Origin of the sequence: Pseudomonas sp. NFPP04 (assembly GCF_900113815.1) — a bacterium.
Taxonomy (GTDB): Bacteria; Pseudomonadota; Gammaproteobacteria; order Pseudomonadales; family Pseudomonadaceae; genus Aquipseudomonas; species Aquipseudomonas extremorientalis.
Genome location: NZ_FOQS01000004.1, coordinates 285,024 through 515,709, shown reverse-complemented (window position 1 = coordinate 515,709; position 230,686 = coordinate 285,024). Strand labels below are relative to the sequence as shown.

At 61.4% G+C, this 230,686-nt stretch carries 185 protein-coding genes and 5 pseudogenes (2 of these 190 only partly in view); 92 read left to right on the top strand and 98 right to left on the bottom strand.

Going from position 1 to position 230,686, the window contains the following annotated elements:
- Positions 1-670 carry the 3' portion of a LysR family transcriptional regulator gene (locus tag BM017_RS12015; protein WP_092244370.1) on the top strand. It extends 206 nt beyond the left edge of the window, so the window shows 670 of its 876 coding nt (coding positions 207-876); the start codon falls outside the window, past its left edge; the stop codon is at positions 668-670.
- Here BM017_RS12015 and BM017_RS12010 read toward each other — a convergent pair.
- Together BM017_RS12010 and BM017_RS12005 are read right to left on the bottom strand one after the other, a co-directional pair.
- The gene (locus tag BM017_RS12010; protein ID WP_092244367.1) at positions 648-1,763 is read right to left on the bottom strand and encodes an MDR/zinc-dependent alcohol dehydrogenase-like family protein; all 1,116 of its coding nucleotides are present in this window, start codon (positions 1,761-1,763) and stop codon (positions 648-650) included. The two genes, BM017_RS12015 and BM017_RS12010, sit on opposite strands and share 23 nt — an antisense overlap.
- Before the next feature lie 64 nt (positions 1,764-1,827).
- Positions 1,828-2,835, bottom strand: a complete 1,008-nt coding sequence (locus tag BM017_RS12005; RefSeq protein ID WP_092244364.1) for a substrate-binding domain-containing protein — start codon at positions 2,833-2,835, stop codon at positions 1,828-1,830.
- 470 nt (positions 2,836-3,305) lie between these two features.
- On the opposite strand from BM017_RS12005, the gene BM017_RS12000 reads away from it, so the two are divergent.
- The gene (locus tag BM017_RS12000; RefSeq protein ID WP_092244361.1) at positions 3,306-4,868 is read left to right on the top strand and encodes a TerC family protein; all 1,563 of its coding nucleotides are present in this window, start codon (positions 3,306-3,308) and stop codon (positions 4,866-4,868) included.
- On the opposite strand, the gene BM017_RS11995 is transcribed toward BM017_RS12000, so the two are convergent.
- A complete protein-coding gene (locus tag BM017_RS11995; RefSeq protein WP_092244358.1) occupies positions 4,852-5,193 on the bottom strand; it encodes a thioredoxin domain-containing protein in 342 nt (113 codons plus the stop codon). The genes BM017_RS12000 and BM017_RS11995 overlap by 17 nt on opposite strands.
- A gap of 65 nt (positions 5,194-5,258) precedes the next feature.
- On the bottom strand, positions 5,259-5,507 hold the full coding sequence (locus BM017_RS11990; RefSeq protein ID WP_092244355.1) for a hypothetical protein: 249 nt from the start codon (positions 5,505-5,507) through the stop codon (positions 5,259-5,261).
- Positions 5,508-5,840: 333 nt separating this feature from the next.
- On the opposite strand from BM017_RS11990, the gene BM017_RS11985 reads away from it, so the two are divergent.
- The 8 genes from BM017_RS11985 to BM017_RS11950 all read left to right on the top strand — a co-directional run bounded on the left by BM017_RS11985 (position 5,841) and on the right by BM017_RS11950 (position 12,377).
- Positions 5,841-6,689, top strand: coding sequence for a transporter substrate-binding domain-containing protein (locus BM017_RS11985; protein WP_092244352.1), 849 nt, complete (start codon positions 5,841-5,843; stop codon positions 6,687-6,689).
- A gap of 51 nt (positions 6,690-6,740) precedes the next feature.
- Entirely contained in the window at positions 6,741-7,403 is a 663-nt protein-coding gene (locus tag BM017_RS11980; RefSeq protein ID WP_025857547.1) for an amino acid ABC transporter permease, read from the top strand.
- A gap of 11 nt (positions 7,404-7,414) precedes the next feature.
- A complete protein-coding gene (locus BM017_RS11975; protein WP_016976586.1) occupies positions 7,415-8,077 on the top strand; it encodes an amino acid ABC transporter permease in 663 nt (220 codons plus the stop codon).
- Positions 8,074-8,856 carry an amino acid ABC transporter ATP-binding protein gene (locus tag BM017_RS11970; RefSeq protein ID WP_071488005.1) on the top strand — a complete coding sequence of 261 codons (783 nt, stop codon included), beginning with the start codon at positions 8,074-8,076 and terminating at the stop codon, positions 8,854-8,856. Before BM017_RS11975 ends, BM017_RS11970 begins: the two co-directional genes overlap by 4 nt.
- Before the next feature lie 16 nt (positions 8,857-8,872).
- Positions 8,873-9,262: a RidA family protein gene (locus tag BM017_RS11965; protein ID WP_010210958.1), complete on the top strand. Its 390-nt coding sequence runs from the start codon at positions 8,873-8,875 to the stop codon at positions 9,260-9,262.
- A 106-nt stretch (positions 9,263-9,368) separates the two neighbouring features.
- Entirely contained in the window at positions 9,369-10,133 is a 765-nt protein-coding gene (locus tag BM017_RS11960) for an IclR family transcriptional regulator (protein ID WP_058424172.1), read from the top strand.
- A gap of 9 nt (positions 10,134-10,142) precedes the next feature.
- Positions 10,143-11,351 (top strand): amino acid deaminase, encoded by a 1,209-nt coding sequence (locus BM017_RS11955; protein ID WP_092244349.1) that lies wholly within the window; start codon positions 10,143-10,145, stop codon positions 11,349-11,351.
- A 117-nt stretch (positions 11,352-11,468) separates the two neighbouring features.
- Entirely contained in the window at positions 11,469-12,377 is a 909-nt protein-coding gene (locus tag BM017_RS11950; protein WP_092244346.1) for a sugar kinase, read from the top strand.
- Between the two features lie 177 nt (positions 12,378-12,554).
- Here BM017_RS11950 and BM017_RS11945 read toward each other — a convergent pair whose 3' ends face one another.
- The 14 genes from BM017_RS11945 to BM017_RS11880 all read right to left on the bottom strand — a co-directional run bounded on the left by BM017_RS11945 (position 12,555) and on the right by BM017_RS11880 (position 34,057).
- A complete protein-coding gene (locus tag BM017_RS11945; protein WP_092244343.1) occupies positions 12,555-13,763 on the bottom strand; it encodes a glycosyltransferase in 1,209 nt (402 codons plus the stop codon).
- On the bottom strand, positions 13,757-18,427 hold the full coding sequence (locus BM017_RS11940; RefSeq protein ID WP_092244340.1) for a dermonecrotic toxin domain-containing protein: 4,671 nt from the start codon (positions 18,425-18,427) through the stop codon (positions 13,757-13,759). The genes BM017_RS11945 and BM017_RS11940 overlap by 7 nt, the downstream gene beginning before the upstream one ends.
- 110 nt (positions 18,428-18,537) lie before the next feature.
- Positions 18,538-18,813, bottom strand: coding sequence for a peptidylprolyl isomerase (locus BM017_RS11935; protein WP_003174397.1), 276 nt, complete (start codon positions 18,811-18,813; stop codon positions 18,538-18,540).
- Between the two features lie 43 nt (positions 18,814-18,856).
- Positions 18,857-21,352, bottom strand: coding sequence for a PAS domain-containing protein (locus BM017_RS11930; RefSeq protein WP_092244337.1), 2,496 nt, complete (start codon positions 21,350-21,352; stop codon positions 18,857-18,859).
- Positions 21,353-21,487: 135 nt separating this feature from the next.
- Positions 21,488-23,446 (bottom strand): acetoacetate--CoA ligase, encoded by a 1,959-nt coding sequence (locus BM017_RS11925; protein ID WP_092244334.1) that lies wholly within the window; start codon positions 23,444-23,446, stop codon positions 21,488-21,490.
- A 160-nt stretch (positions 23,447-23,606) separates the two neighbouring features.
- Positions 23,607-24,380, bottom strand: coding sequence for a 3-hydroxybutyrate dehydrogenase (locus BM017_RS11920; RefSeq protein ID WP_092244331.1), 774 nt, complete (start codon positions 24,378-24,380; stop codon positions 23,607-23,609).
- Positions 24,381-24,387: 7 nt separating this feature from the next.
- Complete coding sequence (locus BM017_RS11915) at positions 24,388-25,779, bottom strand: GntP family permease (protein ID WP_092244328.1); 1,392 nt, start codon at positions 25,777-25,779, stop codon at positions 24,388-24,390.
- 295 nt (positions 25,780-26,074) lie between these two features.
- Positions 26,075-27,469 carry a sigma-54 interaction domain-containing protein gene (locus BM017_RS11910; RefSeq protein ID WP_092244325.1) on the bottom strand — a complete coding sequence of 465 codons (1,395 nt, stop codon included), beginning with the start codon at positions 27,467-27,469 and terminating at the stop codon, positions 26,075-26,077.
- Positions 27,466-29,040, bottom strand: coding sequence for an ABC transporter ATP-binding protein (locus BM017_RS11905; RefSeq protein WP_092244322.1), 1,575 nt, complete (start codon positions 29,038-29,040; stop codon positions 27,466-27,468). The genes BM017_RS11910 and BM017_RS11905 overlap by 4 nt, the downstream gene beginning before the upstream one ends.
- A 10-nt stretch (positions 29,041-29,050) precedes the next feature.
- Positions 29,051-30,073 carry an ABC transporter permease gene (locus BM017_RS11900; protein WP_071487996.1) on the bottom strand — a complete coding sequence of 341 codons (1,023 nt, stop codon included), beginning with the start codon at positions 30,071-30,073 and terminating at the stop codon, positions 29,051-29,053.
- A complete protein-coding gene (locus BM017_RS11895) occupies positions 30,073-31,134 on the bottom strand; it encodes a microcin C ABC transporter permease YejB (protein ID WP_092244319.1) in 1,062 nt (353 codons plus the stop codon). The genes BM017_RS11900 and BM017_RS11895 overlap by 1 nt, the downstream gene beginning before the upstream one ends.
- Positions 31,134-32,993, bottom strand: coding sequence for an extracellular solute-binding protein (locus BM017_RS11890; protein ID WP_092244316.1), 1,860 nt, complete (start codon positions 32,991-32,993; stop codon positions 31,134-31,136). The genes BM017_RS11895 and BM017_RS11890 overlap by 1 nt, the downstream gene beginning before the upstream one ends.
- A 130-nt stretch (positions 32,994-33,123) precedes the next feature.
- A complete protein-coding gene (locus BM017_RS11885) occupies positions 33,124-33,405 on the bottom strand; it encodes a peptidylprolyl isomerase (protein ID WP_003174386.1) in 282 nt (93 codons plus the stop codon).
- A gap of 157 nt (positions 33,406-33,562) precedes the next feature.
- Complete coding sequence (locus BM017_RS11880) at positions 33,563-34,057, bottom strand: DUF1543 domain-containing protein (protein WP_071487993.1); 495 nt, start codon at positions 34,055-34,057, stop codon at positions 33,563-33,565.
- Between the two features lie 106 nt (positions 34,058-34,163).
- On the opposite strand from BM017_RS11880, the gene BM017_RS11875 reads away from it, so the two are divergent.
- Positions 34,164-34,985 carry an aldo/keto reductase gene (locus BM017_RS11875; RefSeq protein WP_092244313.1) on the top strand — a complete coding sequence of 274 codons (822 nt, stop codon included), beginning with the start codon at positions 34,164-34,166 and terminating at the stop codon, positions 34,983-34,985.
- Positions 34,986-35,037: 52 nt separating this feature from the next.
- Here BM017_RS11875 and BM017_RS11870 read toward each other — a convergent pair whose 3' ends face one another.
- Positions 35,038-35,553: an Hcp family type VI secretion system effector gene (locus BM017_RS11870; RefSeq protein ID WP_025858362.1), complete on the bottom strand. Its 516-nt coding sequence runs from the start codon at positions 35,551-35,553 to the stop codon at positions 35,038-35,040.
- A gap of 477 nt (positions 35,554-36,030) precedes the next feature.
- Between BM017_RS11870 and tssA the strand changes: the two genes are divergently transcribed.
- Genes tssA through BM017_RS11790 form a run of 16 tightly spaced genes read left to right on the top strand, consistent with a single transcriptional unit; the run spans position 36,031 to position 55,754 of the window.
- Positions 36,031-37,584 carry a type VI secretion system protein TssA gene (tssA, locus tag BM017_RS11865; RefSeq protein WP_092244309.1) on the top strand — a complete coding sequence of 518 codons (1,554 nt, stop codon included), beginning with the start codon at positions 36,031-36,033 and terminating at the stop codon, positions 37,582-37,584.
- A gap of 32 nt (positions 37,585-37,616) precedes the next feature.
- Positions 37,617-38,114, top strand: coding sequence for a type VI secretion system contractile sheath small subunit (gene tssB, locus BM017_RS11860; RefSeq protein WP_092244306.1), 498 nt, complete (start codon positions 37,617-37,619; stop codon positions 38,112-38,114).
- A gap of 28 nt (positions 38,115-38,142) precedes the next feature.
- The gene (tssC, locus tag BM017_RS11855) at positions 38,143-39,618 is read left to right on the top strand and encodes a type VI secretion system contractile sheath large subunit (RefSeq protein WP_092244303.1); all 1,476 of its coding nucleotides are present in this window, start codon (positions 38,143-38,145) and stop codon (positions 39,616-39,618) included.
- Complete coding sequence (gene tssE, locus BM017_RS11850; RefSeq protein WP_371914416.1) at positions 39,615-40,034, top strand: type VI secretion system baseplate subunit TssE; 420 nt, start codon at positions 39,615-39,617, stop codon at positions 40,032-40,034. Before tssC ends, tssE begins: the two co-directional genes overlap by 4 nt.
- Entirely contained in the window at positions 40,024-41,811 is a 1,788-nt protein-coding gene (gene tssF, locus BM017_RS11845) for a type VI secretion system baseplate subunit TssF (protein WP_092244300.1), read from the top strand. The genes tssE and tssF overlap by 11 nt, the downstream gene beginning before the upstream one ends.
- On the top strand, positions 41,775-42,782 hold the full coding sequence (gene tssG, locus BM017_RS11840; RefSeq protein WP_092244297.1) for a type VI secretion system baseplate subunit TssG: 1,008 nt from the start codon (positions 41,775-41,777) through the stop codon (positions 42,780-42,782). Before tssF ends, tssG begins: the two co-directional genes overlap by 37 nt.
- A gap of 12 nt (positions 42,783-42,794) precedes the next feature.
- Complete coding sequence (locus BM017_RS11835) at positions 42,795-45,227, top strand: AAA family ATPase (protein ID WP_092244294.1); 2,433 nt, start codon at positions 42,795-42,797, stop codon at positions 45,225-45,227.
- The gene (locus tag BM017_RS11830) at positions 45,224-46,759 is read left to right on the top strand and encodes a sigma-54 interaction domain-containing protein (RefSeq protein ID WP_092244291.1); all 1,536 of its coding nucleotides are present in this window, start codon (positions 45,224-45,226) and stop codon (positions 46,757-46,759) included. The genes BM017_RS11835 and BM017_RS11830 overlap by 4 nt, the downstream gene beginning before the upstream one ends.
- A 42-nt stretch (positions 46,760-46,801) precedes the next feature.
- Complete coding sequence (locus tag BM017_RS29340; RefSeq protein WP_081049244.1) at positions 46,802-46,933, top strand: type VI secretion protein; 132 nt, start codon at positions 46,802-46,804, stop codon at positions 46,931-46,933.
- Positions 46,934-46,950: 17 nt separating this feature from the next.
- Complete coding sequence (tagH, locus tag BM017_RS11820; RefSeq protein WP_092244288.1) at positions 46,951-48,123, top strand: type VI secretion system-associated FHA domain protein TagH; 1,173 nt, start codon at positions 46,951-46,953, stop codon at positions 48,121-48,123.
- Complete coding sequence (gene tssJ, locus BM017_RS11815) at positions 48,120-48,614, top strand: type VI secretion system lipoprotein TssJ (protein WP_092244286.1); 495 nt, start codon at positions 48,120-48,122, stop codon at positions 48,612-48,614. The genes tagH and tssJ overlap by 4 nt, the downstream gene beginning before the upstream one ends.
- Position 48,615: 1 nt before the next feature.
- Positions 48,616-49,944 carry a type VI secretion system baseplate subunit TssK gene (gene tssK / locus BM017_RS11810; protein WP_092244283.1) on the top strand — a complete coding sequence of 443 codons (1,329 nt, stop codon included), beginning with the start codon at positions 48,616-48,618 and terminating at the stop codon, positions 49,942-49,944.
- A gap of 4 nt (positions 49,945-49,948) precedes the next feature.
- On the top strand, positions 49,949-50,812 hold the full coding sequence (gene icmH / locus BM017_RS11805; protein ID WP_092244280.1) for a type IVB secretion system protein IcmH/DotU: 864 nt from the start codon (positions 49,949-49,951) through the stop codon (positions 50,810-50,812).
- Between the two features lie 15 nt (positions 50,813-50,827).
- Complete coding sequence (gene tssM / locus BM017_RS11800) at positions 50,828-54,202, top strand: type VI secretion system membrane subunit TssM (protein WP_092244277.1); 3,375 nt, start codon at positions 50,828-50,830, stop codon at positions 54,200-54,202.
- A complete protein-coding gene (locus BM017_RS11795; protein WP_092244274.1) occupies positions 54,199-54,912 on the top strand; it encodes a PP2C family protein-serine/threonine phosphatase in 714 nt (237 codons plus the stop codon). The genes tssM and BM017_RS11795 overlap by 4 nt, the downstream gene beginning before the upstream one ends.
- Positions 54,909-55,754, top strand: a complete 846-nt coding sequence (locus tag BM017_RS11790; RefSeq protein ID WP_092244271.1) for a serine/threonine-protein kinase — start codon at positions 54,909-54,911, stop codon at positions 55,752-55,754. Before BM017_RS11795 ends, BM017_RS11790 begins: the two co-directional genes overlap by 4 nt.
- Before the next feature lie 4 nt (positions 55,755-55,758).
- Here the strand turns inward: BM017_RS11790 and BM017_RS11785 are convergent, their stop codons facing one another.
- Complete coding sequence (locus tag BM017_RS11785; protein ID WP_071487977.1) at positions 55,759-56,088, bottom strand: DUF6388 family protein; 330 nt, start codon at positions 56,086-56,088, stop codon at positions 55,759-55,761.
- Positions 56,089-56,333: 245 nt separating this feature from the next.
- On the opposite strand from BM017_RS11785, the gene BM017_RS11780 reads away from it, so the two are divergent.
- Positions 56,334-58,409: an EAL domain-containing protein gene (locus tag BM017_RS11780; protein ID WP_092244268.1), complete on the top strand. Its 2,076-nt coding sequence runs from the start codon at positions 56,334-56,336 to the stop codon at positions 58,407-58,409.
- Here BM017_RS11780 and BM017_RS11775 read toward each other — a convergent pair.
- The 3 genes from BM017_RS11775 to BM017_RS11765 are packed head-to-tail and all read right to left on the bottom strand — an operon-like array spanning position 58,406 to position 61,680.
- Positions 58,406-59,239 (bottom strand): metal-dependent hydrolase, encoded by an 834-nt coding sequence (locus BM017_RS11775; protein ID WP_092244265.1) that lies wholly within the window; start codon positions 59,237-59,239, stop codon positions 58,406-58,408. The two genes, BM017_RS11780 and BM017_RS11775, sit on opposite strands and share 4 nt — an antisense overlap.
- A 15-nt stretch (positions 59,240-59,254) precedes the next feature.
- Complete coding sequence (locus BM017_RS11770) at positions 59,255-60,145, bottom strand: SDR family NAD(P)-dependent oxidoreductase (protein WP_071487974.1); 891 nt, start codon at positions 60,143-60,145, stop codon at positions 59,255-59,257.
- Positions 60,142-61,680, bottom strand: coding sequence for a flavin-containing monooxygenase (locus BM017_RS11765; RefSeq protein ID WP_092244262.1), 1,539 nt, complete (start codon positions 61,678-61,680; stop codon positions 60,142-60,144). Before BM017_RS11765 ends, BM017_RS11770 begins: the two co-directional genes overlap by 4 nt.
- Before the next feature lie 266 nt (positions 61,681-61,946).
- Between BM017_RS11765 and BM017_RS11760 the strand changes: the two genes are divergently transcribed.
- From BM017_RS11760 to BM017_RS11710, 11 genes are all read left to right on the top strand, one after another.
- Entirely contained in the window at positions 61,947-62,945 is a 999-nt protein-coding gene (locus BM017_RS11760; RefSeq protein WP_170856066.1) for an alpha/beta fold hydrolase, read from the top strand.
- A gap of 294 nt (positions 62,946-63,239) precedes the next feature.
- Positions 63,240-64,520: an alkane 1-monooxygenase gene (locus BM017_RS11755; RefSeq protein WP_092244256.1), complete on the top strand. Its 1,281-nt coding sequence runs from the start codon at positions 63,240-63,242 to the stop codon at positions 64,518-64,520.
- Between the two features lie 133 nt (positions 64,521-64,653).
- Positions 64,654-65,148: an alkane oxidation protein activator PraA gene (gene praA, locus BM017_RS11750; RefSeq protein ID WP_071487971.1), complete on the top strand. Its 495-nt coding sequence runs from the start codon at positions 64,654-64,656 to the stop codon at positions 65,146-65,148.
- Positions 65,149-65,280: 132 nt separating this feature from the next.
- A complete protein-coding gene (gene praB, locus BM017_RS11745; RefSeq protein ID WP_071487970.1) occupies positions 65,281-65,775 on the top strand; it encodes an alkane oxidation protein activator PraB in 495 nt (164 codons plus the stop codon).
- A gap of 397 nt (positions 65,776-66,172) precedes the next feature.
- Positions 66,173-66,688 carry an alkane oxidation protein activator PraB gene (gene praB / locus BM017_RS29520; RefSeq protein WP_092244253.1) on the top strand — a complete coding sequence of 172 codons (516 nt, stop codon included), beginning with the start codon at positions 66,173-66,175 and terminating at the stop codon, positions 66,686-66,688.
- Positions 66,689-66,774: 86 nt separating this feature from the next.
- A complete protein-coding gene (locus tag BM017_RS11735) occupies positions 66,775-68,232 on the top strand; it encodes an outer membrane protein transport protein (RefSeq protein WP_092244250.1) in 1,458 nt (485 codons plus the stop codon).
- A 263-nt stretch (positions 68,233-68,495) separates the two neighbouring features.
- Entirely contained in the window at positions 68,496-71,021 is a 2,526-nt protein-coding gene (locus tag BM017_RS11730; RefSeq protein WP_092244247.1) for an acyl-CoA dehydrogenase, read from the top strand.
- An 88-nt stretch (positions 71,022-71,109) separates the two neighbouring features.
- Positions 71,110-72,453 carry a 3-oxoacyl-ACP reductase gene (locus tag BM017_RS11725; protein WP_092244244.1) on the top strand — a complete coding sequence of 448 codons (1,344 nt, stop codon included), beginning with the start codon at positions 71,110-71,112 and terminating at the stop codon, positions 72,451-72,453.
- A gap of 3 nt (positions 72,454-72,456) precedes the next feature.
- Complete coding sequence (locus BM017_RS11720) at positions 72,457-73,347, top strand: MaoC/PaaZ C-terminal domain-containing protein (protein ID WP_092244241.1); 891 nt, start codon at positions 72,457-72,459, stop codon at positions 73,345-73,347.
- Positions 73,344-74,642: an acetyl-CoA C-acetyltransferase gene (locus BM017_RS11715; protein WP_092244238.1), complete on the top strand. Its 1,299-nt coding sequence runs from the start codon at positions 73,344-73,346 to the stop codon at positions 74,640-74,642. Before BM017_RS11720 ends, BM017_RS11715 begins: the two co-directional genes overlap by 4 nt.
- A 31-nt stretch (positions 74,643-74,673) precedes the next feature.
- Entirely contained in the window at positions 74,674-76,377 is a 1,704-nt protein-coding gene (locus BM017_RS11710; RefSeq protein WP_071487964.1) for an AMP-binding protein, read from the top strand.
- Positions 76,378-76,446: 69 nt separating this feature from the next.
- Here the strand turns inward: BM017_RS11710 and BM017_RS11705 are convergent, their stop codons facing one another.
- Entirely contained in the window at positions 76,447-77,562 is a 1,116-nt protein-coding gene (locus BM017_RS11705; RefSeq protein ID WP_092244235.1) for a Gfo/Idh/MocA family protein, read from the bottom strand.
- A gap of 307 nt (positions 77,563-77,869) precedes the next feature.
- On the opposite strand from BM017_RS11705, the gene BM017_RS11700 reads away from it, so the two are divergent.
- Together BM017_RS11700 and BM017_RS11695 are read left to right on the top strand one after the other, a co-directional pair.
- Complete coding sequence (locus BM017_RS11700; protein WP_092244232.1) at positions 77,870-78,910, top strand: WD40/YVTN/BNR-like repeat-containing protein; 1,041 nt, start codon at positions 77,870-77,872, stop codon at positions 78,908-78,910.
- Between the two features lie 30 nt (positions 78,911-78,940).
- Positions 78,941-81,316, top strand: a complete 2,376-nt coding sequence (locus BM017_RS11695; RefSeq protein ID WP_092244229.1) for an efflux RND transporter permease subunit — start codon at positions 78,941-78,943, stop codon at positions 81,314-81,316.
- 46 nt (positions 81,317-81,362) lie between these two features.
- Here the strand turns inward: BM017_RS11695 and BM017_RS11690 are convergent, their stop codons facing one another.
- Positions 81,363-86,330 (bottom strand): dermonecrotic toxin domain-containing protein, encoded by a 4,968-nt coding sequence (locus BM017_RS11690; RefSeq protein WP_256575625.1) that lies wholly within the window; start codon positions 86,328-86,330, stop codon positions 81,363-81,365.
- Positions 86,331-86,638: 308 nt separating this feature from the next.
- A complete protein-coding gene (locus BM017_RS11685; protein WP_092244223.1) occupies positions 86,639-91,552 on the bottom strand; it encodes a dermonecrotic toxin domain-containing protein in 4,914 nt (1,637 codons plus the stop codon).
- 141 nt (positions 91,553-91,693) lie between these two features.
- Between BM017_RS11685 and BM017_RS11680 the strand changes: the two genes are divergently transcribed.
- The 3 genes from BM017_RS11680 to BM017_RS11670 all read left to right on the top strand — a co-directional run bounded on the left by BM017_RS11680 (position 91,694) and on the right by BM017_RS11670 (position 93,479).
- Positions 91,694-91,981, top strand: a complete 288-nt coding sequence (locus BM017_RS11680; RefSeq protein ID WP_092244220.1) for a DUF5629 family protein — start codon at positions 91,694-91,696, stop codon at positions 91,979-91,981.
- Complete coding sequence (locus BM017_RS11675; protein WP_092244217.1) at positions 91,968-93,143, top strand: lactonase family protein; 1,176 nt, start codon at positions 91,968-91,970, stop codon at positions 93,141-93,143. The genes BM017_RS11680 and BM017_RS11675 overlap by 14 nt, the downstream gene beginning before the upstream one ends.
- A gap of 156 nt (positions 93,144-93,299) precedes the next feature.
- Positions 93,300-93,479, top strand: a complete 180-nt coding sequence (locus BM017_RS11670; protein ID WP_058424118.1) for a hypothetical protein — start codon at positions 93,300-93,302, stop codon at positions 93,477-93,479.
- A 128-nt stretch (positions 93,480-93,607) separates the two neighbouring features.
- Here BM017_RS11670 and BM017_RS11665 read toward each other — a convergent pair whose 3' ends face one another.
- Genes BM017_RS11665 through BM017_RS11655 form a run of 3 tightly spaced genes read right to left on the bottom strand, consistent with a single transcriptional unit; the run spans position 93,608 to position 99,074 of the window.
- Positions 93,608-94,201: a glutathione S-transferase gene (locus BM017_RS11665; RefSeq protein WP_092244214.1), complete on the bottom strand. Its 594-nt coding sequence runs from the start codon at positions 94,199-94,201 to the stop codon at positions 93,608-93,610.
- The gene (locus BM017_RS11660) at positions 94,198-97,836 is read right to left on the bottom strand and encodes an AAA family ATPase (protein WP_092244211.1); all 3,639 of its coding nucleotides are present in this window, start codon (positions 97,834-97,836) and stop codon (positions 94,198-94,200) included. Before BM017_RS11660 ends, BM017_RS11665 begins: the two co-directional genes overlap by 4 nt.
- Positions 97,833-99,074 (bottom strand): exonuclease SbcCD subunit D C-terminal domain-containing protein, encoded by a 1,242-nt coding sequence (locus tag BM017_RS11655; RefSeq protein ID WP_092244208.1) that lies wholly within the window; start codon positions 99,072-99,074, stop codon positions 97,833-97,835. The genes BM017_RS11660 and BM017_RS11655 overlap by 4 nt, the downstream gene beginning before the upstream one ends.
- 427 nt (positions 99,075-99,501) lie before the next feature.
- On the opposite strand from BM017_RS11655, the gene BM017_RS28820 reads away from it, so the two are divergent.
- A complete protein-coding gene (locus BM017_RS28820) occupies positions 99,502-99,882 on the top strand; it encodes a hypothetical protein (protein ID WP_130898140.1) in 381 nt (126 codons plus the stop codon).
- A gap of 55 nt (positions 99,883-99,937) precedes the next feature.
- Here the strand turns inward: BM017_RS28820 and BM017_RS11650 are convergent, their stop codons facing one another.
- The 8 genes from BM017_RS11650 to BM017_RS11615 form a co-directional block, all read right to left on the bottom strand.
- Entirely contained in the window at positions 99,938-100,465 is a 528-nt protein-coding gene (locus BM017_RS11650) for a hypothetical protein (RefSeq protein ID WP_092244205.1), read from the bottom strand.
- Between the two features lie 74 nt (positions 100,466-100,539).
- Positions 100,540-102,180, bottom strand: a complete 1,641-nt coding sequence (locus BM017_RS11645) for a BatD family protein (RefSeq protein ID WP_092244202.1) — start codon at positions 102,178-102,180, stop codon at positions 100,540-100,542.
- Positions 102,177-103,916, bottom strand: a complete 1,740-nt coding sequence (locus tag BM017_RS11640; RefSeq protein WP_092244199.1) for a tetratricopeptide repeat protein — start codon at positions 103,914-103,916, stop codon at positions 102,177-102,179. Before BM017_RS11640 ends, BM017_RS11645 begins: the two co-directional genes overlap by 4 nt.
- Entirely contained in the window at positions 103,913-105,001 is a 1,089-nt protein-coding gene (locus BM017_RS11635) for a vWA domain-containing protein (RefSeq protein WP_092244196.1), read from the bottom strand. The genes BM017_RS11640 and BM017_RS11635 overlap by 4 nt, the downstream gene beginning before the upstream one ends.
- Positions 104,994-105,488, bottom strand: a complete 495-nt coding sequence (locus BM017_RS11630) for a DUF4381 domain-containing protein (RefSeq protein ID WP_071487950.1) — start codon at positions 105,486-105,488, stop codon at positions 104,994-104,996. Before BM017_RS11630 ends, BM017_RS11635 begins: the two co-directional genes overlap by 8 nt.
- On the bottom strand, positions 105,485-106,417 hold the full coding sequence (locus BM017_RS11625) for a DUF58 domain-containing protein (protein ID WP_092244193.1): 933 nt from the start codon (positions 106,415-106,417) through the stop codon (positions 105,485-105,487). Before BM017_RS11625 ends, BM017_RS11630 begins: the two co-directional genes overlap by 4 nt.
- A gap of 5 nt (positions 106,418-106,422) precedes the next feature.
- Complete coding sequence (locus BM017_RS11620; protein WP_003174327.1) at positions 106,423-107,382, bottom strand: AAA family ATPase; 960 nt, start codon at positions 107,380-107,382, stop codon at positions 106,423-106,425.
- A 258-nt stretch (positions 107,383-107,640) separates the two neighbouring features.
- Positions 107,641-107,994: a hypothetical protein gene (locus BM017_RS11615; protein ID WP_071487948.1), complete on the bottom strand. Its 354-nt coding sequence runs from the start codon at positions 107,992-107,994 to the stop codon at positions 107,641-107,643.
- A 492-nt stretch (positions 107,995-108,486) separates the two neighbouring features.
- Between BM017_RS11615 and BM017_RS11610 the strand changes: the two genes are divergently transcribed.
- Positions 108,487-113,346 carry an NAD-glutamate dehydrogenase gene (locus BM017_RS11610; protein ID WP_092244190.1) on the top strand — a complete coding sequence of 1,620 codons (4,860 nt, stop codon included), beginning with the start codon at positions 108,487-108,489 and terminating at the stop codon, positions 113,344-113,346.
- Between the two features lie 91 nt (positions 113,347-113,437).
- Here BM017_RS11610 and BM017_RS11605 read toward each other — a convergent pair whose 3' ends face one another.
- The 4 genes from BM017_RS11605 to BM017_RS11590 form a co-directional block, all read right to left on the bottom strand.
- Positions 113,438-114,463, bottom strand: a complete 1,026-nt coding sequence (locus BM017_RS11605) for an SEL1-like repeat protein (RefSeq protein WP_102642511.1) — start codon at positions 114,461-114,463, stop codon at positions 113,438-113,440.
- 97 nt (positions 114,464-114,560) lie between these two features.
- Entirely contained in the window at positions 114,561-115,241 is a 681-nt protein-coding gene (locus BM017_RS11600) for a GntR family transcriptional regulator (RefSeq protein ID WP_071487945.1), read from the bottom strand.
- Between the two features lie 17 nt (positions 115,242-115,258).
- Positions 115,259-115,960 (bottom strand): FadR/GntR family transcriptional regulator, encoded by a 702-nt coding sequence (locus tag BM017_RS11595; RefSeq protein ID WP_092244184.1) that lies wholly within the window; start codon positions 115,958-115,960, stop codon positions 115,259-115,261.
- A gap of 62 nt (positions 115,961-116,022) precedes the next feature.
- Positions 116,023-117,348 carry a C4-dicarboxylate transporter DctA gene (locus tag BM017_RS11590; RefSeq protein WP_170856073.1) on the bottom strand — a complete coding sequence of 442 codons (1,326 nt, stop codon included), beginning with the start codon at positions 117,346-117,348 and terminating at the stop codon, positions 116,023-116,025.
- Positions 117,349-117,565: 217 nt separating this feature from the next.
- On the opposite strand from BM017_RS11590, the gene BM017_RS11585 reads away from it, so the two are divergent.
- The gene (locus tag BM017_RS11585; protein WP_092244178.1) at positions 117,566-118,195 is read left to right on the top strand and encodes a DNA-3-methyladenine glycosylase I; all 630 of its coding nucleotides are present in this window, start codon (positions 117,566-117,568) and stop codon (positions 118,193-118,195) included.
- 136 nt (positions 118,196-118,331) lie between these two features.
- Here BM017_RS11585 and BM017_RS11580 read toward each other — a convergent pair whose 3' ends face one another.
- Together BM017_RS11580 and BM017_RS11575 are read right to left on the bottom strand one after the other, a co-directional pair.
- Entirely contained in the window at positions 118,332-118,733 is a 402-nt protein-coding gene (locus tag BM017_RS11580) for a cupin domain-containing protein (protein WP_092244175.1), read from the bottom strand.
- 84 nt (positions 118,734-118,817) lie between these two features.
- Positions 118,818-120,251 carry a MocR-like pyridoxine biosynthesis transcription factor PdxR gene (locus BM017_RS11575; protein ID WP_092244172.1) on the bottom strand — a complete coding sequence of 478 codons (1,434 nt, stop codon included), beginning with the start codon at positions 120,249-120,251 and terminating at the stop codon, positions 118,818-118,820.
- A gap of 144 nt (positions 120,252-120,395) precedes the next feature.
- On the opposite strand from BM017_RS11575, the gene BM017_RS11570 reads away from it, so the two are divergent.
- The 3 genes from BM017_RS11570 (at position 120,396) to BM017_RS11560 (ending at position 126,215) form a co-directional block, all read left to right on the top strand.
- Positions 120,396-120,836: a carboxymuconolactone decarboxylase family protein gene (locus BM017_RS11570; RefSeq protein ID WP_092244169.1), complete on the top strand. Its 441-nt coding sequence runs from the start codon at positions 120,396-120,398 to the stop codon at positions 120,834-120,836.
- 111 nt (positions 120,837-120,947) lie between these two features.
- Positions 120,948-124,286, top strand: a complete 3,339-nt coding sequence (locus BM017_RS11565; RefSeq protein WP_092244166.1) for a calcium-binding protein — start codon at positions 120,948-120,950, stop codon at positions 124,284-124,286.
- Between the two features lie 717 nt (positions 124,287-125,003).
- Positions 125,004-126,215: a hypothetical protein gene (locus tag BM017_RS11560; RefSeq protein WP_139216853.1), complete on the top strand. Its 1,212-nt coding sequence runs from the start codon at positions 125,004-125,006 to the stop codon at positions 126,213-126,215.
- A 51-nt stretch (positions 126,216-126,266) separates the two neighbouring features.
- Here the strand turns inward: BM017_RS11560 and BM017_RS11555 are convergent, their stop codons facing one another.
- The 4 genes from BM017_RS11555 to BM017_RS11540 form a co-directional block, all read right to left on the bottom strand.
- Positions 126,267-127,034 carry an SDR family oxidoreductase gene (locus BM017_RS11555; RefSeq protein ID WP_092244160.1) on the bottom strand — a complete coding sequence of 256 codons (768 nt, stop codon included), beginning with the start codon at positions 127,032-127,034 and terminating at the stop codon, positions 126,267-126,269.
- Between the two features lie 9 nt (positions 127,035-127,043).
- Positions 127,044-128,111 carry a phosphotransferase family protein gene (locus BM017_RS11550; RefSeq protein WP_092244157.1) on the bottom strand — a complete coding sequence of 356 codons (1,068 nt, stop codon included), beginning with the start codon at positions 128,109-128,111 and terminating at the stop codon, positions 127,044-127,046.
- Positions 128,112-128,240: 129 nt separating this feature from the next.
- Positions 128,241-129,194, bottom strand: a complete 954-nt coding sequence (locus tag BM017_RS11545) for a 2-hydroxyacid dehydrogenase (protein ID WP_092244153.1) — start codon at positions 129,192-129,194, stop codon at positions 128,241-128,243.
- Between the two features lie 144 nt (positions 129,195-129,338).
- On the bottom strand, positions 129,339-129,932 hold the full coding sequence (locus BM017_RS11540) for a TetR/AcrR family transcriptional regulator (RefSeq protein ID WP_092244150.1): 594 nt from the start codon (positions 129,930-129,932) through the stop codon (positions 129,339-129,341).
- Positions 129,933-130,216: 284 nt separating this feature from the next.
- On the opposite strand from BM017_RS11540, the gene BM017_RS11535 reads away from it, so the two are divergent.
- Positions 130,217-131,494: a serine/threonine transporter gene (locus tag BM017_RS11535; protein WP_092244147.1), complete on the top strand. Its 1,278-nt coding sequence runs from the start codon at positions 130,217-130,219 to the stop codon at positions 131,492-131,494.
- 177 nt (positions 131,495-131,671) lie between these two features.
- On the opposite strand, the gene acnB is transcribed toward BM017_RS11535, so the two are convergent.
- A complete protein-coding gene (gene acnB / locus BM017_RS11530; RefSeq protein ID WP_092244144.1) occupies positions 131,672-134,281 on the bottom strand; it encodes a bifunctional aconitate hydratase 2/2-methylisocitrate dehydratase in 2,610 nt (869 codons plus the stop codon).
- A gap of 396 nt (positions 134,282-134,677) precedes the next feature.
- Here acnB and BM017_RS11525 point away from each other — a divergent pair, with 396 nt between their 5' ends.
- Positions 134,678-135,148 carry a DUF1289 domain-containing protein gene (locus BM017_RS11525; protein WP_092244140.1) on the top strand — a complete coding sequence of 157 codons (471 nt, stop codon included), beginning with the start codon at positions 134,678-134,680 and terminating at the stop codon, positions 135,146-135,148.
- Positions 135,149-135,279: 131 nt separating this feature from the next.
- Here BM017_RS11525 and BM017_RS11520 read toward each other — a convergent pair whose 3' ends face one another.
- Positions 135,280-136,143 carry a universal stress protein gene (locus BM017_RS11520; RefSeq protein WP_092244137.1) on the bottom strand — a complete coding sequence of 288 codons (864 nt, stop codon included), beginning with the start codon at positions 136,141-136,143 and terminating at the stop codon, positions 135,280-135,282.
- Between the two features lie 154 nt (positions 136,144-136,297).
- Here BM017_RS11520 and BM017_RS11515 point away from each other — a divergent pair, with 154 nt between their 5' ends.
- A complete protein-coding gene (locus BM017_RS11515) occupies positions 136,298-136,900 on the top strand; it encodes a MiaE family protein (RefSeq protein WP_092244134.1) in 603 nt (200 codons plus the stop codon).
- Here the strand turns inward: BM017_RS11515 and BM017_RS11510 are convergent.
- A complete protein-coding gene (locus BM017_RS11510; protein WP_071487931.1) occupies positions 136,856-138,055 on the bottom strand; it encodes an MFS transporter in 1,200 nt (399 codons plus the stop codon). The genes BM017_RS11515 and BM017_RS11510 overlap by 45 nt on opposite strands.
- Positions 138,056-138,212: 157 nt before the next feature.
- Here BM017_RS11510 and BM017_RS11505 point away from each other — a divergent pair, with 157 nt between their 5' ends.
- Together BM017_RS11505 and BM017_RS11500 are read left to right on the top strand one after the other, a co-directional pair.
- Complete coding sequence (locus BM017_RS11505; RefSeq protein WP_092244131.1) at positions 138,213-138,920, top strand: winged helix-turn-helix domain-containing protein; 708 nt, start codon at positions 138,213-138,215, stop codon at positions 138,918-138,920.
- Entirely contained in the window at positions 138,921-140,198 is a 1,278-nt protein-coding gene (locus BM017_RS11500; RefSeq protein WP_092244127.1) for an ATP-binding protein, read from the top strand.
- 106 nt (positions 140,199-140,304) lie between these two features.
- Here the strand turns inward: BM017_RS11500 and BM017_RS11495 are convergent, their stop codons facing one another.
- The 4 genes from BM017_RS11495 to BM017_RS11480 all read right to left on the bottom strand — a co-directional run bounded on the left by BM017_RS11495 (position 140,305) and on the right by BM017_RS11480 (position 144,435).
- On the bottom strand, positions 140,305-141,096 hold the full coding sequence (locus BM017_RS11495) for a MipA/OmpV family protein (RefSeq protein ID WP_092244425.1): 792 nt from the start codon (positions 141,094-141,096) through the stop codon (positions 140,305-140,307).
- Positions 141,097-141,113: 17 nt separating this feature from the next.
- The gene (locus BM017_RS11490; RefSeq protein WP_092244124.1) at positions 141,114-142,928 is read right to left on the bottom strand and encodes a serine hydrolase domain-containing protein; all 1,815 of its coding nucleotides are present in this window, start codon (positions 142,926-142,928) and stop codon (positions 141,114-141,116) included.
- A 94-nt stretch (positions 142,929-143,022) separates the two neighbouring features.
- Positions 143,023-143,511 (bottom strand): GFA family protein, encoded by a 489-nt coding sequence (locus tag BM017_RS11485; RefSeq protein ID WP_092244121.1) that lies wholly within the window; start codon positions 143,509-143,511, stop codon positions 143,023-143,025.
- Between the two features lie 33 nt (positions 143,512-143,544).
- A complete protein-coding gene (locus BM017_RS11480; protein ID WP_092244118.1) occupies positions 143,545-144,435 on the bottom strand; it encodes a LysR family transcriptional regulator in 891 nt (296 codons plus the stop codon).
- Between the two features lie 131 nt (positions 144,436-144,566).
- Between BM017_RS11480 and BM017_RS11475 the strand changes: the two genes are divergently transcribed.
- The 8 genes from BM017_RS11475 to dctM all read left to right on the top strand — a co-directional run bounded on the left by BM017_RS11475 (position 144,567) and on the right by dctM (position 153,101).
- On the top strand, positions 144,567-145,385 hold the full coding sequence (locus BM017_RS11475) for an HTD2 family dehydratase (RefSeq protein WP_092244115.1): 819 nt from the start codon (positions 144,567-144,569) through the stop codon (positions 145,383-145,385).
- A gap of 28 nt (positions 145,386-145,413) precedes the next feature.
- On the top strand, positions 145,414-146,577 hold the full coding sequence (locus tag BM017_RS11470; protein WP_092244111.1) for an acyl-CoA dehydrogenase family protein: 1,164 nt from the start codon (positions 145,414-145,416) through the stop codon (positions 146,575-146,577).
- A 10-nt stretch (positions 146,578-146,587) separates the two neighbouring features.
- Positions 146,588-147,937 carry an MmgE/PrpD family protein gene (locus BM017_RS11465; RefSeq protein WP_092244107.1) on the top strand — a complete coding sequence of 450 codons (1,350 nt, stop codon included), beginning with the start codon at positions 146,588-146,590 and terminating at the stop codon, positions 147,935-147,937.
- Positions 147,938-147,946: 9 nt separating this feature from the next.
- Positions 147,947-149,140 carry a CaiB/BaiF CoA transferase family protein gene (locus tag BM017_RS11460; RefSeq protein ID WP_071487921.1) on the top strand — a complete coding sequence of 398 codons (1,194 nt, stop codon included), beginning with the start codon at positions 147,947-147,949 and terminating at the stop codon, positions 149,138-149,140.
- A gap of 15 nt (positions 149,141-149,155) precedes the next feature.
- Positions 149,156-150,001 (top strand): HpcH/HpaI aldolase/citrate lyase family protein, encoded by an 846-nt coding sequence (locus BM017_RS11455; RefSeq protein ID WP_092244104.1) that lies wholly within the window; start codon positions 149,156-149,158, stop codon positions 149,999-150,001.
- Between the two features lie 72 nt (positions 150,002-150,073).
- Positions 150,074-151,057: a TRAP transporter substrate-binding protein gene (locus BM017_RS11450; RefSeq protein ID WP_092244101.1), complete on the top strand. Its 984-nt coding sequence runs from the start codon at positions 150,074-150,076 to the stop codon at positions 151,055-151,057.
- 131 nt (positions 151,058-151,188) lie between these two features.
- Positions 151,189-151,821 (top strand): TRAP transporter small permease, encoded by a 633-nt coding sequence (locus BM017_RS11445; RefSeq protein WP_092244098.1) that lies wholly within the window; start codon positions 151,189-151,191, stop codon positions 151,819-151,821.
- Positions 151,821-153,101, top strand: coding sequence for a C4-dicarboxylate TRAP transporter large permease protein DctM (gene dctM / locus BM017_RS11440; RefSeq protein WP_092244095.1), 1,281 nt, complete (start codon positions 151,821-151,823; stop codon positions 153,099-153,101). The genes BM017_RS11445 and dctM overlap by 1 nt, the downstream gene beginning before the upstream one ends.
- Positions 153,102-153,147: 46 nt before the next feature.
- On the opposite strand, the gene ampC is transcribed toward dctM, so the two are convergent.
- Complete coding sequence (gene ampC / locus BM017_RS11435; RefSeq protein WP_092244092.1) at positions 153,148-154,290, bottom strand: class C beta-lactamase; 1,143 nt, start codon at positions 154,288-154,290, stop codon at positions 153,148-153,150.
- Between the two features lie 131 nt (positions 154,291-154,421).
- On the opposite strand from ampC, the gene BM017_RS11430 reads away from it, so the two are divergent.
- Both BM017_RS11430 and BM017_RS11425 read left to right on the top strand, forming a co-directional pair.
- Positions 154,422-155,300: a LysR family transcriptional regulator gene (locus BM017_RS11430; protein ID WP_092244089.1), complete on the top strand. Its 879-nt coding sequence runs from the start codon at positions 154,422-154,424 to the stop codon at positions 155,298-155,300.
- Positions 155,301-155,376: 76 nt separating this feature from the next.
- Complete coding sequence (locus BM017_RS11425) at positions 155,377-156,561, top strand: DUF2252 family protein (RefSeq protein WP_092244086.1); 1,185 nt, start codon at positions 155,377-155,379, stop codon at positions 156,559-156,561.
- Positions 156,562-156,584: 23 nt separating this feature from the next.
- Here BM017_RS11425 and yghX read toward each other — a convergent pair whose 3' ends face one another.
- Positions 156,585-157,472, bottom strand: a complete 888-nt coding sequence (gene yghX, locus BM017_RS11420; protein ID WP_092244083.1) for a YghX family hydrolase — start codon at positions 157,470-157,472, stop codon at positions 156,585-156,587.
- A 44-nt stretch (positions 157,473-157,516) separates the two neighbouring features.
- The gene (locus BM017_RS11415; RefSeq protein ID WP_092244080.1) at positions 157,517-158,011 is read right to left on the bottom strand and encodes a PaaI family thioesterase; all 495 of its coding nucleotides are present in this window, start codon (positions 158,009-158,011) and stop codon (positions 157,517-157,519) included.
- A 121-nt stretch (positions 158,012-158,132) separates the two neighbouring features.
- On the opposite strand from BM017_RS11415, the gene BM017_RS11410 reads away from it, so the two are divergent.
- Positions 158,133-158,699, top strand: a complete 567-nt coding sequence (locus BM017_RS11410; RefSeq protein ID WP_071487911.1) for a YceI family protein — start codon at positions 158,133-158,135, stop codon at positions 158,697-158,699.
- Here the strand turns inward: BM017_RS11410 and BM017_RS11405 are convergent.
- On the bottom strand, positions 158,696-159,586 hold the full coding sequence (locus BM017_RS11405) for a DMT family transporter (protein WP_092244077.1): 891 nt from the start codon (positions 159,584-159,586) through the stop codon (positions 158,696-158,698). The two genes, BM017_RS11410 and BM017_RS11405, sit on opposite strands and share 4 nt — an antisense overlap.
- Before the next feature lie 90 nt (positions 159,587-159,676).
- Between BM017_RS11405 and BM017_RS11400 the strand changes: the two genes are divergently transcribed.
- Positions 159,677-161,002 carry an aminotransferase-like domain-containing protein gene (locus tag BM017_RS11400; protein ID WP_092244074.1) on the top strand — a complete coding sequence of 442 codons (1,326 nt, stop codon included), beginning with the start codon at positions 159,677-159,679 and terminating at the stop codon, positions 161,000-161,002.
- A gap of 28 nt (positions 161,003-161,030) precedes the next feature.
- On the opposite strand, the gene BM017_RS11395 is transcribed toward BM017_RS11400, so the two are convergent.
- Positions 161,031-161,462 (bottom strand): nuclear transport factor 2 family protein, encoded by a 432-nt coding sequence (locus BM017_RS11395; protein ID WP_058424070.1) that lies wholly within the window; start codon positions 161,460-161,462, stop codon positions 161,031-161,033.
- A gap of 247 nt (positions 161,463-161,709) precedes the next feature.
- Between BM017_RS11395 and BM017_RS11390 the strand changes: the two genes are divergently transcribed.
- Together BM017_RS11390 and BM017_RS11385 are read left to right on the top strand one after the other, a co-directional pair.
- Positions 161,710-161,928 carry a DUF6434 domain-containing protein gene (locus BM017_RS11390; protein WP_092244071.1) on the top strand — a complete coding sequence of 73 codons (219 nt, stop codon included), beginning with the start codon at positions 161,710-161,712 and terminating at the stop codon, positions 161,926-161,928.
- Complete coding sequence (locus tag BM017_RS11385) at positions 161,925-162,395, top strand: RidA family protein (protein ID WP_092244069.1); 471 nt, start codon at positions 161,925-161,927, stop codon at positions 162,393-162,395. Before BM017_RS11390 ends, BM017_RS11385 begins: the two co-directional genes overlap by 4 nt.
- Before the next feature lie 59 nt (positions 162,396-162,454).
- Here the strand turns inward: BM017_RS11385 and BM017_RS11380 are convergent, their stop codons facing one another.
- Together BM017_RS11380 and BM017_RS11375 are read right to left on the bottom strand one after the other, a co-directional pair.
- Positions 162,455-164,155, bottom strand: coding sequence for an amidase (locus tag BM017_RS11380; RefSeq protein WP_170856072.1), 1,701 nt, complete (start codon positions 164,153-164,155; stop codon positions 162,455-162,457).
- Between the two features lie 54 nt (positions 164,156-164,209).
- Positions 164,210-164,998 carry a helix-turn-helix domain-containing protein gene (locus tag BM017_RS11375; protein ID WP_092244063.1) on the bottom strand — a complete coding sequence of 263 codons (789 nt, stop codon included), beginning with the start codon at positions 164,996-164,998 and terminating at the stop codon, positions 164,210-164,212.
- Between the two features lie 83 nt (positions 164,999-165,081).
- Between BM017_RS11375 and BM017_RS11370 the strand changes: the two genes are divergently transcribed.
- Entirely contained in the window at positions 165,082-165,402 is a 321-nt protein-coding gene (locus BM017_RS11370; RefSeq protein WP_092244060.1) for a DUF2834 domain-containing protein, read from the top strand.
- 66 nt (positions 165,403-165,468) lie between these two features.
- On the opposite strand, the gene BM017_RS11365 is transcribed toward BM017_RS11370, so the two are convergent.
- The 3 genes from BM017_RS11365 to BM017_RS11355 are packed head-to-tail and all read right to left on the bottom strand — an operon-like array spanning position 165,469 to position 168,403.
- Positions 165,469-166,392 (bottom strand): sugar ABC transporter substrate-binding protein, encoded by a 924-nt coding sequence (locus BM017_RS11365; protein WP_092244057.1) that lies wholly within the window; start codon positions 166,390-166,392, stop codon positions 165,469-165,471.
- 41 nt (positions 166,393-166,433) lie between these two features.
- Positions 166,434-167,567, bottom strand: coding sequence for a phytanoyl-CoA dioxygenase family protein (locus tag BM017_RS11360; protein WP_092244054.1), 1,134 nt, complete (start codon positions 167,565-167,567; stop codon positions 166,434-166,436).
- The gene (locus tag BM017_RS11355; RefSeq protein WP_092244051.1) at positions 167,567-168,403 is read right to left on the bottom strand and encodes an SDR family oxidoreductase; all 837 of its coding nucleotides are present in this window, start codon (positions 168,401-168,403) and stop codon (positions 167,567-167,569) included. The genes BM017_RS11360 and BM017_RS11355 overlap by 1 nt, the downstream gene beginning before the upstream one ends.
- 125 nt (positions 168,404-168,528) lie before the next feature.
- Here BM017_RS11355 and BM017_RS11350 point away from each other — a divergent pair, with 125 nt between their 5' ends.
- Both BM017_RS11350 and iolG read left to right on the top strand, forming a co-directional pair.
- Complete coding sequence (locus BM017_RS11350; protein ID WP_092244048.1) at positions 168,529-169,554, top strand: LacI family DNA-binding transcriptional regulator; 1,026 nt, start codon at positions 168,529-168,531, stop codon at positions 169,552-169,554.
- Positions 169,555-169,587: 33 nt separating this feature from the next.
- Positions 169,588-170,592: an inositol 2-dehydrogenase gene (iolG, locus tag BM017_RS11345; protein WP_092244045.1), complete on the top strand. Its 1,005-nt coding sequence runs from the start codon at positions 169,588-169,590 to the stop codon at positions 170,590-170,592.
- On the opposite strand, the gene BM017_RS11340 is transcribed toward iolG, so the two are convergent.
- Both BM017_RS11340 and BM017_RS11335 read right to left on the bottom strand, forming a co-directional pair.
- On the bottom strand, positions 170,589-171,755 hold the full coding sequence (locus BM017_RS11340; RefSeq protein ID WP_092244042.1) for a GGDEF domain-containing protein: 1,167 nt from the start codon (positions 171,753-171,755) through the stop codon (positions 170,589-170,591). The genes iolG and BM017_RS11340 overlap by 4 nt on opposite strands.
- 109 nt (positions 171,756-171,864) lie before the next feature.
- Positions 171,865-173,076: an MFS transporter gene (locus tag BM017_RS11335; protein WP_092244039.1), complete on the bottom strand. Its 1,212-nt coding sequence runs from the start codon at positions 173,074-173,076 to the stop codon at positions 171,865-171,867.
- 98 nt (positions 173,077-173,174) lie between these two features.
- On the opposite strand from BM017_RS11335, the gene BM017_RS11330 reads away from it, so the two are divergent.
- A complete protein-coding gene (locus BM017_RS11330) occupies positions 173,175-173,996 on the top strand; it encodes an AraC family transcriptional regulator (RefSeq protein ID WP_092244036.1) in 822 nt (273 codons plus the stop codon).
- Here the strand turns inward: BM017_RS11330 and BM017_RS11325 are convergent.
- The 3 genes from BM017_RS11325 to proP form a co-directional block, all read right to left on the bottom strand.
- Positions 173,953-176,547 carry a bifunctional diguanylate cyclase/phosphodiesterase gene (locus BM017_RS11325; RefSeq protein ID WP_092244033.1) on the bottom strand — a complete coding sequence of 865 codons (2,595 nt, stop codon included), beginning with the start codon at positions 176,545-176,547 and terminating at the stop codon, positions 173,953-173,955. The genes BM017_RS11330 and BM017_RS11325 overlap by 44 nt on opposite strands.
- A 73-nt stretch (positions 176,548-176,620) precedes the next feature.
- Positions 176,621-177,127, bottom strand: a complete 507-nt coding sequence (locus BM017_RS11320; protein ID WP_058424054.1) for a GAF domain-containing protein — start codon at positions 177,125-177,127, stop codon at positions 176,621-176,623.
- Between the two features lie 55 nt (positions 177,128-177,182).
- Entirely contained in the window at positions 177,183-178,685 is a 1,503-nt protein-coding gene (gene proP, locus BM017_RS11315) for a glycine betaine/L-proline transporter ProP (protein ID WP_058424053.1), read from the bottom strand.
- A 153-nt stretch (positions 178,686-178,838) separates the two neighbouring features.
- Between proP and BM017_RS11310 the strand changes: the two genes are divergently transcribed.
- Positions 178,839-179,369 carry a GNAT family N-acetyltransferase gene (locus BM017_RS11310; protein WP_092244030.1) on the top strand — a complete coding sequence of 177 codons (531 nt, stop codon included), beginning with the start codon at positions 178,839-178,841 and terminating at the stop codon, positions 179,367-179,369.
- Between the two features lie 143 nt (positions 179,370-179,512).
- Positions 179,513-180,916: an MFS transporter gene (locus tag BM017_RS11305; RefSeq protein WP_092244027.1), complete on the top strand. Its 1,404-nt coding sequence runs from the start codon at positions 179,513-179,515 to the stop codon at positions 180,914-180,916.
- Positions 180,917-180,953: 37 nt separating this feature from the next.
- Here BM017_RS11305 and BM017_RS11300 read toward each other — a convergent pair whose 3' ends face one another.
- From BM017_RS11300 to BM017_RS11290, 3 genes are all read right to left on the bottom strand, one after another.
- The gene (locus tag BM017_RS11300; RefSeq protein ID WP_092244025.1) at positions 180,954-181,874 is read right to left on the bottom strand and encodes a bifunctional helix-turn-helix transcriptional regulator/GNAT family N-acetyltransferase; all 921 of its coding nucleotides are present in this window, start codon (positions 181,872-181,874) and stop codon (positions 180,954-180,956) included.
- 70 nt (positions 181,875-181,944) lie between these two features.
- Entirely contained in the window at positions 181,945-183,237 is a 1,293-nt protein-coding gene (locus tag BM017_RS11295; protein WP_092244022.1) for a PQQ-dependent sugar dehydrogenase, read from the bottom strand.
- On the bottom strand, positions 183,234-183,647 hold the full coding sequence (locus tag BM017_RS11290) for a DUF2231 domain-containing protein (protein WP_071487887.1): 414 nt from the start codon (positions 183,645-183,647) through the stop codon (positions 183,234-183,236). Before BM017_RS11290 ends, BM017_RS11295 begins: the two co-directional genes overlap by 4 nt.
- Before the next feature lie 174 nt (positions 183,648-183,821).
- On the opposite strand from BM017_RS11290, the gene BM017_RS11285 reads away from it, so the two are divergent.
- The 3 genes from BM017_RS11285 to BM017_RS11275 are packed head-to-tail and all read left to right on the top strand — an operon-like array spanning position 183,822 to position 186,151.
- Positions 183,822-184,850, top strand: coding sequence for an apurinic/apyrimidinic endonuclease family protein (locus BM017_RS11285; protein WP_092244019.1), 1,029 nt, complete (start codon positions 183,822-183,824; stop codon positions 184,848-184,850).
- A gap of 48 nt (positions 184,851-184,898) precedes the next feature.
- Positions 184,899-185,378 (top strand): P-loop nucleotide/nucleoside kinase family protein, encoded by a 480-nt coding sequence (locus BM017_RS11280; RefSeq protein WP_071487885.1) that lies wholly within the window; start codon positions 184,899-184,901, stop codon positions 185,376-185,378.
- Positions 185,375-186,151, top strand: a complete 777-nt coding sequence (locus BM017_RS11275) for a nucleotidyltransferase domain-containing protein (RefSeq protein ID WP_092244016.1) — start codon at positions 185,375-185,377, stop codon at positions 186,149-186,151. Before BM017_RS11280 ends, BM017_RS11275 begins: the two co-directional genes overlap by 4 nt.
- Before the next feature lie 34 nt (positions 186,152-186,185).
- Here the strand turns inward: BM017_RS11275 and BM017_RS29625 are convergent, their stop codons facing one another.
- From BM017_RS29625 to BM017_RS11265, 3 genes and pseudogenes are all read right to left on the bottom strand, one after another.
- Complete coding sequence (locus BM017_RS29625; protein WP_371322060.1) at positions 186,186-186,953, bottom strand: methyl-accepting chemotaxis protein; 768 nt, start codon at positions 186,951-186,953, stop codon at positions 186,186-186,188.
- Positions 186,954-187,040: 87 nt separating this feature from the next.
- Positions 187,041-188,042, bottom strand: a pseudogene (locus BM017_RS29620) (cache domain-containing protein); the annotation flags it as partial.
- A gap of 232 nt (positions 188,043-188,274) precedes the next feature.
- A complete protein-coding gene (locus tag BM017_RS11265) occupies positions 188,275-192,249 on the bottom strand; it encodes a bifunctional nitrate reductase/sulfite reductase flavoprotein subunit alpha (protein ID WP_092244013.1) in 3,975 nt (1,324 codons plus the stop codon).
- Between the two features lie 580 nt (positions 192,250-192,829).
- On the opposite strand from BM017_RS11265, the gene nirB reads away from it, so the two are divergent.
- Both nirB and nirD read left to right on the top strand, forming a co-directional pair.
- Positions 192,830-195,370, top strand: a complete 2,541-nt coding sequence (nirB, locus tag BM017_RS11260; protein ID WP_092244011.1) for a nitrite reductase large subunit NirB — start codon at positions 192,830-192,832, stop codon at positions 195,368-195,370.
- Entirely contained in the window at positions 195,370-195,732 is a 363-nt protein-coding gene (gene nirD / locus BM017_RS11255) for a nitrite reductase small subunit NirD (RefSeq protein WP_071487881.1), read from the top strand. Before nirB ends, nirD begins: the two co-directional genes overlap by 1 nt.
- A gap of 249 nt (positions 195,733-195,981) precedes the next feature.
- Here nirD and BM017_RS11250 read toward each other — a convergent pair whose 3' ends face one another.
- On the bottom strand, positions 195,982-196,479 hold the full coding sequence (locus BM017_RS11250; protein ID WP_231999501.1) for a MarR family winged helix-turn-helix transcriptional regulator: 498 nt from the start codon (positions 196,477-196,479) through the stop codon (positions 195,982-195,984).
- A 49-nt stretch (positions 196,480-196,528) separates the two neighbouring features.
- Between BM017_RS11250 and BM017_RS11245 the strand changes: the two genes are divergently transcribed.
- Entirely contained in the window at positions 196,529-198,031 is a 1,503-nt protein-coding gene (locus BM017_RS11245; RefSeq protein WP_092244008.1) for an FAD-dependent oxidoreductase, read from the top strand.
- A gap of 143 nt (positions 198,032-198,174) precedes the next feature.
- Here the strand turns inward: BM017_RS11245 and BM017_RS11240 are convergent, their stop codons facing one another.
- On the bottom strand, positions 198,175-198,735 hold the full coding sequence (locus BM017_RS11240) for a cysteine hydrolase family protein (RefSeq protein WP_092244005.1): 561 nt from the start codon (positions 198,733-198,735) through the stop codon (positions 198,175-198,177).
- A 162-nt stretch (positions 198,736-198,897) separates the two neighbouring features.
- On the opposite strand from BM017_RS11240, the gene BM017_RS11235 reads away from it, so the two are divergent.
- Positions 198,898-199,410, top strand: coding sequence for a GNAT family N-acetyltransferase (locus BM017_RS11235; protein WP_092244002.1), 513 nt, complete (start codon positions 198,898-198,900; stop codon positions 199,408-199,410).
- Positions 199,411-199,571: 161 nt separating this feature from the next.
- Here BM017_RS11235 and BM017_RS11230 read toward each other — a convergent pair whose 3' ends face one another.
- Positions 199,572-200,204, bottom strand: coding sequence for a TetR/AcrR family transcriptional regulator (locus BM017_RS11230; protein ID WP_092243999.1), 633 nt, complete (start codon positions 200,202-200,204; stop codon positions 199,572-199,574).
- 111 nt (positions 200,205-200,315) lie between these two features.
- On the opposite strand from BM017_RS11230, the gene BM017_RS11225 reads away from it, so the two are divergent.
- On the top strand, positions 200,316-200,978 hold the full coding sequence (locus BM017_RS11225; RefSeq protein WP_092243996.1) for an O-methyltransferase: 663 nt from the start codon (positions 200,316-200,318) through the stop codon (positions 200,976-200,978).
- Here BM017_RS11225 and BM017_RS11220 read toward each other — a convergent pair.
- Entirely contained in the window at positions 200,965-201,585 is a 621-nt protein-coding gene (locus BM017_RS11220; RefSeq protein WP_092243993.1) for a LysE family translocator, read from the bottom strand. The two genes, BM017_RS11225 and BM017_RS11220, sit on opposite strands and share 14 nt — an antisense overlap.
- Before the next feature lie 285 nt (positions 201,586-201,870).
- A complete protein-coding gene (locus BM017_RS11215) occupies positions 201,871-203,376 on the bottom strand; it encodes a methyl-accepting chemotaxis protein (protein WP_371914597.1) in 1,506 nt (501 codons plus the stop codon).
- 223 nt (positions 203,377-203,599) lie between these two features.
- Here BM017_RS11215 and BM017_RS11210 point away from each other — a divergent pair, with 223 nt between their 5' ends.
- Positions 203,600-205,798, top strand: a complete 2,199-nt coding sequence (locus tag BM017_RS11210; protein ID WP_092243988.1) for an OsmC domain/YcaO domain-containing protein — start codon at positions 203,600-203,602, stop codon at positions 205,796-205,798.
- A 240-nt stretch (positions 205,799-206,038) separates the two neighbouring features.
- Here the strand turns inward: BM017_RS11210 and BM017_RS11200 are convergent, their stop codons facing one another.
- The 4 genes from BM017_RS11200 to BM017_RS11185 form a co-directional block, all read right to left on the bottom strand.
- Complete coding sequence (locus BM017_RS11200; protein ID WP_092243985.1) at positions 206,039-207,205, bottom strand: cystathionine gamma-synthase; 1,167 nt, start codon at positions 207,203-207,205, stop codon at positions 206,039-206,041.
- Positions 207,202-208,578 (bottom strand): pyridoxal-phosphate dependent enzyme, encoded by a 1,377-nt coding sequence (locus BM017_RS11195; RefSeq protein ID WP_092243982.1) that lies wholly within the window; start codon positions 208,576-208,578, stop codon positions 207,202-207,204. Before BM017_RS11195 ends, BM017_RS11200 begins: the two co-directional genes overlap by 4 nt.
- A gap of 116 nt (positions 208,579-208,694) precedes the next feature.
- On the bottom strand, positions 208,695-209,558 hold the full coding sequence (gene dapA / locus BM017_RS11190; protein WP_092243979.1) for a 4-hydroxy-tetrahydrodipicolinate synthase: 864 nt from the start codon (positions 209,556-209,558) through the stop codon (positions 208,695-208,697).
- A gap of 293 nt (positions 209,559-209,851) precedes the next feature.
- Positions 209,852-211,243 (bottom strand): hypothetical protein, encoded by a 1,392-nt coding sequence (locus BM017_RS11185; RefSeq protein ID WP_092243976.1) that lies wholly within the window; start codon positions 211,241-211,243, stop codon positions 209,852-209,854.
- A 208-nt stretch (positions 211,244-211,451) separates the two neighbouring features.
- On the opposite strand from BM017_RS11185, the gene BM017_RS11180 reads away from it, so the two are divergent.
- Positions 211,452-212,348 (top strand): SGNH/GDSL hydrolase family protein, encoded by an 897-nt coding sequence (locus BM017_RS11180; protein ID WP_092243973.1) that lies wholly within the window; start codon positions 211,452-211,454, stop codon positions 212,346-212,348.
- Here the strand turns inward: BM017_RS11180 and BM017_RS11175 are convergent.
- From BM017_RS11175 to BM017_RS11160, 4 genes are all read right to left on the bottom strand, one after another.
- Positions 212,345-212,827: a VOC family protein gene (locus tag BM017_RS11175; RefSeq protein WP_092243970.1), complete on the bottom strand. Its 483-nt coding sequence runs from the start codon at positions 212,825-212,827 to the stop codon at positions 212,345-212,347. The genes BM017_RS11180 and BM017_RS11175 overlap by 4 nt on opposite strands.
- Before the next feature lie 34 nt (positions 212,828-212,861).
- Entirely contained in the window at positions 212,862-213,254 is a 393-nt protein-coding gene (locus BM017_RS11170; protein ID WP_071488131.1) for an ester cyclase, read from the bottom strand.
- 3 nt (positions 213,255-213,257) lie between these two features.
- Entirely contained in the window at positions 213,258-213,878 is a 621-nt protein-coding gene (locus BM017_RS11165; protein WP_092243966.1) for a LysE family translocator, read from the bottom strand.
- Between the two features lie 109 nt (positions 213,879-213,987).
- Complete coding sequence (locus tag BM017_RS11160) at positions 213,988-214,287, bottom strand: hypothetical protein (RefSeq protein WP_071488133.1); 300 nt, start codon at positions 214,285-214,287, stop codon at positions 213,988-213,990.
- A gap of 345 nt (positions 214,288-214,632) precedes the next feature.
- On the opposite strand from BM017_RS11160, the pseudogene BM017_RS29335 reads away from it, so the two are divergent.
- Both BM017_RS29335 and BM017_RS11145 read left to right on the top strand, forming a co-directional pair.
- A pseudogene (locus tag BM017_RS29335) lies at positions 214,633-215,594 on the top strand (DUF4113 domain-containing protein); the annotation flags it as partial.
- A 105-nt stretch (positions 215,595-215,699) separates the two neighbouring features.
- Positions 215,700-215,981 carry a hypothetical protein gene (locus BM017_RS11145; protein WP_139216852.1) on the top strand — a complete coding sequence of 94 codons (282 nt, stop codon included), beginning with the start codon at positions 215,700-215,702 and terminating at the stop codon, positions 215,979-215,981.
- Positions 215,982-216,123: 142 nt separating this feature from the next.
- Here BM017_RS11145 and BM017_RS29615 read toward each other — a convergent pair whose 3' ends face one another.
- From BM017_RS29615 to BM017_RS11120, 5 genes and pseudogenes are all read right to left on the bottom strand, one after another.
- Positions 216,124-216,987, bottom strand: coding sequence for a methyl-accepting chemotaxis protein (locus BM017_RS29615; RefSeq protein ID WP_371914596.1), 864 nt, complete (start codon positions 216,985-216,987; stop codon positions 216,124-216,126).
- Positions 216,979-217,761, bottom strand: a pseudogene (locus BM017_RS29610) (MCP four helix bundle domain-containing protein); the annotation flags it as partial. The gene BM017_RS29615 and the pseudogene BM017_RS29610, both read right to left, overlap by 9 nt.
- Before the next feature lie 324 nt (positions 217,762-218,085).
- Positions 218,086-218,271 (bottom strand): annotated as a pseudogene (locus BM017_RS11135) (LysE family translocator); the annotation flags it as partial.
- Positions 218,272-218,379: 108 nt separating this feature from the next.
- Positions 218,380-218,934: an ATP-binding protein gene (locus BM017_RS11130; RefSeq protein WP_092243960.1), complete on the bottom strand. Its 555-nt coding sequence runs from the start codon at positions 218,932-218,934 to the stop codon at positions 218,380-218,382.
- A 243-nt stretch (positions 218,935-219,177) separates the two neighbouring features.
- Positions 219,178-219,534 carry a VOC family protein gene (locus BM017_RS11120; RefSeq protein ID WP_092243954.1) on the bottom strand — a complete coding sequence of 119 codons (357 nt, stop codon included), beginning with the start codon at positions 219,532-219,534 and terminating at the stop codon, positions 219,178-219,180.
- Positions 219,535-219,650: 116 nt separating this feature from the next.
- Here BM017_RS11120 and BM017_RS11115 point away from each other — a divergent pair, with 116 nt between their 5' ends.
- The gene (locus BM017_RS11115; RefSeq protein ID WP_092243952.1) at positions 219,651-220,424 is read left to right on the top strand and encodes an NAD(P)-binding domain-containing protein; all 774 of its coding nucleotides are present in this window, start codon (positions 219,651-219,653) and stop codon (positions 220,422-220,424) included.
- Here BM017_RS11115 and BM017_RS11110 read toward each other — a convergent pair.
- Positions 220,419-221,312, bottom strand: coding sequence for a LysR family transcriptional regulator (locus BM017_RS11110; protein ID WP_092244419.1), 894 nt, complete (start codon positions 221,310-221,312; stop codon positions 220,419-220,421). The two genes, BM017_RS11115 and BM017_RS11110, sit on opposite strands and share 6 nt — an antisense overlap.
- A 94-nt stretch (positions 221,313-221,406) precedes the next feature.
- Between BM017_RS11110 and BM017_RS11105 the strand changes: the two genes are divergently transcribed.
- Positions 221,407-222,573 (top strand): MFS transporter, encoded by a 1,167-nt coding sequence (locus tag BM017_RS11105; RefSeq protein WP_092243949.1) that lies wholly within the window; start codon positions 221,407-221,409, stop codon positions 222,571-222,573.
- Positions 222,574-222,696: 123 nt separating this feature from the next.
- Here the strand turns inward: BM017_RS11105 and BM017_RS11100 are convergent, their stop codons facing one another.
- Together BM017_RS11100 and BM017_RS11095 are read right to left on the bottom strand one after the other, a co-directional pair.
- Entirely contained in the window at positions 222,697-224,034 is a 1,338-nt protein-coding gene (locus tag BM017_RS11100; RefSeq protein ID WP_092243946.1) for an MFS transporter, read from the bottom strand.
- A gap of 132 nt (positions 224,035-224,166) precedes the next feature.
- Positions 224,167-224,979, bottom strand: a complete 813-nt coding sequence (locus BM017_RS11095) for an AraC family transcriptional regulator (RefSeq protein ID WP_092243943.1) — start codon at positions 224,977-224,979, stop codon at positions 224,167-224,169.
- A 126-nt stretch (positions 224,980-225,105) separates the two neighbouring features.
- On the opposite strand from BM017_RS11095, the gene BM017_RS11090 reads away from it, so the two are divergent.
- The 3 genes and pseudogenes from BM017_RS11090 to BM017_RS11080 form a co-directional block, all read left to right on the top strand.
- A complete protein-coding gene (locus tag BM017_RS11090; RefSeq protein WP_092243940.1) occupies positions 225,106-225,294 on the top strand; it encodes a DUF1656 domain-containing protein in 189 nt (62 codons plus the stop codon).
- Between the two features lie 10 nt (positions 225,295-225,304).
- A complete protein-coding gene (locus BM017_RS11085) occupies positions 225,305-226,213 on the top strand; it encodes an efflux RND transporter periplasmic adaptor subunit (protein WP_092243937.1) in 909 nt (302 codons plus the stop codon).
- Positions 226,213-228,090 (top strand): annotated as a pseudogene (locus BM017_RS11080) (FUSC family protein); the annotation flags it as partial. The gene BM017_RS11085 and the pseudogene BM017_RS11080, both read left to right, overlap by 1 nt.
- Positions 228,091-228,121: 31 nt before the next feature.
- On the opposite strand, the gene BM017_RS29515 reads toward BM017_RS11080, so the two are convergent.
- The gene (locus BM017_RS29515; protein ID WP_092243934.1) at positions 228,122-229,618 is read right to left on the bottom strand and encodes a methyl-accepting chemotaxis protein; all 1,497 of its coding nucleotides are present in this window, start codon (positions 229,616-229,618) and stop codon (positions 228,122-228,124) included.
- A gap of 167 nt (positions 229,619-229,785) precedes the next feature.
- On the bottom strand, positions 229,786-230,686 hold the 3' end of the coding sequence (locus BM017_RS11070; RefSeq protein WP_092243930.1) for a TonB-dependent siderophore receptor. 1,262 nt of this gene lie beyond the right edge of the window; 901 of the gene's 2,163 nt are visible here — the last part of the coding sequence; its start codon lies off the right edge, out of view; it ends in the stop codon at positions 229,786-229,788.

Genomic DNA, 230,686 nt, shown 5'->3' with positions numbered 1-230,686 from the left:
GGCGACGGTGCGTCAGTTCGAGTTTGCCCAGCGCAATGCCCAGCGTGCCGGGCGTGGCGAGATCGGCCATCTGGAGTTGGGCTACGTGGCTTCCGCCGTGTATTCCGGCGTGTTGCAGCGGCAGATGCAGGGGTTCTGCCAGGCGTTTCCCGATGTCAGCGTGAACGTGCGTGAATGTGCCATGGCCATACTGCCGGGTGCCGTTGCGGACGGGCGCTGCGATATCGGCTATGTCCGTTCGCCGATGACCTTGCCGGACGGTGTGGAAGCAGTGCGCCTGGACAGTGAAGGTTTTGTGCTGGCGTTGCCGCAGGACTCATGGCTGTTGGGTTTGAAAGTCATCTACTGCGAGCATCTGCAAAACGAGACCTTCATCCTGCCGGAGCAGATCAGCGGCACGCTGCACGTCGCGGCCCAAGGTGGTTTTGCGCCGCGCCTGGGGCCGCAGCCGGGTGGGTTGGTGGCGGTCGTCGCGCTGGTGTCATTGGGGCAGGGCGTGGCGGTGGTGCCGGCGTCGGTGGTGGGGCATGTGAGCTTGCCGGGAGTGGTGTATCGCCCGATTCAGGGCAGCGAGGCGGCGTCCTGGTTGTCGTTGATCCACCGGCGCTTCGAGAAAGCGCCGGCAGTGGTGCGGTACATACAGTTGGTCAAGGCTCAAGCACTACCTTGAGGGACTTGTCGCCGCGCTCCATCACTGCGAACGCTTCCTTGAAGTCCGCCAGGGAGAACTTGTGGGTGACCACGTCGCGCATGTCGATCTTGCGGTTGCCGATAAAGTCGATGGCGCGCGGGTACATGTAAGGCCCCAGGTGCGAGCCGAGCACATCCAGTTCCTTGCGGTCGCCGATGATCGACCAGTCCACCGTGGCCTCGTCATTGAACACGCTGAACTCGACGAACCGCCCCAGCTTGCGCAGCATCGCCAGGCCCTGGTTCACGGCCTTGTGATGACCGGTGGCTTCGATGTAGATGTCGCAGCCATAGCCATCGGTGATGTCGCGGATCTTCGCCAGTACGTCGACGTCGGCCGGGTTCCACACTTCGTCGGCGCCCATGCGCAGGGCGAGGGCGGCGCGTTCCGGTTTCATGTCCAGCACGATGAGTTTCTTCGGATTGCGCATGCGCACCGCACCAATGATGCCCAGGCCCAGGGTGCCGGCGCCGGCGACCACCACGACATCGTCGAAATCCACATTGGCGCGCTCGGCAGCGTGCAGCGAGCAGGCCAGGGGTTCGATCAGGATCGCTTCATCCGGGGCGATGGAGTCCGGGACCTTATGGATGATGCCTTCCTTGGTGAAGATCATGTACTGGGCCATGGCGCCCTGCACGTTGTTCTGGAAGCCATACAGGTCGTGTTTCTGGCACATCCAGTACTGGCCGTGGTTGCAGAAGCGGCAGCCCCAGCACGGCACGATCTGCTCGGAAATGACCCGGTCGCCGATCTTCACGCCGCGCTTGTCCGCGCCGGGGCCCAGGGCGACCACGCGGCACACGAATTCATGGCCGGGGATCATCGGCGGTTTCACATAGCGTGGTTGCTCGGCGTCGCCCCAGAACGACGGCGCGCCGCGATAGGTCTTGATGTCGCCCATGCAGATCCCGCACAACTCGACCTTGGTGAGGATTTCCTCGGGGCCGGGGGTGGGCACGTCGACGGTTTCCAGCCGGTAGTCTTCCGGGCCATGGCAGACCACGGCCTGCATGGTTTTCGGGATGACGGGGTGCAGGTGTTCTTGCGGGCGTTCGGTGACGGTGGACATGGCAGGCCTCACAACAAAGATAAACGGATCGCTCCCATGCGGGGAGCGATCAACCGGCTACGGCTTACTTGGCGCCGCTGACTTGCTTGTACAGCGCATCGGCGTTGGCGTTGGTTACTGGCACCCAGGGCAGGATGTAGTTCTTCGCGGTGCCGTCAGCCCATTGCACATCCTTGGCATAGCGTTCCCAGATCACCGACCGGGGCTTGTAGTCGCTGCCGGCCAGGGCGCGCAGGGCCACGTCCAGCGCACCCTGGGACTGGGCCTGGGCATCCTGCAGGAAGGTGGTGACTTCGTCTTTTTTCGCGGCCTGGATGGCATCCGGCATGCCGTCGATGGAGGTAACCGGTACATCCTTGGACGTCAGGCCGTGGGATTTCAGGGCCTGTACCGCGCCTAGGGCCATGTCGTCGTTCTGCGCGATGACGCCGTTGATGCCTTTGGGGTGGGCGTTCAGCCAGTCCTCCGTCAGCGCCATGGCCTGGGCGCGGTCCCAGTTGGCGGTTTTTTTCTCGATGATCTTGATGTCCGGGTGCTTGCCCAGCACTTCCAGCTCGCCTTTTTCCCGGTCGATCTGTGCCGACTGGCCAATGGGGCCCTGGATGATCACTACATTGCCCTTGCCGTTGAGTTTGTCGACCATGGCCTGGGCCTGCAGGCGGCCGCCCTCTACATCGTCGTTACCCACGTAGGGGACGGCGGCATCGGCAACTTTCGTATTGGAGGCGATGACCACCACGTCGTTACTCATGGCCTGCTTCACGGTGCCGACGCCAGCCTTGGTGTCGATGGGCACGAAGAGGATGGCGTCGTAGTGCTGGGTCACCATGTTTTCGATCTGGTTGTTCTGAGTCAGCGCGTCGTAGTTGCCGTCGAATACGGTCAATTGCACGGTGCCGTCTTTCACGGCGGGGTGCTCCTTGAGTTCGCGTACCCAGTTCTGCATGAATTGGCCCTTGAGGCCGTAGACCGCGGCGCCGACCTTGTAGGTCTTGCCGTCGGCGGCCAGGGCGATGCTGCTGGCGAGGAGGGAGAGGGCCGCAGCGGCGGCGAAGGTCGTAGCAAGTTTCATGATGAGCACCCCATTTATTGTTGTAGTCAGTCGTTCATTCATTGCCTTGTGCTGATCATATGTTTATCAAATGAAAATCTGATCAGTCAAATGCTTTCGTATAAAACGCAGAAATAGGCTGATTTATTGGTTTTTAGGGCTTTGTACCAACGATCAGTAGGTATTTATGCTGATAATAATTTCATTTAATGATCAAATGATCGTGCTGGTTTCGAAGGTTTTACAGATCTTGTAATAGTTTTGGGTTGTGGGGATTTTCCCTTTCGACTGTACGATTCAAGTCCTTTTGTCATTGCAGGATTTGCATGAACACCCTCTCGGAGCCTCCCAGTCGTCTTTCCCCAAGACATCCTCTGTCGTTGTTCCCGCTGAAGCACCCCGTATTCCGACTGCTAACCTTTTACCGGTCTACTGACCGCACTCTGCCGTGCCCGGCATTCTGAAAATCGATGACTGAAGAGACTCAATAAATGGAATGGTTAGCGGATCCAACGGCCTGGCTCGGCCTGTTGACCTTGATTGTGCTGGAACTGGTACTGGGCATCGACAACCTGGTGTTTATCGCGATCCTGGCGGACAAGCTGCCGCCGGAGCAGCGTGACCGTGCGCGCTTGATCGGCCTGTCCCTGGCGTTGCTGATGCGCCTGGGCCTGTTGGCGAGTATTTCCTGGTTGGTGACCCTCACCCAGCCGTTGTTCGAGGTGTTCGACAAGAGCTTCTCCGGCCGCGACCTGATCATGCTGTTTGGTGGTGTGTTCCTGCTGTTCAAGGCCACCATGGAATTGCATGAACGCCTCGAGGGGCATGTGGCCCAGCGCACAGGCAATGTGGCCTACGCGATGTTCTGGCCGATCGTGGCACAGATCGTGGTGCTCGACGCGGTGTTCTCCCTGGATGCGGTGATTACCGCCGTGGGCATGGTGGACGAACTGGCGGTGATGATGATCGCGGTGATCGTGTCCATCGGCCTGATGATCGTGGCGAGCAAGCCGCTGACACGCTTCGTCAACGCGCACCCGACGGTGATCATGCTGTGCCTGGGCTTCCTGATGATGATCGGTTTCGCCCTGACCGCCGAAGGCCTGGGGTTCCATATTCCCAAGGGTTACCTGTACGCCGCCATCGGCTTCTCGATCCTGATCGAAGTGTTCAACCAGATCGCCCGTTCACGCCGCAAGAAGTCGGCGCAAGGCGTGTTGCCGGTGCGCGAGCGTACCGCCCATGCTGTGATGCGCCTGCTCGGCGGTCGCAGCCTGGCGGTGGAAGAGGTGGGTGAAGAGGTGGCCGACCTGCTCGGCGAGCCGGATGCCACCCAGGGCCCGCTGTTTGATCGACGTGAGCGCGTGATGATCAGCGGCGTGCTGCAACTGGCCGAGCGACCGATCCGCACGCTGATGACGCCGAGAGCCAAGGTCGACTGCATTGATCTGGCGGACGACCCCGACAGTATCCGCCTGAAACTGATGCACTCGTCCTATTCGCGACTGCCGTTGATCCGCAATGGCGCCGTCGATGAGCCGCTGGGCTTCGTGCACAAGAAGGAGTTGCTCAAGGAGTACCTGGCCGGCAACGAGCCGAACCTGGAGCACCTGGCGCGTCGGGCGATCAACTTGCTCGACAGCTTTTCGGTCCTCAATGCGCTGGAGCAGATGCGCCAGGAATCCACGCACATTGCGTTCGTCATCAACGAATTCGGTGACTTTATGGGCGTGTTGAGCATGACCGACATTCTCGAGTCCATTGCCGGTGAGTTGCCGGATGCCAGTGAAATCGAGGGGCCGGATATCGTCGAGGAAGGCGATGGCTTTCGCGCCAATGGTGCCTTGAACCTCAACCTGGTCCGCCAGCGTACCGGTTTCAAGGCGACGGCGACCGAGGACTACCAGACCCTGGCCGGTCTGGTCATGAGCCTGCTCGACCGCCTGCCAGTGGTGGGCGATAGCCTGGAACATGAGGGCTGGCGCATGACGGTGGCGGCGGTGGAAGAGCGGCGGGTGACGCAGGTTTGCCTGGTGCCTATGCACCAGGCGTAACGGCGGGTAGTTGGCTGTATTGCTCGAAGGCGCTTCGCAGCGCTTGCTCGCCAAGGCCGGGAAGGGCTTCGAGCAGTACCTGATTGCGGTAGATCAACAGCATCGGGATACGGTCGACCCTTGGGTGTGGAGGCGTGTCCATACAATCAAGAATCAAGATTTTGACCTGCTCCTTGTAGTGCTCGCTGATGCGCATGAAACGCGGCATCGCATCAGTGCAAGCCGTGCATTCATGTGACATGAAAACCACAAATACGGGTTGTGGGGTGTTCAGTTCGCGCTCAAACGCAGCTTTGTCTGCAATCACGGCATTCACATAGCTCATCGATATTTCCCTCCAGGCCTGGCTCACGCTAAGCCGGGGGGGCGTCAGTCGTCTACTGTCAACCTTCACAGGTCCCGGTCACGCTCCAAGCGTTCGCGGGCTTTGCGCGCCTGGCTTGCGCATTTCTTGTATTCCAGATTGTCCCTTGAGGCCTTCGCCTGACGGTAGCCGTGGTGGTTCTGGCTTGTGTAATTGGTGCTCAGGGCTTCGTTGAGCTTGCGCAGTTCGGCCTTGCATTCGCGTCGGTCGTTGCTGGCCGAAGCGCTGCCGGCCACCAGAAAGAACAGCAAAACCAGGGTGAGGCGGAAGTTCATCGGGGTGGAGTCCTTGTCGGAATGAATGTGCCAAGGCTAGCCCAGCGCGGGGATTTTTCCACGCGACAGCTGCACCGCAACGGTGCGTGGTAATACTGCTGTAGCGCACGCAAGTGTGGCCTGTCACCGCCGTGTGGGGCCTTGGGTAGCAAAGAGATTTCAAGTGCTGGCTTAACGCCTGGTTACGGATCTTCATTTATCTATCTGATCTAAAACAGATTTATTCATGCCGTGTTTTTCTGTTAGCGCGTGTGGCACACTTTCTGCTGTCTATTCCGTTGTTACATACTAAGTTCCGGTATAGCGGAATACACAACTCCTGGAGTGCTTGTCATGCATCACCGACCTTCCGTATTCAAAGCGTGTGTTTTTCTCTTCGCCGCATCGGCCTCCCTCGCAAGCCAAGCGCAAGCGGCGGACAGCAAGCTCGATGATGTGCTCAAACGTGGGCATCTGATCGTGGGTACAGGCAGTACCAATGCGCCGTGGCACTTCCAGGGAGCGGATGGCAAGTTGCAGGGTTTTGATATCGACATCGGCCGCATCGTGGCCAAGGGCTTGTTCAATGACCCGAGCAAGGTCGAGTTCGTGGTGCAATCCTCTGATGCGCGGATTCCCAACCTGCTGACCGACAAGGTCGACATGAGTTGCCAGTTCATCACCGTCACCGCCAGCCGCGCCCAGCAGGTGGCCTTCACCCTGCCGTACTACCGCGAAGGCGTGGGCCTGCTGCTGCCCAACAACAGCAAGTACAAAGAGATCGAAGACCTGCAGGCCGCCGGCGACAGCGTCACCGTGGCCGTGCTGCAAAACGTGTATGCCGAAGAGCTGGTGCACCAGGCCCTGCCCAAAGCCAAGGTCGACCAGTACGACAGCGTCGACCTGATGTACCAGGCGGTGAACTCCGGTCGCGCCGATGCCGCGGCCACCGACCAGTCCTCGGTCAAGTACCTGATGGTGCAAAACCCAGGTCGTTACCGCAGCCCGGCCTACGCCTGGAGCCCGCAAACCTATGCGTGCGCCGTCAAGCGTGGCGATCAGGACTGGCTGAATTTCGTCAACACCGCGCTGCATGAAGCCATGACCGGCGTGGAGTTCCCCACCTACAAGGCCTCGTTCAAGCAATGGTTCGGCGTGGATCTGCCGGAACCTGCGATCGGCTTCCCGGTTGAGTTCAAGTAAATCGAAAACCTGGGGCGTCGCTGACGGCGCCCCAATCAGGTACTGCTGACCATGAACTATCAGTTGAACTTTGCCGCCGTGTGGCGCGACTTCCCCAGCTTGCTGGCGGGGCTCGGCCTGGGCCTCGAGCTGGCGCTGCTGTCGATCGCGATCGGCTGCGTGATCGGCCTGATGATGGCATTTGCCATGCTGTCGAAACACAAGGCACTGCGCGTGCTGGCCTCGGTGTATGTGACGGTGATCCGCAATACGCCGATCCTCGTGCTGATCCTGCTGATCTACTTCGCCTTGCCCAGCCTGGGCATCCGCCTGGACAAGATCCCGTCGTTCATCATCACCTTGTCGTTGTACGCCGGGGCTTATCTGACCGAAGTATTTCGCGCCGGGCTGCTGAATATTCCCAAGGGCTTGCGTGAAGCCGGGCTGGCCATCGGTCTGGGCGAGTGGCGTATCCGTGCCTACATCACCGTGCCGGTGATGCTGCGCAATGTGTTGCCCGCGCTGTCGAACAACTTCATTTCGCTGTTCAAGGACACCTCGCTCGCCGCCGCCATCGCGGTGCCGGAGCTGACCTATTACGCCCGCAAGATCAACGTCGAGAGCTACCGGGTGATTGAAACCTGGCTGGTCACGACCGCGCTCTACGTGGCCGCCTGTTACCTCATTGCCATGCTGCTCCGTTACCTGGAACAGCGCCTGGCGATCCGTCGTTAAGAGAGGTTTCCATGTACGAATCCCCCAGCTGGCTGCATGAGTTGTGGATCGCCCGGGATACCCTCTGGGCGGGTTTTCAGGCCAGTGTTTATGTGTCCGCATTGGCGATTATCTTTGGCACCCTGATCGGCATAGTCGCCGGGTTGATCCTGACCTACGGCAAATTCTGGATGCGTGCGCCGTTCCGGCTGTACGTCGACCTGATCCGGGGCACGCCGGTGTTTGTGCTGGTATTGGCGTGCTTCTACATGCTGCCGGCGCTCGGTTGGCAGATCACCGCGTTCCAGGCCGGTGCGGTCGGGTTGACGCTGTTCTGCGGTTCCCACGTCTCGGAAATCGTGCGCGGTGCGCTGCAAGCCATTCCCCGTGGGCAACTGGAAGCGGGCAAGGCGATTGGCCTGACGTTCTATCAGTCCCTGGGTTATGTGTTGCTGCCCCAGGCGCTGCGCCAGATCCTGCCGACCTGGGTCAACTCCTCCACGGAAATCGTCAAGGCCTCGACCCTGCTCTCGGTGATCGGCGTGGCCGAGTTGCTGTTGAGCACTCAGCAAGTGATCGCACGCACCTTCATGACCCTGGAGTTTTACCTGTTCGCAGGCTTTATGTTCTTTGTCATCAACTACGCCATCGAGTTATTCGGGCGCTACATTGAAAAGCGGGTGGCCTTGCCATGAACCAACCTCAAACCAACCCACCACTGCTGAACATTAGCGGCCTGCGCAAGCAGTACGGCCAGGTGGAAGTGCTCAAGGGCGTCGACCTGTCGATGCAGCGCGGTAACGTGGTGACCCTGATCGGCTCCAGCGGCTCGGGCAAGACCACTCTGTTGCGCTGCGTCAACCTGCTGGAAGAGTTCCAGGGCGGGCAGATCACCCTGGATGGCGAGTCCATCGGCTACAGCGAAGTTGCCGGCAAGCGGGTGCGTCACCCCGAGCGCGTGATTGCCCAGCATCGTGCCATGACCGGCATGGCATTCCAGCAGTTCAACCTGTTCCCGCATTTGACGGCGTTGCAAAACGTCACCCTGGGCTTATTGAAAGTTAAGAAAATGCCTAAGGACGAGGCGGTGGCGCTCGCGGAAAAATGGTTGGATCGTGTAGGACTTCTGGAGCGTCGTAACCACTTTCCCGGCCAGTTGTCGGGCGGCCAGCAACAACGTGTGGCGATTGCCCGCGCGATTGCCATGAACCCCAGCCTGATGCTGTTCGACGAAGTCACCTCGGCCCTCGACCCGGAGTTGGTGGGCGAAGTCCTCAGCGTGATCAAGGGCCTGGCGGAAGAGGGCATGACCATGTTGCTGGTCACCCACGAAATGCGCTTTGCCTATGAAGTCTCGGACAAGATCGTGTTTATGAACCAGGGCCGCATTGAAGAGCAGGGCACCTCGAAGGACATCTTCGAGCGCCCGCAATCGCCGCGCCTGGCGGAATTTCTCAAGAACATTCGTTTTTAATCAGGAGCCTGTTGTTATGAGCATTACTCGTTATGGCGCCGGCAGTACTGCCGGCGGCGGCCAACCCCGTCCTTTCGCCCGCGCCGTGGAAGCGGACGGTTGGTTGTACGTCTCGGGCCAGGTGCCTGCGGTGGATGGCGAAATCATCACTGGCGGCATCATTGAGCAAACCCGGCAGACCATGCGCAACGTGGTGGCGATCCTCGAAGAGGCTGGCTACGAATTGAAAGATGTGGTGCGCGTGGGGGTATGGCTGGAGGATCCGCGGGACTTCTGGAGTTTCAACAAAGTCTTCGGCGAATACTTCACCCCGGAACACGCCCCGGCGCGGGCCTGTGTGCAGGCGAACATGATGGTCGACTGCAAGGTGGAGATCGATTGCGTGGCCTACAAGAAAAAGGGCTAAATGCCCCATTCTTGAAACCACGGAAAATCCAATGTGGGAGAGGGCAAGCCCCCTCCCACAAGGATCTGCGCAGATCACAGCATTTTTACAGGAATCGAAAGCTGCCATGACCGAAGACACCATCAAACGCCGCGCCAAAGGCCTGGACCGGGCATTCGATATCCTCGATTTTCTCAAGGAAATCGGCCAGCCCCTGCGCCCGAATGATATTGCCAGCGGCATCGGCAGCCCCAAATCCACCGTCTACGAATTGGTCGCGTCACTGCTGGAGCGACGCATCCTGGAAACGGTGGGCAAGGACGGTCACGTCTACCTCGGCCGCCAGCTGTATTTCCTGGGCCAGGCACACCTGCGGCATTTCGACCTGACCCGCGAGGCCGACCACGCCTTGCAGGAGATCGTCAGCCAGACCCACGAAACCGCGCAGATGTGCCTGCTGAACGGGCGCAAGTACACGGTGGCGCTGATGCGCGAGGGCGAGCGGCATTTTCGTATTTCTTCGGACATCGGCGAAAACGCGCCGATCCCCTGGACCGCTTCCGGGCGCCTGTTGCTGGGGCACTTGAGCGACCAGCAGATCGTCGACCTGATCGATCACGATGACTTTATCCTGCCGGATGGCCAGCGCTTGCCGCTGGATACCTTCCTGGCACAAATCCGTCAGGCCACCCTCGATGGTTTTTTTTCCTTCGACAGTGTGGCCGACACCTTTACCCATTGCTTTGCCGCCCCGGTGCGGGACGCGCAAGGCATCAGCATTGCGACCCTCTGCATCGTCGCCCCGCGCGCCGATGCGATCAAAAATTACAACGACTATCGCCGGGTGTTGATCGAAAGTGCCAACAACCTGGCCCGTCGCATCAACGAATAGGAGCATTTCATGTCTGCCATCAATGCCGTTGAAAAAGGCGCCGCCGCCGTCGGTGCCCATCTGGTCCGCGACGTCAGCCTGCCGGCCCTGGTGCTGCACCGCGAGGCGCTGGAACACAACATCCGCTGGATGCAGGACTTTGTCAGCAAGAGCGGCGCGCAGCTCGCGCCCCACGGCAAGACCAGCATGATGCCGGCGCTGTTCCAGCGTCAGATCGAGGCAGGCGCCTGGGGCATTACCCTGGCCAACGCCGTGCAGACCCGCGCCGCGTATGCCGGTGGCGTGCGCCGCGTGCTGATGGCCAACCAACTGGTGGGCGCGCCGAACATGGCATTGATCGCTGACCTGCTGGCCGACAAGGACTTCGACTTCCACTGCATGGTCGATCACCCGGACAACGTCGCCGACCTGGGGCTGTTCTTCGCCGCCCGTGGCCTGCGCCTGAACGTGATGATCGAGTACGGCGTGGTCGGCGGCCGTTGCGGTTGCCGCAGCGAGCAGGAAGTGCGCGAACTGGCCAAGGCGATCAAGGCCCAGCCGGCCCTGGCCCTTACCGGTATCGAAGGCTATGAGGGCGTGATCCACGGTGAGCACGCCATCAGTGGTATCCGCGATTTCGCCGCGAGCCTGGTGCGCCTGGCGGTGGATTTGCAGAACAACGGCTCTTTCGACCTGCCCAAGCCCATCATCACCGCGTCGGGCTCGGCCTGGTACGACCTGATCGCCGAGTCGTTCGAAGAACAGAACGCCGCCGGCCGCTTCCTCAGTGTGCTGCGCCCCGGCAGCTACGTGGCCCATGACCATGGCATCTACAAAGAAGCGCAATGCTGCGTGCTCGACCGCCGCAGCGACCTCGATGAAGGCCTGCACCCGGCCCTGGAAGTCTGGGCGCATGTGCAGTCGTTGCCCGAGCCGGGCTTTGCGGTGATCGCCCTGGGCAAGCGCGACGTGGCCTATGATGCCGGCCTGCCGGTGCCGCTCAAGCGTTACAAGGCCGGTATCCTGCCAGCGGAAGGCGATGATGTGAGCGCGTGCAAGGTGACGGCGGTGATGGACCAGCATGCGTTCATGACGGTGGCGCCGGGGGTTGAACTGCGTATTGGTGACATCATTTCCTTTGGCACTTCGCACCCGTGCCTGACCTTTGACAAGTGGCAGGTCGGTTGCCTGGTGGATGAGCAGTTGCAGGTGATTGAGTCTCTGCCTACCTGCTTTTAGACCGCGTCGATCCCATCGGGGGCAAGCCCCCTCCCACAGTTTGATGTGTGAACCCATTCCAATGTGGGAGGGGGCTTGCCCCCGATGAGGCCATCAGTCACTCCCGAGACAATCGCTATGAGCACCCAACCCCGCATCGCCCTGATCGGCGAATGCATGATCGAACTGCAACACCGTGCCGACGGTAGCCTGCACCAGAGCTTCGGCGGCGACACCCTGAACGCGGCGGTGTACCTGCGCCGCGAGTTGGGCGATACCGGCGGTGTCGACTACGTCACTGCCCTGGGCGATGACAGCTTCAGCGATGCCATGTGCCGGCAATGGACTGACGAAGGGTTGGGGGTGGGCATGGTCCAGCGCCTGCCCGGACGTCTGCCGGGTTTGTACTGCATCCAGACCGATGCCAACGGCGAGCGCAAATTCTTGTATTGGCGCAACGAAGCCGCCGTGCGCGACTGCTTCACCACGCCGGCAGCCGAGCCGATCCTGGCCGCGCTGCCGGGCTATGACGTGGTGTATTTCAGCGGTATCACCCTGGCCGTGCTGGGTGAAATCGGCCGCGAACGCTTGCTGCAAACCCTGATCGAAACCCGTCGGCGCGGGGGCAAGGTGGTGTTCGACAACAACTACCGGCCGCGACTGTGGACGAGTGTCGAGGCGGCGCGTGCTGCGTATGGGCGTGTCCTGGCCGAAGTGGATATTGCCTTGCTCACCGAGGATGACGAGCGTGCCCTGTTTGGCTATCCCGACAGCGAGCAGGTGTTGACGGCGTATCCGGATATTAAAGAGGTGGTGCTCAAGCGTGGCGCGGATGCGTGCCTGATACGCTGCAACGGCGAGCGCTTTTGCGTGCCGGCGATCAAGGTGGAAAAGGTGGTGGACACGACAGCGGCGGGGGATTCGTTCAGTGCGGCGTACCTGGCCGGGCGGCTCAAGGGAAGCTCGCCGGAGCAGGCTGCATTGGCCGGGCATCGGTTGGCCAGTCGGGTTATCCAGGTGCCGGGGGCGCTGATTCCCCGGGGGTGAATGGTCGCCTGCGGCGGATCGGGGGCAAGCCCCCTCCCACAGTTTGATTTGTGAACCTATTCAAATGTGGGAGGGGGCTTGCCCCCGGTAGCGGTCTGCAGCCAACCCATCAATCCCGGTAAAACACCTGCACCAGGTGCTACCCGAACTTGCTCTTGATCGGCCCGTGAACTCGTTTCACGTTGTGATCCAGGAGTGCTCTACGCCTATTACCACACGGGCTCTTTCGAAAAAGGGGAAGTAATGGTCCGTCACCTTGGATAATTTATGAGAGTAAGCGGTGTCAACTACACCAGGGTTAATCTTGGTGCCATGGCTGCGGGAGCGCTGGGCCAGTACACCGTAATAATCCGGTCGTTCACGTGCTAGTACATCGTTGAATACTTGCGGACCGGTCAATTGAAAAAGCTCGGCTGAGTAGGTTTTTAAGGCTTCGTAGGTTGAATCGTATTTGCCAGTAAAGTGCGGTCTGGGTTTGATAAAGAAATCCTTATGCTTGTCGCACCGGCTGAGCATCTCTTCCGTTACCTTGACCAATACCGGGTTATTGGCGTGAGTGGCGAAAATACTGGAGTTGTAACCATAAAAGTCTGCAAAGGGCGCATTGATGAAAGTGCCTAGTAATACATCATTGCTCGCCGCCATGAACACTTGCTCGCTTATCTTCGTTGTGAAGCAGTCATCCATGTCCATGTAGATGCCTCCGTAATGATTGGCGAGCGGGTAGCGTAATATGTCAGACGCTGCCGAGTAGTTGGTTGTGGTGCCTGTGGAGATATTCAGGTAGTGCTTATAGATGGCGTGTTTTTTGAAATCTTCAAAAAACACGGTGCCGTTCAACGGAGCAATCGTCAACGTGGGTACGGCGTTTTTCAGTATCTGTGTAAGGGGAATCAATAAGTCATCACTCACATCGGTATGGACGATGACCTTATAACCCGCTGTGTGCGCGGCGTTACGGGTAAGCGCGTCAATGAGGTTCTGACTGGGAAGTAAAGTACCTATCCATATTTTATGAATTTCTCGCGGAATCGGTTGTGTATCCGTGGGCAACACGGGATAGCCAGGAAGCTCCACGTTTCTGAATTCAGTGGGCTGGGGCAACTTGTGCCTGATGGCTTGCCAGTCTTCCAACGTTCCGCGGTCCCAGTAACCCTCATGGGTGAGCCATACAGCTTGGGTGAGGAGTTCGCCGTCAATGGTATCAGGGTGTGTCATCCAGACGCCATGCTGCACGTCGTACCAGATACTCATCGGCGCGCCCTCCGCATCAAGAACAGATAGATGATGCTCAAACTTAACCACCGGAACTCTTGAGGTATGAAGGGGCGCCAAGGGTTGTAGGGCGCTGACAGGAGGGGTGCAGTGATGTTCAGGGTTCAACATTGTATCTCCCACCTGTTTCGAGTGTGATCGAACTTGACGCGAGGGCCGATGTGAGTGTCGTTGTAAAGTTGATAGTCGTCAGTGCCGTGCAGTTTTCTCACAGCGAAGATGTTACCCTGAAGATAAATATAGGTTTTCCCTTCTTTTACGTACATTGAGTTGACGGCTGTTATCTCTGATACGTCGACAGCACGAGCGTGTAATTTGAATTGTTGTTGGATATTGAGTTTGTTGTCGCCGGTGCGGGTGTCAGGTTTGAAGAACTGCGCGCGGCCTTGCGCAGTGGGTACAGCGGAGAGGGGGCGGTATTCAAGTGCTGGAAGATGCCTGTGTGCAAGCGTTTTGAACAGTGTTGGCCCCTGCGACATTTCGGCGCGTGTAAATCTAAGTAAAAACTTGATGGCCAGCATGCCTTTGTGACTGTATTGAAATAACAGTGCAATGGCGCCGAAGGGATTAGCCGCACCTAGAGACCGCAGGAGTACATTGGGTAAAGAACTTTGTAACGGTTGGATCGCCTTGGCTGCTGTTAAGGCTACCTTTGAAAAATTCGTTGACTTAGAAAGAATGATGACCCGACCAAGGCGCGTGGAAATACTAAGGGCCTTGATGCCAAGTCCGACAAACGGCAGTAACAGGCTGAACATTTCAAGGGCCGTGGTAATGATAGTACCCAGTGTTACTTTTCCGGCCTTGATGTCCTGATAAAGCGCATATCCAGGCAGTACAAAGCGCGCCATGAGTTGCGCGCGTGCAAACAGTCGCTCTTTATGGGTCTCGTACGGCGTAGGACTCTTCAAATAGGGGTAGGCAAGGTCCATGATGTTGCCGAATACAGCGTTCACCATTTTTTTGCACAAGTATTGGATCTTTTGTGCTCTGGACATTCCCTGTGTCTGCCGTCGGACGGTGTAGAAGCTGACCATTAAGTACGGCGTACTTTCTTTCTGATCTGGGGCACCTCTGAGGTAAGCCCCTTCATTCAAGGGAGAGATATACAGATACGGCAACTCATGCCACAGAGCATCCTGTGTGGGGGGAGAAGACGTCACGTGGATGCGGGTAGCGCGTTTAGCAGAGAGAGGTAGCGCTCGGACAGTTCCTGAAGGGCAAAATATTTCATAGGCGTACTGGATGTCCTCGTTCTCTTTATAAAGGGCGATGAGCCCAAAGCGGCTTTCCTCCCAGTTACCCTGACTGTTTTCAAACGATACCTTTATGTATTTGTAAGCGTTAAGTATCCGCTCCCGGTCCAATTGCGGTGTGCCGTGCAGCGCGAGTGCCAGGCGGTCAACCATGGCGCTTAGAAAGTTGTCCTTGTAGATGGAAAATTGTTGGTCAAACCGCGCTTGTAACTCGCAAGCGCCGTGTGGGTAGGGTTTTACCCCAATCTCTTGTTCTGTAAACCCCACACCGGACACACAGGACATGTACTTTTCCAGAAGGGTCATACGCATTCGGCGTCCAATATGCCGGTCTGCCGCGACGGAGGGGTGAACATGGAAGTACTTCTTGAGCTCGGCTTCTGTGAACGCGATGATCTGTTCCGCATCCACACCAGGATTGGCTTTTTTGAATGCGCTGCTTGCCATGTTTTTACGTTGAGGTGGTACTTGCGCCAGATGAGTAAAGGTTTGTGCCTCGAGGGCCTCTTGTTCGCTGACATAGGCGACAGCCTTGAGGCTATCGGCATGGGTGACCCAGGCAATTTCGGTTTCGGGAATGACTCCCTGGCACATGGCAAAGTGCAGACTGGGCAGCTGCTTTAAAAGAGCAACAGCGGTTTTCTTATCATCGCTCAACCCCGCGTAATGAGCATTCGAGTAGGCGGTGACTATTTCCACGTAGCTCAGGCCTTGGCTAGAGCATGGCTGTTCAGCTTCCAGGCATGCAACCGCATGACGCCAGTGAAGACTGTCCAGGGTTTGCCCGTACAGCAGGGTGGCTGGCACTTGGGTCACTAATAATTCCGGTGCATAACGAGCGCAGAGCAGTGTGAAGACGAACCGCTGGGTTTGGCGGTCTACGTTTTTCGGGAGGCGTTGTTTGAGATGCGCTCGAAGCGTCTCGCGAACCTGGCTTACCGGAGACTCCCCTAGCTCGACGCTGTGCAAGTTCAAACCACAAATGTAGCCGGGCTTTTGTTCGGTGGGTGGGGAGAGATAATCGGTTATAACCGAGATGGCGAGCGCCCTAAATGATGTCTGCGCGTCATTGCGGCCTGGTGCAATGATTTTTCCAAGGGCTTTGCCCAGTCTGTGCAAGCCTGGAAGATCCAGCAGCAACTCATGATATAGCGAATAGTTACGTGGCTGTGCTGGTGAGATCATGTGCTCAGGGTCGTAGTCCGCCAATAACGACAGATTGAGGTAAGACGCTAATGCCGTTAGATCAATCTGGTCAGGTGTTGCTTTGATTTCACTGCACAAAATGGAAACGAGCGCGGGAGATTGGTCCTGTGCGAGGGTCAGCTCTCGTGCGGAGTAGTAGGGGTGAACGCCCTCGCTGGGTAATTGCTTCATGCCCAGTAACCTGAGGCCCACGCTTTCGAGTCGTAAGCCTAGGCGATCGCTGGGGGCGTTGCTCGCATAGAGCTGCATGAAGTAATAGAAGTTGTGCCGAAGACTGCCGGGGTGCTGCCAACTGAAAATCTGGCGTTCATCGCGGTAGGCGCAGATGCGTTGCAGGGCAAGAAAGCGAAGAGAGAGGGGAACAGGTGTCTCGGCAGAGAAATAACTGACGACATGGCTCATGACACCTTTGAGAGTGTTACCCACTTTGTCGGTGTTCAAGGTGCCTATCATCAGCGCTCTGCATTTAGTGTCATTGAACGCAAGCTTATTGAGTGCCGAGAGGTCCAGTATGGGTGAGTCCAGATCTTTGCTGTAGATATCCTGCGCGCGCGCAGTGGAAGTCAGTACTAACGCATCAGAAAGCGTTTTGCCGGGCAACTGTTCAAGCATGCTTGTCTGGCGGTGGTTTATCCAGCGCGCGTGCTGTTTGGTCAAGTGTTGGGCCAGTGATGGATTTAGTGCGTTGCAAAATGCTTCGAGCCCGGCAGGCAACGTATCATTTTTTATCGCGGTGAAGTCGTGCAGGAAATTTTCCGCCTGCTGGACGAGTAAACCCTCCACAAGTTCGTCAACGACGTAAGCTGCTGTGAGCATTTTTTTCAAACCCAGTCGAGCGGGTTGTGTTGAGCAAAAATCAACGATGTTCAGAGCGCTTTTTTTGCTCAAATGGTCCAGTAATAGCGGTCGACTGTTGCTATCAGCCATCTGGGAAAGCAGGCGCTTCTCGAATGCTTCCCAGCTTTCGTACTCCACCGCGCCTGTGTTCAGGGCGAACGCCACAAGGCGGTTTTGCTTTGAGGCTGATGCCTGCTGTTCGATCAGGAATGTGCCGCTGATGGGAAATGCCTTACCGCTGAAAAGATCTACGAACGCACAGGTGTAGGTGCTGATTGCAGGGGGCAGTGCTTGAGCGGAAGATTGGCTGAGTATCTGATTGATCTGCGTATGGCTGTCGTGCGTCAGGGTACTGTCCGCCAGCCCGATACGGGCTGTGGTTTCGATAGCGTGCTTGAGATGGTTGCGCCAGATCGTCTTGGCCCCCTTTTCAGAGGTCACGGGCGCCCAATAGTTTATGACATCCTGCTGGTACAACTTGGGGAGCCTGTCGAGGCGATCCAGAAAGTCATCCAATGTGCCGATATCAACGGAGATGAAAGGATGTAGATTGAATTGACTGTGGTTGATCGGCGAGTGCTTCAATAAATCTTGGGCAGTTACCAGGGCGGGACGATCTTCTCTGGTGATGCTCGTGTCCTCATAAACCGATATCTGCAATGAGGTCCACCGGGTGTCCGTTTGCTGATGAGGCCTGACACCTGTGCGAAGGTAGTCTGCTACCAACGACGCGATGGGTTTTGTATAGATGATCAGTCGATCGGTGGCAGGTGGCTTACGGTCTTTGGATGGGACATCGACATAGCCATGGACGATCGCAGCGTAAAAAGTCGAGTGTGTCGTGGCACTGAAGGATTTGCTGATGAACGTGGTGATTTCCCGCTGCAAGTTGTGCGATAAGCGCGGTTGGCGTTTCAGAATGTCGAGCGGATCGTGACGATGGAGTGTGAGCGCATTGAGCTCCAGTTTCTGAAAGGCGCGCAGTTGATAGATATCGATAATATTCGCGATCAACGCAAGGGAATCCTGGTCCAGAGGGTAAGCTGAATTCCTTGAAGTCTCGCTGTTAGTTAATGCGCTGATGAATTCATCCTTGAAACACTGCCGTGCTGTGCGGTCAAGAATCGCGGTGGGATAGAGCAGCGCTGGAAGCTCTCCGCGCCAGAGGGCTTCTGAGAGTTTGTAGAGACATTCCAGGGTCAGCGAAAACGTTAACTTCTCGATGGGAATTGTCACTGCGGTGGAAATCAGGGTTTGAAAAGGCGGAAATCTGCACAGGCCAGGCAGCGCGTGTTCGTCGCCGAAATCAAGGGTTTTGAAGAAGACGTGGGCACGCAGGGCGATAACATGGGAACGTGTGAGCAGGCGCTGAAAAAACTGGCGTGCCTGATCGCTGGGCAGGTCCGCCACATTTGGAATATGTAACGCGTAGAGCAAACTTGGAATGCTGAGTTGTTGTATTTTGGCGGTGTCCACATCCGGCCTCCCTGGTCCTGGTATAGCGATCAAGGTAGGCTGTGTGGAAAGTCACCCGGCAGTATTTATATCTCGTCCAGGTCGACGACGAGCGATACAAATAGAGCCGGTTAATCCCGGTAAAACACCTGCACCAGGTGATACCCGAACTTGCTCTTGATCGGCCCGTGAACCACCTTCACCGGTTTCTTGAAGATCACCGCATCAATCGCCCCCACCATTTGCCCGGGCCGCACTTCGCCCAGGTCGCCGCCACGTTTGCCCGAGGGGCAAGTGGAGTACTTCTTGGCCAGTACATCAAACGCCTCGCCCTTGGCGATGCGCTGTTTGAGCTGTTCGGCTTCTTCGCTGGTTTTCACCAGGATATGACGGGCTTGGGCTTTCATTGATCTCTACCAGGTGTGCGACGGCGCGCGATTATGCCTGAACTCATTCGTCGGCGTTGATCATGCTGCGGATTTTTGTCGCCAGCAGGTCGATGGAAAACGGCTTGGCCACCATGTCCATGCCGTCTTCGAGGAAGCCCTGGCGCTCGGCGGCTTTTTCCGCGTAACCGGTCATGAACAGTACCTTCAGCCCCGGCCGGTGCTGGCGGGCGATTTCCGCAAGCTGCCGGCCATTCATGCCCGGCAGGCCGACGTCAGTCACCAGCAGATCCACACGCAGATCCGACTCCAGCAGCGGCAGTGCAGCCCGGGCGTCGCCCGCCTGGTGCGCCGTATAGCCCAGTTCGTCGAGCACATTGACCACCAGCATGCGCACTGCCGGGTCATCTTCGACCACGACCACGGCTTCACCGGCCAGGGCTACCGGGGCTTCACCGAGGCTGGCAGGCAGGTCGCTTTCCAGGGAGGTGCCATGCAGGCGCGGCAGATACAGGCGCACGCAGGTGCCCTGGCCCGGCGCGCTCTGGATCGTCACATGCCCGCCGGACTGCTGGGCAAAGCCGTAGATCATCGACAGCCCCAGGCCTGTGCCCTGGCCGATGGGTTTGGTGGTGAAGAACGGGTCGAACGCCTTGGCCAGAATCTTCGGCGCCATGCCGGTGCCGTTATCGCACACGCCAAGCATCACGTAGTCGCCGGCCTTGACCGGCTCCAGGGTAGTGATGTCGGTGCCGTCCAGGTAACTGTTGGCGGTTTCGATCAGCAGTTCACCGCCGTCGGGCATCGCGTCGCGGGCGTTGATCACCAGATTGAGCAGGGCGTTTTCCAGTTGGCTGGCGTCGGTGTTCACCGGCCAGATGTCATGGCCGAGCTGCACCTTGAGGCTGATGTGCGCGCCCTTGGTGCGGCGGAACAACTCTTCAAGGGACGCCACCAACTGGTTCGGGTCCAGCGGGCGACGGTCCAGGGACTGGCGCCGCGAGAACGCCAGCAAGCGGTGGGTGAGGGCGGCCGCACGGTGGGCGGAGGATACGGCGGCATCGGTAAAACGGCCGATCTCGTCACTGCGCCCGGCAGCGATGTAGCGCTGCATCAGGTCCAGGCTGCCGATGATGCCGGTGAGCATATTGTTGAAGTCGTGGGCGATACCGCCGGTGAGCTGGCCCACCGCTTCCATCTTCTGGGCGTGGCGCAGCGCATCTTCGGCGCGTTCGCGTTCGAACATTTCGTTTTGCAGGCGCTGGTTGGCCTCGGCCAGCGCCTGGGTGCGCTGGGCCACGCGTTCCTCGAGGTTTTCATTGAGGTGGCGCAGGGCTTCTTCGGTGAGCTTGCGTTCGGTTTCATCGATCACAAAGATGTAGAAACCCTTCACCGAACCGTCATTGCTGAAGCGTGGCAGGTACTTCATCAGGGCGTGGCGTGGTCGACCGTCCTGGTGTGGTGTGATGGTCATGAAGCTGCAGGCCTTGCCCTTGAGTGCGGCCTCGATCTTGTCTGCACGCCCGGCATACACCTCGTCGCCGAGCACTTCGCGGATGGTCTTGCCGTACAGCTCCTGGGGCGTCATGCCGTACCATTCCAGGTAAGCGCTGTTGTTCAGGCGGAACCGCTGCTCGTGGTCGACATAACCGATCAACACCGGCATGGCGTTGATGATCAACTGCAGCTCGCTCTGGCTTTGGCGCAAGGCCTGCTCGGTGTGTTTGCGCTCGGTCAGGTCCAGCGCAGCACCCAGGAAGCGCGCGGGGCGGCCTTGATGATCCTTGTAGCAGCGCCCGCGGGCGAATACCCAGCGCACTTGGCCATCGGCTTGCAGCAGGCGGTATTCCTCGGCGTACTCGGTGCCGAAGGTGATGCAGTGCTTGATGCTGCGCGCCACCATGCCACGGTCTTCCGGGTGCACGCCTTGCAGGTAGTCGCTGATCGGCAAACGGCTTGCATCGTCGGGATCGACACCATGCAGGTAGGCGAAGTGCGTGTCAGCGATAAAACGGTCTTCGCCGATATCCCAGTCCCAGGTGCCGACCGCGTCGGTGGCCGCCAATGCCAGTTGCAGGCGCTGTTCGGTGTTGTGCTGGGCCTTGCGCCGTTCATTGGTTTCGATGGCGGTGACCAGGATGCCGGCAACGCTGCCGCTTTCATCGCGGACCGGGCTGTAGGTGAGGTCCAGCCAGATTTCAGTATCGCGATTGTGGCGTTGCAGTACGAAGCGCTGCTCGCTGAAGGTGCGCACCTGGCCGCTGAGCACGGCGTCGTAGATTGGCCCGGTAAAGCCTTCCAGCTCCGGCCAGGTCTGGTGCGCCGGCTGGCCCATGGCCCCAGGGTGTTTATTGCCCGCGAGTTGGGCGAACCCGTCGTTGTAGAGCTGCGTGAGCTGGTTGCCCCACAGCAGGAGCATCGGCATCGGCGAGTGCACCACGATATCGACCGCCGTGCGCAGGCTTTGCGGCCAATCACCGGCCTCACCGAGAGGGCTTTGCGCCCAGTCCAGCCGCGCAATCAATGCGGCGGCTTCGCTGCCGGTGGATGTTCCAATCATGAAAAAGCCCTGAGCGTAACGCTTTGAAAAATGACAACACCCATTATCCCGTCAGTCGGCAATGAGTGACTACCCCCGAAAAATAGCATGCATTGGGGGTTTGTCTTCAAATGAGTGCGTCAGCGCTGAAACCTTTCATCCTTGCGCCAGTTCCGGGCGATCGCGGAACTGATCAAGCGCCTGCGGGTTGGCCAGGGCGTCGGTGTTCTTCACCGGCTCGCCGTGCACCACATTACGCACTGCCAATTCGACGATCTTGCCGCTGATGGTGCGGGGGATATCGGTGACAGCGAGGATCTTGGCCGGCACATGGCGCGGTGTGGTGTTGGCACGGATCACCTGGCGGATCTGCTGTTCCAGGGCCTCGTCCAGTTCGATACCGTCATTGAGGCGCACGAACAGCACCACGCGCACGTCGTCCTGCCAGCGTTGGCCGATGGCCAGGCTTTCCAGCACCTGGGGGATTTTTTCCACCTGGCGATAGATCTCTGCGGTACCGATCCGCACGCCGCCCGGGTTAAGTACCGCGTCGGAACGCCCGTGGATCAGCAGGCTGCCGTTGGGGCGCTGTTCGGCGTAGTCCCCTTGGGCCCAGACGCCGGGAAACTGGCTGAAATACGAAGCGAGCAGTTTCTTGCGCTCCGGATCCTTCCATAGCCCGATGGGCATGGCCGGGAAATGCCGGGTGCACACCAGCTCGCCTTTTTCACCGACCAGCGGCCGGCCCTGGTCGTCCCACACTTCGATGGCCATCGCCAGGCTCTTGCACTGCATTTCACCGCGCCGCACCGGCAGCACCGGGTTGCCGATCACAAAGCAGGAGACGATATCGGTGCCGCCGGACATGGACGACAGGCACAGCTCGGCCTTGATTTCGCGGTACACGTAGTCATAGCTCTGCGGCGACAGCGGCGAGCCGGTCGAGATCAGCGCTTTGAGGCTGCCCAGGTCATGGCTGAGGCGCGGTTGCAGGCCGGCTTTTTCCAGGGTGGCGAGAAACTTGGGGCTGGTGCCGAACACGCTGATGTGTTCCGCATCGATCAGGTCGATCAAGCGCTCGGGGCCGGGGTGAAACGGTGAGCCGTCATACAGCACCGCCGTGGCGCCGATGGCCAGCACCGAGACCAGCCAGTTCCACATCATCCAGCCGCAGGTGGTGTAGTAGAACAGGCAGTCCTCGCGGGACAGGTCGGCATGCAGGCCGTGTTCCTTGAGGTGGGTGAGCAATACGCCGCCGGTGCCATGGATGATGCACTTGGGCACGCCGGTGGTGCCGCTGGAGTAGAGGATGTACAGCGGATGGTCGAACGGCACCGCGACGAAGTCAGGCTCGCCGCCGGGTTGGTAGAAGTCCGGCCACAGCCAGACGCTGGCGTGGGTCTGATAGTCCTCGATCCTGGCCTGGGGGCGCGCATACGGCACGATGATCAACTGCTCCAGGGACGGCAGGCGCGCGAGGATTTCATTGAGCTTGGCGGTCTGGTCGATATCCTTGCCGGCATAGCGGTAGCCGGCGCAGGTGATCAGTACCTTGGGCTCGATCTGGCCAAAACGGTCGATCACGCCCTGGGTGCCGAAGTCCGGCGACGAGCAGGACCAGATCGCCCCCAGGCTGGTGGTGGCGAGCATGCCCACCAGGGTTTGCCAGGTGTTAGGCATACACGCCGCGACGCGGTCACCCTGGGTCACGCCGGCAGCGCGCAGGCTGCGTTGCAGGCCGGCGACGTGGGCGGCCAGTTCGGCGTAGGTCAGTTGTTCGCGTTGGCCGTCTTCTGCGACAGCCACGACGGCGGTGTGAGCGTCACGTCGGCGCAGCAGGTGTTCGGCAAAATTCAGCGTCGCACCGGGAAACCAACGGGCGCTGGGCATCTCGGCGTCTTCGATCAGCACCGCGGTGGGCGGGCTGCGAAATTGCACGTCGAAATAGTCCACGATCGCCCGCCAGAAATCCGCGCGCTGGTCGATGCTCCACTGGTGCAGCGCCGGGTAGTCGCCAAGCTGCAGGCTGTAGCGCTGGTTGATGTAGCGCCGGAACTGGTCCATGCGCGTGTTGGCGATGCGTTCCGGGGAGGGTTGCCAGAGGATGTCGGGCATCAGCAGGTCTCTTGTTCTTATCTAGGTCTTCCACACAATACAGTTCAAATGTGGGAGGGGGCTTGCCCCCGATGAGGGAGTGCCAGTTGATACATGGGGTGACTGACCCTCCGCTATCGGGGGCAAGCCCCCTCCCACATTTGAACGCCAGTGTCCGCTGTTACTGGGCCAGCCAGCCGCCGTCGATATTCCACGCCGCACCGCGCACCTGGGCACCGGCTTCGCTGCACAAAAACAGCACCAGTTCACCCAGTTGCGGCGGTGTCACAAACTCCAGCGACGGTTGCTTCTCCGCCAACAGGTCGTGCTGCGCCTGCTGCGGGTCGATACCACTGGCGGCGCGATCATCGATCTGCTTCTGCACCAGTGGCGTCAGCACCCAGCCGGGGCAGATGGCGTTGCAGGTGACATTGCTGGTGGCGGTCTCCAGGCCAACCACCTTGGTCAACCCGATCACGCCATGCTTGGCCGCCACATACGCGGCCTTGCCCACCGACCCGACCTGGCCATGCACAGAGGCAATGTTGACAATACGCCCCCAGCCCTTGGCCTTCATCCCTGGCAGGCTCAGGCGGGTGCTGTGGAACACCGAGGACAGGTTGATCGCGATGATCGAGTCCCAGCGTTCGGCCGGGAAGTCTTCCACCGCCGCCACATGCTGGATGCCGGCGTTGTTGACCAGGATGTCGACGCCGCCGAATTCACGCTCGGCGTAGGCGATCATGTCGGCGATCTGCGCCGGGTCGCTGACGTCGGCCGGATGATGGCCGACCTTGCCGCCGAACACCCGCACCTGGGCGATCACCGCGCTGGCGTCACCGAAGCCATTGAGGATCAGGTTGGCGCCGGCCTTGGCCAGGCTCAAGGCGATGCCCAGGCCGATGCCGCTGGTGGAGCCGGTGACCAGGGCGGTCTTGCCGTTCAATGTCGTCATGGAAACCTCACACAATGCCGGTGGCGTAGAAAGTACCGATCACCACGAACACCGCGAGGGTCTTGATGAGCGTGATGCCGAAAATGTCCTTGTAGGCTTCGCGGTGGGTCAGGCCGGTGACCGCCAGCAGCGTGATCACCGCGCCGTTGTGGGGCAGGGTGTCCATGCCGCCGCTGGCCATGGCCGCGACGCGGTGCAGCACTTCAAGGGGGATATTGGCCGCATGGGCCGCCGAAATAAAGCTCTCGGACATCGCCGCCAGGGCGATGCTCATGCCGCCCGACGCGGAACCGGTGATACCGGCCAGCAGGGTCACGGTGATCGCTTCATTGACCAGCGGGTTGGGAATGCCCTTGAGCCAGTCGGCCAGCACCAGGAAGCCCGGCAGCGAGGCGATCACCGCGCCAAAGCCATATTCAGAGGCGGTGTTCATCGCCGCCAGCAGCGCACCGCTGACCGCGCTTTTGCTGCCTTCGGCCAGCTTGCTCTTGATCGCCGAGAAGCCGAACACCAGCACCACGATGATCCCTACCAGCAACGCCGCCTGTACCGCCCAGATCGCGGTGAGCTTGGCGATTTCGGTGGTCACCGGCGCACTCATGCCGGGCAGGCTGAGGCTGTGGGTCTTGCCGTACCACTGCGGGATCCAGTGGGTGAACAACAGGTTCATCACGCCGACCAGGATCAGTGGCGACAGCGCGATCCAGGGATTGGGCAGGGTCAGGTTCTCGGCGGTTTCCGGCTCGTTGCGCAGCTCCGTGCCATAGCCTTCACCGGCACGCTGCGCCTTGTTGCGCTGGCGTGCCAGGTAGAGCATGCCGGCGCAGAACACGAAGATCGTACCGATCAAACCCAGCCACGGCGCGGCCCAGGCGGTGGTGTTGAAGAAGGTGCTGGGGATGATGTTCTGGATCTGCGGGGTGCCGGGCAGAGCGTCCATGGTGAACGAAAACGCACCGAGGGCGATGGTGGCCGGGATCAGGCGCTTGGGAATATTGCTTTGGCGGAACATCTCCGCTGCAAACGGATACACCGCAAACACCACCACGAACAGCGATACGCCGCCGTAGGTGAGCAGGGCGCAGACCAGCACGATCACCAGCATCGCCTGGCGCGTGCCGAGCAAACGAATGGCTGCCGCCACAATCGAGCGCGAGAAGCCCGACAGCTCGATCAGCTTGCCGAACACTGCACCGAGCAGGAACACCGGGAAATACAGCTTGATAAAGCCGACCATCTTCTCCATGAACACGCCGGTAAAGGCAGGGGCGACGGCGGACGGGTCGGTGAGCAGGACAGCGCCGAGGGCGGCGATGGGGGCAAACAGGATAACGCTATAGCCACGGTAGGCCGCCAGCATCAGCAGCGCCAGGGCTGCCAGGGCAATGATCACACTCACGGTGTGTCTCCATCGGATTGTTATTGTTGTGGGGTGTTGCTTTAGGAAAGGGCTATAGCGAGATGTGTGCCATGTTCTTAACTTGTTGAAATTAAACAGTAATTTTCTGTATTTGGTGTGCTTCTCTGAATATTGTCTCTAACTTGAGACAAGTGACAAACAAATGTGGGAGGGGGCTTGCCCCCGATGGCAGTGTGTCAGCCGCCTGATAGGCAACTGAAGCACCGCAATCGGGGGCAAGCCCCCTCCCACATTGGGTTGTCTCTGTATTGAGATCTCTGTCTCTTTTTGGAGATCAGTTGATACCCAACGCCACCATCTTCTTGTACAGCGTCGACCGCCCAAGCCCCAACCGATTGGCTGCTTCCACCACATTTCCCTCGCACGCGCTCAATGCCGCCGCGATGATCTGCCGATCAAACCGCTCCCGCGCCGCACTGAAGCTTTCGCCCTCGACCGTCGCGACGGCACTGCCACGCTCCACGGGGGTAAAGGTGCCAATCGCCGCCCGAATCTCCCCGGCATTCAACACCAGGTCATCACTGAGCAACGCCGCCCGCTCCAGCACATTGCGCAACTCACGGATGTTCCCCGGCCACGCATGCTGCGCCAGCAGTGCCAGGGCCTCGCGGTCCAGTTCATGCTGGCTGCGCAGTTCCTCCAGAATCGCCTCGCTCAACGCCGGAATATCCTCCAGCCGCTCACGCAACGGCGGCACCTGGATCGGCAGCACATTCAGCCGGTAATACAAATCCGCGCGGAACTCGCCGCGCTTGATCGCCGCCTCCAGGTCCATGGAGGTGGCGGCGATCACCCGCACATCGCTGTGCAGCATCTCGTTGGAACCCACCGGCTCGAATTCCTTTTCCTGCAACACGCGCAGCAGTTTGCTTTGCAAGGGCAGGGGCATGTCACCGATTTCGTCGAGGAACAGCGTGCCGCCCTGGGCGATCTGGAACTTGCCGGGGCGGCCCTTGCGGTCAGCGCCGGTAAACGCTCCCGGTGCGGTGCCGAAGAACTCGGCTTCCAGCAGGTCAGCGGGAATCGCCGCGCTGTTGATGCTGACAAAGGCCTTGTGCGCACGGCTGGACGCGCCATGAATCGCCTGGGCCAGCAGCTCCTTGCCGGTACCGGTTTCACCCAGCAGCAGCACGGGCGATTCGGCGCTGGCACTGCGCCGCGCCCGGCGTTTCACTTCGAGGCTGGCGGCGCTGGTGCCGATAAAATGCGCGAAGTTGTATTTGCTCTGCCGCGAGCGCAGCAAGGAGCGCGTCGACGCCAGTTCTTGCTGCATGCTCAGGTAGCGCTCAATCAGTGGCGACAGGTTGCGCAGTTCATCAAACAAGGCAAAGCCGATCGCACCGATCACCGCACCGGCGTCGTTGTGGATCGGCAAGCGCATCACCACCAACGGGCCCTTGGGCGTGTCCTGGATGTCCAGCAATATGGGCTGGTCATTGCGTACCACCTGGCGCAGCAGGCTATTGGAGATCACCTGCTCGCACGGCTGGCCGATGGCCTCGTCGGCGCTCTTGAGGCCAAAGCGCTTGGCGTAGCGCTCGTTCATCCACACGATATTGGCGTCGCGGTCGACAATCACCGTGCCTTCGCTGGACTGCTCGATGATCTCGAACAGCGACTGGATAGCCAGGCCGCGAACCTGTTGGTAATCCGTGAGGCTGGTACTCATGACGACAGCCCGCACGCCGCCGCCAGCAGCTCTTGGGTGTAAGGATGCTGCGGTGCATCAAACACCTGGTGGCTCGCGCCGGCTTCCACCACCTTGCCATCCTTGATCACGATCATGTCATGGGCCATGGCACGCACCACGGCCAGGTCGTGGCTGATAAACAGGTAGGTCAGGCCGTATTTCTCCTGCAACTCACGCAGTAGCGCCACCACTTGTTTCTGCACGGTGCGGTCGAGGGCCGAGGTCGGTTCGTCGAGCAACATCAGCGCCGGCTTGAGCACCAGGGCGCGGGCGATGGCGATGCGTTGGCGCTGACCACCGGAGAACTCATGGGGGTAGCGATGGCGGCTGGCGGGATCGAGGCCCACGTCCTTGAGCACCTGCACCACCTGTGCATCGCGGTCGGCCAGGCTGCACGGTGCGTGAACCTCCAGGCCTTCGCTGATGATCTGCTCCACGGTCATGCGCGGGCTGAGGCTGCCGTAGGGGTCCTGGAACACCACCTGCATCTGCTTGCGCCATGGGCGCATCTGCTTATGGTTCAGCGGGTCGAGGGCTTCACCCTGGAAGCGGATGCTGCCCGTGGAATCAAGAAGCCGCAAAATCGCCTGGCCCAGGGTGGACTTGCCCGAGCCGGACTCGCCGACAATCCCCAGGGTCTTGCCGCGCTGCACGCTCAGGCTGATGCCATCCACTGCCCGCAAGTAAGTCTTGCGCCGGAACAAACCACCGCCGAGGGGGAATTGCACGGTCAGGTCATCCACCTGCAATACCGTCTCGCGTTCGTCACTGCACAGGGCATTACCGGCCGGTTCAGCATCCAGCAGCAGGCGGCTGTAGGGGTGCTGCGGCGCGCTGAACAGTGTCTGGCAGTCGGCCTGCTCGACGATCTCGCCGGCACGCATCACGCACACGCGCTGGGCAATGCTGCGCACCAGGTTGAGGTCGTGGCTGATCAGCAGCAGGGACATGCCCAAGCGTTGTTGCAGGGACTTGAGCAGCAGCAGGATCTTGCGCTGCACGGTCACGTCCAGCGCCGTGGTGGGTTCGTCGGCGATCAGCAGTTCCGGTTCGCAGGCCAGGGCCATGGCGATCATCACCCGTTGGCGCTGACCACCGGAGAGCTGGTGCGGATAAGCCTTGAGGCGTTCCTGGGGCTTCTGGATGCCCACCAGTTCGAGCAGTTCCAGGATGCGCGCCTGCGCCGCCTTGCCGCCCAGGCCCTTGTGCAGCAGCAGGGTTTCGCCGATCTGCTTTTCGATGCTGTGCAAGGGGTTGAGCGAGGTCATCGGCTCCTGGAAGATCATGGCAATGCGGTTGCCACGTAGCTTCTGCAAGGTGGCGGCTGAAGCGCCGACCAGTTCCTGGCCACGGTACTTGATGGAACCGGTGGTTTGAGTACCGGCCTCGGGCAGCAGTTGCAGGATCGAGTGGGCCGTCACCGACTTGCCCGAGCCCGACTCGCCCACCAGTGCCAAACACTCGCCGGGGCGTACGTCCAGGCACAGGTTGCGCACCACGGTCTGGCCACTGAACGCGACGCTGAGGTCGCGGATTTCGATCAGGTTCATAGGCAGTCACTCATGAGCGTGGGTCGAAGGCATCACGCAATGCCTCGCCGATAAAGACCAGCAGCGACAGGATCAGCGCCAGGGTGAAAAACGCTGTCAGGCCCAGCCAGGGCGCTTGCAGGTTCTGCTTGCCCTGGGCAATCAGTTCGCCCAGTGACGCGCTACCCGCGGGCATGCCGAAACCGAGGAAGTCCAGCGCGCTCAAGGTGGAGATCGCGCCGGTCAGGATAAACGGCAGGTAACTCAAGGTCGCCGTCATGGCGTTGGGCAGGATATGCCGACGGATGATTTTGCCATCGCCCAGGCCCAGCGCCCGTGCGGCCTTGACGTATTCCAGGTTGCGCCCGCGCAGGAACTCGGCGCGCACGACATCCACCAGGGCCAGCCAGGAAAACAGCGCCATGATCCCCAGCAGCCACCAGAAGTTCGGCTCCACAAAGCCCGACAGGATGATCAGCAGGTACAGCACCGGCAATCCGGACCACACCTCCAGCACGCGCTGGCCGATCAGGTCCACCCAACCGCCGTAATAGCCCTGCAATGCGCCGGCGGCAATGCCGATGGCTGCGCTGATCGCGGTGAGCGCCAGCGCAAACAGGATCGAGACCCGGGCGCCAAAGATCACCCGCGCCAGCACATCCCGCGACTGGTCATCGGTGCCCAGCCAGTTCACCGTCGAAGGCGGGCTGGGGGCAGGGCGGGTCAGCTCGTAGTTGGGCGTGTCGTCGCTGAACGGAATCGGCGGGAACAGCATCCAGCCGCCGTCCTGCTCGATCAGCTTTTGCACGTAGTCACTGCGATAGTCAGCCTGGAACGGCAACTGGCCGCCGAACTGTTGCTCGGTGTAGCGCTTGAACACCGGAAAATACAGCTCGTTCTTGAAACTCAGCACCAAGGGTTTGTCATTGGCGATCAACTCGCCGCCCAGGGTCAGGATAAACAGGCCGATAAACAGCCACAGCGACCACCAGCCGCGGCGGTTTTTCTTGAAACGCTCGAAACGCCGACGGGCCACGGGAGACAGGTTAAGCATCAAGCGTTCCTCGCGGCGAAGTCGATACGCGGGTCCACCAGGGTGTAGCAGAGGTCACCGATGAGTTTTATCAAGAGGCCGAACAAGGTGAAGATGAACAGCGAACCGAATACCACAGGGTAGTCCCGGGACACAGCCGCCTCGTAGCTCATGCGGCCCAGGCCGTCGAGGGAGAAGATCACCTCGATCAGCAGCGAACCGGCAAAGAACACGGCAATAAAGGCCTGGGGAATTCCGGAGATCACCAGCAACATCGCATTGCGGAACACATGCCCGTAGAGCACGCGTCGTTCGCTCAAACCCTTGGCGCGGGCGGTCACCACGTACTGGCGCGTGATTTCATTGAGGAACGAGTTCTTGGTGAGGATGGTCAGCGTGGCAAACCCGCCGATCACCAGCGAGGTGACCGGCAATACCAGATGCCAGAAGTAATCGGCGACCTTGCCCACGGTGCTCAGCTCTTCGAAGTTTTCCGACACCAGACCGCGCACCGGGAACCAGTTCAACGATGTGCCACCGGCAAACACTACGATCAGGAACATCGCGAACAGGAATGCCGGCATCGCATAGCCGACGACAATCGCGGTGCTGCTCCACACGTCGAAGCTACTGCCGTGGCGCACCGCCTTGCGAATCCCCAGGGGAATCGACACCAGGTAGGTGATCAACGTGGCCCACAGGCCGAGGGATATGGTCACGGGCATTTTTTCCAGGATCAGCTCGATCACCGTCTTGCCGCGAAAGAAGCTGTTGCCGAAGTCCAACTGGGCATAGCTCTTGAGCATCAGCCACAGGCGTTCCGGCGCGGGTTTGTCGAAGCCATACTGTTTCTCGATGTCAGCGATCAGCTTCGGGTCCAGGCCACGGCTGGCGCGGGAGCCGCTGCTGATGCCTTCGCCGGAGGAACCGCCGACGCCGCCGCCGCCGATCCCTTGCAGATGGGCGATGGCTTGTTCCACCGGGCCGCCGGGAGCGGCCTGCACGATCACGAAATTCACCAGCAGGATGATCACCAGCGTCGGGATGATCAGCAGCAGGCGCCGCACGATATAGGCCAACATCAGTGCGCACCTCCGCGTTTTTTCAGCTCGGCATTCATTTGCTCATTCGTCAGCGGCGTGGGGCTGATTTCCCACCAGGTTTCCAGGGCTTCGTCGTTCTTTGCCTCGATGGCCGGGCGGCCGAAACGGTTCCACCATGCAGCGGATGTGCCGGGCGGGTAGTAATTGGGGATCCACAGGTAATTCCATTGCAGCACCCGGTCCAGCGCGTGGGCGTAGGTGAGCATCTGCGCCTGGGTGTCGGCCTTGACCAGGCCCTTGATCAGGCTGTCGACGGCGGGGTCCTTGAGTACGGCGTAGTTGTTGGCGCCTGGATCGTAGGCGGCGGCCGAGCCGAAATAGTTGTACAGCTCCATGCCCGGTGACGTGGTGACGGGGAAACCAATGACGATCATGTCGTAATCCCTGGCCATGATCCGATTCACATATTGCGAGGAGTCGATACGGCGGATATTGAGGGTAATACCGATCTGCGCGAGGTTACGTTTGTACGGTAACAACAGACGTTCGAGGCCGTTCTGAGTGTTAAGGAACGTGAATTCCAGCGGCTCGCCTTCGGCGTTTACCAATTTGTCACCCTCTGGCTTCCAGCCTGCTGCTTCCAACAGGCCCAGGGCTTGCAACTGTTTGTCGCGGATCATGCCGCTACCATCGGTGACCGGTGCCTTGAACACCTGGCTGAACACCTCGTCGGGGACCTGGCCACGCAAGGGTTCAAGAATCGCCAGCTCTTCTTTTGTTGGCGGCTGGCTGGCGGCCAGCGGGCTGTTGGAGAAGTAACTCTGCTGGCGGATGTACATATTGCGCATCATCTGCCGGTTGGCCCATTCAAAATCCCACAGCATCGCCAGGGCCTGGCGCACGCGGCGGTCCTTGAATATCGGTTTTTGCACGTTGAACACATAACCCTGGGCCGGTTGCGGCATTTCCTTGGCCAGGTGCGCACGTTGCAGGCGCCCGTCATCCAGGGCCGGGCCGTTGTAGCCGATGGAATACCCGGTGGCGGAAAACTCACGGTTGAAATCGTAGGCACCGCCGCGCAATACCTGGCGGGCCACTTCGGTGTCGCCGAAATACTCCAGGCTCAGGTGATCGAAGTTGTACAGGCCACGGCTGACAGGCAAGTCCTTGCCCCACCAGTTCGGATCACGGGTGAAGGTGATGGTACTGCCGGAATCGATCTTGCTGACTTTGTACGGACCGCTGCCCAGTGGGGCTTCATAGCCACCGCCGTTGGCAAAGTCGCGGGTCTTCCACCAGTGCTCGGGGAAGACGGGCAGGGTAGCGATGTCCAGGGGCAGGGTACGGTTTTCATTGCTGGAGAAGTCGAAACGCACCTGGCGCTCGCCTTCGACTTCGACGTGCTTGACGTCGGCGAACAGGGTGCGAAAGCGCAGGCTGCCCTGGGTCATCAGCAGGTCGAAGCTGTAGCGCACGTCTTCGGCGGTGATCGGCTTGCCATCGGCAAAGCGCGCCTTGGGGTTGAGGAAAAAGCGTAGCGACAGGCCGTCGTCGGCGCGCTCCATTTTTTCGGCGACCAGGCCGTAGACCGTGTAGGGCTCGTCCAGGGAACGCTGGGCCAGGGGCGCGTAGAGCCAGCCGTCAACCTGGGACACGCCGATGCCTTTGTCGATATATGGCAATACATGGTCGAAGCGTCCGATCTCGATGGCCGAGCGGCGCAGGCTGCCACCCTTGGGGGCGTCAGGGTTGGCGTAGTCGAAATGGGTAAAGCCGGCGGGGTACTTGGCCGGTTCGCCATACACCGTCAGGTACGGTTGAGGTGCCGCGATCACGGCAGTGCTGGTCAGCAGCAGTGCCAGGGACGAGCTCAAGAAGTAAGAAAAAGCCAATCGCATTGTCAGCCTTGAACGCCGTATGAAGAAGGAAAGGGATTTGTACGCTAACGGCATGAGCGTCGCCAGTCATCACATGCACAACGGCCCACCAAAAGGCGGGCCGTTGTTTATTGCATCAGCACAGACGGGATCAGTCCTGGCGGCTGGTGACTTCGAGCAGATGATAGCCGAACTGGGTCTTCACCGGACCTTGCACGGTGTTGACCGGGGCGCTGAACACGACGGTGTCGAATTCCTTGACCATCTGGCCTGGACCGAACGAACCCAGGTCACCACCTTGGCGGCTGGATGGGCAGCTGGAGTTGGCTTTGGCGACTTCTGCGAAATCGGCGCCGCCTTCGATTTGGGCCTTGAGTTCGTTGCACTTGTCTTCAGTGGAAACGAGGATGTGACGGGCGGTGGCTTTGGCCATGGGAAGTAACTCCTTGAATAAAAAAGGTGAGCCTACCGGATTCAGGCGGTTATTTCCTGGCAAAGTTCCACTCGATTAACCGAGTGGCTCAGGTACAGGCCATGGCGCCGCTACGGGGAGCCATTCGATGAGTTGCGCATGCACTGTCAGGTAGGGTTCAGGTCAGGACGATGTAGTCGTTCTGCTGGATGACCGGTCGGTGCGGTCCCTGCACCAGGTGGATATAACGACCGTCCACCAGGTCGATGGGCAGGCAGTCGTCGATGTCCAGTACCCCATCGGTGTGGGCCTGGGACCAGTGACGCAGCATCTGTTGCTTGCCCTTGTTCGTGGCCTCCTGCTTATTGCGGGCGGCCACCAGGAGGTAGTGGTGGGCCTCGCCAAAGCTGTTGGCTTCGTAACCGCCCAGGTTGATGAAGTACAGGTGATGTGCGCCGGCGGCAGGGGCCAGGGGGCTGAGTTCGACTTTCCAGCCGTCGACGCCATCCACCGCCATCCACGAGTCGATATGCATGCCCTTGGGGCTGCCGAACCAGTCGGCACGCAGTTGCGGGTAGGCTGCTTCCAGCGTGTCCGCCACGGCGAACACCACATCGTGAACTTCAATTTTCGCCCGCGGGTGCTTACCCCCGAGCATGACGACAAACAGCATTGCAGAGACTTCCTGGCGACTTGGCAGAGGCTAACCATACTTCGATTGAACCCTTTTGTCCGACCAATGCCACACTGTTGATCCGCGAACTCATCAGGAGGTTGTCATGCGTACCATTGATCTGGCGGGCGTTCCCGTCCCTGTCATCGGCCAGGGCACCTGGCGCATGGGCGAAAATCCCGACCAGCACCGCGCCGAAGTGGCGGCGTTGCAACTGGGCATCGACGAGGGCATGACCCTCATCGATACCGCCGAAATGTACGGGGAGGGCGGTGCTGAAACGGTCGTCGGCGAGGCCATTCGTGGCCGCCGCGACCAGGTGTTCCTGGTGAGCAAAGTCTACCCGCACAACGCCAGCCACAAGGGCGTGCCCCGTGCCTGTGAGGCCAGCCTCCAGCGCCTGGGCACCGACTACATTGATCTGTATCTGCTGCACTGGCGCGGCCAGTACCCGCTGCAAGAAACGGTCGAAGCCTTCGAACGCCTGCGCGAAGCGGGCAAGATCGGACGCTGGGGTGTTTCCAACTTCGACGTGGCCGACCTGCAGGAACTTGCCTCCCCGGCCTGCGCCACCAACCAAGTGTTGTACAACATTGAAGAACGCGGCATCGAATTCGACCTGCTGCCCTGGTGGCAACAGCACCACTTGCCCTTGATGGCGTACTGCCCGATCGCCCAGGGCGGCGAACTGTTATCCAGCCCCACCCTCAAGCAGATCGCCCGCCGCCACGAGGTCACACCCGCCCAGGTTTCCCTGGCCTGGGTGTTGCGCCAGGACGGTGTGATCGCCATCCCCAAGGCCGTTACACCCGAGCACGTGCGACTCAACGCAGCTGCAGCCAAGCTGGTGTTGGATGAGCACGACCTGGACGCGATCGATCGGGTATTCGGCGCGCCGAAACGCAAGCATCCTTTGGCGATGGTGTAGTTGCCGTACAGGCATGGCGCCTTCCCTGGCGCCGTGCCTGTGTCAAGCCGGTTTAACCTGCAACCGGGCTGCGCCAGTCATCCGACCCCGAAGTACCGGACACTTCGTGGGTCCACACGATCTTGCGATAGGTGAAATACACATCTTCCAAGTGAGTGAAGTGGGCGTTGTCGGGGTCCTGGCAGTTGGGCATGCGTGACTGGATATCCACGATGGTCGCCCCCTCCAGTTCGATGGTGAAGTAATGCTCCTGGGTGCCGGCCGACGAAGTGCGCAGCCACTCCAGCCGGCACTTGACCTCTTCGCCGCTGGTCAATGCACTGAAGAGCAAGGGCGAGGACTTATCGAACACTTTGCTGATCATCAGGGGTTTATGGACGCGCTGACCTGTTGGCTGGCCTGACTGTGGGTCGCGGGGAATGATCACCTGATGAGAAAAAGCCTGGACCAGGATCTGGTCTTCATGGCCTTCCTGGTAAATGTTACCTACCGAGTCCTGGGTAAACGTGCCTGCCGTGATCAAACCTTGTTTTACACCGGTAATGGAGAGATACGCGGGTGTTGGCATGACGGGGTTCCTTGTCTGATTGATGAGGTAGTTCCAGCCGATAAGTATTTTCGGCTGGGCAAATACCTATAACAAGAAGCGTGCCTGAAAGTGCAGGCGCCAATGAAATCAGGGTGATGGTGTTGTATAAGGTCGAATATCCAGCGCGATAGGCTGCTACTGGGCTTAATTGCGCGTATTCGATTGCGCATGGGTGTGCATTTAGTTGCTCATATTGAACTGTTGATAAATGCTGAAGTTTGACGATTAGCTGAGTGGCTATGCAGTGTTAGGTGCGCAAAATCCTGCGCGCACCCTGTGGTAACTGGCTCTGTAGGAAAAGGACTAAGTGCAGTTCCATCGCTTGCTGAATGTTTTGGGCATGACTAAGGTTCGAAGACGTCGCAAGTTTTTTGCGAAATCAAGATGGCTGGTAGACACGCGATACTTGTGTGGCTAGTTGTTGTTGTTTGAATGTTTAGTTGGTTGTGGTGGCAAATGCCTTATTCGGATGGTCGGTATGATTATTACCTTGAACTTGCGCGAGCACCCTGTACGCAAACAAGTTTTGCGGGCAGCGATATGCGCTTTTCGAGTGAATATGAAGTGCTGGAGTCCGAGCTGGCCAAGGCACAATCGATTCATGCCGGCAGCCAGCCCGACTGGCACAAGGTGCTGGAAACCAGCGAGAACCTGCTGCGCCATCAGTCCAAGGATCTGCGGGTGGCTGTGTGGTTGACCTGGGCATTGCACCAGCGTGAATCCTACCCGGGGCTGCTGGCGGGGCTCGGGTTGTTGCGCTACCTCTGTGAGCATCAGTGGTCGGTGCTCTACCCGGAAAAACCGCGCACCCGCGGTGCTGCATTCGGATGGCTGGTGTTGCGCCTCGAGCCGCTGTTCACGCAGGGCCTGGCGCTCCAGAACCAGCAGCCTTTGTTCCGCGCCTTGCTGGAGCACCTGGTGCATCTGGATGAGCTTTGGGCCGAGCACCTCGGGGATGATGCGCCGCTGCTGTTGCCGGTTCGCAGGCAATTGGCGCAGCGATTGGAGCGGGCAGTGCAGGACGATACCCCGGTGGCGGGATTGAGCGGAGTTATCGAGCAAGTCAAGCAGGCCGCCAGCCAATTGCGCAAGTCCGAAGCGGCGGTGGAGAGCGAAAAGGACGCCCACAAGGTGCTTCGTACCTTGCAGGAGCAGGCCCGCCCGCTCTGTGCCTGGTGGCTGCGCCAGAACGCCACCGACCTGCGCGCGTTGCGTTTGAGTCGGACACTGGCATGGCTGGCACTTGCCAGCTACCCGAATGCCGATAACGAGCAGGTGACCGCGTTGCGCGGGCCCGCTCCCGACAAGCTCAAACGTTATCAGGAGCGCTTTGCACAAGGCCATCACGCAGACCTGGTGCTTGAGCTTGAGGCCAGTCTTGCCGGGGCGATGTTCTGGTTCGATGGTCTGCGCATGCTCTGGGAATGCCTGGAGGTCCTGCAGGCCGACCTGGCCATGACCGAGCTGGAAGTGACCTTCGCGCTGTTGCTGCAACGCTTGCCGGACCTGCCGGAGTTTCGCTTTCACGACGGCGCACCCTTTGCCGACGCAGCCACTCGCGACTGGATCTCCCAGCAGGTTGTCCGTCACCTGCACCGGTCCGAATTACCCGCAGCAGTGATCGATACGAACGCCGAGCCCTGGGCGACCGCGTTGCAGGCGTTGACACCGCGGCTGCGTCAGGACGGACTCAAGTCTGCCATTCGAGAACTCAAGCAAGGCATGCAGGCCGCGCGCAGTGATCGCGCACGTTTTCATTGGCGGCTCGCCCAAGCGCGTCTGTGCATACAGGCGGGCAAGCATGAGCTGGCGAAGATCCAGCTCGAACAGCTTGACCATGAACTGCAACGCATGGGCCTGGAGCGCTGGGAGCCGGAGCTGGCCCTGGAAGTGACGCAGCTCCTGCACCGCTGTTGCGACCTGCTGCCACAAAACCATGCCGTGCGCGAACGCAAGGAAGACACCCATCGCAGGCTGTGCCTCTTCGATCTGGAAGCGGTACTTGAATAGGCTTTCGAGCCACTTGAAAAAGGAGAGACACCATGGCCAAAGAAGGTTCGGTAGCCCCCAAGGAACGTATCAACATCACGTTCAAACCCGCCATCGGCGGGGCGCAGGAAGAAGTCGAGCTGCCATTGAAACTGTTGGTACTGGGCGATTTCACCCAGCGTGAGGATGTGCGCAAGCTTGAAGATCGCAAGCCCATCGCAATCGACAAGAACACCCTGGATGACGTGTTGGCCAAGCAGGCATTGAGCTTGACGTTGAGCGTGCCCAACCGTTTGCAGGAGGAGGCGGGCGTCGACGAGTTGGCCATTCAGGTACGCATCAACGGCATGAAGGATTTCAACCCTGCGAACCTGGTGGAGCAGGTACCCGAGTTGCACAAGCTGATGGCCCTACGTGAGGCACTTGTGGCGTTGAAGGGGCCATTGGGCAACACCCCGAGCTTTCGCAAGGCTATCGAGCAAGCCCTGGCCGATGACGAGTCCCGCGCACGGGTACTGGCGGAACTAGGGCTGGACAGCCCCGACGCCTGACATTTTCCAGTAAAAGGACACTGACCCCATGACGACACAACCGCATTCGCTGCCGGCACAACTTGCTGATCAGTACAGCATCCTCGATAACATCGTTGCCCAGACATTGTTGAGCGCCGACGACGACGCCTATGACATTGCCAAGCGCGGTGTATCGGCGTTCATCGAAGAGTTGATCAAGCCCCAGAACCGTGGCGAGCCCGTCAAGAAACGCCTCGTCGACCGGATGATCGCCGAGATCGACACCAAGCTCAGCCTGCAGATGGACGAGATACTGCACCATCCCGACTTCCAGGCGCTGGAAGCGTCCTGGAAGGGGTTGCAACTGCTGGTCGATCGCACCAACTTTCGCGAGAACATCAAGATCGAACTGCTGAACGTCTCCCGGCAAGACCTGCTGGAAGATTTTGAAGACTCGCCGGAAGTGACCCAGTCCGGTTTGTACAAGCACATCTACAGTGCGGAATACGGGCAGTTTGGTGGTCAGCCGGTGGGCGCGATTATCGCCAACTACTTCCTATCCCCCAGCGCCCCTGATGTAAAACTGATGCAGTACGCCGCCAGTGTAGCCTGCATGGCCCATGCGCCATTTATCGCAGCCGCCGGGCCGGCGTTCTTCGGCTTGGAAAGTTTCACCGGTTTACCCGACCTCAAGGACCTGAAGGATCACTTCGAAGGCCCGCAATTTGCCAAGTGGCAAAGCTTTCGCCAAAGCGAAGATGCGCGCTACATCGGCTTGACCGTGCCGCGATTCCTGCTGCGCACGCCCTATGATCCGCTTGAGTGTCCAGTCAAGACCTTTGCCTACCAGGAAAACGTGGTCAACAGCCACGAGCACTACCTGTGGGGCAACACGTCCTACGCCTTCGCCACGCGCCTGACTGACAGTTTCGCGCGGTTCCGCTGGTGCCCGAACATCATTGGCCCGCAAAGCGGTGGAGCGGTGGAAGACTTGCCGTTGCATCACTTCCAGAGCATGGGGGAAATCGAAACCAAGATCCCCACCGAAGTACTGGTGTCCGACCGTCGTGAATACGAACTGGCGCAAGAAGGCTTCATCGCCTTGACGATGCGCAAGGGCAGTGACAACGCGGCGTTTTTTTCCGCCAGCTCGGTGCAAAAGCCGAAACACTTCGGGCTCAGCCCCGAGGGCAAGGAAGCCGAGCTGAATTACCGCCTGGGCACCCAGTTGCCATACATGATGGTGGTCAATCGCCTGGCCCATTACCTCAAGGTCCTTCAGCGTGAGCAATTGGGTTCATGGAAGGAGCGCACCGACCTGGAGCTGGAACTCAACAAATGGATTCGCCAGTACGTCGCCGACCAGGAAAACCCCAGCGCTGAAGTCCGTGGGCGACGTCCCTTGCGGGCGGCACGCATCGTCGTCAGTGATGTCGAGGGTGAGCCCGGCTGGTACCGCGTCAACCTGAGTGTGCGACCGCATTTCAAGTACATGGGCGCTGATTTCACGCTATCCCTCGTCGGCAAGCTCGACAAAGAATGAGCAGGTACCAAGAAGTGCGCGGTTATCGAAGCCTGTTCGAGCGCCTCGAGCGTCCGGCGGCAACCTCCGCCAGTAGCGTGACATCTGTCGCGAACCACCTGGGGAAAATGCTCAGTATCCGTGCCGGCAGCGTTCAGACATTGCCGGACTACGGTATGCCCGACCTCAATGATATGAATCAGAGCCTGCATGAATCACTGAGTCAGTCACGTCTGTTGATCGAGCGCTTTATCCGAGCGTACGAGCCGCGCTTGAAGCAGGTAAAAGTGATGATGTTGCCACGGGATCATGACCCGCTGGCGCTTGCGTTCGCTATCGAAGCCACCCTGCTGGTCAAGGGTGTCGCTCAACCGGTGGTGTTTACCGCGCGGCTCTCTGATTCCGGCCGGGTAGAGGTCATGCCTGATGACCTTTAACCGTTACTACCAGAGCGAACTCAGTGCACTGCGACAGCTCGGTCGACGCTTCTCCGAGCGCAATCCGGCGCTTGCTCCCTTTCTTGCGGAGGCGGGTCAGGACCCGGACGTAGAGCGGTTACTGGAAGGCTTTGCGTTTCTCACCGGGCGCTTGCGCCAGAAACTGGATGACGAGATTCCAGAGCTGACGCATTCGCTGATGCAGTTGCTCTGGCCCAACTACATGCGTCCATTGCCGGCGTTCAGCATCCTGCAGTTCGATCCGCTGAAACACTCAGGCCCTGGCGTGTGGGTCGCGCGCGATACACCGGTTGAAAGTGTCGCAGTCAATGACGAACGATGCCGCTTTCGTACCTGCTACGCCACTCAGGTTCTACCGTTGCAACTGAGTGCGCTGGACTACAGCGCCCAGGCAGAGCGGGGCAGTTTGAGCCTGCGCCTGGAGATGAGTGCAGAAGGCAACTTCAGTGAGTGGAACTTCGATCAGCTACGTCTGCATCTGGCGGGAGATCGCTACATCAGCCAGGCGTTGTACCTGAGTCTGTTGCGTCATCTGGAGGGTATCGAGTTGCTGCCTTTCGGTCGGGATGGCTTGCCGGTCAGTGGGGAGGATGGGCAGGCGATATCGCTGCTTCTGGACGCCGATCAGGTTCAGCCGGTGGGGTTCAGCGAGGAGCAGGCACTGATTCCGTATCCGCCGAATACTTTTGGCGGCTATCGCCATCTGCAGGAGTACTTTGCCTTTCCCGACAAGTACCTGTTTGTCGATGTGGGAGGGTTGGGGGTACTGCACCGATTACCTGGCGAACTGCTCAAGCAGGTGTGCGGCGTAGTGTTGCGCTTCCGATTGGGCAGGCCATGGCGAGAACCCGGGCAGCCCACCCTGGATAACGTGAAGCTGTACTGCACCCCCATCGTCAACCTGTTCAAGCATGACGCGGTACCTATCCGCCTGGACGGAAAACAGGACGAATACCTGCTGATCCCTGGTGAGTACTCACGTGGTAACGCCAGTGTATTTTCCGTAGACAGCGTCACGGGTTGGCACCCCGGAGGGCTGGGGTATCAGGCCTACGTGCCCTTTGAATCCTTCGAGCATGAGGGGGATACCGCGCGTTCCCAGGGACCGGCGAGTTACAGCATTCGCCAGCGGCCATCGGCGCAGCACACCGGGCTGGATACCTGGCTCGGGTTGGGCAGCGGTCTGGAGCTGGATCAGCAGACACTGTCGATCGAGCTGACGTGCACCAATCACAACTTGCCTCGACAGTTGCAGATCGGCGACATCAACCAGCCTTGCGAGCAGACGCCGCAAGGGCTGTCGTTTCGGAATATCTGCGCACCGACAGCCAGTTTTATTCCGCCTCTGGACCGGGACTTTCTCTGGCGGCTGATCAGCAACATGTCGCTCAACTACCTGTCGCTGACCGACATCCATGCCTTGAAAGTGATCCTCGAAACCTACGATTTGCCGCGCTACCACGATCGCCAGGCGCAGAAGGTCAGCGAGCGGCGATTGGGCGCGATGCGCTCGGTCAGCCACACAGCAGTCGACCAATTGTTCCACGGCTTGCCGATTCGAGGGTTACGCATTGACTTGACCATCGATCCCCAGGGCTTCCTGGGGGAGGGCGAGGTGTTTGTGTTCGCCTCGGTGCTCAACGAATTCTTCGCGCTGTACGCCAGCCTCAACGCTTACCACGAACTTAGAGTCATCAGCACACAAGGAGACGTGTACCTATGGTCACCACGGATGGGCCAGCAGCCCCCGCTTTGACACAACTGACCCGGGTCATCCGTGAGTACTCGCTGTTTCAGGCGGTCCTGCGGGTCATCAAGCGTCTGCGCGATGCCCATCCGTTGCTGGATGACGACACGCTGTACGACTTGCTTGAGTTCCAGGCCAACCCGGGCCTGGGTTTTCCCGGTCACGATATCGACCGGGTGGCGTTTTTTATCGAGCACGGCCAGTTGCGTGCGCGTTTGCGTCTTAACGTACTGGGCCTGTGTGGTGCGGGTTCGCCATTGCCAGCGTTTTACGCTGAGCAGGCGTGCGTCGATGAATTGGGTGGCAACGCAACCCGGGATTTCCTCGACGTGTTCCATCACCGTCTGCAACGGCTGATGCTGCCGATCTGGCGCAAATATCGCTATCGGGCGTGTTTCCAGGCAGGCGCCCGTGATGCCTTCTCCGAGCAGATGTTTGCGTTGATCGGGTTAAGAGGGCCGCAGGTCCGCAGCGCCACGCAACTGAACGGCAAGCGACTGTTGCCCTACCTGGGGTTGCTCAGCCTGCGGGTGCATTCTTCGGCCTTGATCGAGACGGTGCTGCGTTACTACTTCAAGCACCGCCGTTTGTTCGTCGAGCAATGGGTCCTGCGCAGCGTGGTCATCGCCGAATCACAGCGAAATCGGCTTGGCGCCGCCAACAGCACCCTTGGCCATGACCACGTGCTGGGCAGCCAGGTGGCTGATCGCAATGGCAAGTTCAGGGTGCATCTGCAGGGGGTGGGGTGGGACCGATTCCATGGTTTTTTGCCGACCGGCGCGGACTACCCGCTGCTGTGTTCGTTGGTGCGCCTGACGGCGCGGGACCCTTTGGACTATGACGTGCGTCTGGTCATGGCCAAGGAAGAGATCCGGCCGCTGCACATCGGCGAACACAACGTCTGCCGCCTCGGCTGGACCAGTTGGCTGGCGCATGAGTGCGCCGACGGTGTGGTCATTGTGCCAGGCAACGCTTATTAGGGATGAATCAGGATGATGAATGTGGACCTGCAACAACTTATCCAGGCATTGACCCCCCAGGCCCGCAGTGACCTGGAGCGTTCCGCCGAGCGCTGCGTCATGCGCGGCGGCAGGGAAGTGCTGGTGGAAGACCTGCTGTTGACCCTGCTGGAGCATCGCGATGGCCTGCTGGTGCGGGCGCTGAAGGATGCCGGTATTGAAACCGCAGAACTGCAAGCCACGCTGCAACCCAAGGGGGAGGCCAGTGCGTCACGCAATCCGGTGTTTGCCCAGGCACTGGTGCAATGGCTGCAACAGGCTTCGATGGTTGCTCATTTGGAATTGCGGCACATTGAAATCGATCACGGCGCCCTGTTGCTGGCGCTCTTGCGCCATCCGCTGCAGCACGCGGGCAGCGCCTATCAGGTTTTTCTGAGCCGGCTGGATGCACAGCGTGTGCAGGCGTTCGTGTCGAGTCAGGCGCCTCGTACAGACCCTGCGCCGCAGGGCGAATCACTGCTGGAGCGCTTCACTCACGACCTGACACGCCAGGCCCATGAAGGGCGTATTGACCCGGTGTTATGTCGTGACGTTGAGATCGGCCAGTTGATCGACATACTCATGCGTCGACGCAAGAACAACCCAATCCTGGTCGGTGAAGCCGGAGTGGGCAAGACAGCCGTTGTCGAAGGCCTCGCGTTGCGTGTGGCCACTGCACAGGTGCCCGAGTCTCTCAGGGAGGTGCGGCTACTGACCTTGGACATGGGCCTGCTCCAGGCCGGTGCCAGTATCAAAGGCGAGTTCGAGCGACGCCTGAAGGGTGTGATCGATGAGGTCAACGCCGCGGTGAAACCGGTGATCCTGTTTATCGATGAAGCACACACGCTGGTGGGGGCGGGTGGGCAGGCGGGTGCGTCCGATGCCGCCAATCTGCTCAAGCCGGCGCTGGCTCGCGGCGAGTTGCGCACCATCGCTGCAACGACCTGGACGGAATACAAGAAATACTTTGAAAAAGACCCGGCATTGGCGCGGCGTTTCCAGCCTGTTCGGGTCGGAGAACCCAGCGTCGAGCAAGCGATCTCGATCCTGCGCGGATTAGTCCCGGTGTATGAGCGCAGTCATGGTGTTTACGTGCGCGACGATGCGGTGGTCGCGGCGGCGCAGATGAGCGCCCGTTACTTGGCCGGGCGTCAGTTGCCCGACAAGGCGGTAGATGTGCTGGATACCGCTTGCGCTCGTTTGAGCACTCGCCGGGAGACCGCGCCTGAGGCGTTGCAACACCTTTATGCAGAACAGGCGGCGGGGGCGCGGCAGCGTCAGGCATTGAGCCGAGACCGGGACGAAGGCTTTCCCGTGGACGAACAGACCTTGTACGCGTTGAACCTGCGGATGGAGGCGCTGGACGGCGAGCGCCTGGACCTTGAGCAACGCTGGCTTGCACAGCAGCAAACCACGCAGCAGGTGTGCCCCCGCCTGGTGGCTCAGGTCATCAGTGCATGGACGGGGATCCCGGTTGAACAACTGGCACTTGAGCACAGTGAACAGGTACTGGGGTTTGCCGATGCGCTGCGCCTGCGCATTCTCGGCCAGGAGCAAGCGGTGCAGGCCCTGGACCGCAACCTGCGTGCCGTTGCTGCGGGGCTCAACAAGGCTGATGCGCCGGTCGGCGTATTCCTGCTGGTCGGCCCCAGTGGCGTGGGCAAGACTGAGACGGCGCTGGCCATTGGCGACCTGCTGTATGGCGGTGAGCGCTTCGTCACCACCCTCAACATGTCGGAGTTCCAGGAAAAACATTCCCTGTCTCGGTTGATTGGCGCACCGCCCGGTTATGTCGGTTTTGGCGAGGGCGGCGTGTTGACGGAAGCTGTGCGCCAACGCCCGTATTCGGTAGTGCTGCTCGATGAGGTCGAGAAGGCCGACCCAGAAGTGTTGAACCTGTTCTACCAGATTTTCGACAAGGGCCTGGCCAATGATGGAGAAGGGCGGGAAATCGACTTTCGCAACACGCTGATCCTGATGACGTCCAACCTGGGCAGTGAGTGCATCGGGCAATTGTGCGCAGGTGGCGGGCGACCTGACGTGCGAACGCTGCATGAGGCGATCCTGCCGCAATTGCGGAACCACTTCAAAGCCGCGTTATTGGCCAGGATGCGTGTCGTGCCGTATTACCCGGTCACGGGTGACGTCCTGCATGACCTGGCAAGGCTCAAGCTCGAACGCCTGGGGCAACGCTTGAGTCTACGCAGTCTGGCATTCAGTTACACGTCGGAGCTGGTTGAACACATGGCCGAGCGGTGCGCCCACGATGACAGTGGCGCGCGTTACGTCGATCAATGGATCGAGCTGCATTTGTTGCCGCAGGTGGTCGATCGGCGGTTGCAAGCCATGGCCCGAGGTGAGCCTGTGTCACAGGTCCATGCCCGGCTGGCGGCTAACGGCGTTCCAACCTGTGAGTTCAGCCAATGAGAGAGGATCGGCTGCTCACCCTGCTGCCCCGTTCGGCGGTCTGTGCCGATGCGCTGCTTGACGGGTTCATCCGCCTGGGCAGCGCGGACGACGCAGCCACTCTCCCCGGTTTGTGTGTCGCCGCAGCGGCGCGACTGAGCGAGTGTGACCTCAGCCAATGGTACTGGCGCAACGAATCCACTGGCCGGCTTGAGTTGATCGCCCAGCATTTGCACGGCATGCCTTGCCCTGGCGATCCGGCCTGTACCAAGGATTTCCAGCATGAACAGGTGCTGCACTACGTGCTCAACCAGCAAACTGCCCTTAGCCTGGAAGAACACTCAGGCAGCATTTACGAGTACGGTTTCCTGCCGGTCATGGGGGCCCCCTGGCAAGCGTTGTCATGTGTGCCGTTGTTTGACCGAGGCAAGGGCATCAAGGGGGTACTGCTGTGTGCCAGCCAGCATCGGAAAAACCTGCAGGGCTACACCGCCGCCTTGAGCCAGTTGGGCAGCCTTGCCTTGATGCAGCGCGCTTTACTGCAGTGTCAGTGTGCCACTGGATGTGTTGCCCAGCCTCAGGCTTACATGCCGGCGCCACGTTCAGCGTACGGGTTGATCGGCAGCAGCATGGCTATGGACGAGACGTATCGTTTGATCGGCAAGGTCCTGCATACCCCCTACACCGTGTTACTGCGTGGCGAGACCGGTACGGGCAAGGAGGTCGTGGCGCGGGCGATCCATTCTGCGGGGCCGCGCAGGAGCAAAGCATTTGTGGTGCAAAACTGTGCGGCGTTTCCCGAAGGGCTGCTGGAGAGTGAGCTGTTCGGTTACCGCAAAGGTGCTTTCACGGGGGCCGAGCGTAACCACGCCGGGCTGTTTGACAGCGCGGACGGCGGCACGCTGCTCCTCGACGAAATCGGTGATATGCCGCTGTCGCTGCAGGCTAAATTGCTGCGGGTCTTGCAGGAGGGCGAAGTGCGTCCGTTGGGCGCCAGTAAGGCCCACAAGGTGGATGTACGCATCATCGCCGCCACCCACCGTGACCTCGCCACCATGGTCGCCCAAGGCAGTTTTCGCGAGGACCTTTACTACCGGCTTGCGCAGTTTCCCATCGAACTGCCGCCCCTGCGTGAGCGCGACGGCGATGTGTTGCTGTTGGCGCGGGAGTTCGCGCATCAAGCCTCTGCCGACCTCGGGCGTGTGCCGGTGCAATGGTCGAGTGCAGCCCTTGATCAACTCTCGGGTCACGCCTTCCCCGGCAATGTCCGCGAACTCAAGTGCCTGGTGGAACGTGCGGTGCTGCTCTGTGACGACGGTGTGATCCTGCCGGCACACCTGTCCTTGCCGGTGCCGGCTGCCACCGGGGCAGTCGATGCGACGCTGCGCCAGCGCCTGGAGCGGGTAGAGCGGGTATTCCTGATCGATTGCCTGCACAAGAACCGTGGCAATCGCACCCGTACCGCACGTGAGTTGGGCGTTGCGCGGCGCACGCTGCTTTACCGCCTGGCACGCTTGAAAATCCCCGTGGGGGATGTCCGCGAGGAGTGTTGAGCAGGGAACGTGCGGGCCGCTTATTTTCATGGGAGATACCTGATGCCTTTTCATCCGTGGCAAGCCCTGGTGCTTGCGCTGTGTTTGTTGAGTGGCTGTAACGCCAATTATGTCTTTGATGACGCCGACTACCGTCCGTTGGGTGACCCCCACGCGACTCGTCGTGGGCACTGAACAGGGGGGCTGCTGTCATGCAATTGATGTTTGAACTCTGTAGCACCGCAAACGGGGAGCCGCCTGAGCGCAAGACATTTGACGGTGTCGGTGGCGTGATCGGACGTGGGTCGGGTTGTGACTGGGTGCTCCCGGATGCCAACCGTCTGATTTCCAGTCACCACGCTCTGGTCAGTTTTAGAGAGGGCCGCTATTTCCTGACGGATATCAGCAGCAACGGTATCGGTGTGTCGGGCAGTATGGAGCGCTTGTGCAAAGGACAGGCACGGCTCATCAGTGACGGCGATGTGTACCAACTGGGGTTGCTGGATATCCGTGCCCGCCTGGTGTTGCAGGCAGGGCAGGGTTTTGCTCGGCAAGACACGATTCCAGACGACGCGTTCCTGGGGCTGGATCCTGTCGACGCATTGGATCGCGAGGTACGGCTCGGCAATTCCTCAGCAGAGCTGGACGCGTTGGACACAACGCCACAGGCACCTTTCGAAACCTTGCGTCAGGGCACGGTGGAGCACGATCACCTGGTCGTGCCGCAATGGGCTGAGCCGGCCAGAGACGTCGTGTCACCTGGCCCTGTCACACCACCACCTGCAACCTCGGAAGCATTCTGGGCGCAGTTCGCTCACGCATTGGGCATGCAGGTGGACTCGCTTGATACGCCGGGGCGCGAAGCCCTGGCGATCAAGGTGGCGGGCCTGTTCAGACAAACCCTCGCAGGGTTGCAGCAAAGCGTGCGAACCCGCGATGAACTCAACAGCGAGGTCCACGGCTTACTGGCGGTTCCGCTGCTCAATACCCGCAATCCGTTGAAAGACTGTGCCGACAGCCATGCCGCCCTGGCTTTTTTGCTCGGCGCCGATGAATCCTGTCAGTTCTCTGCCGAGCAAGCGGTCGACCAGGCGTACCGAGACTTGCAGGTTCATCAACTGGCTCTGGTCGTGGCCTGTCGGGCTGCCATACGCGGTGCATTGGCAGCCTTTGCGCCTGGGCACTTGCTGCTGCGCTTCGAACGTGACGGCAAGTCACCCAGGTTCTTCAGCGATGGCGCCCATTGGCGGGCCTACCAACGTCATTATCGGCGACTGACTGAGGACGAGCCCCTGGATGAGCAGGTGCTGCGTCATGAATTTTGCAAAGCCTACGAGGAGCAGGTACGCCTGGTCTCCACCCTTCACGCGGGGTACGCAGGATGATTGGCCGGTCTCGGGTCGCGGTTTCATTCACGCTGCTACTGCTGGGGTTGCTGGCGGGATGCAGCACCCTTTCACCTTTTTCCACCCTGACCAAGCTGGACCTGACTTTGACGGCCAGCGACGAGGTCAACCCCGACCTTCACGGTCGCCCCTCGCCCGTGGTGGTGCAATTGCTGGAGCTGCGGCATCCGGTGGCTTTTGAAAACGCCGATTTCTTCAGCCTCTACGGCCGGGCCGAACAGGCACTGCCCAAGGATTGGGTCAGCGGCGAGGAACTGGAACTGCGTCCCGGCGAACGGCTGGCGCTCAAGCTGAGTGTCGAGCCGCGCAGTCGCTATGTCGGCGTGCTGGCGGCCTATCGTGACTTGCCCCATGTGCAATGGCGATGGGTGCTGCCTGTGGCTCCCGGACAGTTGACCCGTGCCGACATCGTGCTGGACCAGACGGGTATCCGGATGGCGGCACCTCAACCTGACAGGACGGAGGACTGAGATGCAGATCCATAACGTTATCTGGCAAGAGGGCATGCTGCTGAGGCCCCAACACTTGCAGCACAGCGACCGCTACTACCATCGGCAACTCAACCACACCCGGCTGCTGAGCAGTGATGCCTGGGGTTTCCTGAGCCTGGAAGTCGATGTGCAGTACCTGAAGCTGGGCAAGATTGTGGTGAACCAGGCCACCGGAGTGCTACCGGACGGCAGCCTGTTCGAGCTGAGCGGCACCCTGGAACCCCTGATGTTGCAGGTGCCTGCCAATGCAGGCAGACAGGCTGTGTACCTGGCGCTGCCGCTGGCGACTGACAATCAGGTCGAGGTGCGTTCGAAGGAGCAACGCGATGTCCTGGCGCGTTATGTTGCCTGTGATACAGAAATCGGTGACTCCACTGCCGGGGTCGACTCCCGTTGCCAGATCAAATGCGCGCGCCCGGACTTGCGCCTGATGCTGGGCGAGCCGCCCGGTGACGCGTTCTACGTGAAACTCCAGGTTGCCCGTGTGCTGGATTCGACCCAGGACGGCGGCGTGAGGCTGGATGCGGATTTTGTACCAACGTTTATCTACCTTCAGGGCTCGGGGTATGTGGCGTCTTGCATCAACGAAGTCACCAGCCTGCTGGCGACCCGTGGCGATGCGATTGCAGCGCGCATCCAGGGAAACGGCGCTAGCGCCAGCGCACAGGTCGGCGACTTTTTGATGCTGCAGTTGATCAATCGTGCGGAATTGAGATTGCGTCACTACCTGAGCCAGACCCAGGTGCGGCCGGAGGTGGTGTATCGGGAGTTGCTGTCGATTTTCGGTGAGCTGTGCACCTTTTCCAACGACAGCAAACGGGCGCAAGTTCCGGCGCATTACCGGCATGGCGATCAGGGCGCGAGCTTTCGTGGATTGATGGAAGGCCTTCGTGCGGCGCTGTCGCTGGTGTTGGAACAGCAGGCGGTCGAGTTGACGCTGCAACCACGGCAGTACGGGGTGCTGGTATGCCCGGTGAGCGACCTCAAGTTACTCGGTACAGCCACCTTCATCCTGGCGGCCACTGCCCAGTGCGATACGGAGGAACTGCGTCATCGACTGCCGGCCCATCTCAAGATCGGACCGGTGGAGCGCATCCGCGAACTGGTCAACCTGCACCTGGCCGGGATCAAGGTCAAGCCGTTGCCGGTAGCGCCGCGGCAGATTCCGTTCCATGCCGGCAAGACCTATTTCATGCTCGAACTCAGCCCCCGTGACATTGCGCAGTTGGAGCAATCAGGTGGTTTCGCCTTCCACGCCAGCGGCGAGTTTGCCGAGCTGGAACTCAACTTCTGGGCTATCAGGAACTGACGTCATGACTATGGACAGTGAATACCTGCAAGACGAAAAAACCGTGTTGCTTGACCGTGAGGGTCTCGGACCGGCGCACGCAGCCGTTACGGACTTCCCGTCGCCGCCACGCTTCGAGCAACTGGAAGACCGCATGATCTATTGCGCCCAGATGCAAGGCATACGGCACTTCAAGAGTGGCCCCAACGTGCTGTTGACCGCGGCCTGGGAACTCTTGCTGCAAGTGGTCCAACTCAAGGCCAGCCCCGGCCGGGAAAGCCTGCCGGCACTCAATGAGGAGTTTTCCTCGGGCATCACCGCGTTCGAGGCCTATGCCTTGTATCTGGGGGCCGATAATAGTCAGGTGATGTCGGCGCGTTACGTGCTGTGCAGCGTCATTGATGAAGCCGTGGTCACTACGCCGTGGGGCGGCCGTAGCGACTGGTCGAAGACCAGCCTGCTCAGCCGTTTCCACAACGAAACTTTTGGCGGTGAAAAATTTTTCCAGTTGCTTGAGCGTTTGTCCCGTGACCCCGTCAAGCATGTGGCCCTGCTGGAATTGATGTACCTGTGCCTGTCCCTGGGGTTCGAAGGCCAATACCGTGTCATGGAGCGGGGAAGGGCGCAGCTCGAAACTGTGCACGACGCGGTGTATCGCCAGATCAGGCACGTGCGCGGTGATCAGCCGCCGTTAACCCTTGTATCCGGCGCCGGCGGGACCTCTCAGGCACGGATACGCATTGTCTCGGCTACCTGGGCCGCAGCCTGCGTGCTGGCGTGTCTGCTGGTGGTGTATTCGGGGTTCGCCTGGATGCTGGGCCAGGAGCGCAGGGCGACGTTGCACGCTTTCCAATCTTCGCTGGCAGAGCCGTCTCGGACGCCCTTGTAACGCTGGGAGCAATGAATGAACGCATTCTTCAGACGCGTGGGCAAGGTGCTGCGCGAGAGTTGGGTATGGAGCCTGTTGCTGGTGCTGGCCGGTGCGCTGCTGGTGTGGTTTGTCGGGCCGTTGCTGGCGGTAGACGACTACCGTTTCTGGCAGGGTTCGACGGCCCGTTTGTTGACCATCAGCGCAATGCTGCTGTCATGGGGGTTGGCGATGGTGGTTGTGGGGGCACGTCGCTCCGCGCGTTTGGATCAGCCTGGGCAGCTGGAACATCTTCAGCAGCAGGGGTTGATCAATGACGAAGTGGTGCAGGTGCGCAGGCGCTTCAAGGAAGCGCTGCAGACGTTGAAAACCTCACACCGCTACGGCGAGCGCAGTGAGCGTTCGCGCCAGGAACTGCCCTGGTTCCTGTTGATTGGCGAGCAGGGCAGCGGCAAGACCGACTTGCTGGCCGCTGCCGGGTTGCCGACGGCGCTCGACCGGACGCACGCGATGCCGCCAGGCGCCACCTCTTACTGTGACTGGTGTTTTGCCGACGACGCGGTGGTGGTCGAGATGGCAGGTCGATACCTGAGCCAGCCCGACCACAGTGTCGATGCAGCGGGATGGTCGACAATGCTGGACATGCTCAAGTCATGGCGCAGGGCACGGCCGCTCGATGGCGTGGTGGTGACGCTGTCAGTCGATACGCTGTTGCGCAGCAACGAACACGACCTGGAGCTTCACGCGCGCCATGTGCGTAACCGCTTGCAGGACATCCAGCAGTCACTGCAGGTAGATGTGCCGGTTTATCTGGTGCTGACGCAGCTTGATCGGCTGGCCGGGTTTGCCGAGTTCTTTGATGCGCGGCAGGGCGATGCCGCGGAAGGCTGCCTGGGTGAGCGCCTGGTGTCAGGCATGGCAGGCACTGATACCGCCGAGGTGCGCGAAACATTCGACGCCTTGTTGCAACGTGTGGGTGCCGAGCTGATCCCGCGCTTGCATCAGGAACGCAACCTTGAGCGCCGAGGCCGCATGCTAGGCTTTCCTCAGCATCTCGCTCGCCTGGGCGAGTTCGTCTGCCTGTTTATCGAGAGTACGTTTGCCGCCCATCGCTACCAGCGAATCAACGGCTTGCGCGGGTTCTACCTGACCTGTGCGAAGACAGGTGATGCGCGTGCCCATTTTGCCCAGGGCCTGTTCAATCGGGTGATTTTTGCCGAGGCCGGTCTTGCCGGGCTGCGTACCCCGGAGCGACAGCGCATACGTCGACGCCACGGGTTGATGGCGCTGGCCGCCTCATTGGTTGTGGGTACGGCAGGGGCGCTGTGGGCGCACAGTTATGCACTCAACTATCAGCGGCTGGTGCAACTGCGGGAGCTGATCAACCCCAAGCCTGTAGGCCAACCCGAAGCGGACGCCAGCCTGGCGTTGCTCGCGCTGTTGGACAGTCGCCTGGCGGCCACGGGAGTGTTTCCACCGGCGGCGCAGGTACCTTGGGTTGAGCGGGGCGGCTTGTATCAGGGCGAGTTGAGTCGGCCATCATTGAACAGCGCCTACGAACAAGCCCTGCATCAGCAATTGCTCCCCTACGTGACCCTGCGGCTCGAACAACAGGTACGTGACAGCCTGGGTGATCGCGAGCAGTTGCTGGACAGCCTTCGCGCCTACTTGATGCTCAACCTGCCCGAGCGACGTGATAAGGCCTGGTTGGCCGAGCAAGTGGCGGGGCTGCGGACTGTTGGGTACATCGAGGATGCATCGACACACAAACGCCTGCACGAACACGTTGCACGGCTCGTTGAACAGGGTTTTTTGGCCCCGCTGAATGATGAGTTGGTCGCCCAGGCCCGTCTGGTGCTGCGCGGCGAGCCAATGGTAGAGGTGGTCTACCGGACACTGCGCGAGCAAGCTCGGCACCTGGAACCCTTGCGCCTCGCGGAAAGCCCGGCGTTTTCGAGGGTTGAGCCCCCCATTCCGGGTTTCTATACCCGTAAATACCTGCAGTTTTTCGAGAGCCAGGGGCCACAGTTGGTCAATGCCATCGCCCAGGATAATTGGGTGCTTGGGGAGGCCGCAGACCTCAGCGTCGTGGACTTGCGCAAGCTAATACTGGAGCTGGAACAGCGTTACTTCAGCGAGTACGCCGACATCTGGAGTGATGCGCTGGGTCGAGTCAGGCTGCTGGAAAGCGACGACCTGAGGCACGATGCGCAGCAGCTCGCGAACTTGACTTCCGCCCAGTCGGCGCTGGTGTTGCTGTTGCGGCAAGTGCGGGAACACACGCGACTGCTGCCGACCCATGAGCGGTTTGGAGCGGTGAGCCAGCAGGTCGCTGAGCTGGGCACGCCGGTGTCCGGCTTGCTCACCCGAGCCTTGCCGCGCCAAACACCGCCGGATACTGCCCGGCGCGCATTGCTGCGTCGTTTCGAGCCCTTGCACCAATTGCTGGATGAAGAGCTGAACCCGACGGCCGAGTTGACCCAGGCCTTGCGCCTGTTGGATGAGTTGCACTTGCAAGTCTCGACACTGAACCGTGACAGTTCGCCCGAGCACGCGGCATTCAAGATGGCCCGGCAACGCATGGATGGACAGCAGCCGCTGTTGGGTAACCTGCGTGACGCTGCTGCTCGCTTGCCGCAGCCGCTCAAGGGCTGGTTGGACGGGATTGCCGAGCAAACCTGGCGCCATCTGCTTGATGACGCCTATGGGTATGTGAACCAGCGTTATCAGAGTGAGGTGTATGGCTTTTATGTGAAAGCCATCCGGCACCGCTACCCCTTCAATGCCGACGCCGGCAGCGATGTTGCCCTGGGTGATTTCCAGTCGTTCTTCAAACCACGGGGGGTGATGGAGCACTTCTATGACAGCTACCTGCGGCCGTTCGTCAGTGTCGAGGGGAGCCGCTATCGTTTGCGTGGCCTTGAGGGCCGCAGCTTGCCTGTTTCACGTTCGTTGCTCGACCAGCTGACACGCGCGCAGGTCATTCGCCAGGGGTTCTTCAGCGCAGACCAGGGGAATTGGGCCGTTCTGTTCACGCTGGCGCCCTACAGCCTGGACCAGGCCGTCAACCGTGCGACGCTGCGGGTGGGCGATCAGCAATTGGAATACCGTCACGGTCCCATCGTGCCGATGGCGTTCCATTGGCCGAGTGATGCGGACAATGGGCGCAGCAGCCTGGTACTGGAGCGCGGTACCGAGCGACCGCTGGGCATTGAAAAAGACCGGGGAGCCTGGTCGTTGTTCCGGCTTTTCGAACTGATGCAAAACGAGCCGGCCAGCGGCAGGGATGCACAGATACTCAAGGCCGACCTGGCCGGCCTGCGTGCCAACTACCTGCTCACCAGCCAACGCAGCCCCAGCCCGTTTCAGATGGCCACATGGCGCGGCTTCCGCCTGCCGGAGCAGTTGTGAACCGCGCGCACCCTTGGCGAAGTGCTGGCCGCACGGCGCAAGGCAAGCGTCGTGCGCGTAACGAGGATGGGTTCCTCGATTGCCCGCAACGCGGTTGCTGGGCGGTCGCCGATGGAATGGGAGGGCACCATGCTGGGAATGTGGCCAGTCAACGGGTGGTCAGCAGCCTCGCGGCGCTGCCAGGCCAAGGCAGCTTCGACCAGCGGGTCGAGGCCGTACAACGCTGCCTGCGGGGGCTCGACAGCCAGTTGCAGGCGGCCGATGGCCTGGCACGCGTCATGGGCAGTACGGTGGTTGTCCTGTTGCTTGAGCGTGACCGCGCGGCGTGCATCTGGGCAGGGGACAGCCGATGCTACCTCTGGCGAGGGCAGCGTTTGTATCAGCTGTCCAGGGACCACTCCCTGCAACAGCAACTGATGGACAAGCAGCATGTGAGCCTGGAACTGGCCCGCGCTCATCCAGACGCCCGTGCCTTGACTCGTGCCATTGGCGCCGGAAAACCGCTGAGTCTGGAGATACTGGAACTGCGTCCCCATCCAGGCGATGTGTTCTTGCTGTGCAGTGATGGCTTGTACCAGGGGCTCAGCCACCGGCAACTGGGGCGTGCGATGAATGCCGGCACGCCCGGGCAGGTAGTGGAGCGGTTGTTCAGCGACGTGTTGCGTGGACCTGCGCTGGATGACCTCACTGCGGTGGTGGTGCAGCCATGAACGCCGCAGCCGGTCCGCCGAACCTGCTTGCGGGACGCTACCAGCTGGAGCGAATTCTCGGTTCAGGGGGCATGGGGGTGGTCTATCGTGCCCGGGATCTGCTGCATGAGGCGTTTGGCGAACCGGACGCGCGCGTGGCGCTGAAGCTGTTGGGTGAGACGCTCTGTGCGTCCACCGACGCCCACGTGTTGCTGTACAGCGAGTTCGCCCTGACCCGGAGCCTGCGACATGAACATGTGGTCCGGGCCTTTTCGTTCGAGGTCGACACGGCGCACCAGCTGGCATTCTTCACCATGGAAGTGATGCCCGGCCTGACCCTGGACCGCCTGCTCCCGGAATGTCCGCAAGGGATGGCGTGGCAGGCGCTGCAACCCATCGCCCTGCAACTGCTGGATGCGCTGGCCTACACCCACCGACAAGGAGTGCTGCATGGCGATGTGAAACCGGCGAACATCATGCTGGGGGAGCAGGGGATACGGCTGTTCGATTTTGGCCTGGGGCATGCTGAAGCGCAGGCAAGGGCCGGATTGCCCGGCCTGAGCCGCAGTCGCCTGAATGCCTGGACCCCTGCGTATGCAGCGCCGGAGCTGATGGCCGGAGGGCTTCCCTCACCCCGTGCCGATCTGTACGGGGTTGCCAGTGTGCTCTATGAGTTGGCCGAAGGACGGCGCCCCGGCGAACGTCAGCAGCATCAGCCGCTGCCGAGGCCGAGGCAGTTGCCCAGGCATTGCTGGCCTGCAGTGTCTTCGGCTCTGGCGATGGATCCTGAACAACGCACGGTGTCGGTCGCCGAGTTGCGCGAAGTGCTGGGCTGCGGGCGCCGTCTCTGGTTCCTGGGGTAGTGCGTTAGCCGGGCAGGTCGTGCAGTTGGCAGTACTCGACCCAGCTCAGGCCCGCCATCTGTGCCACCTCCTTGTGTACCTCACGACGCTGGGCTTCAAAGGCCTCACAGGAATCGGCGGTCAGTTTGAGGGTCAGCTCCCAGGCAAACAGGCCCTGGCGTTCAGCTTGCGCTTCAAAGGCTTCATGCAAGCGTTCCGCGCGGTACTGGGCCAGGGTTTCGCCCCTGGCCTGGGCAGCCAGCGGATTCAGGGTATCCAGTTCGGCGGCGACATCGGGGTGTTCATCGAGGAATCTGTCCAGCGCGCGCTGGTGGTTATCACCGGGTTGTGACAAAGGCTTACTCCAAACACAGGTCAGGGGGAGGGCGGATAGGCGTCATTGAAGCAGATTGAGCGATTGGCCTGGATCATAAAACTCAACTGTTTGGAAAAAACAGGGCCTGGCCTGTTATCCGATTCGGAAATTCACCCAGATGAATGGCAAAAGGCTTTCGCTCATTGGGCCAGGACGTGTAGCGTTAGCCGGTGCTTCCAGCCCTGCCTTGCAGGGACAGTGGGCGATGGGCAGAGGGATGGGTCATGGCGCAAACGCTGTTCAAGCTTTTCTTCACCCAACGCCTGGCTGCGTTGGCCAGCACTGAATCGCTGCGGGCGATCCGCGAAGGGCTGTTGTGGATCCTGCCTTGTCTGCTGGTCTCGGCGGGCTTTCTGATTCTGTCGGAATGTGCTCGCGTCCTTGGCTTCCACGCGCAGGTGGTGGCGTTCCTCGCCGGCCTGCACAACCAGATCAGTTCCGTGATCCCGCTGCTGGTGGCCGCGTCCATCGGTTACATGCTGGCGATCCAGCATCGCCTGCCCCAATTGCCCGTGGCATTCCTGTGCCTGGCCCATGTGGTGGTGGCGACATTCATCCTGCGGGACTACCCCAGGGCCTCGGCCACCTTTGTGCTGTTTATCGCCATTGCCTCGCCGCTGTTGAACGTTCCCGCAATTGCCTGGCTGCACCGCTACCGCTGGACCCGTCTGGTCAACGAAGACCTGGTGGGGCACAACCTGCGGGGCACGATCAATATGGTGCTGCCAGGCGCTATCACCGCCCTGGCATTGGTGGTGGTGCTGTCCTTGTTGCTGCAGATTCCGTATGTGGCGCAGTTGCAAGGCCCCCAGGTGCTGGACGCGCTGGAGTCGCCCTACGGCAGCGGCCTGTTCGTGACCCTGATGAATTCGCTGCTGTGGTTTTTCGGCATCCACGGCGTGTACGCCATGCAACCGCTGTTCGATGTACTGGACCAGGTCGTGGTGCTGAACAGCACGGCCCTGGCGGCGGGCGAGCCGGTCAAATATGTGTTGAACAGTGGCCTGTTGGGCAGCTTTGCGTTTATCGGTGGCTCGGGCGGTGCATTGTGCCTGTTGCTGGCCATCCTGCTGTTCTCCAGGAGCCAGTCCATGCGCTTGTTGGCGGTGGCGAGCCTGCCGCTGTCACTGTTCAACGTCAGCGAGGTGCTGCTGTTCGGCTTGCCGATCATCCTCAACCCGCGTTTGTTCATACCGTTTCTGATCGTCCCGGCGTTGAATGCCATGCTGGCGTTGACGGTGGTGCAGATGGGCTGGGTGTCGCCGGCGGTGGTCAGCGTGCCGTTCACCGCGCCGGTGCTGCTCAATGCCTATCTGAGTACCCACGGCGACCTGGCGGCGGTGGCGCTGCAAGTGGCGCTGCTGGGCCTGGGCACCCTGGTGTACGCGCCGTATGTGCGGGCGATCCATCGCCAGGCCAGTGAAGGGGGCACGGTGTACCTCAAGTCCCTGGACATGACCTTCCGTGGCCTTGAAGAAAAGGGCCGGCTGCGCGAGCTGGACCCGGTACTTGCCTCCCACAAGACCCTGGCGCGCCAGGCCGTGGAACTGAGCCGCATCCAGCAGATCAGCGACTATGAGTTCTACCTCGAATTCCAGCCGCAGGTCTCGACCCGCACAGGCCTGTGCACCGGGTGTGAAGCGCTGATGCGGGCCCGCGACGCCCAGGGCACGGTGCATTCGCCGTGGGAATTCCTGCAATGGCTGGCCCAGGCGCGGTTGATGCCGGATGTGGATGTGTGGGTAGCATCCCAGGCGGTTCGCCAGTACCAGAAGTGGCAGAAACTCGGTTTTGCCCTGCCGATGACCATCAATATTTCCAGCGCGACGCTGACCGACGCCGCCTTCGGCGAACGCCTGGTGGAGATTCTGGCCCAGGCCCATGGGCACGTATCGGTCGAGATCACTGAGGATGCCCTGGTCAGTGATATCCAGGTCACGCGCCAGACTATCCAGAAGCTGCAGGCCATCGGTGCCAAGGTGTATATCGACGACTTCGGCACCGGCTTTTCGGCCCTGAGTTACCTGCACCAGTTCCCGGTGGACTTCATCAAGATCGACCGCAGCTTCGTGGTGGCCCAGCATGACCCCAAGGGCGCCCAGGTGATGACCGGCATGCTGCGCTTCTGTGAGGCGCTGAACCTGGGCGTGGTGGTGGAAGGGGTGGAGACTGCCGAGCAGTTGGCCTTCCTGAATACCGGCACCGAATTGATTATCCAGGGCTGGTATTTCAGCAAGGCGCTGCCGGGCGATCAGTTGGAAGGGTTCGTACGCGAACGCGCCGCCTTGGCGCAGGCTTAATACCCGCGCTGGGTCTGCTCGATCTCCTCGACCAGGCCATCGATCCCGGCCAGGCGCGCCCGATTGTCGTGGTCCCAGGGGTGAAAGCCGGGTTTGAAGTAGTGCAGCCACGGCACCAGCATTCGTGGGAAAACACCCTTCGGCCCATACAGAAACTTCAACATGCGCCAGAAACCCTTGAGGTGCCCACCCGACTTGCGGTCGGCAATCAGCAGGCGCAGGTGAAAGTCGAACACCACCAGCCAGAAGAACACCGTGGTGGTCAGCATGGTGCCGGTGCGCAGCAGATAGCGCTTGGGGCCGGGCTTGATCACGCGGTTCCATACATCGAACGCCACGGCCTTGTGTTCGGTTTCTTCCAGGGCGTGCCAATACCACATCTGCTGATAGCCCTTGAGCGAATTGCCGAAGCGCGACGGGTCGCTCAACAGGATTTCGGCCAGCATCGCCGTGTAGTGTTCAAGGGCAATGGTCACCGCCAGGTTGAAGGACGCAGGCAGGTGTTTTTTCTGCCAGTCGAGGATGAACTTCAAGCGCCGGTCCAGCGTATGTGCCGGCAACCCGGCGGCTTGCAGCAAGTCGTTGTAGGCCACGTGTTCGCGGCTGTGCATGGCCTCCTGGCCGATGAACCCCTGGATCTCTTTTTTAAGCGCAGGGTCGTCGATGTCCTGGCGATAGTGGCGCACGCTGTCCATGAAAAACAGCTCGCCCTGGGGAAACAGCAGCGACAGGGCATTGAAGAAATGGGTGATGAACGGGCCCTGTTCATGCCAGTCCTTGATGCGCTCGGCGGGCAGGGCGAAATGGATGTCACGGCGGATCGGCAACATAGTGCGTGCTCCTGTTCAGAGGTGGGGCTCGTCGTTGGTTTCAAATACCGGCGTGCGCGGCTTGGGCGCCATGCGCTTGCTGGCGAACACCACCAGGGCTTGATAGGCCGAGGGCAGGCAACGGGCGAGCAGGTCGAGGAAATACGCGTCGCGGCCGATCAGCACGCGGCGCTTGTTTTTGCGCACGCCGTGCAGGATCACTTTGGCGGCCTGGTCGGCGTCGGTGATGAACAGCTTTTCGAAATCGGCGCGGGCCTGCTGTTCGCTGTGGATCAGGAAGCCCGTCATGTTCGCGTCGATACGGCTGCTGCGGCAGATATCGGTGCGGATGCCACCGGGGTGCACGCAGGTGGCCGACACGCCGCAGCGTTGCAGGTCCAGTTCCTGGCGCAGGGATTCGGTGAAACCGCGCACCGCGAACTTGGTGGCGTTATAGCCGCTCATGCCGGGCTGGGCGAACAGACCGAATACGCTGGACGTATTGATCACATGGCCTTCGCCCGAGGCTTTCAGGTATGGCAGAAATGCTTTGGTGCCGTGCACCACGCCCCAGAAGTTGATACCGACGATCCATTCCAGGTCGGCATAGTCCACGCCTTCAACCGTGCTCGACAGAGCCACCCCGGCATTGTTGAACACCAGGTTGACCTGGCCGTGATCGGCCACGCAGCGTGCGGCCCACTCCTCCATGGCCTGGCGATCGGACACATCCAGTACCTGGGTGGTGACCGACACGGGGGCCAGGGTCGAGGTCTTGATCAGCGCCAGGGTCTGCTCCAGCCCCTGGCTGTTTTTATCTGCCAGCGCCAGGTGGCAACCTTCACGCGCCAGGGCCAATGCCAGGGCGCGGCCCATGCCGGATGCGGCGCCGGTAATTGCCGCTACGCGGCCATTGAATGACTTCATGACAGGCTGCCCTCCGGGGTGGAGTGGGGGGCCGGCACGGGGCGGCTGGGCAGGTTGACCGGCAACTGGTCGACCACGTAATCCTTGAGCGCAAACTGGCGGGTGACCTGCTTGAAGCGCCAGGTCGAGCCGGGCCACAAGGTGGTGTTCCTGCCGGTGCGAGGGTCGAGGTACCAGCTCTGGCAACCGCCGGTGTTCCAGATGGTGCGCTTGAGCTTGGCTTGCAACTGTTGGTTGTAGGCGCTTTCCACGGCCGCCTTGACGTCCACCGTGGCGATGCGGTGCCGCTGCATGTGCTGGAGGGCACCCATGATGTAAGTCACCTGGGCTTCGATCATCAGGATCATAGAGTTATGCCCCAAGCCAGTGTTGGGCCCGACGATCAGGAACAGGTTGGGATAGCCAGGCACCGTGGTGCCCTTGTAGGCATGGGCGCCGTCTTGCCAGGTGTCCATCAGGTCCACACCGCCGCGCCCGATGATGCAGTCGCGGGGCAGGGGATCGCTGGCCTGGAAACCGGTGCCGAAGATCAGGCAATCGGCCGGGTGCTTGATGCCGTCGGCGGTGATCACGCCGTCGGCTTCGATGCGCAGCACGCGATCGGTGACCACCTCGACATTGCTGCGCGACAAGGCGGGGTAGTAGTCGTTGGAGATCAGCACGCGTTTGCAGCCGATGGTGTAGTCCGGGGTCAGAGTCTTGCGCAGGGATGGGCGGGCTACTTGTTTGTGCAGATGACGCAGGGCGATTTTCTGCACCATTTTCATCAGTCTTGGGTGCAGGGCAAAGCCCACCACGCGGCCTTCCAGCGCCCAGTAGAAAGCACCGCGCACCAAGCGCTGAGTGAAGGGCAGGTGCTTGAACAGCCAGCGCTCGAAAGGCGTAATCGCCCGGTCGGGCTTGGGCATGATCCACGGTGGCGTGCGCTGGAACAGGTCCAGGTGGGCCACTTGCGGCGCGATCTGCGGTACGAACTGAATGGCACTGGCGCCGGTGCCGATCACCGCGACGCGTTTGCCTTTCAAGGAGTATTCATGGTCCCACTGCTGGGAGTGGAAGCGCTTGCCCTTGAAATGATCGAGCCCCGGAATATCCGGTAACGCCGGACGCGACAGGCCGCCCATGCCCGACACCAGCACCCGCGCACTGACCTGGCGGCCACCGCTGAAGCTCAATTGCCAGCGTTGCAGGTGCTCGTCGAACACCGCCCGCTCCAGGCCCATGCCGAAGCGCAGATAGGGCGCCAATCCAAAGCGCGTGGCGCATTGCTCCAGGTACGCACGGATCTCCGCCTGCGGCGCGAACTGCCGCGTCCAGGCCGGGTTGGGCGCGAAGGAAAACGAATACACATGGGACTGCACATCACAGGCGCAGCCCGGGTAATGATTGTCCCGCCAGGTGCCGCCGAGGGTGTCGGCCTGTTCGGCGATAAAGAAGTCGGTGAACCCGGCTTCCTTGAGCTTGATCGCCATGCACAGGCCGGCAAAGCCGGAACCGATGATGGCGATGTCGATTGAATCACTCTGGGCATTCATAAGCAGTCCCTCGTGGGCATCGGATGTGCTCCTTTCTTGTTTTGTCTTTTGGATAGAACACCATTGCAAAGAAAAATTGAATTACTTATTTTAAAAAAGATTTTAAATAATCTACCTGAAAATATCGCCTACGCTAGTCCCAGGTTCCTCATGTGCCATTTGTCCGACGGACAGGCACGCCGTTCGGGTCCAGGGTGTGGACGATGGCCGAGGCCTTGATCAATTCCGGTCAGGTCGCCGGCAGCAGGGATGCAGAGGACCGAGCTATGGCTGTTGAATGGGTTATCGCTGCGGCTGTGTTGGTAGGCGCGAGCGCCGTGTTGTGGGGATTCAGTACGTGGATGACGCGGCGTATCGAAGCCGCCGTTCCGATCAACGGACGCTTTCTGGAGGTGAACGGCGAGCGCTTTCATTATTACGAGGAAGGCAAGGGGCCGCCGCTGGTGATGATTCACGGCCTGATGGGCAGCAGTCGCAACCTGACCTATGCCTTGTCCGGTCAGTTGCGCGAGCACTTTCGCGTGATCAGCCTCGACCGACCGGGGTCGGGCTATTCCACGCGCCATAAAGGCACTGCCGCAGACTTGCCGGCCCAGGCGCGTCAGGTGGCGGCTTTTATCAATACGTTGGGCCTGGATAAACCGCTGGTGCTGGGGCATTCCCTCGGTGGGGCGATTTCCCTGGCGCTGGCCCTCGACCATCCCCATGCGGTGTCGGGGCTGATACTGGTGGCGCCCTTGACGCACCCGCAACCGACCTTGCCACTGGTGTTCTGGTCACTGGCCGTGCGGCCTGCCTGGCTCAGGCGCTGGGTGTCGCGCACCCTGACGGTTCCCATGGGCCTGTTGACAAGACGCTCGGTGGTCAAGGGCGTGTTCGCACCGGACAGTGCCCCGCAGGACTTCGCCACCCGTGGCGGCGGCCTGTTGGGCATGCGTCCTGACAACTTCTATGCGGCCTCCAGCGAGATCGCCCTGGTCAACGACCACCTGCCGGACATGGTCAAGCGCTACCCGCAGCTGACGCTGCCCATCAGCCTGATCTACGGCGCACGGGACAAGGTGCTGGACTTTCGCAAACACGGCCAGGCCCTGGCCGACAAGGTGCCCGGCCTGAAGCTGCAAGTGGTGGAGGGGCGCGGGCATATGCTGCCGATCACCGCCACCGAACGGGTGGCGGAAGCGGTGCAGCAGTTGGCCAAGCGTGCGCGGCCAGCACAAACCGCCGCGATCCTGCACCCGCCGTTTGCCTTGGCGAACAAATAATCGTGGCCCTCGTTGCGGGTTGGACCGTCCGAAATGCTTGCCCTAGAGACCTGACCAAACAGCTGAAAAAGAGACTGCCCGGTCACGTAAAAAAGGCTTCGAAAAAGTAGTTGACGACCTAACGATTCCGCGCTATTTCTTTAAAAAAATATTTCAATGTTTATTTTGAAATGATTTTTGAAATGCCTAAGAGCGAATAAAAATGAAAAAAACGTCTTTTATCGCATGGTTGATTTCCTGGAGCACTCAGCGCTCCCTGAACCTGTTTCCTGCCCCCATGACACGGAGGCTGCCATGAATCAGACCCTGGCAGCCCCAAGCATCTGGACCGACGGCAAGCGTCACCTGTGGTGGCTGGGCATCCTGCCCCTGGCCACTCCGTTGCTCTCCGGCGCACTGGCCATCAGCACCGGTACCCAGCAACTCTGGTGGGTCGGTGTACTGGTCATCTTCGGCCTGATCCCATTGATCGATGGCTTGCTCGGTGAAGACGTGAGCAACCCGCCCGAATCCGCTGTCGGCCACCTCGAATCACAAAGCTACTATCGCTGGATCGTCTACACCGGCGTGGTGTTTGTCATCTCCTCGGTGGTGATCACCGGCTGGCTCGCCGCGGGCGGAATCGACTGGATCATCCAGGGTGGCCTGTTGCAGGCTGCCGCGAACCTGGAGCCGTCCAGCTGGCTGTCCCACGCCGCCAGTTACATCACCGCACGTACTCAACTGCATGGCGAACCGAGCTGGTTCACCTACCTGGGCATGGCCATGTCGACCGGCGCCGCCACTGGCATCGCGATCAACACGGCCCATGAATTGGGGCACAAGCCCAACCCGCTGGAAGTGTTCCTGGCCAAGGTCACCCTGGCACCGACCTTCTACGGGCACTTCTACACCGAGCATAACCGTGGCCATCACGTGCGTGTGGCGACGCCGGAAGATCCGGCCAGCTCGCGGTTGGGCGAGAGCTTCTGGGCCTTCCTGCCACGCTCGGTGTGGTTCAGCGCCCGCTCGGCGTGGAACCTGGAGCGCGAACGCCTGCGCAAGCTTGGTCTGCCGGCCTGGCACTGGCAGAACGGCGTACTCAGCGCCTGGATGTACAGCGTGGTCTTATGGGGCGCGATGATCGCCTGGTTGGGCGCGGCGGTGATTCCGTTCCTGATCATCCAGGGTATCTACGGCTTCTCGCTGCTGGAAGTAGTGAATTATGTGGAGCACTACGGCCTCAAGCGCCAGAAGTTGCCCAATGGTCGTTATGAACGTTGCTCGCCACGGCATTCATGGAACAGTAACCGTATTGTCACCAATATCTTTCTGTTCCAACTTCAACGGCACTCTGATCACCATGCCAACCCGACCCGTAGTTATCAATCGTTGCGCCACTTTGATGAGTCACCTCAACTCCCTTATGGCTACGCGAGCATGATTGTCTGGGCCTATGTACCGTACTTGTGGCGGCGGCGCATGGATCATCGCGTACTCAATCATTACGCCGGGGATATCACCCTGACCAACCTTCAGCCCTCACAGCGGTTGAAGTACCTGGAGAAGTACAGTAACAGCGCCAAGCCGTTCTAAGTTCAAGTAACCGGTTGTTGGCGTACTCGGGGCCTGCGTGCCGCGCAGGCTGCTTTTGCCCAAGGTTTACAAAACGAGTTGCAATACAGTGGTTTGACCCGAACAAAAATAATTAAAGGGAAGGACGTACACCATGCAATCACCTGCCAAGTTCACCACTCACATCGTATTGGCCGCGCTGGGCCTGATTGCCTATCACCAGGCCCAGGCTGCGCGCATCGAGCCGGCGGGCAGCGCCTTTACCGCCCAAGGCCCCATCAGCTTCTCCAAGGGTGCGCTGATCAGCGCCGACTGCACCATCAAGGTGGCCGGCAAGGTCGCGGCCGATGGTTCTTCGGTGAATGTCGACAAAGTGGAATTCGACGGCGGCCTCAAGTGCAGCCGCGTGGAAGCCATCAACTTGCCGTGGGTGTTAGTCGCCAAAGACACCAAGAGTGGTTCCATGTCGAAGATCAGCGTGGACGTGCATGCATTCGGTCTGGGCGGAAAGTGCGGACCTTCGACGGCTGATGGCACTTGGGATAACGCCACCGGCAAGTTGGAAGCCGCCAATGTACCCATTGGCGAAGACTGCAAGATCAAGACGGTGTCGATCAAGATGCCGCCGAACTTCAAAGTTGTTGAATAACCGTCGGATGTTACAGCGGTAATTGAATTGAAATTTGGCTGGAAAGGGAAGTTCTGCAGATTCACCGTGACCTCTCGTTCATGGCCATTACCCCCGGCGAAATGACTTCGCCATAACATGTGAGGAAAAACAATGAAAAGCTTGAAAACCCTCGTATCGTTGTCTGCTTTGGCTGTTTGCATGGGTGCTGCTTCGATGGCGAACGCGTACAGCATCAGTCCTGTAAACACGAGCTTCACCGCGCCAGGCACCATCTCGGTGAAGTCGCCTTCGTCCTTCCAGGCCACCGTTAACTGTGGTGCCACGTTTACCGGGAATGTCGATGCGACAGGCGTGGCCAAGATCACTGGCGTCGCGGTCACCGGTGGCGGCCTGTGCGCGCTGCCGAAGATCACCGGTTTGCCTTGGACCCTGACTGCCACGGGCCCTGCCGCCGGTTCGGTGACAAACGTCGGCTATACCATCGCCAGCTCGATTCTGTACCCAGCCTCCAATTGCGGCCCTTCGACTATAACCGTGGGCTACAGCGGTGGTGTGCTGACCGCTGCCAACCAGACCCTGAGTGGCAGTTGCACCGTGGTGAGCCTGAGCGTCACCCCATCGCCGACGTTGACCATTGTTCCTTGATGGTTGTTTGAGAACAAAGGGCTGATCACCCCTTAAGAAGACAAGCGTCTCTGTTGAGGCGCTTGTTGAGGGGCGCCAGGTGTTCCCTTGAACGTGGAGTGTCCATTTATACCGAGTGAACGCTGTCATTAGTTCAGAGAGGAATACGTCAAGTGCAAAAGACGACTGTGATCGCACGTGTTTGTTTGCTTGATTTAGTTCTGTGGCAGTGCCGATGGCCGCCTATTAACGTGAGTATTGGCAATGGCCCCGATGGTCTTGATGTTTCAGCAACCCATCAAATGCCGGCTGGCGGCGGTACGGTGGTATAGATGAGTGTCGAAGTGTCCAACGCTATTTTTATTCCTTGAATAACAGTTCACGCTCATATCAACCGTCACACAGGGAAGAAAAGGTAATGAAGAGTTTGATAGCACTCGTAAAGGCAGGCTCGATAGTGTTGTGTCTTGGCCTGGGAGCGGTTGCCAATGCGGCGTCTTTCAGTCCACCCGGCGCGATTTTAACGACCAGTTCGGGCGGGACTATAACCATTAAATCCGCGTCGACATTTGGAGCTGCGGTCAACTGCAGCTTCGCATTTACAGGCGTGGTGGAGCCAGAGGGTGCAGGGCTGAAAATCAACACCGTGTCACTTTCCGGAGGGGCGATCTGTGCCCTGTATCAGCCCACTGATTTACCCTGGCGGTTGACGCCTACCAGCATCGCCACTGGTCAAATCACCGGCATGGCCTTGACCTACGCGACGACCTCTCCCGCGTGGCCTGCGACTCATTGTGCTCCATCCACCGTCTCTGTCTCGCTGGCTAATACACCTGGCGGCTTGAGTGTGGGCGCGAGCAACCAGCCACTTACAGGTGGCTGCACCATTGTCAGCCTAGGCGCCGTGGCCCCAGGTATTACCGTGCTTCCCTGAGCGGGATGCACAGCAAATCAGGAAAACCAAGTAGCAACACGAGTCGGCTGGGGCCGACTCAGTGAGATAACAATAAGGAGTGCCGTATGAATAATAAAAAACAACAGGTACAGGTTCTGCTGGGCTTGGCATTAATGGGAGGGGTGATGGCTGCCGCGCCTGTACACGCCGGCGGTTTCTCTACGCCTACTTATGGGGCACCTGGTTGGGGTCGGGCCTTTGCTGGCGGTTCGTTGTTCAAGAACGATCCGAGTTCTGCGTACAACAACCCGGCAGCCATGGCTTTCGTAGAACATAACGTTGCGCAGTTTACGGTCGATTACGCGCGCATCAAGATCAAATACAAGGGGAGCGCCAATGATTACAAAGGCGACCCTATTGCCAATATCCCAATTGGGGACAACGGTTTTCCCGATATATCGGCGGCTGCGGTGAACAACAACGATGGGGGACAAGGCGGGTTTACGGCGTGGTTGCCGACAGGGTTCATGGTAATGCCACTTGGCGACCGCTTCGCTTTCGGTTTGAGCCAGGTGGTGCCCCAAGGCATGCGTTCGACATGGAATGAGGACTCCAAATTCCGTGATTTTGCCGTAGATACAAAGATCGAAACCGTTGGGTTGACAGGCTCTCTTTCATTCAAGGTCAATGATCAGTTTTCCATTGGTGGCGGTTTGATTGTTCAGCACAGCAAAGGTTTTGTGAGCCAGAACATCGATTTGTTTTCCGCGGCTTCCCTTTCCAACAGCCCTGAGCTGAGTGGTGTCCAATTTCCCTCAGGCGTGGGGGGCGCGCTGATGCGGGTCAAGGTCGACAATATTTCGACAGGCTGGTTTACCGGTGTGACCTGGAAACCGACTGATCAAGACACCTTGGGCCTTAACTATCATGCCAAGATCAAGAACAAGATGACGGGCAAGTACAATATTCGGGCGGACGCGTATAACAATGCCTTGATGACCCAACCCAGCCCGATAGGTGGCAACGGAACATTGGTTGAAGTGGCTTACCCAGGCCTAAAACTGTTCCCCGATGGTGCCCATGCCAGCACCCAGCTCGATATTCCGGCCACGGCTGGCTTTGACTGGGTGCACCAATTCAACGACCGCTTCACCTTGGGCGCGAGTGTGGTGTGGACGCAATGGTCATCGTTCAAGGATCTCACGCTGAAGTCTGGCGATATCAATATCGTCTCTATTCCTTACAACTACAAAGATACGTGGATGTATTCGGTCGGTGGCGACTTCCGCGCTACCGATGAGTTGACCCTGCGTGCCGGTGTCGCTATTGACCAGACGCCAACGCGTAATTCGACCCGTGATCCACGGATTCCGGACGGCGACCGCACCTTCCTCTCACTCGGAGCCGGGTACGATGTGAAAGCGATCAAGGGCTTGAGTTTTGACGTGGCCTACTCCCACCAGTTCGTACAGGAGGTCAAGCTGAAGACCAAGAACGTCGATCGCCTGGGGGGCGCCAGCCTCGACGGTAAAGCAGAATCGTCGGGCGATGTGGTCAGTCTCTCGGCAACCTACGCGTTCTGACGTTAAGAGGATGATGGAGAAGGGCATCAAGCGCATCTTGCTGCCCTTATCTGTGAGCGTCCTCCTATTCAGGAGTGATGAGCTCTTCACTATCACTTGAGCAGGCTGACGGGTTCAGCCGCTATTTTTTCGCCAATTAATTAAATAAAAATTTCAAAATAAAATTTGAATTTGCTTTTCCGAGTTTGTAGTGTGGCTTTACGCCGCCGCTCATTTCGAGCTGCATAGTGTTTGCCACGCCCTGATCGAGTAGAGGTATCCCCATGGTTATCTGGTTATTGGTGGGTGTCGCAGCTGCGATTGCCCTGGCGTATCGACAAGCCGCTGCCATTCACTGGCTGGGCGCTGGCCTGATCTGGCTGGCAGTCGGTTATCTGTTCAACGTGGTCGCCGGTTTCGGCATGACCGTCGCGGCGCTCCTGGTGCTTCTGCCTGCAGTGCTGATGACCATCAAACCCCTGCGCCGCACCTTGCTCACCAGCAAGGCTCTGGCGCTGTTTCGTACAATCATGCCCGCCATGTCCGACACCGAGCGCGCGGCCATCGAGTCTGGCACCGTGTGGTGGGACGCCGAGCTGTTCAGCGGCAAGCCTGACTGGCAGCGCCTGTTGCAAGCCGCGCCCGCCAGCTTGAGCGCCGAAGAGCAGGCCTTCCTCGACAACGAAGTGGAAACCCTGTGCGACATCGCCAACGATTGGGAAACCACCCAGGTCTGGCAGGACATGTCCCCCGAGGGCTGGCAATACACCAAGGACGCCGGGTTCCTCGGCATGATCATTCCCAAGCAGTACGGCGGCAAAGGCTTTTCCCACTATGCGCACTCGCAGGTGGTGATGAAGCTGTCGACGCGCTGCTCGGCGGCGGCGATTTCGGTGATGGTGCCCAATTCCCTCGGCCCGGCCGAACTGCTGCTGCACTACGGCACCGACGCCCAGCGCAATTACTACCTGCCGCGTCTGGCACGGGGGGAAGACATCCCGTGCTTTGCCCTGACCAGCCCGTATGCCGGCTCCGATGCCGGGGCGATTCCCGATCTGGGCATCGTCTGCAAAGGGATGCATGAAGGCGAGGAAGTGCTGGGCTTCCGGGTGACCTGGGACAAGCGCTATATCACCCTTGGTCCGATCGCCACGGTACTCGGCCTGGCGTTTCGCGCAGAAGACCCGGACGGGCTGCTGGGGGCGCCGGGTTCGCTGGGCATCACCTGCGCGTTGATTCCTACGTCTCACCCAGGCGTCAACAGCGGTCGCCGCCATTGGCCACTCAACGCCGTGTTCCAGAACGGTCCTACCACCGGCAAGGATGTGTTCATTCCGCTGGAATGGGTGATCGGCGGGCGCGAACAAGTCGGCAACGGCTGGCGCATGCTGATGGAATGCCTGGCCGCCGGGCGCGCGATTTCCCTGCCATCGGCCAACGTCGGCCTGGGCAAGGTCGCGGTGCGCGGCACGACCGCGTATGCGGCGATGCGTAAACAGTTCGGCCTGCCCATCGGCAAGTTCGAGGGGGTACAGGCGCCCTTGGCGCGCATGGCCGGGCACCTGTATGCCTGTGATGCGGTGCGTAAGGTGTCGGTAGCATCCCTGGATGCCGGTGAAAAACCTTCGGTGATCTCGGCCATTGCCAAGTACCACGTTACCGAACGGGCGCGGATCATCGTCAATGACGGCATGGACATCGTCGCCGGCAAAGGCATCTGCATGGGCCCGAATAACTTCCTGGCCCGCGCCTATCAGCAAAGCCCCATCGCCATTACGGTGGAAGGCGCGAACATCATGACGCGCTGCCTGATCATCTTTGGCCAGGGCCTGATCCGTTGCCATCCCTATGTGTTCCGCGAGATGGAAGCGGCGCGCAACCCTGATCGGCGCAAGGCGCTGGAAGCATTCGACAGTGCCATGTTCGGCCATGTGAGTTTTGTGCTGGCCAACACCGTGCGTGCGGTGGTGCATTCCCTTACAGGCGGCCGGCTGATTTCTGCTCCCGCCAAGACCGACCCCGCGCTGGCGTCCTACTACCGCCAGGCCAATCGCCTGTCGGTGGTGCTGGCATTGGTCTCGGACATTTCCATGGGCGTGCTGGGCGGAGCCCTCAAGCGCAAGGAAAGTATCACCGGGCGCCTGGGGGATATTCTGTCGCAGCTGTACATCCTGTCCTGCGTGCTCAAGCGCTTCGAGGATGACGGCCGGCCCCAGGCGGATTTGCCGCTGGTGCACTGGGCGGCCCAGGACGCCTTGCTGCGCGCCCATGAAGCACTGGCCGAAGTGCTCGACAATTACCCGTCGAAAGCCGCCGCCTCCGTGCTGAAGGCCTTGACGTTTCCCTTCGGCATCCCGCTGCGCAAACCGTCGGACCGCCTGCTGGCCCAGGTGGCCGATGTGGTGCAGACGCCGGGGGAAACCCGCGATCGCCTGCTGGCCAATTCCTACATTCCGCGTCCGGAAATCGACAAGCTGGCCTATGGCGAATTGGGCTTTCGCCTGTTGCCGCAAGTGGAGCTGATCGAGGCCCGGCTCAAATCCGCCGTCAAGCAGGGCCTGATCGAGCCGATGCCGATCTCCGCCACGGCGTTCACGACCTGGCGCGTCAAGGCGCGGGCACTGGACCTGATCAGCGACGATGAAGACACCTTGCTCGGGCGTTATGTGGAATACGCCGACCACGGCATTCAGGTGGACGACTTCCCGCAGGACTTCGGCTTGCTGGAGGCGTTGCAACAGCGCAAGCAAGCGCTGGAGCCGACGACGAAACGTCGCGCCAGCCAAAGTGAAAACGCCTCGGTCAATTAGGAAAAAAACCAATCAATGTGGGAGGGGCAATCCCCTCCCACACAGACCGGGTTTACACGGCATGTATGTGTGGTGAGTGAATCTATCTATGAGTGACAGCTACCTCTCGTTCGTCAATTCCCCCTGGGGCCGTCGCCTGGCCCAGGCCATGGGTTTACCGCAACCGTTGCCGCTGCAACGCCATCGCAGCGGCCAGCACGGGCTGGTCAACCCGGTGATCGTCGCTGGGGCAGGGCGCCTGACCACTGAAGTGCAGCGTGTGTTCGCGGGCACCGACACGGTCACGGCCACCCCGGCCACGCCCAAGGCACCGTCCACGGTCAAGGTGCAGGGCGCAGTGTTTGACGCCAGCGCCGTGGCCAGTCTGCAGCAGCTGGACGAGCTGTATGAATTCTTCCACGCCAACGCCAAACGCATCGGCCACCATGGCCGTGTGGTGGTGCTCGGCACTGCGCCGGAACATTGCCAGGACTTGCCCCAGGCCATCGCCCAACGCGCCCTCGAGGGACTGGTGCGTTCGCTGGCCAAGGAGCTGCGCCGGGCGATCACCGTGCAGTTGATCTACGTGGCGCCTGGTGTCGCAGGCGCGCTGGACAGCAGCCTGCGTTTCTTCCTGTCGCGCCGCTCGGCCTATGTGTCCGGGCAAGTGGTGCGCTTGGAACAACCGGTAGATGGCCAGGTCACGGTCAACTGGGACAAACCCTTCGCCGGCCGCCGCGCCCTGGTCACCGGCGCTTCCCGTGGCATCGGCCTGGCGATTGCCCAGGTGTTAGCCCGGGAGGGCGCGCATGTGGTGTGCGTGGACGTGCCCCAGGCGCAAGACGCATTGCAGCAAGCCGCCACCAGCGTTGGCGGTTCCGCGTTGCCGCTGGACATCACTGCCCCGGACGCTGCCGGCTTGTTGCAGGCCCACACCAGCCAATACGGCGGGTTTGATGTGGTGGTGCACAACGCCGGGATCACCCGTGATAAAACCATCGCCAAAATGCCCGAGGCGGCGTGGCGCAGCGTATTGGCCGTCAACCTCGACGCACCGTTGCAACTGAGCCAGGCGTTGCTGGACAACCAGGGGCTCAATCCCGGCGGGCGCATCGTGTGCGTGTCGTCGATCTCCGGCATCGCCGGCAACCTCGGTCAGAGCAATTACGCCACCTCCAAGGCCGGTGTGATTGGCCTGGTGCAAGGCCTGGCACCCCATGCAGCGGCGCAGCAGGTCACGGTGAATGCGGTGGCGCCCGGGTTCATCGAGACCCAGATGACCGCAAAAATCCCGCTGATGATCCGTGAAGCGGGGCGGCGCATGAACTCGATGTCCCAGGGCGGTCAGCCGATTGATGTGGCCGAGACCATCGCCTGGCTGGCACACCCGGCTTCCGGCGGGGTCAATGGCCAGGTTGTACGCGTGTGCGGGCAAAGCCTGCTGGGGGCCTGAGCCATGGACTATGTGACGCAGATTATCGACCCGCCGCCATCGCGCACCCGCTTGCTGCTGGATGGCGTGCGCGCCTTGCGCAAACCCAAACTCGGCGGCGCACCGGTGCTGCCCAGGGAGCGCCTGGTGCGCGCGGCGGCCGAGTTGTCCGGCGCCGGCATTGAGGCCTATGGCCGCGCCTGCGGTTTTCGCCGCGAGCAGGGTGTGCCGTTGTCCTATCCCCATGTGCTGGCGTTCCCGCTGCACCTGATGCTGCTCACGCGCCCAAGCTTCCCGTACCCGGCCAGTGGCATGGTGCACCTGGCCAATCGCATTCGCCAGCACCAGCGCCTGCACCCGGGCCAGGCGTTGCGCCTGGAGGTGTACGCCGAGCGCTGGGTCGCCCATCCCAAAGGCCAGGCGCTGAGCATCGCCACCCGTGCCTACGGCGCCGACACCCTGGTCTGGGAGAGCGACAGCCTGTACCTGCGCCGGGACGTCAAGGACCCGGTCGGCCAGCCGTGGGACGACGTGTTGCCGTTGCAGGAGGAGGGTCTGTTGCGCACCCAACGCTGGGTGTTGCCCGCCGACCTGGGCCGGCGTTTTGCCAAAGTGTCGGGGGATTTCAACCCGATTCACACCTCGCTGATCGGCGCGAAACTCTTCGGTTTCCGCCGCGCCATCGCCCATGGCATGTGGACCCTGGGCCGGGCGCTCGCCGCCCAGCAACCGCCCGGCGGGCTGGACCAGGCCGAGGCCCATTGCGACTTCAAGCTGCCGGTCTTCCTGCCCGGCCAGGTAGCGCTGTGGAATCGCCCCGTGACCGGCCCGCGCCGTGAATTCGAAGTGCGCAACTTCGCTGGCGACAAGCCCCATATGCGTGGCCTATTCATTTGGAATGAGAGCGTTCGATGAGTGACTACAGCTTCAACCCGCCGCCGGCTCGCCGCGTGGCGATTATCGGCGGCAACCGCATCCCGTTTGCCCGCTCCAACACGGTGTACGCCCACGACAGCAACCAGGACCTGATGGTGGCCGCCTTGCAGGGCCTGGTCGACCGTTACAACCTGCACGGCCAGCGCCTCGGTGAGTTTGCGGCCGGGGCGGTGATCAAGCACTCGCGGGATTTCAACCTGGCACGTGAGTCGTTGCTCTCTACCACCTTGTCCCCGGACACGCCGGCCTACGACGTGCAGCAAGCCTGCGGCACCGGCCTGGAAGCGGCCTTGCTGGTGGCGAACAAAATCGCCCTGGGCCAGATCGAGGTGGGCGTTGCTGGCGGTTCCGATACCACCTCCGACGCACCGATCGGCATCAACGAATCCCTGCGCCACACCTTGCTCGCTGCCAACCGCGCCAAGGGCATGGGCGCCAAGTTCAAGACGTTGCTCAAGGTTCGGCCGTCGATGTTCTTCAAACCATTGCTGCCGCGCAATGGCGAGCCACGCACTGGCTTGTCCATGGGCGAGCACTGCGAAGCAATGGCCAAGCGCTGGCAGATCAAGCGACTGGCCCAGGATGAGTTGACCCTCACCAGCCATCAGCGCCTGGAAGCGGCCTACAAGCGCGGCTTCTTCGACGATCTGATCAGCCCCCATCGCGGGCTGGCAAAGGACAACAACCTGCGCGCCGACGCCAGCCTGGAGAAACTCGCCGGCCTGGCCCCGGCCTACGACCGCCAGGACGGCACGCTCACGGCGGGCAATTCCACGCCGCTGACCGATGGCGCTTCGGTGGTGTTATTGGCCAGCGAGGCGTGGGCCGCCGAACACGGCTGGCCGGTGCTGGCCTACCTGCGTACCGGCGAAACCGCCGCGGTGAACTTCGTCGACGGCACCGAAGGCCTGTTGATGGCCCCGGCCTACGCAGTGCCGCGCATGCTCCAGCGTGAAGGTTTGAGCTTCAACGACTTTGATTTCTTCGAGATCCACGAAGCCTTTGCCGCTCAGGTGCTGTGCACGCTCAAGGCCTGGGAAGACGCCGATTATTGCCGCGAGCGCCTAGGCCTGGAGGCACCGCTGGGGGCTATTGACCGCGCAAAAATGAACGTCAACGGTGGCTCACTCGGTTGCGGCCACCCGTTTGCGGCCACCGGTGGCCGCCAACTGGCGGCGCTGGCCAAGCTCATTCACGAGAACGGGGGTGGGCGCGGCCTGATTTCCATCTGCGCGGCGGGCGGGCTGGGCATTACCGCCATCGTCGAAAAGTAGCTCTATCAAAAACAACAACAAGGAGACTGCCATGAACGCTGTAAGCCTGGAACACACCGAACGGGTCTGGTTGAACGCTTACCTGCCTGGCGTCCCGGCGGATATCGATGCCGGTATCGAGGACTATCCGTCGTTGCGCGAGGTGTTCCTGGAGCACCTGGATAAGTTTCGCGAGCGGGTCGCGTACGTCAGCATCGGCACCGAAATGACCTATGCCGACTGGCAGGTGCAAGGCTACGCTTTTGCGGCCTGGCTGCAGGGGCAGGGGGTCAAACAGGGCGACCGCGTGGCGCTGATGATGCCCAACTGCTTGCAGTACCCGATCTGCCTGTTGGGCACGATCCTGGCCGGTGCGGTAGTGGTCAATGTCAACCCGCTGTACACCGCCCATGAGCTCAAGCATCTGCTCAAGGACAGCGGCGCAGAAACCGTGGTGATTTTCGAGAACTTCGCCCACACCCTGGAAAAAGTCATCACCGGCAGCAGCGTCAAGCGCGTGGTGATCGCGGCCATCGGTGACCTGCTCGGCACCTTCAAGGGCGCAGCGATGAATTTCATCCTGCGCCGTGTGCAAAAACAGGTGCCGGCGTTCAACCTGCGCGGTTCGGTGCGCTTCAACCAAGTGCTGAAACAGGGGCGGGCACTCAACCATTTTCCAGTGGGGATGCATCTGGACGACCTGGCGTTTCTGCAATACACCGGCGGCACCACCGGCGACGCCAAGGGCGTGATGCTCAGCCACCGCAATATCATCGCCAACCTGCTGCAGGCCAAGGCGTGGGTGGGGGACCAACTGGACCAGGACAAGCAGGAAACCAACGTCACCTTGCTGCCGCTGTACCACATCTTTTCCCTGACGGTGAATTGCCTGATGTTCATGTGCCTGGGCGGGCGCAACATCCTGATCGCCAACCCACGGGACGTGAAACGGGTGCAGATGATCCTGCGCAAGGAGCGTTTCAACGGCATTGCCGGGGTCAACACATTGTTCAACGGCTTGCTGGAGAACAAGGAGTTCTGTGCGCGGGACTTTTCCGACCTGCGCATGGTGATCGCCGGCGGCATGGCCACCCACACGGCGGTGGCCAAGCGCTGGAAAGAAGTCACCGGGCTGCCGATCATCGAAGGCTACGGCCTGACCGAGTGTTCGCCGGTGGTGAGCATCAGCCCGATCAACATTGCGCGCATGCGTGAGATGGAGTTCACCGGCAGCATCGGCGTGCCCTTGCCGTCGACCTGGGTGCGCTTCATGCGCGAAGACGGCGAACTGGCCGACATCGGCGAGCAGGGCGAACTGCAAGTGCGCGGGCCGCAGGTGATGCAGGGCTACTGGAAACGCCCTGAGGCGACCGCCGAGGTGCTGGACGCCGACGGCTGGCTGTCGACCGGCGATATCGGCGTAATGGACGAGCGCGGCTATATCCGCCTGGTGGACCGCAAGAAGGACATGATCCTGGTCTCGGGCTTCAACGTGTACCCCAATGAAATCGAGGATGTGGTGGCGCTGCATCCAGGCGTGGGCGAAGTGGCGGCGATTGGGGTGGAAGATGGCGTGACGGGGGAGAGGGTGAAAATCATCGTGGTGCGCAAGGACCCGAACCTCACGCAGGAGCAGATTCTGGCGCATTGCCGGGAGTACCTGACAGGGTACAAGGTGCCCAAGTTCGTGGAGTTCCGTAGCACTGAACTGCCCAAGACCACCGTCGGCAAAGTACTGCGCCGGGCCTTGCGCTGACCTCGAATTGTCTATGATCCGAATGTGGGAGGGGGCAAGCACCCTCCCACAATCGACCTGTGCTGTGTTTCAGACGGCGTTCACGGTTACCCAGCGCTCTTCTTTGGCCGCCACGCGAATCGCCGTTGCCAGTCGCTCAACCTCCCACGCTGCTTCAAAGTCCGTGCCATCCGCACCTTGGCCTGCCAGCGCCAGAATCAACTCCTGCACCTCCAGCGTCTTCAGTTCGTTGTACCCCAGTTGATGCCCCGCCGCCGGGCTGAACGCCGCATAACCCGGCAGGGCAGGGCCGGCGAGCAAACGCTGGAACCCCTCCTGACCCACGCGGCACACCTGCAATTCATTCAAGCGTTCCTGATCGAACGCCAGGGTGCCTTGCGTCCCGCTGATCTCGAAACTCAGGTGGTTCTTGTAGCCGTGCTTGAGCCAACTGCTGCTGACGGTGCCACGTGCGCCATTGGCGAAACGCAGCAGGGCATGCACCTGGTCATCCACGGCGATGGATCTCAGCTCGGCGCTGCCTTTGACGGCAGGGCGCTGGCCATGGACGGTCTGGGTGTCGGCGCACACGCTCAGCACATCCCCCACCAGATAACGGGCCATCGACAACAAATGACTGCCCAGGTCCGCCAGGGCGCCACCGGCATGTTCGACTTCGCACCGCCATGACCACGGGGAGGCCGGGTCGGCCATGAAGTCCTCGCTGAACTCGCCCTGGAAGCTGATGATTTCGCCGAGCTCGCCGCTGGCTATCATCTGCCGCGCCAGTGTGATCATCGGGTTGTGCTGGTAGTTGTAGCCGACCCGCGTCACCACCCCGGCGGCACTGGCGGCGCGGCGCATGGCGTCGGCCTGTTCCAGGCTCACGGCCAGGGGTTTTTCGCAGTACACCGCCTTGCCCGCGGCTATCGCGGCCATGGCCATGGGATAGTGCAAATGGTTGGGCGTGGTGATAGCCACCACATCGACGCTCGGATCATTGATCAGCGCCTGCCAATCGCCATGGGCCTGGGTAAACCCCCAGGCGGTGGCACAGCGCCGGGCGCGTTCGCTGTCGGCATCGGCCAGGGCGGCCAGCTTGAGGTGTACCGGCAGTTCGAATACCGCACGGGCGTTATTGAATGCCAATGCATGGGCGCGGCCCATGAAGCCTGTGCCGATCAAGCCGATTCCGAGTTCACGCATCGCCGTGGTCCTTTGGATTATTGTTTTCAGGAAGGCTATTAATGGAATAAAAATTCCTTAAATTCAATAGATGGAATAAAAATTCATTTGTGCGCTGGCAATCACCCCGGCGAATGCAGCTACATTCACCATGGGGCCAAATGCCTTCAGTTAACAAAAGATAACGTAGCGCCGATTGTCAGACGATTCGAAAGCCCGATAGGATGGCCCCTGCTTCCTCCAGGCGCTCTAGATTGCAGGTTCCAAGGCCCCGGAAGGCGAGCGATAACAATAATAAATGGGAGAAGGGTCTATGAGTGAGCCTGTCATGGGTTGGGTTGTCTGCCGCCCACGCGCCGCACGCAGGGTTGCGATGCTGGCCGCAGCGCTCTCGCTGTTTGGACTGGGGGTAGCGTCAGCCGCGTTGTCGACCTCCGTCCAGGCCGCCGGCGATACCACTTTTGCGATTGAATCCCCCAAGGCCGCCAAGGGCCTGATGATCGACGTGGTCCACGCAGGCAAGCGCCTGGTGGCGGTCGGTGATCGCGGGCACATCCTCTATTCGGACGACCAGGGCAGCACCTGGACCCAAGCCAAAGTCCCCACCCGGCAATTGCTCACGGCGGTGTTTTTTGTCGATGACAAGCAAGGCTGGGCGGTCGGCCACGATGCACAGATCCTCGCCAGCACCGACGGCGGCGCGACCTGGAGCCAGCAGTATCAGGACCTCAAGCGCGAAGCGCCTCTACTCGATGTGTGGTTCAACGACGCGAACCACGGCCTGGCCGTGGGCGCCTACGGTGCGCTGATTGAAACCACCGACGGTGGCAAGACCTGGAATGACGTCAGCGACCGCCTCGACAACGAAGACCAGTATCACCTCAACGCCATTGCCCACATCAAGGATGCCGGCCTGTTCATCGTCGGCGAGCAGGGCAGCATGTTCCGCTCCAGTGACGACGGCCAGACCTGGGAAAAACTCGAAGGCCCCTACGAGGGTTCGTTGTTTGGCGTGATCGGCACCGCCCAAGCGCAAACGCTGTTGGCCTACGGCTTGCGCGGCAACCTGTACCGCTCCACGGATTTCGGCAGTACCTGGGAACAGGTCGAATTGAACGCGGCGCGGGGAGCGCTGGAGTTTGGTTTGTCGGGCGCGGCGTTGCTGGATGACGGTGCCATCGTCGTGGTGGGCAACGGCGGCAGTGTGGTGGTCAGCCATGACGATGGGCTGACCTTCAGCGTGTTCAACCGTCCGGACCGGATTTCGCTGTCGTCCGTCACGGCGGCCGGCAACGGCAACTTGATTCTGGCCGGGCAGGGTGGGGTGCGGGTTGCCACGCCGACTGGCGCCGAACTGCTCCTGAAATAAAGAGCCAAAATAAGAAGAAGGCGGGGAACCATGAGCAGTCATCACAACGATAAAGCGACCTTTCTTGAGCGCCTGATCTTCAACAACCGCCCGGCAGTGATCGTGATCTGCCTGCTGGTGAGTATTTTCCTGTTCTGGCAGGCAACGTTGATACGCCCGTCCACCAGCTTTGAAAAGATGATCCCCCTCAAGCACCCCTTCATCGAAAAGATGATGGAACACCGCAACGACCTGGCCAACCTGGGCAATACGGTGCGCATCTCGGTGGAGGCCAGGGACGGTGATATTTTTACCAGGGAGTACATGGAGACTCTGCGGCAGATCAACGACGAGGTGTTCTACATCTCCGGCGTCGATCGTTCGGGGCTCAAGTCGCTGTGGAGCCCCAGCGTACGCTGGACCGAAGTGACCGAAGAGGGGTTTGCCGGCGGTGAAGTGATCCCGCAGAGCTACAACGGCTCGCCGGAAAGTCTCGATCAACTGCGCAACAACGTGCTCAAGTCTGGCCAGGTCGGGCGACTGGTGGCCAACGATTTCAAGTCGAGCATTGTCGACATCCCGCTGTTGGAGTCCTACCCGGACCCGCAGGACCAGGGCAAGTTGCTGGCCCTGGACTACCGCAAGTTCTCCCACGAACTGGAAGACAAGATCCGCGACAAGTTCGAAGCCCAGAACCCCAACGTCAAGATCCACATCGTCGGCTTCGCCAAGAAGGTCGGTGACCTGATCGACGGCCTGGTCATGGTGGTGATGTTCTTCGGCATCGCGTTCGTTATCACCCTGATCCTGCTGCTGTGGTTCACCAACTGCCTGCGCAGCACAGTCGCCGTGTTGAGCACCACGCTGGTGGCGGTGATCTGGCAGCTGGGGTTGATGCACTTCTTCGGTTTCGGCCTTGATCCCTATTCGATGCTGGTGCCGTTCCTGATCTTCGCCATCGGGATCTCTCACGGCGTGCAGAAGATCAACGGCATCGCGCTGCAGTCCAGCGAGGCGGACAACGCGCTGACCGCCGCCCGGCGCACCTTTCGGCAACTGTTCCTGCCGGGGATGATCGCAATCCTGGCCGACGCCGTGGGCTTCATCACGCTGTTGATCATCGACATCGGTGTAATCCGTGAACTGGCGATCGGCGCGTCCATCGGCGTGGCGGTGATCGTGTTTACCAACCTGATCCTGTTGCCGGTAGCGATCTCCTATGTCGGTATCAGCAAGCGCGCCATCGCCAAGAGCAAGAAAGACGCGAATCGCGAACATTCGTTCTGGCGCCTGCTGTCGAATTTTGCCAACCCGAAAGTCGCGCCGATCTCCATCGCCCTGGCGCTTGTCGCCTTTGGCGGCGGCCTCTGGTACAGCCAGAACCTGAAGATCGGCGACCTTGACCAGGGGGCGCCGGAGTTGCGCCCGGACTCGCGCTACAACAAGGACAACAACTTCATCATCAGCAATTACTCCACCAGTTCCGACGTGCTGGTGGTGATGGTCAAGACGAAGGCCGAAGGTTGCTCGCGCTATGAAGCCATGGCGCCCATCGACCAACTGATGTGGAAGATGCAGAACACCGAGGGCGTGCAGTCGGCGATTTCGCTGGTGACCGTGTCCAAGCAGATGATCAAGGGCATGAACGAGGGCAACCTGAAATGGGAAACCCTGTCGCGCAACCCGGATGTGCTGAACAACTCCATCGCCCGTGCCGATGGCCTGTACAACAACAACTGTTCCCTGGCGCCGGTGCTGGTGTTCCTCAACGACCACAAGGCCGAGACCCTCGACCGTGCGGTGCATGCCGTGCAGGACTTTGCCAGGGAAAACAACAAGGACGGCCTGGAATTCATCCTCGCCGCCGGTAACGCCGGGATCGAAGCGGCCACCAACGAAGTGATCAAGGAGTCGGAACTGACCATCCTGATCCTGGTGTACCTGTGCGTGGCGACCATGTGCATGATCACCTTCCGCTCCTGGGCCGCGACGCTGTGCATCGTGCTGCCGCTGGTGCTGACCTCGGTGCTGGGCAACGCGCTGATGGCATTCATGGGCATCGGCGTCAAGGTCGCGACCTTGCCGGTGGTGGCCCTCGGCGTGGGGATTGGCGTGGACTACGGCATCTACATCTACAGCCGCCTGGAGAGCTTCCTGCGTGCCGGTTTGCCGTTGCAAGAAGCCTATTACCAGACCCTCAAGTCCACCGGTAAAGCCGTGCTATTCACCGGCCTGTGTCTGGCGATCGGCGTGTGCACCTGGATTTTCTCGGCCATCAAGTTCCAGGCCGACATGGGTCTGATGCTGACCTTCATGTTGCTGTGGAACATGTTCGGTGCGCTGTGGCTGTTGCCGGCCCTGGCGCGTTTCCTGATCAAACCGGAGAAACTGGCGGGGCAGAAGGGCAACTCGCTGTTTGCGCACTGAGTCGCCGCCTCCGAAAAAGCCGCACAGGGTGCGGCTTTTTTGCGGGTTACAGTTTCAGGAACAGTTTCTCATCCAGTGGCTTGCCAATCTGCGCACGGACAAGATCCACCGCCCCGGCAGAACCCGGCTCGTTGACCAGGTCTTTCTGGGTCAGGTAGCGCTGGGCGGGTATCTTCAGGTGCGCCGCCGTGTACGTGTCACGCGGTGCGCCGGGTTGTGGGTAGTGAAAGTGCGCAAACCACAACGGCTCCACAGTGCCTTTTTTCCTGACCACGTACTCGGTGAAGACGTCGCCGCTTGCGGTGGGTGTATCGCGCTGCACCAGGTTGATATCGACGAAGCCGTTGCGCCAGAGGAAGTCGACATTCTCCGGCTTGGGTTTCACTGCGAAATAACCATCCGCCGCATATTGCCGTGCTTTGCGCTGTAGCTCATCCGCCTCGTTTCTCCAACGGGCCACGAGCTCAGCGGTTTCCGGACGCGTTCCCTGGTGGTGCTCGGCTTGCTGGGCCAGTTCTCGCAACTTATCGGCGCGCTGTTGCAGCATATCGTGCCAATCCAATGGATCAACGGTGTCCCGGGTTTCGGGTTTCTCGAGTTTCTTTTTCTGATGCTTGATCGACGCCTCTTTCTGCGCGGCTTCCACCATCACTGTGGCGGCTTCCTCTTTGTAGGTCGCCAGTGATTTCGGCGGACGAGGAAGCTGGGGGGCGGACGGTTGTCCCTCAACTATCTGAACCCATTTGCCTTCGGTGACATGTTCGCTGTAGCTGGCGAGGGTCTCCCCCGTCTGGGGATCTTTCACGTCAATGATGTTGAACGGCGCAGTCTTGGGTTCACGCAAGGTGCCTGTTAGTGTCTTTTTGTCACGGGTTTTGAACACCCGCTGTTTCTTTGTTTTGGGCGGGCGTTTCTTGCTCGCGGGTCGGGGGGGCGTCAGTTGCAGTTCTTCCCGGACGACATCGGCCAGATCACGTTCGGCAGCGGCGATGAATTCGTTCAGGCGTTGGTGGAATACATTTTGGTACTCGGGACGGCACAGCTCAGGGCTTGTTTCAGATAGGGCAGTGCTGTCGTGCAGGCTCTGTTTGTAGGTGTCGATGATGGTTTGCAATAACGCTTTGCGTTCATCGAGCGTGTAGCCGCTATATTCGTGCAGATCCCTAAACGCCCGACTCACTGCGTCCAGTGACGTTGTGTGAAAACGATTTGCATAAAACTGAGCGTCTGACCCCTCTGCGATTCTGGCAAACCGGTTGACGCTGAGTATCTTGAGCGTCTTCAAAAGTGTTAACTTTTCTTCGAGCGCTACGATGATCGGAGGCCGCGTTGTTATGCGGTCAAGGTAATGATCGACTTCTGTGGCGGCGAAGGAGGAGTCATTGCGCCACTCTTCTTCCAACGTCGCGAAGGCTTGCTTGGCCTGCCACAGTTTTTCACGGTTCTGGTAAATCGCTTTCGTCCCTTCGATGACTCTTGGGTACGCAGCTGCGGAACCCGATCGAAGCTCTTGAACCAGCTCGTTCATGGGCTCGCCATGAGCGGTGTGCGCCTGGCTCTCTCGGAGCAGTCGTTTGTAGACGATAATCGAGTTATTCAGCGCTTTTGACATGCTCATATAAAGCAACGAACGTCGCATCTTGTTTTCCAGGAGATCATCGATGTCAGCAAATTTTTTGGGCCGGAGGACTTCGATGGCATTTCTGCCATGCTGCAGAAATTCAGCAAGGTAGGGTTCGAGCTGGGTGAGATGTTGGTCGATCTTGCTTTTCAGTGCTTCCGTGGTACGCAGTTGTTCTGCATATTGAGCGTCAAAACGTCCGCTCGAAGGGTCCGTTCGGGTGAGTTTCCATAGCGTTATGAGTTTCTTTCTGGCACCTTCGTAGCCAACCAGGTCTTTGTCGCCAACCAGGTCTTTGTTGAGCTCATTGAGTGTTTTGAGATAGCTATCCGAGGCCATCTTCACTTTGTCAGTTTGCTGATCGAACTCGGCCTCTTTCAGCGCCTCTGCCCTGAGGTTTTCATCCATCTTACGTGCGATGCCGCCTTTGGGCATGCCCCCCCTGAGCTTGGGGCTGAGGTCGAAATCCCAGCGGCCGGCGTCATCGCGCTTCAGGGGCGGCCCTGTGCGCGCCTTGTCCTGCTGATCAATCACGAACACCCCGTCCAGGTCCCGTGCCACGCGGAACCACAGGTTGCCAATGTGCGCATGCAGTTTGTCATCAATACGGTACAGGCCTTTCAAGCTCCCTTCAGTGATCGCCGTGCCCGGTTCGGCAGGGGCGGGTACGCTGAATGTCTGCACGTGTGCCCATTGGGCAGGGCTCAGGTCTCGCGGGCTGGAATAGGCGAAGTCAAACGCCCGTTGGCTGTCGATGAATCCGGGGGCGGACGCGGGGTCACCCTCTTCGACCAATATTTGCGAGGGAGGACTGACGGCATCGGTGCGACGTAGCGCAATTTCGACTTCCGTGCGTTGTGCAAAAGGCACGTCACCCACGGGGCGGACCGGCTTGGTTGTGACGGCGGTGTGGCTCAGCAATGTGCCGACATTGACCAGCAGATCGACCATGTTGGCGGCCGGATCACGGGTATTCGGTTCACTGCCTTCTTTGATGTCGTGCTCGAGGCTGGCCAACTGCATCAGCCAGCCAACCATCGCGCCCGGGCCGCGTAAAACGGGCAGCAGTGTGTTGAACAGCAGCCATCCCAGCTCCTTGCAGGACGCCCAGCGACTCTGGGCGTCGGAGGTGGATTGGTTATCGGCCAGCGTCACCAGGCTGCGAGCGTTGGCGTTGAACAAATATTGCATCAGGTCGCCGTTCTGTACATCGTGGTGCAACTGCTGTGCCGCCGGGTAACCACCGACCGCCAAGGTGGTGGGAGCGGGCTGGCTGGGGGCGTCGAATTCGTTGAACACGCCGTAACGGGCGATGTTGGGTGTCTTGAACCCGCCGTTACCGTAGATCGCACGGGTTTTTTCGTCCGGCAGCCAGGCCAGGATGCGCTGTTGCAGCGTGCCGGGTTCCTGGATCGCGGCCAGCAGCGCATCGCGGCTGGGAAACTCTTGCAGGCTCGGGGACAGTTGCGGGCCGTACAGGATGTGCGGGCCTTTCGCGGGGTCCACGGGCTCGATCAGGAACATGTTGGCGACCACATCCGGCGTGGCCCCCGGCTTGCGCAGGAACGCCAGGGGACGCACGGTGATTTCCTGGCCGTCGACCCGGCGCGCGCCGGCGCCGGGTTGAGCAATGGCTTCGACAAACTGGTAGCCTTTCGCGCTGATCCCCGCTTGCCCCTTCAACTTGAGTTCCAGCGCCTGCATGGCCAGTTGGATCGGCACTTGCTCGCAGAACAGTGCGGCACGTTCCCGGGCCTGGGCAGTGTCACTGAGCAACTGCTGGTTGAGCAGGGCCGGATAGTGCTGGCCGATGTCGACTTTGCTGATCAGGTCCTTGAGTGTCTGCGCCATCTGGGGATCGTTCACCGGCTGTCCGCGCAAGCGAATATCCATGGCTCCCTTGGGCAGCCCCGCGAGATTCTCCAGCGCCATGTCCACCAGGCTCATCCTGACCGGTTCGATATAGCCGCTGCCCATGTTGCCCACGGGGACTTTGAAGGTGATTTCCAGGTCCTTGGCGGTGTAGCCCTTGGGTGCCAGTTCTGCATCGAGTTGTTGTTCGGCGTAGGTGCGCAGGTCCGGGATGTCGGTAAGGAAGGTTCGGCCCTGATGGCGTCGCACGCTGCTGGCCAGGTCCAGGATATGGCGTTGGTAGGCAAAGCGCTCGGCTTCGCCGGCCTTTGCCAGCCAATCGGGCAGGTTGCGCTTGAACTGCTCCAGCCGGTTGGGCGGCAACTGCGAAGTCGTGCTGAACCACGCGGCGGTATCGGTGGCTTGGGAAAACAGTTGTTCAAGATCGGTCCCATTGCCCTGGGCGGGGAGCTTGATTGCATTGAGGTTCTGCAATTGACGGTCCAGGAGAATGGCGGCCTGGATATCGAAGATGTTGCCGTCCGGCTCCACGCGCTTCCAGTTCAGGCGGTCGAAGCTGAACTGCGCGCCGAGCTGACGCTCCCAGGCCACGGCAAACTGCTCCAGGGACTCATAGGGCGTGACGACGCCCGCGCTCGTCACTTGCAGAACGACGGTATGGCCGTCGACCTCGTGGGTGATCAACAGGTCCGGGCTCAGCACGTCAGCGCGGGTCTGGCCGTGTTTCAGGATAGAGTCGAGGGTGAATACCTTGGCGGCGTTCGCGCCGTGGACCTGGGTTCGTTCACGGGTATCCGGGTAGCGCGTGACCTGATCCAGGGTTGCGCGCTGCCGCTCATCCAGGCCGGGCTGCTTGAGGCCGGCGATACGCAGGGTGTCGCAGAGGGTGTCGCTGAGCCACCGCCAGCGGCTGACGGAAGCGCCTGCTCCCGTGGCCTGCACGAAGGCGTCCTGGCCCCAATACTGGCTCAGTGCTTGGGCGTAGGCATCCTTCAGGCAGGATTTCAGGCTGCCGATGGCCAGCTCGACGGTCTGCGTATCCAGGGGCGTTGCACGATTGCCTGTGCTGTCGACGATTTTCAGCGTGCTGCCGCTGGTGGAGTCGACCCACTTGCACGGCTCGCCGTAGCGGTCGCTAAAGTCCAGTTCGGCGCCGGATGCCAGATGTTCAAGCACCAGGTCCACCAGTGGCCTGAGCCGGTACTGCAGCGGATCGGACTGTGTCGCCACTGCCACGGAGGTCTTGTCACTGTCGAACTCCAGTGTGGGGTATCGATGCCTCACGGCTTCATTCAGCAGGGAGGCCACCACCGAACGTACCGTTGGCCGTGTTGCGAATTGGTCAGCCACTACCCGGGCGGGCGAGTCATGCGTTACTGGCGTGCCTGGGGTGAGCTGAGCAAGGAACCTTGATCCCGGGCCTGGCAGTGGAGGACGGGCACGTCGGGGGTTCGCCGCTGCGGTTGGCCGCTCCAGTGGGGGAGAGTGTGTGACGGGCACCTGGCTGACGATGGCCGGCAACGTAGGGCTGAACAGGGCGGAACTGAGTCGATAGGCGCTGTGTACTGATGGCATGAAGGCACTTCCTTGGCTTCAGGTTGATAAGCGCCTGGAAAAGTACAAGCTCGATGCAGCGAAGGTTTCGAAAAAGCGTTTTGAACTGTGTCGAGTCGCCGCCGACACGTTTGCCAAGCCTTGTCGTACCGCGCTTGAGCGCGCCTGTTTCAGTGTGTGAACAGACGGCGCCAACGGGTACGTGACCGCCACGTCGACCGTCGTACCCGCTGGCGACCACGCTAATACCCCATCCTCTGGTCAGCCGGCCTTGTTCACGCCTGAACACCCTTGGGCTTGGGCGCTATCTTGAGGAACAGGTTGTCCAGCGGTGGAGTGATGAGCACGTAGACGATTTTCGTCACGGGTTCGCTGCCCGGGTCTTTCACGCGGCTCAGGTAATCCTGCACATGGGCCTTGAGCAAATCCTTCTGGGTGAGTTTGCGTTGCTCCGGCAATTTCAGATGGGCCCGCGTATAGCCATCGGGCGGCGCGTCGGCGGTGGCGTAGTGGAAATGGGCGTACCACAACACCACCGGCGGTTTTTGCGCCTTGTCGTACACCGCGTATTCGGTGAAGAAGTCTCCACTGAGGGTCGGGCGTTGCGGGTCGGCCTGGCTCGTGAGGTTGATATCGATCTGCTGGTGGTCCCAGAGGTAGGCGACGCTTTCCATTGTCGGCCACTGGCGTTTGTAGGCATCGCTGCAGATGCGCTGTGCCCAGCGATTGATGTCCTTGGCTTGCGCCAGGCATTCGTCAATCAGGTTCTGGGCCGTGGGTGCATCGAGATGGTCGCGTTTGATTTCATTGGCGAGTTGGGTAAGTTTTTCGGCTTGCGCGTTGAGCAGCGTGTCCCATTCGCCGGGATTGGCATCCTGGCGAGTGAGGGGGTTGTCCAGTTTCGCCTGGTCCGCCGCGACCAATTGCTCCAGGTCCTGGCGTTGTCCGATCAATCCCTGGGCTTCACTCTTGAGGGTCGCGAGTGAGCGAAGCTGCGGGGCCGGCGTCGAGGTGGTTGCCTCGTCGATGGGGGCCCAACCGTCCGTATGCTGGTTATACGAAGCCAGGGTCTTGCCCAGCAACGTGTCGGTGATGGTGATGTGTTCCTCGCCGTTATGCGCGTCGGCGGGCTTGAACTCTCCGATCAGGTATTCCTTTTTGCGGGTCTTGAACACGCGCTTTGCCGGGGGCTTGGCACGCAGTGTCTTGGACAGTGGCAGTTCGACCTTGAGGTCTTCCTGTTCTCTGACCACCGCCTCCAGTTCGTTTTGCGCCAACGCCCTGGCGAATTCGAGGCCCTTGAGCACACGTTCGGCTTCGGGCCCCAAGGCATCGGGCTTCAGCGTCTTGAGGGCCCGCAGGGCGAACTCGGCCTGCTGGTATTTATCGAGAACTGTCTCGTAGACATTGCGTTGCTCGGCCAACGGGTATTCGGTACTGCTGCGTACCTCGATGTGGGATTTCAGGCCTATGTCCAGCCCGCACACCTGATAACGCGCCTTGTAATACCACTGCAACGCAGACAGTGATGAAGGCATCTTGAAGCGTAGTTGGCTCAGGCTGGCAAGCAGTTCCAGCGCGCTGAGCTTGAGGTTGTCGGAGAAAAACAATTCAACGATTGGAATGCCTGCCAGCAGTTCCTGCCGTACCGCGCGCGCTGCAGCGGACGCTTGTCCCAGATGCTGGAGGGTGGCTTCCATGGTGGCGGAATGCGCGGCCATGTGTTCGAGGTAGTCGATGTAACCGGTGACCATCCGCAGGTTTTCGTCGACGAGGGTCAAGTCTCCCGCGACGATTCGCGGTTGCATCCGTTCGTGCCATGCCGCCAATGGCTCGCCCGCCTCGGTAGCGGTATGAAAATCCAACGCTTCCAATTGCATCTTGTGGAGGAACAACTGTTGGTTCCAGAGCTCTTTCAGGATGGTTGACGCATTGATCAGGGGCAGGTCGGCAATGGCGGCGGCCTCCAGCTGGCGGGTCAAGGTGGCCAACTCAAAGCGCACGGGCAGGGATTCGGACAGTTGAGTTTCGAGGTGCTGCAGCAATACACCAAACTGGTTGCGAAGGCGTTTGTACTCGGAGATTTCAGTCTGTTGGCGTATTTCCAGGTCTGGACGCTGGGTTTGCGAAGCCTTGAGCAGCAGATCCTGAATGATTCGCAGGGTCTTGAGTTGTTTCTCCAGGCCCTTGAGGGCGGATGCCAGTTGCGCTCCTGCCTGATCAATGGGGACCATGAGGTACTGCGCCTCCTGAGCGAGCTGGAGCAAGCGATCCTTCAACCTTTCGTTCTCAAGTTGTTTTTCATGGCGCAGCTCCTGCAACCGCTTGCGTCCGCCCCCCTGCAACTTGAGACCACGGTCCAGCGTCCAATGGCCGTTGCCGTCGGTTTTCAGCTTGATGCCCGGGTGATCCGGTTTGAGCGGGTGAATGATAAAGACTTCACCGAAACCCGGCACGATGTTGACCCTGAACAACAAGCCTCCCACCGAGGCATGCCATTGGTCGTTGATCTTGTACAAACCCCGATAGGGCCCGAGATTGACCGGTTCGGGAGCCGGCGTGGGCCAGGGCACATTGACGGCCCGCAGTCGCTCGAAAAGCGCCGCCGAGGCGCCATCGCCGGCCAGGGAGCGATCAAAGTCCAACAGCGTGCGACCACCCCCCGGTGGCTCGGAAGGCAGGCCGACAGCGCCTCGTTCAACCACCGCCGGCCTGATCAGACGCTGGCCTGGCAGTGGGTGCTTGAAGGGCAAAGGGATCGTGGCCTGTTCATCGCGCTGGGATTCTTCGTGCGACGCGCCGGTCGATCCGTGATGCAACATCGCCATGCCGATATTGAGCAGCAGATCAATCCACGCCAGCTCCCTGGCTGTGGGATCGGCACTCTCCAGTGCCGGCAGGTCCTTCACTACGCCATGCATGGCCTGCATCAGCCAACCGACTGCCGCCATGGGGCCGCGTACAACCAGCAGCAGGGTGTTGAATCCCAGTTGCAGGCCTTCAAGGATAAGCGCCCAGCGGCTTTCACTGTTGGAGGTCGACTCCCTTTCGGCCTGGTCCACCAGTTGCTGTGTTTCACTGCCGAACAGATATTCCATGAGGCTGCCGTTGCGCAGCGCCAGGCCTATTTCATCGTTGCTTTCGTCGTCGGCACCGGCCAGCTCGGCGGGCTTTGGCACGCTGGGCAGGTTGTCGAACTCCGAGCCCATGCCGATGCGCACGTAGTGAGGCTCGTTGAAACCGCCGTTGCTGTAGACCGCCCTGGCCTGGTCCGGCAACCAGGTCAGTACGCTCTCCTGCAGGTCGCCGGGTTGCACGATGGCCGCCAGCAACTGCTGGCGATTGGGGTATTCCAGCAGCGCCTCGGCATAGGCCGGTCGATACAGCAGGTGCGGTCCCGACTGCGTGTCGCGGGGTTCGATGACGAACATATTGCGCACCACATCCGCGGTGGCGCCTGGCTTGCGTACAAAGGCCAGCGGCCGGATGACAATATCCTCGCCATTGACCCGGCGCTCCAGCGGGTTGGGGTTGACCAGCGCTTTCACACACTCGAAACCACGCTGGGTGAGGCCGGCTTCGCCCTTGATCAAACGCTCCAGTGCCTGGGTTTTCAGATGCAGGGGGCGCAGTTGCTCGAACAGGCGTTGACGTTTGCGTGCCGCTTCGGTCTGCCCCATCAGCTCCCGGCGCAGGTAAGCGGGGTAGTTTTTGCCGATGTCGACGCGCTGGACCAGTTGAAGGAGGTAGTCGGGTGTCAGCCAGGCTTCGATCGCGCGGCCTTTGACATGGCGTATTGTCATGCGGCCTTTGGGGCGGCCGGACAGGTTCTTCAGGGCCAGGTCGACCAGGTTCATGACGACCGGTTCGACGTAACCGCCTTCGAGGATACCGACCGGCACATGAAAGGTCAGTTCCAGATCGCCAGCATCGTAGCCGGTCGCCAGCGCTTCATGGGTGCAGGCGCGCAGTCCGCCCTGGGCAACCGCACGGTCCATGCACAGTTGCTGGTTCACATGCGCGGTGGCATAGCCGCGCAGTGTTTCCAGGCTATCGAAGTCGGCGTCGCCAAGGGTCTGGCGCTTGAGGCTGGCGTTTTCCAGCAGGGTGTGTCGGTAGGCCAGGCGGTTGGCGGCGCTGGTGGCTTGCAGATGATCCGGCAGGGCGGCCTGGATGGCCGCCACCGTTGCCGGCGACGTGGCGTTTGATGGCGCCAGCCACTGCGCAGGGTCGGTGGTGACGGCAAACAGGCGTTCCACTGCTTGCCGCGTGGATTGGGCGGGAAGCTGGAGAGTCGCGAGATCGTCCAACTGCTGGTTCAGGATGAGCGCCGCTTGCACTTCGAAAATATTGCCGTCGGGTTCGTACTGCTGCCAGGTGATGCGCTCGGCCATGAAGCGCTGTTGCAACTGCTCGCCCCACGCCTGGCCGAAGGTTTCCAGGTCGGGGTAGGTCTGGATCTCACCGTTCAGGCGAAAAAGCAGTGCTTGCTTACCGCGCACCACCAAGATCTCGGTGCCTTGTACGGTCAGCCGCTTGCCGGCGCGTTGCAAGTGGGTTTCCAAGGTGTAGGCGTGGACCTCGTTGGCGGGGGCGGGGCTGAGCGTGCGCGATGCCCGGTCGGGATAACGGTTCAACGCGCTGAGTATTTCAATGTGCTGGGCAGCGAGGCCGGTCTGGCGTGTGGCGACCTCGAGCAACACACCTTGCAGCACATCGGCCAGCCACTTCCAGCGGACGCTCCCTGCGTCGCTGTCCTGTCCCCAGTACGCAGCCAAGGCTTCTTGAAAACCGATGAACAGCACCCGTGGCAGCTCCCGGATGAGGGCTTCGATAACCCGCAGGTCGAAGTCGCGGCGCTCTCCGTTCTCATGAGAACCGAGCCGGGTGCCAGTGGCATCGCTCAGGTAGCAATCCAGGTTCTGGCGTGCCGTCAGCTCGGGGAAACTGCCGTCGGCGATATGGTCCAGGGCAACGTCCAGCAACGGCAGCAGGGCGCGGCCGCCGCCTTCGCGGGGGACGGCCAGCCGAAGGTCGGCGACGGGCAGTGTCAGGGGCGGGTACTTCTCCACCAGGTGGGTGCCCAGCATTTGCGCGGTGACGGTGCGCAAAGTGGGGCGCCCGAGAAATTGCGCTGCAATCGCTTGTCGCGTGGGGTTTGCCGCTGGGGCGGGGGGCTGTACAGGCATGTGGGTTCCTTGATGTCGGATAAGAGTGCGTCCTTGCAAGGTAATGCCCAGCGTTGTCGCCATGCGGTAGCCCGCTATGGTTTTAGGCCCTGGCGGCAAACTGGCCTATGATTAGCGCTTTGAACCTGATGAAAGACTGTGATGACTGAGAATTTGCCTGCCGTCCTTGAAACCAGCGACATGCTTGAAATCGATGGGCTGCATGCCTTTGATTTTGAACTCGACAACGAAAAACTGCTGATCACCGCCATGGACGGCCGTGCAGAAAAACGCTGGCGTTTCAGCCTGGAACAGGTCAACGCCGCGACGTTCGATGACACCTTGCAAAGCTGGACCCTTACCGGTGATTCGGGCGAGCACCGCCTGATCTGCATGAGCGCCTTCACCGGCAACAATAACGACGAGGATGAAGCGGATGATGATGCGTAAATTCTGGCCGCTGCTGATGGCCGGCAGCGTGGGAGCGATGTCGGTGCAAGCCGCGCCCGCCGATACCTATGAACTGTTGGTGGGCAGCTACACCGCCGGCAGCAGTGAAGGGATCTATCGCCTGCAGTTTGACAGCCGCACAGGCCAGTTCAGCGGTAAACCGGTGCTCGCGGCCAAAGCGGCCAACCCGTCCTGGCTGACAATCTCCAAGGACCAGAAGCACCTGTTCGTGGTCAACGAGAACGGCCCCGGCCAGAAGGACCCGGTCGGGCGCGTCAGCAGCTACAGCATCGATCCGCAGACTCGCCAATTGACCCTGATCAACCAGGTGCAGAGCCTGGGCAACGAGCCGACCCATTCCAGTTTGGCCGCTGATGGGCGCTACCTGTTCGTCGCCAACTATTCGGTCGTGGAGGACCCGGGTGGCAGCTTGGCGGTGCTGCCGGTCGATGCCACGGGCAAGCTGTCGCCTCCGGTGCAACTGAGCGGGCACCCGGCCAGCCGCGTGAACCCTGAGCGCCAGGCGTCCAACCATGTGCACTCGGTGGTGTCGTCGCCGGATGGCAAGTACGTGTTTGTACAGGACCTGGGGGCGGACAAGCTGTTTGCCTACCGCTACGACCCCAAGGCCAACCATGAGCTGCCATTGACCCCGGCCAATCCGGCCTCGGTGCAACTGCCGCCAGGCAGCGGCCCGCGTCACCTGTTGTTCAGCGCCGATGGCAAGCACGCCTGGCTGACCACCGAGATGAGTGCGCAGGTGGCAGTGTTCGACTACAAGGATGGCCAGTTGACCCAGACGCAGCTGGTGGACTTCGCCGCCGGCCAACCGGTGTCCGACAAGGCCGGTGCCGCGTTGCACGCCTCCAGTGACGGCCAATTCCTCTACGTGAGCAACCGTGGCACGGCCAACCAGTTGCTGGTGTTCAGCATCGATCCGGCCACCGCGCACCTCACGCAATTGCAACGTCGCTCGGTGGACGGTGACCACCCACGCGAATTCAGCCTGGACCCCAGCGGTCGGTTCCTGCTGATCGCCAATCAGAAAAGCAACGAAATCGTCGTGGTCGAACGCGACCCCAAAACCGGCCTGCTGGGTAAAACCGTGCAGAAATTGCCGATCGATGCCCCCAGCGACCTCAAGTTCCTGGTGCGTCAATAAGCCACAGGCCCCGCCGTGCGGGGCCTGACCCTTTCTATTAATTCTGTTAATAGCGGCTACTGTTTCAAAGCATTTCTAAGGTTCAGCCCTCGGGCGTAAGTTTGGTTCCAAGGCCTTCCCCGGCCACTCAACCAAACGAACACAAGGGTTACCGACATGAATCTGAACCTCTTCTCCATCATCGCCGCTTCCGCTGTTTCCGCCACCGTTGCCCTGCCTGCCGCAGCCAGCGTGGAAGTCACCGGCAAAAAATCCAGCACCAGCGCCTATACCCAGAAATACTTGCAACAGAGTGCCAACTTCTACGCCGCACTGGATCACAAGACCCAGCACTAAGCGGTAGGTCACTGAGATCAAATGTGGGAGAGGGCTTGCCCCCGATAGCAGTGGGTCAGCTACAGATTAGCTGACTGATCCACCGTCATCGGGGGGCAAGCCCTCTCCCACATTTGATTGTGCCGGCCTCAGGGTTTTGTCATCACGGCGATAAATAGCGGTGAAGTAAGGACGCGCTGAAGCCAGGCTTGTAACCGTTGATACGGCGTCCCGGCGAACCACTCCCGATCCACATGGGCAAACTGGCGTACAAACGGCGCCAGGGCCATGTCCGCCAGGCTCGGATGCTCTGCCAGCAAGTAGGCGCGTTCCCCCAGCAGGCCTTCCAGCTTATGCAAGAACGCCTCGCCCTCGGCCCGATAATGTTCCATCGGGTGTTCCGGGTAGCGGTCGGCGTACTTGTATCGATCCAAGTGATACTTGAAACCCTGGTCGTTCTCGGCAATCAGTGCCAATACCGCCGGGTCACCCTGCAGCAGCCAATCATCCGGGTCGTGCTGGGCCAGGGCCCATTGCATGATCTCCAGGCTCTCTTCAATCACGCGTCCGTCAACGCTCAGTACCGGCACCGTACCCTTGGGCGACAATGCCAGCATCTCGGCCGGCTTGGCCTTGAGGCTGACCTCGATGATCTGTACGGGCACGCCTGAATAACGCAAGGCCAGGCGTGCCCGCATCGCATACGGGCAACGCCGGAACGAATACAGCAGCACCTCGCTCACTTCACCTCCAGCGTGCTCAAACCATTACCCTGGCGCTTGACCTGGATTTGTACCGGGATGCGTTCGTGCATTTCCTGCACGTGGGAAATCACCGCCACCTTGCGCCCCTGGGCCTGCAAACCGTCCAGCGCGTCCATCGCCAGTTGCAGCGATTCCGGGTCCAGGCTGCCGAAGCCTTCATCGATAAACAGCGACTCGATCTTCAAGGTGCTGGATGCCATCGACGCCAGGCCCAAGGCCAACGCCAGTGACACCAGGAAGGTTTCGCCGCCGGACAACGAGTGCACCGAGCGCAGTTCGTCGCCCATTTCCGTGTCCATCACCAGTAGCCCCAACATGCTGCCGCCGCGCTTGAGGCGATAGCGGCGCACCAGTTGGCGCAATTGCACGTTGGCGTGGTGCACCAGCAGGTCGAGGTTGTAGGCCTGGGCGATCTTGCGGAAGGTGTCACCGGTGGCTGAGCCGATCAGTGCGTTCAGGCGCGCCCAGCGTTGCCATTCGTCATACGCCTTGGCGATCTGTTCGGCAAACGCCTGGTTGGCGTCCTGGCGGCGCTGGTCTTCGGACTGGCGCGCGCGCAGTTCGGCGCAGTGTTTCTCGGCCTCGGCCAACTGTTGGTTGAGCGTGGCCAGGGCGGTGTCCAGTTCATCGGCTTCGAAGTTGCCATTGTGCTGGGCTTGGTGTTCGGCGAGGCGTTGCTCACGTTCTTGCAGCAGGACCCTGGCCTGTTCGACGGCTTTCTCGCTGTGTTGCAACTGCTGGCGCAAGTGGCTGACCTGGGCGTCGTCGTAGGCCAGCAAACGGTCGAGGCCGGCGTCGTCGAGTTCCGGGTGCAGCGCGCGCCAGTCGTGCAGGCGCATGTCGAGGCTGTGCTGTTCGGCCTGCAATGCCTGCTCGCGTTCCTGCTGGGCCTTGAGGTCGGCGGCCAGTTGGATCAGAGCGTTGTGGATGTCCTGCAGTTGTTGGTTGGCGTCGGTTTCGCTCTGGCGTGACTGTGTCACGGCGTGTTCCAACTGTTGCTGCCACTGCTCGGCGCTGGTGTGTTCACCGAGCAACGCGTTGAGTTTTTCCTGAGCCGCTTGCTGTTGGGTCGCCAGTTCGGTGACTTGCTGGAGCAGGGCGTCGAGTTGCTGTTGGCGATGCTGCTGGTGGGTCTGTTCCTTCTCGATCGCCTGTTGACGCTCTTGTTGCTCGGCCAATTCGTCGCGCTGATGGCCCAGCTGTTCCAGGCGCTGGCTGACCTGCTGGTCCAGCTGCATAAAGGTGGCAGCCGGCTCGGCGCGCAGACCTTCCAAGGTGTCTGCGGGCAGCAGGCTGGCGAAGGCACTCAGTTCCTGCTCAAGGCGTTCGCGGTCGCTGGCCAACTCGCGCTGCTGGTCCACCAGCAATTGACGGGCCTGTTGGCTTGCTTCCTGGGCGGCTTGCAGTTGTTGCTGCAGGCGCCCGGCGTTTTGTTGCAGGTTGAGCAGGGCGCCTTGGCGCTGTTCATCCTGGGTGATGCTTTGGGTCAACTGGCCCAGTTGCTGCTCAAGCCAGGCGCTGCGCTTGGCCGGTTCCTGATTGAACAGCGACGCGGACAGCGGGTGTGCATCCAGGCTCGGTTTCAGCGCTTGCTGTTGCGTCGCCAGGTGTTCCTGCTGTTGCAGGTATTCCTTTTGCTGGGCGATCAAACCGCCCACTTCGCCACGCAACTCCGTGAGTTTTTCCTTGAGGGTGTCCACCGCTTTCTGCGCGCTGGCTTCTTCGTTTTCGTCATGACGACCTAGGCTTTGCAGCAGGGCTTCGGGCTGGTGGTACGGGTGTTCGTGGCTGCCGCACACCGGGCAGGGCTGATCGTCCTGCAGCTGCTCGCGCAACTCCTCGACGCTGGCACTGCGGGCCAGGCGCTGGCGTTCCAGCAGTTGTCTGGTCACGTTCAGCGTTTGTTCGGCCACCGTCAGCTCGGCCTTGGTCTGCAAGCCGGTCTGGTTCAACTGCTCGCGTTGCTGTTGGGCCACGGTGAGCTTTTGCGTCAGGCCAGCGGCTTGCTGATCCAGCTGTTGCTGGTGGTCCCACAGGCGCGTCAGGTCTTCGAAGGCACGCTGCTGTTTGCGATTGTCTTGCAGCAGGCTGGCCAGCAATTGGATTTGCTCGGCCACGGCGTGAGGTTCGGCACCGGCCTCCTGGTACAGCAAGTCCAGGGCTTCGCGTTGCTGGGTTAACTGTTCGGCGGCGCGGGTTGCACGTTGCTCCAATTGCGGCAGTTCGGCCTGGCCTTTATTCAGGCGGTTACCGATCAGCATCAGTTGTTGCAGGCGGTCGCGGTAGGCGGTCCACGCATCACTCAAGGGCGCGAGGGCGGCGCTGCGCTCAAGCTCGTTGGCCAGGCGTTGCAGGCGCTCTGCGACTTCGCTCTGTTTTTCCAGCAGGCCGGTGAGCCGGGCCTGGCCTTCGGTGCAGGCGCTTGCGTGTTGCTGTTTGTCCTCGGTGCGCTTGGCCAGCTCTTTGGTCAAGTGGGTGAGGGTGCTGTGTTCGTCGAACGCCTGGCGCAGCAAAGGCGCGGCATCGGCCTGGTTTTTCAGGGCTTGCGCCAAGGCGGTTTGCGCGCTGGCCAGTTGCTGCCGGGCCTGGTCCTGGCGGGCCTGCAATTCGGCTTGTTGCCGCGTATGGGACTGAATCTGCGCCGCCAACGGCGCCAGCTGTGTGCCGAGTTCCGCCTGGCGCACGAACAGATGACGCTGCGGCGCCAACTGTTCCAGGTGGCCCAGGTCCTGGCGTTGCGCGTCCTGGTTATTCCAATCGGCCTGCGCCTGCTGCAGCTGTTCGGTGGCGGCGAGTTGGCGTTCCTGCCATTCGCGCAGTTCCTTGAGCCAGGTGTGCTGAAGCTCCAACTGCTTGAGTTGGGCTTGATGGACCTTGAGTTGCTGCTGCGCGGCATCGAATTGTTGATCGAGCTCGGCACGGGCTTCAGGGGCCAGGGGCACCACGCCGGTGGCCTGGTCCTGCAACTGTTTGTGCGCATCCCGGGCCTCTTTGGCCTTGTCGAAGGCACGCCGGCCCAGTTGGGTGTACAGGGCCGTGTCGGTGAGCTTTTCCAGCAGTTCGCTGCGCTCGTTGTCGTTGGCCTTGAGGAACGCACTGAACTCGCTCTGCGCCAGCAACACGGCGCGGGTGAACTGTTCGAAGTTCAGGCCCAGGGCCAATTCCAGCTGGGTCTTGTATTCGGTTTTCTGGCTGGCCAGCAGTTGGTCGCTGTCCAGGTCGATCAGGCTCTGGCGGCTGTTCTGCAACTTGCCGCTGGCCTTGTCGCGCGCGCGATTGGCTTCCCAGCGCGCGCGGTAGCGGCGGCCACTGACGCCGACAAAATCCACCTCGGCATAACCGCCACCGGTGCCGCGGCGCAGCAGGGTACGTGGGTCACCGATGGAGATGTCGCTGTCGGCATCCGGCATCTTCGCCTGGCCGGTATCACCCAGGCGTGGCACGGCGCCAAACAACGCCAGGCACAAGGCATCGAGCAAGGTGCTTTTACCGGCGCCGGTCGGTCCGGTAATCGCGAACAACCCGGCGCTGGCCAGGGGCTCGGCGGTGAAGTCGATCTCGAACGGGCCGGCCAGGGACGCGAGGTTTTTCAGGCGGATGGCAAGGATCTTCATGGCTGTTCCTCCTCTTGCTGCACTTCCTGGAGCAACACGGCGAAGTCCTTCAAGGTCTGTTCATCCACCTCGCTGCCGTAGCTGTCCTGCCAGGCGCGGCTGAACAATTCCTGAGGCGTGAGCTGGTCGAGTTCGATCAGGCGGTCGTCGCCTTCGTCCTCACGCGGGCCCTTGCCAGCGTACTCGGCAGCGATGCGCACCAGGCGCACAGCCTTGCCTTGCAGCGCGGCTTCGATTTGCTGACGCAGGTCGGGCTGCGGTTCGTCGAGCAGTACGCGCACTTCGAGCCAGGGGTGGCGTTGGGTTTCAGCCAGCAGGTCGATGTCCGGCAACTCGGCCAGGGCCTTGAGGATATCCGCCAGGGGCGCGGCTTCCAGACGTTGCAGGTCGACCGAACGCGGGATCAGGATGGGTTCGACGCTCACCAGGCATTGGCCCTGGAACACCACATCGAGGATCTGGTGCTTGTAGTCGATTTCGGAAAACGACAGTGGGATCGGCGAGCCACTGTAGCGAATACGTTCTTCGCCATTGACCTTTTGCGGCTTGTGCAAATGGCCGAGGGCAACATAGCCGACACTTTTATCGAACAGGCTGGCCGGCAGCGCCTCGGCATTGCCGATGATCAGGCTGCGCTCGGAGTCTTCCGACACCGAACCACCGGCCATGTGCGCATGGCTGATGGCAATCAGCGCCTGGCCTTTTTTGCGCTTGGCATTGGCCGCGGCGATCAGCCATTCATGCACCTGGCCGATACCCCGCAGGTAGTCGTCACCCAGGTGCGCGCCGGTGACTTCCGCCGGGCGCAAAAAGGGCAGCGCCAGGCACCACGCGGCAACCTTGCCTTTGGCGTCGGGCAGCGGGATCAGCAGCCGTTCGGCGTCGAGCTGGCCATCGTCCAGCCACAGCACGCGGCCGAGGGCATGGGTGTGCAGGCGGCGCATCAACGGTGCCGGCAGCTCGATACGTGAGCCGGAGTCGTGGTTGCCGGCGATCATCACGATGGTCAGCTTGGGGTTTTGTTCGTGGGCGCTGATGATGAAGTCATACAGCCGCTCCTGGGCCTTGAGCGGCGGGTTGACCGTGTCGAAGATATCGCCGGCGATGAGCAGAGCGTCCGGCTGATGGGTCTTGAGTTGGCCCAGCAGCCATTCGAGGAAACAGGCGTGTTCGAAGTCGCGTTCCTGGCCGTGGAGGTTTTGACCCAGGTGCCAGTCGGAGGTGTGAAACAGACGCAAGGCGAACTCCGTGGAATAGATGAAAAGGAGGGGAGTTTACCTGTAATGCGACCATGCTGCCCCAGGCGATACAGATTCAATGTGGGAGGCGGCTTGTTCCCGATGGCGGTGGGTCAGTCAGTGCATTTCTATCTGACACACCGCCTTCGCGAGCAAGCCCGCTCCGTGCCAAGGGTTAGAATATTTCTCTGAAAAAAACGCAAAGTAAAATGTTATTAAATGCCGATCCCATAAGTGGGCGGCAGGATTAGGAAACGCCTTACTTATTCCTGCACTAAAAAATGACAGGACTTTCCTTCCAGGATTTAGGAAGCAGCTGGCTTACTTTGATAAAAAAATCATGCAGTCTGGCAAGCGTGGAGTGGTCAAGTAACGCGCTCCTCGTGTGATGCGCTTTTGTGTTTTCTTAATAATGATGGAGACTATTATGAAAAGCCTTATTGCATTGCCGCTTGCTGTATTGATGTTTGTTTCCTTTCAGGCTTCAGCGTTGTGTTTGAATATTGCTGATAGTTATACCGGGATCATGCAGCCCAATGATGAGATCACGGTATATGGTCCATTTAAAATAACCGGTGCCAATGGCTGTTCTGCCGCGAATATCGATGCAACGGTTTCAGCGGGAGGAGCGGGAAGTGCTCCGGCGATTTTTATTGAGCGTGAAGTAGGCTCTTCCTGGAGCAGAGTGTCATTCAGTATCGGCACTAACGCGTCTTACGTGGGGCCATTCGGTACCTATCGTGTACGGCTGAAGAACGAAACCAGTGCGTCTAAATCCTATTCAGGTACGGTAAGATACGGGCGCTAGACGGGCAGGCGGCGCGTCAGGTTGAACCTGGCGCGCCTTGACTCATACGTCAACGTCAAGCGTACTCATTTATTGATAAATCATTACTAGTGGACTTGATAAAGTACGCCAATGCACCAACAGCTTGATTTGCGCTGACCATCCCTTGCAAGTGGTCCATGGCACCGTCTTGCATTGCAACCATTGGTTCACTTTTGAAAAAAGCCCGCGTATCTTCCAGTTTCTCGTTGAATAGCGCGATGGCATTAAATTTTACGTGGGTGTTAATTTGGCGACCATTGGCATCCGATGCACCATCTCCAGAAATGAACATCCCAAAAGCGCGTTGGCTGATCATTCCGTCATCGTAGAGCCTTCTGCCGACTTTCTTAAGCTCATCCGTACTGATTGACGTCATATCATAATCTTTCAAAAACTCCTTAAGCTGACTGATCTTCTCCTGATCGCCAAGCTTCAATGTATCCGCCGCCTCGGAGGCTTCGGTAATGGTGAATGCATTCGTGACTTGCTGCGGATTTTTGATGGTATAAGCATCTGTCTGCTTACTTAATGGCGGATAGGAAACATTCAACGTAATGGCCATTTTAAAAACTCCATTAATCGAAAGCTACATGGTTTTATCGGCCATGCCTGTCCTATCTTGAGTAGTGACCTTGGCTACTTGGGATACAGCGGCGGCAGGCTGGTGGTATCCGCCGCCGGGTCCGGTTCGCGCTCAGCTATCGGAATCGCCTTCACCGCACGCCACAGGTCTTCACCCAACCAGAAATGCCCGCTCTCGCTATACAGTGCACCATTCAAACCGTCCAACGCGTCCGACAGCGGCACAAACCGCGCCGCCATATCCGCCAGGGTTTCCGGCTGTTGCCGCGCCCAGGCGTCAAGGGCCTGGCGGGTGGCTTGGGGGTCGTTGGCCTGGGTGGCGCGTTTAAGGTCGTCGAGCAGCGTGCGCGGGCTCGGGCCGGTCTGTGCGGCGCGCTGCACGGCCGGTTGCCGACGTGCACGCCACCACAGGCCAAAACCCAGCAGGGTGGTGCAGGCCAGGATCAGCGTACTCAGTTGCCACAGCCACAGGCGTTCATCGTCCGGCGCGGTGATCACCGTCGGCGTAGCGGGGGTATCCACGGCCAGGCTCGGGTTGATGGCGACCTGCAAGGTGCGCGCCGGCAGGCTGGTGCGTTCGAGGTGGTCTTCGTGGGTGTTCCACCACACCACGTCCACGGCGGGCAGTTCCAGATTGCCGGCGCGAGTGGGCACCAGGGCCTCGCGGTCTTCGCGGCTGCCGATCAGGCCATGGTCGCTGGTCTGGTTGCCGAGCACCGGCTGGTCCGGGTAACGGCGCAGGCCGTTGATTTCGGTGCTGGGCAGCGCTGGCAGTTGTGCGCTGGAAAGGCCCTCGGCCTTGACCGTAAGGCTGCGGGTCAGGGAGTCGCCGACCTGCACATGCTCGGGCTCCGGGTTCCAGTGTTCGCTCAAGGTCAGGCTGCGTGCCGGCAACCACGGCGCATCGGCGGGATACAGCGCCGGTTTGGGTTTGACCACCAGCGGCAGCTCTGCGGAACTCACGTGGATCAACTTGCCCGGCTTGGTGCCTTGCAGGGTGTTTTCCTGGGGCGGGCGCGATTCCACCAGGGTCGCGCTGAAGGTCTGCGTCGGGATCGCCAACGTGCCGCTGTGCTGCGGGTAGATCGCGTAGCGGGTCTCGATCACGCCGTGGCGGATGCTGTTGATGACCTTTTCATAGGTGCGCGACTCGCCCAACTGCTCCACACGCGCATCGGCAATCTGCAACGGCGTGAGGCTGCTGTCGTCATACAGCGACACCGAGTGGTAGACGCGCACGGTCAACAGCGCCTGGGCCTGGACATAGACGCTGGTCTGGTCGAGGTTGGCCTCGATAAATACCGGCGCCAGCTCGGCAGCGGTGTTCTGGCTGGCGGTCTCCACCACTTGCAGGCTGATCGGCTGGGTCTTGTGTTCGCCCACTTGCAGGGGCGGGATGACCACCGTGCCGTTTTCCCTGGGCAGCAGGGTGATGATCCAGCGCGTGGTGGCGTGGTTGTCGCCGCCCAGCGTGGTGAGTTGGTTGATCTGCCGCGTGCCGCTGACTTCGAACTGCGCATCCAGCGGCGACAGGTCGGGTTTGCCGAACTGAGTGACGTCGCTGGACTCCACCGTCAGTTCCACCGTTTCCCCGGAGTTGACGCGGCTGCGGTCGACGCTGGCGACCAGGCTCGCCGCCTGGGCGTGGCCGGCCGACAAGGCGAGCAGAAGCAGTAGGGTGGTGCGGCGGCTCATCGAGTCTTGTCCTGATGTTGTTGCTGTTCGTACCAGAATTTGCGGCGCAGCAGTTCGCCGGGGTTGTCCGGGATCTCCTGCAGCCATTGCTCCAGGGCCTGGCGATGTTCACCGTCGAGGCTGGCATCGCTAGGCCGCAGCGGTGGGGTGGTGGTCTGTTCGTCGCCCAGTTCGCTGCCCGGTACTTCATTGCCCGCGGTTTGCGGCGTGTTGCCGGGCTTGGTGTCGCCAGTGCCGGCCTCACCCTGGCCTTGGGATGATTGTTCGCCGCCTGTGGCGTTTTGCCCAGTGGCGCCCGGTTGCGCAGTTTGGCCGGGTTGGGTGGTTTCGTCATCCTCGTTTTTTGCCGCAGGAGACGGCTCCGGCTGGGCCTGTTCCTGCATAAGGGTTTCTACCAGCGCTTTGTTTTTCAGCGCCGGTTGCAGGTCGGGCTGGGCTTCGAGGGCTTGCTCGTAGGCGTCGATAGCGGCTTCCAGTTCCCCGGATTTTGCCAGCGCATTGCCCCGATTGTAGTGGGAGTAGGCGTCATTGCCTTCGGCAAACAGCTTGATGGCCTCGGCATAGTTGCCGGCCTCGTAAAGCGCCACGCCCTTCCACTGCGGGTCCTGGAAGTGTTCGGCGGCTTCGGCCGGGCGTTTTTTCTTCAGCAGATATTGGCCCTGCTGGTCGGGACGCAGCCACAGGTCTTGCAGGCCGAAGGCGTAGCTCGGTTGCGGTGCAATCAACAGCAGCAACGGCAGGCAGAACAGCCAGCCGCGCCGACCGGCGCAGGCGGCCAGCAGCAACAGCGGCAGGAGCAGCCAGTAGCCCTGGTCGGCCCAGGTGTCGAGGTGCAGCAACTGGCCGTCATTGCGCAGGGTTTGCGGTGGGTCGAGCACGCCGAGCTGGCGCAGGTCCTTGTCGTCCAGCCGCGCAGCGCGGTAGCGGCCACCCATTTCGCTGGCGAAGGCCTTGAGGGTCGGGCTGTCCAGGCGCGGCACCAGGATCGCGCCTTGTTCGTCCTTGAGGAACTCGCCGCTTTCCTGGGTCACCGGCGTGCCCTCGCGGCTGCCGATGCCGAGGATCGACAAACTCGGCGCCTGGCCGCTTTGCAGCAATAGGCGGATGCCCTGGCGCTCCTGTTTGGACAGCGAAGAACCAATCAGCAACAGGCGGCCCTGGCCGAGGCCGCCTTGTTTGAGCAGACCCAGGGCCTTCTCGACGGCCAGGTCGGCGCGGTGGCCGGGTTCGGGCATGATCGAGGGACGCAAGGCCTCCAGCAGGTTGCGGCTGGTGGCCAGGTCGTCCGACAGCGGCACCAGCGTGTGGGCGCTGCCGGCATAGACGACAATGGCGGTTTGCGCATCGGTGCGCGCCTGCAACAGGTCGTACAGCTTGCGCCGCGCCTGCTCCAGGCGGTTGGGTGGGCTGTCGGTGGCGAGCATTTCCGGGGTCAGCTCCAGCAGCACCACCAATGGGTCGGACGGTTTCTGGCTGGACTGCTCGACTCTTTGCCAACTGGGGCCGAGCAACGCCAGCACTGCCAACAGCCAGGCAATGCCCAGTACCACCCAGGGCGATTTGCTCTCGCGGCCGTTGCCACCTCTGAGCAATACCGCGTGGAAGGCCGGCGGCAGGATCATTTGCCAGCGTCCGGCGCGCTTTTGCCGGTGCCACAGATGCCACAGCAGCCAGCCGAGCAACGGCAACAGCAACAACCACCAGGGACGGAACCAGTGCGGCCACAGGTCGATCATCGACGCCTCCGCAAACGCAGGCGTTTGAGGCGCTGGCGCCATTCCGGGTGTTGCTGCAGGAAAATCCCCTTGCTCGACAGCTTATTGAACATGCGTTGCAGGGCGTTGTTCGGCCAACGTTCCTGGATCACCAGCAACATGCTCAGCACCAGCGCGAGGGCCAGCGGCGCGCTGTACAAGGCCAGGGCGGGCCGCGCCTGGGTGGGTTGTTGTTCGACAGGTTCGAGCTTGTCGAGGGTTTGCTTGATCGCTTGCAACTCTTCGCCATCACGTGCTCGGAAGTACTGGCCGTGGGTGGCTTCGGCGATGGCCTTGAGCGCCGGTTCGTCGAGGTCCAGGCTCGGGTTGACGCCAAGGATGCCCAGGGAACCCGTTTGCTCCGGGTCGGCGCCGATGCCGATGGGGTAGATCTTCACGCCTTCTTCGGCCGCCAGGCGCGCAGCGGTCAGCGGGTCGATCTGCCCGGCATTGTTGGCGCCGTCAGTGACCAGGATCAGCACGCGGCTCTGCGCCGGACGCTGGCGCAGGCGTTTCAAGGCCAGGCCGATGGCATCGCCAATCGCAGTGTTCTTGCCGGCAATGCCGATGCGCGCTTCATCCAGCCAGGTGCGCACGGTGCGGCGGTCGAACGTCAGCGGTGCCTGCAGGTAGGCCTGGCTGCCGAACAGGATCAGGCCGACGCGATCACCCTCACGGCCCTCAAGAAAGTCGCCGAGCAGGTGCTTGACCAGGCTCAAGCGACTCACGTCTTCGTCCTGCCAGTTCATATCGGGAAAATCCATGGAGCCGGACACGTCTACCGCCACCAGCAGGTCGCGGCCACTGGCGGCGATGGGCAGTGGCTCACCGAGCCATTCCGGGCGTGCGGCGGCGGTCAACAGCAGAAACCACAGCACCACGAACGGCGCTTGCTGGCGCCAGCCCGGCAGGTTGACGCGGGCGCGGCGGCGGGCCAGGCCTTCGAGGTCGCTGAGGTAGCTGACTTTCAATGCGGGCTCACCGCTGTCGGCGGCGGGCAGCATCAGGCGCATCAACCAGGGCAATGGCAACAGGGCAAAGATCCACGGCCAGGCGAACTCAAACATGTTTGCGAATCCAGGTATCGACCGCTTGGGTCAGGCCGGCGATGGCCTTGTCGTCGAGTCTGCATTCGGGTTTGTAGGCGCCTTCCACCAGCACCATCCAGCGCGTGAGGCCGGCGGCAGGGCAGCGGTTGTCGAGGAACGCCAGCCATTTGCGGCCGTTGAGGGTGTGGCTCTGGCTGTAGGGGTAGTCGTTGCGGCACAGGCGCTTGAGCAGGCCGTTGAGCTGTTGCAGCCAGGCGCCGGCAGGCGCGCCGTCGTAGGGTTTGGGCATCAGCGCCAGTTCCGCCAGGGCGGCAATGCGCAGCGGGTCCAGCGGTTGTTCGGCGCGAGCCACGGGGCGGCGGGCCGGCAGGAAACGGCGCAGGGACCACAGGCCCCAACCGAGCAGCGGAATCACCAGCAGCAACAGCCACCAACCTGGCGCCGGCGGCCAGAAGCCGATGGCGGGCGGGGCGATCAGCGGTTGCAGTTGGTCCAGGCTGCTCATTGTTTTTTAACCGGGCGTTGCGGGTTGAGGTATTCGCGCAGTTGCTCGACCATTTCGCTCTGGGTGCTCAAAGGCATCAACAGCACACGCAGTTTCTGCGCGAGCAGTTCCCAGCGGGCAATGCGCGCTTCGGCCTGGGCCTTGTAGGCCTGGCGCAGGTCGAAGTTGAGTGTGTCCAGTTCCAGCTGGGCGCCGCGTTCGGCGAAGCGCAACAGCCCGGCGGCGGGCAGGGCGTGGTCCAGCGGGTCGGAGATCGGCAGCAGCAACAGGTCGCAGTGGCGTGACAGCAGGCTGAGTTGTTGCTCAGCGCCCTCGGTCAGCGCGCGTTCATCGCAGATTACAATCACCAGGCTGCCGGGGCGCAGCACTTCGCGGCCACGACGCAGGGCCATGCCGAGGGCGTCGGCTTCGGGGCGGCTGTCGGTGTTCAGGCTCTGGTTGACTCGCACCAGGCGGTTGAGCAATTGCAGCAGGCTCTGCTTGCTGCGCCGGGGCTTGATTTCGTAGTGCTCGCTATCGCCGAACACCAGCCCGCCCACGCGGTCGTTGTGGCCCAGCGCGGCCCAGCCGATCAGGCTGGCCGCCTGTGCCGCCAGCACCGACTTGAACATCTGCCCGGAGCCGAAAAACAGCCGGCAGCTTTGCTCCACCATGATGAAGATGGGCCGCTCGCGCTCTTCATGGAACAGCTTGGTGTGCGGCTCCTGGGTGCGCGCCGTCACGCGCCAGTCGATGGTGCGCACATCGTCCCCGGCCTGGTACACGCGCACCTGGTCGAAGTCCACACCCCGTCCGCGCAGTTTGGAGTGGTGCAGGCCGATCAGCGGGCTGCGCTGGCTTGGGGTGGAAAACAGCTGCACTTCGCGCACGCGATGGCGCATCTCGATCAACTCGCTGAGCGTGATGCGGATGCCATCGCCTGCGTTCATGGGTTTCAAGCGACGGCAACGACGTCGAGAATGCGTTGCACCACGCGGTCCTGGTCGATGCCGGCGGCTTCGGCTTCGAACGACAGGATAATGCGATGGCGCAGCACGTCGAACAGCACCGCCTGGATGTCTTCCGGGCTGACGAAGTCGCGACCGGCCAGCCAGGCATGGGCGCGGGCGCAGCGGTCGAGGGCGATGGAGCCGCGAGGGCTGGCGCCGTAGGCGATCCACTCGGCCATCTCCGGATCAAATTTGGCCGGCGTGCGCGTGGCCATGACCAGTTGCACCAGGTATTCCTCCACCGCGTCGGCCATGTACAGGCCGAGGATTTCCTTGCGTGCGGCGAAGATCGCCTGCTGGCTGACGCGACGTTCCGGCTTGGTTTCGCCGTTGAGCGCTTCGCCACGGGCCTGTTGCAGGATGCGTCGCTCCACGGCGGCGTCGGGGAAGCCGATCTTGACGTGCATCAGGAAACGGTCGAGCTGGGCCTCCGGCAGGGGGTAGGTGCCTTCCTGTTCGATGGGGTTTTGCGTGGCCATCACCAGGAACAGCGGCGACAGGTCATAGGTACTGCGCCCGACGCTGACCTGGCGCTCGGCCATGGCTTCCAGCAGGGCCGATTGCACCTTGGCCGGGGCGCGGTTGATTTCGTCCGCCAGCACCAGGTTGTGGAAGATCGGGCCCTGCTGGAACACGAAGCTGCCGGTTTCCGGGCGATAGATCTCGGTGCCGGTGATGTCGGCGGGCAACAGGTCGGGGGTGAACTGGATACGATGGAACTGCGCTTCGATCCCTTCGGCCAACTCTTTGATGGCCTTGGTCTTGGCCAGGCCTGGCGCGCCTTCCACCAGCATATGGCCGTCGGCGAGCAAGGCGATCAACAGGCGATCGATGAGTTTTTCCTGGCCGAGAATCTGCGTAGAAAGAAAGGTTCGCAGCGCAAGCAGCGCTTCACGATGTTCCATCGATGACGGTTCCTGGAGAGATGAGCCTTGGCGTTGTGAAAAATGCCAAGACCTGGGGCGTCTACTTTAAAGCATCGAGGGGGGTGGCGACTAACGGCGTGACGGGTATTTTTGGCAAATCTTGTAGGAAATGTGTGTGGGAACGCGGTCGATGTGGGAGGGGGCTTGCCCCCGATAGCAGTGGGTCAGACGCAGATGCAGGAACTGGTTCGCCGCTATCGGGGGCAAGCCCCTCCCACATTTGATTGTGGGTGCCGCTTAAATTCGGGTGAAAGTGCCGGTGCCTTTCAGGATGTTTTGCAGGGTTTGCTCGACTTCGGCCATATCCGACGCCGCCGTGGCGTGGGTAATCTCCAGCTGGTCCTTGCCACCCAAGGCATCGGCATCGCCGGCAGCCAATTCGACCAGCAGGGTAGTGTCACTCAGCGTGACCTTCAGCCCATCCAGCGTCGAGGGCTCGTAATCCCAGGTCAACTCCACTTCGTCTTCATCCGGGTAGCGGGTGAGCATGAACATTTCGCCGTTCTTGCCGTGGCAGCAGAGCATGGCCATGTTGTCTTCTTCGTCGTCGCACGGCGTGGCCATCAGGGCGTCGGTTTTCAGTTGCAGCATGGGCAATCCTGTCTGGGGTAGGGCGTAATGCGCGCAATTGTGCCATTGCGGCGAATTTTGTGCTGCTTCCTGTGTCATACCCCGTGCATGACCTGGCGGGCAATATCGGTCATTTCTGATACTCGCCGGCGTGGAAATAGGCGGTTTTTATCCCGGGAATGATGGGTTGCCCAAGTCGCAACCCGGCACCTGCTTGCCGATGACCGAATATGTCGCAGCGTCGCAAGCAGCTGGCTTCCCACACTCGTTAAGCTGCACAACGGATGTGCATGAGCCTGGCGCCTGACCTGCCCGTCGTACCGTCACCCGGCAAGGTGCACATCTTATGGAAGTTGTATGTGACCTCATTGTCTTGTCCAGCTTCACCCACCTGTCACCCTGATTCGTTTATGGTGCTTAACTCGTCACCCAGCGAACAGCGCTGACGGTCTCCCCGCAAGGGGATAACACGCGACGCTTCCATCAATAACAAGCCCAAGCGGAGTACCACAGATGGCGTTTTTCACCGCAGCCAGCAAGGCCGACTTCCAGCATCAACTGCAAGCGGCACTGGCGCAGCACATCAGTGAACAGGCACTGCCACAAGTGGCGCTGTTCGCTGAACAATTCTTCGGCATCATTTCCCTGGACGAACTGACCCAGCGTCGCCTTTCCGACCTGGCCGGTTGCACCCTCTCTGCGTGGCGCCTGCTTGAGCGCTTTGACCATACCCAACCGCAAGTGCGGGTCTACAACCCCGATTACGAACGTCATGGCTGGCAGTCGACCCACACCGCGGTCGAAGTGCTGCACCATGACCTGCCCTTCCTGGTGGACTCGGTCCGCACCGAGCTGAACCGCCGTGGCTACAGCATCCACACCCTGCAGACCACCGTGCTCAGCGTACGCCGTGGCGCCAAGGGCGAGTTGCTGGAAATCCTGCCAAAAGGCACCCAGGGCGAAGGCATCCTGCAAGAATCGCTGATGTACCTGGAAATCGATCGTTGCGCCAACGCCGCCGAACTGAACGTGCTGAGCAAAGAGCTTGAGCAGGTGCTGGGCGAAGTGCGCGTGGCCGTGGCCGATTTCGAACCGATGAAAGCCAAGGTCCAGGACCTGCTGGCCGGTATCGATGCGAGCCAGTTCGCTATCGACGGTGAAGAAAAAGCCGAGATCAAGAACTTCCTGGAATGGCTGGTGGGCAACCACTTCACCTTCCTCGGCTATGAAGAGTTCGTGGTACGTGACGAGGCGGACGGCGGTCATATCGAATATGACGCCGGTTCCTTCCTCGGTCTGACCAAGCTGCTGCGCGCCGGCCTCACCGCCGACGATCTGCGCATCGAAGATTACGCCGTGGCCTACCTGCGTGAGCCAGCCGCGCTGTCCTTCGCCAAGGCCGCGCACCCGAGCCGCGTGCACCGCCCGGCCTACCCGGACTACGTGTCGATCCGTGAGATCGACGCCGACGGCAAGGTCATCAAGGAACACCGCTTCATGGGCTTGTACACCTCCTCGGTGTATGGCGAAAGCGTACGGGCCATTCCATACATCCGCCGCAAGGTCGCGGAAATCGAACGTCGCTCGGGCTTCCAGCCCAAGGCGCACCTGGGCAAGGAGCTGGCCCAGGTCGTTGAAGTGCTGCCCCGTGACGACCTGTTCCAGACCCCGGTCGACGAGTTGTTCAGCACTGTGATGTCGATCGTGCAGATCCAGGAGCGCAACAAGATCCGCGTGTTCCTGCGCAAGGACCCGTACGGTCGTTTCTGCTACTGCCTGGCCTACGTGCCACGCGACATCTATTCCACCGAAGTGCGCCAGAAGATCCAGCAAGTATTGATGGATCGCCTGAAGGCCTCGGACTGCGAGTTCTGGACCTTCTTCTCCGAATCCGTGCTGGCCCGTGTGCAGCTGATTCTGCGGGTTGATCCGAAGAACCGCCTGGATATCGACCCGCTGCAACTGGAAAAGGAAGTGGTGCAGGCCTGCCGCAGCTGGCAGGACGACTACTCCAGCCTGGTGGTGGAAAGCTTTGGAGAAGCCCACGGCACCAATGTGCTGGCGGACTTCCCGAAAGGCTTCCCGGCCGGTTACCGCGAGCGCTTTGCCGCGCACTCGGCGGTGGTCGACATGCAGCACTTGCTCAGCCTCACCGAAGCCAATCCGCTGGTGATGAGCTTCTATCAGCCGCTGGGCCAGGTCTCCGGCCAACGCGAGCTGCATTGCAAGCTGTACCACGCCGACACCCCGCTGGCGCTGTCCGACGTGCTGCCGATCCTGGAAAACCTCGGCCTGCGTGTGCTGGGCGAATTCCCGTACCGTCTGCGTCATGCCAATGGCCGTGAGTTCTGGATCCATGACTTCGCGTTCATCGCCGCCGAAGGCGTGAACCTGGATATCCAGCAACTCAACGACACCCTGCAGGACGCGTTCGTGCACATCGTGCATGGCGACGCCGAGAACGATGCGTTCAACCGCCTGGTGCTCACCGCTGGCCTGCCATGGCGCGACGTCGCGCTGCTGCGCGCCTATGCCCGTTACCTCAAGCAGATCCGCCTGGGCTTCGACCTCGGTTACATCGCCAGCACCCTGAACAACCACACCGACATCGCCCGCGAGTTGACCCGGTTGTTCAAGACCCGCTTCTACCTGGCGCGCAAGCTCACCGCCGACGACCTGGAAGACAAGCAGCAACGCCTGGAGCAAGCGATCCTCACCGCCCTGGACGATGTCCAGGTGCTCAACGAAGACCGCATCCTGCGTCGCTACCTGGACCTGATCAAGGCGACCCTGCGTACCAACTTCTACCAGACCGACGCCAACGGGCAGAACAAGTCGTACTTCAGCTTCAAGTTCAATCCGCACGCGATCCCCGAATTGCCCAAACCGGTGCCGAAGTTTGAAATCTTCGTGTACTCGCCACGGGTTGAAGGCGTGCACCTGCGCTTCGGCAACGTCGCCCGCGGCGGCCTGCGCTGGTCCGACCGTGAAGAAGACTTCCGCACCGAAGTGCTTGGCCTGGTGAAAGCCCAGCAAGTGAAGAACTCGGTGATCGTGCCGGTGGGGGCGAAGGGCGGCTTCCTGCCGCGTCGCCTGCCTCTGGGCGGCAGCCGTGACGAGATCGCGGCCGAGGGCATCGCCTGCTACCGCATCTTCATTTCCGGCCTGCTGGACATTACCGATAACCTCAAGGACGGCGCCCTGGTGCCACCGGCCAACGTCGTGCGCCATGACGACGATGACCCGTACCTGGTGGTGGCGGCGGACAAGGGCACCGCGACCTTCTCCGACATCGCCAACGGCATCGCCATCGACTACGGCTTCTGGCTGGGTGACGCGTTCGCCTCCGGTGGTTCCGCCGGTTACGACCACAAGAAAATGGGCATCACCGCCAAGGGCGCATGGGTCGGCGTGCAGCGTCACTTCCGTGAGCGCGGCATCAATGTGCAGGAAGACAGCATCACCGTGGTGGGCGTCGGCGACATGGCCGGTGACGTGTTCGGCAACGGCCTGTTGATGTCCGACAAGCTGCAACTGGTCGCGGCCTTCAACCACCTGCATATCTTCATTGACCCGAACCCGAACCCGGCCACCAGCTTCGTCGAGCGCAAGCGCCTGTTCGAGCTGCCGCGTTCGGCCTGGACCGACTATGACACCAGCATCATGTCCGAAGGCGGCGGTATCTTCTCGCGCAGCGCGAAGAGCATTGCCATCTCGCCACAGATGAAGGAACGCTTCGACATCTCGGCCGACAAGCTGACGCCGACCGAACTGCTGAATGCCTTGCTCAAGGCGCCGGTAGACCTGTTGTGGAACGGCGGTATTGGCACTTACGTCAAGGCCAGCAGCGAAAGCCACGCCGATGTGGGCGACAAGGCCAACGACGCCCTGCGCGTCAACGGCAACGAGCTGCGCTGCAAGGTGGTGGGCGAGGGCGGTAACCTCGGCATGACCCAGCTGGGTCGTGTGGAATTCGGCCTCAATGGCGGCGGTTCCAACACCGACTTCATCGACAACGCCGGTGGCGTGGACTGCTCCGACCACGAAGTGAACATCAAGATCCTGCTCAACGAAGTGGTGCAGGCCGGTGACATGACCGACAAGCAACGCAACCAGTTGCTGGCGAGCATGACCGAAGAAGTCGGCAACCTGGTGTTGGGCAACAACTACAAGCAGACCCAGGCCCTGTCCCTGGCGGCGCGCCGTGCCTACGAGCGTGCTGCCGAGTACAAGCGCCTGATGAGCGACCTGGAGGGTCGTGGCAAGCTGGACCGCGCCATCGAGTACCTGCCGACCGAGGAGCAGCTCACCGAGCGCGCCGCGAACGGCAAGGGCCTGACCCGTCCGGAGCTGTCGGTGCTGATCTCGTACAGCAAGATCGACCTCAAGGAAGCGCTGCTCAAGTCGCTGGTACCGGATGACGAGTACCTGACCCGCGACATGGAGACCGCGTTCCCGCCGAGCCTGGTCGCCAAGTTCGGTGAGGCCATGCGTCGCCACCGCCTCAAGCGCGAGATCGTCAGCACCCAGATCGCCAACGACCTGGTCAACCACATGGGCATCACCTTCGTGCAGCGACTCAAAGAGTCGACCGGCATGAGCCCGGCGAACGTGGCCGGCGCGTATGTGATCGTGCGTGACATCTTCCACCTCCCGCACTGGTTCCGCCAAATAGAAGCCCTGGACCACCAGGTCTCCGCCGAGGTGCAACTGGAGCTGATGGATGAGCTGATGCGCCTGGGTCGTCGTGCTACGCGCTGGTTCCTGCGCAGCCGTCGCAACGAGCAGGACGCTGGCCGTGACACCGCGCACTTCGGTCCGCACCTGGCGGCGCTGGGCCTCAAGCTCGACGAACTGCTGGAAGGCCCGACCCGCGAAGGCTGGCAGAAGCGCTACCAGGCCTACACCGAAGCCGGCGTGCCGGAGTTGTTGGCACGCATGGTTGCAGGCACGACCCACCTGTACACCTTGCTGCCGATCATCGAAGCCGCTGACGTGACCGGGCATGACGCCGCCGAAGTGGCCAAGGCCTACTTCGCCGTTGGCAGCGCTTTGGACTTGCCATGGTACCTGCAGCAGATCAGCGATCTGCCGGTGGGCAACAACTGGCAGGCTGCGGCCCGCGAAGCGTTCCGCGACGATGTGGACTGGCAGCAACGCGCGATCACCATCTCCGTCCTGCAAATGGCCGACGCGCCACAAGACATGGAAGCCCGCGTGGCCCTGTGGCTTGAGCAGCACAAGGACATGGCCGAGCGTTGGGTGGCGATGATGGTGGAAATTCGTGCGGCGGTCGGCACGGACTACGCTATGTACGCGGTGGCCAACCGGGAGTTGCTGGACCTGGCGTTGAGTGGTCAGTCTGTGCTTTAAACGTCTGATCCGTCGTTGAAAACAAAAATCCCCGCATGGAATGATGCGGGGATTTTTTATGGGGCCTTCAATGTCGCCAGATGTTCTGGGATCAATGCGGTGCGCCCACGATGATGAAGGGGACGAAGGATTTGAATACGTGTTCTATACGTTCATGCAGGCTGACGCGGATTGCTTCGCTGGCCGAATACTGTTGCGGCGTCATTTGATGCCAAATAGCATCCATGTCATGTTGCAGGTTTTCAGCCGCGAGGGGGTTGGTCAGTTTCGGCAGAACCATGCCCAGCACTGCATAGGCCTTGGCGAAATCCCTTTCAAGTCCGTACGTCCGCGGTGCCACGGTGTGTCGCTGCACGACAAGGGACAGCCCTTGGTTGATTTGCGGCATGCCTGCCAGTGCATACCCATATTCCACCAACGCATCGAGTTGACCCAATAAAGCGAGCTGGACCAGTCGTTGTTGTTTTTCCAGAATGTCTGCGGTGGACGTTTGGGAGAAAACACGCTCAGCCAGCGCCGGCACGCTACCGCCGTCGGCCGCTTTCTGCCGAAGCTCTTCGATCAGTGCGTGACGTTCCACGGCGTTGGGGATCAGTTGCGGAGTATCGTGATAGGCCTCGGCGAGCTCGAATTGCGCTGAAGAATCGTTGAGGGCAACGGCTTTTTTCAACCAATTCACATCCTTGTCGAGTTTAAACAGGAAGCTCATGGCCTGAGTATCTCCGGCCTCCGCCTTGGGGGTGAGTATTTCAGCGGCTTTGCGCAGGGATTGGGTATCGCCCAAACGCATCAGTGCCGGGACGTAGTCTTGAGCCGCCGCCAGCCTCAGCCATTGGCGAGTTTCTTGCGAGGCAATGCGAAAACCACCGTCCCGGCGGGTAACGCAGGTTGCCATTGCGTACTGGGCTTGAGCCTTGCCTTGGGCGGCGGCAATCGTCAGGCATAGCTCGGCTTTGTCATAGCTCTCAAGCGCGAGCAGTTCAAAGCCGATCTTTGTCGCGATCTCATTCAGTTGTCCCAGTGATCCATTGATTGTTTCACCCAGTAGGCTTTTCTGCGCATTCAGCTGTGTGAGCAGCGCGAACAGCGCAGGCATGGTTTGAGTATCTACATACATGATGATGACCTGTGATTAGGCACTTTAGTTGTGCAGACACAGGGTATGGAGCAGGTCGGTATCCGGGCGGTACATACCTAGGGGGTGAGGGGCGTCGTCATTGATTCAGTTGTCTTTCCAGGTGATTCAGGTGCAGGGTCATCAGGTTGACGGCGCGGGTGACGTCCTGCTGTTCAATGGCGTCGGCAATTGCCCCATGCTCCTGCCATGCGCAGTAGGTACAGGCTTGCGCTTCATAGCGAGCGATTGCGAGTGACGTGAGCGGCACCAGGCTGTTGAGGAACTGTGCAAGCGGCTCGTTACCGGCGATCTTTGCCAGCTGCAGGTGAAACTCCCCGGATAACCGAATCGCCGGCCCACGCTGGTCGCGCTCGATGCATTCGCGCTCCCTGGTGATCAAGTCGCGCAACTGGCGTATTTTCGCGGGAGTGGCTTGGGCGCAGGCCAGTTGCACCACGGTGATTTCCGTCAGTCGCCGCGCTTCCAGAATTTCCCGGGTCTGTTGTGCGTCCGGTGCTGCCACCTGGGCGCGCTGGTTGGGGCGCAGGATGATCACTTGCTGATGGGACAGCTTGGCCAGGACCCGGCGGATCACACTGCGACTCACACCAAAGGTCTCGCCCAGGCCTTCTTCGGTAAAACGGCTGGCTGGGGCAATACGCTGTTCGAGGATGGCGTCGAACAAGCGCGGATAGATGTCATCCACTGAAGGCTTTTTACCGGCGACCAGGCGCAGGGTCGGGAGGATAGGGTCGTAGTGCAAGGCGTGGGCGGTCATGGCCTGTCTCCAAAAAATCAGCTGCCCAGATGGTCGTCCGGGATGTTCAAGCGAATACCCATGCGCAGGCCTTCCCGAAGGATGTGCCGCCGCATCTCGGCACTGGCCAGGGCGCTGTTCTTGTTGCGGATGGCGCGTACTACGGCTTCGTTTTCCTGCAGGCGTTCGGCCAGGTGTTCGGGCGAGTTGCGCAGTACCTGGGCGCTTTGCTTGAGGGCATTGCTGGTCTGTTGCACCACGTTCTGGAAGATCGGGTTGGAGGTAAGGGCGAACAGCTCTTCGTGAAAGCCGATGTAGGCGTTCATGCCGGCTTCGGCGTCGCCCGCGTCGAGGGCTTCGCGCATGTCCATCAAGGTCAGGCGCAGTTGGCCGACTTCCTTGCTGCTGATGGACTGCGCTACCAGGCCGACAATGAAGGGTTCGAGGGTGTAGCGCAGTTGCAGGATGTCTTCCAGGCTGGCGTCGGCTACCGCGTCGCTGGATTGCGGTTCGCTGACGCTGGTTTCCAGCACCACTACGCCTTTGCCAGGCATGGAGCGCACAAGGCCGAGGGTCTCCAGCACGATCACCGCTTCACGCAGGCTGGGGCGGCTGATGCCCATCTGTTCGGCCAGTTCGCGTTGGCCGGGGAGCATTTCACCCCGGCGCCACTGACCACGCGCCAAGGCGGCGCGGAGTTTTTCTACGACTGAATTGACGACGGTTGAGGTGCTGATCACGTCGTGCGTCTCCCTGATCTTGCAAATGGATGTGTGGGAGAGGGCAAGCCCCCTCCGACATTTCAGAACTCTTGATGCGCCGGTAATACCGGCTTCTTGGCCTGGAAGGCATAGCCTTGCTGACCGTCCAGCACCTTGTTGGCGCGCTGGATATCGATGTCTTTTTCCCAGCGAGCAATGGCCACGGTCGCCACGCAGTTGCCGATCAGGTTAGTCAATGCACGGCCGATGCCCATGAACCAATCCACCGCCAGCACCAGCACCAGGCCCACCACCGGAATCGCCGGGATCGCGGTGAGGGTCGCCGCCAGGATCACCAGCGCCGACCCCGGAATGCCGTGGGCGCCCTTGGAGGTGATCAACGACACCAGCAGGATCGTCAGCAGGTCGGTCATCGACAGGGGTGTACCAGTGGCGTTGGCGATAAACACAATGGCCAGGGTCAGGTAGATCGAGAACCCATCGAGGTTGAACGAATACCCCGTTGGAATCACCAGGCCCACGGTGGAACTGCCAATGCCCAGGTGCTCCAGCTTGCGCATGATCTGTGGCAGCACGGCGTCAGAGGAAGCGGTGCCCATCACGATCAGCAGTTCTTCACGCAGGTACTTGAGCAGCGGCAACATGCGCAGGCCCGACAGGCGCATCACCACGCCGAGGATCAGTGCGACAAAGGCAAGGCACGTCAGGTAGAACAGGCCCACCAGGCTGCCCAGGTGTTGCAGGGAGTCCAGGCCATAGGTGCTGGTGGTGAAGGCGATCGCGCCGAACACACCGATCGGCGCCAGGCGCACGATCATGCCCATGATGCGGAAAATGATGTGGCTCAGTTCGTTGATCAGTCGCGAGATGCCCGACGCCGCTTCGCCCACCAGGTTCAGCGCGCTGCCGAACAGCACCGAGAACAGCAGCACTTGCAGCACGTTGTTGTCGGCAAAGGCACCGATGACCGAGTTGGGAATCAGGTCCATCAGGAACTGACTGGTGCCGCGGATGTGCTGGCCCTTGTCGGCCAGTTCATTCAAACCAGCGGAGGACAATTGTTCCAGATGGATATTGGCGCCTTGGCCGATGCCGGTGCTGAAGGCCATGACCAGGCCGATCACCAGCGCGACGGTGGTGAGGATCTCGAAGTAGATCACTGACTTGAGGCCGATGCGTCCGACTTTCTTCAAGTCGCCGGCGCCGGAAATGCCGCTGACCACCACGCAGAACACGATCAGGCCGATCAGCATTTTGATCAGCTTGATAAAGCCGTCACCCAGGGGTTTGAGTTGCGAGGAGAATTCGGGAAGGGCCAGGCCGCAGGCGATGCCGAGCATCAGGCCAATCACGACTTGCAGGAAAATCGAACGCGAGCACCATCTGAGCATGGGAGGGATCTCTATTCGGTGCCCTGGTGGTTCCAGGGCTTAATTGTTGTGGTCTTACCGGTAAGTCCAGTGCGGGGCCAGTCTACGCCCAGTATTTTTGAAATCACAAGCAATTATTTGGCGGTTGACAGGTCCCGGTCTGACCAGTTGGTCGGTAACGGCGATGCTTGAGCGGTTGGCAGGGCGGAATTTTTTTCGCTTATCATCCGCTGCTCGGCACATGAGGTGATGGATGGACACACCAGGACTGACCACTGACGACACCGGGCAGACCCACTGCACCTGGCGCACGGCGGCGCCGGAATACCCGCGTTACCACGACGACGAATGGGGCGTGCCGGTGGCGGATGACATTCAGCTGTACGAGAAGATCTGCCTGGAGGGCTTTCAGGCGGGCATGGCCTGGATCACCATCCTGCGCAAGCGCGAGCAGTTCCGGGTGGCCTTCGAAGGCTTTGATTTTCGGCGGGTGGCGCAGTACGGCGAAGCAGATATCGCGCGGTTGATGCAGGACCCGGGCATTGTGCGCAATCGGGCCAAGATCGTGTCCACGATCAACAATGCGCGCCGGGCGTTTGAGCTGGTGGATGAGACCGGTTCGCTGGCGCGCTGGTTGTGGGCGTTCGAACCCGATGAGGATGAACGGCCGGCGGTGGTGGACATGGCTTACTGGACGGGCAATCCCACGTCGCCGGCCTCGGTGCGATTGTCCAAGGCCTTGAAGAAGCGCGGTTGGACGTTCGTGGGGCCGACCACGATGTATGCGTTGATGCAGGCGATGGGCATGGTCAATGATCACCTGGAAGGCTGTGCTTGTCGCGAGCGGATCGAAGGCCTGCGCCGCCAGTTCAAACGCCCCTGAGTCACTGACCGATACAAATCAAAATGTGGGAGGGGGCTTGCCCCCGATGGCGGCGTATCAGTAGCAGATTCATTGGCTGACACTCTGCTATCGGGGGCAAGCCCCCTCCCACCTTCCTGATTTGTGGCGTGGTGGGTTACTTGGGCAGAGGGGTAAGCACTTCGGCCTTGTCATCCAGCACCATCACCACCAGCAACCTGGCCGGCTCGGTCTGGCTGGCATTGCTCGATTCAAAGTGGCGGGAACCCGCTGGCTCGTAGAACGACTCGCCGACCTTGTAGGTTTTCGTGGGCTCGTCATTCACCCGTGAAGTGATCGCGCCTTCCAGCACATAGGCGACGGCGGTGCCGGTGTGGCTGTGGGGCACGGTGGCCTGCCCGGGGGCGTAATCGACGGTGAGCATGAGGGTTTTCTTGCCCGGGACATTGGCCAGCGCATGCTCCTGCAGGACCTTGATCGACTCCTGGTTGTACACCGGTTCGTGAGCAAAGGCGCTGAGCGAGGCGAGCATCAGGGAGGCGGCGAGCAGTCGTTTCATGATGAGGTTTCCGAGTAGTTCGAGACCTCTTCACCCTACGCCGCGGGGCCTGAGTGACCAATGACCAATCCGGCGGAAAATCCGCTAGCCAATCTGCTGGAGAATATCGCGGACCGTATCCAGCGCCGGGTCGATGTCCAGGGCCTCGATGGCACCGAAGCCGATGATCAGGCCTGGACGTACCGGCGCATCGTGGAAGAACACATCCAGGGGATACAAGCCCACTTCTGCCTGGCGCGCGAGCTCCATCAGCAGCGGCATGTCCACCGGCACCTTGCACAGCGCCGCCATGTGGAACCCGGCCACGGTCGGCACCGCTTCGAACCACGGCGACAGATCCCCCGCCAGGCGCTGCAGGATCCGCTCGCGGCGCCCGGCGTAGATCGTGTGGCAGCGGCGGATGTGCTTGAGCAGGTAGCCCTCGCTGATGAACTTGGCCAACGCCCACTGGGGCAGGGTGGAGCTGTGCTGGTCGGTCAATTGCTTGGCCTTGAGCACCGCGCCGTAGATCGCCGGCGGCAGCACTGCGTAGCCCAGGCGCAACTCGGGCAGCAGGGTTTTCGAGAAGGTGCCCACATAGGTCACCACACCACGGGTGTCCAGGCTTTGCAGCGAGTCGGTGGGCCGCCCCTCATAGCGGAATTCGCTGTCGTAATCGTCCTCGATAATGATCGCGCCCAGCTCGAACGCCCGCGCCAGCAAGGCTTCACGACGCGCCAGGCTCATGGGCATGCCCAGGGGGAACTGGTGGGAGGGCGTCACATAGATCAGCCGTGTGCCGTCGGGAATCAGGTCGACCCGGATGCCCTGTTCATCCACCGGCACGCTGGCGACCTGGGCGCCCACCGCCATGAACATCTGGCGGGCGGGGCTGTAGCCGGGGTCTTCCATCGCCACAACGCTGCCCGGTTCCAGCACCACGCGGGCAATCAGGTCCAGCGCCTGTTGCGCGCCGTTGGTGACAACGATGTCGCTGTCGCGGCAGTTGACGCCACGGGAGAACGCGATGTGCCCGGCGATTGCGCTGCGCAGCGCCGGCAAGCCTTCGGGTTGGCTGTAGAAGCCACTGTTCTGGGCAATGCGCCGCAGCGCGTCCTGGGTGCAGCGGCGCCATTCATCCAGGGGGAACTGGTGGCGGCTGGTTGCACCGCCGATAAATTCGTAGCGCAAGGTGCTGTCGCGGGTGGGATGACGCATGGGCGAGGGCAGTGCCTGCCATTTCGCCAGGTTGGCGGCGCAGGCCAGGTCGGTGGCGGTTTGCACGCGATTCGTCTGTGGCGCCCACGCATTGACGAAGGTGCCACGGCCAATCTTGCCCACCAGCAGGCCTTCATAGGTCAACGTGGCGTAGGTGTCGGACACGGTCTTGCGCGACACGCCCAATTGTTCGGCAAGCAAACGGCTTGGCGGCAGTTGCGCGCCGGCGGCCAGGCGCCCGGAGCGGATGGCATCGCGCAGTTGCTGGTACAACTGTTCGGCGAGGTCCTTGCGACCGTTGATCACCACGTGCAGTTCCATGAGTTTTCCCAAAACTACGATCTGCGCCAAGGTTATGCGCTCACGCGGCCCGCTCAAAATGGTTTCTCGATAAACCGCGCGATTGGCTATAGGGCTCATGCCGTAAGGGTTTTAGGCTGGGATGCCACTTCGGAGAAACTGCCCATGGAACCTCGCCTGGATTACTACACCGCCTCACCGCTGGCTATCAAGGGCATGCTGATGTTGGAGGCAACCTTGTTCAGCCTGTCCATTGAACAAGAACTGTTGGAACTCGTCCGGATTCGCGTCTCCCAGCTCAATCACTGCGCGTTTTGCGCGGACATGCATGGTCAGGCTGCGTTGAGCCGGGGGGAAACCCCGCGCCGGCTGCTGGCGTTATGTGTGTGGCGCGAATCACCGTTTTTCACTCCTCGCGAAAAGGCCGCACTGGCCTGGATCGACTCGATCACGACCCTGGCGACATCCGATGTGCCCGACGCGGTCTATCACAAGCTGCGCGAAGCGTTCACCGAGCAGGAAGCGGTGGACCTGACGATGGCCGTATCCACCATCAGCGGCTGGAACCGCCTGGCGGTTGGGTTTCGCCAGCTGCCGCGCAATTGACGGTGATTCCCCAGGCTTTACGTATGCACCTCAGTCAGGTCGCAGCAAAACCTCAGTATCGATGCACGGCGGGCAGTGATTGCCGGCGCTGATAATACTGGAGTGCTGGGTATGGAAGTCCCTCGACACGAGAGCGGGGTACGTCAGCAGGCGCTGATGGCACTGGATGAGGCTCACGGGCCGTTGCGCATAGGCGAGAGAGTCGTTCACCGTCACGTGCTGGACGAGATGGGGGCGCAGATAGGGGGAGTTCCTCTACCTGCGCAACGCTTGAACATCATGCAGGCGGACCAGGGATTTATCGATCAGCTCACGTTTTCTCCCCATCACCTTACCAGGCATCTGACGGCTGTCGACGGTGAAGCGGCGGGCGTGGTCACCAACGTGTTGTTTGAGTTGGCATCGTTGCGCTCGGAGTGGGCACCGCCCTTGCTGGATCGAAACGACGCGTCAGATGTCACGCTCAACAAGCTCGACCGGCTGTTGCGCTCGGTACAGAAAGTCAACCTTAACGACGTGAGTGCCGTGGACAGCCTGCCAGGTTGGGCCGACAAAGTTAGAAGTGGCAGCTATCAGTCTTTGGGTACGGGTCTTCAGCTTTACGGTTTCTACAGCGCAATACGCGGGATCGGCGAAGCGATCCGCACAGGAGACACCGGCGACTTGTTGTTTGAGGGGGGCGCCTTCTCTGCCGAGGTTATTTCCTTGGGGCTGGAGTTGGCACTGGAGCGTGCGGGCACGAAGATGATGAGTGCTGCCCATTTGGCCTACGGTGGCTTTCGTGCCTCCAATGCCGGGTTGCGCTTGCAGCGCGGGGCAGGGTTGATCGCGTCGATATTGACCTTGCCCTTCGATATTGGCCAAGCGGTCATTGCCTTTAAGAAGGCGCTGCAAACCGAAGGCAAGGTGGCGCAGGACCACTACGTCGAGGCGGGTTTCAGTCTTGCCGGTGCCACGTTGAGTATTGTCCTTGGGGTCGCCACGTTGGCCGGGTTCAGTGCGGCTGGCCCTTTGGGGCTGGTCGCTTCGGCGTTGTTGATCATCGGTGCGCGGGTCTACGCCGCGGCCCGCGTGGTGGATGACATCGATGATTACATCGAGCTGAGTACCCACGAACGGCTGCGTACCGGCTGGTTCTCGTTTATCGGCGTCGAGCTGGATGAGAGCGTGCTGGATCGCTACAAGATCAGTCGAACCCACAGTACCTACGCACAAAGCCTCAGGGCACAGGCCCGTTCGTTGCTGGACGGCGAGTTGAAGGACAGTGTGCAGGCCGTCGTCAATGGTCGATTTGAAGTCCATTTGCAAACGACTCGACATTGGAAATATCAGTGGGATGAGGCTGCCGGAGAAAGCGCTTACAAGGAGGCCCGCGAACCGGTCATTCGTGAGGTTGATGACTATTTCGATGCGCGCAAGCAGGGCGCCCTTGAGTCGTTGCCTGAGGCCGACTGGGGCGTCAAAGGTCCCGAAAAAGGCGTGTTATGGCTGCTGGGTGGCGGTAATGACACCGTGCTGGGCGTGCCGGCCAGCCCGAACCACTTCCGCTGTTCAGAAGGCAGGAAGTACCTGGTGGGCGGAAGCGAGGACGATGAGTTTATATTCGATGTATCACCGCACACTTTTTCAGTCGAGGGTGAGCAGACAGGCGCCTCAACGTTGATTGGTGCGGGTGGAGTCAACACGCTGAGTTTCGTCGGAGACCTGCAGGGGCGAGCCGAACTGGGGTTTAACGTGAACCTGGGGGCAGGCACTGTGCATTTGATTACTGATAACTCGCGTAACGGCATTAACACCATGGGGTTGTTGGGGGTTGAAAACCTATCGACCCTGGCTGGCGCCTCCAGTGTGGCGACGGGTAGCAATGACGCCAATCGATTTGTCCTGAGCGGTTACCAGGACGAGGTCGACGCCCAGGCTGGTGATGACCAGGTGCTGATTCAGCGGGGTAACGCCAACGTCAAGGGGGGAGCGGGCGCGGATTACTTTGAGATTGCTGAGACTGCGAACACGGTGGTGATTGAGGAGGATGGCCAACAGAACAGTCTGATTCTTTTGAAGTGGGCCTTTAGTCGCATTCAGCGTTGGTGGATCGCGGGGAATGATCTGAAGATGGCCTGTGTCTTCGGCCGTGACGGTGAATTACCGGGGCCTTCGGTCACCCTTAAGGACGTCTATGCGCTGCGCGAAAACAAGCGTTACGTGGTCAACAGGCTGTTCAGCTTTTTGACTGTGGACGGTTATCGATTGATGCCCTTGCTGGCTGATGAGCTGGACACACAAGGCGATGCTCAGGTGAGCATGGAGGTCATCGTGCCGCCGGCTCCTTTCACGGCTCCCACTATTCTAGGGCCGGGGCAGTCCATTAGCGTGGGCGCAGGTAATTGTGATTATTTCGTCAGTCGCGGTTACGGTACAACGGTCATTGATGCATCAGCCTGTAAAGAAGGCACTCGATGCTGTCTTTATATCGATTACGACAGCTCGGAAATTGCCAATGTTTACACGGCCTATGAAGTTACTACTCGACGCGTCAGTAATTTTGATTATCTGGATTACAGTGGCGCGCAGATAAAATTCATCATGGGCAATGGTCGAGCGGTGTGCCTGATGAAGTACGCTGCGCAACAAGTGGGTGTGTGGACCAGTCTCGGTGGCGCATTGCAAGGGAGCTCTCTCAAAGTAAGCGCAGAATACTGTGTGGTGATGCGCGATGGCGTTTCTTATCGTTTGCTGGCGCCCCTGCAATCTTATGTAAACGATCACGCACGCCCAGGGTACAAATTCATGGATGGCATGCCCTCACGGGTACTGAGGCGCGGCCACTACCCGTTTTTCAGACCGCGTCAGGCCAAGAACATCCATCTGACCGCTCAATCACAACGAATCGAGTTGAATGAGCCGCCCCATCAGTCCGCCTGTAACCTGAGCGGCGCCGGGGGGATATATGACGTGCATTTGACTTCTTGGGCAATCATTGCGCTCTCAACGCCTGGTGCTGCCGATAAAGTCTCTGATGCATCGACCTGGAATCTGATGTGCGCCGGGTTGGTGGAGGACATTGACCTGGATAACATCATTGTGAGCTCGGGGCATATCAGCATCGGCAGTGCCTTGGTGCGGGTTCCCATGAACAACAATCCGGATATCCCCGTGGAGAACATAAGGATCTACGCAAAAAGTGGAGCTTGTTTTGATGTCAGGTTGGATATCAATAAAGTATTTTTGTTTAGCGTGGCTGCCACGCCGACCCATTCTGTGCAGGGAGTATTGAAAATGTTAAGGCAGTGTCGGCAACGCAGTTCGGTATTTACGCCCACTGTCTTGGTCAAAGGAATAAGTATGGCGGATGGGGCGCCGGGCGATATTTATTATGATGTTATTGCTGACTGTTGGCGGGTGGGCGCGGACAACACTCGGGAAGTTATATCTGATCAGTTGAGTATTTAGAATCAAGGCCATAGCGGGCTTCGGTATTAATGGTCATTTGTTTAAGTGTGCCTCATGTAAAACATAGTCTAAGGATATTCTATGAAGCAATTCACTTCACCTTCCGCGACTTGGGTTCCAGGGCGTGGTGTCGGTCGGCCAAGCGGTGGGGCGCCACACGCTCGTACCTCATTTTCTTCAATCGATTTTGCCTCGGGTCCCAGGCCGCCAGAGGCTGTCCTGGTCGAGGTAGAAGACTCCCACGGGCACCAGAGCGCAAGCTACAGCAGCGTCACGAACCTGCAGACTGCGCCCCCTGCGCCCCACGGCGCGTTGATCGCTCCCGAGGGCGACCCGTTACCTGCTCCGGACCCTGCCACCGGATTGCGGGAGTACGAGTCGCGTACGTTCATTAACTTGGATGATGGGAGCACTGTTCCGGTCGTGCGGGACCCGAGCACAGGGGAGTGGCATGAACGGCCACCGGGCTCGCGCCTGGCCCGTGGTCCTGCGCTTCATTGGACGGCCCACACCGGCACGTGGCGCAGCAGCTCACCTGGCGGGTCGTCTTCTGGCTCATCACCGAGCATCAGTCATAGCTCATCCAGCGCCTCAATAAGTCACAGCGCCTCGACACCATCCCTTACCCATGCGATGAATAATGTGAGCTTGGCGAGTGCTACGCGTATCGATCCGGATTGGCACTTCAACCGCTATACGCTTCAAGTGAGCAGTGCTGTGAACCGTGCTGTTACGTTCCCTGGGAAAAGGCCAGTGATGATGGGGGATGAGCGATATTTCATTGACGTAAATTTTGGAAACTCATCAGGCGCGGTTCCCTCTGCGCCGCCCACCCTGTTTTCAGTCAATGCCAGAGGCCATCTCACCACCGCAGGTCGTGTTGAATCCAACGGTTTGTATCGCTTGAACGATGGAAGGCATTTCCTTCCCGTTGGAACCGATTTTTGCCGTGTGGAGTTCGATAGCCGCCAACTACGCTGGAAGATCCTGGACAGCCGTGGTCTGGGTGCGCCCGATATCCTTATAGAGATGGGGGGCGCGTCTGACACGTGGGTCCCGATGATGTCCGTTGATAACGTCGTGGGCTTGTTTCAGTTGGGGCGGAATGACATGGGGTATATCGGGCTGGCTGGTCCGGTTGACCTGGTCAATAACAGCCTTGATCGGCGTGTCTATACCTACATGCAGAGCTATTTGCGGCAAATAGTAAGCACTGATTCGACCATTCGCCTAGCACCGGTTGGGCACAAGGGGGCCCTTGTTGATGACTACATTTGGCGCAATGGTTACCCCTATGACTGTCTCACTTCGATCTATTCAGCAAAGGCAGCGGGCCTGCCGTTGCCGCCGGGAATGCCGGTGTTTGATGCGTTTCAAGGGCTGGCAACGGTTGGGTGTTCGGAAAACGCCAGCTTCAACATGACACGCGTCAGTCGAGAGATGCGGCTTTGCTATCCGGACAGAACGCGCTCGCCGGCAGAGGATCAGTTGCTGAATGCCTGGAAACAAAAGCGCGACGCCAAGGACAATAAGGCAAAAGGCGATCTGAACGAGCGAATGTATGAGGCCCGACTGACGGAGGACGGCTACACGTTGCTGGCAGGAGGAACATACGGCGGCGGGCAGAACGGTCTGGATCGGGTGTTCGAAGGTCCGGCCGGGCATATCTACATCTTGGAGGCCAAACATGTCAGTTCAGCCAGAGCGGGTGAGCTCGGTGACGTCAGTTTAGGATGGACTTCCCACGCACGGCAGATGACAGACCGGTGGGTTAGCAATGTATTGGCGTTGTCGGACGCCTCAACGCCAGCTGCAAGGGCTGTCTCAGAGGCTTTGACTCGCGGGCAATTATTCAAATTGCTAGGGGTGACGACCCAGGAGGGCAAGCTCATCCTGTTCAAGATCGATATGAGCTTGATCGATGTCTAAGTCCGCGTCACGTGGCGGTGAGAGCGAGCATGCTCGCCCTCACGCGGGCACTCAGGACAGGAAACCACCATCCACATTCAGTGATACGCCCGTGGTGTAGCTGGACGCGTCACTGGCCAGGAACAACACTGCACCGGCCATCTCGCTCGGCTCGGCCACACGCTTGAGCGGGATCTGGGCCAGGGCCATTTTCAGGATCGAGTCGTTCTTGACCAGGGCCGAGGCGAACTTGGTGTCGGTCAGGCCCGGCAGCAGGGCGTTGCAGCGAATGCCGAACGCCGCACATTCCTTGGCGAACACCTTGGTCATGTTGATCACGGCGGCCTTGGTCACCGAGTAGATGCCCTGGAACACACCCGGCGAGATCCCGTTGATCGAGGCGACGTTGATGATGCTGCCGCCGCCGTTCTCGCGCATCAGCTTGCCGGCTTCCACGGACATGAAGAAGTAGCCACGGATGTTCACGTCCACGGTCTTCTGGAACGCACCGAGGTCGGTGTCCAGCACGTTGCAGAACTGCGGGTTGGTCGCGGCGTTGTTGACCAGGATATCCAGGCGGCCGAACTGCTCGCGGATACCGGCGAACACCTGGGTGATCTGCTCCATTTCACCGATATGGCAGGCCACGGCCGTGGCCTTTCCGCCGCCGGCGATGATCGCATCGGCGACGTGCTGGCAGCCTTCCAGCTTGCGGCTGGAGACGATCACGTGGGCGCCTTGCTGGGCCAGCAACTTGGCGATGGCCTCGCCGATGCCACGGCTGGCGCCGGAAACGAATGCGATCTTGCCATCGAGGTCGAACAGGTGGGTCTTGGACATAGCGGTTCCTTAAAGGGACGATTTGCTGATGACGTTCAGGCTCATCTGCTCGAGCAGCTTGTTCATGTGAATGAACTGCGCAAAGCGTTTGTCCTGGGTCTGGCCATGGAAGAAACGGTAGTAGATCTGCTGCACGATGCCGGCCAGGCGGAACAGGCCGTAGGTGTAGTAGAAGTCGAAATTGTCGATCTGGATGCCCGAGCGTTCGGCGTAATAGTCGACGAACTCACGGCGAGTGAGCATGCCGGGGGCGTTGCTCGGCTGGCGGCGCATCAACTGCACCGGCGCCGGGTCCGCCGCTTCGATCCAGTAGGCGAGGGTGTTGCCCAGGTCCATCAGCGGGTCGCCGAGGGTGGTCAGTTCCCAGTCCAGCACGCCGATGATCTGCATCGGGTTGTGCGGGTCGAGGATCACGTTATCGAAGCGGTAGTCGTTGTGCACGATGCTGGACGTGGGGTGATCGGCCGGCATCTTGTCGTCGAGCCAGGCGCGTACGGCTTCCCAGCTTGGTGCGTCGGGGGTCAGGGCCTTTTCGTAGCGGTCGCTCCAGCCGCGGATCTGGCGCGCCACGTAGCCGTCGGGCTTGCCCAGGTCGGCCAGGCCGCAGGCGTGGTAGTCCACCTGGTGCAGTTCCACGAACTTGTCGATGAAGCTTTTGCACAACGCCTCGGTCCTGGTCGCATCCAGGCCCAGTTCGGGCGGCAGGTCGGAGCGCAGGATGATGCCGTTGACGCGCTCCATCACATAGAACTCGGCACCGATCACCGACTCGTCAGTGCAATGCACATAGGCCTTGGGGCAATAGGGGAAACCGTCCTTGAGCTGGTTGAGAATGCGGTATTCGCGGCCCATGTCATGGGCGGACTTGGCCTTGTGGCCAAAGGGTGGGCGACGCAGCACGAATTCCTGGCCGGGGTATTCCAACAGGTAGGTCAGGTTCGACGCGCCACCGGGAAACTGGCTGATCCTGGGCGTGCCGTCCAGGCCCGGGATATGGGCCTTGAGGTAGGGATCGATCAGGCTGGCATCAAGCTCTTCGCCTGGGCGAATCTGGGTCGATTGGTCGTTCAGCGCCATGCTTATCCCTTCTGCTTATTCTAAAGGCCTCGGACTATTTCCTAATCTAATGCGCACAACCGCCCAGCGACAAGGTCGGGGCGGCTTAATAGGTTAGCGTGTTGGAGGATGATCAGCGTGCCTGATCGGTCATTTCGTAGGCGGGGGCAGGGCAACCGGAGTGAGCACCGGGCGGCCGGCAAAGTACTCCACCAGGTTGTCGGCCACGCGCTGCACGGTGTCATGGGCCGCTTCCGGCGACAGCCCGGCCACGTGGGAGGTGAGCACGGTATTGCCGAGTTTCTTGAGCGCGTCGGGCACCTTGGGCTCATCGTCGAACACATCCAGCGCGGCGCCACCGATGCGACGCTGCTCCAGGGCGGCGACCAGGTCGGCGGTGACCACCACGCTGCCACGACCGATATTGACCAGGTAGCCATTCGGCCCCAGGGCATCCAGGGCGTGGCGGTCGATCAGGTGGCGGGTGCTGGCACCGCCCGGCGTGGCCAGGATCAGGAAGTCCGAGGTCCGCGCCAGTTCAACGGCGGTGGCGCAGTAGGTGTAGTCCACATCGTCACGGGGCTGGCGGTTGTGATAGCTCACTTGCATGCCGAACCCCAGGGCGGCGCGCTTGGCGATCTCCATACCTACGGCGCCCAACCCGAGAATGCCCAATTGCTTGCCGCCCAGGGACGGGCGCATCACTTTGGGCCATTCGTTGCGACGCACCGCAGCGTCGGTCTGCGGGATGCCGCGCACCAGCGCCAGCAGCAACGCCATGGCGTGATCGGCCACCGACGGCGCATTCACCCCGGCGCCGTTGGTGACCACGATCCCGCGATTGCTGGCGGCCTGCAGGTCGACGTGTTCGTAGCCGGCGCCGATCACGCAGATGATTTCCAGCAGGGGCAGGGCGGCGATTTCCTCGGCGTACAAGCCCAGCGGACCACGGGTCAGCACCGCCTTGATCTGGCTGCCGTGGGCCTTGATGGCTTCGGCGCGTTCGGCGGGTGTCGGCGCGAGGATCACATGAAAGTCATTGCCCTCGATGATGGGCAGGTATTCGTTGATGGTTTCAACCAGGACCAGAACAGTGGCGGTCATCGGAAGGCTCTTCCTGAAGGGTTTGAGGGGAGGAGTATGCGGTATTTGTGCGGTCAGAAGCGGGTCTCGACTGCGCTTGCCCACCGCCGGAAGCGGTCGTGGTGGTACGGGTGAGGGACGAACCGGAAAAAGTTCATGGCCTGGTCATGCCGGGACGTGGGAAGGGCTGTCAACGGGCAGGAGGGCATTTCTTGCAGCCTTCAGGAACTCGTCCGACAGGCTATTGCCCCGTGTCGCACGTGCCAGGGTCACTGCGCCCACCATCATTGCGTACTGGGCCAGCATGGCTTGACGGTCACCGTCCTCGAGTTGGGCGAAGATCTCCAGGGACTTTTCAACGCCTTCTATAAACGTGCGCTGCAAAGCGGTATCGGCCGGTTCATGGCACATGTCCGGGGCGAAAGCCGAGACCGGGCAGCCGTCGCCGGGGTTGTCGCGGTGGGTGGCGGTCAGGTAGGGCCCCAGCACCGCCTGGCGCGCGGCCTGTTGATCGTCGCTGTGCTCGATTTTGGCCTGCCAGCCCAGGTTGGCGTGCTCGAATGCCTGTTGGCAGGCTTCGGTGGCCAGGGCTTCCTTGGAGGCGAAGTGCCCGTAGAATCCGCCGTGGGTCAGGCCGGCAGCAGCCATCACGTCTGACAGGCTGATACCGTGCAGTCCGCGCTCACGAAACAGGTGCGTGGCGGCCTCGACGATGATTTCGCGGTTGAGATCGGCTTGTTTGCGGGAGACGCGAGGCATGGCGGGGCTCTCTGGATAAGCGGCGGGCGTTGTGTGAAAACTACAGTAACAGCCGTGATTCTAAAATAGATTGGTACGGGAATGTATATTCTGCCTTCAGCCACAGGCCCCGAAAACCGCCGTCTACAGCCGCCCCTGCGGGCTTGCACCGCACCACCGTTCCTCAGCTAAGTCTTTGCTTCTTCAGAAGAATCCCGGACAATCCGGCCCCTTCTATGGTCGGGGCGCTGCCTGTCAGGTTTTTCTGACTCGTCCCGGCCGTGTAAATGCGGAGATCCGACCGGATGAATGATCAGGCCAATAGCGTCGACGAACGCTATGCAACGACACCTGCAACCCTCACAAGCTGGAGCCGCCAGGACACCACCTGGATGCTTGGCCTGTTCGGTACCGCCATTGGCGCCGGTACGCTGTTCTTGCCGATCAACGCGGGCCTGGGCGGCTTCTGGCCCCTGGTGATCCTGGCGCTGCTGGCGTTCCCGATGACCTTCTTCGCCCACCGTGGCCTGACCCGCTTCGTGCTGTCCGGCCGTGAAGGTTCCGACATCACCGACGTGGTGGAAGAACACTTCGGCATCAAGGCCGGCGCGCTGATCACCTTGCTGTACTTCTTCGCCATCTTCCCGATCCTGCTGATTTACAGCGTGGCGTTGACCAACACGGTCGGCAGCTTTATGGAACACCAATTGCACATTGCGCCACCGCCCCGGGCGATCCTGTCGTTCGTGCTGATCCTCGGCCTGCTGGCCGTGGTGCGTTGCGGCGAGCAAGTGATCGTCAAGGCCATGAGCCTGATGGTGTATCCGTTCATCGTCGCGTTGCTGTTCCTGGCGGTGTACCTGATTCCGCACTGGAACGGCGGCATCCTCAGCACCGCCAGCGTCATCCCCGCACCGTCCGCACTGCTCAACACGTTGTGGCTGGCGATCCCGGTGATGGTGTTCTCGTTCAACCATTCGCCGATCATCTCGGCCTTTGCGGTGGACCAGAAGCGCCAGTACGGCGCCCACGCCGATGAGCGCAGCTCGCAGATCCTGTCCCGCGCGCACCTGTTGATGGTGGTGATGGTGCTGTTCTTCGTATTCAGCTGCGTGCTGACCCTGTCGCCGGCGCAACTGGCCGAAGCGAAGGCGCAGAACCTGTCGATCCTGTCGTACCTGGCCAACCACTTCAATAACCCGACCATCGAGTTCGCAGCGCCGTTGATTGCGTTCGTGGCGATTGCCAAGTCGTTCCTGGGCCATTACATCGGCGCCAGTGAAGGTCTCAAGGGCCTGGTGCTGAAGACGGGTCGTCGTCCGCAGGCCAAGCGTCTGGACCGCATGACGGCGGCGTTCATGCTGGTGGTGTGCTGGATCGTGGCGACGTTGAACCCGAGCATCCTCGGCATGATCGAGGCGCTGGGCGGTCCGATCATTGCTTCGATTCTGTTCCTGATGCCGATGTATGCCATTCGCAAGGTGCCGGTCATGGCCAAGTACCGGGGGCAGGCGTCCAATGTGTTCGTCACGGCGGTTGGCCTGGTGGCGATTACTGCGGTGGTCTATTCGTTCTTCGCTTAAACCTGACGCGGTAAAAATGTGGGAGGGGGCTTGCCCCCGATCGCGGTGTCTCAGTGCCGGATTTATTGGCTGACCCACTGCTATCGGGGGCAAGCCCCCTCCCACATTTGTACTGCATTCCAGGCATAAAAAACGCCGCGTACCTCACGATACGCGGCGTTTTTTCACATCAACACCTTAGGCTTGAATCACCGGGATGTTGGCGCTTGCTGCGATCTTGCGGAACTCGGCGATCTGGTCGAAGTTCAGGTAGCGGTAGACGTCACTGGCCATGGTGTCCAGTTTCGCTGCGTAGCCCATGTACTCTTCGACGGTCGGCAGGCGACCCAGGGTAGAAGCTACCGCTGCCAGCTCGGCCGAAGCCAGGTAGACGTTGGCGCCGTCACCCAGACGGTTCGGGAAGTTACGGGTCGACGTCGACACCACGGTCGAATTCGGCTCAACACGTGCCTGGTTACCCATGCACAGCGAGCAGCCCGGCATTTCCATGCGCGCGCCAGCCTTGCCGTAGATGCCGTAGTAGCCTTCTTCGGTCAGTTGGTGAGCGTCCATCTTGGTCGGCGGCGACAGCCACAGACGGGTTGGCAGCTGACCCTTGACCTGCTCCAGCAGCTTGCCGGCCGCACGGAAGTGACCGATGTTGGTCATGCACGAACCGATGAACACTTCGTCGATCTTCTCGCCGGCAACGCTCGACAGCAGGCGGGCATCGTCCGGGTCGTTCGGTGCGCAGAGGATCGGCTCGTTGATGTCGGCCAGGTCGATCTCGATGATTTCGGCGTATTCCGCGTCGGCATCGGCTTCCATCAGCTCAGGGTTCTTGACCCAGGCTTCCATCGCTTGGGCGCGACGTTCCAGGGTGCGTGCATCGCCATAGCCTTCACCGATCATCCAGCGCAGCAGGGTGATGTTGGAGTTCAGGTATTCGGTGATCGACTCTTTCGACAGCTTGATGGTGCAACCGGCAGCCGAACGTTCAGCCGAGGCGTCGGACAGCTCGAAAGCCTGTTCCAGCGTCAGGTCGTTCAGGCCTTCGATTTCCAGGATGCGGCCGGAGAAGGCGTTCTTCTTGCCTTTCTTCTCTACAGTCAGCAGACCCGACTGGATCGCGTAGTAAGGAATGGCATGAACCAGGTCACGTAGGGTGATGCCAGGCTTCATCTTGCCTTTGAAGCGCACCAGGATCGATTCCGGCATGTCCAGTGGCATCACGCCAGTGGCTGCGGCGAACGCAACCAGACCGGAACCGGCCGGGAACGAAATGCCCATCGGGAAACGGGTGTGGGAGTCACCACCGGTACCCACGGTGTCCGGCAGCAGCATGCGGTTCAGCCAGCTGTGGATGATGCCGTCGCCTGGACGCAGCGATACACCGCCACGGGTCATGATGAAGTCAGGCAGGGTGTGGTGGGTGGTCACGTCGATCGGCTTTGGATAGGCCGCGGTGTGGCAGAACGACTGCATTACCAGGTCGGTCGAGAAGCCCAGGCACGCCAGGTCTTTCAGTTCGTCACGGGTCATCGGACCGGTGGTGTCCTGGGAACCCACGGTGGTCATCTTCGGTTCGCAGTAGGTGCCAGGACGAACGCCTTTGCCTTCTGGCAGGCCGCACGCCTTGCCGACCATTTTCTGCGCCAGGGTGAAGCCTTTGCCGGTGTCGACAGGCGCTTCAGGCAGCTTGAACAGGTCGGTTGGGCCCAGGCCCAGCTCGGCACGGGCCTTGTCGGTCAGGCCGCGACCGATGATCAGCGGGATACGGCCACCGGCGCGGACTTCGTCCAACAGCACCGGAGTCTTCATTTCGAAGGTGGTGATGACTTCGTCGGTGCCGTGTTTGCAGACCTTGCCAGCATGCGGGTACAGGTCGATCACGTCGCCCATGTTGATGTTGGAAACGTCGAATTCGATGGGCAGTGCGCCGGCATCTTCCATGGTGTTGTAGAAGATCGGGGCGATCTTGCTGCCGAAGCAGAAGCCGCCAGCGCGCTTGTTCGGCACGTACGGAACGTCGTCGCCGAAGAACCACAGTACGGAGTTGGTCGCGGATTTACGCGAGGAACCGGTACCGACCACGTCACCGACGTAGGCGATCGGGAAGCCCTGGCCGCGCATTTCTTCGATCTGCTTCATCGGGCCGGTCTTGCCTTGCTCGTCCGGCACAATGCCTTCACGGGCCATTTTCAGCATGGCCAGGGCGTGCAGTGGGATGTCGGGACGGGACCAGGCATCCGGCGCAGGGGACAGGTCGTCGGTATTGGTTTCGCCGGTCACCTTGAATACGCGCAGGCTGATCTTGTCGGCCAGGGTAGGGCGGTTGCGGAACCACTCGCCGTCAGCCCAGGACTGGATCACGGCTTTGGCGTGTTCGTTGCCGTTCTTGGCTTTTTCGGCCACGTCGTGGAACGCATCGAACATCAGCAGGGTGTGCTTGAGTTGGGCGGCGGCGACGGGAGCCAGTGTGGCGTCGTCCAGCAGCTCGACCAGGGTCACGATGTTGTAGCCGCCTTGCATGGTGCCAAGCAGTTCAACGGCGCGTTTCTTGTCGATCAGGGGGGAAGTGGCTTCGCCCTTGGCCAGGGCAGACAGGAAACCGGCCTTGACGTAGGCAGCTTCGTCAACGCCTGGTGGAATGCGGTTGGTGATCAGGTCAACGAGGAATTCTTCTTCGCCAGCCGGAGGATTTTTCAGCAGCTCGACCAGGCCTGCGGTTTGTTCGGCGTTAAGCGGCTGGGGAACAATACCCAGGGCTGCGCGCTCTTCGATATGTTTGCGGTAGGCTTCAAGCACAGTTATTACCCTCATCAGTGGTCCCACGGGACGCTCATCCAGAAATGAACGGCACGCATGCGCTCGGGGGCTTTTTGGGCCGCAAAGCCAGCGCTGCCGGCATTCCTCACAGAAGCTGCTTTCAAAGTTTTACGCCTGCAGAACGGAGCTGATGAGGGTTGGCGAGGGCTTTGACCTACCGAGTCAGGGCCCGCGCCAACACCGTTCTGAAGGAACGACTGTGCTCGTGACGCTTTGAAAACAGCTTCCAGCGGATTATTGGCGCCTTACAAGGCCGGATGATTCTACGGCAAAAAATTTCTAAAGGTAAGTTGCCTGACCAAGTTTGCTGGGTGATCACGCTTAGACAAAGGGCTAACATGGCGCATTGTTTTGCTGATCTGCGTGTCGTTACCCATGTCCAACCAAACCATCAAGACCCCCTGCGTCGGCCTGTGCTCCACGGTTTACGGCGATCTGGTGTGCCGTGGCTGCAAGCGCTTCCACCACGAAGTGATCCAGTGGAATGGCTATAACGAGGAAGAAAAACGCGCGGTCTGGCTGCGATTGGAGCAGCTGTTGGTGCAGGTGATGGCCGGCAAACTGGAGGTCTTCGACCCCAAGACCCTGCGCGGCCAGCTGGAACAGCGCAAGATCCGCTTCGTGCCGCACCAGTCCGAGTACTGCTGGGCCTACCAGTTGATCGCCCGGGGCGCGCGGGTGATTTCCAACCTGGAGGCGTATGGGATGGTGCTATTACCGGAATTTCGCGATTGGCCGTTGCCGGACCTGCGCGATGCGATTGACCGTGAGTTCTTTATCCTGTCCGAGGCGCATTACCAGCGCTATATCGCGCCGGGTCTCCTGCGCGATGTGTTTTCCACCTGACAACGGATAACCCCGTGGGAGGGGGCTTGCCCCCGATGGCAGTGTGTCAGCCCGGGATTTATCAACTGACACACCCTCATCGGGGGCAAGCCCCCTCCCACTTTTTATCTTCATTGTTTGAAAGGTCGGCATCAGGCCTTGGTGGCCTGCTCCACCAGACGGTCCATCACTTCGTCAGGTTTCAGCACCAGCACATCACTCTCCAGGGCATCCAGCACCACCTCTGCGGTGTTACCGATCAGCGCCCCGGAAAGACCTGTGCGCCCCACGGTGCCGATGATGGTGACCGCCGCCGGCAATTGGTGGGCAAGGTAGGGGATCAGTACATCGGCAGGGCCTTCTTCAATATGCAGGTGCTTGTCATCCACATCGAACTCAGCCTGGAACGTCCTGCATTGCTCGCGATACCGCGCCTCGATGGTTTCCTTGAGTTGGAACGTCGGGTCCGCCGCCGACAGCATCGGTGACGGATGTGCGCTGATCACATGCAACTGCGCCTTGGCCAGGTTGGCGATATCAAAGCCATGGTCAATGATCGAGTTGTGCAGCGAACGGTGTTCGCCATCGGTATTGCCTACGTCGATCGCCGCCAGGATCTTTCCGCCGGTCCAGGGTGTAGACGTCTTGACCAGCAATACCGCGCTCGGGCAATAGCGCAGCAGCTTCCAGTCCGCCGGCGTCAGCAGGGCTTTTTTCAGTGGACTGTCCGGGAAATGCTGTTTGATCACCAGCCCGCAGCCTTCGGCCTGCTGCACGTCGATAATGGTTTCATGCAGGCTGGTATTCCATGCCTGCTCGGTGCTGACGTGGTAGCCGTCTTCCTGCAGTCCCGCCTTGAGCAGCGCCAGCAGCGCCGAGTGCTCATGCTTCTTGTCGCAGACCAGCAAGTGCAGGTGTGCGTCGGTGACCCCGGCGATCAGCTTGGCGCGCTTGAGGGCCAGGCTTTCCGAATGTTCGGGTTCGATGACCACCAGAATGCTGCGGATGGCTTGCATGATCGGGATCTCCATAAAAAGGGCGGGGCCTGGAACAACTATAGTTGCTGGCGCGCGCACGTCATGTTGATGCACATCAAGGCCGGTGGCTGGTGGTCTGCGGCGGGGTCGGTATAATCGCCGGCCTTTTGTGATCCTTTTGCCCGTGAGCCCGATGAACCTGCCAGAAATCCACGAATTCCTCGGTTGCCGCACCCCTGATGCCTGGGTCCAGGCCGCGCTGGCCGATCAGGAAACCCTGCTGATCGACCACAAGAACTGCGAATTCAAAGCCGCCAGCACCGCCCTGAGCCTGATCGCCAAGTACTACAGCCATGTCGACCTGATCAACATCATGTCGCGCCTGGCCCGCGAGGAGCTGGTGCATCACGAGCAGGTCATGCGCCTGATGAAAAAGCGCAAGATCGAGCTGCGCCAGCTGCATGCCGGGCGCTATGCCTCGGGCTTGCGCAAAGTGGTGCGCAGCCATGAACCGGTGAAACTGGTGGACACCCTGGTGGTCGGCGCCTTTATCGAAGCGCGCAGTTGCGAGCGTTTCGAAGCCCTGGTGCCGCATTTGGACGAAGAACTAGGCAAGTTCTATTTCGGGCTGCTGAAGAGCGAGGCGCGGCACTTCCAGGGTTACCTGAAGCTGGCGTACCAGTACGGCGACGCCAAGGACATCGCCCAGGTGATCGAGCGGGTCAGGGCGACCGAGCAGGGCCTGATCGAGTCACCCGACATCGAGTTCCGCTTTCACAGTGGCGTGCCAGCCTGAGGCCACGGCCACACCGAGCAATGCGGCGATCCCGGCCAACAGCAGGATCACCGCCTGCGTCCCCAGCGGCGCCGCCAGCAACGCCACCGCGAGACCCGCCAAGGGTTGCGGCAGGTTGTTGAGCAGGGTGATCACGCCCACGGTCTTGCCGAAGTCCTGCGCGGGGATCACCCGCTGGCGGGTGCTGCGCAGGTAGACGTTGAACATCTTGTCGAAGCCGGTCACCAGCAGGAAACCCACGGCATACAGCCATACGCCGGGGCTTGCGGCCATGATCAACGCCCCCACCCCGATCATCGAATACGACAAGCCACCCAGCACTTTCAACGGCAGGCCGGCCCGGGCCAGATAAAACAGAATGCCGATGGTCACCAGTGCACCCGCTGCCTGCAGCAGGGCATAGGCGTCCTTGTCTGCTGCAAAGTGGCCGGTGACCATCGCCGCCGATGTGGCCAGGGTGACGCCAATGATCAGGTTCACCCCCACGGCCAGGGTGATGATCCGTTTCAAGTCCGGCAGGCTGCGGATATGCCCGAACGCAATCTTCAGGGGTTGTAGCCAGATATCCTGATGCTGTTCGAAGGTTTCCAGGTGCGCCGTGCTGGAGCGTTGCCACGCGCGCATCGCCAGGTCGGCCAGTACAAACAATCCGGCCACCCCCAGCACCACCCAATGCCAGGCCCAGACTTCCAGCATCAGCGCCGCCACCAGCGGCCCCAGCACCAGCCCGCTCTGGTCGGCGATCTGCGAGTAGGAGAGGGTCTTGGCGTAGCTGTAGTGCGCGAAGATGTGCGGCATCAGCACTTCCCGCGCCATGATGCCCTGGGTCGTCAGCACCCCGCACAACGCCGAGAGCAGGACAATCCAGTAGAGGCCATCGAACACCCCATGCAAGACCACCGCGAGCACACACGCCAGCGCCCGGTAAACCTGGCTGATCTGCAGCAGGCGCACTGGCGCGAATTTATCGCACAAGGCGCCACACACCGGGAACGCCAGGTAACGCGGTAGCGACTCGACGAAGAACGCCAGCCCGGCCCAGGCTACACTCTGCGTGGTCTGGAATACGATCAGGGGCACGATGAATAGCAGGATCTGGTCCGCCAACCGCGAGAGGAACAGCGAAACAAAGAACGCCAGGTAATCCTTGCGCATACAACTCCCTGTGGCTGGCGTTAAAGAGTGCGGGGTATTTGTTAAAAACTCTTAAAAGCATGAAGCTTCGTCGGCAACGGCTGGCCAGTTGCTTAAGTTGGGCAGCTTGCCACTTATAATGCCCGCTCTTCAATCTGCGTCTGCACACTGAGAACTTATGGAAAACCTGGGGCTGGGCAAGGTCTTGCTCGTTGAAGACGACGAAAAACTCGCGGGGCTGATCGCGCACTTCCTGGCGCAGCATGGCTTCGAGGTGCGCGTGGAGCACCGGGGCGATGAGGCCCTTGCAGCGTTCCTGGCGTTCAAGCCGAAGATCGTCGTGCTGGACCTGATGCTGCCTGGCCAGAGTGGCCTGCATGTGTGCCGTGGGATCCGCACGGTATCTGACACGCCGATTGTGATCCTGACGGCCAAGGAAGATGACCTGGACCACATCCTGGGACTGGAGTCCGGTGCCGACGATTATGTGATCAAACCGATCAAGCCGCCCGTGCTGCTGGCGCGCCTGCGTGCCCTGCAACGGCGCCAGGCCCCGGAGCCGACGGTGCGCGGTGCCCTGGCGTTCGGGCGGTTGGCCATCGATCGCAGTTGCCGGGGGGTCAGCCTGGGGGATGACAAGATCGATCTGACCACCATGGAGTTCGAGCTGTTATGGCTGCTGGCCAGCAACTCAGGCACGATCCTGTCCCGCGATGACATCCTCAACCGCATGCGCGGTATCGCGTTCGACGGCCTCAACCGTAGCGTCGACGTGTACATCAGCAAACTGCGCAGCAAGCTCAACGACAACCCCCGTGAACCGGTGTGCATCAAGACCATCTGGGGCAAGGGCTACCTGTTCAACCCGTTCGCGTGGGAGGCTTAAATGCTGCGGCTGTTTCTGCGCCTGTATGTGATCCTGGCCCTCGGTCTGGCGGGGGCGATCTGGCTGGTCAACTACACCTTCGACGAGCTGCTGCCCGAAGCCAACGAAACCTATAACCGCGAAGCCTTGCGCGGCCCGGCGTATGCCCTGGTGGAGCAGCTGCGTCCGCTCGGCGCCGAGCAACGCCAGGCCCGGCTGGCCGAGTTGCAGCCCCATTATGGGCTGCATTTGAGGTTGGTCCAGAAGGACACCCAGGCGCTCACCGAACGCGAGACACAACTGCTGGCCGCTGACTTGCTGGTGGTGCGCGGTGATTTCATGGAGTTCCTCGCCAGCATTGACGGTGGCCCGCAGTTGCTGGAAATCAAACTGCCGGAAGAGCCCAAGTGGCTCTACCTGTGGGCCTATGGTTTTCTCGGGGTGTGCCTGGCGATCGTTCTGTATTTCTGGGTACGCCCACACTGGCGCGACCTGGAGCATATTCGCCTGGCCGCACAACGCTTCGGTGACAACGACCTCGGTTCACGCATCCTGCTGCCGCGCCGTTCCACCGTGCGCGAGCTGGCGGGGCACTTCAATCAGATGGCCGAACGCATCGAAAGCCTGATCGCCAACCAGCGCGAACTGACCAACGCCGTGTCCCACGAGCTGCGCACGCCGATTGCGCGCCTGTCGTTCGAACTCGACCAGCTCAAGCAACAAGTCGACCCGCGTCTGCGCGGCGAACTGATTGCCGACATGTATGCCGACCTGGGCGAGCTGGAAGAAATGGTCTCCGAACTGCTCACCTACGCCAGCCTGGAGCGCGGCGCCACCCAGGTCACCCGCGAGCGCATCGAGGCCCACAGTTGGCTCGACAGTGTGATCGGCAGCGTGGCGCTGGAGGCCGAAGCCGCCGGTATCCAGTTGTCGTTGCGCACCTGCGAAGTGGACTACATCCAGATCGAACCGCGTTTTATGGCGCGGGCGGTGATCAACTTGCTGCGCAATGCCATTCGGTATGCCGAGCGGCGTGTGGAAGTGTCGCTGGTCAAGTTCGGCAGTGGCTATGAAGTGCGGGTGTGTGATGACGGCCCAGGCGTGCCGGAGGAAGGCCGCTCGAAGATCTTCCAGCCCTTCATGCGCCTGGACGACAGCCGCGACCGTCGCACCGGTGGCTTCGGCCTGGGCCTGGCACTGGTGCAGCGGGTGTCGCAGTGGCACGGCGGCCAGGTGCAAGTGCAGGATTCGGAATGGGGCGGCGCGTCGTTCCGGATGACCTGGGCGTACGCCGAATAGCGCTTTTACATTCAATGGAGATCCAAGTGTGGGAGGGGGCTTGCCCCCGATAGCGATATGGACTGATGCACCGCCATCGGGGGCAAGCCCCCTCCCACCTATCCAATCAGAACGTGTATTCCAGCACGCCCATCACCGACGTCTGCAACCGTCGCTCCACAATCGGGCTCTTGCCCGCTTCATCCGCCAGGTACTGCACATCCAGCAAGGTCGAGAACTCGGTGTGCTCGCTGATCGGCAGGCTCCAGGCCAGGTTCAGGCCATTGCTGATATTGCCGGCACCGGCCTTGTAGGCCTTGAAGCGGTTGCGCGCGGCTTGGCCGGTAGTGACGCCGTACCAGGTCTGCATATAGTCACGGTCGCCAAAGTGGCTGTTGATGCTGGCATCGACGGAGCCATAACGCCCCTCGTACAGCGTGGTGCCCAGACTCAATTCCAGATGGGTGAACGCCTTGCCGCTGTCCTTGTGGTCATCTTCCTTGAGGGCGTGTTCCAGGGTCGCGCCGACAATGGCGCCGCCGAGATTGTAGTGGGCACTCACGCCCAGTTGCGGGCGTGACTTGATTTCGCCCATGCCCTTGAGGCGCTTGGAGCCCAAGTGCAGGGATTCGTTCTTGTCCTTGCGCGATGCGCTGGCGCCGACATACGCACTGAAACTCAAGGCGTTGCCTTCGTAGCCCCAGCCCAGGCCCTTGTCGGTATCGAGGAAAATTCCCCAGGGGCTGACAATGGCGCCGCCGAACACCGGGGCAGTCATGCGCTCGTCACTGCCGCTGTAGCGCGGCAGATTGGCCACGCCGGCTTTGAGGCTGTAGGTCCAGTCTTCGGCCAGTGCTGCGTCGGCGCCTGCCAGCAAACACAGCGAGGTGAGGGACAGGCAGAGGTTTTTGGGGCTCATCAGGGTTTTCATGTCGGTCAGAAACTCAAGGGTGGATGGGTACGTTTGAAGGAGTAGCCCGAGGCGCTCAGGCCGTTGACCTGGCGGCTGACGGTGTCGCCCAGGCCATAGCCGTTGCCGGCGAGCACGGCATGGGCGTTGTCCACGGGCAGCAGGATGTAGTCGGTCAGCGGCTCGTCGTGCAGTTGGCCGCGAATCACCAGGAAACCTTCTTCCAGGCGCACGCTGATGCCGCTCAACGGCGCATCGGGCTCGTGGGTGTTGAGCACTTGGTAGGTCCCGACGGTGTCGGCCCAGGCCATGGGCAAGGGTGGCGGGTCGATGCGTTCACCGATGGCGATGCGCTGGCCGTGGCTGCGCGCGGTGAGCATCTGCCGGCCCTGCACGGTGATCACATCCAACTGCACGCGGCCGAGTTCGCCGAGGTCCTTGAGCCAGAACCCCAAGACTTTCTTCTGCGCGCGCAGCCAGCCGTGATCGTCACGCAGCAGCTCGAAGTCGTAGCCGGCCAGTTCACCGCGCAGCCGACCGGCGTCGTCCCGGATGCGGAAGACGCCCCAGGCGGTGGCGTAAAACCCGGACAGGCGCTGGCGGTCGACGGCGGCCGGCACCTGGCGCAACTTGAGCCCGTGGCGGGGCGCCTGGCAGTCTTCGCTGCACACCGGCTCGCCGGTCTGCGCCTGGAGCATCAGGCGCAGGGTGTCGGTGGTCAACGTGGCAACCAGGTCTTCGGCGTTGCTGTCATTGGCCATGATGATCACCGCCAGTTGCTGGTCTGGCAGCAGGGTCAACTGCGCGGCGAAATCATCGCCGCCACCGCTGTGCTGATAGGTGCGCACCCCAGGCCCGACCGGCTCGTCACCGCACGGTGCGAGAAACCAGGCCAGGCCGATCCGGCAATCGAAGTCCAGGGCGTTGCCGGTGTTTTGCTGGGTAAACATGTCATCGATGGAGCGCTGGTTCATTACCCGGTTGCCCTTGTACAGGCCCTCGGCGAACAGCATCTGCACGTAATGGCTGAGGTCCTTGGGGCTGGCCCACAAGCCGCCGGCCGCCAGGTCACGCACCTGCGCGTCGGTGCTGGCGATACCGTCCTGATAGCCCTGGGCGCGATAGCTCACCTGTGCGGCGGTGCCGATAAAACTCGCCTGGTTCATCTCCAGCGGCTTGAGCAGGCTGTGTTGCATTTGGGCCTCGAACGCTCTGCCGCTGCTGCGCTCGATCGCCGCGCCGACCAGCGCATAACCCAGGTTGGAATACGCCACCTGGGTGCCGGGCGGTGTACTCAGCCAGACGCCGGACAGGCGCATCGGCATCTGCCCCATGGCATAGCTGTTGCGCAGGTCGCGCAGGTGCTCGCTGGGCAGGCCGGATTGATGGCTGAGCAGGCGGCGCAAGGTGATGTCGCGGTCGGCGGCCTGCTGGTCGGTGTGGAAGCGCGAGCGCACGTAGAACTCGCGCAATGTCTGTTGGATCGGTGCATCCAGCGCCAGCCGCTGCTGTTCAACCAGTTGCAGGGCCGCGCTGGCGGTGAGCAGCTTGGAGATCGCACCGGCGCGAAACGCCGTGTTCGGCGTCACCGGCACGCCCAGTGTTTTGTCGGCCAAGCCGAACCCAGCGGCCCAGATCAACTCCTGGCCATTGACCAGGGCAATCGACAAACCGGGCACGTTGGCCTGGGCCATGTCCCGAGGGATGCGGGTTTGCAGGTAGCGGATGATCGCGCTGTAGTCGCCCTTGGGGATCGGCGGCGGGGCAGAGGCTTGCCCATGGCAGCCGATGCTGCCCAGCAGGCAACCGAGCAATGGAATACCGCGCAATGTGCGAAGCATGAAGAGCACCCGGCAGGTGGTTTGGATGCTCGAATGCTAGGGGCGTGGCGCCTGGGGGTCTTTGACAGCTTTGTCGAGAAACTGTCAAAGAGTGTTAACGGGCCAGCCCATGCCGCTCATGCCACTGGGCAATGGATTCTTCGGGATATTCATTGAACTGCTGATCGCCCTTGCGCAACGTGACCTCCACCCACGGCGCCTTCGACCCCAGCATCAAGTGCGTATGGTCCGGCGGCACCGGCAATGGTGTGTCGATGGCCGAGGCAAACGGGTGGATCAGCTCCGGCCATTCCGGGCTGAACACCCACAGCGCGCTGCCGCACTGCGAGCAGAAGTGCCGCTCGGCGCTACTCGCATGGGCACGGCTGGCGCCTTCGGGCTTGAGTCTGGCGTGGTAGATCGTAATGGATTTGCGTCCGCGCACCTTCAAACTCGCGGTGTTACCGGCCAGGTTGATCGCGTAACCGCCACCGCCCTGGGTCTTGCGACAGATCGAGCAGTAGCAGCGCTGGTAAGGGTAGGGGTGGGCACTGGTGAGGCTGAACGTGACGGCGCCGCAATGGCAGGATCCTTCGAGCTGCATGGGCTGACTCCTTTGGCAAGGTGACTGATCAGCTTAGGCGTTTTCCGGCATCAGTGTGGCAATCAACGCCCGAATGGTGCCGGGTAACGCCTCCAGCTCCCGCACCAGGATGCTGCGCTCGCGGATTGCCCACGGCTCATCCAGCTTCACCGCCACCAGTTGCATGGTGCGGCTGTGGCGTACAGCGGCGGACTCGGGAATGATGCCGATGCCCACGCCGGCTTCGACCATCCGGCAGATCGCCTCGAAACTCGACACCTGGATGCGCAGCGACAAGTGTTTGCCCAGCCGCTCGACGTGTTCACGCAGGAAGCTCAGCAAGGTGCTGCCTTCATGCAGGCCGATGTGCTGGTAGGCGAGGGTCTGTTCCAGGGTGACTGAGGGTTGTTGCGCCAGTGCATGCCCCACCGGCACCATCAGCACCAGTTTATCCGTGCTGAAGTGCAGCACCTGCAACCCCGAGGCTTCCACGGGGCCGGCGATGATGCCCATGTCGCTGGTGCCATCCAGCACACCACGCACGATGTCGCGGGACAGGCGCTCCTGCAGGTCCACCGTTACGCCAGGGCGCTGGGACAGGAAGCCCGCCAGCACCTCTGGCAAGAACTCGGTGACCGCCGTGGTGTTGGCAAAAATGCGGATATGCCCGGCCGAATCCACGCCGTATTGGGTGAATTCGCTTTTCAGGTAATCCACCTGGCGCATGATCAACCGCGCATGGTGCAGCAGGCGCTCCCCGGCCGGGGTGATCTCCACGCCACGGCTGTCGCGGTACAGCAGGCGGGTGTCGAGTTGGCCTTCGAGGGCCTTGATCCGCGCACTGGCGGCGGCCGGCGAGAGGAACGCGCGCTTGGCGCCCTGGGTCAGGCTGGGGGATTCGGCGATGTGGATAAACAGGCGCAGGTCGGCCAGATCGAAGTGCATGCAAGACTCCCGGGACAGGATGGCGGCGTTCAGCATAACCGAACGCTGGTTTATTGAAATGCAAATTCCCGGAACGGGTGCGTCCTTGCATGATCCGGGGCAGACACTCACTGCCCGAGGACCTGCACCCGATGAGCGCCACCGATTGGATCGGCCGAAGCGAAACCGCCCACGACCACCTCAGCCATAACCTGCTCAAGCGTATTGCCGCTACCTTCGGCGAAGCCGTGCCCGAGGATGGCGCGGATATCCCGCCGCTGTGGCAGTGGTGTTTCTTCCAGGACCCACTGCCGGAAACCGCCCTGGGCAGCGACGGCCACCCGGCCCGTGGCGGCTTCCTGCCGCCCGCCGACAATCGCAATCGCATGTGGGCCGGTGGGCGCATCGAGTTCCTGCATGCCCTGCGTGCCGGTGAGGCGGCGACCCGGGTGTCGACCATCACCCAGGTCGAAGAAAAGACCGGCCGCAGCGGTGCGCTGCTGTTCGTCACCGTGCGCCACGACTACTCCCAGCAAGGCCGCCTGGCGATCCGCGAGGAACAGGACATCGTCTACCGCGAACCCACGCCGCCCAAATCGGGCAGCGGCGAGGCGCTGGAGCAGGGCGAGTGGTCCGAAACCGTCGACCCCACGCCGACCCTGCTGTTTCGCTACAGCGCGGTGACCTTCAACGGCCACCGCATTCACTACGACTACCCCTATGTCACCGGCACCGAAGGCTATTCGGGGTTGGTGGTGCACGGGCCGCTGATCGCCACCCTGGGCCTGCGTGCGTTCTGCCGCGCCCGTCCCGACGCCACCTTGCGCCGGTTTGCCTATCGCGGTGTGCGCCCGTTGATTGCGCCGCAACCTTTTGAAGTAGGCGGGCGCGTCACCGAGACCGGCGTAGCCCAACTGTGGGCCGGCAATACCGATGGCCTGGCGCAGCAAGCCCAGGTGCATTTCGAATAATCCAAGAACAACAGGCGGAGAGCCGCAGATGAACCCGAATGACAACGAAGAACTCAATGCCATCCGCGACGGCGTGCGCGCCTTGTGCGCTGAATTCGATGCCGCTTACTGGCGCCGGATCGATGAAGAGAAGGGCTTCCCCGAAGCCTTCGTCAAGGCGCTGACCGACGCCGGCTGGCTGTCGGCGATGATCCCCGAAGAATACGGCGGTTCCGGCCTGGGCCTGGCCGAAGCTTCGGTAATCCTTGAAGAAGTGAACCGCTGCGGCGGCAACTCCGGCACCGTGCACGGCCAGATGTACAACATGTTCACCCTGTTGCGGCACGGCAGCGAAGCGCAGAAACGCTTCTACCTGCCCAAGCTGGCCAGCGGCGAATTGCGCCTGCAATCGATGGGCGTGACCGAGCCCACCACCGGCACCGACACCACCAAAATCAAGACCACCGCGATCAAGCGCGGCGACAAGTACGTGATCAACGGCCAGAAGGTGTGGATCTCGCGGATCCAGCATTCCGACCTGATGATCCTGCTGGCGCGCACCACGCCGTTGGCCGAGGTGAAGAAGAAATCCGAAGGCATGTCGATCTTCCTGGTGGACCTGCGCGAAGCCATCGGCAACGGCCTGACCGTGCAGCCCATCGCCAATATGGTCAACCACGAGACCAACGAGCTGTTCTTCGACAACCTGGAGTTGCCGCTGGACAGCCTGATCGGCGAAGAGGGCAAGGGTTTCAAATACATCCTCGACGGCCTCAACGCCGAACGCACGTTGATCGCCGCCGAATGCATCGGCGACGGCCGCTGGTTTATCGAAAAAGCCAGCGCGTATGCCCGTGACCGCGTGGTGTTTGGCCGGCCCATCGGGCAGAACCAGGGTGTGCAGTTCCCGATTGCCGAGGCGCATATCGAGATCGAAGCGGCGGACCTGATGCGCTGGCGCGCCTGCGAGGAATACGACAGCGGTAAACAGGCCGGCGCCAGCGCCAACATGGCCAAGTACCTGGCGGCCAAGGCGTCCTGGGAGGCGGCCAATGCCTGCCTGCAAACCCACGGCGGTTTCGGCTTTGCCTGCGAGTACGACGTGGAGCGCAAATTCCGCGAGACGCGCCTGTACCAGGTGGCGCCGATCTCCACCAACCTGATCCTGTCCTACGTGGCCGAGCACTTGCTCGAACTGCCACGCAGCTTCTGAGGGCCCGACCATGAGCCATACCCAAGCCTTGTGTCGCTTCCTGGCGGACCTGCACTACGCACAGTTGCCCGAAAACGTCCTGGCGCGCACCGAAGATTTGTACCTGGACTGGCTGGCCTCGGCGCTGGCGAGCAAGGGCGCGCATCCGATTCCATTGTTCGAGCGTTATGCGCAGAAGATGGGGCCGAGTAACGGCCCGGCGCAAGTGATCGTCAATGGCGCCGGCAGCAGCGCCTACTTCGCCGCGTTGGTCAACGGTGCTTCGTCGCACCTGGTGGAGCAGGATGACCTGCACAACAGCTCCGTGTTGCACCCGGCCACCGTGGTGTTTCCGGCTGCCCTGGCCGCCGCCCAGGACCTGGGCAAATCCGGCCGCGACTTGCTGCTGGCCTCGGTGGCCGGCTACGAGGCTGGTATCCGTATCGGCGAATTCATGGGGCGCTCCCATTACCGCATCTTCCACACCACGGCCACCGTCGGCACGTTGGCGGCGGCGGTCGCGGTGGGCAAGCTGCTGGATTTCAACCAGGAACAATTCATCAACCTGCTCGGCAGCGCGGGCACCCAGGCCGCTGGCTTGTGGGAGTTCCTGCGCGATGCCGCCGACTCCAAGCAACTGCACACCGCCAAGGCGGCAGCGGATGGCTTGCTCGCCGCATACCTGACGGCGGATGGGCTGACGGGGGCGCGTAATATCCTGGAAGGTGACCAGGGCTTGGCGGCGGGCATGTCCAGCGATGCCGAGCCGAGCAAGTTGTCCGCTGGCCTTGGCAGTCGCTGGGCGCTGCTGGAAACCTCGTTCAAGTTCCACGCCTCGTGCCGCCATACCCATCCGGCCGCCGATGCGCTGCTGGACCTGATGCAACGCGAACGTCTCGCCGCCGCCGATATTGCCCGCGTCGAAACCCGCGTGCACCAAGGCGCGATCGATGTGCTGGGGCGCGTGAACGTACCGACCAGCGTGCACCAGGCCAAGTTCTCCATGGGCACCGTGCTGGGCTTGATTGGCGTGCATGGCAAGGCCGGTCTCACCGAGTTCCATGAGCTGGCATTGACCGATCCAGCCGTCTCGGCTTTTCGCGACAAGGTCAGCATGACCCTCGACCCCGAAGTCGACGGCGCCTACCCGCAACGCTGGCTCGGCCGCGTCACCGTTACCACGCAGGATGGCCGCACGCTGCATGGCGCTATCGACGAGCCCAAGGGCGATCCGGGCAACACCCTGAGCCGCGCGGAGCTGGCGGATAAATTCCAGCGGCTGAGCCTGTTCAGCGGCGCCCGCACACCGGCCCAGGCCAACGCCCTGATCGAGAAGGTCTGGAATTTGCGCAACGCCACGTCCATGGCCCACTGGCTCTGAGGAACTGTCATGACTAACCCGAGACCGCTGGACGGCATCACCGTTGTCAGCCTGGAACATGCGATTGCCGCGCCATTCTGCACACGCCAGTTGGCAGACCTGGGCGCCCGCGTGATCAAGATCGAACGCCCCGGCGCCGGCGACTTTGCCCGTGGCTACGACGAGCGCGTGCGCGGCCTGGCCTCGCATTTCGTGTGGACCAACCGTTCCAAGGAAAGCCTGACCCTGGACCTCAAGCAGGACGAGGCAGGCGATATCCTCGGCACCCTGCTCGCCGATGCCGATGTGCTGGTGCAGAACCTGGCGCCCGGCGCGGCGGCGCGCATGGGCCTGTCGTTCGAGGCGCTGCACGAGCGTTTCCCACGGTTGATCGTCTGCGATATTTCCGGCTACGGCGAGGGCGGGCCGTACGAGAAAAAGAAGGCCTACGACCTGCTGATCCAGAGCGAAGGCGGTTTTCTCTCGGTGACCGGTGGCCCTGGCGACGACCAGATGGCCAAGGCTGGTTGTTCCATCGCCGACATCTCGGCAGGCATGTACGCCTACAGCGGCATCCTCTCGGCGCTGCTGCTGCGCGGCAAGACCGGCAAGGGCAGTCGCATCGACGTGAGCATGCTGGAAAGCCTGGTGGAGTGGATGGGCTACCCGATGTATTACGCCTTCGACGGCGCACCGCAGCCACCGCGTGCCGGCGCTGCGCACTCAACGATCTACCCCTATGGGCCGTTCCCCACTGGCGATGGTGGCACCGTCATGCTGGGGTTGCAGAACGAGCGCGAATGGGCGGCGTTTTGCGACAAGGTGCTGCTCACGCCTGAACTGGCGGCGGACGAGCGTTTCAGCGCCAACTTCAAGCGCTCGGCCAACCGTGAAGTGTTACGCCAGATCATCGTCGACCGCTTTGCGCAATTGGATGCCGAAGCGGTGATCCAGCGCCTGGAGGAGGCGCAGATCGCCAGCGCCCGGGTCAACGATATGCAAGGCGTGTGGGACCACCCGCAACTCAAGGCGCGCGACAGCTGGCGTGAGGTCGACAGCCCGGCCGGTCCGCTGCCGTCGCTGTTGCCGCCGGCCCGCAATGCCGCGTTCACCCCACGCATGGACGGCGTTCCGGCATTGGGTCAACACAGCCAGGACATTCTCGATCAGCTCGGTTACTCCGGCGATGCCATCGACAGCCTGCGCGCGCGCGGCGTTATCTGAATAAGGAATTGTGTCATGCCAAAGCCATTGGTGCGTTCGGCGTTGTTTGTACCCGGTAGCCGACCGGAACGATTTTCCAAAGCCCTGGCCAGTGGGGCCGATGCGGTGATCGTGGATTTCGAGGACGCGGTGGAAGAGCCGCTCAAGCGCCAGGCGCGGGATAACCTCGGGGCGTTTTTGACGGCGAACCCCGCTGCCCAGGTGTGGGTGCGCATCAATGCGCCGGAACATGCCGAGCATTTTGAGGATGTGGCGTTCTGCAAGGCCCATGCGAATGTGGCGGGGGTGTTGCTGCCCAAGGTTGAAAGTGCCGCGCAGGTGGCGGTGGTTGCCGCCACCGGCAAAGTGATCTGGCCGATTATCGAAAGCGCCCGTGGCTTGTTGGCTGTGGCCGAGATCGCCCATGCGCCGCAGGTGCAGCGCCTGTCGTTTGGTGGGCTGGACCTGGCGCTGGACCTGAACCTGAGCAGCAACTCCCCGGCTGCGCAGTTCGCCCTGGACCAGGCGCGCCTGGCGCTGATCGTACACTCCCGCGCCGCCGGGTTGGTCGCGCCGTTGGACGGCGTCCACCCGGCCATCGATGACCCGGAGGGCCTGCGCCGTTCGATCCGGCATGCCTATGAAATGGGCTTTGCCGGGGCGTTGTGTATCCATCCCAAGCAGGTGGCCGTGATCCATGAAGCGCTCGCACCGAGCGCCGCAGACCTGGCCTGGGCGCAGCGGGTGGTGGACGCCGGCGCCCATGGGGCAGGGGCCTACCAGATCGATGGGCAGATGGTGGATGCGCCGGTATTGCTGCGTGCACAAAGGTTGTTGGCGGCCCAGGCGCAGCGTTCGGCCACTCCGAACGCAGGTATCTAAAATTCGAAATTCACTACACGCGTCACATCAGGCACCTTGCCTTACAACACAACAATAAGAAGGTAATTTTCCATGCTCAAGCTCTCCCGGGCGCTGCTGTGCGCCGCCACCTTGTTTGCCGCAGGCCTGGCTCAGGCGGCGGACCCGATCGTGATCAAGTTCGCCCATGTGGTGGCCGAAAACACCCCCAAAGGCCAGGGCGCGCTGTTGTTCAAGAAGCTCGCCGAAGAGCGTCTGCCCGGCAAGGTGAAGGTCGAGGTGTACCCGAACTCGTCGCTGTTCGGCGATGGCAAGGAGATGGAAGCGCTGCTGCTGGGCGACGTGCAGATGCTGGCGCCGTCCCTGGCAAAGTTCGAGCAATACACCAAGCAGGTGCAGATCTATGACCTGCCGTTCCTGTTCAATGACCTGGCTGCTGTCGACCGTTTCCAGGCCGCCCAGGGCAAGGAACTGCTGACCTCGATGCAGGACAAGAACATCCTCGGCCTGGCCTATTGGCACAACGGCCTCAAGCAATTGTCCGCCAACAAAGCACTGCATGAACCCAAGGACGCCCGTGGCCTGAAGTTCCGCGTACAGGCCTCCAGCGTACTGGAAGAGCAGTTCAAAGCGATCCGCGCCAACCCGCGCAAGATGAGCTTCGCCGAGGTGTACCAAGGCCTGCAGACCGGCACCGTCAACGGCACCGAGAACACCTGGTCGAACTATGAAAGCCAGAAGGTCAACGAGGTGCAGAAGTACTTCACCGAGTCCAATCATGGCCTGATCGACTACATGGTGATCACCAACGCCAAGTTCTGGAACGGCCTGCCACCGGACATCCGCAGCACCCTGGAACAGATCATGGTCGAGGTCACTGTCGAGGTGAACAAGCAGGCCGAAGCGCTGAACCAGTCGGCCAGGCAGAAGATCGTCGACGCCAAGACCAGCGAAATCATCGAACTGACCCCGGAACAACGCCAGCTTTGGCGCGAAGCCATGCGCCCGGTGTGGCAGAAGTTCGAAGGTGAGATCGGGGCTGATCTGATCAAGGCTGCGGACGCCTCCAATCGGTAACCCGCAATGTGGGAGGGGGCTTGCCCCCGATTGCGGTGTGTCAGCTTGCCCATCTGTCTCTGACCCACCGCTATCGGGGGTAAGCCCCCTCCCACATATCGATATCTCATTTGCTTTCGCGAGGTTTTGCCATGCAAACGCTAAGGCGCGTCTGGGAGCACCTGGAGGAAGGTTTCATTGCCTTCCTGCTGGCCGCCATGACCCTGGTGACATTCGTCTACGTCATGCTCAACAACATCTACACGCTGTTCTTTGCCCTGTCGGACAAGTGGGCCTTCAGCAGCACCTTCTTCGGTGCCCTGGGCGACCACACCATGACCTGGGCCCAGGACATGACCTGGAGCGTGGCGCTGACCAAGGCCATGTTTGGCTGGCTGATTTTCTTCGGTATTTCCTACGGCGTGCGCACCGCCGGCCATCTGGGCGTGGACGCCTTGGTCAAGCTGACCAAGCGCCCGGTGCAACGCGTGCTCGGGATGTTCGCCTGCCTGTGCTGCCTGGCCTATGCCGGGCTGTTCATGATCGCCAGCTACAAGTGGGTCAGCGCGGTGATGACCGCCCATATCGGCGCCGAAGACCTCGACCAGTACGGCATCGACGTCGGTGACATCGTGATCATCGTGCCCATCGGTTTTGCCATGGTGTTTATCCGCTACCTGGAAATTTTCTACCGCATCCTTACCCACCGTCAGGTCGGGCTGGGTTTGGCCGACGAGGCCGGTGAGGCCAGCAAATTGGCCGGCAGCCATGAGGAGCGTCACTGATGGCCGTGCTCTGTCTGTTTCTGTTGTTGTTCGTGTTCATGTTCCTCGGCGTGCCCATCGCGATTTCCCTGGGCCTGTCCGGTGCGGTGTCGATCCTGATGTTCAGCCAGGACTCGGTGAGTTCCCTGGCGATCAAGCTGTTCGAGACCTCCGACGCCTACACCTTCCTGGCGATCCCGTTCTTCCTGTTGTCCGGGGCGTTCATGACCACCGGCGGGGTGGCGCAGCGGCTGATCGACTTTGCCAACGCCTGTGTTGGGCATATTCGTGGCGGCCTGGCGATTGCGGCGGTGTTGGCGTGCATGCTGTTTGCGGCGCTGTCCGGTTCGTCACCGGCGACGGTGGCGGCGGTGGGGTCGATTGCCGTGGCGGGCATGGTGCGTTCCGGTTACCCGAAGGAGTTCGGTGCGGGGATCATCTGTAACGCCGGCACCCTGGGCATCCTGATCCCGCCGTCGATTGTGATGGTGGTGTATTCGGCGGCGACTGAAACCTCGGTCGGCAAGCTGTTCATGGCAGGGGTAATTCCAGGGTTGCTGCTGGGCCTGATGCTGATGATCGCCATCTACATCGTCGCACGCATCAAGAAGCTGCCGGCCCAGCCCCGGGCGACGTTCCGCGAATGGCTGACCTGCGCGCGCCGCGCCTTCTGGGGCCTGTTGCTGCTGGTGATCATCCTCGGCGGCATCTACAGCGGCATGTTTACCCCGACCGAAGCGGCCGCGGTGGCGGCGGTGTACTCGGCGTTCGTGGCGTTGTTCGTCTACAAGGACATGAAGCTGCGCGACTGTCCCAAGGTGCTGCTGGAGTCCGGGCGCCTGGCAATCATGCTGATGTTCATCATTGCCAACGCCATGCTGTTTGCCCATGTGCTGACCACCGAACAGATCCCCCAGGAAATCACCGCGTGGGTGATCTCCGAAGGGCTGACGCCGATTGGCTTCCTGATCATGGTCAACGTAGTGCTGCTGGTAGCGGGCAGCTTCATGGAGCCGTCGGCCATTGTGCTGATCCTGGCGCCGATCTTCTTCCCGATTGCCATGAAGCTGGGCATCGACCCGATCCACCTGGGGATCGTGATGGTGGTGAACATGGAGATCGGCCTGGTGCACCCGCCGGTGGGGCTGAACCTGTTCGTGACCTCGGCGGTGACCGGGTTGGCCCTGGGGCAGACCATCCGCGCGGCGATGCCGTGGCTGATGATTCTGTTGGTGTTCCTGATCATGGTCACGTACTTGCCGTTCATTTCGCTGGCGCTGCCGCATTGGCTCGGTATGTAACCCAACGTGCAGGAGCCGGCTTGCCGGTTCCTGCGGGGCGTGTGCATCAGTGGTCCAGCGCACTCAGGATCGCATGGGCCACTTTCACCCGTTCGGCATTCGGGTAGTTCTTGTTGGCCAGAATCACCACCCCCATGTCCTTGCTCGGCACATAGGCCACATAGGCACCGAACCCACGGGTCGAGCCGGTCTTGTTGTACAGCACGTTGGCCGGCTGCGCCTGGGCCGGGGCCAACCATTTCACCGTGTGCGGCTCCATGGCCATCGGTGTGGAGTTGCCCTCCATCAGCGCTTGCAGCGTGATCGGGTAGGGGTAGTACTCCCAGCCCAGGCCCTGGGTCATGCCGTTCACCGTGTAGTAACCGGTGTGGGTGGTGGCGATGGCCTGTTGCAGCGGTTTCTCCAGGGTTTGCGGGTGCATGTTCAGCATCACGTAATGCGCCAGGTCCTGGGTGCTGGTCTTGATGCCATAGGCTTCGCTGTCCAGCGCGCCGGGGCCGACGCGCACGGGTTTCTGGTCCTTGTCGTAGCCTTGGGCGTAGGTAGGGATTTTGTCTGCCGGCACGCTGACATGGGTGTTCGTCAGGCCCAGCTTGGGCAGCAGGGTTTTCTCCATGGCGACGTTGAACGGCTGGCCCAGGCTTTGCGCACTGAGGTAGCCGAACAGGCCAATGCTGGGGTTGGAATACAGACGCTGTGCGCCTGGGGCGTAAGTGGGTTTCCAGTGCTGGAAATAATTGAGCATGGTGCCGGCACTGTCGGCGGCATCTGGAAACTGCAGCGGCAGGCCGCCAGGGGTGTAGGTGGCCAATTGCAGCAGGCTGATGCGGTCGAAGGCACTGCCCTTGAGTGCGGCCAGATGCTGGCTGGCCATGTCCGACAGCTTCAGCTTGCCGCTTGCCGCAGCGTAGCCGCCGAGGGTGGCAGTGAAGGTCTTGCTCACCGAGCCGATCTCGAACAGCGTGTCTTCGGTCACGCGTTGTTGCATGTCTTTGTTGGCGACGCCGTAGTTAAAGTATTGCACCTTGCCCTTGTTCACCACCGCCACCGACAGGCCGGCGATGCCTTGCTGCTGCATCAGGGGTTCGACGCTGCTGTCTACGACCTGGCGCAGGTCGGTGGCGGCCATGCAGGTGCCGGAGCTGATAAATAAGGCTGAAATCAGGAAATTTCTGACGTTGGAATTCATGGTTATTCGCTTCCATGTAAATGATGCACTGACGATCGGGGCCTGCGCAGGCGTGGCAAATCTAGTCAGGTTCGGTTCCTTCGACAAACGATGATATCTTGCAGCTGCCATTAGAAAATCTAGGGTAGGACATGCTGCGTTCCCATTTGCCCCTCAACGCCCTGCGCGCGTTCGAGGCGTCGGCCCGCCATTTGAGCTTTACCCGGGCGGCCATCGAGTTGTGTGTGACCCAGGCTGCGGTCAGCCATCAGGTGAAAAGCCTGGAGGCGCAACTGAATGTCACCTTGTTCAAACGCCTGCCACGAGGGCTGATGCTGACGCGCGAAGGTGAAACCCTGCTGCCGGTGTTGCGCGAGTCCTTCGACCGCATTGCTCACACCCTCGGCCAATTTGAAGGCGGGCATTACCGCGAGGTCCTCACCGTCGGTGCGGTCGGCACGTTCGCGGTCGGCTGGTTGCTGCCACGCCTGGCGGATTTTCAGCAGCGCTACCCGTTTATCGACCTGCGCCTGTCGACCCACAACAACCGTGTCGACGTGGCCGCCGAAGGCCTGGATTACGCCGTCCGTTTCGGCGCCGGCGCCTGGCACGGTACGGATGCCTGCGAACTGCTGGAGGCCCCGCTTACCGTACTCTGCATACCGCAACTGGCCGAACAGCTGCACGCACCGGCCGACCTCTTGAAACACACCTTGCTGCGGTCCTACCGCGCCGATGAGTGGAACCTGTGGTTCCAGGCTGCCGGCTTGCCCGCCGACACCCTACTGCCGCGCAGTATCGTGTTCGATTCCTCGCTGGCGATGATGGAAGCGGCCTTGCAAGGCCTGGGCGTGGCCTTGGCGCCAGCGATGATGTTTGCGCGGCAACTGGAGAGCGATGTGATTCGCCAGCCGTTCGATGTCGGCATCACCACCGGCAGTTACTGGTTGACGCGCTTGCAGTCGCGGGCCGAGACGGCGGCGATGCTGGCGTTCAAGGGCTGGTTGCTGGATATGGCTGCGGAAGATTGAAACGCTTTTTTTGAAACATAATGAAACATTTGTCAAAGGCCAGCGCTCTACCGCAACACCTGCACTGAGTTTTTCCATGAAGATACCGCGCCCCTCCGCCCGCCTGCCGCACCTGACCCAACTACGCAACCTGAAAATGGCCCGCTCTGCCCACGCCTACGTGCGCGGCAGCACCGTGCAATTCTACGAATGGCTGCACAGCCAGAGCGGGCGCCGCTTGCCCCATGGCCCGGCGATCTGGATCTGCGGCGACTGCCACGCCGGCAACCTGGGGCCTACCGGCGATATCAAGGGTCGCATCGATATGCATATCCGCGACCTTGACCAGACGGTGATCGGCAACCCGGCCCACGACCTGGTGCGCCTGGCGCTGTCCCTGGCCACCGCCGCACGCGGCTCGGACCTGCCCGGCGTCACCACCGCGCGCATGCTCGAAGAAATGATGGTGGGCTACGAACAGGCGTTCCAAGACAAGCCCGACGAAGCGCCGCCGCGTCCGTCCCAGGTCAAGGCGGGCATGCGCAGCGCCGTGGCGCGCACCTGGAAGAACCTGGCGCGTGAACGCATCGAGAACGCTCGCCCGAGTATTCCGCTGGGCAAGCATTTCTGGTCGCTGTCGCGGGCCGAAAAGCACGCGCTGCAAACGCTCTGTGCCTCCGCGGACATCCATCAATTGGTGACGTCACTCAAAGGCCGCCCCAAGGACGCCAGGGTCGAGCTGCTGGATTCGGCCTATTGGGTCAAGGGCTGCAGCTCCCTGGGCCTGCAGCGTTATGCCGCCTTGCTCGGCGTGGGCGACAAGGACGAGCAGGAATATTGCCTGATCGATATCAAGCAGGCTGTCGGCGCGGCGGCGCCCCGTGTGGCACGGGCGAAGATGCCCAGGGACAATGGCCGCCGGGTGGTGGAGGGTGCCCGTCAACTGTCACCGGGTTTGGGGGAGCGCATGGTGGCGACGCGGATGCTGGACAACGGTTTCTTCATCCGCGAACTGCTGCCCCAGGACATGAAGCTGGAATTGGACGAATTGAGCGAGATCGACGCCATGCACGCCGCCGGTTACCTGGCGCGGGTGGTGGGTGTCGCCCATGCCCGGCAGATGGACCGCGACACCCGCAAGGACTGGATGGCGGTGTTGCAGGAGAACCGTTCCAGACAGCTGGATGCGCCGTCGTGGCTGTGGACCAGCGTGGTGCAACTGGTGGGGAGCCATGAGCAGGGTTATCTCGACCATTGTCGGCGCTATGCACTGGAACATTGAGCCCGTCCCTGTGCGCCCCGCGCTCAAACCAGGTATTTGCGGAACCAGCCCAGTGTGCGCTCCCACGCCAGGTTCGCCGCCGCTTCGTCATAACGCGGCGTCGAATCATTGTGGAAACCGTGGTTGGCCCCCTTGTAGATGTACGCCTCATAGGTGGTGCCGGCTGCTTTCAAGGCCTTTTCATACGCCGGCCAGCCTTCATTGATCCGCGTATCCAGCTCAGCGTAATGCAGCATGATCGGCGCCTTGATGCGCGGTACGTCCTTGGCTTCCGGCTGGCGTCCATAGAACGATACGGCCGCGCCCAGTTCCGGGTAGGCCACGGCCGCCGCATTGGTCACGCCACCGCCATAACAGAAACCGGTAATGCCGACCTTGCCGGTGCTGCTGTCGTGGTGCATCAGCCATTCGATGGCGGCGAAGAAGTCGTTCATCAACTTGGTCGGGTCGACGGTCTGTTGCAGTTCCACGCCTTTTTCGTCGTTGCCGGGGTAGCCGCCCACTGAGGTCAGGCCATCTGGTGCCAGCGCGATAAAACCGGCCTTGGCCAGGCGCCGGGCGACGTCTTCGATGTAAGGGTTGAGGCCACGGTTTTCATGGACCACCACCACCGCCGGCAATTTGCCCGCCGCCTTGGCCGGGCGCACCAGGTAGCCGCGCACGCTGCCGTTGCCTGTGGGCGACGGGTAGGTGATGTAGTCGGCGACGATGTCCGGGTCGGTGAATTTCACCTGTTCGGCCAGGGCGTAGTTGGGGCTCAGGGCCGCGAGCAGGACCGAGGCGGTGAGGCCGCCGAAGGTGAACAGGGCGGCGCGGTCGAGAAATTCGCGACGGTTGAGCTTGCCATGGGCGTAGCCGTCGTAGAGTTCCAGCAGTTCGGGCGCAAAGTCTTTCGCGGTGAGACGAGTCATCGGTGCAGTCCTCGATTAGCGGTGGCCATCAATGTAGACCAGGATCAGCTGTCACGGCCATGGGCGGCGGCGGCCAGTTGGCCGGTGTCGACGCGCACGAAGATCGAGTCGCCTACGGCGGTCAGCACGTCACCGGCGTACACCTCGCAGATCACGCGGGTTTTGCGCCCCACGTCGCCCTCGACACGGGCGCGCAGCGTGAGGGTGACGCCCATGGGGGTCGGCTTGATGAATTTGATGCCCAGGTTGCCGGTCACGCAATCGATGCGCGGCAGGCTGCCGGGTTCGCGGTGTTCGGCGCGGTAGTGGTAGGCCATGGCGGTCCAGTTGGAATGGCAGTCCACCAGCATCGCGATCAGGCCACCGTAGACCAGATCGGGCCAGCCGCTGTACCTGGCCTCGGGCAGGTGTTGGGCGACCAGGTGGATACCGTCCGCGTCCCAGCGGCTCTTGATATGCAGGCCATGGGGGTTGCTGCCGCCGCAGCCGTAGCAGATGCCTTCCGGCGCGGTGGTGTCCTGGAGCGAAGGGGCGTGCATGCAGCGTCCTTATTGTTGTGGGGCGACTACTCTGTTTAGCAGGACAAACGCCCGATGGGAATAAATCCCTGGTATGAAGTGTCAGCTCGATACTGTGTCCTTACCTGTTGCGGAGTGCTGCATGAAACCTCGAAAGTCCCCGGTCGCCGTCCTCGCCTTGATCCTTGCCTATGGTGCCGGCGCCCAGGCGGTGGAGTACAAGGACGTCAACCGCACCGCCAGCCAGATCAGCTTCACCTACAAGCAATTGGGGCAGCGGGTATACGGCACCTTCAGCGACTTCGAGGGCACCTTGACCTTCGATACGCAACAGCCGGAAGCCGGGCATGCCTTGCTCAGGATACAGCTCGCCAGCATCGACGCCGGCAGCCCGGACGCCAACGATGAGCTGCAACGCGCCTCCTGGTTCGATACCGCGACCTACCCGGTGGGCGTGTATGAATCCACCGGGGTCAAGGCGCTGGGGGGTAACCGCTACACGGTCAGCGGTAACCTGACAATCAAGGGCACCACGCGGCCGGTGGACGTCGACGTGGTGCTCAAGGAGCAGGGCGGCATTGGTGTGTTCGACGGCGAGTTCATCCTCAGGCGTGGCGACTTCAAGATCGGCGAGGGCGAGTGGGCCGGCAACAGCGTGGTGTCCAATGACATCAACATCAAGTTCAAGATGGTCGCGCCGCAGCGTTAACGGGCGAACTTCTTCGCGCCAGCCACACAGCCGATCACCGCGACGGTGACCAGCACCATGCCCAGGCTGACCTGCTCATGCAACAGGCCCGCCGCCAGCGCCAGGCCGAAGAAAGGTTGCAGCAATTGCAACTGGCCGACGGCGGCGATCCCGCCCTGGGCCAAGCCGCGATACCAGAACACAAAGCCGATCAGCATGCTGAACAACGCCACATAGCCCAGGCTGAGCCAGGCGGGCAGCGTGATATTGCTGAAGCTCGTGGGCGCCAGTATCAGGCTCAGTGGCCCCACCACCGGTATCGAGACCACCAACGCCCAGCAGATCACCTGCCAGCCGCCGAGGCTGCGTGACAGCTTGGCGCCTTCGGCATAGCCCAGGCCGCAGACCAGCACCGCCAGCAGCATCAGCAGGTCGCCGGCCGGCGCGGCGCTCAAACCCTGGGCGAAGGCATAGCCCATCACCAGCACACTGCCCAGGATCGAAAACAGCCAGAACACCGGGCGCGGACGCTCGCCGCCGCGTAGCACGCCAAACACTGCGGTGGCCAATGGCAGCAAGCCGATGAACACGATGGAGTGGGCCGAGGTTACGTATTGCAACGCCAGGGCGGTGAGCAGCGGGAAGCCGATCACCACGCCCAGGGCGACAATCGCCAGGGGCATCCACTGCTGGCGGGCGGGGCGTTTTTCCTTGAACAGCCACAGCAGCAACACGCCCAGCAGGGCGGCGATGGCCGCGCGGATCATGGTGAGGAATACCGGGTCGAACTCCATCACGGCCAGGCGCGTGGCGGGCAAGGAGCCACTGAAGATCACCACGCCGATAAAGCCGTTGATCCAGCCTTGGGCGCTGGTATTCAAGGTGTCGAGAGAGGAGGTGCGTTCCATGATCAGGCGTCCGGACAAGGAGGGGTTGCGTTGCGGTCATCCTAGGGGTGAGGATTGAGACAATCAAAAAATTGTCATGGATACAGCCCAATGCCCCGTGCCCGCTACAAGTCGTTGGTCGATACCTTTGCCCAAGCCATCCGCAGCGGAACCATGTCTCCCGGCACACGCCTGCCAACCCACCGGCAACTGGCCGCCGAGCATGGCCTCGCGCTGGTCACCGCCAGCCGGGTGTATGCGGAGCTTGAGGGGATGGGACTGGTCAGCGGTGAAGCCGGGCGTGGCACCTTCGTGCGCGAAATCTCGCTGCCGCCGGGGCAGGGCAGCGGGCAGATGACGGTGGCGCCGGGCATGCTCGACCTGAACTTCAATTACCCCTCGTTGCCGGGCCAGGCGGATATGTTGCGCATGGCGTTGCGCCAGTTGGCGCTCTCCGGCGACCTCGAAGCCCTGTTGCGTTACCAGCCCCATGCGGGCCGCTTGCATGAGCGCGCAGCGTTTGCGCGGCATTTGCTCAGTCGAGGGTTGAGGGTGGACGCCGAGCAGGTGCTGCTGGTCAGCGGCGCCCAGCACGGCCTGGCGGTGACGCTGATGGCCTTGCTCAAGCCTGGCGATGTGATCGCCGTGGATGCCTTGACCTATTCGGGGTTCAAGGTGCTGGCCGAGACCCTGCACCTGGAAATCGTCGCGATCCCGGTCACCCCGCTGGGGCCGGACCTGGATGCGCTGCACAAGCTGTGTCGCAAGCGCCCGGTGCGCGCGGTGTACAGCATGCCAACCCTGCACAATCCATTGGGCTGGGTGATGGACATGGCCCGGCGCGAACAACTGGTGTCGATCGCCCGTCAGCACAATCTGATGATCATCGAAGACGCGGCCTACGCGTTCCTGGCCGAAGACGCGCCGCCGCCGCTGGCGACATTGGCACCGGAGCGCACGGTGTATGTGGGCGGGCTGTCGAAAAGTGTCGCGACCGGGTTACGTGTCGGGTTCGTCGCAGCGCCAATGGAATGGGTAAAACCACTGGAGCGCACCCTCATGGCCACCACCTGGAACGTGCCGGGCGTGATGAGCGCCATTGCGGTGGCCTGGCTCGAAGATGGCACGGTGGCGCAACTGGAAGCACAGAAGCGCCAGGATGCCCAGGCGCGGCAGACCTTGGCGGCGCAGGTGCTGAAGGGGCTGGCCTACGTGAGCCATCCGTCCTCGTATTTCCTATGGTTGCCCCTCGGGGAAGAGGCGCGGGCCGATCAGGTGGCCATGAGCTTGCAGCGCGAGGGCATTTCCGTGTCCACCGCCGAGCCGTTTGCCGTTTCGGCCCATGTGCCCCACGCACTGCGCCTGGCCTTGGGCTCGGTGGCGCTGCCAGCGCTGCGCGAAGCGCTGTTGACGGTGCGCAAGGGGGTGGCGTGGTGAGCCGGTTTCAGCGGCTCACCGCTGGGCATCAGTACTTGTAGGCCTGACGTCCGATCAGCAGCCATTTGCCTTTTTGCTTCTGCCAGACCTGGAAGTTGTCGATATCGGTGGGCACTTCAACGCCACTGTTCACCGCCAGGGCATGGAAGTGGTTGCGCACCAGTGCGGTGTCGCCTTGCAGGGTGATGGTCTGGTTTTGCATTTCCAGGGTCTTGAACGCGCTGGTGTGGGTTTCCAGGTCAGCAATGAATTGGTCTTTGTTCTGCACCTTGCCGCTGGAGTGGCCGTAGGTGAGCTTGTCGGAGGTCAGTGCGTGAAGCTGCTTGAGGTCCAGGTGCAGCATGGCCTGGGTCAGTTGGTCGACCGCTTGGGCCACGTCCTTTTCGGCTGGGGCAGGCGCTGCGGCGACATAGCCGCTGAACAGGCACAGAAAACCGATCAACACTTTGACGTTTTGCATGGATGTTTCCTTATTGTTGTTGGGGGCTGGCACGACGGGTTAGGTCGTCGTACAACCATGCAATATTTCAGATGGGGAAGGAAAGTGAAATTTTGAAATATCCTGAAAAGCTTCGGCTTTATGGCGTTATAAATAGATCTTGTGCTTATGTGATGTCCTAAGACATCAAGCAATGCACGCCTTGCTTCCTGCACGGGTAGCACATCGCTATGCTAGCGCCGAAACCCCACGGCGCCCGGGAGACAACATGGATTTTGACTGGCACAGCGACCCCATCACCCGCACTACCCCCGTCACCCCGCACTACAAGAACACTCAGAACGTTCGCCGCTTCATGCTTGAACACTGCGGCCCAGGGTTCAAGTTCGACCGGCCGTTCATGGCCTGGATTCGCAACGACAGGCCCAAGACCCTGGGCGACGTGGTGGATGAGTGGCAACGTCGCAACGAGGAAGCACGCCCATGACCCGCGACGAAAAATACCAGGCCGCCCAACTGCGCATCGGCTATCAGTTGAATGAGTTCAAGATCGGCGGCAACTACACGCCGCTGGTCCGCGATGGCAACCACCTGTATATCAGCGGCCAGATCCCGCGTGTCGGCGATGCCATCGTGCTGCCGGGCAAGGTCGGTGACAGCCTGACCCTGGCCCAGGCGCAAATCGCCGCTGGCATCAGCGCGTTGCGCTGCCTGGGGTTACTCCAGCAAGCCCTGGGTTCGCTGGACCAGATCAAGGCCATCCCGCGCATCACCGTGTACGTGCGCAGTGCCGAGGATTTTGATCAGCAGAGTGAAGTGGCCAACGGCGCGTCGGACCTGTTGCACGAGATTCTCGGCAGCGCCGGGGTGCATACGCGGACGTCGATCGGCGTGATGCAGCTGCCGAAGTCGGCGGCGGTGGAGATCGACATGATTGCGCTGGCGCACGGCTGAGCGAGCGATGATTACCCACGGCACGGCAATCCTGTTGATTGCCGTGCCCCTGCCTTGAGTTAGAGTGCCGGCGTACGCGGCGGCACCAGGCGCTTGCTGCCGGTCGACTCATACGCCGACGCAAACCGCAGCAACGCCGAGTCATCATAGGCGCGCCCGGCAAACGTCAGCCCCACCGGCATGCCGATATCGGCCATCACGCCCATGGGCACGGTGACGGTCGGCACGCCCAGGTGGCGGATGGCAAGGTTGCCGTTGGCCACCCACACGCCGTTGCTCCAGGCGATGTCGGCAGAGGCTTCGTTCACATCGGCGTCAGCCGGGCCTACGTCGGCCACGGTGGGGAACAGCACGGCGTCGAGGCCAAGCTCGTCCATCCAGTCTTCCAGGTCGATCCGGCGCGTCTGTTCCAGGCCGCGCAGGCCATCGGGGACGGTGCTGATCCGGTCCCACGGGGTGATGCCACGCTGGGCCATGCGCACGTACTCGTCCATGCCGGCGGCCAGGTCGTCTTCGCGGTTGGGCAGGGTGCCTGGGTCGTGGGGGAAGATCTTCGGCCCGTCCACATCCGCCAGGCGGTTGAGCGCTGGGTCGTCGTTGGCGCGCAGGAAGTCATCGAAGGCCCACGCCGAGAGCTCCCACAGTTCATCGTGCAGGAATTCCTTGGACACCAGCCCACGGGTAAACACGGTGGGCGCGCCGGGGCGGTCGCCTTCGCAGTTGGACACCAGCGGGAAATCCACGTCGATCACTTCAGCGCCGGCCGCCACCAAGGCTTGGCGGGCGTCGTTCCACAGGTCGATAACGCTGGCGCGGGTGTTGATCTTCTGCCCGGTGGGGCCGCCGATGCCGGGTTTCTCGCTGGTGCCGGCGTCGGGGTCGGCATTGATGTACATGCGCGGTACGCCAAAGCGCTTGCCTGCGAGGGAGGCCGCGCTCACGGCCAGGTCAGCGTAAGACGCCGGGCGCACCGAGGCGACGCTCGGGATCGGCACCCAGGGCTGCAGGCGCCACAGGTCGCCACGGGTGTCCGGGTCTTCGGCCACCACCACATCGAGCACTTCCAGCAGGTCGGCCATGGTGCGTGCGTAGGGCACCACCACGTCCATGGTGGGTGTGAGCGGCCAGTTGCCGCGCACCGAAATCACCCCCCTGGACGGCGTGTAGGCGCACAGGCCGTTGTTGGACGCCGGACCGCGCCCGCTGGACCAGGTTTCTTCGGCCAGGCCAAAGGCCGAGAAACTGGCTGCCGTCGCTGTGCCGGCACCGTTGGACGAGCCCGAAGCAAACGGTGCCGTCAGGTAGTTGGCGTTGTACGGGCTTTCCGCCCGACCATAGACGCCACGCTGCATGCCGCCATTGGCCATCGGCGGCATATTGGTCTTGCCCAGGCAGATAGCGCCGCCGGCGCGCAGGCGCTCGATGGTGAACGCATCGCGTTGGGCCACCAGGTCGGCAAACGCCGGGCTGCCGGAGGCCGCCGTCAGGCCCTTGACCAGGTAGCTGTCCTTGGCGGTGTAGGGAATGCCATCCAAAGGCCCCAGGGTTTCGCCTTTGGCCCGGCGCGCATCGGACGCCTCGGCTTCTTCGAGCGCCCGTGGGTTGCGTACCACCACGGCGTTCAAGGCCGTGGCGGTCTGCGGACCGTCATAGGCATCGATCCGCGCCAGGTAGGCTTCTACCAGTTCAACGGCCGTGGTCTGGCCGGATTCAAGCGCCGCGCGCAATTGGGCAATGGAGACTTCGGTAACTTGCATCAGGTTTTTTTCGCCGCCTTCAGGTGGGGGTATGGCGGCAGTCTACGTACAGATATTTCACAAAACCAGCGCGGCATAACTCGCATAAGCCGCGCGCATCACCTGCCAGGTGGCATCGTCGGCGGGAATCAGATGTTCGATGCGCAGGGAGGAAAGGGTGATGTCCTGGGGCATGCCGAAGGTGGTGAAGGTGGAGAGAAAACTCAGTTCGCCCCGGCTTGAGCGGATGCGCGTCAGCACCAGCGGCGGCATGTCGGCGGGCAGCTCGGTGCTGGCCGGCGTCGGTAAACGCGCCAGCAGGGCGGCCAGTTCAGGATTGCCCAGCGCCTCACGGGTGGCGCGTTGCCAGGCGAGAGTGCGGACCTCGTTGGCGTTGATCAGGTGATCGCCCAGGCCGCCCGACCGCAGCAGCGTGGTCAGCAGGTTCAAGCCCTCGGCTGAATCGGACGGGATGCCAGCCAGATCAAACAACACGGCGGTGCTGGCATTCGCTGCCAGCACTTGCCACTGGTTGTCCAGCAGGATGGCCGGCGCGGGGTTGTTGGCGTGCAGCACATGGCTGACCGCTTCGCGGATCGCGGCCATCGCCGGTGAGGCCAGTGGCGTGGCGCTGTAGCGCGGAGCGTAGCCAGCGGCGAGGAACACGCGGTTGCGCTGGTCCAGCGGCGCTTCCAGTGCCGTCAGCAGGTTGTGCAAGGTACCCGGGCTCGGCTTGGCGCGTCCGGTTTCGAGGCAACTGAGGTGGCGCTGGGAAACACCGGTGATCAAGGCCAGGTCGAGCTGGCTGAGCTTGGCTTGCCGGCGCAAGTGGCGCAGGTGTTCGCCGGCGGTGGCAGGGGTGTCCATGGCGGGATCATGACCTCCGAGGTCATTGCGAGGGGCCGAACCTTATCACTAACGTGGGCCTTCATCACCCCAAGGAAGAGCCCATGAAAAGATCCTGTGTTGCGCTGGCCGGTTTGCTGCTGTTTTCGTCGTACACCCTGTTCACGCTGCTGACGGCCGAGCAGTCGCTGCTGGCGTTCGGGCGCGAATTGATGTCGCGACCGGACACCGCACAAGTGGTGATCGACCTGTATTTGATGGCGCTGCTGGCGTGTGTGTGGATGTATCGGGATGCGCGGCGGCGGGGGCGGTCGGTGGCTTCGCTGGTGCCGTATTTTGTGCTGACGGCGGTGTTTGTGTCGGTGGGGCCGTTGCTTTATCTGGTGGTGAATGGGCTTGAACCGTTCAGCGAGAAGACCGTTTGACGCAAACTTCCTCTGTTGAGAGGGCTTGTTGTGGCAAGCCCGCTCGCCACAACAGATTCGTTCGGCTCAAGGGTTGAGGAAGGCCTGGTAGTTGTCCTTGGTGATCTGCTGATAAAGAATGGTCAGCTCAGGCGTGTACGGCTCCTTCTTCACCATCTTCACCGCCAGGTCGATCGAGCCCACGGCCTGGCCCTTGTTGTCCTGATACACCGTCACCAGCAACTGGCCTTTCTTCACCGCATCCAGCCCGGCAGCCCCACCGTCGCTGCCCGCCACCAGGATGTCCTTGCCCGGCTGCATGCCCGCCTGGCTGATCGCCATGGCCGCGCCGATCGCCATCTCATCCGCGTTCGCCGCCACCGCGTCGATTTTGCGCCCGGATACGATCCAGTTGTTCATCAGGTCAATCGCTTTGCTGCGCTGCCACTCCGCGCTCTGTTCCTCGACGATCTTGATGTCGGGATACTCCTTGAGCACGGTCTTCACCCCCAGCGTCCGATTATGCGTGGCGTTGTTGGACAGAAGCCCGAGCATGATCGCCAGGTTGCCCTTGCCACCCATTTTCTCGGCCAGGTAGCGCATCTGGATTTCACCGGCCTTGACCTCGTCCGAGCCCACATACCCCACGCCCGGTGGCAACTGCTGGGCATCCGGGCGGCGGTTGACGTACACCAGCGGCGTCTTGGCTTGCTGGGCGTTGGCGGTCATTTTTTGCGTGGCGGCAGTGTCCACCGGGTTGACGATAATCGCGTCCATGCCCTGGGCGGTGAAGTTCTGCACCTGGTTGAGCTGGCGCACCACGTCGCCCTGGGCGTCTTCGAATTGCAGGGTCACGCCGGGCAGTTGCTTGGCGTGGGCGGCCATGTAGTCACGCATCTGCGCGAGGAAGACGTCGTCGACCTGGGCGATGCTCACGCCGATACGGATGTCGGCCAGCGCCCAGGGGCTTATCGCCAGGGTCAGGAGTGCCGCAAGGAGTTGCTTCTTCATGATGGTGCTCCGTTGTTTTTGTTGTTGTTGAAACAGAGGGTTCACGCCTGGCGCTTGGTCCGCAGTTGCTCCACGGCAGCGGCAAACGCCGGGAATGGCCAGCGTTCGTCGAGGGCTTGCTGCATCAGTTGCTGCCCGGTTTGCGGGGCCAGGCCCTTCAAGGGCGGGTCGGTGTCGAGGTTGGTGGGGAAGGAATAGCCGTCGGCGGTGCAGGCGATCACCGCCGCCACGGCCTGGGCATCCAGTGCGGTGTTGTCCAGCAAGGCCGGGTACACCGCCAGCATCATGCGGTCGCGGTCGAGGGCTTCCATGGGCTTGCCGAACGCCGAGGAAATCTGCAACAGGTTGGCCATGCGTTGGCGGTCGGCTGTGCGGTTGGTGCCGGCGGCATGGAACAGCGCCGGGTTGAAGAACAGCAGGTCGCCCTTGTTCAGCGGCAGTTGCACGGCGTGCTGCTGGAAATAGTCGATAAACTCCGGACGCCGCCACGCCAGGTAACCCAGGGCGTATTGCTGGGAAAACGGCAGCAACTGAGTCGGGCCGGTTTCCAGCGGCATGTCCGAGTGCGCCACCGCGCCTTGCAACGTCAGGTACTGGGACAGCAGGTGCAGGGGCAGGGGAAAGCGCTCCACTACATCATTGGTCTGAAAGCCCAGGTGGTAATCGCGGTGCGGTTGCTGGGCCTGGCCACCGGGATGCACCACGTTGACCTGCGCCGTGACCTGATAGCTCGGCCCCAGCCACGCCTCGGCAATCAACCCCAACAGCGGGTTGGCGTAGTACTCCACAAACGACGCCGGCGACTGCAGCGCGGCTTTCTGCAATGAATTCCAGATGCGCCCGTTGCTGCCGGCCTTGGCGAAGTGATCGGCCGCCACGCCCTGCGCCGCCTCATGGGCGAAGATCGCCTCGAACACCTGGCTGTGGCGGTCGACCACTTCCAGGTCTTCATAGGCCCGGCGCACCACCATCACCCCGGGCCCCTCGCGGAACAGGCGGTGCAGTTCATTCATCACCGCCAGGCGGTCGCTGTTGCGCAGGGTGTGGGCCTGATAGATCGGCACATTGCTCTGCACTTGAGCGCAGAGAGGGTAATCCTCTCGGCTCACGCGTTGCGCACAGATGTCATTGAAATCCGCCAGGCGCACGGCCTGTTCCGTCACGAACGCCGACATCACACACCTCCCAGCGCCTGATTCGGTTGCGGGCTGCCGCCGTCGGTACAGCCGACCACGCCTTGTTCCAGGTCGATCACCGAGCCGGTCATCATTCCCGACTCGCTGGACAGCAGGAAGGCCACGCTGCGCGCCACTTCTTCAGGCTTGAGCAAGCGCCCGAACGGCTGTGCGCGCTCGGCCTTTTCCAGCCAGCCATCCTGGGCACCGTGGTACTGGCGCTGGATGTCATCTTCGTGGGGCGTGTCCATCCAGCCGATGTTCAGGCCATTGACCCGGATGCGATTGCGCAGGGCACTGAACGCCACATTTTTGGTGAGGATCGCCAGCGCGCCCTTGGACGCGGCATAGGCACTCAGGAACGATTGCCCGCCGTGCCCGGTGACGCTCTGGATATTCACCACCGCGCCTTCCACGCCGTTGCTGATCATCAGCTTCAGCGCCTCCTGCATCAGGAAAAACGGCGCCCGCACATTCACCGCCATCAGCCGATCAAACAGCTCGGGCGAGGTGTCCAGGATGGTGCCGCGATCCGACATCCCGGCGCAGTTGACCAGCCCATGCAAGGTGCCGAAGTGGGCACGCGCCGCATCGATGATCGCGCGGCAATCCTCGACCTGCTCCAGGTCCGCCTCGACAAAAAACGCCGGGCAATCCAGCTGGGCCAACTGCCGCACCTGCTCTTCACCCTGGGCGCGTCGTCGCCCGCAGATGATCAGCCCGGCGGCGCCACGTTGCGCCAGGGTACGGGCGACCGCCGCGCCCAGGCCCTGGGTGCTGCCGGTGACGACAAAGTATTGGCCGCTGAACGACGTGGCGAGATCGGTGTTAGGCATGCAGTTCTCCAGGAGTTTTTGTTGTTGTGCATCGTCCGGCTCGACGCCGGACAAAACTGAGACTAGCATTGCAAAACCTCAGTAATACCCAAAAAACACCTCAAAAACACCTCATGCGAGGCTCCATGCTCGAACGCGCCAAACACTTCTCCATCAAGCAACTGGCGATGCAGGCCGGCGTCAGCAAAGCTACGGTCGACCGCGTCCTGCATCAGCGTGGCAGCGTGCATGCCCAGACCCGGCGGCGTATCGAGCAGGCGCTGGAGGAGTTGGAGTCCCAGGAAAAAAACGGCCTGGCGGTAGGGCGCACGTTCCACGTCGACGTGATCATGCACACGCCCAAGCGCTTCAGTAGCGCGGTGCAGACGGCGATTACCGCACAACTGGGCAGTCTGGCGCCGTTCCGCATTGCCCCGCGCTTTCACCTGTTCGAAGAGATCGAGCCCCAGGCCATGCACGATCAACTGCTGCGCTGCCTGGATACCGGCAGCCAGGGCGTGGTGCTCAAGGCCGCCGATGAGCCTGCGGTGAACCTGGCGGTCAAACAACTGATCGCGGCCGGGATTCCGGTGGTGACCCTGGTTACGGACCTGCCGCAAAGCGAGCGCATCGGCTATGTCGGCATGGACAACCGCACCGCCGGCCAGACCGCTGCCTACCTGATGTCGCGCTGGCTGCCGACGCAGCCCCAGGACGTGGCGGTGGTGATTGGCAGCGAACTGTTCCGTGGCGAAGAAGAGCGCGAGATGGGCTTTCGTGCCTGGCTGCGTGGGCGTGCCGCGCACCTGCGAGTGCTGGACGTGAGCGGCGGCTTTGGGGTGTACGACCGCACCTTCGAGCGGGTGACCCAGGCGCTGCAACAGCATCCCGAGCTCAAGGCGGTGTACAGCGTCGGCGGCGGCAATCGCGCGATTGTCGACGCGTTCGCGGCCCTGGATCGGCCACTGGAGGTGTTTATCGGTCACGACCTTGACGAAGAAAACCGCCAATTGCTGCGCGAAGAAAAGGTCGCGGCGATCATCGATCACAACCTGCAGATCGATGCCCGCCACGTGTTCCTGCACATCCTGCACTACCACCGGCTATGGAAGGCCGGGCCGATTGCACCGTCCCAGGTGCAGATCGTCACGCCGTTCAACCTGCCGGACTGAATCTCCCTCAATAACAACATCAGGAGTTCGACCATGCTGAGAATCGCCGTCCTGGGTGCCGGGCGCATCGCCAGGATCCACGCCGCCAATGTCGCCGCCCATCCCAATGCCACGCTGGTGCTGGTGGCCGACCCCTGGCGCGAAGGGGTCGATGCATTGAGTACCCAACTGGGGTGTGAGGCGGCCTACGATTGCGCCGCGGTGCTTACCCGTAATGACATCGACGCCGTGGTGATCGGTACGCCCACCGACACCCATATCGACCTGCTGCTGGCGGCGGTTGCCGCAGGCAAGGCGGTGCTCTGCGAAAAGCCCATCGACCTCGATATCGTCAAGGCTCGTAGCGCCGCCCAAGCCGTGGAGCGCCAGGGTGGCCGGGTGATGCTCGGCTTCAACCGGCGCTTCGACCCAGACATGCTGCGCCTGCGCGCAGCCCTCGACGCCGGGCAGATCGGCGCGGTGCGCCAAGTCATCATCACCAGCCGCGACCCCGGCCTGGCCCCGCGTGACTACCTGGCCCACTCCGGTGGCATCCTGCGCGACATGACCATCCACGACTTCGACACCGCCCGCCACCTGCTCGGCGAAGAACCGGTGGAAGTCAGCGCCATCGCCAGCCGCCTGGTCGACCCCGCTCTGGCCGAGATCGACGACTACGACAGCGTGATGGTGCTGCTGCGCACCGCCTCCGGCAAGCAATGCCACATCAACTGCTGCCGCCAGGCGGTGTACGGCTACGACCAGCGCGTCGAAGTCTCCGGCGCCACCGGCGTGCTGCTCACCGACAACCACCGCCCCAGCACCCTGCGCCACTGGAGTGCCGAACACACCGAGGCGCTGGAGCCGTTGCAGCACTTTTTCCTGGAGCGCTATGCGGATGCGTATCGCAATGAGCTGGCGCAGTTCATCGACGCATTGAACAACGGCACAGCATTACCCACCAGCGTGCGGGATGGGTTGTATGCGTTGCATTTGGCGGAGTGTGCGTTGGAGTCGGTGAGGACTGGGCGTGGGGTGGCGGTCAGTTACGACCTTTAGCCAAAGGGGCTGGCGCCCGTGCGGTCGACGAGGCGAATGCTATCGCGCCCACCGCGCTTGGTTTCATACAGCGTGGTATCGCCTTGCTCGATCAGTGCCGTCAAACTCCGCGGCGGCTGGTCGAACAGGTTCGCGCCAATGCTCAGCGTCACCGGCGCCGGCGTGGTGAAGTGCTGTGCGGCCAGTTGCTGGAACTGGTCGCGCAGGCTGCTGCCCAGTTCGACAATCTGTTCGGTGGACGCCGGGTTCAGCAGGATCACGAATTCATCCCCGCCCAGGCGGGCGGCCAGTGCGCCTCGGGGCACCACGCTGCGGATCATCTCGCTGAGGGCGATCAGCAGGCGGTCGCCGGCGCTGTGGCCGTGAAGGTCGTTGACCGATTTGAAGTTGTCGATGTCGATCAGCAGCAGGGCGCCCGGTTGTGCGGGGGATACCTGGGCGAGCAGGCGTGGTGCGCGCAGGTCGAGGGCACGGCGGTTGTAGAGGGCGGTGAGCGGGTCGCGCGCGGCGAGGCGGGCGATCTGCTGCTCGCGGCGATAGCGTTCGGAGCCGGTCATCGACAGTGCGATGAGCATGATCGCCATGGCGCCTTCCACCAGGGAGATCTGGATGATCTCGCCCTTGAAGGCGGCGAGGTCGATCAAGGTGCCGGGTATCAGCACCGACAAGGCCTTGGCCACATAGAACGCGCCATGGATCAGCAGCACATAACGCAACTGCACCGCGCCGATGCTCAGGGACTTGCCGTGGGGGCGCAGCAAGAAGCTGGCGCGCAGGGTCGGCAGCGCCACCAACAGGGACTGCACCGCCAGCATGGCTTTGGACCATGATGGATCGGCCGGCAACATCAGCATGCCCAGCCAGACCAGCAGCATCAGCAACCACACGGGCGACAGCCGCGTTTGGGTGAACCGCGCCACACCCAGTAAAAACAGGAAGTGCGCGGTCACCAGCAGGCCGTTGGCGAACCAGATGCCGATCATCAGGTAGCCATTGAGGCGCAGCAGGGCGAGGGTGGAGCCGACGGTGATCGTCGCGAAACCGGCGCTCCAGCACAGCAGCGAAGGTTCGCGCACACTGCGCCATTCAACGGCCAGGTACAGGGCGGCAGCGGCTGCCAGGGCAACGGTGAGTGCCAAAATGGTGGGAGGGTCGAGCGTCATGTCTTGCCGGGTCTGCCTGGTGTGCGTTTAGAACCGGGATTGTAAGCGCACACGCAGGTTTTTCAGAGCATTCCGTGTGATGGCACACGGCCGGGCGATGTTCGGCAGGTCAGGCGCCCTTGGTCGAGGGCAGCAAGATGGTCAGGATGCCCACCAGTGGCAGGAACGAGCACAGTTTGTAGACATACTCGATGCCGTGGGTGTCCGCCAGCAGGCCGAGCAGCGCCGCGCCAATCCCGCTGAAGCCGAACATCAGGCCGAAGAAGATCCCGGCGATCATGCCCACATTGCCGGGCACCAATTCCTGGGCATACACCACGATGGCCGAGAAGGCCGATGCAATGATGAACCCGATCACCACGCTGAGTACCGCCGTCCAGAACAGGTCGACGTAGGGCAGGGCCAGGGTGAACGGTGCCGCGCCGAGGATCGAGAACCAGATGACTTTCTTGCGGCCGATCTTGTCGCCGATCGGCCCGCCGGCGAAGGTGCCGACGGCCACGGCGCCGAGGAACAGGAACAAATACATCTGCGAGCTTGCGACCGACAGCTGGAATTTCTCGATCAGGTAGAAGGTGAAGTAGCTGGTCAGGCTGGTCATGTACCAGTACTTGGAGAACACCAGTACGGCCAGCACCACCAGGGCAAAGGTCACGCGGCCTTTGGACAGGCCATGGGTGGCTTTGCCGCCTTGCTTGAGCTTGAACAGGTTGAGGTGGTGGCGGTACCAGCGGCTCAAGCCATACAGCACCAGGATGGCGAACACCGCAAACAGCCCGAACCAGGCGATATGGCCCTGGCCGTAGGGGATGATGATCGCCGCTGCGAGCAGAGGGCCCAAGGCGCTGCCGGTGTTGCCGCCGACCTGGAAGGTCGACTGCGCCAGGCCGTAGCGCCCGCCGGAGGCCAGGCGCGCGACGCGGGAGGTTTCCGGGTGAAAGGTCGACGAGCCCACGCCCACCAGGCCCGCCGCCAGCAGGATCGCTGGGAAGCTGCCGACAAACGCCAGCATCAGGATGCCGACCAGGGTGCACACCATGCCCGCCGGCAGCAGCCAGGGTTTGGGGTGGCGGTCGGTGTGATAGCCGATCCAGGGTTGCAGCAGGGAGGCGGTCAACTGGAAGGTCAGAGTGATCAGCCCGACCTGGGTAAATGTCAGGCCGTAGTTGGCCTTGAGCATCGGGTAGATCGATGGCAGCACAGCCTGGATCAGGTCATTGATCAAGTGGGCCAGGGCGCAGGCACCGAGGATGCGCATGACCAACGGGCTGGCCTGGGGTGCAGTGGTTGCAGCGGCGGGTGACGCGGTAAGGGTCGACATGCAGGCATTCCATACAAGGCAGCTAATCAGAGGCGGCCACTTCTTAAGGTGGCCATCCATTACAAAATGATTCGGCGTTCATGCTAGATTTGTCAGTAATGCCTGTCTCGCGCAATTGGGGCGGCAACTGTCGCAAAAAGGGCGAAATGATCAAACCTCTGAACGAATTTCTCCAGGAAATCAACGAAGGCGCCTGGGCTGTCATCAGTTCCGCCACCGATTACCCCGAAAACTGGGTGATCCCCGACCACAGCCACGAGAAGCATCAACTGCTCTACGCCATCGAAGGCGTGATGGTGGTGTACTCGGCGCTGAACCAGTGGACCGTGCCGCCCAACCGTGGCATCTGGATGCCCGCCGGGCACGTGCATTCCCTGCGTTGCGTGGGCACCCTGAAAATGCGCAGCGTGTTTGTGCGCCCGGATCGCTTCCCGAACATGCCCGGCGAGCCGAAAACCGTGAGTATCTCGCCGTTGCTGAGCGAGCTGATCAAGGCGTCCGTGAGCCTGAAGCCGCCGTACGCCGAAGACTCGCGGGATGCGCGGATCATGCACCTGATCCTCGACGAACTGGCGATCCTGCCGGCGTTACCGCTGTCCTTGCCGCAGCCCGCCGACCCGCGCCTGCAACGCATCTGCCTGGCGCTGCAGGAAGAGCCGGGCGATGCCTCCACCGTCGCGGACTGGAGCGAGCGCCTGCACCTGGACCAGAAAACCATCCAGCGCCTGTTTCGCAAGGAAACCGGCATGACCTTCGGCCAATGGCGCCAGCAGGCACGTTTGCTGCTGGCGCTGGAGCGCATTGCGGTGGGCGAGAAGGTGATCGATATCGCCATGGAGCTGGGTTATGACAGCCCGAGTGCGTTCACCAGCATGTTCAGGAAACAGTTTGGCAAGACACCGAGCCATTTTTTCCGCTAGCGCCGAGCAGCCCGTTGAACGTGTCGATATCCAGCGGCCGACTGAGGTAGTAGCCCTGGCCTTCGTCACAGGACACCGCCCGGAGCATCTCCAGGTGCCCGGAGGTCTCGATACCCTCGGCGGTCACCGTCAATGCCAGGGCACGCCCCAGGCCGACGATGGCCTGGATGATCGCCTTGTCATCCTCACTGTCTTCCAGGCGGCTGAGGAAGCTGCGGTCGATCTTCAACCCGTCGAAGGGGAAGGCCCGCAGGTAGCTCAACGAGGAGTACCCGGTGCCGAAGTCATCCATGGCAATACGTATGCCCAGGCGTTTGAGGGTGTGCATTACCGCCAGTGCGCCCGCGGCGTCTTCGAGCATCACGCTTTCGGTGATTTCCAGTTCAACCCGCGCCGGATCGATCCCCGACGTCTTGAGGGCGTTGCGAATGCGCTCCACCAGGTCGCCACGCTTGAACTCCGTGGACGACAGGTTCACCGACACAAACAGTGCTTCGGGCCACTGGGCGGCGCAGGCGCAGGCGGTTTGCAGTACCCAGTCGCTCAGCGACAGGATCAGCCCTGACTCTTCGGCAATCGGTATGAAGGTGTCGGGTGGAATCAGCCCGCGCTGTGGGTGCTGCCAGCGCACCAGCGCCTCGGCGCCGACCATCCGCCCATCGGCAATGCGATAGCGTGGTTGGAAGTGCAGGCGCAGTTCGTTGTGCTTGATTGCAAAACGCAGGTCGCTTTCCAGGCGGCGACGCTCGATGATCCGTGCATTCATCTCCCCTGAGTAAAACCGCCAGGTGTTGCGGCCAGCAGCCTTGGCTTCGTATAGCGCGATATCGGCATAACGCAGCAGTTCGGTGGCTTCGCTGGCATCGTCGGGGGCCAGCACGATGCCGATACTCGCGCTGACGAACACTTCCTGCTCACCGATCCTGACCGCCTGTTCAACGGACTCGATCAAGCGCAGGCACAAGGACTCGACATCGTCCTGGGTCCCCGCATTCGTGAGGATCATCACAAACTCATCGCCACCCACCCGGGCTACCAGGTCGCCGTGGCGCACGCAATCGGCCAGGCGGGTCGACACTTCGTTGAGCACGTGGTCGCCCGCGGCGTGCCCGAGCAGGTCGTTGACCGGTTTGAAGCGGTCCAGGTCCAGGCTGAGCATGACCAAAGGCTGCCCCGACGCCGGCAGTGCCTTGAGCTTGTCGTCGAGGAACGCTTGCAGGCGCGTTCGGTTCGCCAGCCCGGTGAGTGCGTCGTGCTGAGACAGGAATTCAATGCGGCGCCGTGCTTCGACTTCCTCGGTCACGTCGGTGGCGGTTCCGCGGAAACCGCCACAGGGCATTTGCCTTGCCGCGAGCCGTGTGGTGCGTTCCTGGCCGTGGGCGTCGACGTAGCGGCATTGCACGCTGAGGTCCGCGGTACGGCTGGGGGTGTTCAGCCATTGCGAAAGCGCGCCGGCTTCCGTGTCCAGGAGCTCGTTGATGGCGGCGCCGATCCAGGTATGACGGGCCAGGCCGGTTACATTCTCGAAGCGCTCCGACAAGTACGTGAAACGCCAGCCGGCGTCGATTTCCCAGACCCAATCGGAGCTGGCTTCCACCACATCGCGAAAGCGCGCTTCACTGGTAGTCAGGGCATTCTGGCTGTCTAGCAGCGACGCATGGCTGGCATCCAGGGCCAGGGCAGCGGCACTGGCGCGGCGCAGGATCACCCAGGTCATCAGGCATACCAGCAATGCGGCCAGGCCCAGCAGCGGCAAGCCAACACCCATCAACCGCACGCCTGGGCGCGCCGGCTGCCAATGCAGGCTGCCGGCTGCACCGTTTTCGCCCAGGGGGACCAGCAAGGTATTGCCGACCTCATCGGCGCTGGCGATATGCAGTTGATTCACCCCGAAATCATTGCCGATCAGGGCCAGGTGGGCGCTGTCGAGAATGTCGACAAACACCAGTACCGACGCGGGGCGCCCATCCACCTTCACCGTGGGGTCGGTGCCGGGCGTGATGGCGGCTGCGGCCACGAGTGCCGGGCTGCCGCGCACGTTGATGAAGGCGGTGACCGGCGTTTCCTGTTCGGCTCCGGCACGAGCCTGCTCGAGGACCTGCGTGATGGGCTGGGCGAGCCAGTCGCTGAGGTCAATGGGTTGCAGCTTGCCTTCGATTACGGCGTACACCGTGCTGTTGGCGTCGTTGACCACAAACAGCCCCTGGAAGCCGAAATCCTGGAACAGTGTGGCGCCGACGTTGCCGCGACCGTAGGCCCAATCGGTGTCCACCTTGAGGTGCAAGTGCTTGTAGGCGTCGCTCCAGAAGGCGTAGTCCTTGACGGTCACCCGCAGGGATTTTTCCAGGGACTGCACGGCTTTACGCGTGTAAAACGCGTTTTCCTCTTGCTCGGCGTGGTCCAGGTCATGGGCCAGGTAGATCAGCGAGTAGGCTGCTGCTGCAAATACCAGGACCAACAGGGCCGTGAAATTGAACAGTGAGGTCCGTGTCAGCGACAGGCTGGTGCGGTTGGAGAGCGTTCGGGTGATCGGGACGAGAGTGTTCGGCATTGTTTCCCGCAGGGCAGCGCTGCAAGTCAGGGGTATCCCTGGTTATCGGCGGCGCTGCTGGAAAACTGAACGCTCAGGTATCGCTGGTCGTCAGGTTGGCGAAAAAAATGCAGCCGATCAGCCGAGCAAACAGGCTGAGGGTTTCCGGCAGGTTGGGATCTTCGAACAGCATTGCCCGCGAATCCAGTGCACACAGCGCGCCGAACAGACGGCCGTCGGGCAGGAAGATCGGTGCACCGGCATAGCTCTCGATGGCGTATTGCTTGACCACCGGACGTGCGGCGAAGCGGCCGCTCTGGCTGATCTGCGGGATGAACAGGGTCTGTGGGTTGATACAGAACTCGCTGCACAACGTTGTTTCCAGCTCAAGCACGTCATCGACATGAATGCCCATGTCGACGGTGTCATGCACGGAGCAGACCACCCATTCCAGGTCGGTGAATTTGGCGATGCCGGCGAAGCGCATGCCGGTCAGGCGGGTAACCAGTTGCAGGATGCTGGTGGTGGCTTCTATTTCGGCAATGGCGGCGCGTTCATCTGCGCTGAGCAACGACTGTGGTGCGGTGACGCTTGGAACCATGGTTGAACTCTCCAGAAACATGGCGGCGGGTGGGGCCGCCATGCAGGGTCAGGCTTCAGTTGATACGCGGATGTTGCTGCACCAGGGTCTGGCGCTTGGCTTCCAATTCGGCAATCTGCGCGTCGATATCTTCGATCTTCTGCTCGATGTTGTCGTGATGTTCCTGCAACAACTCCTTGGCTTCTTCCATGTCCGACGCCGCCGGCGCTGCGCCACGCAATGGCTTGTTGGCGGTTTCCTTCATGGTCAGGCCAGTGACCAGGCCGACCACCGCAAACACCATCAGGTAGTAGGCGGGCATGTACAGGTTGTCGGTGCTTTCCACCAGCCAGGCCACGGCGGTCGGCGTGACGCCTGCGATCAATACCGAGACATTGAACGCACTGGCCAATGCACTGTAGCGCAAGTGAGTGGGGAACATCGCGGGGAGTGTGGAGGCCATTACGCCGATGAAGAAGTTGAGGATCACCGCGAGGATCAGCAGGCCGGCGAAAATCAGGCCGATCTTGCCGCTGGTGATCAGCATAAACGCCGGAATGGACAGGAACAGCAGACCGATACTGCCAGCGATGATGAACGGCTTGCGGCCGATCTTGTCGCTGACAAAACCGATGAACGGCTGCACGAACAGCATGCCGACCATGATCGCGATGATGATCAGCACGCCGCTGTTTTCTTTGTAGTGCAGGTTATGGGACAGGTAGCTCGGCATGTAGGTGAGCAGCATGTAGTACGTCACGTTGGTGGCCGCGACGATGCCGATGCAGGTCAGCAGGCTGCGCCAGTGCTTGGTCGCGACCTCCTTGAACGAGACTTTGGGGCCGTGGGTCAAGCCTTCGCGGTCGCCCTGTTCCATTTTGTCCATGTGCTGCTGGAACGCCGGGGTTTCCTCCAGGGCGTGACGCAGGTACAGGCCGATGATGCCCAGGGGCAGGGCAAGGAAGAACGGCAGGCGCCAGCCCCACGACTCGAAGTCGGCTTCGCCCAGGATGCTGGAAATCAACACCACCACACCGGCACCCAGCACGAAGCCGGCGATGGAACCGAAGTCCAGCCAGCTGCCGAGGAAGCCGCGCTTGCGGTCCGGCGCATACTCCGCGACGAAGATCGACGCACCGGTGTATTCGCCACCCACCGAAAAACCCTGGGCCATTTTGCACAGCAACAGCAGGATCGGCGCCCAGATGCCAATCGAGGCGTAGGAGGGGATCAGGCCGATGGCGAAGGTGCTCAGGGACATGATCACGATGGTCGCGGCCAGGACCTTTTGCCGCCCGTATTTATCACCCAGTGCACCGAAGAACAGGCCACCCAGGGGACGGATCAGGAACGGCACGGAGAAGGTACCCAGTGCTGCGATCATTTGTACGCTGGGCGAGGCATCGGGGAAGAACACCTTACCGAGCACATAGGCGACAAACCCGTAGACGCCAAAGTCGAACCATTCCATGGCGTTACCCAGGGCGGCGGCGGTGATCGCCTTGCGGACCTTGGTGTCGTCGACGATAGTGATGTCTTTCAATCCGATGGGCTTGACGCTTTTCTTACGTAATTTCATGCGGGGCACTCTAAAGCAGAACAGGGGAGGCGCCATCACTGCGATGGCACCGCTCTGTCACTTCAGATACAAGCGGACATGAAATAATTCACCACTCTTTGCGTTTTTTTGCAGATGGATTGAACTTTGTCCCTCCACACACGAGTTATGCGAATGCCAGCCGCCCATTCCCGCCTAGTCTACCGCCAGCCGCAGCCGGGCGACCTGCAGCGATTGTTCGCGATCTTCGGCGACCCGCAGACCAACCTGTTCAACCCATCGGGCCCCATGGCCAGCCTGGAGGCGGCGCAGCGTCTGCTGGATCACTGGCTTGAACAGTGGGCGACCCAAGGGTACGGCTGGTGGGCGATTGCACGGCGCGAGGCGCCGGAGCACATCATCGGCTTCGGCGGTATCGCGCCGCTCAACTACCTGACCGAGCGGCGCATCAACCTGGGTTACCGTTTTGCGGTGCAGGCCTGGGGGCAGGGCTATGCCACCGAGTTGGGGCACGACGCGTTGGCGCTGGCATTCGACAGCCTGGGGTTGCCCGAGGTGTTCGGGCTGGTGCGACCGGATCATGGGGCCTCGATCCGGGTGCTGGAAAAGATCGGCATGCAGCCTTTTGGTGTGCTCGACGATGTACCGGGCAAAGCGCCCAGCCTGGTCATGCGTATTTGTCATCCTACAACTGTATTTACCTGACCTTTTAAAAACCCACGTAGAACCTCGATAAACGGCAATCTTTCAGATTGACAGCCGGTAGGCGGCCCGATATAAAAGTCGCAGTTGTACGACGACATATGACGTTACATATGTCCTACCTAACAAAAATAAAAAGTGATGCCATGAACTTGAACGAGCCCATCCACGCTCACCGCGTTGGCCAAGCGGTAGGCAACTATCGCTGGACCATCTGCGCGATGCTGTTCTTCGCGACTACCGTCAACTACCTCGACCGCCAGGTGCTCAGCCTGTTGGCACCGCAGTTGTCCACGCAATTTGGCTGGAGCAACACCGACTACGCGAACATCGCGGCGGTGTTCCAGTTTGTCTACGCGATCTCCATGCTGTTCGCCGGGCGCTTCGTCGACAAGATCGGCACCAAGGCGGCCTATGTGGTGGCGATTGGCATCTGGTCCACGGGCGCGATCATGCATGCCTTCTCGGTGCCGATGGGCGAGGGCATCGCGGTCATCAGCGGCGCGATCGGCCTGGCGGTGATCCCGGTGTCGATTGCCGGCTTCATGTTGTCCCGTGCGGTACTGGCGATTGGCGAGGCGGGCAACTTCCCGATTGCGATCAAGGCCACCGCCGAATATTTCCCCAAGAAAGAACGCTCGCTGGCCACCGGTATCTTCAACTCCGGCGCCAACGTGGGCGCGATCCTGGCGCCGATCTGCGTGCCATTGATTGCCGGTCTGTGGGGCTGGGAAGCGGCATTTATCGTGATCGGCGGGCTCGGCTTCGTGTGGGTCGCGGTGTGGATCGCGCTCTACCGCAAGCCGGAGGAGCAAAAACGCCTGTCGGCAGCAGAACTGGCCTATATCCGCAGTGACCAGACCGTGCAGCCGTTCACCCCGTCACCGGCCGGCGCCGTGGAGAAAAAAGTCTCGTGGTTCAAGTTGCTCACCTATCGCCAGACCTGGGCCTTTGCCTTCGGCAAGTTCATGACCGATGGCGTGTGGTGGTTCTTCCTGTTCTGGCTGCCCACCTACCTGTCGGCGCAGTACGGCATGAAAGGCGCCGATATCGTCATGCCGCTGGCGGTGCTGTACAGCATGACCATGGTCGGCAGCATTGGTGGCGGCTGGTTCCCCAGCTACTTCATGGCGCGCGGCGATGCACCGTACGACGGGCGCATGAAAGCCATGCTGGTGATCGCACTGTTCCCGCTGGTGGTGTTGCTGGCGCAGCCGTTGGGCTATATCGGCTTCTGGGTGCCGGTACTGCTGATCGGTGTGGGCGCCTCGGCGCACCAGGCGTGGTCGTGCAACATCTTCACCACCGTCTCGGACATGTTCCCGCAGAAAACCGTGGCCTCGGTGGTCGGTATCGGCGGCATGGCCGGCGGCCTGGGCGGCGTGGTCATGACCAAGATCGGCGGCTGGGTGTTCGACTACTACAAGTCCATCAACGACATCCATACCGGCTACATGATCATGTTCGCGATCTGTGCGCTGGCCTACCTGGTGGCCTGGAGCGTGATGAAGACGTTGGTGCCGCGCCACAAGGAAATCACTGACCTGTAAGGCTCCACGTCCCGCGCCGCCATGGCGCGGGGCTGTTTCACAGCGGGCGAGCCCAGGTCTGGCTGACCAGGGCTTTGCCGAAGCTGACCATCGGCTCTTCCTCCACCAGCTCGAACCCGGCTTTCTGATACAGCTTGCGCGCGTCGGTCAGAATATCCACGGTCCACAGCAGCATGCGTGTGTAGCCCACCTGGCGGGCAAAACGTACGCACTCATCCACCAGGCGCTGGCCAATACCCATGCCCCGTGCGCTTGCATCCACGTAGAGCATGCGCAGCTTGGCCGTGGTCTGGTCATGACGGATCACGAACACCGAGCCCACCACCTCGCCGTCCTTTTCCGCGATCCAGCAGCGCTCGCACGTGGGGTCATATTCGCGCAGATACTTGGCGACGATCTCCGCCACCAGCGCTTCGAATTCCCAATTCCAGCCGTATTCACGGGCATAGATCGCGGTTTGCTGCTGCACCACGCGGCCCATGTCGCCGGGTTGCGGGTCACGCAGCAGATAGCTGGGCGCGGTGCCTTGCAGCAGGGCCTGGATGCGCTTCATCGCTTCGGTGAGTTGTTGCTGTTGCGGTTCGGGCAGGCTGTCGAGCAGGGCGATGACTTCGCGCTGGGTTTGCTGCTCCAGCGGCGCCAGCACGGCGCGGCCGTGGTCGGTGAGGTGCAATTGCACGGCGCGGGCGTCGGTGGCACAGCGGACTTTCTGGATCAGGCCGCGCTTTTCAAAGCCACTGGTCAGCCGGCTCAGGTAACCCGCGTCGAGGCCGAGCATCTGGCACAGGTCGGCGCTGGTGAGATCACCCCGGGAAGACAATTCGTACATCACGCGGATTTCAGTCAGGGAGTAGTCGCTTTGCAGCAAGTGTTCCTGCAACACGCCGATCTGGTGGGTGTAGAAGCGGTTGAAGCCGCGCACGATGCCGGCGCGTTCGACAAGCAAGGGGGTGGACATGCTGAAATGCTCGAATGGTTGCCTGAGGCAACAATATTGTTGCTTCAGGCAACCATGTCAAACATTTTGTTTAGCGGTTCCGCGTCACGCGCCAAACGGTATTGGCCAGGTCATCGGCAATGATCAGCGCACCTTTCGGGTCCACCGTCACACCCACCGGGCGCCCACGGGTCTTGCCGTCGTCGCCGCGAAAGCCGGTGGCGAAGTCGAGGGGCTCACCGGACGGCTTGCCATTGCTGAACGGCACGAAGATCACCTTGTAGCCCACCGGGTTGTCGCGGTTCCAACTGCCGTGCTCGCCGACGAACACACCATCGGCAAACTGCTCGCCCATCTGCGGGATGGAAAAGTCCACGCCAAGGGCGGCCACGTGGGAGCCCAGGCTGTAATCCGGCTTGATCGCGGCGGCCACCTTGGCTGGGTTCTGCGGTTGAGCGCGTGGGTCGACGTTCTGGCCCCAGTAGCTGTACGGCCAGCCGTAGAACGCGCCTTCACGCACCGAGGTCAGGTAGTCCGGCACCAGGTCCGGGCCCAGTTCGTCGCGCTCGTTGACCACCGTCCACAGTTGCCCGGTGTCCGGCTGGATGGTCAGTGCCGTGGGGTTGCGCAAGCCAGTGGCGTAGGGCTTGTGCGCCCCGGTGGCGGCATCGATCTGCCAGACCATCGCACGGTCGATCTCCACTTCCATGCCGCGTTCGGTGACGTTGCTGTTGGAGCCGATGCCCACATAAAGCTGGCTGCCATCGGCGCTCACGGCCAGAGACTTGGTCCAGTGATGGTTGATCTGCGCCGGCAGGTCGGTGACGGTGCTCGGCGGGCCGCTGGCTTTGGTCTGGCCGTCGGCGTAGTCGAAGCTCACCAGTGCGTCCTGGTTGGCCACGTAGAGTTTGCCGTTGGCAAACGCCAGGCCGTAGGGCGCATTGAGGTTGTCGGCGAATACGGTCTTGAGTTCGTAGGTGCCGTCACCATCGGCGTCGCGCAGCAGGGTCAGGCGGTTGCCGCTCTTGACCTTGGTGTTGCCCTCGGCCTTGATCAGGCTGGCGATCACATCCTTGGGCTTGAGCTTGGCCGCACTGCCGCCACGGCCTTCGGCAACCAGGATATCGCCGTTGGGCAGCACCAGGGTCTGGCGCGGGATCGCCAGGTCGGTGGCAATCGCGGTGATGCTGTAGCCGTCCGGCACCTTGGGTTTCTGTTCGCCCCAGGGCGCAGGTTCGGCGATTTTCATGCTCGGCAACAGGCTGCTTTGCTGTTCCGGCAGCTTGGGATCGGGGCCACGGGCCTGGGTCTTGTCGCCTTCGCCACCGCAGGCACTCAGCAACAGCGCGGCGCTCAATAGGGTCAGGCTGCTGGACGTTTTCATTTGACACCTCCCGAACGCAGGCCGGTCCATGTGGCCGCCAACGTCAGCAGCAAGACAATGGCCGACAGGATCAGGCCGCCGGGCATCGAGGCGTAGGCGTCCTTGGCATGCTGGAAGGCATTGACCAGGCCCAGTACCCAAGTGGCCAACAGCAACAGCACATAGCGAGTGGGTTGACCGGCCTTGTGCTCGGCGCGCAGCAGGTTGACCAGCGCGAACAGAAACGCGAAACCTGCGAACACCAACGCGCCGGCAATCAGCCAGGAGGCGAAGTTGGCCCATTGGATCTGGTAGGTCTGGGTGTAGGCAATGTCGCTGAGCAAGGCACCAAGAAACAACGGCACGGTGCCGGCGAGCAAGGTCGCATGCAGCGGCCCTGGGGCATATCGGTAAACGGGGAGGGTAGTCATACGGGGGCGGCTCCTTGTTGTACAACGCCCCTGGACGGGGCAGCGCATAAGAAGTGAACGTAGCGCCGGTGAGAAAGTTCAGCGTGAAACGTTTCGAAATAGTGGGAACCCGCCTGGGTCGACCCCGGACTAACCCCGTATCATTCGCTCCTTTTTCCTACGCCAGGCGCCTCCATGACTCGCCCACGCATTGGCTTCGCGTGCCAATACAAACATCCCGAACGGCTACTGTCGGCCAGTGCCCAAAAGCTGATCGAAGGTCCGTTCAACCCGCGCACCACCACGTTGCGTTGGATGGACAGCGTTACACAGCAGATGGCCCGGGACAAACTGGTGGAAGTGGTCACGCACAACCTGGCCGCTCAATTGCGCCTGCTGGCGTATGTCGCTGAATTGCCTTCGACCCTGCGCATGCTGCGCTTGAGCAGCGACCTGTTGCCGTTCTACAGCCATGCCAAAGTGGCCAGCGTCTACAAGGACCCGGCTATCGAGCGTCAATTGGTTGAGGGTTTTGCCGCCATCGGTGAGCTGGCCCGCGCCTCGGATATCCGCCTGTCATTCCACCCGGGCCAATACTGTGTACTCGGCTCGGAAAACCCCGGCGTGGTGGAAAACAGCCTCGCCGAATTCGAATACCACGCCGACATGATCCGCATGATGGGTTATGGCCGGCGCTTCCAGGACCTCAAGTGCAACGTGCATATCGCCGGCCGCCTCGGCGTGGAAGGCACCCGCGCCGTGTGGTCGCGCCTGTCGGAGGTGGCGCGCAACTGCATCACGTTCGAGAACGACGAAAAGACCTATGGCCTGGACCATTGCCTGCAAGTCGCCGACCTGGCACCGGTGGTCCTGGACATCCACCACTGCTGGATCAACGAAAACGACTACATCGACCCCCACTCGGAGCGGGTCGCCCGGGTAATTGAAAGCTGGCGCGGCGTGCGACCGACCATGCATTACTCCCAGCCCCCGGAGAGCCTGCAAGAGCTGGGCTTTGATGCCGAACACAAGCTGGAAATGGACGCGCTGTTGCAGGTGGTGTCCAAGCGCGACCTCTACGCCCACAGCGCACAGATGTGGAACCGCTGGACCAACGATTATGCGCTGCAGTTTCTCGACCGCTTCGACATCATGCTCGAAGCCAAGGACAAGAATGTCGCGGCCCTGGCGTTCCACGAGCATTGGAAACGGGGCGTTGTGTGATCAATCCATGGCGGTCATGCTGGCGGGACTGACATAAGGAACCGCCCCATGCCAACCCTGCATTTGCTCTGCGGCAAGATCGCCTCCGGCAAGTCCACACTCGCCAAGACCCTCGCCACTGAGCACGCTGCCATTGTGCTCAGCGAAGACCACTGGCTCGCCACGCTTTACCCCGGTGAAATCCACGCCATTGCGGATTACATCAAATGCGCCCAGCGTATTCGCGGCGTACTGGGCCCCTTGGTGATCAATGTGCTGCAGTCGGGCCTCGACGTGGTGCTGGATTTCCCTGCCAATACAGTGGCCAGTCGCGAATGGCTGCTGGGGTTGGCACACGCCGCCAAGGCCCGGCACTGCCTGCACTACCTGGAGCTGGATGACGCCACCTGTCGGGCCAGGCTGCATGCGCGCAACGCCCAGGGTGAGCATGACTTTGCCGCCACTGATGCTGAGTTTGATCTGATTACCCGCCATTTCAGTGTACCGAGCGAGGCTGAGGGCCTGGTGATCGAGAGGCATCATCCATGAGCCCGGCGCAATCCACGGGGGTGGACGCTGAGGGCTTTATCCTTACGGTTCCCCACGTCCCCGTGCAGCGTGAGTTTCAGCCACTGCTCGAGGCTGTCTGCAACGTGCTCTCGCAACCTGACTTGGGAGTGGACGGCCTTTATCTTTATGGCAGCGTCGCGCGTGGCGATGCGCTGCCGGGCGTTTCCGATCTTGATCTGACGGTGGTGCTATGTGAGCCGCCGACCTCTGCAGTTTTGGAGCGGTTGGAGCGGGTGCGATGCGACCTGGCCGTGCGGTACCCGCAAGTCACCAAGGTGGATTTCGATATCGGCAGCCGCGCACAGGTACTGGCCATCGAAAACGGCAGCAGCTGGGGATTCTGGCTCAAGCACCACTGCCGGTGCGTGTGGGGCAATGATCTGTCGGCGCAGTTCGAGCGGTTTCGGCCATCACTGGATATTGCCCTGGCCGTGAACGGTGACTTTGAAGCGGTGCTCACCGCTTACCTTGGCCGCATCGCACATGCCGCCAACGAACAGGAGCGACTCCGCCTGCAGCGCGAAGCGTCACGCAAGCTGCTCAGAGCCACCCAGATACTCTGCGGTGAGCAGGCATCGTGGCCGCATACGCTGGAAATGCATGTGGCGCTGTTCGTAAAGGAGTACCCATCCAAGATGACTCAGGTGGCCTTCTTTTTGTTCGAGGCCCGGAACCCGAGTGCCGACCGTGAAACATTCACGGCTCGACTTCAGGCGTTCCAGGCCTGGATGGTTGCGCAATCGCGCATTTGAGCGTTTGCCATATGGCGCCAGAGCACTGACTTCCTCAGGACTTGAAGCGCCCCACCAATCCATTCAATTCATCCGACAGAGTGGACAAGCGCCCCGAGTCGTCCTGCGCCGAGTTGGCCAGGCTCTCCACCAGGCGTGCCTCGTCGTAGATCTGCTGGATGTGCCGGTTGATCTCTTCGGCCACGCTGTGTTGTTCCTCGGCGGCGGCGGAAATCTGCAGGTTCTGGTCGCGGATCTCGTTCACCGACGTCTGGATACCTTCGAAGCTGTCCCGCGCACTTTCGATGGATGACACACTGGCCCGCGACAAGTCCAGGCAACTGCCCATCTTCTGGGTGACTTCCTGGGTCTTGTTTTCCAGGGTGCCGAGCAGTTGCTCGATCTCGCCGGTGGAGTCGGACGTGCGCTTGGCCAGGGCACGCACTTCATCGGCCACCACCGCGAAGCCACGGCCCTGGTCACCGGCCCGGGCGGCCTCGATGGCGGCGTTGAGGGCCAGCAGGTTGGTCTGTTCGGCAATCGCGCGGATGGTGCCGAGGATCTGGTTGATGCTGCGGCTGCCAGCTTCCAGTTCGACCATGGCCTGGGACGACTCGGTGAGACGGCGCCCCAGGCGATTGACGTTGTCGGTGGTGACTTCGATCTGCTGCTTGCCCTCGGCCACGCGCCGGTGGCCGTTTTCGGCGGACTCCGCGGCGCCGCTGCAGGAACGGGCGACTTCGTTGGCGGTGGCGACCATTTCATTGAATGCGGTCGACACCAATTCAACGGCCTCGCGCTGGCGTCCGGCCGCCTCGTTCATATTGTGCGCCACCTCGCTGTTGACCTTGGAAGCGTTCTGCAAATTGGCCGACGCCGCGCCGATGTGCTGGATCAGTTGGCGGATCGCCGCGAGGAACTTGTTGAACCAGCCGGCCAGCTCGGCGGTTTCATCCTTGCCCTGTACCTGCAGTTCGTGGCGCAAGTCGCCTTCGCCCTGGGCGATGGACTGCAAGCCGGTGCTGACCTGGCCGATGGGCTTGACGATGACCTTGGAGAACGCCGCCGCGATCAGCCCGAAGATCAGCACCAGCACGCCGACGATGATGGCCGTGAGGTAGGTCATGCGCGTGGCTTCGGCCATGACTTCACGGTGTTCGATCAGGCCGATGTAGCGCCAGCCAAGGCCGGGGGAGGTCCACACGTTGGCCATGTAGCGCACGCCATCGATCACCACCTCGGTGGATCCCTGAGGCGTGTCGGCCAACTGCGCGTAGGGCGCGCCCAGGTCCTTGAGCGGCTTGAAGCTGTGGGCGGCGTCACGCGGGTCCACCAGCACCACGCCGTCTTCGATCAGCATCACGTAGCCGCTTTCGCCCAGCTTGATGCTCTTGACCAGCTCGGTGAGGTTTTTCAGGGAGACGCTGACCACGAACACGCCCTTGGCCTTGCCGTTTTCCAGCATCGCCCGGGCGGTGCCCACCAATGCTACATCGTCCTTGTCGTAGTAATACGCGGGGGTGCGCACGGTTTTGCCGGGGCTGGCCATGGCCGCCTTGTACCAGGGGCGGGTGCGCGGGTCGTATTTGGCCAGTTGGGGGTCATCCGGCCATTTGGCGTAGGTGCCGTCTTCCAGGCCGATGGACAGGATCGCTGCCGCCGGGTGGGTGGCGCCAAAGCGTGCGAAGCGCTCGATCACGGCTTGCGCCTCGGCCGGCAGCGGTTGGCTGGCGGCATCGGCGGCCTGGTAGTTCTTCAGCGTGCCGACAGAAGTGTATACAGGATCAGTGGCCATCTGATCGACGTTTTGCAACGTGCCATCGAAGAACTGGCGAATGTTACCGTCGATCTGGCGAATCTCCCGGGTGCTGCCATCGATGAACTGATCCACCGCCTGGGTCCGCGTGTTCATGACCGAAATCACGGCCACCAGGCTGACCGGAATAAATGCAACAGAGACAAATGCCAGGACCAGCTTATTTTTTATTTTCATCGAGACGACCATCAGCGTGAAGGGCGGCCAAATCGCTGCATTCCTCGATCAGGAGTCAGGCGATTTGCTATCACTGCTGTTTCGGCCTGGCACCGATAAATCTTTAGGGTTTTTTGTACACAATACAAAGTGCATATTGTTCTGTATCCAATCAGTACACATCACGCAGATAACGCTTCTGTTCGCTCATCTGCCGCCAGTACTCTACGGCGCCCTCCACGCCAAGCCCGCCGTGGGTTTGCGCGACCAGGCGCAAGGCCTGGTCGACGTCCTTGGCCATGTGGCTGGCATCGCCGCAGACGTAAAGCCTGGCGCCGTCCTGTAGCCAGCGCCAAAGCTCGGCGCCCTGATCGCGGATGCGGTCCTGCACATACACCTTTTGCGCCTGGTCGCGAGAGAACGCCAGGCTCAGGTGGGTGAGCAGGCCATCGCGCTGCATACCTTGCAACTCGTCCTGGTAGTAGAAGTCGCTGGCGGCGTGCTGCTCGCCGAAGAACAGCCAGTTGCGTCCCTGATGACCCAGCGCCCGGCGCTCCTGCAAGAACCCACGGAACGGCGCGATGCCGGTGCCGGGGCCGATCATGATCATCGGCACCTCTGCGTCGCTGGGCGTGCGGAAGTGTTTCGACGGTTGCACGAACAGCGGCACTTCCCCGTCACCGACGCGGTCGGCGAGGAAGGTCGACGACACGCCTTTGCGCTTGCCATAACGCACAGCGGCCACGGTGAGGTGCACCTCGTGCGGGTACGCCTTGGCGCTGGAGGCAATCGAATACAAGCGCGGTTGCAGACGCTTGAGGGTGCCCAGCAGCTCGTCCGCCGAACAGTCGATGGGGTATTCCTGCAACACATCCGCCAGTTGCCGGCCCCACAGCCAGTCATTGAGTTCGGCCTTGTGCTCGGGGTTGAGCAAGTGCTTGAGACCCGGGTTGGCGCTGCGCTCGGCGATGAAGGCCAGGGTGTCGCTGCTGGGCCGGGCGATTTCGAAGTGCTGGGTGAGGGCCTGTTGCAACGGCACATCGCCGAAGGTGTCGATGTTCACGCAAGTACTGGCATTCAGGCGGGTGAGGTCGAGCAGTTCGCTGACCAGTTCGGGGCAGTTGCGTGGTCGTATGCCCAGGGCATCCCCGGCTTCATAGGTCAGCCCGGAGTCGGCCAGGTCCAGGGCGAACTGGCGGGTTTCCTTGTGCGCGCTGTGCGGGTTGAGATGGCGGTTGAGCAGCAGGCGCGAGCCGTACAGCTTGGTTTTACCGGCGGGAGTCGCCGGTGCCACCGGTTTTGCCGGGTTGAGTGCCTGCTGGAACCGCGCCAGCCAGGCATCCGCGGCGGCTTCGAATTCAGTGTCGCAGTCCACCCGTTCCAGCAGGCGCGTTGCCCCCAGTTCCAGCAGGCGCCGGTCCAGTTGCTTGCCGTGGTTGCAGAACTGCTCGTAGTTGGCGTCGCCCAAGGCCAATACCGCAAAGCGCAACGACTCCAGGCGAGTCTCGGCGGTGCGCAGGCTGTGCCAGAAACCTTCGCCGTTGTCGGGCGGGTCGCCGTCGCCAAAGGTGCTGCTGATCAGCGCCAGGGTGTGGGTGCTTGCCAGTTTACTCGCGGGGAAATCCGCCATCGCGCTCAGTTCCACGCTGATGCCTGTTTCGCGCAGGCGCTTGGCAAAGCGTTCGGCCAGGGCTTCGGCATTGCCGGTCTGCGAGGCCCACAGCAGGGTGACGGCCGGGGAGGGCGCGGCGAGGGGGGCTGTAGGACTGAACAAGCCGGCGAGCAAGCCGTTCAGCCATAAGCGTGACGCCTCGGTCAGCGGCGCAGTCGCCGGCAGGGTCGGTACGCCGAAACCCTGGCGCGCGGCGCTGGTGTGCAAGCCGCTGAGGAAGCCGGCGAGGTAGGTGCGTTCGCTGTCGTTCAGGGGCGGTGGCGATAGGTGGCGGATGCCGGTGATGTCGGCGAAGGCGTCGAGGCGCGACATGGCGGTGTCCTCTGCTACGGGGGAAGGGAGGTCGAGGAACTGGTGGTCGATCAGCTCGACACGGCTGAGGGCGACGGCGCAGCACTTGAACTCCGGCTGCAGGGAAATCGGGTCCACCGCATCATGGGTCACTGCGTTGATCGCCAGGTGTTCGCCGAACACGTCGTTCCAGTGAAACGGCGCAAAGCAGTTGCCCGGCTGCACGCGGTCAGTGACCACGGCGGGCAGCACGGCATGGCCGCGCCGGGAGCGTATTTCGACCCGGTCCTTGTCCTTGATGCCCAGGCGGGCGGCGTCTTCGGGGTGCAGTTCGACGAAGGGGCCGGGGTTGAGTCTGTTCAGGGTGGCGATCTTGCCGGTCTTGGTCAGGGTGTGCCACTGGTGCTGCACACGACCGGTGTTGAGCACGAAGGGAAACCCGTCGTCGGGCATCTCGGCGGGCGGCATATGCGCGCGAGCGAAGAACCGCGCCTTGCCGTTTTCGGTGGCGAAGGTGAGGGTGCCGCCATGACGGTAGCGGATCGGGTTGCGGTGCGCTGCTTTAATCGATGCGCAGGGCCATTGCACAGGGTTTTCACGCAGGCGCGGGTAGCTGGCGCCACGGATGTCGTAGCCGGTCTTGGGGTTCCAGGCCTGTTTGATTTCTTCAAAGACCTCGGCGGCGGATGCGTAGGTGAAGGCCTCGGCAAAGCCCATCTCACAGGCGACCCGGGCGATGATCTGCCAGTCGGGCAGGGTCTCGCCGGGCGCGTCCACGGCCTTTTGCATCAGGGTCAGGTTGCGCTCGGAGTTGATCATCACGCCCTCGGCCTCGGCCCACAGTGCGCCGGGCAGCAGGATGTCGGCGTAGCGGTTGGTCTCGGTGTCGAGGAAGGCGTCCTGGCTGATCACCAGCTCGGCGGTGTGCAGGCCGTTGATCACGGTTTGCCGGTTGGGCACGCTGGCCACCGGGTTGGTGCAGATGATCCAGCAGGCCTTGATCCGGCCGGCGGCCATCTGCTCGAACATCGCCACGGTGCCACTGCCGGCCTGGCGCGGCAGGCTGTCGTGGGGGATTTGCCACAGGTTTTCGATGAAGGCGCGGTCCGCGTCCACCAACACTGAGCGCTGCCCCGGCAGGCCCGGGCCCATGTAGCCCATCTCGCGGCCGCCCATGGCATTGGGTTGGCCGGTGAGGGAAAACGGCCCGCTGCCTGTGCGGCAAATGGCGCCGGTGGCCAGGTGCAGGTTGCAGAGCGCGTTGGTGTTCCAGGTGCCGTGGGTGCTCTGGTTGAGGCCCATGGTCCAGCAGCTCATCCACTCGGTGGCCTGGCCGATCCAGTCGGCGGCTTGGCGGATATCCGCTTCGGCGAGGCCGGTGATGGCGGCGACGTGCTCGGGGCAATAGTCCTCCAGAAATGGCGGCATCGCCTCCCAGCCTTCGGTGAAGTTCGCGATGAAGGCAGGATCGGTATGGCCGTTTTTCAGCAGCAGGTGCAACAGGCCATTGAGCAGGGCCAGGTCGGTGCCGGGGTTGATCGGCAGGAACAGGTCGGCCTTGTCTGCCGTGGCGCTGCGCCGGGGGTCGACCACGATCAGCTTCGCCCCGGCCTTGACCCGGTCCATCATGCGCAGGAACAGGATGGGGTGACAGTCGGCCATGTTCGCGCCGATCACGAAGAACAGGTCGGCGCGGTCGAAGTCTTCATAGGAGCCCGGTGGGCCGTCGGAACCGAGGGACAGTTTGTAGCCACTGCCGGCGCTGGCCATGCACAGGCGCGAGTTGGACTCGATGTTGGCGGTGCGCACAAAGCCCTTGGCCAATTTGTTGATCAGGTACTGGGACTCTAGCGACATCTGGCCTGATACGTAGAAGGCCAGCGCGTCCGGGCCGTGTGTGTCGAGGGTCTGGCGCAGGCGCCGGGCGGTTTCGCTGATGGCCTTGTCCATGCCGAGGCGTACGGGGTCATGGTCGCGGGCCTGGCGCACATAGGCGTTCTCCATGCGGCCGGACTCGGCGATGGCCTGGCCGCAGGTAGTGCCCTTGGTGCACAGGCGCCCGAAGTTGGTGGGGTGGGCCTTGTCGCCGATCACCTTGACCACTTTATTGTGCTCGACCTGCAGGATGATGCCGCAGCCCACGCCACAATAGGGACACACACTGCGTATGTTTTGGTTGGCCATCTGAAACCCGTATAAACAAAAAAGGCGCCTTGTAACCCTCCGTTCAGAACGGGGGTTACACGGCGCCTTTGTCGTGAGAGGGCAGTCTGCGTTGACTGCCTGGTTGGAGTGTTCCTAGCAAGTCACGCGCCAGGTTTTTTTGTGGCAAGCGGGCTTGCCCCGCGTTGGGCTGCGAAGCAGCCCTGATCCAGACGCCGCGAGCTTCCAGAAAGATCGCGGCGTTTTCCTTTAGGGCCGCTACGCGGCCCTACGCGGGGCAAGCCCGCTCGCCACAGAAGGGGTTTGTGCACTTTTATGACGCGAGGTGCACCAGTTGGAGGCGATTACGCGCAGTTTCATCGCCGTTGTTTGGCGTGTGATGCCTTGAGTGCGGGCTTTGTCTTCGCTTGGCACAGACCCTGCAAGCTCCCGATCAACCCACCTCGGTCAACGACGATCGACAACCAGGGCAATAGCGGTGAATCCGGCGCAGTCGCCTGGTCCGAACCGCACAAGAACAGGCAAAGACGCCTGGAACCGCAAGGTTTCAGGCGTTTTTTTTTGCTTTTAAAACCGTGATGAGCGTTGTCAGGTGCTTACTATGAACCCTCTCAAAACCTTGATCGTCGTCGGCAATGGCATGGTCGGCCACCACTGTGTGGCGCAACTGATCGAACGCGGCGCGCTGGCTCACTACCGTTTGCACGTGTTCAGCGAGGAGCCGATGCGCGCCTATGACCGGGTGCATCTGTCCGAGTATTTCACCGGGCGCGATGCCGAGTCGCTGGCGCTGTCCGACGCTGCGCTGTACCAGACGCCGGGGGTGACCTTGCACCTGGGCGTGCCGGTGCTGGAGATCGACCGCGCCCGCTGTGAAGTGATCACCGCCGACGGCTGTGTCGCCTACGACAAGCTGGTACTGGCCACCGGTTCCTATCCGTTCGTGCCGCCGATCGAAGGCGCCGAGGGCGACTCACGCCTGGTGTATCGCACCCTTGAAGACCTGGATGCGATCCGCAAGGCCGCCGCCAATGCCCGACGCGGCGTGGTGGTGGGCGGTGGCCTGCTAGGCCTGGAAGCCGCCAATGCGCTGAAAAGCCTGGGCCTTGAAGCCCATGTGGTGGAGTTCGCGCCGCGCCTGATGCCGGTGCAACTGGATGACTTCGGCGGCCTGGCGCTCAAGGCGCAGATCGAGCGGCTGGGCGTGGGCGTGCATTTGTCCCGTGCGACCCAGTCGATCAGCGCCGGCGCGCAGTACCGCTACCGCATGAACTTTGCCAATGACGAATTCCTTGAAACCGACCTGATCGTGTTCTCCGCCGGCATCCGCGCCCAGGACGCACTGGCCCGCCAGGCCGGCCTGGACATCGGCCCGCGTGGCGGTGTGGTGATCAACGATGAATGCCTGAGCTGCGACCCGAATATCTACGCGATTGGCGAGTGCGCTTGCTGGAACGGCAGCCTGTTCGGCCTGGTCGCGCCGGGCTACCAGATGGCGCGGGGCGTCGCCGCGCTGCTCTGCGCGCAAACCGCCGAGCCGTTTGTGGGCGCCGACATGTCGACCAAGCTCAAGTTGCTCGGCGTGGACGTGGGTTCCATCGGCGACGCCCATGCCCACACGCCCGGGGCGCGCAGCTACCAATTCATCGACGAGGCCAGTGCCAGCTATCGGCGCCTGGTGGTGGATGCTTCGGGCAAGCAGGTGATCGGTGCCGTATTGGTCGGCGATAACAGCTACTACGACACGTTGCTGCAGTACATGCAGAACGGCATCGCGTTGCCGTCCGAACCGGCCAGCCTGATCCTGCCGTCTTCCAGCGGCGCACCCACCCTCGGCCCCGGCGCGCTGCCGGAATCGGCTACCGTGTGCTCTTGCCATAACGTGACCAAAGGCGCGATCTGCTCTGCCATCGACGGCGGTTGCAGCGACCTCGGCCTGCTCAAGTCGCAGACCAAGGCCTGCACCGGTTGCGGCGGCTGCGCCGGGTTGCTCAAGCAGGTGTTCGAGCATGAGCTGATCACCCGTGGCGTGAGTGTCGACAAGAGCCTGTGCGAACACTTTGCCCATACCCGCCAGGAGCTGTACGCGCTGGTGCGCGTGGAAGGCATCGTCGCCTTCGACGAACTGCTGGCCAAACATGGCCGTGGTCACACTGGTTGCGACGTGTGCAAGCCGGCGGTGGGCTCGATCCTGGCGTCGTGCTGGAACCAGCCGATCATGGACCCGTCTCTGGTGCCGTTGCAGGACACCAACGATACGTTCATGGCCAACATGCAGAAGAACGGCACCTATTCGGTGGTGCCGCGTATTCCGGGTGGCGAGATCACTGCGGACAAACTCATTGTGATCGGTGAAGTGGCGAAGAAATATGACCTCTACACCAAGATCACCGGCGGCCAGCGCATCGACCTGTTTGGCGCACAGCTGCACGAGTTGCCGGATATCTGGGGCGAATTGATCGCGGCCGGTTTCGAGACCGGCCATGCGTACGGCAAGTCCACGCGTACGGTGAAGTCCTGCGTGGGCAGCACCTGGTGCCGCTACGGCGTGCAGGACAGCGTGAAAATGGCGCTGCTGATCGAAGACCGCTACAAGGGCCTGCGTTCGCCGCACAAGCTCAAGTTCGCGGTGTCCGGTTGCACCCGCGAGTGCGCCGAAGCCCAGAGCAAGGACGTGGGCGTGATCGCCACCGAGAAAGGCTGGAACCTCTACATCGCCGGCAACGGCGGCATGCGCCCGCGCCATGCGGAGCTGTTCGCCACCGACCTGGATGACGCCACGCTGATTCGCTACATCGATCGCTTCCTGATGTTCTACATCCGCACCGCCGACAAGCTGCAGCGCACCTCGGTGTGGCGCGAGAGCCTGGAAGGCGGCCTGGATTTTCTCAAGGACGTGATCCTGCACGACAGCCTGGGCCTGGGCGCCGAGCTCGAAGCGCAGATGCAACGGGTGGTCGACCGCTACGAATGCGAGTGGGCCAACGCCCTCAAGGACCCGGAAAAACTCAAGCGCTTCCGCACCTTCGTCAACGACAAACGCCCCGACCCGGACATCCACTTCGTCCAGGAACGCGGCCAGCGCCGGCCAATCATGGCCGCCGAACTCAACCTGATTGCCGTCACCGAGGAGATTGCCTGATGAGCCAAGCCACTACCCAACGCAACCTGGCCACCTGGACGCAGGTGTGCCGCGAGCAAGACCTGGTGAGCAACTCCGGCGTGGTGGTGTGGCTGGACGGCGCGCAAGTCGCACTGTTCTACCTGCCGGGCGCGCAGGCGCAGACGCTGTATGCCATCGACAATCACGACCCGCAGTCGGGGGCGAATGTGATCGGTCGCGGTTTGATCGGCAGCATCAAGGGTGACCTGGTGGTGGCGGCGCCTATCTACAAGCAACATTACCGCCTGGCAGACGGGCAGTGCCTGGAGGCACCGGAGCAGCGCTTGCGGGTATGGCCGGTGCGGTTGAACGGTGGGGTGGTGGAGTTGGCGTTGGATTGATGCCGTGCGCGGGCTTGCTGAGGTGAAAGAGCTTGCTGAGGTGAATGGCCTTGCTGAGGTGAATGGGCTTGTTGTGGCGAGCGGGCTTGCCCCGCGTTGGGCTGCGCAGCAGCCCCAATCCCAGCACCTCGGTCTACCTGAAGCAGCGATGTGGCCCTGAGAGAGGGGGCCGCTTCGCGCCCCAACGCGGGGCAAGCCCGCTCGCCACAACAAGCCCGCTCGCCACAGCAAACCAGCAAGTGGATGGCCTCAGGAAATCCCCTTCGTCGCACGCACGGAATCCTCCTTGATGTCCTCGGCAAACTTGCGCATCAACCGCACCAGATTGTCGAAATCGCCTTCCTCCCAGGTGGAGAAGATCGACATACCGATCCTTTCCCGCGCGTCATCGACGCGGTCGGTCATGGCCTTGCCTTTCTCGGTGATCACCGACTCGCGCACTCGGCGGTCGAGTGCGCTTGCCTGTCGCGTAACCAACCCCTGGCTTTCCAGCTTCGCCACCTGCCGGCTCACCGTGGTGTAGTCACGGCCCACGCGGTCGGCGAGTTCGACCACGCCAATCGGCCCCAGGCGCTCGACCAGCACCAGCAACGGAAACAGGGCGCGGTCCAGGGAAATCCCGGCTTCGCGCACCATCGCCTCGTCGCGTTGCGGGCGGTTCATCACCCCTACGATCTCGACCAATGAGCCATGCAGGTCACGCAGCTGGGCGGATATATGTGCCTTTTGCACACTTTTAATTGACACGGTGTTGGCCTCTCTTAATATGTGCGTATTGCACATATAGGTGATCCATATGAAAGCGCAATTGGCTGTCGATGTACTGATTTGCGGTGCCGGTGCCGCCGGCCTGACCCTGGCGATCGACCTGGCGAGAAGGGGCATCAGCTTCCGCCTGATCGAAAAAAACCACCAGCCATTCCAGGGCTCACGTGGCAAGGGTATCCAGCCCAGGTCCCAGGAAGTCTTCGAGGACCTGGGGATTCTCGACCGTTTGATGGCGGTGGGTGGAGTCTATCCGACTGACCGGCGCTACCGCGACGATGGCAGCTACAGCGATGCCGAATTCACTGCATCCAAGGCGCCGACACCGGCCGAGCCCTACCGGCAACCCTTGATGGTGCCGCAGTTTCTGACGGAACAGGTGATGCGCGAGCGCCTGTTTGAGCTGGGCCACTGGCCTGAGTTCGGTTGTGAACTGGTCGGCTTCGAACAGGATGCCGATGGCGTCACCGCCAGGCTGGCCGGCCAGGGCGGCGAAGAAAGCCTGCGTGCCCGCTGGCTGGTGGGGGCCGATGGTGGTCGCAGCTTTGTCCGGCATGCGCTGGCTATCGGCTTCCCCGGCAAGACCCTGGGCGTGCGCGCCCTGGTGGCGGATGGGGTGCTTACCGGCCTGACGCGTGAGGCCTGGCATCGCTTTGGCGAAGGGGATATGCAACGCCAGATTGCGATCTGCCCGCTGGCCGGCACCGACCTGTTCCAGCTTCAGGGGCCGATCCCGGCCGATGGCGACATCGACTTCAGCGCCGAAGGGCTCACCGCGCTGATCGCCCAACGCACCGGTCGCGCCGATGTCCAGGTGCACAGCGTGAGCTGGCCATCGGCCTACACCATGAATGCACGCCTGGCCGATCACTACCGCCTGCGCCGGGTGCTGCTGGTGGGTGACGCCGCGCATATCCACCCGCCCACCGGTGGCCAGGGCCTCAACACCAGTGTGCAGGACGCCTACAACCTCGGCTGGAAGCTGGCAGCGGTGGTGCAGGGCGCCCCTGAGGCTTTACTCGATACCTATGAAGAAGAGCGCCGGCCGGTGGCTGCCTCCGTGCTCGGTTTGTCCACCAGACTGCTGGGAGAAATGCAGCATGGCGAACTGCGCCGGGGCAGGGAAGTGCATCAACTGGACATCGGCTACCCCGAGTCCTCACTGGCGTTGAAGAGCCCCGTGCGTAAAGGCGTTGCAGCGGGCGACCGGGCGCCGGACGCGCCGGTCCGAGGTGCCGCCGGGCAGGCGCTGCGGCTGTTCCATCTGTTCCAGGGCACGCACTGGACACTGCTGGGGTATGGCGTCACGCGTGATTCAGTGCCCGCTTGGCCGGGCGTGCAGGTCCATATCGTTGGGCCTGAGGGAGATGTGATTGACGAGCAAGGTGAGTTTCAACGTGCCTACCAACTGGCGATTGGCGAGTGGGTGCTGGTGCGGCCTGATGGGTATATCGGCGCGATTGTAACGTCCGCGCAACGAGAGGAACTGAAGGCCTATCTGTTGGTTTACGCCGGGATAAGCCCGGCGGCCTGATAACTCTGGATCAGTTCGTCATATAAACTGATATCGAGGCGCGTGCGGGCCGTTTTATGACTGGACGCATGCGCTGCCACATGCCGAAAGCGAGCATGGAGACCTGCGCAAGGCGATTCGCTTGCCGGTCTGATGCGTCATGCTCACAACCTATCCAGGATTTCAGTGGTCTCTACAACCTTGGCATAGTCCATCGCCAGATTGCTCAGCGACAGCGCATGCACATCCTCGGCTGGCCACAGGCGTCCGGACAAATCGGTCTGGTCGAAGGTGTAGCAGGCGTCGGCAACCACCGTCACCTCAAAACCCAGGTTGCCGCCCGAACGTGCCGTGGACTCGACCGAGTTGTTGGTGATCACGCCGACGATCACCAGTTGGCGGATCCCACGCACATGCAGCCAGCGCTCCAGCCCCGTGGCCGTGAAAGCATCCGGGACGTTCTTTTCCACCACGTGCTCATGCGCCAGCGGTTGCAGGGGCGGCTGGAACTCGCAACCCGGTTGGCCCGGCCAGAACACCGAGTCGGGCGAGCGGGATATGTGGCGGATGTGCACCACCGTGCGGTTGGACTGCCGCCACGCCTGCAGCAGGCGCTGTATCTGCGCTTCGGCGCCGGGGTTGTTGCGTCGCCCAAGCTTCGGCTGGTTCATGCCTTGCTGCATGTCGATGATCAGCAGTGCGGCATTGCTGGTTAACGGTGGCATAGCGCTTACCTTTGCTCGTGAGGCTCGCAACATATCAGCCAACCTGGGCGCCCAGACAGCGATTTGTTCGAAGCCGGATAGCCCCGTCGCCACCCGGCGAATATAAACGGTCATGAGGCGTGGGTTTACTGGAAGGCCATTGCTCGAAAAAGGAATACCGGCATGATCCGCAAGGCATTACCCGACGACGCAAGGGACATTGCCCAGGTGCATATCAGCAGTTGGCAGGACGCCTACCGTGACCTGATGCCGGCCGAGTATTTGAGCGGTTTGCAAGCCACCCTGGCGCAGCGTGAATCCTTTTGGATGCGCTCGATTGAAGCGGACGAGCCCAAGGTTTGGGTCGCGGAGGTGGATGGGCAGGTGGTCGGTTGGATATCGGTCGGTGCCAGCCGTGACGAGGAGGCTGCGGGTAAAAACACTGGTGAGGTCATGGCCATCTATGTGTTGGCCGGGTACTGGCAAACAGGCGTGGGGCTGGCGTTGTGGAAAGCGGGCTTGCAGAACTTGATGGTGCAGGGGTACCAGGATTTGACGCTTTGGGTCTTGAGCCGGAATGAACGAGCTATCCGGTTTTATCGCAGGGCGGGCTGTGTCGAGGACATAGGCAGCGAGCGTACGCTCCAGAGGGGCGGTGTCACACTGGAAGAAGTGCGGTATCGGTTGGCTTTTTAGCGCGGGTGTCGGAGAAACTGTCAGTGAAATTTCCAATTGTTGCCTGAAACCGCGATCCTGCTGGTCTCCGGGTATGCCGAACGTGAGGGGCTGGACCCGGATCTTCCGCGGCTTACCAAGCCGTTTCGCCAAAGCGAACTTGCAACAAGCTTTGCCGCGCTTCACGGAGGGTTGAGCGCCTTTACATAGGCGCGAAACATATCAGCCATTCCCTCGGCATACACAGCAATTTTTTCCGTCGTGCGCGGGCTGCACGAGAACTCCTTGCCCACTGAGCTGAGCGTGGTAAGCATCAGGTCGCAGGCCAATGTGCGTGTGTTCTCGGCCACCTCGGGCAGCAGCTCCAGCATGAACGCTTCGAAAGCCTCCCGGCCCGCCGCCCGGACTTCCAGCGCTTCCGGTGCATCGCGATAGAGCGGCGCCGCATCGCTCAATGCCCCGCGCATCTGCGCTTCCTCGCATTCCGACTGGATGAAGGCATGCACCAACGTGCGCAGGCGATCCAGCGGCGCTTCATCGTGTTTCTCCAGGATGTTGCGCAGCATCCGGGTGGTCTGTTGCCACTCATCACTCTGCAAACGGAACAGAATCGCCGCTTTGTTGGGGAAGTATTGGTACACCGACCCCACGCTCACGCCGGCTTTTTCAGCGACCCGAGCGGTGGTGAAACGGGTGGCGCCTTCCTTGGCCAAAACCTGAACAGCCGCTTCGAGAATCGCCGCCACCAGCTCGGTGGAACGCGCCTGTTGTGGCTGTTTGCGCGTGGAAATACACGGGGGCTGATGGCGGGTCATACGGGGCTCCGTAAGCAGGGCGAATGCGAATAGCGAAGGATGGGAATCACTCGCATACTTTTAATGCGACGAATGAGTCGCATCTTAGCCCCAACCCTACGGAAATCCATTATGTCTAGCCTGACCACTGCGCCTTTGGCGCCCCTGATCGAACGTCTTTATACCCAGGCCAGCGCCGCTACCAGCCCCTTGGTGAACTCGGTATCCAAGGAGGAACGCGATCGGCTGATGCGCAGCAAGACCGAATACGTGGCGCTGTATTCGCTGCTCAAGGACCTGTGGCTGCCGGTCTCGCGGGACACCGGCAAGCTGCTCTACCTGTTGGCGCGCAGCAGCAAGGCGCGGGCGATTGTGGAGTTTGGCACGTCGTTCGGCCTGTCCACCTTGCACCTGGCCGCTGCGCTGCGTGACAACGGCGGCGGTGTGCTGATCGGCAGCGAATTCGAAGCCTCGAAGATTGCCCTGGCGCGTGAGCACTTCATCGAAGGCGGGGTGAGTGACTTGATCCATATCCGCGAAGGCGACGCACTGGTCACCCTGGCCAGCGGCCTGCCGGACAGCGTGGACTTGCTGCTGCTGGACGGCGCCAAGACGCTGTATGGCGACGTGCTGGGCCTGGTAGAAAAGCACCTGCGCCCCGGCGCGCTGGTGGTGGCGGACAACACCGATTACTGCCCTGAATACCTGGCCCACGTACGCGCACCGGAGAACGGCTACGTGTCTGTACCGTTTGCCGATGACATCGAACTGTCCATACGGCTCAGCGCCTGCTGAATGCCAACCGCGCTGCAAACACTATGAAGATCATTCCAGTGGTGCGGTCCATCCACTGGATGACCTTTTCCCGGCGCAGGAAACCGGACAGCGGCTGCGTGGCACCCATCAACACCAGTGACCACGCCAGGCCGAGCAGCACATGGATGCCCACCAGGCCGAACGTCCACAGGATCAACGGCTGGCCCTGGGGGATGAACTGCGGCAGGAACGACACATAGAAAATTCCCACCTTGGGGTTGAGCACATTGCCCAGCATGCCCTTGATAAACCAGTTGCCGGCCGGCTTGCCCTGCACCTCGGCGCTGGCCAGTGAGCGGCGCGGACGCATCAGCATGTTCAACCCCAGCCAGGCCAGGTACGCGGCGCCGCAGTACTTGAGCAGGTTGAAGGCGACTTCCGACACAGCGATCAGTGCGCCCAGACCGAAGGCAACCGCTGCGCCCCACAGCAGGCAGCCGGCGTTAATGCCCAGCGTAGCTTGCAGTGCCTGGCGCTTGCCTTCCACCGCCGCGGTCCTGAGCACCAGGGCTGTATCGAGGCCGGGTGTGAGCGTCAGCAGGGTGGCGGCGAAGGTGAAGGCGAGGAGGTTATCCGTGATGGACATGGGCGGGCTTCGTGATTGGGCGGAGGTGAACCCAAGCATACTATGTTGTAGTGAAGGAAATTGTTGTGGCGAGCGGGCTTGTTGTGGCGAGCGGGCTTGCCCCGCGTTGGGCTGCGTAGCAGCCCCAAAACCAGACACTGAGGAATACCTGACACATCGCAGCTCTCATTGATGGGGCTGCTATGCAGCCCAACGCGGGGCAAGCCCGCTCGCCACAGGTCACCGGTTAGCTACAGGACACCGGCTAGCCACAACAAACCGGCTAGCCAGGCGTTCAGCGAAGGCTCAGCGGTTGAACCGCTCCACCAACGCATACTGGGTGGACGCAGTGTTCGTCAGTTCCTTGCTCAGGTCCGTGGATTGACGGGCCTGGGTCGACGTCTGGTCGGCCAGTTCGGCGATGGTGGTGATGTTGCGGCTGATCTCTTCGGCTACCGCGCTCTGTTCCTCGGTGGCGGCAGCGATCTGGGTAGTCATGTCGGTGATATGCGACACCGCCTCGCTGATACCCACCAGGGCCTGGTCGGCTTCGAGTACCCAGGCCACGCCTTCCTGGGCCTGGCGTTGACCGTTCTCCATGCTTTGCACGGCGTTGTTGGACGACGCCTGCAATTGGGTAATCAGCCCGTGGATCTGGGTGGTGGACTGGGACGTGCGCTGTGCCAGTTGGCGCACTTCATCGGCGACCACAGCAAAGCCACGGCCTTGCTCACCGGCCCGCGCTGCTTCGATGGCGGCGTTGAGGGCCAGCAGATTGGTCTGGTCGGCAATGGCCTTGATCACGTCCACCACGCTGCCGATTTCGTCGCTGTCCCGCGCCAGTTGCGCTACGGTCGCGCCGGTTTTGCTGACCACGCTGGACAAACGTTCGATGGCCTCACGGGTGTCCCGTGCCACTTCACGGCCGCGCCCGGTCAGCACATTGGCTTGCTGGGTGGCATCCGCCGTGCGCTGGACGTGGCTGGCGACTTCCTGGGTAGTGGCGGCCATTTGGTTGACGGCGGCCGAGACCTGTTCGGTTTCGACGCGCTGGCGGTCCAGGCCCTTGGAGCTGGCGGTGGCCAACTGATCGGATTGCCCGGCCAGGGCGCTCAATTGTTCGGCACTGTCCTGCAGGCGCGTGAGGCAGGTTTTCAGGCGCGCGGCCTGGCTTTGGAACGCAGTTTCCAGGCGTGCCTGTGGCCCGCTGGCGTCGCTGTACATCTGGGCGATCAAGGCGTCCGAAGTCGAAGGTTCTACGCCCTGCAGCAGGCGCAGTGTGCTGCCTTGGCGCCAGCGTGAGCAGAGCACGCCCACCGGCACCGCGACGGCGACGGCCACGGCAATTGCGAGCGGCGCGTCGAGGAACAGACCGGCGAGGCTGCCGGCCACTGCGGTGGCCACGTAAGGCACGCAACCGAGTGCGGCCGGCAGCCAGGCGTCCTGGCGCGGGACGGCCGGTTTGCCTTGGCTGATCCGTTGATACAGGGCCTGGGCCCGGCGGATTTCATCGGCCGTGGGCTTGACCCGCACCGACTCGAAACCGACGACCTGGCTGCCATCGAAGATCGGCGTGACGTAGGCGTTGACCCAATAGTGATCGCCGTTTTTCGAGCGGTTCTTGACGATGCCCATCCACGGCAGGCCTTGCTTGAGCGCACCCCACATGTGCGCAAACACGGCGGGTGGCACATCCGGATGGCGCACGATGTTCTGCGGCGCGCCGATCAGGTCGGCGCGTTCAAAGCCGCTGATGTCGACAAAGGCGTCGTTGCAGTAAGTGATGACCCCTCGGACATCCGTGGCGGAGATGAGTTTTTGCGAAGGCGCGAGGGAAATCTCACGCTGTGTTACGGGCTGGTTATTGCGCATTCCGACTACTCCCTGGTTGCCCTCAGTCCATCGGCGCCAAACGCAAAAAGGTTAATCCACATTGGCCAATTCGCCAGCCATTGGTCAAAAGCCTGAAACTTCGCGGTGAAACCCCTCATAATGGCGGCCATTTTTGTTTAGCCGTTATTCTGGTGTGCCCCCCATGGAAATCAAGGTCAACTTTCTCGACAACCTCCGGCTTGAAGCCAAGTTCGATGACTTCACGGTGATTGCCGACCAGCCCATTCGCTACAAAGGCGATGGCTCGGCACCGGGGCCGTTCGATTACTTCCTGGCGTCGTCAGCGCTGTGCGCGGCGTACTTCGTGAAGTTGTACTGCCAGACGCGCAATATCCCCACCGACAATATTCGCCTGTCGCAGAACAACATCGTCGACCCGGAAAACCGCTACAACCAGATCTTCAAGATCCAGGTCGAGTTGCCGGCGGACATCTCCGAGAAGGACCGCCAGGGCATTTTGCGTTCCATCGACCGCTGCACCGTCAAGAAAGTGGTACAGGCCGGGCCTGAGTTTGTCATCGAAGAAGTCGAGAACCTCGACGCCGATGCCCAGGCGTTGCTGATGCCGAATTCGACTTCCGAGGGCGGCACCTACATCGCCGGCAAAGACCTGCCGCTGGAACAGACCATCGCCAACATGTCCGGCATCCTCGCAGGCCTTGGCATGAAGATCGAGATCGCGTCGTGGCGCAATATCGTGCCTAACGTCTGGTCGTTGCACATCCGCGATGCGCATTCGCCGATGTGCTTCACCAACGGCAAGGGTGCGACGAAGGAGGGCGCCCTGGCGTCGGCCTTGGGCGAGTTCATCGAGCGGCTCAACTGCAATTTCTTCTACAACGATCAGTTCTGGGGCGAGGAACTGGCCAACGCGCCGTTCGTGCATTACCCGGATGAGCGCTGGTTCCAGCCAGGCCCCAACGACGAGCTGCCGAGCGAGATCCTCGATGCCTACTGCCTGAAAATCTACAACCGCGACGGCGAACTGCGCGGTTCGCACCTGTTCGATACCAACTCCGGCAATGAACAACGCGGCATCGTTTCGCTGCCGTTCGTGCGCCAGTCGGATGGCGAAGTGGTGTACTTCCCGTCCAACCTGATCGAGAACCTCTACCTCAGCAACGGCATGAGCGCCGGCAACACCCTGGCCGAAGCCCAGGTGCAGTGCCTGTCGGAGATCTTCGAGCGTGCCGTGAAGCGTGAAATCATCGAAGGCGAGTTCGCCTTGCCGGATGTACCGGCGCAGGTGCTGGCCAAGTACCCCGGCATCCTCGCCGGCATCCAGGGTCTCGAAGCCCAGGGCTTCCCGGTGTTGGTCAAAGACGCCTCCCTGGGCGGCGAATTCCCGGTGATGTGCGTGACCCTGATGAACCCGCGCACCGGCGGCGTGTTTGCGTCCTTCGGCGCCCACCCAAGCCTGGAAGTGGCCCTGGAGCGCAGCCTTACCGAACTGCTGCAAGGCCGCAGCTTCGAAGGCCTGAACGACTTGCCGGCGCCGACCTTCGAAGGCCAGGCGGTGACCGAACCCAACAACTTTGTCGAGCACTTCATCGACTCCAGCGGCGTGGTGTCGTGGCGCTTCTTCAGTGCCCAGTCGGATTACGAATTCGTCGAGTGGGACTTCACCGGCGAAGGCGCAGACTCGAATGCCCAGGAAGCCGCGACCCTGTTCGGCATTCTCGAAGGCATGGGCAAAGAGTCCTACATGGCCGTGTACGAACACCTCGGCGCCACCGCCTGCCGCATCCTGGTGCCGGACTACTCGGAAATCTACCCGGTGGATGACCTGATCTGGGACAACACCAACAAGGCGCTGTTTTTCCGCGAGGACATCCTCAACCTGCACCGCCTCGACGAGGAAGAATTGCAGGCGTTGGTCGAGCGCCTGATCGAAAGCGAGCTGGACGACTACACGGATATCACCACCCTGATCGGCATCGAATTCGACGACAACACCGCCTGGGGCCAACTGACCATCCTGGAACTGAAACTGCTGATCTTCCTGGCCTTGCAACAATATGAAGAGGCCAAGGAGTGCGTGGAGATGTTCCTGCAATATAACGACAACACCGTCGAGCGCGGCCTGTTCTACCAGGCGATGAATGCGGTGCTGGAGATGGAACTGGACGACGACCTGGAACTGGCCGACTACGAAGCCAACTTCCGCCGCATGTTTGGCGATGAGCGGATGGATGCGGTGATTGGCTCGGTGAAGGGCGATGTGCGCTTTTATGGCCTGACGCCGACCAGCATGAAGCTGGAAGGGTTGGACCGGCATCTGCGCTTGATCGACAGCTACAAGAAGCTGCATGCGGCGCGGGCCAACATCACCTCCGCCTGACGCCTATCTGGCTTTCTGTGCTGAGCAGGTGTGCTGTGGTGAGCAGGCTTGTTGTGGCGAGCGGGCCTGTTGTGGTGAGCGGGCTTGCCCCGCGTTGGGCTGCGAAGCAGCCCTAAAACCAGACGCCGCATTCTGCCTGAAAGAATGCGGCGTTTTTATTGGGGCGGCTTCGCCACCCAACGCGGGGCAAGCCCGCTCGCCACAACCAGGCTGCTCGCCACATAGATCAAGGCAAGCTGTTTATATGAGCGCCAGGGCCTGCGCCAGGTCCGCACGCAGATCCTCCACATCCTCAACCCCCACCGACAACCGCACCAACCCATCGCCAATCCCCAGCTGCGCCCGCGTCGCCGCCGGGATGCTGGCGTGGGTCATGATCGCCGGGTGTTCGATCAGGCTTTCCACACCACCCAGGCTTTCGGCCAGGGCGAAGATCCTGACGTTTTCCAGGAAGCGCCTGGCGCCGGCCAGGTCGCTGTTCAGGTCGATTGAAATCATCCCGCCAAACCCCCGCATCTGTTTGCGCGCCAGTTCATGCTGCGGGTGGGACGCGAGGCCCGGGTAGTAAACCCGCGCCACTTGCGGCTGTTGGTCCAGCCAGGTGGCCAGGTCGAGGGCGTTGCTGCAATGGCGCTCCATGCGCAGGGCCAGGGTTTTCACGCCACGCAGGGTGAGGAAGGCGTCGAAGGGCCCGGCAATGGCGCCGACCGAGTTCTGCAAAAAGCCCAGGCGTTCGGCCAGTTCGGGGTTGTCGCCGACGATGGCAATGCCGCCGATCACATCGGAATGGCCGTTGAGGTATTTGGTGGTGGAGTGCACCACCACATCAAAGCCCAGCTCCAGCGGGCGCTGGATCCACGGGCTGGCGAAGGTGTTGTCGGCCACGCAGATGATCCCGCGAGCGCGGCAGATGCGTGCGATGGCGCTGAGGTCGGTGAGGCTCAGCAGCGGGTTGCTCGGGGTTTCGACCCAGACCATGCGCGTGTCGTCCTGCAGACTCGCTTCAAAGGCCGACAGGTCACTCAGGTCGACAAAGCTGAAGCGGTGCCCGGCGCTGCGTTGGCGCACCTTGTCGAACAGGCGGAAGGTGCCGCCGTACAAATCATTGCCGGACACGACATGGGCGCCGGCGTCCAACAACTCCAACACCGTCGAAATCGCCGCCAGCCCGGAGGCAAAGGCAAACGCCTGGCTGCCGCCTTCCAGGTCGGCCACGCAGCGTTCCAGGGCAAACCGCGTAGGGTTGTGGGAGCGACCATAGTCAAAGCCCTTGTGCACGCCGGGGCTGTCTTGCAGGTAGGTGGAGTTGGCATAGATCGGCGGCATCAGCGCGCCGGTGGTTGGGTCGGGAGATTGCCCGGCATGGATCACGCGGGTGGCAAACGCACTTTTATCGGACTGACTCATGCAAGGGATCTCCGTAGGTGGTTGAGCAGGTCGACGCGGGTGATCAGGCCATGGAAGCCCGACGCGTCGGCAATGATGGCAACCAGGCCGCGATCCAGCTCCGCTTGCAATTGCGCGAGGCTGGCGCTGGGGGCCAGGGTTTGCAGGGACGTGGTCATGGCGCTGGCGACGTTCAGGGTGAAGTGGCTGGCGTCCTGGTGCAGGCCGAGCAGGATATCGGATTCGTCGATCACACCGACCAGTTGCTGGCCGTCCACCAGTACCGGTAGTTGCGAGACATCCGCCAGGCGCATGCGCTGGAACGCGGTGAGCAGGGTGTCGTCGGGGCTCACGCTGATCACGCGGCCGTCCTCGAAGCGCCGCGCAATCAGGTCGCGCAGGTCGCCGTAGTGTTTGTAGTGCAACAGGCCGGCGTCGGTCATCCATTGGTCGTTGTAGACCTTCGACAGGTAGCGCGTGCCGGTGTCGCAGACAAAGGTGACCACACGCTTGGGCGTGGTCTGTTCGCGGCAATAACGCAGGGCGGCGGCGAGCAGGGTGCCGGTGGAGGAACCGCCGAGAATGCCCTCGGCCTTGAGCAACTGCCGGGCGTGATCGAAGCTCTCCTCATCGCTGATGGAATAGGCGTGGCGCACGCTGGACAGGTCGGCAATCGACGGGATGAAGTCTTCGCCGATGCCTTCTACCGCCCAGGAGCCTGGCGTTTCCAGCTTGCCGCTGCGGCTGTACTCGGCCATCACCGAACCCACCGGGTCGGCGAGCACCATTTGCAGTGCCGGTTGCACGCGCTTGAAGAAGCGCGTCAGGCCGGTGAGGGTGCCGGCCGAGCCGACGCCCACCACGATCGCATCCACATCGTGCTGGGTTTGTGCCCAGATCTCCGGCGCGGTGCTGGTTTCGTGCGCCAGGGGGTTGGCGGGGTTGTTGAACTGGTCGGCGAAGAACGAATCCGGAATATCCCTGGCCAGGCGTGCGGCCACGTCCTGGTAATACTCGGGATGGCCCTTGCCCACATCGGAGCGGGTGATATGCACCTCCGCGCCCATGGCCTTGAGGTGCAGTACTTTTTCCGTGGACATCTTGTCGGGCACCACCAGTACCACCCGATAGCCCTTGGCCCGGCCGACCAGCGCCAGGCCCAGGCCGGTGTTGCCGGCGGTGGCTTCGATGATGGTGCCACCGGGGCGCAGGCGGCCATCGCGTTCGGCGGCGTCGATCATGGCCAGGCCGATGCGGTCCTTGATGGAGCCACCGGGGTTCTGGGATTCGAGTTTGAGAAACAGCGTGCAAGGGCCGGTATCGAACCGGCTGACCCGAACCAGCGGCGTGTTGCCGATCAGTTCGAGCACGGCGGGGCGGGGCAGCGTGGGCATGTCGTCACCTGAATACGGATGGGTTGGACAGCAAAAGGCAAAGCCTGGGTTCGACGATAGGCCGGGATCGGTCCGGTCGCAACCGGACGGTCCGCTCGTTGTCTGTTTTTGGCGCATTAGCCGAGCAGGTTCTGCACCTGCTGCAAACGGGCGACAACTGCCACGCTGGCTGCCTGCATCGGTGCGCGCAACTCGCTGCCGATCAAGCCTTGCAGGGCCAGGGCGGCTTTCACCGGTGCCGGGTTGGGCTCCATGAACAGCGTGTTGATCAGCGGCACCAACTGCATGAACGTTGCCCGCGCGTCGGCCAACTGGTTGTCGCGTACCTGCTGGCAAAGCGTCACGAACTGTTCCGTGTTGACGTGCGCCGAGGCTGCAATCGCGCCCGTCGCGCCCAGGCACAGCGCGTTGAAGATCTGCAGGTCTTCGCCACACAACACATCCACCTCACCGCTGGCCAGCAGCGCGAGGGTATTGTCCAGGTTGCCGCCACAGTCCTTGATCGCCACGATGCGTTCGTGGGCGACGATGTTGAGCAAGGTGGCCTGCTCGAACGTGGCGCCGGTGCGGTAGGGAATGTCGTACAGAATGATCGGCACGCTGGAGGCATCGGCCACGGTGCGGAAGAACGCTTCCAGGCCGGCCTGGGACGGGCGGATGTAACTCGGCGCCGGCACCAAAAGCCCAGCCACCGGGCGTTGCAGGATTTCACGCTGAAAGTGCAGCAGCTCAATCTGGTTATAGCCCGCCAGGCCCATCACCACGCGGTGCGCCGGCACCCATTGCAACACCGCATCGAGCACCGCCAATTGTTCCTGCCGACTCAGCGACGCCGCTTCGCCGGTGGTGGTGCACACCATGATCCCGGCCACGTGTTTTTCCAGCAGGTGGTTGACCAGGCGGTGCAGGCCAATGAAATCAATGGCGCCGTCATGGAACGGCGTGACCACGGGAACCCAGATACCTTGAAACGATGACATGCACTTTCTCCTGATGATTGACCGCTTGAGTCACCGTCAGAAGGGCAGGGGCAATTGTGCAAGGGAGAGTAGACCGTCGCGCTCAATGTCCTGTCAGCTCATCTGACGGGACAGCGCGCCCCGGTCACATGAGCGACTGTTTCTTCGATTTGAGGGCGTGCGCAACGCAACCTTGCGCCTTGGCAATCAAGCCAATGACGGAACGGTTAACGCAAGGCATTGCGGACATAAGCTGACACACCCTGAACAAGGCCTCCATCTTCATGGAATATTGCAGAGTGTGTCAACGGGGCTTATTCGAATTTATCGATACGCGAGTCAGAGTAGAAAAACTCGTTCTTGTCGGTGCTCGATTCAAAGAAGTAGGCGTAGTCGGTCAGGAAGTACAGGTGGTTGACGCGCTTGTACTTGTCGTCGTCGGTTCGGCAGGACAATGCCTTGGCGCTGCCCGCCAGTTTCGCGTTGAGTTCGCTGGCCGGCAGTTCACGCTCGACCTGGCAACGGTTGGTCTGCGTGTTGGTGCTGCTGCCGATCAGGCTGTTGAGGCTGGAGCGTACGGTGGTGTAGGTGACGGTCTCGCCCACGGGCAGGGCCTTCCAGTTACCGGTGAAGCTCAGTTGGGTCAGGGTCGAGCTTTCCGCCATGCCCGAACCGCCGTAGGTGGCTTTGGACACCAGGTGGAACAGGTTGCGCCAGCTCACGGCCTGACTCTCATAGCCGTCGCCACGGGTGGCCAGGGCCAACTGGCCGCTTGGTGCGTCCTGGCTGATGAACTGCGTGCTTTGGTTATCGCTGGTCTTGCCACGGTAGTTGCTGGTGCCCGCGAACTGGACGTATTTGAACGAGCGGGTGGGCTTGTCCAGGTTCAACTGGGCGATGGCCGCCAGCACCGCCGGTTGCACCGAGGTCAGGGCAATGGTGGCCGGCGCTTTCATGCGCGGCTTGAACGCGGGCAGTGCGGCGATCTTTTCCGGGCTGACGCAGATTTTGTTGAACAGCAATTCGTAGTCGGCATTGCTGCCAGCGATGTTCTGCGGCGTAGGGAAACTGTCGACCCGGCCGTCGCTGACGCGGTTGTCGGCATCCATGTCGTAGCCGGCCAACTGCTTGTAAGTGCCGCCTTTGCACGACACCGCAAAGTGTTCGCGTTTTTGCGCGTACGGGGCGTTGTAGGGCAGGTCGTTGAGCACCGTCGGGTTGTCGAAGGCGGCCCAGAAGCGCGTTTCGCCGTTGGCGTTCTTGATACTGTTGGCGTCGATCAGCACCTGGTTGTCGCGCTCGTTGGTCTGTACCAGGCGCCAGTCGGGCTTCGGTGTTTCCGCGCAGGCACGGACGAAGGTCTGGTTGGCGGCCAGGGTTGCACGCAACTGCGGCGACAAGCTGCGGGGCGAACTGTAGCGGCCGGCACTGGCGGGGTAGACCCGTTGCGAACCGTCCAGGTACAGCAGGTGCAGTTGCGGCGAGGAACAGGCGGCCTCGACTTGCAACGTGCGGCGCAGGGCGCCCGGATCGCCAGGCATCAACAGCTCGAAGCTGAGCACGTCGCCTTCGCGCACGATGCTGTTTTCCACCAGGGGCTGGGCGAGGGCGCCGGCGAGCATGGTTTCGACCTGGGTTTTCTGGGTGGCGCAACCGGCCAGGGTGGCGATGCCACCGATCAGCAAAAGCGGAGTGATAAAACGCACGAGAGCCTCGTTGAGTCCATTCGGGGATGTCAGGGTGACGGCGGGTGAAGCGGAAACTTTAACGGGATGTTGCAGGCGCCAAGCCTAACCAGCCGGGTGGTCGCTGTACAGCCGTGATGTGGCCGCCGCTGGATATGTGCGCGTCGCAATCGTTCCTGTGTGGTTGCCGCCAACCGGTAGTCTGTGCAGACATTCCGGGAGAAACGCAATGATCCGACGTGCGTGTTTGGCCGCTCTGCTGACTCTGTCCGCCTCGACCGCCTTTGGCGCCTCGACCTACGATCACCTGTATGCCTTCGGTGACAGCTATTCCGACAACGGCGCGGGCGAAGCGCTCACCACACAGCTCGCCGCACAGCACATCAAGGACGCCCAGGCGTTGCCTGGGCCGCTGTACTGGAAGGGGCGCTGGAGCAACGGCCCGACCGCCGTCGAGGGCCTGGCCCAGGCTCTGCACACACCGCTGACCGACTACGCGGTGGGCGGCGCCAAAAGTGGCCACGGCAATTACTACGCCTGGATGATGCCTTCCCAGGACACCGGCGTATTGGGGCAGGTCGCCGAGCACTTGCAGGCTGCCAAGTCCCACAAGGCCGACCCCAAGGCGCTGTACTTCATCTTCATCTCGGCCAATGACTTTTTCGAGTGGGCCGACTTCTCCCACTCGCAAACCCTTGAGGCACTGAGCGAATCGAGCCTGGCGAATATCCGCAAAGCCACTGAGCAACTGGTGGCAGCGGGTGCCCGGCATGTGATGGTGGTGGGCACCACAGACCTCAGCCATGTGCCTGCGGTGGTGCAGGGCAACCAGGTCGACAATGCGAAAAAATACCAGCAGTTGCTCGCGCAGAAACTCCCGGCCGTGCTGGCGCAGATCGGTACGGCGAAGGTCAGCTACTTCGACCACCTGGCTTTCAGCGACACACTGCGCGCCAATCCGACAGCCCATGGTTTCACCGACCTCGATACGCCGTGCCAGGCCACTTATCCGGAGGCTGAACCGGTGTGTGCCAACCCCGACGCGCATTATTACTGGGACGAATGGCACCCCACCCGCAAGGTCCATGCCCTGGCGGCCAACGCCATGCTGGATGCCCGGCCTTAGCCCGCCGCTATCGCCGCCTCAATCGTCGCGATGTCGATCTTTCTCATGGTCATCATCGCGTCAAAGGCGCGCTTTGCCGTCGCCGGGTCGGGGTGGGTCACCGCATCGGTCAGCACACGTGGGGTGATCTGCCACGACAGCCCCCACTTGTCCTTGCACCAGCCGCAGGCGCTTTCCTGGCCGCCGTTGCCGACGATGGCGTTCCAGTAACGGTCGGTTTCGGCCTGGTCATCGGTGGCCACCTGGAACGAAAACGCCTCGGTATGCGGGAAGATCGGCCCGCCGTTGAGGCCGATGCAGGGGATGCCCAAGACGGTGAAGTCCACGGTCAATACATCGCCCTGTTTGCCGGACGGATAATCGCCGGGCGCCAGGTGCACGGCATTCACCCGGCTGTCCGGAAAGGTCAGGGCATAGAAGGTCGCGGCCTCAAGGGCGGTGCCGTTGTACCAGAGGCAGAGCGTGTTTTTGTGGGTCATGATCGGTCTCCACGTGAGAATGGCCCTGTGGAGTTTAGCCGCCCAGTTGCTGCGCGATGGTCGCTTTGTCGATCACCGACCAGACGTGGGCGAACGTGCCGTCGACCACCTCATAGAACACATTTTCGTCGAACGTCACCTGGCGTCCATTGATCGGCAACCCGAAGAACTCGCCCCTGGGCGTGACCTTGAAGTTCAGGCGACTGGCCACGGTCGGTGGGTCGGCCACCAGCAGCTGGATGCGGAACACCAGGTCCGGTATCTCGCGAAAATCCCGCTCCAGCATGGCGCGGTAGCCGGCGAGGCCGACGACTTCGCCGTTGTAGGTCACGTCCGGATGCACGAAGTCACCCAAGTGCTCCCAATCCTGACGGTTCAGGCAGTCGATATAGCCTTGGTAAAAGGCAGCGAGTTCGTCGCGAGTCATGGTTCAGGCCCTGCGCGCCATCAACAACACCGACGCCGCCGCCGACAACAACCCGGCGCAGCAGCAATTGAAGATCCGCTTGCCCCGAGGCTCGGCAAACCAGCGCCGCATATGCAGGCCCATATAGGCGTAGGCACTGATGGCGATCCACTCCAGTCCCAGGAACAGCGCGCCCAGCAGCGCGAACTGCGGCGTAATCGGCTCGCCGGGCACCACGAATTGCGGCAGGAAGGCGGTGAAGATCAGGATCGCCTTCGGATTGCCCGCCGCCACTAAAAATTCCTGCCGTGCCAATGCCCACAAACCGACCTTGGCCGTACCCGCCTGCGCCTCGGCCTCGGGATTCGCGCGCCACAACTGCAACGCCAGGTAAAACAGATACGCCGCTCCCAGAATCTTGATCCCGTAGAACAACAGCTCCGACGTCTGCAGCACCACCGCCAAGCCTGCAGAGGCGAGGGCTATCATGCCGGCAAAGGCCAGCAAGCGGCCAATGCCCGCCAGGCACGAAGTGCGGTAGCCGTAGCGGGTGGAGTTGCTCACGGACAGCAGGTTGTTCGGGCCCGGCGCCATATTCAGGGCGAAGCAGGCGGGGAGGAAAAGGGCGAGGGTGGCGAGGTCCATGGCAGCTCCGGATTCGCGGCGGACGGGGAGGTGTGAGGATAAGGGGGAGTGGGGTGGTTGGACAATGTGCGCGTGGGGGCTGCGATGGCACCCACGCGTGTGAGCCGACTCAGCTTTGGCTTGCAGGTACTTCGTCAGTGGTACAAACCTCAGCCCGTAAGCGTTGCCCAATGATATCCATCAGGTCGCAGCCATCTCGCAAGGGGATAGCCAGCAACTGCGCGAAGTCAGAAAGCACGACGGAATCAGCTTCCAACTCGCTGCGAAAGGCAATGTTTTCCAACACCTGAGTGACGGTGCGAATGCGGTAATCTGCCATCGCTTGCAGTACATCGAGCGGCGCTTCTGAGTCAATGAACAGAGAGGCTGGGACCAGATCGATTCCAGTGAGAGGGATGTAACGTTCCATTTTGAAAACTCCGATAAGTGCAGTCATTAACCGTCACTTAATCGTCGCCAAACGATAGGGTGACAGCTGTACGCAGGTTGGCGAACCGGTATCGGAAAACCCGGCAGACCCGAAGGTCTCCCGCGCACAGCCGCCATTAAGACAGCTTTGCAGGCGTGCAACAGCCTCTACAAAAAAGCGCAGTGCTTCTGCATCCGATAGTCAGGTCGCCAAACCTGATCGCCATGTGGGCGACGGGGCGGACTATAAGCGGCATTGGCTTTTGGGGGCAACTGGAAGGTTGTAAGAGTATGGTGGCGCACAAAGCCGCACATAGGGTCATATTGTCCAGGACTGCTTAGTCTAGAGCCGTATTTCCAGATCAAGCACAAGCTCAAGCAGCACGGGATTGTCCCGTTCTCCTCCAACTATGCGCTGTACGGCGACATGAGCGAACGCGTGATGAGCCTGATCGAGGCGATGGTGCCGGCGGTTGAGGTGTACAGCATCGACGAGGCGTTCGCCGACCTGACTGGTATTGGTGAGTTGGATGCCTTAGGCCGGCAGATTCGTGCCCAGGTGCTACGCAATACGGACGTGGCGGAAGTGTGGGGTGTCGGTCGAAAGATGAAACTCCATCTTGATGCCATGGGTATCAAGTCGGCTATGGACCTGGCTAAGGCCGATCCGTGGACGCTCCGTAAGAAGTTCAGCATTGTGATCGAGAAGACTGCCAGGGAGTTGGGCGGCACGCCTTGCCTGGAACTGGATGAGCCGGATCCTCCAAAGCAGGAGATCTGCTGCAGCCGCATGTTCGGCATGAGGCTGACAGAGCTGCCGCCAATAAGAGAGGCGGTGGCCACCTACATGATGCGTGCCTCTGAGAAGCTCCGCGCTCAGAAATCGCTGTGTAAGAAGGTACGCGTGTGCATCCGAACTGGCATGTTCAATCCGGAGGAGGCGAAGTATGCCAATGGGGTGGTGGTGGATATGCCATATCCCACTGATGACGTGCGGCTGCTTACTCAAGCGGCGCTGGGTGCGCTTGATCGGATATTTCGACTAGGTTTAAGTACAGCAAGGTTGAGGTGATGTTGCTGAACCTCTGCCAGCCTGGAGAGTACACCGATGATTTGTTTGCTCTATCACAGCCGGCGGAGGCGACTGGGGTGATGACGGTCATGGACCAGATCAATTAGCGATGGGGTAGGGGAGCGTTGCGCTCGGCTTGTGTGCCGGCAGATTCTGATTGGGGCATGCGCCGCGATTTGATGAGCCAAAGTTATACGACGAAGCTCGATCAGCTTTGGTCCGTCGCCTGTAGGTAGCGACAGGTTTCGGCCAGAAGCCGTCCTTCGCGCGCCATCGTTTTGGACTCAAATTAACTTTCTGAGGTAAACATGAGCTATCACGTCACACACAGGTACGGCGCCATGAGCTCCAACCCTGGCATACACACGTTCCCTGAGCTTCTTGCCGAACTGAAAACTGGCCCGGAAGATGAGGAACACGGTGATGTTTCGGTGACTGACGAGGCTGACTGGTGCATTTCGGTGAACCTGTCACGAACTGTCACTTTTGAAAACCTAGAGTCCGGAGAGCCTCGCCACATGAAGGGCGTTCCAGAGACAAAGATCTTGGAATTGTGGCGTCTATTGGCCATTGGAGACGTTGCAGCAATCGAGCAGGAGCCGTGGTTGCCTGGTTACCTCTAGGTTGCCGCCGAAGGGCAGCAGTCGGCCATAAGCGGACGTATGCAAGCAACCGCTACCGGCCCTTTACGACAGGCAGCAATTTGCTGGTTAGTGGGGCTTATCCGAGACGAGTATGAGCGGAACAGAAAGGACCGTTCATTACTCAAACTTTAAATCGACTAATCAACACGCCAAAGGATGTGGCCAAGCGCGACAATTCGTAGCTTGAAGCATTGGTTTGATGTGCTCCGGCCGCTGTTTGTGTTGAAAGGTCCTGAATGTTTATCAGATTACGATCAACCTCACGTGCAACCTGAGCCTGTTCTTCAGCGGCACTTGCGATCACGAGGTTCCTTTCACTGATGGTTGAAACACCCTCGGTGATTCGTTCAAGAGCCTGGCCAGCCTCCACGGACTGCGCCCGCGTATCGGCTGCCAGTTCTTTACTTTTATTCATCGCGAAGACGGCTTCATCAGCTCCAGAGCGCACCTGTTGCATCATCGATTCAATGTCCGCCGTCGATGCTTGGGTCCTATGGGCAAGAGCGCGCACCTCATCCGCTACAACAGCGAACCCACGCCCTTGCTCACCCGCCCTGGCCGCTTCGATGGCTGCGTTCAAGGCCAAGAGGTTAGTCTGCTCGGCAATGGCTCTGATCACATCAAGAACTTTAGTGATCTCGTTGATGCGGGTGGCAAGCACCTCAACTTTGGCAGTTGAATTTGAAATCTCCTCCGCCATCAATCCAACTGAATTAACAGCTCTGCGTACCTGATCACGACCTTCTACAGCATTGCGGCTGGCTTGCTCTGAGGCTTCAGAGGCACCCGCCGCATTTCTGGCGACTTCATCCACGGCTGCAGTCATTTCGTTCACCGCCGTCGCAGCTTGCTGAATCTCATCATTCTGCCGCGTCAGGCCGCGTGAGCTTTCTTCAGTAACCGCGTTTAGCTCTTCAGATGCAGAGGCCAATTGGTCAGCAGCGCTGCCAATTTCGCTTACCGTAGTTCGTAGGTTATTCTGCATTTTATCGAGTGCGCTCAGCAGTACACCGACTTCATCTCGTCCACTGATTACAATGTGTTTAGAAAGGTCACCATCAGCCACTTCCTCAGCGCTTCGCAACGCGATGGATAGAGGAAGAGTGATTGAACGCGTGATAATCAGTCCCAAAGCGATGGCTGCTAGGAAGGCAATTATTACACCTATACCCAATATCCAGTAAGCACTCTTTGTCTCGGCCTTTGCTGCATCTGCTACCTCACCGCTTTGGCGATAGTTGGAAGCAACAATAACTTGAAGATTATCACTTACTCCCTTGAATGCCGGCGAGACTTTCTCCTGGAAAATCTTGGTGGCGCCATCAATATCACCTGCCTTAGCTAATTGGATTACTGTGCGTGCATCCTGCAAATAGGCTGGCCAGTTCTTTTCGAACTGATCACCTGCCGCACGCTCGTCATCAGCGAGAGGAGTCTGTCGGTACTCCTTGAAAAGTCGGTCAGCCTCTTTCTCGTTTTCAGACATGGATTGAACAGCAGTGTCAAATTTAAGATCTTCTTTTGCGTACTTGTAGAGTAGAGCAGCGTGTAAAGATCTGGAGTACGAAAAAACACTTGCGCGGGCATTAGCTGTATTATAAACAGAAATTAAATTATTGCTTACAATGCCTTCTATTGCATCTTTTTGTTTAGTGATACCTGAATACCCTAAGAATCCCACTCCTAAGGTGATCATTGCGCACACTAAAAAAGCAGAAATCAGTCGCGAGGAAAGCTTGGTTCTACGTAATGCGTCCATAAGACTCTCAATAATTATTAATTGGTTATCCAATCAGGCTTGGTGCGAGTACTGTGTCGGAAGAAAAAACCATAACTATAATTTTTATTTTATTGTCCTGATAAATGACCTTTTTTAAGGCGGAGGCTGGTTTTTTGATAGTAATCAACAGCTGAACGAGACAACACAATAGAATTTCTATCGAGTCGATAGCGCATGCATAAATGATAGGGTTTAAATAATTTAACCCGGGTTTTAAGCGAATGTAAGCCAGGCGATTGCCTACTTCAACGGCCGTAAAGGGTCGAAAGCAGTCTGTCATACAAGTTTATATTGAGCATCGCCTGGCTTGCCCGCCGCCACTAAAGATTCCTGCCGTGCCAATGCCCACAAACCGACCTTGGCCGTACTCGCCTGCGCCTCAGCCTCGGGATTCGCGCGCCACAACTGCAACGCCAGGTAAAACAGTTACGCCGCTCCCAGAATCTTGATCCCGTAGAACAACAACTCCGACGTCTGCAACACCACCGCCGGGGAGAAAGAGGGCGAGGGTGGCGAGGTCCATGGCGGCTCCGGGTTCGCGGGTGCGGGGAGGTGTGAGGATAAGGGGAGTGGAAGTCGTTGGACAGCCTCAGTCGTTCATGTTTTGAGCTGTTTCGGCATTTGCGACACCACCTTAGCGACTTCAGCGGCCATCTGTTCAGCACCCCGCATCCCGTCAATCCGTAAAATCGGTACCGTCTGCTGTGACAGCCATGTTTCGTGCCACGCCCTGTTGCGCCCTGAGAAATTCGGGTCGTCGTATTGCGAAGCCCATTCCCGGAAGGCCGCGTGTATCGCATGCATATCACCACCGGGTGTGATCCGATCGCCAAAGCGGGCCTTTTCGCGGGCCGCCAACCGTTCGAGGCGAACGGGCGTGGGTGTGACCACAAACACAATCAAGTCAGCATCGGCGATCAACGCATCGCCCCAGATCATGCACGAACCGGTCAGCACCCAGTCGTCGTCACCGAGTGCTTGTTGCATCAAGGAAACGCGGTCGTTGGGAGGTCGCTTGGTTGTGAATGGAGGGTTTGTGGGCATCCAGTAAAAATCATCAACGTCGACGTGTCGTATACCGAGCCGTATCGCGAGGTTGCGACCCAGCGTGGTGACGCCCGCGCACGATGCACCGGTGATGTAGATCCGCATTTTTCCTCCATGAATACAAGCCGGGTTGGCGAACGGCAATCACGCAACCGGCCTTGAACGTGCTGATTTTGATCTTCTGAAGTTCCATTGCATAGTCTTTACCGGGCTCGGGAATGAGTGTGACAGGCGCGGGAAGGCAGGACATTTGCGAACCGCCCATGGCGAACCCTGCAATAAAGGGCCTGTGAAGGTGGGTCTTGAGGGAGAACGATTGATGCCTTCGCCTAAGCGTCGGGTCGAGGCCTATTGATCGGCCTTCCAAACCGCCAGTTCATAGCCATCCGGATCGGTGAAGTGGAACCTGCGTCCACCAGGGAACGAAAATGTCTCGCGGGTGATGACAGCCCCCAGGCTTTTGAGTCGCTGCTGCGTGGCCTCGAGGTCATCGGCGTACAAAATGACCAGAGGCCCACCCGGCCGAACCGGCTCCCCCGTGGTGAACCCGCCAGTCAGACGCCCATCGCTGAACTCGGTATAGGTGGGGCCGTAATCGACAAACGTCCAGCCGAACGCGCCGCCGTAGAAGGCTTTGCTGCGGGCAATATCGCTGACGTTGAATTCGATGTTGTCGATTTGCCGGTCTTTCCCTTGAGTGCTCATGCTTGCCTTCCTGGCCGATGTTAAGAGCGGCGAGTGTAGCGTGAACGCCTGCCTGCATGAAGACAGCAATCGTGCCTATGATGCACTCGACTACAGAATTAATCGGAGCGGACAGCGTGCTGAAGATTGGAATCCTGGGCGTCGGTGAGCTGACGGAAAAGGTGGTGATCGGCCTGCGGCGCAGCGAGTTTGGCGGGCGGGTGCTGCTGTCCCCGCGTAACCACCAACGTGCGCAGCAACTCGCTGAACAGTGGGACTGTGAGGTGATGGCTGACAATCAACAGGTTGTCGATGGGGCGGACTTGTTGGTCCTGGGCGTGCGCCCAGAGATGGTCGATCAGCTTTCGAATGAAGTGCAGCTCAGACCTGAGCAAACGCTGGTGTCGCTGGTGGCGGGATTGAAGCTGGCCGAGCTTCAACGTCGGTTCCCGCAGGTGCGTGTGGTGCGCGCCATGCTGTCCTATGCCGCGCAGATCAACCAGACGACCGTGGTGGTCACGCCCGGTGGCGAACCCCATGCAACGCTGCTGGGCGCGCTCGGTTCATTGGTTGTATTGGACGAGGAAGAGGCGTTCGAACTGGCCACTGTCGCGGCCTGCATGAACGGCTGGTTCTATTTCTTCCTGAGTGATCTTCAGCAGTGGTTTACCGACAAAGGCCTGTCCAAAGACCAGGCCGCCCAACTGGTGATGGGCAACCTGCAAGACTGTCTGGCCAGCGCCCGCCACCAGCCATCCGCGAGTCTGGCAGCGTTGGGTAGCGCGATTGCGACACCGGGCACCTTTACGGCGGCCGGGTTGGCGGTGTTGAGAAACAATGGCGCGACGCAGGCATGGCGCGAGGCGGCTGACGAGGTGCTTGAGCGGCTGCACAAGCCTGCACGTTTATAGCCGGTGATGCTCCAGCAAAAAGTCCACAAACACGCGGATCCGCGCCGGCATGCTCGCACCGCCGAAAAACACCACGTGGATCGGCTCCCGGTCGCCGGGATTCCAGGATTCCAGCAGGCGCACCAGGTCACCGCGTTGCAGGTCTTGTGCAACCGTGAACTCGCCGATGCGTGCGATCCCGGCGCCTAATCGCGCCAGTTGAGCGAGGGCTTCGCCACTGCTGCATTCGATATTGCCGTTTATCTTCAGGGAAAACTCCCTGCCGTCGCGGGCGAAGGGCCAGTCGGATTGGGCACGGCGGAAGTTGAACCGTAGGCAGTTGTGGCGCAGCAAGTCGTTGGGTTCCAGAGGCGTGCCGTGTTGCGCGAGGTACTCCGGCGATGCCACCAGGACCTGGCCGGTGTCGCCGATGCGCCGGGCTGTCAGCGGGCTGTCTGGCAGGTCGCCAAAGCGGATTGCCACGTCAGCCTGGCCGCCGAGGATGTCGACCACCTCGTCGCCCAAGGTCAGGTCCACCACAATGTTTGGGTAGCGGGCGCTGAACGCCGCCACCAACGGCACGATGGTCATGCGGCCGTGGCCCAGGGCCGCACTGACCCGCAGCCGGCCTTTGGGCGCGCCCTGGTCGGCGATGGCTTCTTCGACTTCCGCCATGTCGGCCAGGATGCGCCGGGCGCCGCGAAGGTACGCCTCGCCTTCGGCTGTGAAGGCGAGGGCGCGGGTCGTGCGAATCAACAGGCGGGTGCCCAGGCGTTGTTCTGTGCGTGCGATGACGCGGCTGACGGCCGAGGGCGTCAATCGTAATGCCCGCGCTGCTGCCGACAGGCTGCCTTCCTGCGCCACCATTGCGAATACCGCCATCTCACCCGATCTGCCGTTGAAATCCATTTTTGCCTCGCGCGCAAAGGTGATTGCCAATTAAACGGTCTAGTGCCGTCAAAGCGTTGATCGTAGCATTTGCGGCATAAATGAGGAGTCTTCCATGCGTATCAATCCACCCCTTGTAGCCCTTGCTGTCGGTGCCTTTGGCATTGGCGTCACTGAGTTCGCGCCCATGGGCATGTTGCCCACCATCGCCAATGACCTGGGCGTTTCGATTCCCACTGCGGGGCTGTTGGTCAGCGCCTACGCCCTGGGGGTAATGCTCGGTGCGCCACTGATGATCTTGACCACTGGCAAGATTCCTCGTCGTCACTTGCTGGTCGGGCTTATGGCCATTTTCACCCTGGGTAACGTGATGTCGGCGCTTGCAACCGGCTACTACGACCTGTTGATTGCCCGCGTCATCACTTCGCTCAACCACGGCGCGTTTTTTGGTGTCGGTTCCATCGTCGCGGCCAGTGTGGTCGCGCCGGACAAGCGCGCCGGAGCCGTCGCCGCGATGTTTATGGGCCTGACCCTGGCGACCATTGGTGGGGTGCCACTGGCGACCTGGTTGGGTGAACTGCTTGGCTGGCGTACGGCGTTCTGGGGCATTGGCGGACTGGGCCTGGTGACCATGGTCGCGCTGTGGTTCGCGCTGCCTGACCTGCCGCTGCCGAAAAGCGACGGTGTGCTGGCCGAAATCAAGGTGCTGGGGCGTGGTTCGGTACTGGCGGCTCTGGCCCTGACCGTGGTGGGTTCCGGTGCTATGTTCACCGTGTTTACCTACATCGCGCCGATCCTGAGCAACGAGACCCATGCGTCTACCCCCTTTATCACGGCCATGCTGGTGCTGTTCGGCGTCGGGTTGACCCTGGGCAATGTATGGGGTGGCAAGGCGGCAGATCGCTCGATCGACCGGACCCTGATCGTCTCGCTGAGCGCACTGATTCTGGTCCTGCTGGCCTTTGCATTCCTGATGCGTTGGCCGATACCGGCAGCGGTGAGCATCCTCATCTGGGGTATCGCCAGCTTCGCCGTTGTGCCGCCGTTGCAGATGCGTGTGATGGAAGCGGCCAAAGATGCGCCGAACCTGGCCTCGGCCGTGAACATCGGCGCCTTCAACTTCGGCAACGCGATTGGTGCAGCGGTGGGGGGAGCAGTGATCAACGCAGGGCTGGGCTACCCGGCGATTTCCCTGGCCGGCGCGGCGATGGCGGGCATGGGGTTGCTGATGGTCGTGACGTTCGCCTGGGGGGCTAGAGCGCGCATGGCTGCGGCGGTTTAGCAGATGCGCACCAAAGGGTTCACTGCGGCGCCTGCAGAAAACGCTGTTGAAGGTCTGGATGCGGCAGCAGGCAGGTGTCGAACTGATCCTACCTGCGTCCAGCGGCGTTCACCCTCCTGCCGTTTACCGTGAAAGCAAAGGTGCGGTGCTTGTTTCCTCACCACCCACGTCGTGCAAGGAAATCCGCGACGTCTCCGGCAACGCCAACCCACCGGCCAGTGCCAGCAACGCCACGGCAATCAGGTAAAACGCCGGTGACAGGTTGCTGCCCGTGGTGCTGATCAACCATGTCGCCACCAGCGGCGCGGTGCCGCCGAAGATCGTGTACGCCATGTTGTAGGTGATCGCCGAAGCGGTATAGCGCGTACGGGTCGGGAAGGTCTCCGAGAGCAAGGCCGCCGTGACCACGCCGCACAACACCGCCCCAACCGCCAACAACATCACGCCGACAATCGACGCCGCAAACGAACCGGAACTGGCCATCAGGAACGACGGATATACCACCACGATCAACAATACACAGGCAGTCATCACCGTGACGCGCCGCCCGACCCGGTCCGAATACAGCCCCGCCAGCGGGCAGATCGCCGCCGCGAAAATCAACGCGATCAGCGACACCAGTAGCGCCATCGCCCGGTTCAACCCGCCCGCTACTTGCAGGTACGTCGCGAAGTAGGTGGTGAACATATAAAACGACAACGCCGTCAGTGACACAAAAGCGCCCAGGCAGCAGATCGCCGCACCATGGTTGCGCAAGGTTTCCTTGAGCGGGGAGTGGGCGACGGCGTGCTCTTCCTTCACGGCCTGGAAGGCAGGCGTCTCGTCCAGCTTCCAGCGCAGGTAAAGGCCCACCAGGCCGAGTGGCGCGGCAATCACGAACGGCAGGCGCCAGCCCCAACTGCCCATGGCTTCGGCGGACAATGACGCCTCAAGGGCATAGGCCACCACGGCGGCGGCGGCGAAAGCGGAAAACGTCGACACCGGCACGAAACTGCCATACCAGGCGCGTTTGTCACTCGGCGCGTGCTCCATCAGATAAGCACAGGCACCGGCGTATTCACCGCCGGCGGAGAAGCCCTGGGCACAGCGGATCAGCGACAACAGAATCGGCGCCGTGACGCCGATGGCGGCGTAGGTGGGCAGCAGGCCGATCAACGTGGTGGCAGCGGCCATCAACAGGATGGTCATGGCCAGGGTGCGCTTGCGGCCGATGCGGTCGCCGAGCATGCCGAAAAAAATACCGCCCAGGGGCCGGAACGCGAACGCCACGGCAAACACGGCGAAGGTCTTGAGCAACGCTGCGCTGGCGTCACCGCTGGGGAAGAATTGCTGGGCGATGGTGGTGGCGAGGAAGCCATAGACGGCGAAGTCAAACCACTCGACGAAATTACCGATGCCGGCGGCGATGATGACCTTGCGCAGGGTTTGCGGGCTGACCTGTTCGGTGGAGGGGCTCGTCATGGGGGAAGGCCTCGGGATAGCTGGGGGGATGCCCGATTATCGGTGCAGGTGCTTGGGCGGCGGGGCCCAAAAGAGTCGTCCGCGTAGTCAGTAGCGACGGGGTGGGGGGAGGCACGCAGGAATTGGGCCAGGTCAGGCAATGGCGCCAGGCGTCGTCGGTCGGGTACTGCGGATGTAGCGTGCTGGCGACGACCCCAGCGTCTTGCGAAACATGCTGATAAACGAGCTGACGGACTCGTACCCCAGCGCCTCGGCGGTACGCTGCACCGACTCGCCCTCGGCCAGGTTCTGCAAGGCCACGATGATTTGCCATTGCTTGCGCCATTGGCCAAAGGTCAGCCCGGTTTCGCGCTTGACCAGGCGCGCCAGGGAACGCTCACTCATCGCCACCTGCTGCGCCCATTGCGCCATGGTGCAGCGGTTATCCGGAGCCTCGGCCAGACGACGGGCGATGACGCGCAGCTGCGCCGAAGCGGGCAGGGGCAGGTACAGTCGCTCCGAAGGGGCCTGCTCCAGTTGTTCAAGCAGCACGCGGGCCAGGCGTGCGCTCGCGCTCGGATCCGGATAGTCCTGGTCGAGGGTGCTCAGGTGCAGGATCAGTTCGAGAATCAGTGGCGACAGCACCAGCGTGCAGCAGGTTTGCGGCAACGCAGCCGCATTGGGCTCTATGAACAGAAAACCGACTTTGCCGTTGGCGGTGATGCGGTTGCTGTGAGCGATACCCGCCGGAATCCACACGCCGAATCCTGTAGGCACCATCCATACACCATCCTCCACCGTACACACGATGCCGCCGTGATAGGCCACCACCAACTGGCCTTTGCGATGGGTGTGCACCGCGTATTCTGCGTCGTTGCGCTGTGCGCCCAGCATTACCGCCACGGCGGGTTGACCCAGGTCGTCGAGTTCGAATTGCTCCACCGTGTACAGGGTTGTCTCGTTCATCAAATCCCCCGTCGACTGTCCGAAATTGATTATAGGCTGGCAGCATACTCAATATCGGCCGTTTCAGGCACGCCCTACCATGCTCACCAAGGGCCTCACCCTGAAGGCCGTTACGAGACTTGAACCATGCTGAGCGAAATCACGATTGCCAACCTCTACCTGCCGCCGTTCCTGCTGTATGTGGGAGCGGCGGCATTGGTCTACGGTGTGCTGGAGCGGGTCGTGCGCACTTGGCTGGACCGGACCTGGCACCCCAGTCTGGCGCGGTTTTTTGTCTCGCTCATTGTCCTCTCGACCCTCGTGCTGAAGCTGTGAGGGCGGCGCCATGACGCTCAATAAACTGTTCAAGATGGCCGTGACGCTGGGGTTGGGGCTGGTTGCCCTGTTGTTCTGCATGCAGTTGTGGCGCGCCTATGTGCTGGCGCCCTGGACGCGGGATGGGCGGGTCAGCGCCCAGGTCATCCACATTGCGCCCGAGGTGTCCGGGCAGGTGGAACGCTTGCTGGTGGGCGACAACCAATGGGTTGCCAAAGGTGCATTGCTGTATGAGATCGATCAGCGTGCCTACCAGATCGCCCAGCAACAGCGCATGGCGGAGCTGGCCGAGGCTCGCAGTATTTTCGAGCAGCGCACTGCGCAGTTCAGGCGCCGCAGCCAACTCGGCGATGCGATTGCACGGGAAGAAACCGACAACGCCGCCCAGCAATTGGCTGTGGCCAAAGCCCGGCTGGACGCGGCGCGCAGCCAGTTGGCCCAGGCCCAGCTCGACCTGGGGCGCACTGCCGTGCGTTCGCCGGTCGAAGGGTATGTGACGCAACTTCGGCTTCAACCGGGTGACTACGCCGTGGCGGGCAGCACCAATATTTATGTGGTCGACAGCCAGAGTTTCTGGGTGACCGCCTATTTTGAAGAAACCAAGCTGCCTGGCGTGCTGTTGGGCGCGCCGGCGTCGATCAAACTGATGGGGTTTGCGCCGCTGCTTCAAGGGCATGTCGCCAGTATTGGCCGGGGCATCGCCGACACTAACGAGCTGCGTGGTGACAGCGGCTTGCCCCAGGTGGCACCGACGTTCAGTTGGATACGCCTGGCCCAGCGCGTGCCTGTGCGGATCGAGTTGGACAGCGTGCCACAGGGAGTGGAGTTGGCGGCGGGCATGACGGCGAGCATTGAAGTCGGCCAGGCAAATGCCGACGCGCGTTGGCGGCTCACGCGCTGGCTGCAGGCGTTCATGTGATGGCCGTGCATGTATGGCGCTGGTTGGCCGCGCTGCCGCGGCCATGGACCCGGGATACCTTGGGCTATGTGGGCCGCAGTGTGGCAGCGGCCGTGCTGGCACTGTGGCTGGGTTTGCAATTGCACCTGGACTCGCCGTTCTCGGCAGCGTCGACGGTGTTGCTACTGATTCATCCGATCCAGGGCGCGGTGGTGGGCAAAGGTGTGATGCGCGTCGTGGGTACCCTGCTGGGGTTGGCCGTTGCCGTGATCCTGATGGGGATGTTCGCCCAACAGATGCTGCTGTTCATTCTGGGGATCGGCGTGTGGTTGGGGCTGTGTGTCGCAGCCATGACCCTGCTGCGGCACTATCACGCCACGGCGGCCGTGGTTGCGGGCTATACCGTATGCCTTGCCCTTGGCCCTGCCATCGTTGCGCCTGAGCAAGGCTTCGATCACATCGTCACACGGGGAACGGCGGTGGTCCTTGGGGTCTTGAGCCTGAGCCTGGTGGCCTCGCTGCTGGGGCGCAAGACGGTCGAGGCACAACTGAAGCAGGCGCTTGGGGACGTTTCCACTCGCACGCTACGGTTACTGGCCCTTCGATTCAAGGGCGACGCAGGCGACCCCGCGCAACTCGCCCTCGATATCAATAAGGTGGATGAACTGCTCGGGATCGGGCGAGGTGAGTCGTACCTGATTCGTTCCAGGCTCAAGACGCTCCAGGGTGGGCTGGCGCATTTGCAGGCCGCCGTGCTGGTCACTCCAAGCCTGCCCCCGTTGCCCGCGTGCGTTGGAGCGGGCCAGGCCCTTGAGCAACTGGCGCAGATCCCCTTCGATTTCGTCACGGCTGCCGCGCGGGTCAGCGTCCTGCAAGGCGTTCTTGAGCATGAAAGTGAATCCCCGGATGGGTTGACCGAGGCAGTGGCGGACCTGTCCGGCGCCTTATCGAGTTTTGCCAGCCTTGAAAGCGCCACCCCGCCGCCTGTACGGACGGTAGCTTTCCATCGTCATTATGGCGATGCGCTGCGCAATGGGGTCCGCGCCTTGGCCGCCACCCTGGTGACCGGCGCGGTGTGGTACCTGACGGGCTGGGACCAGGGCCCGACCTTGCTGGCGGTGTTGGGGCCGTGTTGCACCTTGCTGGCGACCCACCCGGCGCCCACCCGAGGGCTTGACGGCTTCCTCAGGGGTACGCTCTACGGCATTGTGGCGGCGGCTGCCTGCAAGTTTCTGCTGCTGCCTCAGATCAACGGTTTTGCGCTGCTCAGCGTTGTATTGAGCGTGTTCTGGGTATGGGGTATCCAGGCTACGACCCAGCCGCGCCATGCCCTGCAAGGCATTGCCTATCTGATTGCGTTCAACACGCTGGTCGGCACCGGCGGCACGGCCCATTACGATTTCATCGACTTCGCCAATCAGGCGCTCGCTTGGTTGGTGGCGATGGCTATCTGTATGTTGGCGTTCCAGATCCTGCCGAGGAAACCCGGCAGCCATGTGCGTGCTCTACAGCACGCGCTTCATCGGGACATCTTGCGACTACTGCGTGTCGGGGGACGTATGAACCTGTCGAAGTGGCACGCCAGGCAGCTTCATCGGCTGGTCTCATTGCGGGCGTTGTCGGGCACGGATGACTCGCCAGTCGATGCACTGGGCTATCTGTCACTCGAACTGGGGCGCAGCCTGGAGCGGCTGCATAACGCCGCCAGGCTGCTGGTCCCAGGAACCCCGATTGCACAATGCGCAGATCGCGGTGCTTATCGCCTGGCCCGGTATGCCGGTCACCCTGCAATCAACGCACTTCAGGCGCGGCGGACGGCGAACGCGTTGAGGCGGCTCGGTGAGCCCGGTCTGGCTGAGCGGTACCAGGTGGTTGCCCGCCTGTTGGCGCACTATGCAAACCTTGCGGGCGTTGCCGACAAACCAGACATCATTGATGAAACCTGCGCCCCAGCGCATCCAGGCGCACCGCGATCGGCGGCAACCGCTCGCTGCTGCGTGCCAGGGTTTCCACATCGTCCGCGGTGCTTTGCGCAATGCTCTGCACCGACTGCAGACGCCCGACAATCTCCAGGTTCGCCGTGGTCTGCTCGCGGGTTGTGGTCACGATACGGCCATTGAGGTCATCGATGTGGGCGATGTCGTCGCCCACTGCGCGCAGCATGTCAACGGCCACCTGGCTGTCCTCCACGCAGCGCTCTACGCCCTCGCGGCTATCTTGCATGGCTTGCACCGCCTGCCGGCTGCCGTGTTGCAGGCCTTCGATGATGGTTTTGATTTCCTGGGTGGATACCGCCGTGCGTTGCGCCAGGTTGCGCACTTCGTCGGCAACCACGGCGAAGCCACGGCCTTGCTCGCCGGCGCGGGCGGCTTCGATGGCGGCGTTGAGGGCCAGCAGGTTGGTCTGGTTGGCAATGCTGCTGATCACTTCAAGCACGGTGCCGATCTGTTCGGTTTGCAGGGCCAGGCCCTGCACCGTGTCGTGGGTGCCGTTGAGGCGTGAGGCCAGTTGGGTGATTTCCTGCTGGGCGCGGCCGACGCTTTCCTGGCCGCGCAGGATCTGTTGGCTGGCCTTGCCGGCATGATCCACCGCTTGCTCGACGTGCACGGCAATGTGGCCCATGGCGTCTTCCATGCGCTGCATCGAGCCGCTCATCTCGGTGATTTGCGCCAGTTGGTGCCGTGCGCCTTTTTCCAGGGTGCCGCTGGCGCTGGCCAGTTCCTGGCCGAGTTGGCCAAGGCCGTGGGAGTCACGGGCGACGCCGTCGATCAGGCCGGTCAACTGATGCAGAAAATGGTCGAAACGCTTGGCGAGGGAGACGTGGGTCTTGCCCTGGTCGCCTTGGGCGGTTTCAACGGTGAGCTGGGAAGTGACCGCCAGCATCTTCTCGAGCATTTCCTGGCTCTCGACCGCTTCGGCCTGGCTGTGCACGGCCAGGTAGAGCAGGGCGACGGTTTCCATCACCACGTAGAACGCATGCACGAACACCATGGTCCAGCCGCCGTGGTGTTCCATCACGAACACTGGAAAGCCTTGATGTTGCAGCGCATGGAAAACCACGTGGTGCACGGCGATGGTGGCCGCCGCCACCAGGATCGGCAGCCAGTCACGGTAAAACGTCAGCACCGCGAGCAACGCGAAGATGCCGAAGTGCGCTTCGATCAAGCCCTGGGCCTGGTTGATATGCAATGCCGCCATGACCATCAAGCCCGCGCCGAGCGCGCAGCGCATGACACGGGTACCACCGATGGCGCGGTAAAGCGCGGTCAGCACCACGCTGGTACTACCGCCGACTATCACGGCCTGCACCAAGGTGTCGTGCCAGAACGCCAGGCCCAGGGAAAACAGGAACATCAGCCAGACCAGCGCCAGCATGATGCGGTCGGCTTTACGGTAGTGCTCGGAAAAACGCGTGCGGGTGGGCATTCACACTTACTCCATGTGGTCTGGCCGGAACAAAGCGAAGGGCAGGGTGGAGCGAATCAGGTGTTTTTGATTGTTATTGGATTCAGTGATGCCAAACGTGTATCGGCATCGGGAGGTGGGACTTTAGGGGCGGCTACCCGGGCGGATAGCCGTGGTTCGGACGCCGGTCAGAAGCTGTACTTTGCCGTCAGCATCATATTGCGTGGGTTGCCGTAGGAGTCACCGCCATAGCTCACGGAGTTGGAGATGGACTGGTAGTAACGGCGGTCGAAGATGTTGTTGGCGTTGAGTTGCAGGTCAAGGTGCTGGTTGACCTGGTAGCCGGCCATCAGGTCGGTGACTGCATAGGCGCCCTGCTGCAGGCGGTAGGTGCTGCCATCCGCGACTTTGAAGTCGTTGTACATGCGGCTCTGCCAGGAGACGTTGCCGCCCACGCGGAGTTTTTCCAACGGGCCCTGGAAGCGGTAGTTGGTGGTCAGCTTGAACAGGTGCTCCGGGGTGTCGGTGTCGAACTGCTTGTTGACCTTCTGCGGGTTGGCGGCGTCCTTGATGGTGTGCGTGCGCGCGTAGGTGTAGCCACCGCCGACCTGCCAGTTCTCGGTCAGGGCGCCTTGCAGTTCGAAGTCGATGCCCTGGCTGCGAATCTCGCCGGAGGCCACAGAGCAGGAGGCCTGCGGGCAGTTTGCGACTGTCACGCCGACGGCACGGTTTTCCTGGTCGACGCGGAACAGCGCCACGCTCGCGTTGAGCGCACCCCCCAGGTATTCACCCTTGATACCCACCTCGTAGTTCTTGCCGACGATGGGCTTGAGCGGGCTGCCGGAGGTGTCTTTTTCGCTCTGGGGCGTGAAGATGTCGCTGTAGCTGACATACACCGAGTGGTGGTCGTCCAGGTCGTAGATCAGGCCGGCGTAGCGGGTGAGGTTGCGGGTGACCTTGTAGTCGCCGGTGTTGCTGCCATGGGCGTCGTAGTCGTACCAGTCCAGGCGCCCGCCGAGGATCAGCTTCAACGGGTCGGCCAGGTTCAGGCGGGTGGTGACGTAGACACCATCCTGGGTGGTCACGTCA

Excerpts from the sequence above, each read along its gene's own strand:
- BM017_RS12010 (WP_092244367.1), bottom strand. The coding sequence starts at position 1,763 with ATGTCCACCGTCACCGAACGCCCGCAAGAACACCTGCACCCCGTCATC.
- BM017_RS12005 (WP_092244364.1), bottom strand. The coding sequence starts at position 2,835 with ATGAAACTTGCTACGACCTTCGCCGCCGCTGCGGCCCTCTCCCTCCTC.
- BM017_RS12000 (WP_092244361.1), top strand. The coding sequence starts at position 3,306 with ATGGAATGGTTAGCGGATCCAACGGCCTGGCTCGGCCTGTTGACCTTG.
- BM017_RS11995 (WP_092244358.1), bottom strand. The coding sequence starts at position 5,193 with ATGAGCTATGTGAATGCCGTGATTGCAGACAAAGCTGCGTTTGAGCGC.
- BM017_RS11990 (WP_092244355.1), bottom strand. The coding sequence starts at position 5,507 with ATGAACTTCCGCCTCACCCTGGTTTTGCTGTTCTTTCTGGTGGCCGGC.
- BM017_RS11985 (WP_092244352.1), top strand. The coding sequence starts at position 5,841 with ATGCATCACCGACCTTCCGTATTCAAAGCGTGTGTTTTTCTCTTCGCC.
- BM017_RS11980 (WP_025857547.1), top strand. The coding sequence starts at position 6,741 with ATGAACTATCAGTTGAACTTTGCCGCCGTGTGGCGCGACTTCCCCAGC.
- BM017_RS11975 (WP_016976586.1), top strand. The coding sequence starts at position 7,415 with ATGTACGAATCCCCCAGCTGGCTGCATGAGTTGTGGATCGCCCGGGAT.
- BM017_RS11970 (WP_071488005.1), top strand. The coding sequence starts at position 8,074 with ATGAACCAACCTCAAACCAACCCACCACTGCTGAACATTAGCGGCCTG.
- BM017_RS11965 (WP_010210958.1), top strand. The coding sequence starts at position 8,873 with ATGAGCATTACTCGTTATGGCGCCGGCAGTACTGCCGGCGGCGGCCAA.
- BM017_RS11960 (WP_058424172.1), top strand. The coding sequence starts at position 9,369 with ATGACCGAAGACACCATCAAACGCCGCGCCAAAGGCCTGGACCGGGCA.
- BM017_RS11955 (WP_092244349.1), top strand. The coding sequence starts at position 10,143 with ATGTCTGCCATCAATGCCGTTGAAAAAGGCGCCGCCGCCGTCGGTGCC.
- BM017_RS11950 (WP_092244346.1), top strand. The coding sequence starts at position 11,469 with ATGAGCACCCAACCCCGCATCGCCCTGATCGGCGAATGCATGATCGAA.
- BM017_RS11945 (WP_092244343.1), bottom strand. The coding sequence starts at position 13,763 with ATGTTGAACCCTGAACATCACTGCACCCCTCCTGTCAGCGCCCTACAA.
- BM017_RS11935 (WP_003174397.1), bottom strand. The coding sequence starts at position 18,813 with ATGAAAGCCCAAGCCCGTCATATCCTGGTGAAAACCAGCGAAGAAGCC.
- BM017_RS11930 (WP_092244337.1), bottom strand. The coding sequence starts at position 21,352 with ATGATTGGAACATCCACCGGCAGCGAAGCCGCCGCATTGATTGCGCGG.
- BM017_RS11925 (WP_092244334.1), bottom strand. The coding sequence starts at position 23,446 with ATGCCCGACATCCTCTGGCAACCCTCCCCGGAACGCATCGCCAACACG.
- BM017_RS11920 (WP_092244331.1), bottom strand. The coding sequence starts at position 24,380 with ATGACGACATTGAACGGCAAGACCGCCCTGGTCACCGGCTCCACCAGC.
- BM017_RS11910 (WP_092244325.1), bottom strand. The coding sequence starts at position 27,469 with ATGAGTACCAGCCTCACGGATTACCAACAGGTTCGCGGCCTGGCTATC.
- BM017_RS11905 (WP_092244322.1), bottom strand. The coding sequence starts at position 29,040 with ATGAACCTGATCGAAATCCGCGACCTCAGCGTCGCGTTCAGTGGCCAG.
- BM017_RS11900 (WP_071487996.1), bottom strand. The coding sequence starts at position 30,073 with ATGCTTAACCTGTCTCCCGTGGCCCGTCGGCGTTTCGAGCGTTTCAAG.
- BM017_RS11895 (WP_092244319.1), bottom strand. The coding sequence starts at position 31,134 with ATGTTGGCCTATATCGTGCGGCGCCTGCTGCTGATCATCCCGACGCTG.
- BM017_RS11890 (WP_092244316.1), bottom strand. The coding sequence starts at position 32,993 with ATGCGATTGGCTTTTTCTTACTTCTTGAGCTCGTCCCTGGCACTGCTG.
- BM017_RS11885 (WP_003174386.1), bottom strand. The coding sequence starts at position 33,405 with ATGGCCAAAGCCACCGCCCGTCACATCCTCGTTTCCACTGAAGACAAG.
- BM017_RS11880 (WP_071487993.1), bottom strand. The coding sequence starts at position 34,057 with ATGCTGTTTGTCGTCATGCTCGGGGGTAAGCACCCGCGGGCGAAAATT.
- BM017_RS11875 (WP_092244313.1), top strand. The coding sequence starts at position 34,164 with ATGCGTACCATTGATCTGGCGGGCGTTCCCGTCCCTGTCATCGGCCAG.
- BM017_RS11870 (WP_025858362.1), bottom strand. The coding sequence starts at position 35,553 with ATGCCAACACCCGCGTATCTCTCCATTACCGGTGTAAAACAAGGTTTG.
- tssA (WP_092244309.1), top strand. The coding sequence starts at position 36,031 with ATGCCTTATTCGGATGGTCGGTATGATTATTACCTTGAACTTGCGCGA.
- tssB (WP_092244306.1), top strand. The coding sequence starts at position 37,617 with ATGGCCAAAGAAGGTTCGGTAGCCCCCAAGGAACGTATCAACATCACG.
- tssC (WP_092244303.1), top strand. The coding sequence starts at position 38,143 with ATGACGACACAACCGCATTCGCTGCCGGCACAACTTGCTGATCAGTAC.
- tssE (WP_371914416.1), top strand. The coding sequence starts at position 39,615 with ATGAGCAGGTACCAAGAAGTGCGCGGTTATCGAAGCCTGTTCGAGCGC.
- tssF (WP_092244300.1), top strand. The coding sequence starts at position 40,024 with ATGACCTTTAACCGTTACTACCAGAGCGAACTCAGTGCACTGCGACAG.
- tssG (WP_092244297.1), top strand. The coding sequence starts at position 41,775 with ATGGTCACCACGGATGGGCCAGCAGCCCCCGCTTTGACACAACTGACC.
- BM017_RS11835 (WP_092244294.1), top strand. The coding sequence starts at position 42,795 with ATGATGAATGTGGACCTGCAACAACTTATCCAGGCATTGACCCCCCAG.
- BM017_RS11830 (WP_092244291.1), top strand. The coding sequence starts at position 45,224 with ATGAGAGAGGATCGGCTGCTCACCCTGCTGCCCCGTTCGGCGGTCTGT.
- BM017_RS29340 (WP_081049244.1), top strand. The coding sequence starts at position 46,802 with ATGCCTTTTCATCCGTGGCAAGCCCTGGTGCTTGCGCTGTGTTTGTTG.
- tagH (WP_092244288.1), top strand. The coding sequence starts at position 46,951 with ATGCAATTGATGTTTGAACTCTGTAGCACCGCAAACGGGGAGCCGCCT.
- tssJ (WP_092244286.1), top strand. The coding sequence starts at position 48,120 with ATGATTGGCCGGTCTCGGGTCGCGGTTTCATTCACGCTGCTACTGCTG.
- tssK (WP_092244283.1), top strand. The coding sequence starts at position 48,616 with ATGCAGATCCATAACGTTATCTGGCAAGAGGGCATGCTGCTGAGGCCC.
- icmH (WP_092244280.1), top strand. The coding sequence starts at position 49,949 with ATGACTATGGACAGTGAATACCTGCAAGACGAAAAAACCGTGTTGCTT.
- tssM (WP_092244277.1), top strand. The coding sequence starts at position 50,828 with ATGAACGCATTCTTCAGACGCGTGGGCAAGGTGCTGCGCGAGAGTTGG.
- BM017_RS11790 (WP_092244271.1), top strand. The coding sequence starts at position 54,909 with ATGAACGCCGCAGCCGGTCCGCCGAACCTGCTTGCGGGACGCTACCAG.
- BM017_RS11780 (WP_092244268.1), top strand. The coding sequence starts at position 56,334 with ATGGCGCAAACGCTGTTCAAGCTTTTCTTCACCCAACGCCTGGCTGCG.
- BM017_RS11775 (WP_092244265.1), bottom strand. The coding sequence starts at position 59,239 with ATGTTGCCGATCCGCCGTGACATCCATTTCGCCCTGCCCGCCGAGCGC.
- BM017_RS11770 (WP_071487974.1), bottom strand. The coding sequence starts at position 60,145 with ATGAAGTCATTCAATGGCCGCGTAGCGGCAATTACCGGCGCCGCATCC.
- BM017_RS11765 (WP_092244262.1), bottom strand. The coding sequence starts at position 61,680 with ATGAATGCCCAGAGTGATTCAATCGACATCGCCATCATCGGTTCCGGC.
- BM017_RS11760 (WP_170856066.1), top strand. The coding sequence starts at position 61,947 with ATGGCTGTTGAATGGGTTATCGCTGCGGCTGTGTTGGTAGGCGCGAGC.
- BM017_RS11755 (WP_092244256.1), top strand. The coding sequence starts at position 63,240 with ATGAATCAGACCCTGGCAGCCCCAAGCATCTGGACCGACGGCAAGCGT.
- praA (WP_071487971.1), top strand. The coding sequence starts at position 64,654 with ATGCAATCACCTGCCAAGTTCACCACTCACATCGTATTGGCCGCGCTG.
- praB (WP_071487970.1), top strand. The coding sequence starts at position 65,281 with ATGAAAAGCTTGAAAACCCTCGTATCGTTGTCTGCTTTGGCTGTTTGC.
- praB (WP_092244253.1), top strand. The coding sequence starts at position 66,173 with ATGAAGAGTTTGATAGCACTCGTAAAGGCAGGCTCGATAGTGTTGTGT.
- BM017_RS11735 (WP_092244250.1), top strand. The coding sequence starts at position 66,775 with ATGAATAATAAAAAACAACAGGTACAGGTTCTGCTGGGCTTGGCATTA.
- BM017_RS11730 (WP_092244247.1), top strand. The coding sequence starts at position 68,496 with ATGGTTATCTGGTTATTGGTGGGTGTCGCAGCTGCGATTGCCCTGGCG.
- BM017_RS11725 (WP_092244244.1), top strand. The coding sequence starts at position 71,110 with ATGAGTGACAGCTACCTCTCGTTCGTCAATTCCCCCTGGGGCCGTCGC.
- BM017_RS11720 (WP_092244241.1), top strand. The coding sequence starts at position 72,457 with ATGGACTATGTGACGCAGATTATCGACCCGCCGCCATCGCGCACCCGC.
- BM017_RS11715 (WP_092244238.1), top strand. The coding sequence starts at position 73,344 with ATGAGTGACTACAGCTTCAACCCGCCGCCGGCTCGCCGCGTGGCGATT.
- BM017_RS11710 (WP_071487964.1), top strand. The coding sequence starts at position 74,674 with ATGAACGCTGTAAGCCTGGAACACACCGAACGGGTCTGGTTGAACGCT.
- BM017_RS11705 (WP_092244235.1), bottom strand. The coding sequence starts at position 77,562 with ATGCGTGAACTCGGAATCGGCTTGATCGGCACAGGCTTCATGGGCCGC.
- BM017_RS11700 (WP_092244232.1), top strand. The coding sequence starts at position 77,870 with ATGGGTTGGGTTGTCTGCCGCCCACGCGCCGCACGCAGGGTTGCGATG.
- BM017_RS11695 (WP_092244229.1), top strand. The coding sequence starts at position 78,941 with ATGAGCAGTCATCACAACGATAAAGCGACCTTTCTTGAGCGCCTGATC.
- BM017_RS11685 (WP_092244223.1), bottom strand. The coding sequence starts at position 91,552 with ATGCCTGTACAGCCCCCCGCCCCAGCGGCAAACCCCACGCGACAAGCG.
- BM017_RS11680 (WP_092244220.1), top strand. The coding sequence starts at position 91,694 with ATGACTGAGAATTTGCCTGCCGTCCTTGAAACCAGCGACATGCTTGAA.
- BM017_RS11675 (WP_092244217.1), top strand. The coding sequence starts at position 91,968 with ATGATGATGCGTAAATTCTGGCCGCTGCTGATGGCCGGCAGCGTGGGA.
- BM017_RS11670 (WP_058424118.1), top strand. The coding sequence starts at position 93,300 with ATGAATCTGAACCTCTTCTCCATCATCGCCGCTTCCGCTGTTTCCGCC.
- BM017_RS11660 (WP_092244211.1), bottom strand. The coding sequence starts at position 97,836 with ATGAAGATCCTTGCCATCCGCCTGAAAAACCTCGCGTCCCTGGCCGGC.
- BM017_RS28820 (WP_130898140.1), top strand. The coding sequence starts at position 99,502 with ATGAAAAGCCTTATTGCATTGCCGCTTGCTGTATTGATGTTTGTTTCC.
- BM017_RS11650 (WP_092244205.1), bottom strand. The coding sequence starts at position 100,465 with ATGGCCATTACGTTGAATGTTTCCTATCCGCCATTAAGTAAGCAGACA.
- BM017_RS11645 (WP_092244202.1), bottom strand. The coding sequence starts at position 102,180 with ATGAGCCGCCGCACCACCCTACTGCTTCTGCTCGCCTTGTCGGCCGGC.
- BM017_RS11640 (WP_092244199.1), bottom strand. The coding sequence starts at position 103,916 with ATGATCGACCTGTGGCCGCACTGGTTCCGTCCCTGGTGGTTGTTGCTG.
- BM017_RS11635 (WP_092244196.1), bottom strand. The coding sequence starts at position 105,001 with ATGTTTGAGTTCGCCTGGCCGTGGATCTTTGCCCTGTTGCCATTGCCC.
- BM017_RS11630 (WP_071487950.1), bottom strand. The coding sequence starts at position 105,488 with ATGAGCAGCCTGGACCAACTGCAACCGCTGATCGCCCCGCCCGCCATC.
- BM017_RS11625 (WP_092244193.1), bottom strand. The coding sequence starts at position 106,417 with ATGAACGCAGGCGATGGCATCCGCATCACGCTCAGCGAGTTGATCGAG.
- BM017_RS11620 (WP_003174327.1), bottom strand. The coding sequence starts at position 107,382 with ATGGAACATCGTGAAGCGCTGCTTGCGCTGCGAACCTTTCTTTCTACG.
- BM017_RS11615 (WP_071487948.1), bottom strand. The coding sequence starts at position 107,994 with ATGCTGCAACTGAAAACCGACGCCCTGATGGCCACGCCGTGCGACGAC.
- BM017_RS11610 (WP_092244190.1), top strand. The coding sequence starts at position 108,487 with ATGGCGTTTTTCACCGCAGCCAGCAAGGCCGACTTCCAGCATCAACTG.
- BM017_RS11605 (WP_102642511.1), bottom strand. The coding sequence starts at position 114,463 with ATGTATGTAGATACTCAAACCATGCCTGCGCTGTTCGCGCTGCTCACA.
- BM017_RS11600 (WP_071487945.1), bottom strand. The coding sequence starts at position 115,241 with ATGACCGCCCACGCCTTGCACTACGACCCTATCCTCCCGACCCTGCGC.
- BM017_RS11585 (WP_092244178.1), top strand. The coding sequence starts at position 117,566 with ATGGACACACCAGGACTGACCACTGACGACACCGGGCAGACCCACTGC.
- BM017_RS11580 (WP_092244175.1), bottom strand. The coding sequence starts at position 118,733 with ATGAAACGACTGCTCGCCGCCTCCCTGATGCTCGCCTCGCTCAGCGCC.
- BM017_RS11575 (WP_092244172.1), bottom strand. The coding sequence starts at position 120,251 with ATGGAACTGCACGTGGTGATCAACGGTCGCAAGGACCTCGCCGAACAG.
- BM017_RS11570 (WP_092244169.1), top strand. The coding sequence starts at position 120,396 with ATGGAACCTCGCCTGGATTACTACACCGCCTCACCGCTGGCTATCAAG.
- BM017_RS11565 (WP_092244166.1), top strand. The coding sequence starts at position 120,948 with ATGGAAGTCCCTCGACACGAGAGCGGGGTACGTCAGCAGGCGCTGATG.
- BM017_RS11555 (WP_092244160.1), bottom strand. The coding sequence starts at position 127,034 with ATGTCCAAGACCCACCTGTTCGACCTCGATGGCAAGATCGCATTCGTT.
- BM017_RS11550 (WP_092244157.1), bottom strand. The coding sequence starts at position 128,111 with ATGGCGCTGAACGACCAATCGACCCAGATTCGCCCAGGCGAAGAGCTT.
- BM017_RS11545 (WP_092244153.1), bottom strand. The coding sequence starts at position 129,194 with ATGACCGCCACTGTTCTGGTCCTGGTTGAAACCATCAACGAATACCTG.
- BM017_RS11540 (WP_092244150.1), bottom strand. The coding sequence starts at position 129,932 with ATGCCTCGCGTCTCCCGCAAACAAGCCGATCTCAACCGCGAAATCATC.
- BM017_RS11535 (WP_092244147.1), top strand. The coding sequence starts at position 130,217 with ATGAATGATCAGGCCAATAGCGTCGACGAACGCTATGCAACGACACCT.
- BM017_RS11525 (WP_092244140.1), top strand. The coding sequence starts at position 134,678 with ATGTCCAACCAAACCATCAAGACCCCCTGCGTCGGCCTGTGCTCCACG.
- BM017_RS11520 (WP_092244137.1), bottom strand. The coding sequence starts at position 136,143 with ATGCAAGCCATCCGCAGCATTCTGGTGGTCATCGAACCCGAACATTCG.
- BM017_RS11515 (WP_092244134.1), top strand. The coding sequence starts at position 136,298 with ATGAACCTGCCAGAAATCCACGAATTCCTCGGTTGCCGCACCCCTGAT.
- BM017_RS11510 (WP_071487931.1), bottom strand. The coding sequence starts at position 138,055 with ATGCGCAAGGATTACCTGGCGTTCTTTGTTTCGCTGTTCCTCTCGCGG.
- BM017_RS11505 (WP_092244131.1), top strand. The coding sequence starts at position 138,213 with ATGGAAAACCTGGGGCTGGGCAAGGTCTTGCTCGTTGAAGACGACGAA.
- BM017_RS11500 (WP_092244127.1), top strand. The coding sequence starts at position 138,921 with ATGCTGCGGCTGTTTCTGCGCCTGTATGTGATCCTGGCCCTCGGTCTG.
- BM017_RS11495 (WP_092244425.1), bottom strand. The coding sequence starts at position 141,096 with ATGAGCCCCAAAAACCTCTGCCTGTCCCTCACCTCGCTGTGTTTGCTG.
- BM017_RS11490 (WP_092244124.1), bottom strand. The coding sequence starts at position 142,928 with ATGCTTCGCACATTGCGCGGTATTCCATTGCTCGGTTGCCTGCTGGGC.
- BM017_RS11485 (WP_092244121.1), bottom strand. The coding sequence starts at position 143,511 with ATGCAGCTCGAAGGATCCTGCCATTGCGGCGCCGTCACGTTCAGCCTC.
- BM017_RS11480 (WP_092244118.1), bottom strand. The coding sequence starts at position 144,435 with ATGCACTTCGATCTGGCCGACCTGCGCCTGTTTATCCACATCGCCGAA.
- BM017_RS11475 (WP_092244115.1), top strand. The coding sequence starts at position 144,567 with ATGAGCGCCACCGATTGGATCGGCCGAAGCGAAACCGCCCACGACCAC.
- BM017_RS11470 (WP_092244111.1), top strand. The coding sequence starts at position 145,414 with ATGAACCCGAATGACAACGAAGAACTCAATGCCATCCGCGACGGCGTG.
- BM017_RS11465 (WP_092244107.1), top strand. The coding sequence starts at position 146,588 with ATGAGCCATACCCAAGCCTTGTGTCGCTTCCTGGCGGACCTGCACTAC.
- BM017_RS11460 (WP_071487921.1), top strand. The coding sequence starts at position 147,947 with ATGACTAACCCGAGACCGCTGGACGGCATCACCGTTGTCAGCCTGGAA.
- BM017_RS11455 (WP_092244104.1), top strand. The coding sequence starts at position 149,156 with ATGCCAAAGCCATTGGTGCGTTCGGCGTTGTTTGTACCCGGTAGCCGA.
- BM017_RS11450 (WP_092244101.1), top strand. The coding sequence starts at position 150,074 with ATGCTCAAGCTCTCCCGGGCGCTGCTGTGCGCCGCCACCTTGTTTGCC.
- BM017_RS11445 (WP_092244098.1), top strand. The coding sequence starts at position 151,189 with ATGCAAACGCTAAGGCGCGTCTGGGAGCACCTGGAGGAAGGTTTCATT.
- dctM (WP_092244095.1), top strand. The coding sequence starts at position 151,821 with ATGGCCGTGCTCTGTCTGTTTCTGTTGTTGTTCGTGTTCATGTTCCTC.
- ampC (WP_092244092.1), bottom strand. The coding sequence starts at position 154,290 with ATGAATTCCAACGTCAGAAATTTCCTGATTTCAGCCTTATTTATCAGC.
- BM017_RS11430 (WP_092244089.1), top strand. The coding sequence starts at position 154,422 with ATGCTGCGTTCCCATTTGCCCCTCAACGCCCTGCGCGCGTTCGAGGCG.
- BM017_RS11425 (WP_092244086.1), top strand. The coding sequence starts at position 155,377 with ATGAAGATACCGCGCCCCTCCGCCCGCCTGCCGCACCTGACCCAACTA.
- yghX (WP_092244083.1), bottom strand. The coding sequence starts at position 157,472 with ATGACTCGTCTCACCGCGAAAGACTTTGCGCCCGAACTGCTGGAACTC.
- BM017_RS11415 (WP_092244080.1), bottom strand. The coding sequence starts at position 158,011 with ATGCACGCCCCTTCGCTCCAGGACACCACCGCGCCGGAAGGCATCTGC.
- BM017_RS11410 (WP_071487911.1), top strand. The coding sequence starts at position 158,133 with ATGAAACCTCGAAAGTCCCCGGTCGCCGTCCTCGCCTTGATCCTTGCC.
- BM017_RS11405 (WP_092244077.1), bottom strand. The coding sequence starts at position 159,586 with ATGGAACGCACCTCCTCTCTCGACACCTTGAATACCAGCGCCCAAGGC.
- BM017_RS11400 (WP_092244074.1), top strand. The coding sequence starts at position 159,677 with ATGCCCCGTGCCCGCTACAAGTCGTTGGTCGATACCTTTGCCCAAGCC.
- BM017_RS11395 (WP_058424070.1), bottom strand. The coding sequence starts at position 161,462 with ATGCAAAACGTCAAAGTGTTGATCGGTTTTCTGTGCCTGTTCAGCGGC.
- BM017_RS11390 (WP_092244071.1), top strand. The coding sequence starts at position 161,710 with ATGGATTTTGACTGGCACAGCGACCCCATCACCCGCACTACCCCCGTC.
- BM017_RS11385 (WP_092244069.1), top strand. The coding sequence starts at position 161,925 with ATGACCCGCGACGAAAAATACCAGGCCGCCCAACTGCGCATCGGCTAT.
- BM017_RS11375 (WP_092244063.1), bottom strand. The coding sequence starts at position 164,998 with ATGGACACCCCTGCCACCGCCGGCGAACACCTGCGCCACTTGCGCCGG.
- BM017_RS11370 (WP_092244060.1), top strand. The coding sequence starts at position 165,082 with ATGAAAAGATCCTGTGTTGCGCTGGCCGGTTTGCTGCTGTTTTCGTCG.
- BM017_RS11365 (WP_092244057.1), bottom strand. The coding sequence starts at position 166,392 with ATGAAGAAGCAACTCCTTGCGGCACTCCTGACCCTGGCGATAAGCCCC.
- BM017_RS11360 (WP_092244054.1), bottom strand. The coding sequence starts at position 167,567 with ATGTCGGCGTTCGTGACGGAACAGGCCGTGCGCCTGGCGGATTTCAAT.
- BM017_RS11355 (WP_092244051.1), bottom strand. The coding sequence starts at position 168,403 with ATGCCTAACACCGATCTCGCCACGTCGTTCAGCGGCCAATACTTTGTC.
- BM017_RS11350 (WP_092244048.1), top strand. The coding sequence starts at position 168,529 with ATGCTCGAACGCGCCAAACACTTCTCCATCAAGCAACTGGCGATGCAG.
- iolG (WP_092244045.1), top strand. The coding sequence starts at position 169,588 with ATGCTGAGAATCGCCGTCCTGGGTGCCGGGCGCATCGCCAGGATCCAC.
- BM017_RS11340 (WP_092244042.1), bottom strand. The coding sequence starts at position 171,755 with ATGACGCTCGACCCTCCCACCATTTTGGCACTCACCGTTGCCCTGGCA.
- BM017_RS11335 (WP_092244039.1), bottom strand. The coding sequence starts at position 173,076 with ATGTCGACCCTTACCGCGTCACCCGCCGCTGCAACCACTGCACCCCAG.
- BM017_RS11330 (WP_092244036.1), top strand. The coding sequence starts at position 173,175 with ATGCCTGTCTCGCGCAATTGGGGCGGCAACTGTCGCAAAAAGGGCGAA.
- BM017_RS11325 (WP_092244033.1), bottom strand. The coding sequence starts at position 176,547 with ATGCCGAACACTCTCGTCCCGATCACCCGAACGCTCTCCAACCGCACC.
- BM017_RS11320 (WP_058424054.1), bottom strand. The coding sequence starts at position 177,127 with ATGGTTCCAAGCGTCACCGCACCACAGTCGTTGCTCAGCGCAGATGAA.
- proP (WP_058424053.1), bottom strand. The coding sequence starts at position 178,685 with ATGAAATTACGTAAGAAAAGCGTCAAGCCCATCGGATTGAAAGACATC.
- BM017_RS11310 (WP_092244030.1), top strand. The coding sequence starts at position 178,839 with ATGCCAGCCGCCCATTCCCGCCTAGTCTACCGCCAGCCGCAGCCGGGC.
- BM017_RS11305 (WP_092244027.1), top strand. The coding sequence starts at position 179,513 with ATGAACTTGAACGAGCCCATCCACGCTCACCGCGTTGGCCAAGCGGTA.
- BM017_RS11300 (WP_092244025.1), bottom strand. The coding sequence starts at position 181,874 with ATGTCCACCCCCTTGCTTGTCGAACGCGCCGGCATCGTGCGCGGCTTC.
- BM017_RS11295 (WP_092244022.1), bottom strand. The coding sequence starts at position 183,237 with ATGAAAACGTCCAGCAGCCTGACCCTATTGAGCGCCGCGCTGTTGCTG.
- BM017_RS11290 (WP_071487887.1), bottom strand. The coding sequence starts at position 183,647 with ATGACTACCCTCCCCGTTTACCGATATGCCCCAGGGCCGCTGCATGCG.
- BM017_RS11285 (WP_092244019.1), top strand. The coding sequence starts at position 183,822 with ATGACTCGCCCACGCATTGGCTTCGCGTGCCAATACAAACATCCCGAA.
- BM017_RS11280 (WP_071487885.1), top strand. The coding sequence starts at position 184,899 with ATGCCAACCCTGCATTTGCTCTGCGGCAAGATCGCCTCCGGCAAGTCC.
- BM017_RS11275 (WP_092244016.1), top strand. The coding sequence starts at position 185,375 with ATGAGCCCGGCGCAATCCACGGGGGTGGACGCTGAGGGCTTTATCCTT.
- BM017_RS29625 (WP_371322060.1), bottom strand. The coding sequence starts at position 186,953 with ATGAACGAGGCGGCCGGACGCCAGCGCGAGGCCGTTGAATTGGTGTCG.
- BM017_RS11265 (WP_092244013.1), bottom strand. The coding sequence starts at position 192,249 with ATGGCCAACCAAAACATACGCAGTGTGTGTCCCTATTGTGGCGTGGGC.
- nirB (WP_092244011.1), top strand. The coding sequence starts at position 192,830 with ATGAACCCTCTCAAAACCTTGATCGTCGTCGGCAATGGCATGGTCGGC.
- nirD (WP_071487881.1), top strand. The coding sequence starts at position 195,370 with ATGAGCCAAGCCACTACCCAACGCAACCTGGCCACCTGGACGCAGGTG.
- BM017_RS11245 (WP_092244008.1), top strand. The coding sequence starts at position 196,529 with ATGAAAGCGCAATTGGCTGTCGATGTACTGATTTGCGGTGCCGGTGCC.
- BM017_RS11240 (WP_092244005.1), bottom strand. The coding sequence starts at position 198,735 with ATGCCACCGTTAACCAGCAATGCCGCACTGCTGATCATCGACATGCAG.
- BM017_RS11235 (WP_092244002.1), top strand. The coding sequence starts at position 198,898 with ATGATCCGCAAGGCATTACCCGACGACGCAAGGGACATTGCCCAGGTG.
- BM017_RS11230 (WP_092243999.1), bottom strand. The coding sequence starts at position 200,204 with ATGACCCGCCATCAGCCCCCGTGTATTTCCACGCGCAAACAGCCACAA.
- BM017_RS11225 (WP_092243996.1), top strand. The coding sequence starts at position 200,316 with ATGTCTAGCCTGACCACTGCGCCTTTGGCGCCCCTGATCGAACGTCTT.
- BM017_RS11220 (WP_092243993.1), bottom strand. The coding sequence starts at position 201,585 with ATGTCCATCACGGATAACCTCCTCGCCTTCACCTTCGCCGCCACCCTG.
- BM017_RS11210 (WP_092243988.1), top strand. The coding sequence starts at position 203,600 with ATGGAAATCAAGGTCAACTTTCTCGACAACCTCCGGCTTGAAGCCAAG.
- BM017_RS11200 (WP_092243985.1), bottom strand. The coding sequence starts at position 207,205 with ATGAGTCAGTCCGATAAAAGTGCGTTTGCCACCCGCGTGATCCATGCC.
- BM017_RS11195 (WP_092243982.1), bottom strand. The coding sequence starts at position 208,578 with ATGCCCACGCTGCCCCGCCCCGCCGTGCTCGAACTGATCGGCAACACG.
- dapA (WP_092243979.1), bottom strand. The coding sequence starts at position 209,558 with ATGTCATCGTTTCAAGGTATCTGGGTTCCCGTGGTCACGCCGTTCCAT.
- BM017_RS11180 (WP_092243973.1), top strand. The coding sequence starts at position 211,452 with ATGATCCGACGTGCGTGTTTGGCCGCTCTGCTGACTCTGTCCGCCTCG.
- BM017_RS11175 (WP_092243970.1), bottom strand. The coding sequence starts at position 212,827 with ATGACCCACAAAAACACGCTCTGCCTCTGGTACAACGGCACCGCCCTT.
- BM017_RS11170 (WP_071488131.1), bottom strand. The coding sequence starts at position 213,254 with ATGACTCGCGACGAACTCGCTGCCTTTTACCAAGGCTATATCGACTGC.
- BM017_RS11165 (WP_092243966.1), bottom strand. The coding sequence starts at position 213,878 with ATGGACCTCGCCACCCTCGCCCTTTTCCTCCCCGCCTGCTTCGCCCTG.
- BM017_RS11160 (WP_071488133.1), bottom strand. The coding sequence starts at position 214,287 with ATGGAACGTTACATCCCTCTCACTGGAATCGATCTGGTCCCAGCCTCT.
- BM017_RS11145 (WP_139216852.1), top strand. The coding sequence starts at position 215,700 with ATGAGCTCCAACCCTGGCATACACACGTTCCCTGAGCTTCTTGCCGAA.
- BM017_RS29615 (WP_371914596.1), bottom strand. The coding sequence starts at position 216,987 with ATGCAGAATAACCTACGAACTACGGTAAGCGAAATTGGCAGCGCTGCT.
- BM017_RS11130 (WP_092243960.1), bottom strand. The coding sequence starts at position 218,934 with ATGCGGATCTACATCACCGGTGCATCGTGCGCGGGCGTCACCACGCTG.
- BM017_RS11120 (WP_092243954.1), bottom strand. The coding sequence starts at position 219,534 with ATGAGCACTCAAGGGAAAGACCGGCAAATCGACAACATCGAATTCAAC.
- BM017_RS11110 (WP_092244419.1), bottom strand. The coding sequence starts at position 221,312 with ATGGATTTCAACGGCAGATCGGGTGAGATGGCGGTATTCGCAATGGTG.
- BM017_RS11105 (WP_092243949.1), top strand. The coding sequence starts at position 221,407 with ATGCGTATCAATCCACCCCTTGTAGCCCTTGCTGTCGGTGCCTTTGGC.
- BM017_RS11100 (WP_092243946.1), bottom strand. The coding sequence starts at position 224,034 with ATGACGAGCCCCTCCACCGAACAGGTCAGCCCGCAAACCCTGCGCAAG.
- BM017_RS11095 (WP_092243943.1), bottom strand. The coding sequence starts at position 224,979 with ATGAACGAGACAACCCTGTACACGGTGGAGCAATTCGAACTCGACGAC.
- BM017_RS11090 (WP_092243940.1), top strand. The coding sequence starts at position 225,106 with ATGCTGAGCGAAATCACGATTGCCAACCTCTACCTGCCGCCGTTCCTG.
- BM017_RS11085 (WP_092243937.1), top strand. The coding sequence starts at position 225,305 with ATGACGCTCAATAAACTGTTCAAGATGGCCGTGACGCTGGGGTTGGGG.
- BM017_RS29515 (WP_092243934.1), bottom strand. The coding sequence starts at position 229,618 with ATGCCCACCCGCACGCGTTTTTCCGAGCACTACCGTAAAGCCGACCGC.